At 67.2% G+C, this 209248-nt stretch carries 276 protein-coding genes, 4 tRNA genes and 42 pseudogenes (1 of these 322 cut by a window edge); 124 read left to right on the top strand and 198 right to left on the bottom strand.

The genetic code is table 11. The annotated features are described in order from the left end of the window. Positions 1–2: 2 nt before the first annotated feature. Together ACHMWU_RS13070 and ACHMWU_RS13065 are read right to left on the bottom strand one after the other, a co-directional pair. Positions 3–1076, bottom strand: a complete 1074-nt coding sequence (locus ACHMWU_RS13070; RefSeq protein WP_396044278.1) for an MFS transporter — start codon at positions 1074–1076, stop codon at positions 3–5. Between the two features lie 121 nt (positions 1077–1197). After that, positions 1198–1368, bottom strand: a pseudogene (locus ACHMWU_RS13065) (MFS transporter); the annotation flags it as partial. A gap of 216 nt (positions 1369–1584) precedes the next feature. On the opposite strand from ACHMWU_RS13065, the gene ACHMWU_RS13060 reads away from it, so the two are divergent. The 5 genes from ACHMWU_RS13060 (at position 1585) to ACHMWU_RS13040 (ending at position 5089) form a co-directional block, all read left to right on the top strand. Continuing rightward, a complete protein-coding gene (locus ACHMWU_RS13060; protein ID WP_396044276.1) occupies positions 1585–2322 on the top strand; it encodes a TetR/AcrR family transcriptional regulator in 738 nt (245 codons plus the stop codon). A 5-nt stretch (positions 2323–2327) separates the two neighbouring features. Then, positions 2328–2807: a DUF2510 domain-containing protein gene (locus tag ACHMWU_RS13055; protein WP_396044273.1), complete on the top strand. Its 480-nt coding sequence runs from the start codon at positions 2328–2330 to the stop codon at positions 2805–2807. Positions 2808–2836: 29 nt separating this feature from the next. Beyond that, entirely contained in the window at positions 2837–2971 is a 135-nt protein-coding gene (locus ACHMWU_RS13050) for a hypothetical protein (RefSeq protein WP_396044270.1), read from the top strand. A 166-nt stretch (positions 2972–3137) separates the two neighbouring features. Beyond that, on the top strand, positions 3138–4481 hold the full coding sequence (locus ACHMWU_RS13045) for an MFS transporter (protein ID WP_396044267.1): 1344 nt from the start codon (positions 3138–3140) through the stop codon (positions 4479–4481). Further along, the gene (locus ACHMWU_RS13040; RefSeq protein ID WP_396044265.1) at positions 4478–5089 is read left to right on the top strand and encodes a hypothetical protein; all 612 of its coding nucleotides are present in this window, start codon (positions 4478–4480) and stop codon (positions 5087–5089) included. The genes ACHMWU_RS13045 and ACHMWU_RS13040 overlap by 4 nt, the downstream gene beginning before the upstream one ends. 15 nt (positions 5090–5104) lie before the next feature. Here the strand turns inward: ACHMWU_RS13040 and ACHMWU_RS13035 are convergent, their stop codons facing one another. From ACHMWU_RS13035 to ACHMWU_RS13025, 3 genes and pseudogenes are all read right to left on the bottom strand, one after another. Further along, on the bottom strand, positions 5105–5242 hold the full coding sequence (locus ACHMWU_RS13035) for a hypothetical protein (RefSeq protein WP_396044263.1): 138 nt from the start codon (positions 5240–5242) through the stop codon (positions 5105–5107). Between the two features lie 4 nt (positions 5243–5246). Then, positions 5247–6485 (bottom strand): DUF222 domain-containing protein, encoded by a 1239-nt coding sequence (locus ACHMWU_RS13030; RefSeq protein ID WP_396044261.1) that lies wholly within the window; start codon positions 6483–6485, stop codon positions 5247–5249. A gap of 156 nt (positions 6486–6641) precedes the next feature. Further along, a pseudogene (locus ACHMWU_RS13025) lies at positions 6642–7007 on the bottom strand (hypothetical protein); the annotation flags it as partial. Positions 7008–7245: 238 nt separating this feature from the next. On the opposite strand from ACHMWU_RS13025, the gene ACHMWU_RS13020 reads away from it, so the two are divergent. Further along, on the top strand, positions 7246–7626 hold the full coding sequence (locus tag ACHMWU_RS13020) for a hypothetical protein (RefSeq protein WP_396044259.1): 381 nt from the start codon (positions 7246–7248) through the stop codon (positions 7624–7626). 301 nt (positions 7627–7927) lie between these two features. Here the strand turns inward: ACHMWU_RS13020 and ACHMWU_RS13015 are convergent, their stop codons facing one another. After that, complete coding sequence (locus ACHMWU_RS13015; RefSeq protein ID WP_396044257.1) at positions 7928–8062, bottom strand: hypothetical protein; 135 nt, start codon at positions 8060–8062, stop codon at positions 7928–7930. Positions 8063–8150: 88 nt separating this feature from the next. Between ACHMWU_RS13015 and ACHMWU_RS13010 the strand changes: the two genes are divergently transcribed. Both ACHMWU_RS13010 and ACHMWU_RS13005 read left to right on the top strand, forming a co-directional pair. Beyond that, positions 8151–8354: an HTH domain-containing protein gene (locus tag ACHMWU_RS13010; protein ID WP_396044255.1), complete on the top strand. Its 204-nt coding sequence runs from the start codon at positions 8151–8153 to the stop codon at positions 8352–8354. Between the two features lie 226 nt (positions 8355–8580). Next, positions 8581–9141 (top strand): helix-turn-helix transcriptional regulator, encoded by a 561-nt coding sequence (locus ACHMWU_RS13005; RefSeq protein ID WP_396046728.1) that lies wholly within the window; start codon positions 8581–8583, stop codon positions 9139–9141. A 4-nt stretch (positions 9142–9145) separates the two neighbouring features. Here the strand turns inward: ACHMWU_RS13005 and ACHMWU_RS13000 are convergent, their stop codons facing one another. The 3 genes from ACHMWU_RS13000 to ACHMWU_RS12990 all read right to left on the bottom strand — a co-directional run bounded on the left by ACHMWU_RS13000 (position 9146) and on the right by ACHMWU_RS12990 (position 10619). After that, positions 9146–9532, bottom strand: coding sequence for a VOC family protein (locus ACHMWU_RS13000; RefSeq protein ID WP_396044253.1), 387 nt, complete (start codon positions 9530–9532; stop codon positions 9146–9148). Positions 9533–9639: 107 nt separating this feature from the next. Beyond that, positions 9640–9885, bottom strand: a complete 246-nt coding sequence (locus ACHMWU_RS12995) for a hypothetical protein (RefSeq protein WP_396044251.1) — start codon at positions 9883–9885, stop codon at positions 9640–9642. Continuing rightward, the gene (locus ACHMWU_RS12990; RefSeq protein ID WP_396044249.1) at positions 9882–10619 is read right to left on the bottom strand and encodes an RNA polymerase subunit sigma-70; all 738 of its coding nucleotides are present in this window, start codon (positions 10617–10619) and stop codon (positions 9882–9884) included. Before ACHMWU_RS12990 ends, ACHMWU_RS12995 begins: the two co-directional genes overlap by 4 nt. A gap of 407 nt (positions 10620–11026) precedes the next feature. Between ACHMWU_RS12990 and ACHMWU_RS12985 the strand changes: the two genes are divergently transcribed. The 4 genes from ACHMWU_RS12985 (at position 11027) to ACHMWU_RS12970 (ending at position 13705) form a co-directional block, all read left to right on the top strand. Then, complete coding sequence (locus ACHMWU_RS12985) at positions 11027–11215, top strand: hypothetical protein (RefSeq protein WP_396044247.1); 189 nt, start codon at positions 11027–11029, stop codon at positions 11213–11215. A gap of 40 nt (positions 11216–11255) precedes the next feature. Beyond that, entirely contained in the window at positions 11256–12437 is a 1182-nt protein-coding gene (locus ACHMWU_RS12980) for a hypothetical protein (protein WP_396044245.1), read from the top strand. A 66-nt stretch (positions 12438–12503) separates the two neighbouring features. Continuing rightward, positions 12504–12938, top strand: a complete 435-nt coding sequence (locus tag ACHMWU_RS12975) for a hypothetical protein (protein WP_396044243.1) — start codon at positions 12504–12506, stop codon at positions 12936–12938. A gap of 2 nt (positions 12939–12940) precedes the next feature. Then, on the top strand, positions 12941–13705 hold the full coding sequence (locus tag ACHMWU_RS12970) for a hypothetical protein (RefSeq protein WP_396044241.1): 765 nt from the start codon (positions 12941–12943) through the stop codon (positions 13703–13705). Here ACHMWU_RS12970 and ACHMWU_RS12965 read toward each other — a convergent pair. The 3 genes from ACHMWU_RS12965 to ACHMWU_RS12955 all read right to left on the bottom strand — a co-directional run bounded on the left by ACHMWU_RS12965 (position 13702) and on the right by ACHMWU_RS12955 (position 16240). Then, on the bottom strand, positions 13702–13881 hold the full coding sequence (locus tag ACHMWU_RS12965) for a hypothetical protein (protein WP_396044239.1): 180 nt from the start codon (positions 13879–13881) through the stop codon (positions 13702–13704). The two genes, ACHMWU_RS12970 and ACHMWU_RS12965, sit on opposite strands and share 4 nt — an antisense overlap. Positions 13882–14469: 588 nt before the next feature. Further along, positions 14470–15405 carry a DUF6357 family protein gene (locus ACHMWU_RS12960; RefSeq protein ID WP_396044236.1) on the bottom strand — a complete coding sequence of 312 codons (936 nt, stop codon included), beginning with the start codon at positions 15403–15405 and terminating at the stop codon, positions 14470–14472. Then, entirely contained in the window at positions 15395–16240 is an 846-nt protein-coding gene (locus ACHMWU_RS12955) for a DUF6357 family protein (RefSeq protein WP_396044234.1), read from the bottom strand. Before ACHMWU_RS12955 ends, ACHMWU_RS12960 begins: the two co-directional genes overlap by 11 nt. Positions 16241–16508: 268 nt before the next feature. Between ACHMWU_RS12955 and ACHMWU_RS12950 the strand changes: the two genes are divergently transcribed. After that, the gene (locus ACHMWU_RS12950; RefSeq protein ID WP_396044233.1) at positions 16509–16808 is read left to right on the top strand and encodes a hypothetical protein; all 300 of its coding nucleotides are present in this window, start codon (positions 16509–16511) and stop codon (positions 16806–16808) included. A 198-nt stretch (positions 16809–17006) separates the two neighbouring features. Then, positions 17007–17426, top strand: a complete 420-nt coding sequence (locus ACHMWU_RS12945) for a hypothetical protein (RefSeq protein WP_396044231.1) — start codon at positions 17007–17009, stop codon at positions 17424–17426. A 118-nt stretch (positions 17427–17544) separates the two neighbouring features. Here ACHMWU_RS12945 and ACHMWU_RS12940 read toward each other — a convergent pair whose 3' ends face one another. Then, positions 17545–17826 carry a hypothetical protein gene (locus ACHMWU_RS12940; RefSeq protein ID WP_396044229.1) on the bottom strand — a complete coding sequence of 94 codons (282 nt, stop codon included), beginning with the start codon at positions 17824–17826 and terminating at the stop codon, positions 17545–17547. Positions 17827–17974: 148 nt separating this feature from the next. Between ACHMWU_RS12940 and ACHMWU_RS12935 the strand changes: the two genes are divergently transcribed. Beyond that, positions 17975–18388: a hypothetical protein gene (locus ACHMWU_RS12935; protein ID WP_396044227.1), complete on the top strand. Its 414-nt coding sequence runs from the start codon at positions 17975–17977 to the stop codon at positions 18386–18388. Between the two features lie 119 nt (positions 18389–18507). Here the strand turns inward: ACHMWU_RS12935 and ACHMWU_RS12930 are convergent, their stop codons facing one another. From ACHMWU_RS12930 to ACHMWU_RS12910, 5 genes are all read right to left on the bottom strand, one after another. Further along, complete coding sequence (locus ACHMWU_RS12930) at positions 18508–18951, bottom strand: hypothetical protein (protein ID WP_396044224.1); 444 nt, start codon at positions 18949–18951, stop codon at positions 18508–18510. A gap of 91 nt (positions 18952–19042) precedes the next feature. Continuing rightward, entirely contained in the window at positions 19043–19462 is a 420-nt protein-coding gene (locus ACHMWU_RS12925; RefSeq protein ID WP_396044222.1) for a type II toxin-antitoxin system VapC family toxin, read from the bottom strand. After that, positions 19459–19737 carry a FitA-like ribbon-helix-helix domain-containing protein gene (locus ACHMWU_RS12920; protein WP_396044220.1) on the bottom strand — a complete coding sequence of 93 codons (279 nt, stop codon included), beginning with the start codon at positions 19735–19737 and terminating at the stop codon, positions 19459–19461. The genes ACHMWU_RS12925 and ACHMWU_RS12920 overlap by 4 nt, the downstream gene beginning before the upstream one ends. A gap of 529 nt (positions 19738–20266) precedes the next feature. Continuing rightward, positions 20267–20644, bottom strand: a complete 378-nt coding sequence (locus tag ACHMWU_RS12915) for a nuclease-related domain-containing protein (RefSeq protein WP_396046726.1) — start codon at positions 20642–20644, stop codon at positions 20267–20269. Beyond that, positions 20566–20991, bottom strand: coding sequence for a hypothetical protein (locus ACHMWU_RS12910; RefSeq protein WP_396046996.1), 426 nt, complete (start codon positions 20989–20991; stop codon positions 20566–20568). The genes ACHMWU_RS12915 and ACHMWU_RS12910 overlap by 79 nt, the downstream gene beginning before the upstream one ends. Before the next feature lie 86 nt (positions 20992–21077). On the opposite strand from ACHMWU_RS12910, the gene ACHMWU_RS12905 reads away from it, so the two are divergent. Next, positions 21078–21662, top strand: coding sequence for an SMI1/KNR4 family protein (locus ACHMWU_RS12905; RefSeq protein WP_396044218.1), 585 nt, complete (start codon positions 21078–21080; stop codon positions 21660–21662). A 38-nt stretch (positions 21663–21700) separates the two neighbouring features. On the opposite strand, the gene ACHMWU_RS12900 is transcribed toward ACHMWU_RS12905, so the two are convergent. Continuing rightward, the gene (locus ACHMWU_RS12900; protein WP_396044215.1) at positions 21701–23230 is read right to left on the bottom strand and encodes an alpha/beta hydrolase; all 1530 of its coding nucleotides are present in this window, start codon (positions 23228–23230) and stop codon (positions 21701–21703) included. Between the two features lie 441 nt (positions 23231–23671). Here ACHMWU_RS12900 and ACHMWU_RS12895 point away from each other — a divergent pair, with 441 nt between their 5' ends. The 4 genes from ACHMWU_RS12895 to ACHMWU_RS12880 all read left to right on the top strand — a co-directional run bounded on the left by ACHMWU_RS12895 (position 23672) and on the right by ACHMWU_RS12880 (position 28336). Next, a complete protein-coding gene (locus tag ACHMWU_RS12895) occupies positions 23672–23959 on the top strand; it encodes a hypothetical protein (RefSeq protein WP_396044213.1) in 288 nt (95 codons plus the stop codon). Between the two features lie 269 nt (positions 23960–24228). Next, positions 24229–25701: a glycine-rich protein gene (locus ACHMWU_RS12890; protein WP_396044210.1), complete on the top strand. Its 1473-nt coding sequence runs from the start codon at positions 24229–24231 to the stop codon at positions 25699–25701. 52 nt (positions 25702–25753) lie between these two features. After that, on the top strand, positions 25754–26968 hold the full coding sequence (locus ACHMWU_RS12885) for an Ig-like domain-containing protein (RefSeq protein ID WP_396044207.1): 1215 nt from the start codon (positions 25754–25756) through the stop codon (positions 26966–26968). A gap of 291 nt (positions 26969–27259) precedes the next feature. Continuing rightward, on the top strand, positions 27260–28336 hold the full coding sequence (locus tag ACHMWU_RS12880; protein ID WP_396044204.1) for a hypothetical protein: 1077 nt from the start codon (positions 27260–27262) through the stop codon (positions 28334–28336). A 189-nt stretch (positions 28337–28525) separates the two neighbouring features. Here the strand turns inward: ACHMWU_RS12880 and ychF are convergent. From ychF to ACHMWU_RS12865, 3 genes and pseudogenes are all read right to left on the bottom strand, one after another. Continuing rightward, positions 28526–29613, bottom strand: a pseudogene (gene ychF / locus ACHMWU_RS12875) (redox-regulated ATPase YchF). Positions 29614–29656: 43 nt separating this feature from the next. After that, positions 29657–29779 carry a hypothetical protein gene (locus ACHMWU_RS12870; protein WP_396044202.1) on the bottom strand — a complete coding sequence of 41 codons (123 nt, stop codon included), beginning with the start codon at positions 29777–29779 and terminating at the stop codon, positions 29657–29659. 163 nt (positions 29780–29942) lie between these two features. Next, a complete protein-coding gene (locus ACHMWU_RS12865; protein ID WP_396044200.1) occupies positions 29943–30473 on the bottom strand; it encodes a GNAT family N-acetyltransferase in 531 nt (176 codons plus the stop codon). A gap of 66 nt (positions 30474–30539) precedes the next feature. On the opposite strand from ACHMWU_RS12865, the pseudogene ACHMWU_RS12860 reads away from it, so the two are divergent. The 7 genes and pseudogenes from ACHMWU_RS12860 to ACHMWU_RS12830 form a co-directional block, all read left to right on the top strand. Beyond that, positions 30540–30701, top strand: a pseudogene (locus ACHMWU_RS12860) (TetR/AcrR family transcriptional regulator); the annotation flags it as partial. A gap of 181 nt (positions 30702–30882) precedes the next feature. Beyond that, positions 30883–31095, top strand: a pseudogene (locus ACHMWU_RS12855) (TetR/AcrR family transcriptional regulator); the annotation flags it as partial. Further along, positions 31092–31451 carry a DMT family transporter gene (locus tag ACHMWU_RS12850; RefSeq protein ID WP_396046724.1) on the top strand — a complete coding sequence of 120 codons (360 nt, stop codon included), beginning with the start codon at positions 31092–31094 and terminating at the stop codon, positions 31449–31451. The pseudogene ACHMWU_RS12855 and the gene ACHMWU_RS12850, both read left to right, overlap by 4 nt. Further along, positions 31451–31771, top strand: coding sequence for a DMT family transporter (locus tag ACHMWU_RS12845; RefSeq protein WP_396044197.1), 321 nt, complete (start codon positions 31451–31453; stop codon positions 31769–31771). Before ACHMWU_RS12850 ends, ACHMWU_RS12845 begins: the two co-directional genes overlap by 1 nt. 55 nt (positions 31772–31826) lie before the next feature. Then, positions 31827–32156, top strand: a complete 330-nt coding sequence (locus ACHMWU_RS12840; protein WP_396044195.1) for an antibiotic biosynthesis monooxygenase family protein — start codon at positions 31827–31829, stop codon at positions 32154–32156. Between the two features lie 133 nt (positions 32157–32289). Further along, complete coding sequence (locus ACHMWU_RS12835; RefSeq protein ID WP_396044193.1) at positions 32290–33366, top strand: DNA recombination protein RmuC; 1077 nt, start codon at positions 32290–32292, stop codon at positions 33364–33366. Positions 33367–33368: 2 nt separating this feature from the next. Beyond that, complete coding sequence (locus ACHMWU_RS12830; RefSeq protein WP_396044191.1) at positions 33369–33791, top strand: DUF6542 domain-containing protein; 423 nt, start codon at positions 33369–33371, stop codon at positions 33789–33791. 18 nt (positions 33792–33809) lie between these two features. Here ACHMWU_RS12830 and ACHMWU_RS12825 read toward each other — a convergent pair whose 3' ends face one another. Then, positions 33810–33956, bottom strand: coding sequence for a UBP-type zinc finger domain-containing protein (locus ACHMWU_RS12825; protein ID WP_396046722.1), 147 nt, complete (start codon positions 33954–33956; stop codon positions 33810–33812). 582 nt (positions 33957–34538) lie between these two features. Next, a pseudogene (locus ACHMWU_RS12820) lies at positions 34539–35586 on the bottom strand (cation:proton antiporter); the annotation flags it as partial. 221 nt (positions 35587–35807) lie between these two features. Here ACHMWU_RS12820 and ggt point away from each other — a divergent pair. After that, positions 35808–37472: pseudogene (ggt, locus tag ACHMWU_RS12815) on the top strand (gamma-glutamyltransferase); the annotation flags it as partial. Between the two features lie 198 nt (positions 37473–37670). On the opposite strand, the pseudogene ACHMWU_RS12810 reads toward ggt, so the two are convergent. Further along, positions 37671–38666: pseudogene (locus ACHMWU_RS12810) on the bottom strand (4-hydroxy-3-methylbut-2-enyl diphosphate reductase). Between the two features lie 96 nt (positions 38667–38762). Here ACHMWU_RS12810 and xseA point away from each other — a divergent pair. Then, a pseudogene (gene xseA, locus ACHMWU_RS12805) lies at positions 38763–39476 on the top strand (exodeoxyribonuclease VII large subunit); the annotation flags it as partial. A 116-nt stretch (positions 39477–39592) separates the two neighbouring features. Next, positions 39593–40240 carry an exodeoxyribonuclease VII small subunit gene (gene xseB / locus ACHMWU_RS12800; protein ID WP_396046720.1) on the top strand — a complete coding sequence of 216 codons (648 nt, stop codon included), beginning with the start codon at positions 39593–39595 and terminating at the stop codon, positions 40238–40240. Here the strand turns inward: xseB and ACHMWU_RS12795 are convergent. Then, positions 40213–40678, bottom strand: a pseudogene (locus tag ACHMWU_RS12795) (DUF4245 domain-containing protein). The gene xseB and the pseudogene ACHMWU_RS12795 overlap by 28 nt on opposite strands. A gap of 206 nt (positions 40679–40884) precedes the next feature. Here ACHMWU_RS12795 and glpX point away from each other — a divergent pair. The 8 genes and pseudogenes from glpX to ACHMWU_RS12755 all read left to right on the top strand — a co-directional run bounded on the left by glpX (position 40885) and on the right by ACHMWU_RS12755 (position 46567). Further along, a pseudogene (glpX, locus tag ACHMWU_RS12790) lies at positions 40885–41891 on the top strand (class II fructose-bisphosphatase). A gap of 35 nt (positions 41892–41926) precedes the next feature. Further along, positions 41927–42874 carry an alpha/beta fold hydrolase gene (locus ACHMWU_RS12785; protein WP_396044189.1) on the top strand — a complete coding sequence of 316 codons (948 nt, stop codon included), beginning with the start codon at positions 41927–41929 and terminating at the stop codon, positions 42872–42874. Continuing rightward, positions 42871–43506 carry an FMN-binding negative transcriptional regulator gene (locus ACHMWU_RS12780; RefSeq protein WP_396044187.1) on the top strand — a complete coding sequence of 212 codons (636 nt, stop codon included), beginning with the start codon at positions 42871–42873 and terminating at the stop codon, positions 43504–43506. Before ACHMWU_RS12785 ends, ACHMWU_RS12780 begins: the two co-directional genes overlap by 4 nt. Positions 43507–43548: 42 nt before the next feature. Then, a complete protein-coding gene (locus ACHMWU_RS12775; protein WP_396044185.1) occupies positions 43549–43950 on the top strand; it encodes a molybdopterin-binding protein in 402 nt (133 codons plus the stop codon). Positions 43951–44088: 138 nt separating this feature from the next. Continuing rightward, the gene (gene modA, locus ACHMWU_RS12770) at positions 44089–44730 is read left to right on the top strand and encodes a molybdate ABC transporter substrate-binding protein (RefSeq protein WP_396046718.1); all 642 of its coding nucleotides are present in this window, start codon (positions 44089–44091) and stop codon (positions 44728–44730) included. Next, the gene (locus tag ACHMWU_RS12765) at positions 44731–45525 is read left to right on the top strand and encodes an ABC transporter permease (RefSeq protein WP_396044183.1); all 795 of its coding nucleotides are present in this window, start codon (positions 44731–44733) and stop codon (positions 45523–45525) included. It begins immediately after the preceding gene. Beyond that, positions 45522–46505: a sulfate/molybdate ABC transporter ATP-binding protein gene (locus tag ACHMWU_RS12760; protein WP_396044181.1), complete on the top strand. Its 984-nt coding sequence runs from the start codon at positions 45522–45524 to the stop codon at positions 46503–46505. Before ACHMWU_RS12765 ends, ACHMWU_RS12760 begins: the two co-directional genes overlap by 4 nt. Beyond that, complete coding sequence (locus ACHMWU_RS12755; protein ID WP_396046716.1) at positions 46460–46567, top strand: TOBE domain-containing protein; 108 nt, start codon at positions 46460–46462, stop codon at positions 46565–46567. The genes ACHMWU_RS12760 and ACHMWU_RS12755 overlap by 46 nt, the downstream gene beginning before the upstream one ends. Here the strand turns inward: ACHMWU_RS12755 and ACHMWU_RS12750 are convergent. Then, positions 46555–46935 carry a DUF6314 family protein gene (locus ACHMWU_RS12750; RefSeq protein ID WP_396044179.1) on the bottom strand — a complete coding sequence of 127 codons (381 nt, stop codon included), beginning with the start codon at positions 46933–46935 and terminating at the stop codon, positions 46555–46557. The two genes, ACHMWU_RS12755 and ACHMWU_RS12750, sit on opposite strands and share 13 nt — an antisense overlap. Positions 46936–47215: 280 nt before the next feature. Here ACHMWU_RS12750 and ACHMWU_RS12745 point away from each other — a divergent pair, with 280 nt between their 5' ends. Together ACHMWU_RS12745 and ACHMWU_RS12740 are read left to right on the top strand one after the other, a co-directional pair. Further along, complete coding sequence (locus tag ACHMWU_RS12745; protein WP_396044177.1) at positions 47216–47647, top strand: hypothetical protein; 432 nt, start codon at positions 47216–47218, stop codon at positions 47645–47647. Next, positions 47644–49041: pseudogene (locus ACHMWU_RS12740) on the top strand (class II fumarate hydratase). The gene ACHMWU_RS12745 and the pseudogene ACHMWU_RS12740 overlap by 4 nt, the downstream one beginning before the upstream one ends. Positions 49042–49200: 159 nt before the next feature. Here the strand turns inward: ACHMWU_RS12740 and ACHMWU_RS12735 are convergent. The 11 genes and pseudogenes from ACHMWU_RS12735 to ACHMWU_RS12685 all read right to left on the bottom strand — a co-directional run bounded on the left by ACHMWU_RS12735 (position 49201) and on the right by ACHMWU_RS12685 (position 57031). Then, entirely contained in the window at positions 49201–50331 is a 1131-nt protein-coding gene (locus ACHMWU_RS12735) for a DUF2079 domain-containing protein (RefSeq protein ID WP_396044175.1), read from the bottom strand. A 147-nt stretch (positions 50332–50478) separates the two neighbouring features. Beyond that, positions 50479–51276 (bottom strand): hypothetical protein, encoded by a 798-nt coding sequence (locus tag ACHMWU_RS12730; protein ID WP_396046994.1) that lies wholly within the window; start codon positions 51274–51276, stop codon positions 50479–50481. Next, a complete protein-coding gene (locus tag ACHMWU_RS12725; RefSeq protein ID WP_396046992.1) occupies positions 51267–51497 on the bottom strand; it encodes a hypothetical protein in 231 nt (76 codons plus the stop codon). The genes ACHMWU_RS12730 and ACHMWU_RS12725 overlap by 10 nt, the downstream gene beginning before the upstream one ends. 145 nt (positions 51498–51642) lie before the next feature. Next, a complete protein-coding gene (locus ACHMWU_RS12720; protein WP_396046990.1) occupies positions 51643–51777 on the bottom strand; it encodes a hypothetical protein in 135 nt (44 codons plus the stop codon). 103 nt (positions 51778–51880) lie between these two features. Then, a pseudogene (locus tag ACHMWU_RS12715) lies at positions 51881–52213 on the bottom strand (ABC transporter permease subunit); the annotation flags it as partial. Between the two features lie 29 nt (positions 52214–52242). Next, complete coding sequence (locus tag ACHMWU_RS12710; protein ID WP_396044173.1) at positions 52243–52620, bottom strand: hypothetical protein; 378 nt, start codon at positions 52618–52620, stop codon at positions 52243–52245. After that, positions 52617–52862: a hypothetical protein gene (locus tag ACHMWU_RS12705; RefSeq protein WP_396044171.1), complete on the bottom strand. Its 246-nt coding sequence runs from the start codon at positions 52860–52862 to the stop codon at positions 52617–52619. The genes ACHMWU_RS12710 and ACHMWU_RS12705 overlap by 4 nt, the downstream gene beginning before the upstream one ends. A gap of 139 nt (positions 52863–53001) precedes the next feature. Next, a complete protein-coding gene (locus ACHMWU_RS12700) occupies positions 53002–53775 on the bottom strand; it encodes a carbohydrate ABC transporter permease (RefSeq protein WP_396044169.1) in 774 nt (257 codons plus the stop codon). 52 nt (positions 53776–53827) lie between these two features. Beyond that, positions 53828–54553, bottom strand: a complete 726-nt coding sequence (locus ACHMWU_RS12695; protein WP_396044167.1) for an extracellular solute-binding protein — start codon at positions 54551–54553, stop codon at positions 53828–53830. Between the two features lie 96 nt (positions 54554–54649). Then, a pseudogene (locus ACHMWU_RS12690) lies at positions 54650–55971 on the bottom strand (PhoH family protein). 297 nt (positions 55972–56268) lie between these two features. Beyond that, positions 56269–57031 (bottom strand): annotated as a pseudogene (locus ACHMWU_RS12685) (isoprenyl transferase). A 77-nt stretch (positions 57032–57108) separates the two neighbouring features. On the opposite strand from ACHMWU_RS12685, the gene ACHMWU_RS12680 reads away from it, so the two are divergent. Next, on the top strand, positions 57109–57810 hold the full coding sequence (locus ACHMWU_RS12680; protein ID WP_396044165.1) for a hemolysin III family protein: 702 nt from the start codon (positions 57109–57111) through the stop codon (positions 57808–57810). A gap of 3 nt (positions 57811–57813) precedes the next feature. Then, complete coding sequence (locus tag ACHMWU_RS12675) at positions 57814–58305, top strand: hypothetical protein (RefSeq protein WP_396044163.1); 492 nt, start codon at positions 57814–57816, stop codon at positions 58303–58305. A 21-nt stretch (positions 58306–58326) separates the two neighbouring features. On the opposite strand, the gene ACHMWU_RS12670 is transcribed toward ACHMWU_RS12675, so the two are convergent. From ACHMWU_RS12670 to ACHMWU_RS12650, 5 genes are all read right to left on the bottom strand, one after another. Then, positions 58327–58920: a hypothetical protein gene (locus ACHMWU_RS12670; protein WP_396044161.1), complete on the bottom strand. Its 594-nt coding sequence runs from the start codon at positions 58918–58920 to the stop codon at positions 58327–58329. Beyond that, on the bottom strand, positions 58913–59818 hold the full coding sequence (locus tag ACHMWU_RS12665) for a thioredoxin domain-containing protein (RefSeq protein WP_396044159.1): 906 nt from the start codon (positions 59816–59818) through the stop codon (positions 58913–58915). Before ACHMWU_RS12665 ends, ACHMWU_RS12670 begins: the two co-directional genes overlap by 8 nt. Next, positions 59811–60314: a thioredoxin domain-containing protein gene (locus ACHMWU_RS12660; RefSeq protein ID WP_396044157.1), complete on the bottom strand. Its 504-nt coding sequence runs from the start codon at positions 60312–60314 to the stop codon at positions 59811–59813. The genes ACHMWU_RS12665 and ACHMWU_RS12660 overlap by 8 nt, the downstream gene beginning before the upstream one ends. Positions 60315–60552: 238 nt before the next feature. Beyond that, positions 60553–61944 carry a leucine-rich repeat domain-containing protein gene (locus ACHMWU_RS12655; protein ID WP_396044155.1) on the bottom strand — a complete coding sequence of 464 codons (1392 nt, stop codon included), beginning with the start codon at positions 61942–61944 and terminating at the stop codon, positions 60553–60555. Between the two features lie 191 nt (positions 61945–62135). Beyond that, positions 62136–62777: a TetR/AcrR family transcriptional regulator gene (locus tag ACHMWU_RS12650; RefSeq protein WP_396044153.1), complete on the bottom strand. Its 642-nt coding sequence runs from the start codon at positions 62775–62777 to the stop codon at positions 62136–62138. Between the two features lie 24 nt (positions 62778–62801). Between ACHMWU_RS12650 and ACHMWU_RS12645 the strand changes: the two genes are divergently transcribed. Beyond that, positions 62802–63566, top strand: coding sequence for an SDR family NAD(P)-dependent oxidoreductase (locus ACHMWU_RS12645; protein ID WP_396044151.1), 765 nt, complete (start codon positions 62802–62804; stop codon positions 63564–63566). 61 nt (positions 63567–63627) lie between these two features. Here the strand turns inward: ACHMWU_RS12645 and ACHMWU_RS12640 are convergent, their stop codons facing one another. After that, entirely contained in the window at positions 63628–64056 is a 429-nt protein-coding gene (locus tag ACHMWU_RS12640; protein WP_396044149.1) for a hypothetical protein, read from the bottom strand. 164 nt (positions 64057–64220) lie between these two features. Beyond that, positions 64221–64637 (bottom strand): MarR family winged helix-turn-helix transcriptional regulator, encoded by a 417-nt coding sequence (locus ACHMWU_RS12635; protein WP_396044147.1) that lies wholly within the window; start codon positions 64635–64637, stop codon positions 64221–64223. Between the two features lie 63 nt (positions 64638–64700). Here ACHMWU_RS12635 and ACHMWU_RS12630 point away from each other — a divergent pair, with 63 nt between their 5' ends. The 3 genes from ACHMWU_RS12630 to ACHMWU_RS12620 all read left to right on the top strand — a co-directional run bounded on the left by ACHMWU_RS12630 (position 64701) and on the right by ACHMWU_RS12620 (position 66547). Continuing rightward, on the top strand, positions 64701–65069 hold the full coding sequence (locus tag ACHMWU_RS12630) for a VOC family protein (RefSeq protein WP_396044145.1): 369 nt from the start codon (positions 64701–64703) through the stop codon (positions 65067–65069). 56 nt (positions 65070–65125) lie between these two features. After that, the gene (locus ACHMWU_RS12625; RefSeq protein WP_396044142.1) at positions 65126–65599 is read left to right on the top strand and encodes an SRPBCC family protein; all 474 of its coding nucleotides are present in this window, start codon (positions 65126–65128) and stop codon (positions 65597–65599) included. A gap of 633 nt (positions 65600–66232) precedes the next feature. Continuing rightward, positions 66233–66547 (top strand): type II toxin-antitoxin system RelE/ParE family toxin, encoded by a 315-nt coding sequence (locus ACHMWU_RS12620; protein ID WP_396044140.1) that lies wholly within the window; start codon positions 66233–66235, stop codon positions 66545–66547. 9 nt (positions 66548–66556) lie between these two features. On the opposite strand, the gene ACHMWU_RS12615 is transcribed toward ACHMWU_RS12620, so the two are convergent. The 9 genes and pseudogenes from ACHMWU_RS12615 to ACHMWU_RS12575 form a co-directional block, all read right to left on the bottom strand. Continuing rightward, positions 66557–66733, bottom strand: a complete 177-nt coding sequence (locus ACHMWU_RS12615) for a hypothetical protein (RefSeq protein WP_396044138.1) — start codon at positions 66731–66733, stop codon at positions 66557–66559. Positions 66734–66740: 7 nt separating this feature from the next. Beyond that, positions 66741–66932 (bottom strand): hypothetical protein, encoded by a 192-nt coding sequence (locus ACHMWU_RS12610; protein WP_396044136.1) that lies wholly within the window; start codon positions 66930–66932, stop codon positions 66741–66743. Positions 66933–66967: 35 nt separating this feature from the next. Continuing rightward, entirely contained in the window at positions 66968–67144 is a 177-nt protein-coding gene (locus ACHMWU_RS12605; RefSeq protein WP_396044134.1) for a winged helix-turn-helix transcriptional regulator, read from the bottom strand. A gap of 59 nt (positions 67145–67203) precedes the next feature. Continuing rightward, positions 67204–67638, bottom strand: a complete 435-nt coding sequence (locus tag ACHMWU_RS12600) for a VOC family protein (RefSeq protein ID WP_396044131.1) — start codon at positions 67636–67638, stop codon at positions 67204–67206. 126 nt (positions 67639–67764) lie between these two features. Then, complete coding sequence (locus ACHMWU_RS12595; RefSeq protein ID WP_396044129.1) at positions 67765–67902, bottom strand: hypothetical protein; 138 nt, start codon at positions 67900–67902, stop codon at positions 67765–67767. Beyond that, a complete protein-coding gene (locus tag ACHMWU_RS12590; protein WP_396044126.1) occupies positions 67899–68768 on the bottom strand; it encodes an ABC transporter substrate-binding protein in 870 nt (289 codons plus the stop codon). The genes ACHMWU_RS12595 and ACHMWU_RS12590 overlap by 4 nt, the downstream gene beginning before the upstream one ends. After that, a pseudogene (locus ACHMWU_RS12585) lies at positions 68765–69689 on the bottom strand (ABC transporter ATP-binding protein). Before ACHMWU_RS12585 ends, ACHMWU_RS12590 begins: the two are co-directional and overlap by 4 nt. Continuing rightward, positions 69686–70339 carry an ABC transporter permease gene (locus ACHMWU_RS12580; RefSeq protein WP_396046714.1) on the bottom strand — a complete coding sequence of 218 codons (654 nt, stop codon included), beginning with the start codon at positions 70337–70339 and terminating at the stop codon, positions 69686–69688. Before ACHMWU_RS12580 ends, ACHMWU_RS12585 begins: the two are co-directional and overlap by 4 nt. A gap of 116 nt (positions 70340–70455) precedes the next feature. Continuing rightward, on the bottom strand, positions 70456–70785 hold the full coding sequence (locus ACHMWU_RS12575; protein ID WP_396044124.1) for an ABC transporter permease: 330 nt from the start codon (positions 70783–70785) through the stop codon (positions 70456–70458). Between the two features lie 795 nt (positions 70786–71580). On the opposite strand from ACHMWU_RS12575, the gene ACHMWU_RS12570 reads away from it, so the two are divergent. The 3 genes and pseudogenes from ACHMWU_RS12570 (at position 71581) to ACHMWU_RS12560 (ending at position 74338) form a co-directional block, all read left to right on the top strand. Continuing rightward, positions 71581–72525 carry an acetaldehyde dehydrogenase (acetylating) gene (locus ACHMWU_RS12570; RefSeq protein WP_396044122.1) on the top strand — a complete coding sequence of 315 codons (945 nt, stop codon included), beginning with the start codon at positions 71581–71583 and terminating at the stop codon, positions 72523–72525. Next, positions 72522–73510: pseudogene (dmpG, locus tag ACHMWU_RS12565) on the top strand (4-hydroxy-2-oxovalerate aldolase); the annotation flags it as partial. The gene ACHMWU_RS12570 and the pseudogene dmpG, both read left to right, overlap by 4 nt. Next, entirely contained in the window at positions 73487–74338 is an 852-nt protein-coding gene (locus ACHMWU_RS12560) for an IclR family transcriptional regulator (protein ID WP_396046711.1), read from the top strand. The pseudogene dmpG and the gene ACHMWU_RS12560, both read left to right, overlap by 24 nt. Before the next feature lie 27 nt (positions 74339–74365). Here the strand turns inward: ACHMWU_RS12560 and ACHMWU_RS12555 are convergent, their stop codons facing one another. The 13 genes and pseudogenes from ACHMWU_RS12555 to rpmB form a co-directional block, all read right to left on the bottom strand. Beyond that, positions 74366–75121 carry an SDR family oxidoreductase gene (locus ACHMWU_RS12555; protein WP_396044120.1) on the bottom strand — a complete coding sequence of 252 codons (756 nt, stop codon included), beginning with the start codon at positions 75119–75121 and terminating at the stop codon, positions 74366–74368. Next, positions 75108–75494 (bottom strand): dihydroxy-acid dehydratase, encoded by a 387-nt coding sequence (locus tag ACHMWU_RS12550; protein ID WP_396044118.1) that lies wholly within the window; start codon positions 75492–75494, stop codon positions 75108–75110. Before ACHMWU_RS12550 ends, ACHMWU_RS12555 begins: the two co-directional genes overlap by 14 nt. Beyond that, the gene (locus ACHMWU_RS12545; RefSeq protein ID WP_396044116.1) at positions 75407–76834 is read right to left on the bottom strand and encodes a dihydroxy-acid dehydratase; all 1428 of its coding nucleotides are present in this window, start codon (positions 76832–76834) and stop codon (positions 75407–75409) included. Before ACHMWU_RS12545 ends, ACHMWU_RS12550 begins: the two co-directional genes overlap by 88 nt. Then, positions 76824–77741 carry a 3-keto-5-aminohexanoate cleavage protein gene (locus ACHMWU_RS12540; RefSeq protein WP_396044114.1) on the bottom strand — a complete coding sequence of 306 codons (918 nt, stop codon included), beginning with the start codon at positions 77739–77741 and terminating at the stop codon, positions 76824–76826. The genes ACHMWU_RS12545 and ACHMWU_RS12540 overlap by 11 nt, the downstream gene beginning before the upstream one ends. Beyond that, positions 77738–78235 (bottom strand): DAK2 domain-containing protein, encoded by a 498-nt coding sequence (locus ACHMWU_RS12535; RefSeq protein WP_396046709.1) that lies wholly within the window; start codon positions 78233–78235, stop codon positions 77738–77740. Before ACHMWU_RS12535 ends, ACHMWU_RS12540 begins: the two co-directional genes overlap by 4 nt. 154 nt (positions 78236–78389) lie before the next feature. After that, positions 78390–79294: pseudogene (locus tag ACHMWU_RS12530) on the bottom strand (dihydroxyacetone kinase subunit DhaK). A 247-nt stretch (positions 79295–79541) separates the two neighbouring features. Next, positions 79542–80048 carry a hypothetical protein gene (locus tag ACHMWU_RS12525; RefSeq protein ID WP_396044112.1) on the bottom strand — a complete coding sequence of 169 codons (507 nt, stop codon included), beginning with the start codon at positions 80046–80048 and terminating at the stop codon, positions 79542–79544. A gap of 273 nt (positions 80049–80321) precedes the next feature. Then, entirely contained in the window at positions 80322–81119 is a 798-nt protein-coding gene (locus ACHMWU_RS12520) for a 3-keto-5-aminohexanoate cleavage protein (RefSeq protein WP_396044110.1), read from the bottom strand. A 104-nt stretch (positions 81120–81223) separates the two neighbouring features. After that, on the bottom strand, positions 81224–81634 hold the full coding sequence (locus ACHMWU_RS12515) for a hypothetical protein (RefSeq protein WP_396044108.1): 411 nt from the start codon (positions 81632–81634) through the stop codon (positions 81224–81226). Between the two features lie 44 nt (positions 81635–81678). Beyond that, on the bottom strand, positions 81679–82110 hold the full coding sequence (locus tag ACHMWU_RS12510; RefSeq protein WP_396044106.1) for an MBL fold metallo-hydrolase: 432 nt from the start codon (positions 82108–82110) through the stop codon (positions 81679–81681). Positions 82111–82177: 67 nt separating this feature from the next. Next, on the bottom strand, positions 82178–82483 hold the full coding sequence (gene rpsN / locus ACHMWU_RS12505; RefSeq protein ID WP_396044104.1) for a 30S ribosomal protein S14: 306 nt from the start codon (positions 82481–82483) through the stop codon (positions 82178–82180). Continuing rightward, on the bottom strand, positions 82483–82653 hold the full coding sequence (rpmG, locus tag ACHMWU_RS12500) for a 50S ribosomal protein L33 (protein ID WP_396044102.1): 171 nt from the start codon (positions 82651–82653) through the stop codon (positions 82483–82485). Before rpmG ends, rpsN begins: the two co-directional genes overlap by 1 nt. Further along, a complete protein-coding gene (rpmB, locus tag ACHMWU_RS12495) occupies positions 82653–82889 on the bottom strand; it encodes a 50S ribosomal protein L28 (RefSeq protein ID WP_396044100.1) in 237 nt (78 codons plus the stop codon). The genes rpmG and rpmB overlap by 1 nt, the downstream gene beginning before the upstream one ends. 59 nt (positions 82890–82948) lie before the next feature. On the opposite strand from rpmB, the gene ACHMWU_RS12490 reads away from it, so the two are divergent. The 5 genes and pseudogenes from ACHMWU_RS12490 (at position 82949) to ACHMWU_RS12470 (ending at position 84937) form a co-directional block, all read left to right on the top strand. Next, positions 82949–83194, top strand: coding sequence for a type B 50S ribosomal protein L31 (locus ACHMWU_RS12490; protein ID WP_396044098.1), 246 nt, complete (start codon positions 82949–82951; stop codon positions 83192–83194). Further along, positions 83191–84003, top strand: a pseudogene (locus ACHMWU_RS12485) (cobalamin biosynthesis protein CobW); the annotation flags it as partial. The gene ACHMWU_RS12490 and the pseudogene ACHMWU_RS12485, both read left to right, overlap by 4 nt. A 286-nt stretch (positions 84004–84289) precedes the next feature. Beyond that, complete coding sequence (gene rpmF, locus ACHMWU_RS12480) at positions 84290–84466, top strand: 50S ribosomal protein L32 (protein WP_396046707.1); 177 nt, start codon at positions 84290–84292, stop codon at positions 84464–84466. Beyond that, complete coding sequence (gene ykgO / locus ACHMWU_RS12475) at positions 84463–84585, top strand: type B 50S ribosomal protein L36 (RefSeq protein ID WP_149690268.1); 123 nt, start codon at positions 84463–84465, stop codon at positions 84583–84585. Before rpmF ends, ykgO begins: the two co-directional genes overlap by 4 nt. Positions 84586–84616: 31 nt before the next feature. Continuing rightward, entirely contained in the window at positions 84617–84937 is a 321-nt protein-coding gene (locus ACHMWU_RS12470; protein ID WP_396044096.1) for a hypothetical protein, read from the top strand. On the opposite strand, the gene ACHMWU_RS12465 is transcribed toward ACHMWU_RS12470, so the two are convergent. Genes ACHMWU_RS12465 through ACHMWU_RS12455 form a run of 3 tightly spaced genes read right to left on the bottom strand, consistent with a single transcriptional unit; the run spans position 84934 to position 86030 of the window. After that, positions 84934–85161 carry a hypothetical protein gene (locus ACHMWU_RS12465; RefSeq protein WP_396044095.1) on the bottom strand — a complete coding sequence of 76 codons (228 nt, stop codon included), beginning with the start codon at positions 85159–85161 and terminating at the stop codon, positions 84934–84936. The genes ACHMWU_RS12470 and ACHMWU_RS12465 overlap by 4 nt on opposite strands. Before the next feature lie 58 nt (positions 85162–85219). Then, positions 85220–85633: a helix-turn-helix domain-containing protein gene (locus ACHMWU_RS12460; RefSeq protein WP_396044092.1), complete on the bottom strand. Its 414-nt coding sequence runs from the start codon at positions 85631–85633 to the stop codon at positions 85220–85222. After that, on the bottom strand, positions 85623–86030 hold the full coding sequence (locus ACHMWU_RS12455) for a DUF6597 domain-containing transcriptional factor (RefSeq protein WP_396044090.1): 408 nt from the start codon (positions 86028–86030) through the stop codon (positions 85623–85625). Before ACHMWU_RS12455 ends, ACHMWU_RS12460 begins: the two co-directional genes overlap by 11 nt. Positions 86031–86103: 73 nt before the next feature. On the opposite strand from ACHMWU_RS12455, the gene ACHMWU_RS12450 reads away from it, so the two are divergent. From ACHMWU_RS12450 to ACHMWU_RS12405, 10 genes and pseudogenes are all read left to right on the top strand, one after another. Continuing rightward, positions 86104–86541 (top strand): DUF3224 domain-containing protein, encoded by a 438-nt coding sequence (locus ACHMWU_RS12450; protein WP_396044088.1) that lies wholly within the window; start codon positions 86104–86106, stop codon positions 86539–86541. Between the two features lie 35 nt (positions 86542–86576). Further along, positions 86577–86726: a hypothetical protein gene (locus tag ACHMWU_RS12445; protein WP_396044086.1), complete on the top strand. Its 150-nt coding sequence runs from the start codon at positions 86577–86579 to the stop codon at positions 86724–86726. After that, positions 86701–86907, top strand: a complete 207-nt coding sequence (locus tag ACHMWU_RS12440) for a hypothetical protein (protein ID WP_396044084.1) — start codon at positions 86701–86703, stop codon at positions 86905–86907. Before ACHMWU_RS12445 ends, ACHMWU_RS12440 begins: the two co-directional genes overlap by 26 nt. Beyond that, a complete protein-coding gene (locus tag ACHMWU_RS12435) occupies positions 86867–87058 on the top strand; it encodes a hypothetical protein (RefSeq protein ID WP_396044082.1) in 192 nt (63 codons plus the stop codon). Before ACHMWU_RS12440 ends, ACHMWU_RS12435 begins: the two co-directional genes overlap by 41 nt. After that, complete coding sequence (locus ACHMWU_RS12430; RefSeq protein ID WP_396044080.1) at positions 87051–87455, top strand: hypothetical protein; 405 nt, start codon at positions 87051–87053, stop codon at positions 87453–87455. The genes ACHMWU_RS12435 and ACHMWU_RS12430 overlap by 8 nt, the downstream gene beginning before the upstream one ends. After that, positions 87407–87694, top strand: coding sequence for a methyltransferase domain-containing protein (locus ACHMWU_RS12425; protein WP_396044078.1), 288 nt, complete (start codon positions 87407–87409; stop codon positions 87692–87694). Before ACHMWU_RS12430 ends, ACHMWU_RS12425 begins: the two co-directional genes overlap by 49 nt. After that, positions 87691–87969 carry a hypothetical protein gene (locus ACHMWU_RS12420; protein ID WP_396044076.1) on the top strand — a complete coding sequence of 93 codons (279 nt, stop codon included), beginning with the start codon at positions 87691–87693 and terminating at the stop codon, positions 87967–87969. Before ACHMWU_RS12425 ends, ACHMWU_RS12420 begins: the two co-directional genes overlap by 4 nt. Then, a pseudogene (locus ACHMWU_RS12415) lies at positions 87966–88382 on the top strand (AAA family ATPase); the annotation flags it as partial. The gene ACHMWU_RS12420 and the pseudogene ACHMWU_RS12415, both read left to right, overlap by 4 nt. Positions 88383–88642: 260 nt before the next feature. Then, positions 88643–89791: pseudogene (locus ACHMWU_RS12410) on the top strand (metallophosphoesterase); the annotation flags it as partial. Further along, complete coding sequence (locus ACHMWU_RS12405; protein WP_396046704.1) at positions 89775–90461, top strand: hypothetical protein; 687 nt, start codon at positions 89775–89777, stop codon at positions 90459–90461. The pseudogene ACHMWU_RS12410 and the gene ACHMWU_RS12405, both read left to right, overlap by 17 nt. 17 nt (positions 90462–90478) lie before the next feature. Here the strand turns inward: ACHMWU_RS12405 and mca are convergent, their stop codons facing one another. Then, positions 90479–91327, bottom strand: a complete 849-nt coding sequence (gene mca / locus ACHMWU_RS12400) for a mycothiol conjugate amidase Mca (RefSeq protein ID WP_396044074.1) — start codon at positions 91325–91327, stop codon at positions 90479–90481. Positions 91328–91464: 137 nt separating this feature from the next. On the opposite strand from mca, the gene ACHMWU_RS12395 reads away from it, so the two are divergent. Beyond that, positions 91465–91842 (top strand): DUF4307 domain-containing protein, encoded by a 378-nt coding sequence (locus tag ACHMWU_RS12395; protein WP_396044072.1) that lies wholly within the window; start codon positions 91465–91467, stop codon positions 91840–91842. Positions 91843–91908: 66 nt separating this feature from the next. After that, entirely contained in the window at positions 91909–92412 is a 504-nt protein-coding gene (gene greA, locus ACHMWU_RS12390) for a transcription elongation factor GreA (protein WP_396044070.1), read from the top strand. 106 nt (positions 92413–92518) lie between these two features. Here greA and ACHMWU_RS12385 read toward each other — a convergent pair whose 3' ends face one another. Then, a complete protein-coding gene (locus ACHMWU_RS12385) occupies positions 92519–93709 on the bottom strand; it encodes a pyridoxal-phosphate dependent enzyme (RefSeq protein ID WP_396044068.1) in 1191 nt (396 codons plus the stop codon). A gap of 69 nt (positions 93710–93778) precedes the next feature. On the opposite strand from ACHMWU_RS12385, the gene ACHMWU_RS12380 reads away from it, so the two are divergent. The 3 genes from ACHMWU_RS12380 to ACHMWU_RS12370 are packed head-to-tail and all read left to right on the top strand — an operon-like array spanning position 93779 to position 95726. After that, on the top strand, positions 93779–94210 hold the full coding sequence (locus ACHMWU_RS12380) for a MarR family winged helix-turn-helix transcriptional regulator (protein ID WP_396044066.1): 432 nt from the start codon (positions 93779–93781) through the stop codon (positions 94208–94210). Then, a complete protein-coding gene (locus ACHMWU_RS12375; protein ID WP_396044064.1) occupies positions 94207–94842 on the top strand; it encodes an MFS transporter in 636 nt (211 codons plus the stop codon). Before ACHMWU_RS12380 ends, ACHMWU_RS12375 begins: the two co-directional genes overlap by 4 nt. After that, positions 94731–95726: an MFS transporter gene (locus ACHMWU_RS12370; RefSeq protein ID WP_396046702.1), complete on the top strand. Its 996-nt coding sequence runs from the start codon at positions 94731–94733 to the stop codon at positions 95724–95726. Before ACHMWU_RS12375 ends, ACHMWU_RS12370 begins: the two co-directional genes overlap by 112 nt. A gap of 75 nt (positions 95727–95801) precedes the next feature. On the opposite strand, the gene ACHMWU_RS12365 is transcribed toward ACHMWU_RS12370, so the two are convergent. Genes ACHMWU_RS12365 through ACHMWU_RS12355 form a run of 3 tightly spaced genes read right to left on the bottom strand, consistent with a single transcriptional unit; the run spans position 95802 to position 97232 of the window. Then, the gene (locus ACHMWU_RS12365) at positions 95802–96131 is read right to left on the bottom strand and encodes an MmcQ/YjbR family DNA-binding protein (protein ID WP_396044062.1); all 330 of its coding nucleotides are present in this window, start codon (positions 96129–96131) and stop codon (positions 95802–95804) included. Beyond that, positions 96131–96904: an AI-2E family transporter gene (locus ACHMWU_RS12360; RefSeq protein WP_396046700.1), complete on the bottom strand. Its 774-nt coding sequence runs from the start codon at positions 96902–96904 to the stop codon at positions 96131–96133. The genes ACHMWU_RS12365 and ACHMWU_RS12360 overlap by 1 nt, the downstream gene beginning before the upstream one ends. A 25-nt stretch (positions 96905–96929) precedes the next feature. Then, a complete protein-coding gene (locus tag ACHMWU_RS12355) occupies positions 96930–97232 on the bottom strand; it encodes an AI-2E family transporter (protein ID WP_396044060.1) in 303 nt (100 codons plus the stop codon). A gap of 144 nt (positions 97233–97376) precedes the next feature. On the opposite strand from ACHMWU_RS12355, the gene ACHMWU_RS12350 reads away from it, so the two are divergent. From ACHMWU_RS12350 to msrA, 3 genes and pseudogenes are all read left to right on the top strand, one after another. Next, positions 97377–98072 carry an ankyrin repeat domain-containing protein gene (locus tag ACHMWU_RS12350; RefSeq protein ID WP_396044058.1) on the top strand — a complete coding sequence of 232 codons (696 nt, stop codon included), beginning with the start codon at positions 97377–97379 and terminating at the stop codon, positions 98070–98072. A gap of 41 nt (positions 98073–98113) precedes the next feature. Further along, positions 98114–98317 (top strand): annotated as a pseudogene (locus ACHMWU_RS12345) (peptide-methionine (S)-S-oxide reductase); the annotation flags it as partial. A 28-nt stretch (positions 98318–98345) separates the two neighbouring features. Beyond that, positions 98346–98768, top strand: coding sequence for a peptide-methionine (S)-S-oxide reductase MsrA (gene msrA, locus ACHMWU_RS12340; RefSeq protein WP_396044056.1), 423 nt, complete (start codon positions 98346–98348; stop codon positions 98766–98768). A gap of 113 nt (positions 98769–98881) precedes the next feature. Here msrA and ACHMWU_RS12335 read toward each other — a convergent pair whose 3' ends face one another. Continuing rightward, on the bottom strand, positions 98882–99385 hold the full coding sequence (locus tag ACHMWU_RS12335; RefSeq protein ID WP_396044054.1) for a hypothetical protein: 504 nt from the start codon (positions 99383–99385) through the stop codon (positions 98882–98884). A 296-nt stretch (positions 99386–99681) separates the two neighbouring features. Further along, positions 99682–100092, bottom strand: a complete 411-nt coding sequence (locus tag ACHMWU_RS12330; RefSeq protein WP_396044052.1) for a DUF2510 domain-containing protein — start codon at positions 100090–100092, stop codon at positions 99682–99684. A 576-nt stretch (positions 100093–100668) separates the two neighbouring features. Here ACHMWU_RS12330 and ACHMWU_RS12325 point away from each other — a divergent pair. Genes ACHMWU_RS12325 through ACHMWU_RS12315 form a run of 3 tightly spaced genes read left to right on the top strand, consistent with a single transcriptional unit; the run spans position 100669 to position 102432 of the window. Continuing rightward, positions 100669–101073, top strand: coding sequence for a hypothetical protein (locus tag ACHMWU_RS12325; protein WP_396044050.1), 405 nt, complete (start codon positions 100669–100671; stop codon positions 101071–101073). Positions 101074–101095: 22 nt separating this feature from the next. Then, positions 101096–101635, top strand: coding sequence for a uracil-DNA glycosylase family protein (locus ACHMWU_RS12320; protein WP_396044048.1), 540 nt, complete (start codon positions 101096–101098; stop codon positions 101633–101635). Between the two features lie 47 nt (positions 101636–101682). Then, positions 101683–102432 carry a potassium channel family protein gene (locus ACHMWU_RS12315; protein ID WP_396044046.1) on the top strand — a complete coding sequence of 250 codons (750 nt, stop codon included), beginning with the start codon at positions 101683–101685 and terminating at the stop codon, positions 102430–102432. A gap of 3 nt (positions 102433–102435) precedes the next feature. Here the strand turns inward: ACHMWU_RS12315 and ACHMWU_RS12310 are convergent, their stop codons facing one another. Continuing rightward, positions 102436–102627 (bottom strand): winged helix-turn-helix transcriptional regulator, encoded by a 192-nt coding sequence (locus tag ACHMWU_RS12310; RefSeq protein ID WP_396044044.1) that lies wholly within the window; start codon positions 102625–102627, stop codon positions 102436–102438. Between the two features lie 285 nt (positions 102628–102912). On the opposite strand from ACHMWU_RS12310, the gene ACHMWU_RS12305 reads away from it, so the two are divergent. The 3 genes from ACHMWU_RS12305 to ACHMWU_RS12295 are packed head-to-tail and all read left to right on the top strand — an operon-like array spanning position 102913 to position 104214. Then, positions 102913–103569 carry an NAD(P)H-binding protein gene (locus ACHMWU_RS12305; protein ID WP_396044042.1) on the top strand — a complete coding sequence of 219 codons (657 nt, stop codon included), beginning with the start codon at positions 102913–102915 and terminating at the stop codon, positions 103567–103569. Then, a complete protein-coding gene (locus ACHMWU_RS12300) occupies positions 103566–103766 on the top strand; it encodes a hypothetical protein (protein WP_396044040.1) in 201 nt (66 codons plus the stop codon). Before ACHMWU_RS12305 ends, ACHMWU_RS12300 begins: the two co-directional genes overlap by 4 nt. 22 nt (positions 103767–103788) lie before the next feature. Then, positions 103789–104214 (top strand): VOC family protein, encoded by a 426-nt coding sequence (locus tag ACHMWU_RS12295; protein WP_396044038.1) that lies wholly within the window; start codon positions 103789–103791, stop codon positions 104212–104214. An 18-nt stretch (positions 104215–104232) separates the two neighbouring features. Here the strand turns inward: ACHMWU_RS12295 and ACHMWU_RS12290 are convergent. After that, positions 104233–105383 (bottom strand): annotated as a pseudogene (locus ACHMWU_RS12290) (cytochrome P450). A gap of 34 nt (positions 105384–105417) precedes the next feature. After that, positions 105418–105624, bottom strand: coding sequence for a hypothetical protein (locus ACHMWU_RS12285; RefSeq protein ID WP_396044036.1), 207 nt, complete (start codon positions 105622–105624; stop codon positions 105418–105420). A gap of 114 nt (positions 105625–105738) precedes the next feature. On the opposite strand from ACHMWU_RS12285, the gene ACHMWU_RS12280 reads away from it, so the two are divergent. Further along, the gene (locus ACHMWU_RS12280) at positions 105739–106248 is read left to right on the top strand and encodes a helix-turn-helix domain-containing protein (RefSeq protein WP_396046698.1); all 510 of its coding nucleotides are present in this window, start codon (positions 105739–105741) and stop codon (positions 106246–106248) included. On the opposite strand, the gene ACHMWU_RS12275 is transcribed toward ACHMWU_RS12280, so the two are convergent. The 5 genes from ACHMWU_RS12275 to ACHMWU_RS12255 form a co-directional block, all read right to left on the bottom strand. Then, complete coding sequence (locus ACHMWU_RS12275; protein ID WP_396044033.1) at positions 106211–107080, bottom strand: SDR family NAD(P)-dependent oxidoreductase; 870 nt, start codon at positions 107078–107080, stop codon at positions 106211–106213. The genes ACHMWU_RS12280 and ACHMWU_RS12275 overlap by 38 nt on opposite strands. A gap of 66 nt (positions 107081–107146) precedes the next feature. Continuing rightward, positions 107147–107710: a pirin family protein gene (locus ACHMWU_RS12270; RefSeq protein ID WP_396044031.1), complete on the bottom strand. Its 564-nt coding sequence runs from the start codon at positions 107708–107710 to the stop codon at positions 107147–107149. Between the two features lie 17 nt (positions 107711–107727). Continuing rightward, positions 107728–108042, bottom strand: coding sequence for a pirin family protein (locus ACHMWU_RS12265; protein ID WP_396044028.1), 315 nt, complete (start codon positions 108040–108042; stop codon positions 107728–107730). Next, positions 108039–108323 carry a tyrosine-protein phosphatase gene (locus ACHMWU_RS12260; protein ID WP_396044026.1) on the bottom strand — a complete coding sequence of 95 codons (285 nt, stop codon included), beginning with the start codon at positions 108321–108323 and terminating at the stop codon, positions 108039–108041. Before ACHMWU_RS12260 ends, ACHMWU_RS12265 begins: the two co-directional genes overlap by 4 nt. Before the next feature lie 38 nt (positions 108324–108361). Continuing rightward, entirely contained in the window at positions 108362–108712 is a 351-nt protein-coding gene (locus tag ACHMWU_RS12255; protein WP_396046696.1) for a tyrosine-protein phosphatase, read from the bottom strand. Between the two features lie 278 nt (positions 108713–108990). Here ACHMWU_RS12255 and ACHMWU_RS12250 point away from each other — a divergent pair, with 278 nt between their 5' ends. After that, positions 108991–109908 carry an SGNH/GDSL hydrolase family protein gene (locus ACHMWU_RS12250; protein ID WP_396044024.1) on the top strand — a complete coding sequence of 306 codons (918 nt, stop codon included), beginning with the start codon at positions 108991–108993 and terminating at the stop codon, positions 109906–109908. Here the strand turns inward: ACHMWU_RS12250 and ACHMWU_RS12245 are convergent. The 3 genes from ACHMWU_RS12245 to ACHMWU_RS12235 form a co-directional block, all read right to left on the bottom strand. Next, positions 109844–110692, bottom strand: coding sequence for a Bax inhibitor-1/YccA family protein (locus ACHMWU_RS12245; protein WP_396044022.1), 849 nt, complete (start codon positions 110690–110692; stop codon positions 109844–109846). The genes ACHMWU_RS12250 and ACHMWU_RS12245 overlap by 65 nt on opposite strands. A gap of 89 nt (positions 110693–110781) precedes the next feature. Next, positions 110782–112107 (bottom strand): hypothetical protein, encoded by a 1326-nt coding sequence (locus ACHMWU_RS12240; RefSeq protein WP_396044020.1) that lies wholly within the window; start codon positions 112105–112107, stop codon positions 110782–110784. Positions 112108–112135: 28 nt separating this feature from the next. Continuing rightward, complete coding sequence (locus tag ACHMWU_RS12235; RefSeq protein WP_396044017.1) at positions 112136–112714, bottom strand: DinB family protein; 579 nt, start codon at positions 112712–112714, stop codon at positions 112136–112138. 18 nt (positions 112715–112732) lie between these two features. Here ACHMWU_RS12235 and trmB point away from each other — a divergent pair, with 18 nt between their 5' ends. Both trmB and ACHMWU_RS12225 read left to right on the top strand, forming a co-directional pair. Next, the gene (gene trmB, locus ACHMWU_RS12230; RefSeq protein ID WP_396044015.1) at positions 112733–113371 is read left to right on the top strand and encodes a tRNA (guanosine(46)-N7)-methyltransferase TrmB; all 639 of its coding nucleotides are present in this window, start codon (positions 112733–112735) and stop codon (positions 113369–113371) included. 327 nt (positions 113372–113698) lie between these two features. Then, on the top strand, positions 113699–113836 hold the full coding sequence (locus ACHMWU_RS12225) for a hypothetical protein (protein ID WP_396044013.1): 138 nt from the start codon (positions 113699–113701) through the stop codon (positions 113834–113836). Between the two features lie 19 nt (positions 113837–113855). Here the strand turns inward: ACHMWU_RS12225 and ACHMWU_RS12220 are convergent, their stop codons facing one another. Next, a complete protein-coding gene (locus ACHMWU_RS12220; RefSeq protein WP_396044011.1) occupies positions 113856–114287 on the bottom strand; it encodes a GNAT family N-acetyltransferase in 432 nt (143 codons plus the stop codon). 45 nt (positions 114288–114332) lie between these two features. Here ACHMWU_RS12220 and ACHMWU_RS12215 point away from each other — a divergent pair, with 45 nt between their 5' ends. Continuing rightward, positions 114333–114974 (top strand): pyridoxamine 5'-phosphate oxidase family protein, encoded by a 642-nt coding sequence (locus ACHMWU_RS12215; RefSeq protein WP_396044009.1) that lies wholly within the window; start codon positions 114333–114335, stop codon positions 114972–114974. 46 nt (positions 114975–115020) lie between these two features. Here the strand turns inward: ACHMWU_RS12215 and ACHMWU_RS12210 are convergent. From ACHMWU_RS12210 to eno, 6 genes and pseudogenes are all read right to left on the bottom strand, one after another. After that, a tRNA-Leu gene (locus tag ACHMWU_RS12210) sits at positions 115021–115094 on the bottom strand. A 208-nt stretch (positions 115095–115302) separates the two neighbouring features. Then, a pseudogene (locus ACHMWU_RS12205) lies at positions 115303–115764 on the bottom strand (NAD(P)-dependent oxidoreductase); the annotation flags it as partial. Between the two features lie 258 nt (positions 115765–116022). Beyond that, on the bottom strand, positions 116023–116937 hold the full coding sequence (locus ACHMWU_RS12200; protein WP_396044007.1) for an exopolyphosphatase: 915 nt from the start codon (positions 116935–116937) through the stop codon (positions 116023–116025). Further along, a pseudogene (locus ACHMWU_RS12195) lies at positions 116930–117446 on the bottom strand (DUF501 domain-containing protein). Before ACHMWU_RS12195 ends, ACHMWU_RS12200 begins: the two are co-directional and overlap by 8 nt. Next, entirely contained in the window at positions 117443–117982 is a 540-nt protein-coding gene (locus ACHMWU_RS12190) for a septum formation initiator family protein (protein ID WP_396044005.1), read from the bottom strand. Before ACHMWU_RS12190 ends, ACHMWU_RS12195 begins: the two are co-directional and overlap by 4 nt. A gap of 55 nt (positions 117983–118037) precedes the next feature. Continuing rightward, complete coding sequence (gene eno / locus ACHMWU_RS12185; RefSeq protein ID WP_396044003.1) at positions 118038–119315, bottom strand: phosphopyruvate hydratase; 1278 nt, start codon at positions 119313–119315, stop codon at positions 118038–118040. 226 nt (positions 119316–119541) lie between these two features. Between eno and ACHMWU_RS12180 the strand changes: the two genes are divergently transcribed. Further along, positions 119542–119814 carry a hypothetical protein gene (locus ACHMWU_RS12180; RefSeq protein WP_396044001.1) on the top strand — a complete coding sequence of 91 codons (273 nt, stop codon included), beginning with the start codon at positions 119542–119544 and terminating at the stop codon, positions 119812–119814. Continuing rightward, a complete protein-coding gene (locus ACHMWU_RS12175) occupies positions 119801–120094 on the top strand; it encodes a hypothetical protein (RefSeq protein WP_396043999.1) in 294 nt (97 codons plus the stop codon). The genes ACHMWU_RS12180 and ACHMWU_RS12175 overlap by 14 nt, the downstream gene beginning before the upstream one ends. A 79-nt stretch (positions 120095–120173) precedes the next feature. Here the strand turns inward: ACHMWU_RS12175 and ACHMWU_RS12170 are convergent, their stop codons facing one another. The 6 genes and pseudogenes from ACHMWU_RS12170 to ACHMWU_RS12145 all read right to left on the bottom strand — a co-directional run bounded on the left by ACHMWU_RS12170 (position 120174) and on the right by ACHMWU_RS12145 (position 123491). Continuing rightward, positions 120174–120590 carry a MazG nucleotide pyrophosphohydrolase domain-containing protein gene (locus ACHMWU_RS12170; protein WP_396043997.1) on the bottom strand — a complete coding sequence of 139 codons (417 nt, stop codon included), beginning with the start codon at positions 120588–120590 and terminating at the stop codon, positions 120174–120176. Positions 120591–120615: 25 nt separating this feature from the next. Beyond that, positions 120616–120741, bottom strand: a pseudogene (locus ACHMWU_RS12165) (MazG family protein); the annotation flags it as partial. 329 nt (positions 120742–121070) lie between these two features. Next, positions 121071–121673, bottom strand: coding sequence for a hypothetical protein (locus ACHMWU_RS12160; protein ID WP_396043995.1), 603 nt, complete (start codon positions 121671–121673; stop codon positions 121071–121073). Positions 121674–121741: 68 nt separating this feature from the next. After that, entirely contained in the window at positions 121742–122677 is a 936-nt protein-coding gene (locus ACHMWU_RS12155; protein ID WP_396043993.1) for an APC family permease, read from the bottom strand. A 26-nt stretch (positions 122678–122703) separates the two neighbouring features. After that, positions 122704–123135: an amino acid permease gene (locus tag ACHMWU_RS12150; RefSeq protein WP_396043991.1), complete on the bottom strand. Its 432-nt coding sequence runs from the start codon at positions 123133–123135 to the stop codon at positions 122704–122706. Positions 123136–123317: 182 nt separating this feature from the next. Next, complete coding sequence (locus ACHMWU_RS12145; RefSeq protein ID WP_396043989.1) at positions 123318–123491, bottom strand: hypothetical protein; 174 nt, start codon at positions 123489–123491, stop codon at positions 123318–123320. Positions 123492–123791: 300 nt separating this feature from the next. Between ACHMWU_RS12145 and ACHMWU_RS12140 the strand changes: the two genes are divergently transcribed. Beyond that, the gene (locus ACHMWU_RS12140; protein ID WP_396043987.1) at positions 123792–124352 is read left to right on the top strand and encodes a 1-acyl-sn-glycerol-3-phosphate acyltransferase; all 561 of its coding nucleotides are present in this window, start codon (positions 123792–123794) and stop codon (positions 124350–124352) included. Between the two features lie 299 nt (positions 124353–124651). Here ACHMWU_RS12140 and ACHMWU_RS12135 read toward each other — a convergent pair whose 3' ends face one another. Both ACHMWU_RS12135 and ACHMWU_RS12130 read right to left on the bottom strand, forming a co-directional pair. Further along, positions 124652–124879 (bottom strand): DUF4437 domain-containing protein, encoded by a 228-nt coding sequence (locus ACHMWU_RS12135; protein ID WP_396046694.1) that lies wholly within the window; start codon positions 124877–124879, stop codon positions 124652–124654. Beyond that, positions 124869–125375 (bottom strand): DUF4437 domain-containing protein, encoded by a 507-nt coding sequence (locus ACHMWU_RS12130; protein WP_396043985.1) that lies wholly within the window; start codon positions 125373–125375, stop codon positions 124869–124871. Before ACHMWU_RS12130 ends, ACHMWU_RS12135 begins: the two co-directional genes overlap by 11 nt. A gap of 89 nt (positions 125376–125464) precedes the next feature. Here ACHMWU_RS12130 and ACHMWU_RS12125 point away from each other — a divergent pair, with 89 nt between their 5' ends. Both ACHMWU_RS12125 and ACHMWU_RS12120 read left to right on the top strand, forming a co-directional pair. Then, positions 125465–126022, top strand: a complete 558-nt coding sequence (locus ACHMWU_RS12125) for a TetR-like C-terminal domain-containing protein (protein ID WP_396043983.1) — start codon at positions 125465–125467, stop codon at positions 126020–126022. Positions 126023–126160: 138 nt separating this feature from the next. Then, positions 126161–126763, top strand: coding sequence for a hypothetical protein (locus ACHMWU_RS12120; protein WP_396043981.1), 603 nt, complete (start codon positions 126161–126163; stop codon positions 126761–126763). 91 nt (positions 126764–126854) lie between these two features. Here the strand turns inward: ACHMWU_RS12120 and mfd are convergent. The 4 genes and pseudogenes from mfd to ACHMWU_RS12100 all read right to left on the bottom strand — a co-directional run bounded on the left by mfd (position 126855) and on the right by ACHMWU_RS12100 (position 131604). After that, positions 126855–130384: pseudogene (gene mfd / locus ACHMWU_RS12115) on the bottom strand (transcription-repair coupling factor). Positions 130385–130417: 33 nt separating this feature from the next. After that, positions 130418–130983 (bottom strand): annotated as a pseudogene (gene pth, locus ACHMWU_RS12110) (aminoacyl-tRNA hydrolase). A 10-nt stretch (positions 130984–130993) separates the two neighbouring features. Then, positions 130994–131458, bottom strand: a complete 465-nt coding sequence (locus ACHMWU_RS12105; protein ID WP_396043979.1) for a 50S ribosomal protein L25 — start codon at positions 131456–131458, stop codon at positions 130994–130996. Then, entirely contained in the window at positions 131425–131604 is a 180-nt protein-coding gene (locus ACHMWU_RS12100; protein ID WP_396043977.1) for a hypothetical protein, read from the bottom strand. The genes ACHMWU_RS12105 and ACHMWU_RS12100 overlap by 34 nt, the downstream gene beginning before the upstream one ends. Before the next feature lie 272 nt (positions 131605–131876). Here ACHMWU_RS12100 and ACHMWU_RS12095 point away from each other — a divergent pair, with 272 nt between their 5' ends. The 5 genes from ACHMWU_RS12095 to ACHMWU_RS12075 all read left to right on the top strand — a co-directional run bounded on the left by ACHMWU_RS12095 (position 131877) and on the right by ACHMWU_RS12075 (position 135605). Continuing rightward, a complete protein-coding gene (locus ACHMWU_RS12095) occupies positions 131877–132509 on the top strand; it encodes a hypothetical protein (RefSeq protein WP_396043974.1) in 633 nt (210 codons plus the stop codon). After that, entirely contained in the window at positions 132425–133438 is a 1014-nt protein-coding gene (locus tag ACHMWU_RS12090) for a sensor histidine kinase (protein ID WP_396043972.1), read from the top strand. Before ACHMWU_RS12095 ends, ACHMWU_RS12090 begins: the two co-directional genes overlap by 85 nt. Further along, on the top strand, positions 133401–133577 hold the full coding sequence (locus ACHMWU_RS12085) for an ATP-binding protein (RefSeq protein WP_396043970.1): 177 nt from the start codon (positions 133401–133403) through the stop codon (positions 133575–133577). Before ACHMWU_RS12090 ends, ACHMWU_RS12085 begins: the two co-directional genes overlap by 38 nt. Before the next feature lie 17 nt (positions 133578–133594). After that, a complete protein-coding gene (locus ACHMWU_RS12080; protein WP_396043968.1) occupies positions 133595–134704 on the top strand; it encodes a diguanylate cyclase in 1110 nt (369 codons plus the stop codon). 142 nt (positions 134705–134846) lie between these two features. After that, the gene (locus ACHMWU_RS12075; protein WP_396043966.1) at positions 134847–135605 is read left to right on the top strand and encodes a glycosyltransferase family 2 protein; all 759 of its coding nucleotides are present in this window, start codon (positions 134847–134849) and stop codon (positions 135603–135605) included. A gap of 56 nt (positions 135606–135661) precedes the next feature. Here ACHMWU_RS12075 and ACHMWU_RS12070 read toward each other — a convergent pair whose 3' ends face one another. Further along, positions 135662–135799 carry a hypothetical protein gene (locus ACHMWU_RS12070; RefSeq protein WP_396043964.1) on the bottom strand — a complete coding sequence of 46 codons (138 nt, stop codon included), beginning with the start codon at positions 135797–135799 and terminating at the stop codon, positions 135662–135664. Here ACHMWU_RS12070 and ACHMWU_RS12065 point away from each other — a divergent pair. Next, positions 135789–136295, top strand: coding sequence for a hypothetical protein (locus ACHMWU_RS12065; RefSeq protein WP_396043962.1), 507 nt, complete (start codon positions 135789–135791; stop codon positions 136293–136295). The genes ACHMWU_RS12070 and ACHMWU_RS12065 overlap by 11 nt on opposite strands. A gap of 56 nt (positions 136296–136351) precedes the next feature. Continuing rightward, the gene (locus ACHMWU_RS12060) at positions 136352–137065 is read left to right on the top strand and encodes a hypothetical protein (protein ID WP_396043960.1); all 714 of its coding nucleotides are present in this window, start codon (positions 136352–136354) and stop codon (positions 137063–137065) included. Between the two features lie 89 nt (positions 137066–137154). Here the strand turns inward: ACHMWU_RS12060 and ACHMWU_RS12055 are convergent, their stop codons facing one another. The 4 genes from ACHMWU_RS12055 to ACHMWU_RS12040 form a co-directional block, all read right to left on the bottom strand. After that, entirely contained in the window at positions 137155–137643 is a 489-nt protein-coding gene (locus tag ACHMWU_RS12055) for a winged helix-turn-helix domain-containing protein (RefSeq protein WP_396043958.1), read from the bottom strand. Between the two features lie 88 nt (positions 137644–137731). After that, positions 137732–138103, bottom strand: a complete 372-nt coding sequence (locus tag ACHMWU_RS12050) for a response regulator transcription factor (protein WP_396046692.1) — start codon at positions 138101–138103, stop codon at positions 137732–137734. 156 nt (positions 138104–138259) lie between these two features. Then, a complete protein-coding gene (locus ACHMWU_RS12045) occupies positions 138260–138496 on the bottom strand; it encodes a glycoside hydrolase family 6 protein (RefSeq protein ID WP_396043956.1) in 237 nt (78 codons plus the stop codon). Beyond that, positions 138486–139142: a glycoside hydrolase family 6 protein gene (locus tag ACHMWU_RS12040; RefSeq protein WP_396043954.1), complete on the bottom strand. Its 657-nt coding sequence runs from the start codon at positions 139140–139142 to the stop codon at positions 138486–138488. The genes ACHMWU_RS12045 and ACHMWU_RS12040 overlap by 11 nt, the downstream gene beginning before the upstream one ends. A gap of 265 nt (positions 139143–139407) precedes the next feature. On the opposite strand from ACHMWU_RS12040, the gene ACHMWU_RS12035 reads away from it, so the two are divergent. Continuing rightward, complete coding sequence (locus ACHMWU_RS12035; protein ID WP_396043952.1) at positions 139408–140085, top strand: hypothetical protein; 678 nt, start codon at positions 139408–139410, stop codon at positions 140083–140085. Next, the gene (locus tag ACHMWU_RS12030; protein WP_396043950.1) at positions 140082–140618 is read left to right on the top strand and encodes a hypothetical protein; all 537 of its coding nucleotides are present in this window, start codon (positions 140082–140084) and stop codon (positions 140616–140618) included. Before ACHMWU_RS12035 ends, ACHMWU_RS12030 begins: the two co-directional genes overlap by 4 nt. Here ACHMWU_RS12030 and ACHMWU_RS12025 read toward each other — a convergent pair. The 3 genes and pseudogenes from ACHMWU_RS12025 to ACHMWU_RS12015 form a co-directional block, all read right to left on the bottom strand. Beyond that, on the bottom strand, positions 140605–140763 hold the full coding sequence (locus tag ACHMWU_RS12025; RefSeq protein ID WP_396043948.1) for a hypothetical protein: 159 nt from the start codon (positions 140761–140763) through the stop codon (positions 140605–140607). The genes ACHMWU_RS12030 and ACHMWU_RS12025 overlap by 14 nt on opposite strands. Positions 140764–140855: 92 nt before the next feature. Then, positions 140856–141796, bottom strand: a pseudogene (locus tag ACHMWU_RS12020) (ribose-phosphate diphosphokinase). A 147-nt stretch (positions 141797–141943) separates the two neighbouring features. Continuing rightward, complete coding sequence (locus ACHMWU_RS12015; protein ID WP_396043946.1) at positions 141944–142297, bottom strand: hypothetical protein; 354 nt, start codon at positions 142295–142297, stop codon at positions 141944–141946. 2 nt (positions 142298–142299) lie between these two features. Here ACHMWU_RS12015 and ACHMWU_RS12010 point away from each other — a divergent pair, with 2 nt between their 5' ends. Continuing rightward, complete coding sequence (locus ACHMWU_RS12010) at positions 142300–142452, top strand: hypothetical protein (RefSeq protein WP_396043944.1); 153 nt, start codon at positions 142300–142302, stop codon at positions 142450–142452. A 74-nt stretch (positions 142453–142526) separates the two neighbouring features. Here the strand turns inward: ACHMWU_RS12010 and ACHMWU_RS12005 are convergent, their stop codons facing one another. The 4 genes from ACHMWU_RS12005 to ACHMWU_RS11990 form a co-directional block, all read right to left on the bottom strand. Further along, positions 142527–143273, bottom strand: a complete 747-nt coding sequence (locus tag ACHMWU_RS12005; RefSeq protein WP_396043942.1) for an NTP transferase domain-containing protein — start codon at positions 143271–143273, stop codon at positions 142527–142529. Positions 143274–143310: 37 nt separating this feature from the next. Then, positions 143311–143389 (bottom strand) — tRNA-Gln (locus tag ACHMWU_RS12000). A 16-nt stretch (positions 143390–143405) separates the two neighbouring features. After that, a complete protein-coding gene (locus ACHMWU_RS11995) occupies positions 143406–143762 on the bottom strand; it encodes a hypothetical protein (RefSeq protein ID WP_396043940.1) in 357 nt (118 codons plus the stop codon). Continuing rightward, complete coding sequence (locus ACHMWU_RS11990; protein ID WP_396043938.1) at positions 143740–144195, bottom strand: class I SAM-dependent methyltransferase; 456 nt, start codon at positions 144193–144195, stop codon at positions 143740–143742. Before ACHMWU_RS11990 ends, ACHMWU_RS11995 begins: the two co-directional genes overlap by 23 nt. Before the next feature lie 60 nt (positions 144196–144255). On the opposite strand from ACHMWU_RS11990, the gene ACHMWU_RS11985 reads away from it, so the two are divergent. The 4 genes from ACHMWU_RS11985 to ACHMWU_RS11970 are packed head-to-tail and all read left to right on the top strand — an operon-like array spanning position 144256 to position 146567. Further along, complete coding sequence (locus ACHMWU_RS11985) at positions 144256–144498, top strand: hypothetical protein (protein WP_396043936.1); 243 nt, start codon at positions 144256–144258, stop codon at positions 144496–144498. 11 nt (positions 144499–144509) lie between these two features. Then, complete coding sequence (locus ACHMWU_RS11980) at positions 144510–144743, top strand: hypothetical protein (RefSeq protein WP_396046690.1); 234 nt, start codon at positions 144510–144512, stop codon at positions 144741–144743. A gap of 34 nt (positions 144744–144777) precedes the next feature. Then, positions 144778–145560 (top strand): ATP-binding cassette domain-containing protein, encoded by a 783-nt coding sequence (locus ACHMWU_RS11975; protein ID WP_396043934.1) that lies wholly within the window; start codon positions 144778–144780, stop codon positions 145558–145560. Between the two features lie 44 nt (positions 145561–145604). After that, positions 145605–146567 (top strand): ATP-binding cassette domain-containing protein, encoded by a 963-nt coding sequence (locus ACHMWU_RS11970; protein ID WP_396043932.1) that lies wholly within the window; start codon positions 145605–145607, stop codon positions 146565–146567. Between the two features lie 124 nt (positions 146568–146691). Here the strand turns inward: ACHMWU_RS11970 and ACHMWU_RS11965 are convergent, their stop codons facing one another. The 13 genes and pseudogenes from ACHMWU_RS11965 to ACHMWU_RS11905 all read right to left on the bottom strand — a co-directional run bounded on the left by ACHMWU_RS11965 (position 146692) and on the right by ACHMWU_RS11905 (position 155754). Beyond that, positions 146692–147609: a 4-(cytidine 5'-diphospho)-2-C-methyl-D-erythritol kinase gene (locus tag ACHMWU_RS11965; RefSeq protein ID WP_396043930.1), complete on the bottom strand. Its 918-nt coding sequence runs from the start codon at positions 147607–147609 to the stop codon at positions 146692–146694. After that, positions 147606–148667: an amidase family protein gene (locus tag ACHMWU_RS11960; RefSeq protein ID WP_396043928.1), complete on the bottom strand. Its 1062-nt coding sequence runs from the start codon at positions 148665–148667 to the stop codon at positions 147606–147608. Before ACHMWU_RS11960 ends, ACHMWU_RS11965 begins: the two co-directional genes overlap by 4 nt. A gap of 125 nt (positions 148668–148792) precedes the next feature. Further along, positions 148793–149638, bottom strand: a pseudogene (gene rsmA / locus ACHMWU_RS11955) (16S rRNA (adenine(1518)-N(6)/adenine(1519)-N(6))-dimethyltransferase RsmA). Further along, on the bottom strand, positions 149635–149889 hold the full coding sequence (locus ACHMWU_RS11950) for a transglycosylase family protein (protein WP_396046688.1): 255 nt from the start codon (positions 149887–149889) through the stop codon (positions 149635–149637). The pseudogene rsmA and the gene ACHMWU_RS11950 overlap by 4 nt, the downstream one beginning before the upstream one ends. 52 nt (positions 149890–149941) lie before the next feature. Continuing rightward, positions 149942–150628: pseudogene (locus ACHMWU_RS11945) on the bottom strand (ubiquitin-like domain-containing protein); the annotation flags it as partial. Positions 150629–150863: 235 nt separating this feature from the next. Beyond that, the gene (locus tag ACHMWU_RS11940) at positions 150864–151736 is read right to left on the bottom strand and encodes a TatD family hydrolase (protein ID WP_396043926.1); all 873 of its coding nucleotides are present in this window, start codon (positions 151734–151736) and stop codon (positions 150864–150866) included. After that, positions 151733–152038, bottom strand: coding sequence for a hypothetical protein (locus ACHMWU_RS11935; RefSeq protein WP_396046686.1), 306 nt, complete (start codon positions 152036–152038; stop codon positions 151733–151735). Before ACHMWU_RS11935 ends, ACHMWU_RS11940 begins: the two co-directional genes overlap by 4 nt. A gap of 74 nt (positions 152039–152112) precedes the next feature. Then, a pseudogene (metG, locus tag ACHMWU_RS11930) lies at positions 152113–153351 on the bottom strand (methionine--tRNA ligase); the annotation flags it as partial. Further along, on the bottom strand, positions 153351–153746 hold the full coding sequence (locus tag ACHMWU_RS11925) for a type II toxin-antitoxin system VapC family toxin (protein ID WP_396043924.1): 396 nt from the start codon (positions 153744–153746) through the stop codon (positions 153351–153353). The gene ACHMWU_RS11925 and the pseudogene metG, both read right to left, overlap by 1 nt. Further along, the gene (locus tag ACHMWU_RS11920) at positions 153733–153981 is read right to left on the bottom strand and encodes a FitA-like ribbon-helix-helix domain-containing protein (RefSeq protein ID WP_396043922.1); all 249 of its coding nucleotides are present in this window, start codon (positions 153979–153981) and stop codon (positions 153733–153735) included. Before ACHMWU_RS11920 ends, ACHMWU_RS11925 begins: the two co-directional genes overlap by 14 nt. Positions 153982–154039: 58 nt before the next feature. Next, positions 154040–154867, bottom strand: a complete 828-nt coding sequence (gene rsmI, locus ACHMWU_RS11915) for a 16S rRNA (cytidine(1402)-2'-O)-methyltransferase (protein ID WP_396043920.1) — start codon at positions 154865–154867, stop codon at positions 154040–154042. Positions 154868–155060: 193 nt separating this feature from the next. Next, the gene (locus tag ACHMWU_RS11910; protein ID WP_396043918.1) at positions 155061–155186 is read right to left on the bottom strand and encodes a hypothetical protein; all 126 of its coding nucleotides are present in this window, start codon (positions 155184–155186) and stop codon (positions 155061–155063) included. Between the two features lie 409 nt (positions 155187–155595). Continuing rightward, entirely contained in the window at positions 155596–155754 is a 159-nt protein-coding gene (locus ACHMWU_RS11905) for a hypothetical protein (RefSeq protein WP_396043916.1), read from the bottom strand. Positions 155755–156297: 543 nt separating this feature from the next. On the opposite strand from ACHMWU_RS11905, the gene ACHMWU_RS11900 reads away from it, so the two are divergent. Then, entirely contained in the window at positions 156298–157833 is a 1536-nt protein-coding gene (locus ACHMWU_RS11900) for a dolichyl-phosphate-mannose--protein mannosyltransferase (protein WP_396043914.1), read from the top strand. Positions 157834–157852: 19 nt separating this feature from the next. Here ACHMWU_RS11900 and ACHMWU_RS11895 read toward each other — a convergent pair whose 3' ends face one another. The 3 genes from ACHMWU_RS11895 to ACHMWU_RS11885 are packed head-to-tail and all read right to left on the bottom strand — an operon-like array spanning position 157853 to position 160105. Continuing rightward, positions 157853–158107, bottom strand: coding sequence for an EAL domain-containing protein (locus ACHMWU_RS11895; RefSeq protein WP_396043912.1), 255 nt, complete (start codon positions 158105–158107; stop codon positions 157853–157855). Further along, entirely contained in the window at positions 158070–158675 is a 606-nt protein-coding gene (locus tag ACHMWU_RS11890; RefSeq protein ID WP_396043909.1) for an EAL domain-containing protein, read from the bottom strand. Before ACHMWU_RS11890 ends, ACHMWU_RS11895 begins: the two co-directional genes overlap by 38 nt. Further along, positions 158630–160105, bottom strand: a complete 1476-nt coding sequence (locus ACHMWU_RS11885) for a diguanylate cyclase domain-containing protein (RefSeq protein WP_396043907.1) — start codon at positions 160103–160105, stop codon at positions 158630–158632. The genes ACHMWU_RS11890 and ACHMWU_RS11885 overlap by 46 nt, the downstream gene beginning before the upstream one ends. Positions 160106–160670: 565 nt before the next feature. Between ACHMWU_RS11885 and ACHMWU_RS11880 the strand changes: the two genes are divergently transcribed. The 4 genes from ACHMWU_RS11880 (at position 160671) to ACHMWU_RS11865 (ending at position 162834) form a co-directional block, all read left to right on the top strand. After that, a complete protein-coding gene (locus tag ACHMWU_RS11880; protein ID WP_396043905.1) occupies positions 160671–161618 on the top strand; it encodes a PKD domain-containing protein in 948 nt (315 codons plus the stop codon). Beyond that, positions 161615–161890, top strand: a complete 276-nt coding sequence (locus tag ACHMWU_RS11875; RefSeq protein ID WP_396043903.1) for a hypothetical protein — start codon at positions 161615–161617, stop codon at positions 161888–161890. The genes ACHMWU_RS11880 and ACHMWU_RS11875 overlap by 4 nt, the downstream gene beginning before the upstream one ends. Before the next feature lie 81 nt (positions 161891–161971). Continuing rightward, complete coding sequence (locus ACHMWU_RS11870) at positions 161972–162412, top strand: MotA/TolQ/ExbB proton channel family protein (RefSeq protein WP_396046684.1); 441 nt, start codon at positions 161972–161974, stop codon at positions 162410–162412. Next, positions 162409–162834: a DUF2149 domain-containing protein gene (locus ACHMWU_RS11865; protein WP_396043901.1), complete on the top strand. Its 426-nt coding sequence runs from the start codon at positions 162409–162411 to the stop codon at positions 162832–162834. Before ACHMWU_RS11870 ends, ACHMWU_RS11865 begins: the two co-directional genes overlap by 4 nt. Here the strand turns inward: ACHMWU_RS11865 and ACHMWU_RS11860 are convergent. From ACHMWU_RS11860 to ACHMWU_RS11755, 22 genes and pseudogenes are all read right to left on the bottom strand, one after another. Then, positions 162824–163258 (bottom strand): hypothetical protein, encoded by a 435-nt coding sequence (locus ACHMWU_RS11860; protein WP_396043899.1) that lies wholly within the window; start codon positions 163256–163258, stop codon positions 162824–162826. The two genes, ACHMWU_RS11865 and ACHMWU_RS11860, sit on opposite strands and share 11 nt — an antisense overlap. Beyond that, a complete protein-coding gene (locus tag ACHMWU_RS11855) occupies positions 163224–163430 on the bottom strand; it encodes a TetR/AcrR family transcriptional regulator (RefSeq protein ID WP_396043897.1) in 207 nt (68 codons plus the stop codon). The genes ACHMWU_RS11860 and ACHMWU_RS11855 overlap by 35 nt, the downstream gene beginning before the upstream one ends. Next, on the bottom strand, positions 163427–163657 hold the full coding sequence (locus ACHMWU_RS11850) for an oxidoreductase C-terminal domain-containing protein (protein ID WP_396043895.1): 231 nt from the start codon (positions 163655–163657) through the stop codon (positions 163427–163429). The genes ACHMWU_RS11855 and ACHMWU_RS11850 overlap by 4 nt, the downstream gene beginning before the upstream one ends. Beyond that, complete coding sequence (locus tag ACHMWU_RS11845) at positions 163573–164607, bottom strand: NAD(P)/FAD-dependent oxidoreductase (protein ID WP_396043893.1); 1035 nt, start codon at positions 164605–164607, stop codon at positions 163573–163575. Before ACHMWU_RS11845 ends, ACHMWU_RS11850 begins: the two co-directional genes overlap by 85 nt. A 30-nt stretch (positions 164608–164637) precedes the next feature. Further along, positions 164638–164806, bottom strand: a pseudogene (locus ACHMWU_RS11840) (rubredoxin). Then, the gene (locus ACHMWU_RS11835; RefSeq protein ID WP_396043891.1) at positions 164803–165060 is read right to left on the bottom strand and encodes a rubredoxin; all 258 of its coding nucleotides are present in this window, start codon (positions 165058–165060) and stop codon (positions 164803–164805) included. The pseudogene ACHMWU_RS11840 and the gene ACHMWU_RS11835 overlap by 4 nt, the downstream one beginning before the upstream one ends. Then, on the bottom strand, positions 165057–165320 hold the full coding sequence (locus tag ACHMWU_RS11830; protein ID WP_396043889.1) for a hypothetical protein: 264 nt from the start codon (positions 165318–165320) through the stop codon (positions 165057–165059). Before ACHMWU_RS11830 ends, ACHMWU_RS11835 begins: the two co-directional genes overlap by 4 nt. Next, positions 165247–165963 carry an alkane 1-monooxygenase gene (locus tag ACHMWU_RS11825; RefSeq protein WP_396043887.1) on the bottom strand — a complete coding sequence of 239 codons (717 nt, stop codon included), beginning with the start codon at positions 165961–165963 and terminating at the stop codon, positions 165247–165249. Before ACHMWU_RS11825 ends, ACHMWU_RS11830 begins: the two co-directional genes overlap by 74 nt. After that, positions 165945–166253, bottom strand: a complete 309-nt coding sequence (locus ACHMWU_RS11820) for a hypothetical protein (protein WP_396043885.1) — start codon at positions 166251–166253, stop codon at positions 165945–165947. The genes ACHMWU_RS11825 and ACHMWU_RS11820 overlap by 19 nt, the downstream gene beginning before the upstream one ends. 223 nt (positions 166254–166476) lie before the next feature. Further along, the gene (locus ACHMWU_RS11815) at positions 166477–166623 is read right to left on the bottom strand and encodes a hypothetical protein (RefSeq protein WP_396043883.1); all 147 of its coding nucleotides are present in this window, start codon (positions 166621–166623) and stop codon (positions 166477–166479) included. Beyond that, positions 166604–167356 carry a type II secretion system F family protein gene (locus tag ACHMWU_RS11810; protein ID WP_396043881.1) on the bottom strand — a complete coding sequence of 251 codons (753 nt, stop codon included), beginning with the start codon at positions 167354–167356 and terminating at the stop codon, positions 166604–166606. The genes ACHMWU_RS11815 and ACHMWU_RS11810 overlap by 20 nt, the downstream gene beginning before the upstream one ends. A gap of 1 nt (position 167357) precedes the next feature. Beyond that, positions 167358–167975, bottom strand: coding sequence for a type II secretion system F family protein (locus tag ACHMWU_RS11805; protein ID WP_396043879.1), 618 nt, complete (start codon positions 167973–167975; stop codon positions 167358–167360). A gap of 4 nt (positions 167976–167979) precedes the next feature. Beyond that, on the bottom strand, positions 167980–168300 hold the full coding sequence (locus ACHMWU_RS11800; RefSeq protein WP_396043877.1) for a hypothetical protein: 321 nt from the start codon (positions 168298–168300) through the stop codon (positions 167980–167982). Beyond that, complete coding sequence (locus ACHMWU_RS11795; protein WP_396043875.1) at positions 168297–169691, bottom strand: CpaF family protein; 1395 nt, start codon at positions 169689–169691, stop codon at positions 168297–168299. Before ACHMWU_RS11795 ends, ACHMWU_RS11800 begins: the two co-directional genes overlap by 4 nt. Beyond that, a complete protein-coding gene (locus ACHMWU_RS11790; RefSeq protein WP_396043873.1) occupies positions 169688–170881 on the bottom strand; it encodes a CpaE family protein in 1194 nt (397 codons plus the stop codon). Before ACHMWU_RS11790 ends, ACHMWU_RS11795 begins: the two co-directional genes overlap by 4 nt. After that, positions 170878–171552, bottom strand: coding sequence for a hypothetical protein (locus ACHMWU_RS11785; protein ID WP_396043871.1), 675 nt, complete (start codon positions 171550–171552; stop codon positions 170878–170880). Before ACHMWU_RS11785 ends, ACHMWU_RS11790 begins: the two co-directional genes overlap by 4 nt. A 121-nt stretch (positions 171553–171673) precedes the next feature. Then, positions 171674–171874, bottom strand: a complete 201-nt coding sequence (locus ACHMWU_RS11780) for a Flp family type IVb pilin (protein ID WP_396043869.1) — start codon at positions 171872–171874, stop codon at positions 171674–171676. Positions 171875–171987: 113 nt separating this feature from the next. Next, complete coding sequence (locus tag ACHMWU_RS11775; protein ID WP_396043867.1) at positions 171988–173046, bottom strand: hypothetical protein; 1059 nt, start codon at positions 173044–173046, stop codon at positions 171988–171990. Between the two features lie 44 nt (positions 173047–173090). Then, a complete protein-coding gene (locus ACHMWU_RS11770) occupies positions 173091–173651 on the bottom strand; it encodes a hypothetical protein (RefSeq protein ID WP_396043865.1) in 561 nt (186 codons plus the stop codon). Positions 173652–173698: 47 nt separating this feature from the next. Further along, positions 173699–174634 carry a pilus assembly protein TadG-related protein gene (locus tag ACHMWU_RS11765; protein ID WP_396043863.1) on the bottom strand — a complete coding sequence of 312 codons (936 nt, stop codon included), beginning with the start codon at positions 174632–174634 and terminating at the stop codon, positions 173699–173701. Positions 174635–174995: 361 nt separating this feature from the next. After that, positions 174996–175103 (bottom strand): annotated as a pseudogene (locus ACHMWU_RS11760) (TadE/TadG family type IV pilus assembly protein); the annotation flags it as partial. Positions 175104–175286: 183 nt separating this feature from the next. Then, a complete protein-coding gene (locus ACHMWU_RS11755; RefSeq protein WP_396043861.1) occupies positions 175287–176150 on the bottom strand; it encodes a hypothetical protein in 864 nt (287 codons plus the stop codon). A gap of 5 nt (positions 176151–176155) precedes the next feature. Here ACHMWU_RS11755 and ACHMWU_RS11750 point away from each other — a divergent pair, with 5 nt between their 5' ends. From ACHMWU_RS11750 to ACHMWU_RS11740, 3 genes are all read left to right on the top strand, one after another. Further along, positions 176156–176548, top strand: coding sequence for a hypothetical protein (locus ACHMWU_RS11750; RefSeq protein WP_396043859.1), 393 nt, complete (start codon positions 176156–176158; stop codon positions 176546–176548). A 396-nt stretch (positions 176549–176944) separates the two neighbouring features. Continuing rightward, on the top strand, positions 176945–177106 hold the full coding sequence (locus tag ACHMWU_RS11745) for a hypothetical protein (RefSeq protein ID WP_396043857.1): 162 nt from the start codon (positions 176945–176947) through the stop codon (positions 177104–177106). After that, a complete protein-coding gene (locus ACHMWU_RS11740) occupies positions 177103–177234 on the top strand; it encodes a hypothetical protein (RefSeq protein WP_396043855.1) in 132 nt (43 codons plus the stop codon). Before ACHMWU_RS11745 ends, ACHMWU_RS11740 begins: the two co-directional genes overlap by 4 nt. Before the next feature lie 30 nt (positions 177235–177264). Here the strand turns inward: ACHMWU_RS11740 and ACHMWU_RS11735 are convergent, their stop codons facing one another. Then, positions 177265–177567: a hypothetical protein gene (locus ACHMWU_RS11735; RefSeq protein WP_396043852.1), complete on the bottom strand. Its 303-nt coding sequence runs from the start codon at positions 177565–177567 to the stop codon at positions 177265–177267. Between the two features lie 193 nt (positions 177568–177760). On the opposite strand from ACHMWU_RS11735, the pseudogene ACHMWU_RS11730 reads away from it, so the two are divergent. Further along, a pseudogene (locus ACHMWU_RS11730) lies at positions 177761–178825 on the top strand (sigma-70 family RNA polymerase sigma factor); the annotation flags it as partial. Between the two features lie 52 nt (positions 178826–178877). Further along, positions 178878–179297 carry a DUF4349 domain-containing protein gene (locus tag ACHMWU_RS11725; RefSeq protein ID WP_396046682.1) on the top strand — a complete coding sequence of 140 codons (420 nt, stop codon included), beginning with the start codon at positions 178878–178880 and terminating at the stop codon, positions 179295–179297. Between the two features lie 26 nt (positions 179298–179323). On the opposite strand, the pseudogene ACHMWU_RS11720 reads toward ACHMWU_RS11725, so the two are convergent. From ACHMWU_RS11720 to ACHMWU_RS11680, 9 genes and pseudogenes are all read right to left on the bottom strand, one after another. Next, positions 179324–179818 (bottom strand): annotated as a pseudogene (locus tag ACHMWU_RS11720) (DUF5979 domain-containing protein); the annotation flags it as partial. 81 nt (positions 179819–179899) lie between these two features. Further along, positions 179900–180315: pseudogene (locus tag ACHMWU_RS11715) on the bottom strand (DUF5979 domain-containing protein); the annotation flags it as partial. Next, positions 180239–180898: a DUF5979 domain-containing protein gene (locus tag ACHMWU_RS11710; RefSeq protein WP_396046680.1), complete on the bottom strand. Its 660-nt coding sequence runs from the start codon at positions 180896–180898 to the stop codon at positions 180239–180241. The pseudogene ACHMWU_RS11715 and the gene ACHMWU_RS11710, both read right to left, overlap by 77 nt. 199 nt (positions 180899–181097) lie before the next feature. Then, complete coding sequence (locus ACHMWU_RS11705; protein WP_396043850.1) at positions 181098–181571, bottom strand: hypothetical protein; 474 nt, start codon at positions 181569–181571, stop codon at positions 181098–181100. 235 nt (positions 181572–181806) lie between these two features. Beyond that, positions 181807–182538: a hypothetical protein gene (locus ACHMWU_RS11700; protein WP_396043848.1), complete on the bottom strand. Its 732-nt coding sequence runs from the start codon at positions 182536–182538 to the stop codon at positions 181807–181809. Positions 182539–182546: 8 nt separating this feature from the next. Next, a complete protein-coding gene (locus ACHMWU_RS11695; protein ID WP_396043846.1) occupies positions 182547–184124 on the bottom strand; it encodes a hypothetical protein in 1578 nt (525 codons plus the stop codon). Further along, on the bottom strand, positions 184121–184339 hold the full coding sequence (locus ACHMWU_RS11690; protein ID WP_396043844.1) for a hypothetical protein: 219 nt from the start codon (positions 184337–184339) through the stop codon (positions 184121–184123). The genes ACHMWU_RS11695 and ACHMWU_RS11690 overlap by 4 nt, the downstream gene beginning before the upstream one ends. Then, positions 184336–185172 (bottom strand): hypothetical protein, encoded by an 837-nt coding sequence (locus ACHMWU_RS11685; protein ID WP_396043841.1) that lies wholly within the window; start codon positions 185170–185172, stop codon positions 184336–184338. The genes ACHMWU_RS11690 and ACHMWU_RS11685 overlap by 4 nt, the downstream gene beginning before the upstream one ends. Then, positions 185153–185680 carry a hypothetical protein gene (locus ACHMWU_RS11680; RefSeq protein WP_396043839.1) on the bottom strand — a complete coding sequence of 176 codons (528 nt, stop codon included), beginning with the start codon at positions 185678–185680 and terminating at the stop codon, positions 185153–185155. The genes ACHMWU_RS11685 and ACHMWU_RS11680 overlap by 20 nt, the downstream gene beginning before the upstream one ends. A gap of 3 nt (positions 185681–185683) precedes the next feature. Between ACHMWU_RS11680 and ACHMWU_RS11675 the strand changes: the two genes are divergently transcribed. Continuing rightward, complete coding sequence (locus tag ACHMWU_RS11675; protein ID WP_396043837.1) at positions 185684–185812, top strand: hypothetical protein; 129 nt, start codon at positions 185684–185686, stop codon at positions 185810–185812. 13 nt (positions 185813–185825) lie between these two features. Here the strand turns inward: ACHMWU_RS11675 and ACHMWU_RS11670 are convergent, their stop codons facing one another. From ACHMWU_RS11670 to ACHMWU_RS11620, 11 genes and pseudogenes are all read right to left on the bottom strand, one after another. Further along, positions 185826–186239: a hypothetical protein gene (locus tag ACHMWU_RS11670; protein WP_396043835.1), complete on the bottom strand. Its 414-nt coding sequence runs from the start codon at positions 186237–186239 to the stop codon at positions 185826–185828. Positions 186240–186428: 189 nt separating this feature from the next. Then, positions 186429–186501 (bottom strand) — tRNA-Ala (locus ACHMWU_RS11665). A gap of 63 nt (positions 186502–186564) precedes the next feature. Beyond that, positions 186565–187497, bottom strand: coding sequence for a hypothetical protein (locus tag ACHMWU_RS11660; protein WP_396043833.1), 933 nt, complete (start codon positions 187495–187497; stop codon positions 186565–186567). An 87-nt stretch (positions 187498–187584) separates the two neighbouring features. Next, a complete protein-coding gene (locus ACHMWU_RS11655) occupies positions 187585–188151 on the bottom strand; it encodes a GNAT family N-acetyltransferase (RefSeq protein WP_396043831.1) in 567 nt (188 codons plus the stop codon). Positions 188152–188168: 17 nt separating this feature from the next. Further along, positions 188169–188666: a molybdenum cofactor biosynthesis protein B gene (locus tag ACHMWU_RS11650; protein ID WP_396043828.1), complete on the bottom strand. Its 498-nt coding sequence runs from the start codon at positions 188664–188666 to the stop codon at positions 188169–188171. Further along, positions 188663–189132 (bottom strand): annotated as a pseudogene (moaC, locus tag ACHMWU_RS11645) (cyclic pyranopterin monophosphate synthase MoaC). The gene ACHMWU_RS11650 and the pseudogene moaC overlap by 4 nt, the downstream one beginning before the upstream one ends. Further along, entirely contained in the window at positions 189132–189239 is a 108-nt protein-coding gene (locus ACHMWU_RS11640; protein WP_396043826.1) for a hypothetical protein, read from the bottom strand. Before ACHMWU_RS11640 ends, moaC begins: the two are co-directional and overlap by 1 nt. After that, positions 189209–189634 carry a molybdopterin-binding protein gene (locus ACHMWU_RS11635; RefSeq protein ID WP_396046678.1) on the bottom strand — a complete coding sequence of 142 codons (426 nt, stop codon included), beginning with the start codon at positions 189632–189634 and terminating at the stop codon, positions 189209–189211. The genes ACHMWU_RS11640 and ACHMWU_RS11635 overlap by 31 nt, the downstream gene beginning before the upstream one ends. Before the next feature lie 80 nt (positions 189635–189714). After that, complete coding sequence (locus ACHMWU_RS11630; RefSeq protein ID WP_396046676.1) at positions 189715–190167, bottom strand: hypothetical protein; 453 nt, start codon at positions 190165–190167, stop codon at positions 189715–189717. A 28-nt stretch (positions 190168–190195) separates the two neighbouring features. Beyond that, positions 190196–190495 (bottom strand): annotated as a pseudogene (locus tag ACHMWU_RS11625) (hypothetical protein); the annotation flags it as partial. Positions 190496–190500: 5 nt separating this feature from the next. Beyond that, positions 190501–191872 (bottom strand): annotated as a pseudogene (locus ACHMWU_RS11620) (UTP--glucose-1-phosphate uridylyltransferase). Between the two features lie 46 nt (positions 191873–191918). Here ACHMWU_RS11620 and ACHMWU_RS11615 point away from each other — a divergent pair. Next, the gene (locus ACHMWU_RS11615) at positions 191919–192479 is read left to right on the top strand and encodes a 5-formyltetrahydrofolate cyclo-ligase (RefSeq protein ID WP_396043824.1); all 561 of its coding nucleotides are present in this window, start codon (positions 191919–191921) and stop codon (positions 192477–192479) included. 1 nt (position 192480) lies between these two features. Here the strand turns inward: ACHMWU_RS11615 and ACHMWU_RS11610 are convergent, their stop codons facing one another. The 4 genes from ACHMWU_RS11610 to ACHMWU_RS11595 are packed head-to-tail and all read right to left on the bottom strand — an operon-like array spanning position 192481 to position 194127. Then, positions 192481–192837 (bottom strand): type II toxin-antitoxin system VapC family toxin, encoded by a 357-nt coding sequence (locus tag ACHMWU_RS11610; RefSeq protein ID WP_396043822.1) that lies wholly within the window; start codon positions 192835–192837, stop codon positions 192481–192483. A 43-nt stretch (positions 192838–192880) separates the two neighbouring features. Beyond that, positions 192881–193132, bottom strand: a complete 252-nt coding sequence (locus ACHMWU_RS11605) for a FitA-like ribbon-helix-helix domain-containing protein (protein WP_396043820.1) — start codon at positions 193130–193132, stop codon at positions 192881–192883. Between the two features lie 57 nt (positions 193133–193189). Further along, positions 193190–193558 (bottom strand): penicillin acylase family protein, encoded by a 369-nt coding sequence (locus ACHMWU_RS11600; RefSeq protein ID WP_396046674.1) that lies wholly within the window; start codon positions 193556–193558, stop codon positions 193190–193192. Between the two features lie 38 nt (positions 193559–193596). Next, entirely contained in the window at positions 193597–194127 is a 531-nt protein-coding gene (locus ACHMWU_RS11595; protein ID WP_396046672.1) for a hypothetical protein, read from the bottom strand. Between the two features lie 312 nt (positions 194128–194439). Between ACHMWU_RS11595 and ACHMWU_RS11590 the strand changes: the two genes are divergently transcribed. Further along, complete coding sequence (locus ACHMWU_RS11590) at positions 194440–194673, top strand: hypothetical protein (RefSeq protein WP_396043819.1); 234 nt, start codon at positions 194440–194442, stop codon at positions 194671–194673. Between the two features lie 129 nt (positions 194674–194802). Here the strand turns inward: ACHMWU_RS11590 and ACHMWU_RS11585 are convergent, their stop codons facing one another. The 5 genes and pseudogenes from ACHMWU_RS11585 to ACHMWU_RS11565 form a co-directional block, all read right to left on the bottom strand. Further along, positions 194803–195708, bottom strand: coding sequence for a penicillin acylase family protein (locus ACHMWU_RS11585; RefSeq protein WP_396043817.1), 906 nt, complete (start codon positions 195706–195708; stop codon positions 194803–194805). Positions 195709–195747: 39 nt separating this feature from the next. Further along, complete coding sequence (locus ACHMWU_RS11580) at positions 195748–196776, bottom strand: hemolysin family protein (RefSeq protein ID WP_396043815.1); 1029 nt, start codon at positions 196774–196776, stop codon at positions 195748–195750. 84 nt (positions 196777–196860) lie between these two features. Then, entirely contained in the window at positions 196861–197577 is a 717-nt protein-coding gene (locus tag ACHMWU_RS11575; RefSeq protein ID WP_396043813.1) for a hemolysin family protein, read from the bottom strand. Next, positions 197531–197884: a CNNM domain-containing protein gene (locus ACHMWU_RS11570; RefSeq protein ID WP_396043811.1), complete on the bottom strand. Its 354-nt coding sequence runs from the start codon at positions 197882–197884 to the stop codon at positions 197531–197533. Before ACHMWU_RS11570 ends, ACHMWU_RS11575 begins: the two co-directional genes overlap by 47 nt. Before the next feature lie 52 nt (positions 197885–197936). Further along, positions 197937–198101: pseudogene (locus tag ACHMWU_RS11565) on the bottom strand (CNNM domain-containing protein); the annotation flags it as partial. A 165-nt stretch (positions 198102–198266) separates the two neighbouring features. Here ACHMWU_RS11565 and ACHMWU_RS11560 point away from each other — a divergent pair. From ACHMWU_RS11560 to mscL, 3 genes are all read left to right on the top strand, one after another. Next, complete coding sequence (locus ACHMWU_RS11560; RefSeq protein ID WP_396043809.1) at positions 198267–198581, top strand: FmdB family zinc ribbon protein; 315 nt, start codon at positions 198267–198269, stop codon at positions 198579–198581. Positions 198582–198637: 56 nt separating this feature from the next. After that, a complete protein-coding gene (locus ACHMWU_RS11555; protein WP_396043807.1) occupies positions 198638–199231 on the top strand; it encodes an SAF domain-containing protein in 594 nt (197 codons plus the stop codon). A gap of 88 nt (positions 199232–199319) precedes the next feature. After that, positions 199320–199706, top strand: a complete 387-nt coding sequence (mscL, locus tag ACHMWU_RS11550) for a large conductance mechanosensitive channel protein MscL (RefSeq protein WP_396043805.1) — start codon at positions 199320–199322, stop codon at positions 199704–199706. A 7-nt stretch (positions 199707–199713) separates the two neighbouring features. On the opposite strand, the gene ACHMWU_RS11545 is transcribed toward mscL, so the two are convergent. The 5 genes from ACHMWU_RS11545 to ACHMWU_RS11525 all read right to left on the bottom strand — a co-directional run bounded on the left by ACHMWU_RS11545 (position 199714) and on the right by ACHMWU_RS11525 (position 202673). Further along, positions 199714–199926 (bottom strand): hypothetical protein, encoded by a 213-nt coding sequence (locus ACHMWU_RS11545; protein ID WP_396043803.1) that lies wholly within the window; start codon positions 199924–199926, stop codon positions 199714–199716. Further along, positions 199923–200807, bottom strand: coding sequence for an NAD-dependent epimerase/dehydratase family protein (locus ACHMWU_RS11540; RefSeq protein ID WP_396043801.1), 885 nt, complete (start codon positions 200805–200807; stop codon positions 199923–199925). Before ACHMWU_RS11540 ends, ACHMWU_RS11545 begins: the two co-directional genes overlap by 4 nt. A 127-nt stretch (positions 200808–200934) precedes the next feature. Continuing rightward, on the bottom strand, positions 200935–201678 hold the full coding sequence (locus tag ACHMWU_RS11535) for an HAD-IIA family hydrolase (protein WP_396046670.1): 744 nt from the start codon (positions 201676–201678) through the stop codon (positions 200935–200937). A gap of 52 nt (positions 201679–201730) precedes the next feature. Beyond that, the gene (locus tag ACHMWU_RS11530; RefSeq protein WP_396043799.1) at positions 201731–202132 is read right to left on the bottom strand and encodes a hypothetical protein; all 402 of its coding nucleotides are present in this window, start codon (positions 202130–202132) and stop codon (positions 201731–201733) included. Then, a complete protein-coding gene (locus ACHMWU_RS11525; RefSeq protein ID WP_396043797.1) occupies positions 202056–202673 on the bottom strand; it encodes a hypothetical protein in 618 nt (205 codons plus the stop codon). Before ACHMWU_RS11525 ends, ACHMWU_RS11530 begins: the two co-directional genes overlap by 77 nt. A 94-nt stretch (positions 202674–202767) precedes the next feature. Here ACHMWU_RS11525 and ACHMWU_RS11520 point away from each other — a divergent pair. Next, positions 202768–202840: transfer RNA gene (locus ACHMWU_RS11520), tRNA-Arg, on the top strand. Positions 202841–202977: 137 nt separating this feature from the next. On the opposite strand, the gene ACHMWU_RS11515 is transcribed toward ACHMWU_RS11520, so the two are convergent. From ACHMWU_RS11515 to ACHMWU_RS11505, 3 genes are all read right to left on the bottom strand, one after another. Then, positions 202978–203694 carry a FadR/GntR family transcriptional regulator gene (locus tag ACHMWU_RS11515; protein ID WP_396046668.1) on the bottom strand — a complete coding sequence of 239 codons (717 nt, stop codon included), beginning with the start codon at positions 203692–203694 and terminating at the stop codon, positions 202978–202980. Positions 203695–203832: 138 nt separating this feature from the next. Next, entirely contained in the window at positions 203833–204477 is a 645-nt protein-coding gene (locus ACHMWU_RS11510; protein ID WP_396046666.1) for an AMP-binding protein, read from the bottom strand. After that, a complete protein-coding gene (locus tag ACHMWU_RS11505; protein ID WP_396043795.1) occupies positions 204474–205487 on the bottom strand; it encodes an AMP-binding protein in 1014 nt (337 codons plus the stop codon). The genes ACHMWU_RS11510 and ACHMWU_RS11505 overlap by 4 nt, the downstream gene beginning before the upstream one ends. 154 nt (positions 205488–205641) lie before the next feature. Between ACHMWU_RS11505 and ACHMWU_RS11500 the strand changes: the two genes are divergently transcribed. Genes ACHMWU_RS11500 through ACHMWU_RS11480 form a run of 5 tightly spaced genes read left to right on the top strand, consistent with a single transcriptional unit; the run spans position 205642 to position 208013 of the window. After that, positions 205642–206439 carry an enoyl-CoA hydratase/isomerase family protein gene (locus tag ACHMWU_RS11500; RefSeq protein WP_396043793.1) on the top strand — a complete coding sequence of 266 codons (798 nt, stop codon included), beginning with the start codon at positions 205642–205644 and terminating at the stop codon, positions 206437–206439. After that, positions 206324–206596: a nuclear transport factor 2 family protein gene (locus ACHMWU_RS11495; protein WP_396043791.1), complete on the top strand. Its 273-nt coding sequence runs from the start codon at positions 206324–206326 to the stop codon at positions 206594–206596. The genes ACHMWU_RS11500 and ACHMWU_RS11495 overlap by 116 nt, the downstream gene beginning before the upstream one ends. Continuing rightward, the gene (locus ACHMWU_RS11490) at positions 206593–206829 is read left to right on the top strand and encodes a hypothetical protein (RefSeq protein WP_396043789.1); all 237 of its coding nucleotides are present in this window, start codon (positions 206593–206595) and stop codon (positions 206827–206829) included. The genes ACHMWU_RS11495 and ACHMWU_RS11490 overlap by 4 nt, the downstream gene beginning before the upstream one ends. A 31-nt stretch (positions 206830–206860) precedes the next feature. Further along, positions 206861–207472 carry a hypothetical protein gene (locus ACHMWU_RS11485; RefSeq protein WP_396043787.1) on the top strand — a complete coding sequence of 204 codons (612 nt, stop codon included), beginning with the start codon at positions 206861–206863 and terminating at the stop codon, positions 207470–207472. A 25-nt stretch (positions 207473–207497) separates the two neighbouring features. Continuing rightward, a complete protein-coding gene (locus ACHMWU_RS11480; protein ID WP_396043785.1) occupies positions 207498–208013 on the top strand; it encodes a hypothetical protein in 516 nt (171 codons plus the stop codon). A 112-nt stretch (positions 208014–208125) separates the two neighbouring features. Here the strand turns inward: ACHMWU_RS11480 and ACHMWU_RS11475 are convergent, their stop codons facing one another. The 3 genes and pseudogenes from ACHMWU_RS11475 to ACHMWU_RS11465 all read right to left on the bottom strand — a co-directional run. Next, a complete protein-coding gene (locus ACHMWU_RS11475) occupies positions 208126–208917 on the bottom strand; it encodes an LLM class flavin-dependent oxidoreductase (protein WP_396043783.1) in 792 nt (263 codons plus the stop codon). Positions 208918–209049: 132 nt separating this feature from the next. Next, complete coding sequence (locus tag ACHMWU_RS11470) at positions 209050–209220, bottom strand: FCD domain-containing protein (RefSeq protein ID WP_396043781.1); 171 nt, start codon at positions 209218–209220, stop codon at positions 209050–209052. Next, positions 209202–209248: pseudogene (locus ACHMWU_RS11465) on the bottom strand (FCD domain-containing protein); it runs 216 nt beyond the window's last position. The gene ACHMWU_RS11470 and the pseudogene ACHMWU_RS11465 overlap by 19 nt, the downstream one beginning before the upstream one ends.

The raw sequence follows: 209248 nt of genomic DNA, 5'->3' as shown, positions 1-209248 counted from the left end.
CGTCAGCCCACCAGGTCTGGCTGCTCCTCGGTCGTCGTCGAGCTGGTCAGCGTGCGACCGCCGATGATCGTGATCACGGCGACGAGTCCGGCCAGGATCGCGAAGCCGATGCGCTGGCTGTGCAAGAACTCGTTCGTGACGGCTTCGGTCCACCGGCCGGTGGGCAGGCTAGCACCCATCACGGTCGCGGTGACCGTGCCGATGACGGCCACGCCGACAGAGTTGCCGAGCTCTTGGGCGGTGTCGTTGAGCGCAGAACCGAGCGAGGTGTGGTCCTTGGGCAGTGCCTCGATCAGCGCGACCGCGCAGGTCGTCATGACCAGCCGCATGCCCACCGCCAGGACGAGCAGTCCGACCGCGAAGCCTGGATAGCTCGACATCGAGACGATCAGGATCAACAACGACGCGATCAGGGCGCCGCAGCCGGTCAGCGCTGTGCGGCGGTGCCCGAACCTGTCCATCAGGACATCGGTCAGCGGCGAGGCCAGGAACATCCCGGCGACGAGCGGCAGGGTGCCGAGGCCCGCCATCATCGGGCTCCACCCCCACGCGTACTGGAACAGCTGGGTGCTGGCGAAGCTGACGCCGACCATCGCGACCATGACCGACGTCTGCAGGAGGGCGCTGCCGCGCACGGTGGGCCGAGCGAACATCGTCAGGTCGAGCATCGGATCGATCGCCGTGCGCTCGCGACGCACGAAGGCCGCTCCGGCGATGACTGCCACTGCGGCGGTGCCGAGCGTCTGCCAGGCGAACCAGCCTTCTTGCACGGCCAAGGTGAACGTGAACAGTCCACAGGCGATCGTGGTCACCGACAGAGCCGCACCAGGTAGGTCGACGTCACCGAAGCGGCGGTCGGCCCGTTCGTCGGGGGCGATGCCGTGCCGCACGCCCCACCAGGCAATGACTGCGACGGGGGCATTGGCGACCATGAGGACCTGCCAGGGCATGTGCTCGACCGCGAGGCCGCCGAGCGCGGGTCCGATCGCGACGCCGACCATCGCGACGCTGACGATCAGCCCGATCGCACGGCGGCGCAATGCCGGATCTTCGAACAACCGGAACACCAGCGACATGGTCCCCGGCGCGATCAGCGCGGCGAAGGCACCGCACAGTGCACGGATCGCGACGAGCTTGCCAGGCCGACTGGGCGGCGAGGACCAGCAACGAGCTTGCTCCGAAGCCGGCCAGCCCCCATAGGAGCATCCGGCGTCGGCCGAGCTTGTCGCCGAGGGTCCCGCCGATCAGCAGCAGACCGCCGAAGGTCAGTGAGTATGCACCGACGATCCACTGCAGGCCTGTCGGACCGACCGCCAGGTCGCGGCCGATCGTCGGCAGGGCGACGTTCAGGATCGAGTTGTCGACCATCTCGACGAGCATCGTCAGGCACAGCGCGAACAGCGCTGGTGCGGCGGCGCGCAGCGAGGCTGGCGGCACCGAAGTAGTAGGTGAAGTCATGGGTTCCTCCTTGGAACGAGAACGAGAACGCTATATCGAACAACGTTCGATCGAACACTGTTCAAGAATAGAACATCGTTCGATCCTGTCAACCCTCCGGCTCGTGTGACCTGTATCGTGTGGCTCGTGCCAGCCAAATCGTCCAAGACGCCACGTCGCGCCACCCACTCCCTCGAGCAGATCCTGTCCACCGCGATCGAGATCCTCGACCGCGAAGGCAGCAAAGGCCTCACGCTGCGCCGACTGGCCGGCGAGCTGGGCGGCGGGCTCGGCAGCATCTACTGGTACGTCGACGGCAAGGACGAGATGCTTAGCCTGGCGTGCGACGCCTTGGTCGGCAGAGCGCTGGTCGCCGCCGAGACGCACACGTCCGACGGACCCGCTCTGGAGACTGATGATCCGGTGATCGTCGAGGCCATCGGCGATCTACGACGCACTGCGATGGCGCTGTTCGACCAGACACAGATCCACCCCTGGCTCGCGCCCCAGCTGCACGCCCAAGGTGCTGCCACTCCCAACTCGCTGCGCTACTGGGAACGACTCGGACGCCCATTGGCGCGCATCGGCCTGACGCCCACGCAGCAGTTCAACGGCAGCACCGCACTCAGCGGCTACGTCACGGGCGTCGCCGCCGAGATGTCCGCTCAAGACCTCCATGCCGACCCGCACCGGCCCAAGGCCGAACGGCTCGACGAGATCGTCAGTCAGTGGCTCGCGTCGGATCCCGACGAGTTCTCCTGGCTGCACTCCATGGCCGACGAGTTCCGCCGACACGACGACGATGAACAGTTCGCCGCCGGCCTCGACCTGCTGCTGGGCGGACTGGTCCGGCAAGCCCTCGCACGGTCGACAGACCGGGACTGAGCTGCATGAACTTGCCCCCTGCTGCCTGGTACCCGGACCCGTCGCGCCGGCGCGAGCTGCGCTTCTGGGACGGCACCCAGTGGACCGAGCACGTTGCCTCCGCCGGCACGACTGGCGTAGACCCGCTGCCGCAGCCCGCTCTCCTGCCGTCTCGACGACCGCGCCGGTCCCGACACCTCGGCTGGCTGGGTCTCGTGGTGATCGCCCTGGCGGTCACCTTCATCGCGGTCCCCGGCGTGGCTTTCGCGCGTGCTGCTTCATCACCCGGAGTCGAGCGAGAGCGGCCGTACGGAGGCGACGCTGCCTCCCCACGAGAAGTGGGGCATCTACATCGACGATGCCGACAACAGCGGATACTTCTTGAGGTGCACCGCAGTCGACCCCGATGGCGAACAGATTCGCATGCGTTCTCCTGGGTGGAGCGTCAGCTGGTCCGACTCCCGAGTCGCTCGACCTGGTCTTCGACACTGGGAGCGGGCGGTTGACCTTCAGCTGCGCATCCTCTGACGACGGCGTGACCGCCCGACCCGTACCGAATCTGGGTGCACTTCTGGGCGGCATCCTTGCCGGCGGCCTGCTCGGAGTCACCGGAGTCGTGATGATCGTCAGCTGGCTGGCAGGCAGATCGTCCCGTCAGCAGATCCGCTGACGACTCAGCCCGCCTGACCCACGACTCAGGCAGGACCTGCTCGCCGCCGTGGCGACATCGGCCACGCCGAGCGTCACGCCCGGTCGGCCGCCACAGATTCGACGCAGACGGTGACTGGCTGGCGCCGTGCTCGCGCGCAGGCCTCCGCGCTGCAAGGATGGGACACGTGCGTCGTGCCGTGGCTCCCCTGCTCGCTGTGACCGTGGCGATGGTGCTCGCGGACTCCGCAGTCGTGACCCTCGCGCTGCCCGACATCCTTCAGCACCTCGATGCGTCGGTCGGACAGGTCGCCTGGGTGCTGATCGCCTACAACCTCGTGCTGGGCGTCGCCGCCGTACCGGCTGCTGTGCTCTTCTCGCGCGCCCGGCCCCACCTCTTCAGCGCCACGGGCATCGCAGTGTTCGCTGGCGCTTCGGCGTGGTGCGCCCTGGCCGACTCGATCGAGATCCTGATCGTGGCCAGGTGCATCCAGGCGATCGGTGGCGCACTGGCGTTGGTCGGCTGCCTGGAACAGCTCGTCGCCGAGCGCGGCGAGCGACGCGGCGTCGCGATCTGGGTCACGGCCGGTGTGATCGGCACCGCCGCCGGACCGGTGGCGGGCGGTCTGCTCACGCAGGCCATCTCGTGGCAGGCGATCTTCGTGGTGCAGGTCCCGTTCGCCGCACTGGCGGTACCTGCCGCCTTGGCCGTGCGTTCGAGACCGACCCTCGACCCCGATCGACACCGTCCGGCCGTGCGCGCCAACCTGACACTCGCCCTGATGTCGGCTGCACTGACGGCTGCGCTGTTCCTGCTGGTGCTGCTCCTGGTCGAAGGATGGGGTCGCTCCCCCGCGACCGCCGCCATCACCGTGTCGGTCGTGCCGGTGGCGGCGTTGGCCGCCCGGCCGATCGCCCGTCTCTTCAGCCCTCCGGCAGAAGTCGAGATCGCCGTCGGCTGCTTCCTCGTCGCAGGCGGATTGTCCGGCCTGGCGATCTTGCCCTCGTCCCATCTGGCGTGGACCATCGCACCGCAGGCGCTGGTCGGTCTAGGACTCGGTCTGACCGTTGATCAGCTCACGTCGCAGGCGATGGAGATGCGTCTGCCACGAGCGCATCACGCGGGCTGGACGATCGGTGCGCGCCACGTGGGTGTCGTGGTGGGCCTGGCGATCCTGACCCCGGTGTTCACCGCCGACCTGAGGGACGCCGAGGTGCCCGCGCAGGAGGCCATCACATCGCTGGTGCTCGATGCACCGCTGGCACCGCAGAACAAGATCGCGGTCGCCCAGGCTCTCGGCGGCGAGCTGTCGAAACAGGACGGGCAGGTGCCGAATCTGCACCGCGCATTCTCGACGCTCGACATCGACCCGGCCGAGCGGGCTGCCGCCGATCAGCTGGAGACCGACCTGAACGGGCAGCTCGAACGGGCAGCGACCCGGGCCTTCCGCGACTCCTTCTTGATCGGTGCTGGCTTGGCAGTGCTCGCACTTCTGACTGTGGTGTGGCCGCGCCGACGGAGGACACCATGAGCGCCATGCCTCGCTGGGTTGCGCTTCCTGTCGCCTCGCTGGTGCTCGTGTGCGGGGTGCTCGGGGTGCAGCTCGCCAACGGCGGCGGGACGTACGAACCCCTTCGGCCGGCCGATGCATGCACCGAACGAGCTGTGACATCGCAGGTTGACGGGATCGACGGGCTCACCGAGAACCTCGTGCTGCTGGGCATCGATGGTGCCGCGTGCAGCCTAGGAGTCAGTCGTGAAGCCTTGACCTTGGAGCTCGCCCAGTCCGGTTCGCGCACCGAGGCAGAGATCGACGCGCTGCGCGAGGGTCTGCTCGGTGCCGTCGATCGGATGAAGGCCGACGGCACACTGCCCCAGGCCTCAGACCTGGTCGATGAGGCGCTCGACTCCGCAGACCTGAACGGCCTGCTCAAGCGAGCGATCCGCGCCCTTCCCGATTCGGTGATCAACAGCGCCTTGAAGACCGATGATGTCCTCAAGCGTTCGATCGACGGCCTCGATCTGCGGGCGCTTCTCGCCAACCTGGACGACCAGGCCGATCTGGAACGGCAGGTTCAGCAGGCCGTGACCGCAGCCGTCGAGGACTCGCTGAAGGCCCGACTCACCGGGTTGTTGTGATTCCTCTTGTCCTGTTCAGGGTCGCCATCGGTGGTTGGTCTGCCAGATGATTGAGCCTGGTGCGCGGTACTCGATGCGGTCGGTAGCCGCGTTGAGCCTGATTGACCAGTTGTCGGTGTGGATGAGTCGGTGGTGGTGGGGACAGATCAGCACCCCGTCATCGAGGCTTCGTGGTCGAACCCTTTGACCACGGCATTCGATAGTGGTGCGCTTCTGATTGTTCGGGCGGCCGGTCGCATCCGGGGAAGGTGCAGCCGTGGTCACGGGCGGCGAGAGCTTGTTTTTGGGCTTTGGTGAACAGTCTCTGTTCGTGCCCGTGGTCCAGTGGCAACGATTTGCCGCCGAAGACCTGTGGAATCAGACCCAGGTTGCAGGCCATGAGGCGTGCTTGGGAGGCTGAGATGCGGGTGCCGGTCGACAACGTCGCCGCCTTCACACCATGTAGCAGGGTGTCGTAGTCGAGGCGGACCATCAGGGTCGCTCCGAGTCCGCTGCGACCTGGCAGCAGGTGCCCGGGAAGGCGGGAGCAGAGCTCGGCGAAGCCGACGCCCATCCGGGTTCGCCAGTCGAGCTCACGGTCATAGAACGCATGCCCGGCCGTGTCGCTGGTCTTCTCACCGTCAGTGGCTTTCGCGTCAGCAGGTTCTGTTTTGGCGCCGGGGTGGTCGCGGAGGTGGTCGCGTTTGGGGGCGCAGATCGCCTTGATCGCCGCGTCCAACATCTCTGCTTGCGCATCAGGCAACCTGAACCCACCCGAGGTGGTGCCGTCGCCGTTGGCGTTCATCCAGAACTCCGACCGCCGCCACGCCTTCTTCTCCTCATCTTCGAGGTTCGTGTTTTCGTCCTGGTCGACCTCGGGGGCGGGTTTGAACTGGTCGGTGATCCGACGCGACCGTGACCGTAGGTCCTTCAGGTTGTACTTCGGGGCGTCGTCCAGCAGTGCTTTCTCGCAGGCCTGCTTCTGCGCTGGGGTCACATCATCGGGTAGGTCGTTGACGGCATCGGCGATGATCCCGGCCTGCTTGGCACCGATCTGACCGTCAGCGAGTGCTTCCTCAGTGGTGGGTGTGGTTTCGAGGGCTTTGCCGCGGTGGACCATCGACTCGGCCTCACGCCGGTCACCACCAAACGCACTCGCCAACAACGCCGCCGTCGACGTCGCACCAGACTCCTTCGCCAGACCAGAAGCCTCCAACACCCTGGCCGCAGCCAGCTGGTGGGCCTTCAACCGGGCCTCAGCCCGCATCATCCGGGTTGCCAGCTCACGCACCAGACCGGCTTCAAGACCCGCCCACCCACCAACCGGCATCGTGTCGAGGGCGTTCTCGATCGCCGTGACCCCACCCGACAACGGGTCAGGAAACTGGTCAGGCAATGATGCAAGAACAGCCGACACGAGCACACCCCCAATGAGTGAAATCCGGGACCGGAATCACTGCGATTCCGGCACACAAACCACTCTGCACGAAGGGTCAGACACTCGATTTCCGCGCACCAGAGTTATCCACAGAGGCGCAGCGAGCCTCTTCTCGCGCCGTCCCAGCAGGCCTCCGCCGAACAGCGCCCACAAGACCAGCACTGGCTGGAAGAAGAGCCGGACGAACCTCTTGGTGTCGGTGTCGAGGCCGAACGCATCCGTGCCCTCGACGAACTGGGCGATGTTGCCCGGGAAGATCGCCACGAAGAACGCCGCGAGCAGTCCACCGATCAGCCTGCGACGCTGCGGCACTGCGACGAACGCAGCGCCCAGAGCGATCTCGACTGCCCCCGACGCCAACACTGTGACGTCGGCGTCGATCGGGAACCAGTCGGGAACCTGCGCCTGGAACTCGTCGCGCTGCGTGGTCAGGTGCAGCACCCCCGCCGCGACCATGGCGGAGCCGAGGACGATCCGGGCGACGTTGCGCACTGTACTCATCAGCCAAGGGTAGGCCGTGCTCGCAGGGTGCCGACGAGTCCTGGGGCAGTTCCTCGCTAGCCTCGTCCCATGTTCGACGAGCACTTCAGCGCCCTGACGGTCGACGGACCTCCCAGTCTCGACCATGTCGACCTGGCTGTGCTCGACAGCTTCCGCCTCGCCGACGGTGGCGGCTTTCCGGCGTCCTACCGGGCATTCATCCGGACGGCAGGTTGGGGCCGCGCGTTCGGCCTCTGGCTTGATCTATCCACCCGTCCTGCCCGGCTATGCCGACGGATGGCAAGGGCGGTCAGCCCATCTCACCGGTCAGCTCCGCGCCGCCTACGCGGACGGACAGTCCGAGGAGTTCGACTGGATGGTCGAACCAGATGGGGACTGGACGCTGGCCGACTCCTTGCAGGTCTTCGGCTGGAGCGAGAACGGCGATGCCTTGCTCTGGGACATCTCGGCGCGCGATGCGCACGGCGAGCTGCCGGTCTGGGAGTCCCGCTCGATGAACTCGTTGCACCGGCTCGGCGCGAACCTCTACCAAGCGCTGCCGATCATCCGCGACCGCGCCACCGAGGTGTTCGCCCCGCGCCAGCACGACGTCGAGCCGCTGACTGCCGCGCGCCTGTGAGACGTCCCTAGAATCAGGCCGGCGAGTACTCGACGGCTACATCGAGCACCCACACCACCCCGAACGGGTCCGTGAGCATCCCGAACAGCGGCGCAGAACGCTGACGGCGCGATGTCCTGGATGATGGTCGATCCGACGACGAGCTTGGCCCAGTACGCGGCGATCTCGTCGGCCGAGTCACCGCGGACGGAGACGAAGGCCGAGCTGATGCCTTGGTCGTATGGCAGGCTCGCGGGCACGTCGTACGCCATGATCCTGAAGCCGTTCTCGGCGGCGACGCCCCCACTTGACCTGATCTGCCTCAGACGGATCTTCGACCGAGTACGCATCGGTGTTCGTGATGATGACGGTCGCCGCCGAAGACTGACTGGTAGAGCTCGAGCGCCGCCCGCGCGTCGCCGCGGAAGTTGAGGTGGTTGGTGACGTTGATGGTCATGGAGTCTCCTGTGTGGGTGAAGCGAACAGGTTCACCCTCACAGCAGTAGCGGTCAGTTTGTGTCCGCTACTGCTGCCAGAATGACATCATGGTGAGAACATCCGAGCGGCTGCTGACGTTGCTGTCGTTGCTCCAGGTGCGATGCGACTGGCCCGGCGCACTTCTTGCCGAACGGCTCGACATCAGCGCCCGCACGGTGCGGCGCGACGTCGACCGTCTGCGAGAAGCTCGGCTACACCATCACCGCCTTCAAGGGCCCAGACGGCGGCTACCGGTTGGCGGCTGGCCATGACCTCCCGCCCTTGCTGTTCGACGACGAGCAGGCGGTCGCCCTCGCCGTGGCGCTCCAGACCGCAACGACCAGCGGCGCCGGCATCGACGAAGGTGCCACCCGGGCGCTCACCACGATCAGGCAGGTGCTGCCGTCCCGGCTGCGACATCGCATCGACACGCTGGCGGTCACGGCTCTGCGACGATCCGCCGACTCCACAGAGGCGCAGGTCGACAGCGGCGTCCTGATGGAGCTGAGCGCCACGATCCACGCCCGCGAGGTGCTGCGATTCGACTACGCGTCATCATCTCGCGACGAACGGCCAACCGGTAGCGGCCCAGCACGCCGCGTAGAGCCGGTCCATCTCGTCACCCGGGCCGGACGCTGGTACCTCGTCGCCTGGGACCTCGATCGCGACGACTGGCGCGCGTTCCGTGTCGACCGGCTCACTCCTCGCACACCGAACGGACCCCGCTTCACGCCGAGACAGCTTCCGGGCGGAGACGTCGCCGCATTCATCGCCAGCACGTTCCGGGGAAGTGTCGACGGCACCGGCGAGTGGCCGTGCCAGGGCACCGTCGTCCTCGACCTCCCGGCGGCCGAGGTGTCGCCGTACTCCCCCGACGGGGTCGTCGAGCCGCTCGGCGACGACCGCTGCCGTCTGACGCAGGGCTCGTGGTCGTGGGTCAGCCTCGCCACGTCCCTCGGCCGCTTCGACGCCGACATGCATGAGGTCAGCCCGCCTGCGCTGAAGGACGCGTTCGCGGTCCTCGCCGAGCGCTGCGCGATCGCGGCACGAACAGGCTAGGTGGCTACCCCGTCGGGGCGTCGTCCAGGCACATGATGTTGCCTTCACTGTCCTTGAACCAGGCGGCGCTGCCCATGCCTTCCATGCGCGCGACGTCTCCGTCCCAGGTCACCCCGGGCATGTCGTAGTGCTCGAACTGGAGCCCCTTGGCCTTCAGCTCTCGCACCTCGTCGTCGACGCTGCTGACGTGCCACTGGGCGATCGTGTGACCGGCTTGACCGGCGTACTCGGTCGGGTACAGGAAGAAGGACGTCCCGCCGGCGGTGGTGTAGACGAGGCCGCCCGCGTTCTCGTCGGACGGTGTGAGGCCGAGCATGTCGGCGTAGAAGGTTCGTGCCCGATCGATGTCGGATGCGGGGACGTTCGCGGTGACTGTGCTGTCGTTCAGCATGGCTGCTCCTCGGGGTCGTGAAGTGCCGAGCCGCTTCACTTCCAACGTAACCCCGCCGACGCCGTCTGACCATGGCTGCGCAGGCTGGTCACATGGGCAGCCCCCTGTCATGCCTGATCCTGCGACGACAGCCGGTCCGGCAGACCCAGCCGCGGGAACTGGTCGTCGTGGAAGGTGACGATCTCGGTGATGACACCGTCGCTGATGCGCAGGACGTCGACCGTCAGCGGCAGGTAGGCGCCCTGCTCCTCCTGCCAGAGGTAGAAGCCGATGGCAGGCTGCCGGTTCACCGACGTGGGGACAGCCCGCATCCGTCCGAGTTCTTCGAAGCCGTCCGCGATCCAGTCACTCACCACCGTGTCGCGACCGATGCAGAGGCCCGGGGTGGGTGGCATCGAGCAACGCACGTCATCGCGCAGCATCGCGGCAAGACCGTCGACGTCCTTGGCGAGGCTCGCGTCGGTGAAGCGCCGCACGAGCTCACGCGTCGCCGCATCTTCCTCCCGCCGGTCCAGTCCTGGCGTTCGGCAGGCAGGTGCTCGCGCATCCCGGCTCGGGCGCGCTGCAGAGCGCTGTTGACCGAGTTGACCGAGACGCCGAGCATCTCCGCGACGTCGTTGGCCGGCCAGCCCAGCACGTCTCGCAAGATCAGCGCGGCGCGTGGTCGCGGGGCAAGATGCTGCACGGCGATCAGGTAGGCCAGCTCGATCGTCTCCCGGGAGACTGCCGCCGTCTCGGGGCCATCTGCGTTGTCAGCGGGCAGCTCGTCCAGCAGGTGATCGGGATAGGGCTGCAACCACAGCACCTCTCCCCCGGTGGCCGGCTTGGGACGGCGCTTGGCCAGCAGGTCGAGACAGGCGTTGGTGGCGATCCGGTAGAGCCACGCCCGGAACGTCGACCGACCCTCGAACGTCTCCCGACGCCGCCACGCACGCAGCAGCGTCTCCTGCACGGTGTCCTCGGCATCCTCGAACGAACCGAGCATCCGGTAGCAGTGCACGTGCAGCTCTCGACGGTGCCGCTCGACCATTCCCGAGAACGTCGGCTCGTCGATCTCGCCACGACCTTCCTTGTCCAGACTGCTCATGCCCGGCTCCTCCAGTCGCATGTCCGCACTCATCACATCATCCTTCCGTCGTGGCTCTTGTGTAGATATGACGGCTGCGGGGGCGCAAACTCATCACTAGGGTCAGATGACAGAGCCGATCACGGCTCACGCGCCCCTCAACGAAGGAAAGACTGTGTCTCACGTACAGCGTTTCGACCACGTCGGCATCACCGTCGCAGACCTGGATGCCGCGACTGCGTTCTTCGTCGGCCTGGGCCTGGAGGTGGAGGGCACCGGTTCAGTACAGGGCGAGTTCGTCGAGACAGTCTGCGGCATCCCCGATGCGCATTGTCAGATCGTGATGCTGAGGGCGCCCGACCAGGGAGCTCGGCTAGAGCCTCGCGAGCTTCGTCCATCCTGACCACGTGCCCGGATCACCTGCGGCGATGGCCAATGAGCTGGGCCTGCGCAACGTGTCGTTCGAGGTCGCCGACCTGCAGGCAGCCCTCGACGCAGTGACCGCAGACGGTTACGGCCTCGTCGGAGGCGTCGGCGAGTACGAGGGCAGCGTGCGCATGGCCTATGTCCGCGGTCCGGAAGGCATCATCGTGTCGTTGTTCGAGCAGCTTGGGTGACGCAGTGCAGGTTCGAGATCGATAGACCGATAATGGTCGGGTGGACCTGTGGCGGACGACGACTCGACTGCCTGTCATCCTCGACGCGCTCAGCCTGTCCGAAGCCGATGACGCCACTCGCCGGTTGGTCGACGCGTGCGGAGGCGACCCGGTCGTCGTCACAGAACGACGCATCGGCGAGCCATCCCTGTTGTCTCGTCGGTTGCTGTTCTCCTCTGGCGCAGAGATCATCCTGCACGACGACGCTGTCGTGGCCGTGCTGCTGCACCTCACGCCGACGTCGGCTGCACCGCAGTGCGTCGACGCGTCGGAGTGGATCACGGGAGTCGACAACGCCGCCACGCTCGACGACCTGACGAAGATCTTCGGACGTCCACCCCAGTTCGCGGGGATCGGCACACCGTACTTCTTGCTCGACGGCGGATACGTGCGAGCCACCTTCAAGGACGACCGCGGCTGGAAAGAGGCCGGAAACCTCGTCCGCCTTACCGTCACGGTGGAGCAGCCAGGCCTGGCCTGCAGCCCAGCGGACGACGACTGTCCCACCTGCAGCGACCTGCTCGTCCGCATAACCAGCCCAGACGGCGCCGTCGACGTCGACCGCACAGTCGCCTCACTCTCCGCCACGCTCGCGGACGACCTGCTCAAGGAGGACGCCCACTGGGTCAGGCTCGCCGACCTCAAGCCGCTCCACGAGTCAGGGCTCATGAACCGGGTCGAAAGCCAGCTGACGTGCACGACGTGTCGTCGGATCATCTGCTTCACGCTGTTCCGTGACTCCCCCGCGACCTTTGGCTACTACGTCATGAACGATGCGATGCGACGGCCACTCGAAGCGATCCCACCCGTCGAGCAGTGGGGCACCCCCGCCAGGATCGCGGAAGATGTGGATGCGATGCAGTACGTCGACCACGAACCTGCCGCCTGGTTCCTCGTCGAGCAGCAGGGCATCCTCTACCTTCAGGCCAGGTACAGCTACAGCGCCATCATCGACGACTCCGCGCTGATCCGCCTCGACGACTCCGAGGTGAAGGCCTACCGGGCGCGGGGACACAACTACCTGTCGGCCCTCGCCCGCCGCATCCACGACAGCGCCCCCTATCAGGAGGAATCGCCGTACTACCCGAGGAACCTGTACCGGCAGCCTGGCGGAACGCAATACCGTGAGGCTGTCACTACTGCGATCGTCAACCACACCTGGATCGCGCAGCAACGCAGCTGATGCAGGCCCCTGTCGTCAGCTGCAGTCCCGCTTTCCCACCCACCCCGCCCGAGGAGTGTCCCCGAAATGATCCACGGCGACGTGTCGACCTTCCTGCAGGCGCTCGGCGCCCGAGAGGGCGATCCGCGACTGGAGCAAGCTCTCGCCTTCGTCGGCGGCGAGCCCGAGACAGAGACGTTCCACGATGAGCAGGGCGAGTCCAAGTACCTCATCATGCCGGGGCGGGGCGTCGACTTCTTGCTGAAGGACGGCGTGCTCGACACCGTCTTCATCTACGCCGTGGAGTCCGTCGAGCAGGGCGTCTACGGCGGCTGGTCGACGCTCGTCGACGGGGTCGGCGCCGACGCTTCGACCGACGACGTCGTCCGGGTGCTGGGCGCGCCGAGACGAGCCACGAGCGGCTACGCGTGCTACCAGGTCGACCCAGGGTTCGTGCAGTTCGACTTCGACGACGACCGGCTCACAATGGCGGTCGTCATGCGCCACGACATCGGAGGGTGACGGTGGACCGCAAGCAGCTGAAGTCGAGCGGCATCGCAGCAGCCGGGTACGGCAATGCCCTCTTCCTCGACGAGGGCGACGAGGTGAAGGCCAACGCCGTGGTGTTCACACCGCTCGACGGGGCCTGGACGGTCTTTGCGACCGACGAGACGGCCGCTCCGATCGAGACGACCAGACGTTCGTTCGCCAGCGACTCCGAGGCGTTTGACTACATGCACCAGTGCCTGCGCGAGCAGATGACCGCTCGGCGGGCCAGGCGCACCGCACAGGTCGAGGCGGAGGCGGCGCGACCGCGGCCGAGCCTGTTCGAGGCCTACCGCACGATGGGTCTGACCGGCGTGCTGATGGTCGTCGCGTGGATCGCGACAGCCATTGGCTGGTTGTGGATCTCACCGTTCACCTACTCACGCGCAGACACGTTCAGGATCGGTGTCAGCACCGACCAGCAAGGCGAGTTCATCTTCGACGCACAGTCGGGGATCCGCGTCGTCGCGGTCTGTTACAGCCTCGCCGTCGTCAACATGGCCGAGCAGTGGTCGCTGGGTCGGCACGACGGTGGTCGCCTCGCACGCCGCGCGATTGGCACCGCAGCGGGCACGGCGCTGTTCTCTGCGATCGCGCTGATCTGCATGGTCATCCGCTCGGACGAGATCGAGAACCTGCTCTACTGGATCCCGCCGACGCTGGCGCTGTTCAGCGGTATCGCGGTGGCGCTGGGTCTGGCTGCGCGCAGTCCCGGTGCTCAACGTGACGAGCCCAGCGCCTAGCCGAGCTCGAAGTCGATGCGCGGATCGGTGCGGACCCATACCTCGCCGGTGGCGGATCCTCGCGGGGCGTCGACGCGCTGGAGCCCGAGAGCCTGGATCAGCCCCAGCAGCCATCGCGCACTGCACCGGCTTGGTCGACCGACCAGCTGTCGAAGAAGACGTAGTGGACGTCCCATCGATCGTTGTACCGGAGTCGTCCCAGATCTGGCAGAACCGTCTGACTGCCTCCCGGTCGAGCGGCGCAGCTGACGTCGGGTCGGCTTTACCGCTCGCCGCAGCTGCCGCGAAGCCTCTCTCGACGTCATCGATGCTCCACCAGTCCGCGGCGTGAGCCACCGTCTGCGGGGTGAAGTCGTCGAGCTCGAGGAACGCCTCCAGCAGCCGATTCACACCGGTGTCGTCGATGCCCAGCTGGCTCTCCTGCAGTGACGAGACCAGTCCGTCCGCCATGGCGCAGGGGCCCGAGAAGTGGAACACCCCGGTCGCAGCGAGTCCGCTCCGGCCATCGGGTGATGCGACGTTGAGGGTGGGATCAGCCTGCGCGACGTCCCGCACCATGGCCAGCAGGTCAGTCGGCACACCGGCATACAGATCTGCGTGCTGCCCCGCTTCGGTCGACCTCAGCGCGCTCGCAGGGTCGAACGTCACGAGCAGACCACGCCCGTCGGCTGCCATCCAGGCGTTGACGGAGCCGCCGTCGCCATCGGCGAAGCCGTAGTGCGTGACCCCCTCGATCATGGTCGGCTCGCGGCCGTCGACGAACGTCAGGATCTCCAGGCGACGACACAGCCACGTGGATGGGTCCGTCGCAGCGGTGACTCGTCGAGCTCGAGACGAAGACGTGCGCGCAGCAGGCTCGGGACGTCTGGCCACCACGGTCCGTGCCGGTCGAGCGCCGCGAATCCGCCGCGCACGAAGTTCTGCACGAGCGTCCCGTAGGTGCCGTCGTTGGTGACGATGCTGTACTCGGTGCGGGTGCTCGGCTCCGACCTCGCCCGGCAGATGGTCTGCGCCCCGAGCATCACCAGCAGTGCCTCTGAGTTCTGGTCGTCCTCGATGCAGAACGACGCGTTGTCGTCACGGCTGTGCTCGCTGACGAACTCCCAGAATGCATCCGCGGCAGACTGTTGCCCGTCCTGGCTGCTGGGCCGCCACGTCTGCTCGTTCTCGTCGTCATCGCTGAAGGTCAGCTCGCGAACACGGTCGGCTGGCGCCTCGGCGGCCGGTGACGGCATCGTGAGGTCGAGCTCGCGCAGGACGTACGGCGCGGAGACCTCGTTCGTGAGGAAGTACGAGTAGAAGACGTCGGCTGCCTCGTCGGCAGTGAACACCTCGTGCAGATGGACGGTCGTGCTGCTGCGGTCGCCGTCCCACCGGATCATCTCGGTACGTCCGGCCGCGTGATCTGCTCCGGGCTTGCCGACCGTGAACTGGTGCGCTGTCCCATCGGGGTCGACGGTGCGCACCTCGACGGTCATCGCGGCGGCCGTGCCCGCGCACTGCACGTACTCGTCGGACAGCGGGATGTCGGCCAGCAGGTCGGCGTCGTCGGGGGCACGCCACAGGCTGTACGCCCAGAACGACGTCCCGTTCATGCGGTTCAACGAGAACCGGATCGCCTCCGGATACGGTCGGATGCTGTCGATGAGCGGGCCGCGGCTCATGCCGTTCGACTGGACGATGTGGGTACTACTCGTCATGGCTTCTCCCAACCGCTTCACAACACATCAGGAACGTCACTGAGCGCACCGCGTCGTTGGCCAGTCTCGGGTGGGCGCGGTGGACTGCACGGTGCACGGTCTTCTCGATCTGCTTCCACTCGCGCTTGCTCGTCGAGGCGGATCTGCCTGCTCGTGGCACGAGCGTGAAACCCATCCCCGTGCACGCCTGCTCCGCCGTGGCGATGATCTGCATGACCTCGGGCAGCAGCCCGGGATCGACTGCTTCGGGCTCACGGGTCGGGATCTTCGCGCCGTGCAGGTAGTGGCCGGTGTACTCGAGCACCGCCGCGTCCAGCGGGGTCAGGTGCACCCCGCGCAGGGCTCGTCCACGGTCTGCGACGTACTTCTTGACCCGGTCGGAGCTGGTCTCCTCGGTCGCCGAGTGCATCGAGGCGAAGACCTGACCACGTTTGAGCATCGGGATGTCGGCGCCGTAGCCGACGAGCATCGCCTCGTACCCGGGGATGCCCCGGACGAACGACTCGACCTCGTCAGACGTGGCGAGCAAGATGGGGTCGAGCAGCGCCACGGCCGCATCTTCGTCGAGAGGGCCGCGGGTTCCGGCTGCCTGGCACAGCGGCAGGATCGCGGCCCACAGCAGCACGTGGCGGGTCAGATCGTCGCGGATCGCCTCGAGGTGCGCCTCCGAGATCGGGAAGCTGAATGTGCGGGGCTGGTGGAGGGCATCGGCCCCGGCACCCAGCTCGACCTTGAGGACGTCGTCGTCGCGGATCACGTTCGGGATCCAGCCAGGACGGGTGAAGACGAGCCCTCGCAAGACCCCTCGCTCCTGACCTCGGTCGTGGTCGATCATCTGGCAACGGCGACCGGCCACCGTTCTCGCGTCCCACGGTACCGACGCCGTGCAGGAGCACAATGGAGCGCATGGACAACTCCGACGTCTTCGCTGAATTCGCCCGCCGCCCGATCGAGGCCGCCAAGCGGCTCCCCGAGCTGAGCACCGAGCGAGCTCAACGCCCACCCGGCAGGCCACCCGAACTCCGTCGCCTGGCTGCTGTGGCACACCGGCCGCGAGGTCGACGTGCAGCTCGCGCACCTCTCGGGTCAGCTAGAGCAGTGGGATGTCTATCGCGATCGATTCGACCTCGGAGAGCTCGGGGGACTCCGTCGGCTACGGCCACACCGCCGAGCAGGCCGCCCAGATCGCGGTCGACGACCAGCAGCTGCTGATCGACTACCTCGACGCGGCGGTCACCGCGCTCGTCGACCACGTGTCTGCGCTGACGGATGCTGATTTCGACGAGGTCATCGACCGGAACTGGGAACCGCCGGTGACGCGAGGCGTTCGTCTGGTGTCGATCATCGACGACGCCGCCCAACACGTTGGCCAGGCGGCCTACGCCGCAGGCGCCCTGGGCTGAACCCGTCGCTGGTCCAGGGCTAGCGCTGCTCCTGCATCTGACCGACCCACGCCTCGAACGGATCTGGGGCGGCGGCAGACCAGACCGACGGGACCGTCGTGTCGAGCTCGGCCTCGACCCATGTCCGAAAGGCTGAGTGCGCCTCGACTGCTTCTTCGTCGTCCGGTTCGAGCTCGAGGTCCCACGAGTTGAGCCAAGATGACCGATGGCGATCAGCCGGAGGAAGTCGACCGCCGAGCTCGCCAGCAAGAACGTGTCGCCGTCCGAGCCGAGCGCGACGAAACGCAGCTCGTTGCTGTCGGCGTCTCCACCGATCCAGATCGCTCCGGTGCTGCCATCACCAGAGATCTGAGCGATCGGCACGAGCTGCGCGAACCCCGGGTCGCCGGGCTCCAACCAGCCGGCCAGCGACTCTTGGGCGGAGAAGACGATCCCGAGCTGCCGGCTGCCGGCGTAGGGCGTCAAGAAGTAGCCGCCGTTGCGTTCGACTCCCCACCCCTGCGCCTCCATCCACGACCAGGCACGGTCGAGCGGCTCGGGAATCGTGAAGCCCTCGGGCAAGGACGCCGCCAACCGCTCAGCGAGGTGAGACATCGAGGTCATCCCTTCGAGCTGTAGTTGCGTCGAATCGCTTCGTACAGCCGGTCTGCTTCGGCTCGCTGTTCGCTGACGGTAGCCACCGTCGCCGGGTCCACTGGCTCGAACGTGTCGACGAGGCCCTCGGTCTGCTGCTCCGTCATCCGGTACGCCCGCAATCCCCGCCTTGGTCGCGGGCCATGCCGCTGGGCCAGACGTCGATCTGCGCGCCGGCGACGCCGAGCCGCCACCCGAGTGGCTCGAGCTGGTCGCGCACGACGCTCAGCGCCTCGAAAGCGTCGTTCTCGCGCGCCTCGACGGGCTCGAACTCGGCCGACTCGATCGTGACCGTCCAGCTGCGATCTTCGTACCGCCACGCGACCGTGGCCTCGTGGGCGATGCCGTCACGGCTGACCTGGATCGTCTGCGGACTCTCGATCATGCGGTCATGATGTCAGGCGTGGCAGGGAAAGGTCGAGACCGCCTCTCGCAAACGCCTGCGACACCGATAAAGTGCTGCGCGAACAGTCGACTGCCTAGGTCGACCGTCATTGACGAACAGGGGAACGACAATGAACATTCGCTCACGCTTGACCGGTACCGCGCTGGTGCTCACGCTCTCGACCTTCGGCCTCGCTGCTTGTGGCGGCTCCGACGACAAGGCCGACGACACCAAGGAGGACACCACGTCGCAGGCTGACCCCACGACGGAAGCACCGGCCGACAGCGCTGAGAGCGAAGACAAGGGCGAGGACGGCAAGCCCTCCAAGGACGAGGTCGTGGACGGTTACACCAAGCTCGTCGGAGACCTGATGGGCGACGCCGATCTGCCCGGCAACATCCTCGACAAGGTCGTGACCTGCTTCGTCGACGAGGTCTACGACGACGCTTCGGCTCAGACGCTCAACGCCATCGCCGACGGAAACCAGGCCGGCGTCGATCCTGCCGACGTGAACCTGTTCACCGAGGCCAGCGGCACCTGCCAGAAGGTAGCCATGGGCTGACCCAGCACCACGAGACGACGGCCCCGGACCTCAGGTTCGGGGCCGTTGTCGTTGGTCAGGCGAGACGGACGCTCGGCCGCTCGATCGAGTAGAGGTCGGGCTGCTCCCTGTCGAAGACATCACTGAGGGCGTTGAACCCGTGCGACAGGCAGAACTCGGCTTCTCCGTCGGTGACCGGCACGCTGGAGCCAGGTCACGTGAATGTCGGCGTCGCTGAAGGACCCGAACGGGTTCCAGAGGAACGGCGGCACCGACATCAGGTGCGGGGTGGTCGCGTCGGGGTGCTGGCTGCTGATCGCGCCGCGGTACACCGTCCCCGGCCCCACCTGGTTCGGTTCGCCGATCTCGAACGCGCACGCGGCCACCGCATCGCCCATGAACGTCCACCGTGAGTCGATGCCGGCAACGAGCTCGACGCCGAGCGGCCGTCCATCCGGCGTCCGGTATCCGGTGGGGAAGAAGCTGGCGGCGACACTCGCCCACGAGGTGATGCCCGCCTGGGGGCAGTCGGCCACCTCGACCATGCCGATCTTCTTCGCGCCGTCTGCGGTGGTGCGGGTCATGGGCTGCGGCACCTCGGCTACGCCCAAGCCTGCAGCGATTCGCGAGACCACGTCATATGAATTGATCACGTCAGTACGTCCTCATTCTCGGTCAGGCTTCCCATGGATCGATGAGCTCGACCCCGGTGTGGGTGAAGTCTTTGGTGTTGCGAGTCGCACAGGCTGCTGAGTTGGCTCGACAGATCGCAGCGATCTGCGCGTCCGCCATGCTGATCGGCAGTCCGGCCTTGTCACGGGAGATGAGGACGTCGGCGTAGTGCTCGGCCGCCTGGTCATCGAACGACAGCACCGCCCGGGTGTTGCGATAGGGCTGAAGCGCCAGCTCGATCTTGGACGTCAGCTCTGACTTGCGCTTGCCGCTGGGCAGCCGCCGGACACCCGCCAGCAGCTCTGCGAGCGTGATGGCTGTGATGGCGACATCGCCGCTGAGGGACTCCAGCCACGAGACAACCTGCGGGTCCGGCTGGGGCCGGAAGATCTCGGAGATGACGTTCGTGTCGAGGACGATCATTCGAAGTCGACCGCCCGCGCAGGGTCAGTGCGCTGAGGAACAGGGAAAGCCTCGATGCCGCCGACTTCGCTAGCCGCCTGCATCAGCGCCAGGCCGATGTGCGGGCGCTGAGCGGATCGAGTGAGGATGTCTCGCACCTCTGCCTCCATGGATCGACCGTGTTCCTTCGCCTGTGCTGCGAGCTGCTGCTTCACGGATTCGTCGAGTCCTCGAATGACGATAGATGCCACTGCCGACACCTTCCTCTGAGTGATATCACCAATGATAGCAACCAACCTCTTCTAGCGGACCAAACCTGCTGCGCGTCTCAGCGGATGTCATCATCCAGCGCATCGCTCAGACCGCCCGAATGTGTCGCAGAGATGGAGAACCGGCGGCTGGGCCAGTCCCTCCGCTCTCGTCCGATGTAGTGATCTCGCCAGTTCTGTCTGCGGTCTCAGATAGAACTGGAGTCAGAATGCGAGGAGGTGAACACGAATGGCGAAAAGTGGTGGAAAGCCGAGCAAAAGTGCACTGTCGAAGGCAGGAAGGACGCTGGCATCGAAGGGTCCGTCAAAGCCAGCGAAATCGCAGGCCGGTAAGACTCTCGGCAAGGGATAGGCGCCGCAGCCGAGGACCGCTGGCTGGTGGGGCGAGGACGACGCAGACCGCTCCACCAGGCAGTGGACCTATCCCTGGGTCCAACTTGACGGCACCTGATCGCGTCATTCTGCTGGGAAGCTTCGCGCTCAGGCTGATGGCAGAACCGTTGCCAGACGTCGGTGGATCTCGGCGATCTCTTCGTTCGTCAAGGGACCGTCTAATTCAAGCTCCCGGGTACATCTTCTTCGGCCACATCACCGAGACTCCTCGCGTCGTGAACGCCCCTCCGATGAGAGGCCAGTCGGCTTCGATGAAGCACATGACGCCGTGCACCGGCACGCCGCCACCGATCGCTTCCGTGACAACGGTCCTCTGCTTGAGAATGCTGTCCACGAGCTTCGTGCAGTCACGGTTGCCGACGAACAGCTTCTCGGTCCGGGGACGCAGCAAACCTCCCTGCACCTTCAGTCGCGGGTGTCCTGCGTATCTCTTCGCGTCGATCACGTAGATGCCAGTCCGGGTCACAGCGAGGTGATCGATGTTGGCTCGGGATCCTGGAACGCGACGGTCGTGCAGCACACGGACGCGGTCGGAGGCCAGCTCATTGAGGCGGCTGCCGAGCCGTTCTTCACCGATCGCCCCGACGTCCCGACGTCCCAAGACTTGGTCGACTGCGGCTCATCCGTCAGTGCGTGGAGCAGCCCGCCGATCTTGGGGTGCTTCGCACGCACACGTCGTTGACGACCAGCCTTGCGGCGCTCGAACTCCCGGCGAGCCGAAGCACCGGGTGTCCCGATGTCGATCGGTTCTGCCACGACCGCGACGGCGTAAGGCTCGACGTGCGTGAGGCAACGAACGGTCTTGCTGGCCCGCTCGTAGATCGCCTCGACTTGCGCCGGCAGCTCGGTCCCGCACACGCGGCACCTGCCGGCGAACCTCAGTCGCATGCGCTTGTCACCAGCCGATGGCCCGTCGCTCATGGGTCATGACCGTAGTGGCCGTCGGGTTCACGGCTCGGCCCTAAACTCGGCGCATGGACGTGGATCTTGCCTGGGACATCATCGAACGTGTGCTGCATGATCGGCTGCCGGAAGTTGCGGCGACCTTGCGCGGCCCCGCCCGCGACGATGACCTCGAGTCTCTCGCCCTCACCATTGGCAAGGAGCTCCCGTCCGACTTCGTGGCGAGCCTGCGCCGGCACGACGGTCAAGACAACCCGACCCGGCTGCTGGACGTCTTCGACCACCAGACTTTTCTCAGCGTCGAGGCGATGATCGAGACCTCCGACATGCGAGTCAGTGCCCTCGGCGACGATCTCGACAGCAACGACTACGCCTGGATGGAACCCGACAAGGTCCGGACCATCCCCCACTGTCGCGGATGGCTTCAGTTCACCGACGCCGAAGGTGATGGCTACGCCCTCGACCTCGACCCGTTGCCAGCCGGAACACCAGGCCAGATCATCCAGCTGCCGATCGACGGACCTACCCCGGCCCCGGAGTTCACCACGTACGGGGCTTGGCTCACATCGCTCGCGGAGCGGTTCGACGCCGGGGCATTCAGCGTCGACGACTCACTTGGGCTCTGGCTCGACCGCGGACTCTCACAAGATCACTGAAAATCGTCTTGGTGGGCCTGGCCCAATCCTCGTCAGGCTCAGCCGATCTCTTGCACCTGCTGGTCCTTGATCTCCTCAGCCAGTCGATCGCTGTCGGCATCTGACCATCCCGGCGGCGGGAGGATGTGCGCCCAGGCATACACAGGCGCCTGGCCGAACTGATGACCCTGCCCATCGGGTACATCGTTGGCGACCATCTGGTCGGCAGCGACCTGGAGCATCGTCACGATCGGAATCCACCGGGTCTGCGGGAGCACGTCGCGACCCCGCTTCTCCACCAGCCAGTCGGGCCGGTGGAAGGCCAGCTCGGCCGACCACCACGTCACAGGGTCGTTGGCGTGCTGGAGGTATCCCACGCGGGTTCCGTCCCACACCGATGCACCCGGCCAGGTGCGCCCGTCCTCGGAGAACCTCACGACGGCACCATCGCGGTAGATCGGGTCGACCTCCGGCGTGCCCGCATCACGTTCTCGGGTGAACTGACCCCACAGCCGGTTGTTCGCGGTCGGACCGACGAAGAGTGCACCATCGGTCCGCTCCGCAAGGTCTTGAGCGCCAGAGAAGGCGCCCTCGCCACCAAAGGAGCCCAGGCTCTCACCGCTGACCACGAGGAGGGGACGATCCTCTTCTGGTATCTGGCTCCACCGGTCGTAGACGGCCTCGAAGAGCAGCCGGCCAGCATCCTGTGCCCGTTGTCCGTCGACCAGGAAGGACATCCAGCTGGGCAGGTAGGAGTACTGCATGCTCACCGTCGCGGTGTCGCCCGCCCACATGTATTCGAGTGCGCGCGCCTGGTTCTCGTTGACCCAACCGCGACCGGTCCCGGTGGCGACGTTGATGACTGCCCGTTCGAAGCCGCCGGTGCGTTCGAGCTCTTCGGCCGCCAAGGCGGCCTCCTCGCGCAGATCGATCTCGCGGTCGGTGCCCACGCCGACATAGGCACGCACCGGTTGCTTAGCCTCCGCACCGGTAAACGCCGAGATCGCCTCGGCGGTGGGCGCATTGGCGATGAAGACTCGCCCCTGTCGGCCGAGGTCGGCCCACTTGACCTGGGACTCGGGGCCAGCAGAAAGATAAGGACTGGTCGGCGCAGGGACGTCGGTCGTGAACTCGTCGTTGATCGCCATGAAGGTCGCATCAAGTCGTCCGACCATGCGCCCGAAGAGCAGGCTGTCGGCGACTCCATACGTCGCGACCGCCACAATCAGCACCCCGGTAACGACCGCGACCTTGGCCGGCAGGACCCGGGCGACCTGACGACCGGTTGAGCGTCCTGCTGCTCTCAGCAGCCGTGAGATGACCAGGACGAGCATGAAGATGATCACCGTCACGACAGCCACGGCGGAGATGTAGCCGAAGGTCACCTGGTCCATCTCCAACGCTTCGCGAAGACGCCGCTGCCAACGCAGGTGGAGCACCAGCATGATGCCGGTACCGACCAGCGCCAGCACACCCAGGCTCTGCCACGCAATGCGCCTGCGGGTTCCGGTCAGAGACAGCCCAAGACTTCGGATGAGCCAACCGATCAGCGCCCCGGCGGCGTACCCCAGACAGCGCAGCCACGCCACACAGGACACCCTGGAAGATCGCCGGCCTCGGCAGCAGGGACGGGGTCAACGAGAGCCACAACATCCCGAGTGTGCACAGTGCCGGTAGGAACGGAAGCCGGTAAGGGCGAAGCGCCGGAGGGGGGTTCACGTGCAGGATCTCCTCATGCATGTCGGGTCGGCAGCACTGGTCCCGGTGACGACGACTCGTGTCACCCTCGGCGGATCACCGGTTCGTCAGGAGTCTTGCTGTCCAGTCATCGTGGCACGGAGAGGGGGCAGAACAGGAGAGTTTCCGAACCTGATCCCCACACCGCCACATCGGTGACGACGACATCCTAGACTGCGGCATTTTGGCGCCTCGGCGTTGCGGTTGTCGACTCACCGATCAGGTCAAGCAGACTGACCTCGTGGACGACTGCGAAACCTGCTGACACGGCTGGGGTGCCCGGCGTTGGCGCGATGCCCTGGGACATCGAGGCGACCACCGGGGCCTTGATCCAAAGGGTCGACACCGGCCGGATGCGCGAGCTGCGCGGTGACGTTTCGCTCGAGGACATGACCGCCCTGCTCGCGTCGGACCTTAAGTACACGATCGTCAGCTTTGTGGAGTGTCTCGATTGCGGACAGGTGCTCTTCTGGGGGCTCTGCATCCGCGGGAACCCGATCCTCCGACATGCAGACCGGACCGAAATCGACCGCTGGGCGTGGAGTGCGGTGCCGCCGCGGGAGCGGTGGGCGCGGAGCTGACCGGGGTTCCGCGGCGGGGCGTCTAGGTGAATGATGGCGGACCTCAGCGAGGTCGGATCCAACGGACAGAGCCCCACGAATTCGAAGCGATCCAGATCGCAGGATGAGCTGAACGATTCCCTGAAACGACCATGCGGGTTCCGTGTCTGTATTAGGCTTGGCCGGCGTCAACGACGTGCCGACGTCGTCGCGTCTGTGCAGTCTCGAGAGTGCTGGCGCTAGGACCGACAGGAACGGAAGACTGCCGAATGGTGAATCACGCTGGTCGAATGGTCGCGAAGGTCGTGGTGGGCGCGATGGTCGTGGCCGTGATGGGTCCCTTGGGTGTCGCTGAGGCCGATCCGTCGAGCGGCCCTGCCCCCGAACTGTTCCCAGGCCGGCACGACCGTGACCTGCGTCTTCTCCACACAGGCGCCGAGCAGACGTTCGTGGTGCCGGCGGGCCCATCCGAGCTGACGATGGACCTGAGGGGTGCCAGCGGCGGCATGGGAGGGACCGGCAATGGCGGCCGGGGCGGCGTGGCATCCCAGAGCCTCAGCATCGGGGCAGGATCCGACTCGGGTGAGCGGATCCACGCCGGCCAGACCCTGTACGTCGAGGTGGGCGGCGCCGGCAGCAACTACTCGGGGCCCGGAGGGTTCAACGGCGGCGGCACCGGCGCCTCCAGCGGGTACGGCGGAGGAGGCGGCGGAGCCTCCGACATCCGGACCCTGTCTCAGACGACCGCGTTGACCGTCTCCGACACGCGACTCATCGTGGCAGGCGGCGGTGGCGGCGGTGGGAACTGCGGGAACTCGGCGGGCCAGAGTGACGGCGGCGGAGCGGGTCAACCTGGCCGTGCCCCGTGCGGCAACGGCGCCGTGCCCGGTGGTGGCGGAGCCGGCACCGGAGGCTCGGCGACCCCACCTGCCACCGCCGGACAGCTGGGTCAGGGAGGCGCCGCGTCGGGAGCGGCAGGCGGCGGAGGCGGGGGCTTCTACGGCGGCGGCGGCGGCCTCGGCGGCAGCAGCTTCGTCAGCGCGGGCGGCGGCGGGGGTTCGTCGTGGACTGTCGAGGCCGACGGGACCACTGGGCCTGCTGCCATCGCGGGACATGGTGCCGTGACGATCTCCTACGCGCTGGCGGCCCAGCAGATCACCTTCCCGGCGCTCTCCGGCGACGCGCGCGTCGGCACCACCGTGGACCTCGCCGCCACTGGCGGCGGATCCAGCCAACCGGTGACCTTCTCCGTCGACCCGAGCACGACCAACGAGGCGTGCGTGGTCTCGGGCGACCCGGACAGTCAGACGGTGTCGTTCCTGCACGTCGGGGACTGCGTGATCGCCGCGGACCAGGCTGGAGACGCCGGTCATACGGCCGCCACGACAGCCACCCGGACGATTCCCGTCCTCGTCGGCGCGCAGTCCATCACCTTCACCACCACTGCGCCGACTGCCGCTTCGGTGACCGGGACGTACCGTCCGGCCGCAACGGGCGGCGAGCGGGCGCGGCGGTGGTCTTCTCGATCGATCCGACCACCACGAACGACGCCTGCTCGATCACGGGGACGCCCCGGCGGACCTGATGGACAGGTCGTGTCGTTCGACCGCGCCGGAGTCTGCGTGGTCGCCGCCGATCAGGCCGGAAGCAACGACTACGCGGCGGCGTCCTCCATGACGCAGTCGATCCCGGTCAGCCTCGCCACGTCCTCCGTCGGCATGACCCTCGCATCTGGACAGGTCGTTTTACGGCCAGCCTGCTGAGGCGACGGTCGTCGCCGACCGGGCTGGCTCCGTCCAGCTGCTCGTCGACGGTGTGAGCACCGGTCCTGCCGTCTCGGTGTCCACGGACCGCCCAGTGACCCTCTCGGTGACGGCACCGGGCGGCACGCCCGTGGCGCCCGGAGCGCACCCGGTCGAGGTCGTGCTGACGCCGACTGACAGCGACCGCTACGCCGGGTCACGTGCCTCGGCCTCCCTGGCGGTCAGCCCGGCCGCCACCACGACCAGGCTCCGGGTCTCCACCGAGGCACTGGTCGCGACGGTCACCCCGCAGCGCTCCATGGTCACAGGAGCGGCAGCGCCGTCCGGGACCGTGACGTTCAGCCTCAACGGGGAGCCTGTCGGGCAGGCGCCCCTGATCGCCGGCTCCGGTGGCGCGACCGCGACCCTGCCCCGGGCAATCCCCGCCGGTCAGGCATCGGCGGTCTCGGCGGCGTACGCCGGGGACGAGCGGTTCACCGGCTCCTCGGCCTCGACCAGCCGTAGCAATCCGATCATCACTGCCACCGTCGTCACGAAGAAGTCGTCGCGCGGACGGAAGGGTCCCGACTGGTATCGCTCGCCGGTGACCATCCGGTTCGCCTGCACCCCGACCACCGCACCGTTGACGGCGGCCTGCCCCTCTCCGGTGACGCTGCGGCACAACGGTGCCGGCCGGTCCGTGACCCGCACCATCACCGCCACCGACGGCGGAACCGACACTGTCACGGTCGCCGGCATCAACATCGACCGATCCGCGCCCCGCGTCCGGGTCGCTGGCGTCCGCAAGGGTGCGTCGTACTTCGGCGCAGCGCCGCGAGCGATCTGTCGAGCGACGGACCGCCTCTCCGGCGTCGCCAGCTGCTCGGTGAAGCGCCGCGCAGCGGCTTCAACCGACGGTACGAGCCGGGTGGTCCGCTACCGCGCGGTCGGGATCGACAAGGCCGGGAACAGGACCGTGGCGAGGGGGCGCTACACCTTGCACACGACCTACCTCGAAGGCGCGAAGCTCGCACGTGGCCGGTTCCTGGTTGCTCCAGGAGGGTCGTACCGGCTCGTGGTGACCAACTCGTCCGTCCGACCCACGTACTACTTCGCCGAGCTTGTGCCTCGTCGGCCGCACGTGCGTGGCAGGGCGATGTACCCGGCGGGCCGGAAGCAGTGGGCACTCACGATCCGGATCGACAAGAGCATGGCCGGGCATGACTGGAACCTCGGCATCAAGACCGGTGGCAAGATGAAGACGTTGCGGGTGCGTGTCAGAGGCTGATCCGACCGCAGCCACGCCTCTGAGGATTGATGCTGGGGCATGCCTCCACTTCCTCACGCTGTGACCTGAAGCTTCCTATAGATCGTCAAGCGGCGATCGGAGGGAGTTTCAGGTCAGGCTGGTCCTGAGAGACCGCTTGGATGAAGGGCAACAACTCACGCGCGACGTAACACTTCAGACGGCGGATGACGCTCCCCCATCGATTCGTCTCGCCGAAGACGACCAGCCATACGCCGTGACCCCCTAGACTCCTTGGCTGTGGCTGATACTCGATCCCGGCTCTGCCTGACCATGATCGTCAAGGACGAAGCCGCCATCATCGAACGCTGTCTGGTGGCCGCCGCACCCTGGATCGACGCCTACGCGATCCACGACACTGGCTCGTCCGACGGCACAGCAGGCATCGTTCGGTCATTCTTCGAGCGGATCGGCGTGCCCGGCGAGGTCACCCACGGCAGGTTCGACGACTTCGCCCAGGCACGTAACGACTCACTCGCCGCAGCACGTGAGACTGCCGCCGCTCATGGCGCCGACTACCTCCTGCTGTGCGACGCCGACATGGAGCTCGTGGTCGAGGACACCACCTTCCGCGACGCCCTCACTGCGGACGCCTACCTGCTCGGCCAGCGGGCCAGCGGGCTCCACTACGCCAACATCAGGCTGTTGCGAACTGACAGCTCGACACGCTACGTGGGCGTCACCCACGAATATCTCGACGTCGACTTGGCAGCCCGTCGGACCCTCGAAGGGGCCTGGTTCCACGATCACGCGGAGGGCTCCAGCCGCACGGGCAAGTTCGAGCGTGATCTTGCACTGCTGGAGCGCGGACTCGCCGCCGATCCCGAGAACGCTCGCTATGTCTTTTACCGAGCCCAGACGTTACGAGACCTCGGCCGCGGCAGAGAGGCCGTGTCCGCCTACGAGCATCGGGCTGCCATGGGCGGCTGGGAGGAAGAGGTCTGGTACTCACTTCTGCAGGTAGCAGTGCTCCGCGAGCGCCTCGCTGACAGTGACGCGGACGTTCTCGCTGCCTACCTGGCGGCATTCGAACGCCGACCCGGACGCGCCGAGACCCTCGTCGAGCTTTCCCGTCATCTCCGCGAACGAGGCCGCCACGAGCTGGCCCACGTCTTCGCGACCAGGGCGGTCCAGCTGGCACCGACAGACGACATCCTCTTTGTGGTGCCAGCCTGCTACGGCTGGCGGGCCCGCGACGAGCTCTCTGTCTCCAGCTACTGGGTGGGCAGCTACACCGAGTCGGCGGCACTCGCCCGGACCGTCCTCACGGACCGAGAGCTGCCGCCGTCAGAGCGACCTCGCGTCGAGCAGAACCTTGCCTTCGCGCAGGAGCGCTGCACTCCACACTGACCGGCGTGCCCCGGCCAGCTGAGTCTCCGCCTCGTTGTCGCTGACAAGAATCAGGACGACCGACCCATTCGCCGCATGCGGCCTGAACGCCGACGTCCCCGGCACCATGATCTCCACCTGCTTCGTACCGACGCGCTGGTTGACCACGCATCTGGAGTTCCGGGTCTGGAGTTCGGGTCAAGCCCTTGTCTAGACGTTGAAGCGGAACTCCACCACGTCACCATCGGCCATGACGTACTCCTTGCCCTCCATGCGCACCTTGCCCGCACTCTTGGCGGCAGCCATCGAGCCAGCCTCGACGAGGTCGTCGAACGACACGATCTCGGCCTTGATGAAGCCGCGTTCGAAGTCGGTGTGGATGACGCCGGCCGCCTGGGGTGCCGTGGCGCCCTCGGGGATCGTCCAGGCGCGCGACTCCTTGGGGCCCGCGGTGAGGTAGGTCTGCAGGCCGAGCGTGTCGAAGCCGACTCGCGCGAGAGCGTCGAGGCCGGGCTCTTCGACACCCATCTCGGCGAGCATCTCGGCGCGCATGATCTCGGCGTCCTCATCATCGCCCAGCTCGACGAGCTCGGCCTCTGACTTGGCGTCGAGGAAGATCGCCTCGGACGGCGCGACGATCTCGCGCATCCGCGACTTGAGGTCTTCGTCGCCCAGCCGTCGGCGTCGCAGTTGAAGACGTAGACGAACTTCTTGGCGGTCATGAGGTGCAGGTCGCGCAGCAGGTCGAGGTCGAGCCCGGCCTTCAGCACACCGGTGCCGGCCTCGAGCGCGTCCTTGGCCTTCTTGGCCTCTTCGAACGGGGCAACCAGCGACTTGTCCTTGCGTGACTCCTTGTCGAGTCGCGGCAGCGCGTTGTCGATGGTCTGCAGGTCGGCCAGCGCCAGCTCGATCGAGATGGTCTCGATGTCGTTGGCCGGGTTGACGTCGCCGTCGACGTGCGTGACGTCTTCGTCGCGGAACACGCGGGTGACCTGGCACAGCGCATCGGACTCGCGGATGTGCGACAAGAACTTGTTGCCCATGCCTTCACCCTCGGAGGCACCGCGGACGATTCCGGCGATGTCGACGAACTGCACCGTCGCAGGCAGCTGCTTCTCGGATCCGAAGATCTCGGCGAGCTTGCCGAGGCGCGCGTCGGGCACACCGACGACACCGACGTTCGGCTCGATCGTGGCGAACGGGTAGTTCGCTGCGAGCACGTTGTTCTTGGTCAGGGCGTTGAAGAGGGTCGACTTGCCCGCGTTGGGGAGTCCGACGATTCCGATGCTGAGAGCCACAATCGACCATCCTACGGGCTGTGGTGCACTGCTCTGGACGCAGTCAGCCGATGATGCGCACGTACAGCCGTCGCCAGAATCCCGTGGTCGCCGCGAGCTTGGCTCGGCGCTGCCTGATCGCGTCGACCTCGGGGTCGGTCGCACCGGCGAATTCGCCGACCGCCAACCCTGTGACGACGGCTCCAGTGACGCCCCCCGTTGTCGAGTCCGACGACTGCGCCGGTCATCTGCCCGAGCCGTCGATAGCAACCGTCGCAGAGCGTGCGACCGGACGCCGTCCCGTGGGTGGCGCCTGCTCCGCCGCACTCGTCGCACATCATGGCTGAAACCTACGCCGCCGCGGGCACAGCGCGAAAGCCCCTGAGCTCGGTGTCGTACCAGTCCTTCGACAGTCCGAGATCTGTCATGCCCAGCCGGCGGCACACAGCCTGCGACCGGACGTTCTCCGGATCGGTGACCGCATAGATCTCTGTCATCCCGGCGTCGAAGCCCCTGGAGAGCAGGGCTGCGGCGGCCTCGGTCGCGAAGCCGTGGCCCCACGCGCGGGGATGCAGGTGCCAGCCGACCTCGAAGTCGGAGCGGTCGACGCCGGCGCTGGCTGGCAACGGAACCAGCAGGGTGTTGCCGACGAACTCCCCCGTGTCGCGGCGCTCGGTAAAGAACTGCCCGCAACTCGGATACGATCCGGCCCGGGCGGGCATTCGCTCGATCCGCTCCCGCGCTTGAGACAGGTCGGTCATCGGCTGTCCCGTGCCGCTCCACCTGGCGACCTCAGGCAGCGCGAAGAGCTCGAACAAGGCGGGCGCATCGTCGAGAGTGAAGGGACGAAGACGCAGTCGTTCGGTCAGCAGGACGTCCATGTGTCATCACTATCACTCCGCGCTCGACTTGACTTACTTTACCAACCGGTTGGTAAAGTAAGTGGTATGCCGATCGCAGCACACCGCCCATCCCAACGCACAGACCTCCTCGACGCCGCCCTCGACCTCATCCGAGCGGGCGGGTCGTTGTCGATGGACACCGCGGCTCGCGCGGCCGGAGTCACCAAGCCGGGCTTGATGTACCACTTCTCGACCAAGGAAGCCCTGCTCTCGGCGTTGGTCGACCATGTGATCGACGGCTACGAACATGACCTTGCAACATTGCTGCCCGGCGGATCACTCGACGCCTCCGCAGAAGATCGCATCGTCGCCTACCTGCGCTGGGCGACGACGTACGTCCACGACGCCGCCGACCTGGTGATGCTCAGCGACCCAAAGCTCCCGGGTCGCGATGAGCGAACGGTGGGCCGAACGCTTCCGTCCCTTCGTCGAGCTCCCGCCCGACCTGCCGCCGACGCAGCGAGCGCGGCTCAACGCCGTACGCCTCATGGCCGACGGCTGCTGGTTCGCCGAGGCCAGCGGCGTCCTCCCCCTGACCGAGGCCGAACGGCTCGAGGTCCTCGCAACAGCCCTCCACCTACTCGAAAGAGACGACGCATGACCACCTGGCTCCTGCTCGCCGGCGCGATCGCCAGCGAGGTCACCGCCTCCCTGTCCCTCAAAGGCGCCCTCGACCATCCCCTGCTCTACATCGTCGTCGCGGTCGGATTCATCACCGCCTTCGTGTTCTTGTCGCTCGTGCTGCGCCGGGGCATGGCGCTCGGCGTCGCGTACGGCATCTGGGGCGCGATGGGCGTCGCATCGACGTCGATCCTGTCGGCGGTCATCTACGACGAACCGTTCACCGGACTCATGGGCGTCGGCATCATCCTCATCATCGCCGGCGTCCTGACAGTCGAGCTCGGCGCACAGGCTGCGCACAAGCACGCCCCCACCACCGAGAGCGGAGCAGCCTGATGCAGTGGATCTTCCTCATCAGCGCCATCGTGTTCGAGGTCGGCGCAACCCTGTCGCTGCGCATGACAGCCGCCGGAGCACCGAAGTTCTACATCGGCGTCGTCATCGGCTACCTCGCGGCGTTCGGCTTCCTGACCCTCGCGCTCAACGAGGGCATCGCGCTCGGCGTCGCGTACGGCATCTGGGCGGCCAGCGGGGTCGCGCTCACGGCGATCGCGTCCCGCATCCTGTTCAAGGAAGCCCTGACTCCGGTCATGATGGGCGGCATCGCGCTGATCGCCGCCGGCGTCCTGGTGGTCGAGATCGGCGCCGGACACTGATTCGAGGGTCCCTGACTATCCTGGCGGGAAACCCAACAGAGAGGCTTCAGTCACCATGGGCTCAGTCATCAAGATCAACGCGATCACCGTTCCGGCCGACTCCGGAGACGAGCTCGCACACCGCTTCGCCGCCCGTGCGGGCGCCGTCGATGGTGCAGCAGGATTCCTCGGCTTCGAGCTGCTCAAGCCCACCGACGACCGCAACCAGTGGCTCGTGGTCTCACGCTGGGAGGACGAGGAGTCGTTCCAGGCCTGGGTCAGCTCGCCGTCGTTCGCCGAGGGCCACCGTTCGGCCGCCGAACGCGCCGGCGGGGATGCCCCGAAGCCCGTCTCGACCCACAGCGAGGTCTGGAACTACGAGGTCGCTGGCGGCTCCGCAGGCTGATCCGGTTCGCCACTGGTGCAAACCGGCCCGCGAGTGGTGCACGTTGGACAGACCCGCCGTCTCAGACAGTCCAACCCGCACCACTCGCGGTTGAGGGGGTGGAAGTGTCAGAGGTGGAGGTCAGCATGGGGACATGGACCTCCTTCCCCTCCTTCTGGTCGCGATACTCGCTCTCGTCGCGGGCCTTTCTCTCGGCTACGTGATCGGTGGACGTCAGGCGCCCGCCGTCTCCGCCCACGATCTCTCGTTGTCGACCGCCGCGACGGCTCAGGCCGTCGAGCCCGTCCGCGAGAGCCTCGACCGGTTCGGCGAACGACTCCGCCAGCTCGAGTCGAGCCGCATCGAGTGGCACACCCAGCTGCGTGAGCAGGTCGACGCCGTCCGCCTCACGAGCGACTCGCTCCGCAAGGAGACCGCCTCGCTGGCGACGGCCCTGCGTCGCCCCCAGGTGCGCGGACGCTCGGGCGAGATGCACCTCAAGCGCACCGCCGAGCTCGCCGGCATGCTCGACCACTGCGACTTCGAGCTGCAGGTCAGCGTCAACGACGGCCAGTCGATCCTGCGCCCCGACATGGTCGTGCGCCTCGCCGGCGACAAGCGCGTCGTGGTCGACTCCAAGGTCCCGCTCGACGCCTACCTCGACGCCGCACAGTCCGACACCGAGGCCGAAGGTGCCGAGCACCTGCGGCGCCACGTGCGCCAGGTCCGCACCCACATCGACCAGCTGGCCGCCAAGTCCTACTGGTCGCAGTTCGACCAGGCCCCCGAGTTCGTGGTGCTGTTCGTCCCCGGCGAGTCGATCCTGTCAGCGGCGCTCGAGGCCGAGCCGACCCTGCTGGAGTACGCCTCGGCCAAGAAGGTCGTGCTCGCCACGCCCACGACGCTCATCGCCTTGCTGCGCACCGTCGCCTACGCGTGGACCCAAGAGCAAGCCGCCGCCAACGCCCGCGAGATCCAGACCATCGCCAAGGAGATGTACGACCGCATCGGCACCGTCGCCGGTCACGTCGACAAGCTCGGCCGCTCGCTCGAAGGCACCGTGCGGTCGTACAACGAGGCCGTCAGCTCGATCGAGAGCCGCTTCCTGGTCACTGCCCGGCGCTTCAACGCCCTGCACGTCTCCGAGACACCCGTCGAGTCACCCAGGCTCATCGAGTCGACACCCCGGTCATTGACGGCGCCTGAGCTCGTCGATGAACTAACGTCATAGCCATGACGCAGGCGGTGTCCCCCACACCCGGAGGCATGGCGCGTCGCGACCTCAGCGTCCGCCAGGCCATCGTTGCCGCCTGCGTGGCCATGGCCGTCGTCACCGGCATCGACCTGGCCGACGGTCGTCTCGACCTGCTCTTCTCGGTCGGCTTCGTCCTCATCGTGATCACGGTGCCGATGAGCGTCGACGTCCGCTCGCTGTTCCCGACCGGCGTGTTCCCGCCAGTCCTGCTGATCGTGACGCTGCTGGCGGTCTGCATCATCGCCCCGTCGGCGATCCAGGTCGACGGCATGGCCAAGGACGCCGGCACCATCGCCCGGCTGATCGCCGCGACGATCGACCACGGTCTGACCCTGCTGGTCGGACACGGCATCGCGCTGATCCTGATCGCCTGGCGCATCCTGACCGACGCCGAACGCTGAACCGGAACCGTCAGCTGGTCAGCCAGTCACCTCGTCGACGAAGCACCAGCGCCAGGCCTCGCCCGGCTCGAAGCTGCGCATCACCGGATGCGTCGTGGCATGGAAGTGCTTGGTCGCATGCTGATTGGGCGACGAGTCGCAGCAGCCGACGTGACCGCACTGCATGCACAACCGCAGGTGCACCCACTCGTCGCCGTCACGCAGGCACTCCTCGCAACCGGCTGGCGTGATCGGATCTGGCACGGTGCACGCCTCGACGAGGTGCTCGCACGGGCCTGTCTGGTCGTAGGTGGGACGCAAGTCGACCTCCCGATTCGCAGTTGTCTCACCCTCCCACATCCGATCGAGGATCGACTCCTCCACGTCGAGGGCGTTCAGGATGCGCGTCAGCACTGACTGGTCGATCGTGCCCAGCGCGCGGATCTTGAGCACTTCTTCACGCTCCCGGCGCAGCATCGCCGCACGCAGTCGTGAGTACTGTGCGCTGGGCGTCTCGGCACCGCCGAGACGTTCCCAGACCGAATTGGTCCGGTCGACGGCCCGGGTGCGCAGACGCTCCAGCACCGAGTCAGAGACCGTTCCGGCGACCTCGTCGTCGAGGAACTTCATCCCCGCATCAGTCACCGCCTGGAAGACCGTGGCCTCCTGCAAGAAGTCTTCGTGCCGGTCGGGCCCCGGCACCTTGAGCCATCGCACGAGCGCCGGCACCGAGAGCCCCTGGATCATCAACGTGCCGACCGTGACGACGAAGGCCATCAGCACCAGCACCTCACGTTCGGGCGTCTCGGGCGGCAGCAGGAACACCGCCGCCAACGTCACGACACCGCGCATGCCGGTCCACGCGATCAGGAACGCAGTCTTCGGGGTGGGACGCGGCTCCGACTCCGCGACGCTCGGGATCAACCGCGGCAGGTAGGTCGCCGGGAACACCCACACCAGCCGGACCAGGATCACCACCGCCAGCACCACGATGCACGAGACGGTGATGCGCGTCGCCGACAGATCGCTGCTCCGGACGTCGACGAGGATGTCGCGGATCTGCAGCCCGATCAGCAGGAACACCGAGTTCTCGAGGACGTACGAGATCGTCGCCCAGTTGGTGCGCTCGAACAGCCGTGACGTGCCCGACTGGATGACCGGCGACTTGTGTCCCAAGATGATGCCCGCGACGACGACAGCCAGCACACCGGACGGCTGGGCGTCGATGCCCGGCACGTGGATCTCCTCGGCCGGCAGGTACGCGATCCACGGGGTCAGCAAAGAGACGGCGACGTCGGTCAGCTGCGTCCTCGATGCGGCGTCGCAGCTTGCCGATGACGAACGCGACCGCCAGGCCGATCGCCACCCCGCCGACCGCCGAGATGATGAAGCCGGCACCGGCCTGCCAGACCGTGACGGTGCCGGAGATCGCGGCGATCGACGTCCGCAACGTCACGATCGCGGTCGCGTCGTTGACCAGGCTCTCACCCTCCAAGATCGTGACGACCCGGCGCGGCAGGCCGATCCGACGAGCAATCGCGGTGGCCGCCACGGCGTCGGGCGGCGCCACGACCGCACCGAGCGCGAAGCCGGCCGCGAGCGGGATGTCGAGGAGCGCCGACACCACGAACCCGACCACGACGGTCGTGAACAGCACCAGGCCGACGCTGAGCAGGCCGATCGGCCGCAGATTTGCCTTGAAGTCGACCAGCGAGGTGCGGATCGCGGCGGCGTACAGCAACGGCGGGAGCAGACCGACCAGCACGATCTCGGGGGTGGCTCGAAGCTTCGGCACGAACGGCAGGTAGGAGCCCACGATCCCGACCACGATCAGCACCAACGGCGCAGAGACTCCACGCCGATCGGCGAGCGAAGCTAACCCCGACGACGATGGCGAGCAGGGTCACGAACGTCAGGGCAGTTTCCACTCCCCCATCATCTCAGTCGGATGGATGTCGCGCCCGCAGCGCGTGCGCGCCCGCGATCCCGGTCGTACCGTGAAAAGCTCAGCCAGAAACGACTTCCGGGGAAGCTTCCATGACCCAGACCGCCTTGAACCAGACCACCGTGTCTACCCGACCGAGGCGTCTCGTCGCCTCGGCTTCCGCCGTCGCCGTCAGCGCGGCGCTGCTCACCGCAGCCCCACCCCCAGCATCAGCAGGCACAGCGTCCGCCACGCCCGCCACAGCCCGAGGCACCGGCGGAGCGGTCTCCAGCGTCGACGCGAACGCCAGCAAGATCGGTCGCGACGTGCTGGCCAAGGGCGGGAACGCCGCCGACGCCGCAGTCGCGATGGCATCGGCACTGGGCGTCGCCGAGCCCTACAGCGCCGGCATCGGCGGAGGCGGATACTTCGTCTACTACGACCACCGATCCGGCAAGGTCAGCACGATCGACGGCCGCGAGACCGCGCCTGCGGCCGTCAAGCCCGACGCCTTCATCGACCCGGCGACCGGCCAGCCGTACCGGTTCACGCCCGAGCTGGTCTCGTCCGGTGTCGCGGTCGGTGTGCCCGGCACCGTCGCGACGTGGGACGCGGCGCTCTCCCGCTTCGGCACCCGCTCGCTGGCCAGGACGCTTGCTCCGTCGATCAAGCTCGCCAGACGTGGTTTCGTCGTCGACCAGACGTTCCGCAGCCAGACGCTCGACAACGCCAGCCGCTTCGCCGCCTTCCCCGACACCGCCGCGCTGTTCCTGCCCGGCGGTGACGCTCCGAAGGTCGGCACCCGGTTCCGCAACCCCGATCTCGCCCGCACGTTGACGTCGATCGCCCGCCGCGGCCCCGACGCGTTCTACCGCGGTCGGCTCGCCCGCGAGATCGCGTCGGTCGTCCAGTCACCCCGCAAGGATCCGGCGTCGACGCTCCCGGCACCGGCAGGAAGCCTCACCGCGCGCGACCTGGCCCGCTACAGCGTCGTCAAGGAGAAGCCGACGCGCATCTCCTACCGCGGCCTCGATGTCTACGGCATGGCACCTTCGTCGTCCGGCGGAACCTCCGTCGGCGAGGCGCTCAACATCCTCGAGGGCTATCGCCTCCGCGGCGGCGCTGGAACCGCCCAGAGCCTGCATCTGTACCTCGAAGCCTCGGCGCGGGCCTTCGCCGACCGCGCGGCACATGTCGGCGACCCGGCATTCGTCGACGTGCCGACCCGCACCTTGCTGAGCCAACGGTTCGCGGACTCGCGACGCTGCACGATCGATCCGCTGAAGGCATCGCCGAAGCCGGTCAGCGCCGGATCGTTGGACGGTCGCAGCTGCCGGACCACGGCGACCGCCGAGCGGGACGACACCGAGAACATCTCCACGACCCACCTGTCGGTCGTCGACCGCTGGGGCAACGCCGCGGCGTACACCCTCACGATCGAGCAGACCGGCGGATCGGGCATGACCGTGCCAGGACGAGGCTTCTTGCTCAACAACGAGCTGACCGACTTCTCCACGACGTACGATCCCGCCGACCCCAACCGCATCGAGCCGGGCAAGCGCCCCCGCTCGTCGATGTCGCCCACGATCGTGACGAGCAATGGCAAGGTCAAGTACGTCCTCGGCTCGCCCGGCGGCGCCACGATCATCACGACAGTGCTGCAGATCCTGCTCAACCGGGTCGACCTCGGCATGACCCTGCCCGAGGCGGTGGCCGCACCGCGCGCCTCGCAGCGCAATGCCGCGACGACGTCCGCCGAGCCAGAGTTCATCACGGCCTACCAAGACCTGCTCGCGCCGTACGGTCAGCAGCCACCCCGTCGGGCGACCAGTTCACGTCAGCGGCAGAGATCGGTGCTGCCGCTGCGATCGAGGTCGACCGGAAGGGGCATCTCACTGCGGTCGCCGAGCCGAGACGACGCGGAGGCGGCAGCGCGATGGTGGTCACGCCGCGCCGCTGAGGGCCCAGCGGGGGACCTACTTGTAGGGGACTCCGGCGGCCTTCATGTCCTTGCGCAGCCAGGCGGCAGCGCGAAGATCAGGCTCTCGTCGGCCGTACGGACCGCATCGGCGTCGGGATGACCGTGCGCGCTGAGGTAGCCGAGGACGTCCTGCACCAGGTTGTCGGGCACCGACGCACCTGAGGTGACGCCGACTCGCGCGACACCGTCGAGCCAGGCCTCGTCGAACTCGGAGATGTCGTCGATCCGGTAGGACGCCTTCGCACCGGCCTCGAGCGCGACCTCGACGAGGCGCACCGAGTTGGACGAGTTGGCCGAGCCGACCACGATGACCAGGTCGGCGTCCTTGGCGATCTCCTTGACCGCGACCTGGCGGTTCTGGGTCGCGTAGCAGATGTCGTCGCTCGGCGGATCTTCGAGCTGCCGGGAACTTCTCGCGCAGCCGGCGCACGGTCTCCATCGTCTCGTCGACGCTCAACGTCGTCTGCGACAGCCACGAGAGGCGGGTGCCCTCGGGGAACTCGAGATCGTCGACGTCATCGGGGGTCTGCACGAGCGTGATGTGGTCGGGGGCCTCGCCGGCAGTGCCTTCGACCTCTTCGTGGCCTTCGTGGCCGATCAGCAGGATGCGGTAGTCCTCGGCGGCGAAACGCTCGGCCTCGTGGTGCACCTTGGTGACCAGCGGACACGTCGCGTCGATGGTCTTGAGGCTGCGCTCGGCGGCCTCGGCGTGCACCATCGGCGAGACGCCGTGGGCCGAGAAGACGACCGTTGCGCCCTCGGGCACCTCGTCGAGCTCTTCGACGAAGATCGCGCCACGCGCCGCCAGATTGTTGACGACATGCTTGTTGTGCACGATCTGCTTGCGGACGTACACCGGCGCGCCGTACAGGTCGAGCGCCTTCTCGACGGTGATGACGGCGCGATCGACACCCGCGCAGTAGCCGCGGGGATCGGCGAGCAGCACGCTGCCACCGACCGGAGGCATGCCAAGGGAGACCTGTGAGGACATGCCCCCAGTCTAGGCGACGCCGCATGAGCCGGTCGCCATCCACAGGTGTGCAGGCGTTCACCCGGAAGGTCCGACCTCGGGCCTAAGGTTGTCGACATGGCCCTGGAGACGAGCGCGGACACCCCTGCCCCCCTCCGCCAGATCTCCCAGCTTCTCGACGGCTACATCGGCCGCCTCGGCGCGGTGTGGATCGAGGCGGAGATCGCTTCGCTGACCAGACGACAGGGCATGTGCTTCCTCAAGCTGCGCGATCTGCAGGCCAATCTGTCGATCGACGCGACCTGTCACGTCAGCGTGCTCGACGCCTCGCCTGCGCCAATTACCGAGGGTTCCCGCGTCGTCACCCACGCCAAGCCACGGTTCTACGCCCCGCGCGGCAGCCTGTCGCTCGACCTGCGTGAGATCCGCCCCCAGGGCGAGGGCGAGCTGCTGGCCCAGCTCGAGCGTCGCAAGCAGCTGCTCGCCGCCGAAGGCCTGTTCGATCCACGGCTCAAGCGCCGGCTGCCCCTCCTGCCCGCCGGCATCGGCCTCATCACGGGCAAGAACTCCGCCGCCGAGCGCGATGTGCTCGAGAACGCCCGGCTGCGCTGGCCCGACGTCCCGTTCACGGTGCGGCACGCGCTGATGCAGGGCAGAAGCTCAGCCCGCGACGTCATCGATGCCCTCGCCGAGCTGTCGGGCGACGCCTCGATCGACCTGATCGTGATCGCCCGGGGCGGCGGTTCGATCGAAGACCTGCTGCCGTTCTCTGACGAAGCGCTGATCCGGGCTGTCCACGCCTGCAAGATCCCGGTCGTCAGCGCGATCGGCCACGAGCCCGACACCCCCCTGCTCGACCTGGTGGCCGATCTGCGGGCGTCCACCCCGGACCGACGCCGCCAAGCGCATCGTCCCCGACGTGCGCGACGCTGGCCGGCGTGGCGTCGATGCGTGAGCGCGCGTCGTTGGCCATCCGCTCGATGCTCGACCGCGAAGCACGCGGTCTGGCCGATCTGCGCAGCCGTCCGGTCCTGTCCCGTCCGGCCACACTCATCGAGTCTGAAGAAGACCGGCTCCACGACGTCCGCGATCGCGCGCGACGCTCGCTCGGCCACCGGCTCGACCGGGCATCCGACGAGATCGGGCACCACCTCGCCCGCGTCCGTGGGCTGTCGCCGCTGGCGACGCTCGAACGGGGCTATGCCGTGGCGCAGCTGCCCGACGGCACCGTCATCACGTCCATCGGCCAGGTCTCCGCAGGCGCCCCCCTTCACGATCCGGGTCGTCGACGGCACCATCACGGCCAGCACCCAATCCACCGAGGAGCACCCCCATGGCTGACCCCACCTCCGAGAACGCCCAGTCCACGCCCGACATCGGCTACGAGCAGGCCCGCGACGAGCTCATCGCCGTCGTGCAGAAGCCTCGAGACCGGTGGCACGAGCCTCGACGAGTCACTCGCCCTGTGGGAGCGCGGCGAGCTGTTGGCCGGCATCTGCCAGCAGTGGCTCGACGGCGCCAAGGCCCGGCTCGCGGCCGCCCAGAACGGTCAGAGCGGACAGAACGGTCAGGACGTCGTCAGCGACGAGATGTAGTTCTCGAGCACCTTGCGGGTCGACGTCGTGTTGACCAGCATCGTCATCCCGTCGACCTCGCGGGCATAGGCCCAGCGCCCCTTGGGTCCCTCGCGCACCGTCCAGGTCTCCCCTGCGACGACCGTCGTCCCGGCGCTCTTGCTGCCTTCGGCGAACCGGTCGAAGGCACGGTCGACGCTCAGCTGGCTGCTCGATGCCGAGGTACTCGTCGTCGTCGGTGAAGACGCCCAGGTGCCACGAGTTGGGGTCGAACCGGGCCGAGGTCGCTCGCCATCCGGCAGGCAGGCTCGACGGGGCGGCCAGCTCGAAGTTCGCGGCCGGACGGGCCTGCGACACGACCTGCGCGTAGTCGATCGGCTTGACCGGATCTTCTGGGTCGCTCGTGAAGAACTTCCCGAAGCCCCACAGAGCCAAGATGATGAGCACGATCACGACCATCGACCGCACGATGTCGGACATCGACGGATTGCCTCGACTTGAACTGGTCGAACTCATCGGTGCCCTCTCACGTTGCGACTGCCACAGCGACGGCCGGACGTCTGCGGTGCGACGTCAGCGGTCCACGATACGGGGCCGCACCGAAACGTGATCCACCCGACTACGCTCTCGGCCACCGCCCCCGCGCGGACCGCTACGATGTGCCTGTGGAAAGCCTCAAGCCCGCCGCCCAGGCGCCCGATCGCAATCTCGCCCTCGACCTGGTCCGCGTGACCGAGGCAGGAGCCATGGCCGCTGGCCGTTGGGTCGGCCGCGGTGACAAGAACGGAGCAGATGGCGTCGCGGTCAACGCGATGCGGTCGCTGATCAACACCGTGCAGATGAACGGCATCGTCGTGATCGGCGAGGGCGAGAAGGACGAAGCCCCGATGCTCTACAACGGAGAGCACGTCGGCGACGGCACCGGTGCTGAGACCGACGTCGCCGTCGACCCGATCGACGGCACGACGCTGACCGCCAAGAGCCTGCCGAACGCCGTGTCGGTCATGGCCGTCGCACCGCGTGGCTCGATGTACGACCCCTCGGCGGTCTTCTACATGGAGCAGCTGATCGCCGGCCCCGAGGCCGCCGATCACGTCGACATCCGGCTGCCGATCGCCGAGAACATCGCCCGCGTCGCCAAGGCCAAGAAGATCTCCAACAGCGACGTCACGGTCTGTGTGCTCGACCGTCCCCGTCACCAGGGCATCGTCGACGAGATCCGCGCCGCGGGTGCCCGTATCAAGTTCATCATCGACGGTGACGTCGCAGGCGGTATCACCGCGGCGCGTCCCGACACCGGTGTCGACCTGCTGGTCGGAGTCGGCGGAACGCCCGAGGGCATCATCACCGCCTGTGCGATCAAGGCGATCGGCGGTGTCATCCAGGGTCGTCTGTGGCCCATCGACGACGACGAGCGTCAGCGCGCGATCGACGCGGGCCACGACCTCGACCGGGTGCTGGCGACCAATGACCTGGTGACTGCCGACGACTGCTTCTTCGTCGCCACAGGCATCACCGACGGTGGCTCATGAACGGCGTCCGCTACGGCGGAGGCAAGGCCTACACCGAGTCGCTGGTCATGCGGTCGCGCAGCGGCACGATCCGCAAGATCACGAGCGAGCACCAGCTCGGCAAGCTGCAGGCCTACTCGACGGTCGACTACGAACACTGAGCATGACACGCTGGTGACATGACTCGGCGGTGTGCATGACGACGTCCGGAGAGCTCTTCGCGTCCCTGCCTTCGGGCATCGACATCTGTTACGAGACCTTCGGCAGCCCGGACGATCCCCCGGTCCTGCTGATCATGGGACTCGGCGGTCCGATGGGCTGGTGGGACACCCGGTTCTGCCAGATGCTGGCTGATCGCGGCTTCTTCGTCATCCGGTACGACAACCGCGACACGGGCCGGTCGACCAAGCTGCGCCAGCACAAGGTGGGACGGGTCGAGATCGTGCGGGCATTCGCCGGGCTACGCATCCTGGGCGGTGGCAAGGTCCCGTACACGTTGAGCGACCTGTCCGACGATGCGGCTGGCCTGCTCGACCACCTCGGGATCGAGCAGGTCCACCTGGCGGGGGTCTCGATGGGCGGCATGATCGCCCAGACGTTCGCGATCGAGCACCCTGATCGCGCGCTGTCGATGACGTCGATCATGTCGACGACCGGCAAGCGGACGGTCGGATTCCAGAACCCCAAGGTCTTCCCGGTCATGCTGTCCTCGGCGGGCCGGACCCGCGACTCCTACGTCGCACGGTCGCTCAAGGGCTCGAAGGTCATCGGCTCTCCTGCCTTTCCGACCGATGAGGAGGCTGCACGTGCACGCGCCTACGAGACCTACGATCGCGGGTGGACCGCGAGCGGCGTGACCCGCCAGATGCTCGCGGTGCTGACTCAGCCCGATCGCACCGAGGCGCTGCGTCGGCTGACCCTTCCGGTGGCGGTGATCCACGGGCTCAACGACCCGCTGGTGCACAAGTCCGGCGGCAAGGCCACGGCCGCCGCGATCCCCGGTGCCGAGCACCTCGAGATCGCCGGCATGGCGCACGACCTGCCGCCCCAGCTCTACTCGACGTACGCCGACACGATCGCGCGCACCGCCGCCCGGGCCACCTCGGCGGGCGAGTCCACCTCGACGGACGAGCCCACCTCATGAGGCACAATCCACGGCATGCCTCGACCGACGAGCAGGTGGTGCGTGAGCTCATCGCCGCCAACCCCTGGGCGACCCTGATCAGTCAGAACGCCGGGGAGTTGGTGGCCTCGCACTATCCGGTGCTGCTCGACGAGTCGAGCGACGAGCTCGCGCTGGTGACCCACGTCGGCAAGCCTGACGACCGCCTGCACGGTCTCGGCACCGCCGAGGTGCTCGTGGTCTTCCAAGGCCCGCACGGCTACGTGTCACCCAGCTGGTACGTGCCCGGATCGAGCCGTGCTCCGACCTGGAACTTCAGCGCCGTGCACTGCTGGGGCACGCCGCAGATCCTCGACGTCGAGGACAACCTCGACGTCCTGGTCAGGCTCACCGCGCACTTCGAGCAGCATGTCGACGACCCCATGTGGCTCGACCGCGAGTGGGCAGCACCTGTTGCTCGTGGCACCGTCGGGCTGCGCATCCCGGTCGACCGGTTCACGTGCAAGGTCAAGATGAGCCAGGACAAGGATCCGGTCTCGGTGCAGAACGTCATCGACCACTTGCGGGCGCCCGGTCCGTACCAGCAGACGCAGGTCGCCGATGACATGGAAATAGCCCGCGATCGCCGATCGAAAGACGCATCTGCGGAGTAGAGACCTATTCAGATCCGCATCTGCGGGTCTAGAGTGACCGTCATGTCGCATGTACGGATATCCGATGCTGCCCAGTACCTGGGCGTCAGTGATGACACCGTCCGCCGCTGGGTCACCAGCGGCGCACTGACGTCGATCACCGACCCGTCCGGCCGCATGGCCATCGAAGGACGCGAGCTGGCCCAGTTCGCCAAGGAGCACGCCAAGACGCCCGACGTCTCCGGCGCCGCGTCCTCGGCCCGCAACCGCTTTCCCGGACTCGTCACGGCCGTCAAGGCCGACACCGTGATGGCCCAGGTCGAGATGCAGTGCGGACCCTTCCGAGTCGTCTCGCTGATGAGCAGCGAAGCGGTCGAAGCGCTCGGTCTCGAGCCCGGCTCGGTCGCCGTCGCCGTCATCAAGTCCACCACCGTCATCATCGAATCCCTGGAAGGTTCCTCATGAAGCGCCTCGTCGGCACCCTCGCCGCAACCCTGCTGCTCACGACCCTCGCCGCCTGCGGCTCAGACTGCCGAGCCCGCCTCCGACGCCCCGGCCGACCAGCCGAAGGCCACGACCCTCACAGTCTTCGCCGCTGCCTCACTGAAAGGCACCTTCACCGAGATCGGTAGCGCCTTCGAGAAGGCCAACGACGGTGTGACGGTCACGTTCAACTTCGCCGGATCGTCCGATCTCGTCGCACAGATCCAGGCCGGCGCCCCCGCGGACGTCTTCGCCTCGGCCGACACCAAGAACATGGACAAGGCCACCGCCGACGACCTGGTCGACGGGGCTCCCGTCGACTTCGCCAAGAACACCCTCGAGATCGCGACTCCCCCCGACAACCCGGCTGACATCGACTCACTGGACGACCTCGCCGACAAGGACGTCAAGGTCGTCCTGTGCGCCCCAGAAGTCCCGTGCGGCGCGGCTGCCGCCGGCGTCGAGAAGGCCGGCGGCATCGACATCTCACCGGTCAGCGAAGAACAGTCGGTCACCGACGTGCTGGGCAAGGTCATCTCCGGCGAGGCCGACGCCGGACTCGTCTACGTCACCGACGTCAAGGGCGCCGGCGACAAGGTCAACGGGGTGCCCTTCCCCGAGTCCGCCGACCTGGTCAACACCTACCCGATCGCCGCCCTGTCAGGCAGCAAGAACCTCGAGACGGCTCAGGCCTTCGCGGCCTTCGTCGCAGGACCGGAAGGACAAGCCATCTTGTCCGCTGCAGGATTTGCCGCACCGTAGATGACCAGCCCAGCGACCTACTCCGGCGTCCCGCGCTGGGTCTTCGTCCCCGCCACGGCGGGGGCACTGTTCATCGTGCTCCCGCTCGTGGCGATGGCATCGCGGGTCGACTGGGCCGACTTCATCGACCTCATCACCTCGGACTCGTCGCGGGCCGCCTTGTGGTTGAGCCTTCGCACGTCGGCCATCAGCACGGTGCTGTGCCTCGTCCTCGGGGTGCCGATGGCTCTCGTGCTGGCTCGGACGACGTTTCGCGGGCAAGGGTTCGTCCGTTCGCTGGTGCTCCTGCCACTCGTGCTGCCGCCTGTGGTCGGTGGCATCGCCCTGCTCTACACCTTCGGTCGGCGGGGCCTGCTCGGTGAGACGCTCGACGTGCTCGGGATGCAGATCGCGTTCTCGACGACAGCGGTCGTGATCGCCCAGACCTTCGTGTCTCTGCCGTTCATGGTCGTCAGTCTCGAAGGCACCCTGCGAACAGCCGGGCAGCGGTACGAAGTCGTTGCCGCAACCCTGGGCGCCAAGCCCACGACGGTGCTGCGCCGAGTCACGCTGCCGCTCGTCCTGCCTGGCCTGGCCGCCGGGGCGGTGCTGGCGTTCGCGCGGGCGCTGGGCGAGTTCGGGGCCACGATCACCTTCGCGGGCAGCTTGGAGGGCGTCACCCGGACGCTGCCGCTGGAGATCTACCTGCAGCGCGAGACCGACCCGGATGCCGCAGTCGCCCTGTCACTCCTGCTCGTCGTCATCGCCGTGCTCGTGATCGGGCTCGTGCGCAGGACCCGGAGCAGTGCACTATGACCCTCCACGTCGACATCTCCGTCACCAAACGCGACGTCCAGGCCACCCTCGACGTGGCACCTGGCGAGACCGTCGCGATCGTCGGACCCAACGGCTCTGGCAAGTCGACCCTGCTGGCGTCCGTCGCCGGCATCGTGCGTCCCGACGGTGGAAGTGTGACCCTCGACGGGACGGTCCTGTTCGAGCACGCCACCGGTACCTGGCGACCACCGCACGACCGCGGGACGGCACTGCTGGCGCAGGACCCGCTGCTCTTTCCGCACCTCGATGCACTCGACAACGTCGCCTTCGGCCCCCGCAGCGCCGGCCTCTCCCGTGGCCAGGCCCGCACCACGGCCAGCCACTGGCTCGCCGAGGTCGACGTCTCCGACCTCGCGCACCGCAAGCCGTCCCAGCTGTCCGGCGGACAAGCCCAACGGGTTGCGATCGCCCGAGCGCTCGCCGCAGACCCACGGCTGCTGCTGCTCGACGAACCCATGGCGGCGCTCGACATCACCGTCGTGCCGGCGATGCGTCAGCTGTTGAAGCGCGTGCTCGCAGATCGCAGCGCGATCATCGTGACCCATGACGTGCTCGATGCCCTGCTGCTCGCCGACCGGGTCGTCGTCATGGAGCACGGCCGGATCGTCGAGCACGGACCCACCCAAGACGTGCTCAGCCGACCGCGCAGCACATTCGCAGCCGGGATCGCCGGTCTCAACCTGGCCCGTGGCCTTTCCGACGCCGGTGGCGTCGTCACTGCCAGTGGGCTGCGGATCGCCGGCCTCGAACATGGCCCAGACATCCGCCCGAGCGCGGCAGCCGTGGCGGTCTTCAGCCCCAGCGCCGTCAGCGTGCACCGCGAACGCCCCCACGGCAGCCCCCGCAACGTCATCCGTGCGGTGGTCCGTGGCTCGAGCCCCACGGCGCTCAAGTCCGGGTACGGACCGACGAGATCAGCGCTGACGTCACCGCGCCGGTTGTCGCCGAGCTCGACCTGATGCCGGGCACCGAGGTGTTCCTGGCGGTCAAGGCCAGCGAGGTCCTGATCTACCCGGCGTGACGAGTCAGCCGACTCGTCATGGTGTAGTCCTTGGTCGGCCCCGTGACATTCCACTCGACGGTCCACGAGTCGGCATCGACGAGCTCGATGCGGCCGACGTAGGTGTCAGCGGCACACGGATGCACGACCTCTGCGCCCGGCTCCCACGGATGGAAGTCGCGGCCGTCATCGAACGTCACGAACCAGCCAGCGTCCCGCAGCTCGACGAAGAGCGTGCGACTGACCGGGACGTCGAGGTCGCCCCGTCGCAGCCTGCCCTGCTCAGCCCACCGCACCCGGCCGTCGTCCTGCGCGACGAGCCAGTCGTGCCGCGGACCGTCGAGCTCTCGCCGCCATGACGGTCGTCGATCGTGCGGTCGAGCGTCCACGTGCCCAGCACGGAGAGCGGGTCGGGGACCGTAGGTGATGGCACCCGTTCATGGTAACTATCCTCGACGACATGGCCGGTCCCCTCGTCCGTCGTCGTGACGACGGTGCCCTTGAGCTGCGCGTCAACGGAGTCTTCGTGATGGACGACCAGGAGACCTCGTCCGAACGTGCCCTGGCCCGGGCCGTGCTCGACCAGGGAGCCGGCGAGATCCTTGTGGGCGGACTCGGACTCGGCTTCACGCTGCGTGGCTGCTCGCGGCCGATCACGTCCGACGAGTCGTGGTCGCCGAGCTGCACCCCGAGATACCTGCGTGGATGCGCGACGGCACGATCCCCGGCGCAGACCTGCTGGCAGACCCACGCACCGAGATGGTCGTCGGCGACGTGCGCGCCGTCGTGGCCGAGCAAGCACCGGCTTCGCTCGACGCGATCGTGCTCGACGTCGACAACGGACCCGACTTCCTGGTCCACGACGACAACGCCGCCGTGTACGGCTCGTCCTTCATCGACGTCTGCGCCGCTCGACTGCGGCCCGACGGGAGCCTGTGCATCTGGTCGATGGCCCCCTCCGACCAGGTCATGGCGAGCCTGACCACGACGTTCGTCGACGTCCACGAGACCCGGATACCTGTGCGCCTGCAGAGCCGCGAGGAGGACTACTGGATCCTCACCGGTTCACGCCGACGCGTCAGCGATATCGTGCCCCCATGACCGACAACACATCTGAATGGCGCATCGAGCACGACACGATGGGCGAAGTCCGCGTCCCCGTTGACGCCCTCTGGCGGGCACAGACCCAGCGAGCCGTCGAGAACTTCCCGATCTCCGGCACCCCGATCGAGTCGGCGCAGATCCGCGCCCTCGCCCAGATCAAGGCAGCCTGCGCCACGGCCAACGCCGAGCTCGGCATCCTCGACCAGGACATCGCCGACGCGATCGTCGCCGCCGCGAACGAAGTTGCCACCGGCGCCCACGACGCGCACTTCCCGATCGACGTCTTCCAGACCGGTTCGGGCACGTCGAGCAACATGAACACCAACGAGGTCATCGCGACCCTGGCGACCAAGGCCCTCGGCAAGGACGTTCACCCCAACGACCACGTCAACGCCTCGCAGTCGTCCAATGACGTCTTCCCGACGTCGATCCACGTGGCTGCCACGGCCTCGGCGACCAACGGCTGATCCCCGCCCTCGACCACCTCGCGAAGTCGCTCGAGGCGAAGGCCACCGAGTTCGCGTCCGTCGTGAAGTCGGGCCGCACGCACCTCATGGACGCCACGCCGGTCACGCTGGGCCAGGAGTTCGCGGGCTACGCACAGCAGATCCGCCGCGGCATCTCCCGCGTCGAGTCGGCCCTGCCGAACACCGCCGAGGTTCCGCTGGGCGGCACCGCCGTGGGCACCGGCATCAACACGCCGATCGGCTTCCCGCAGCGCGTCATCGAGATCCTCGCGGCCAACACGGGCCTGCCGATCACCGAGGCCGCCGACCACTTCGAGGCGCAGAGCGCACGCGACGGGCTGGTCGAGATGTCCGGCGCAGCTGCGCACCATCGCGGTCAGCCTGACCAAGATCTGCAACGACCTGCGGTGGATGGGCTCGGGCCCCCGCACGGGTCTCGGCGAGATCCAGCTGCCCGATCTGCAGCCCGGTTCGAGCATCATGCCCGGCAAGGTCAATCCTGTCCTGCCCGAGGCGACGCTCATGGTCGCCGCGCAGGTCATCGGCAATGACGCGACGATCGCTGTCGCCGGTGCTTCGGGCTCGTTCGAGCTCAACGTCATGCTGCCCGTCATCGGCCGCAACATCCTCGAGTCGATGCGCCTGCTGGGCAACGCCTCGCGCACGCTGGCTGACCGCTGCATCGACGGCATCGTCGCCGACGAGGAGCGCTGCCTGTTCCTGGCTGAGTCGTCGCCGTCGGTCGTGACACCGCTCAACCGCTACATCGGCTACGAGAACGCCGCCAAGGTCGCCAAGGTCTCGGTCAAGGAGAAGAAGACAATCCGCCAGGTCGTCATCGAGATGGGCTTCGTAGAACGAGGCGAAGTGTCGGAAGAAGACCTCGACAAGGCGCTCGACGTCATGTCCATGACCCACCCCTAACCCACCCCGCTGACGAGGCGGTTACCGCCCTCCGGCGAGGTAGTTGTGGCCCTTCGACCAGGGCCATAGCCGCCTCGTCAAGGGGCAGTAACCGCCTCGTCAGCGTTTACTTGGGGGGCTACTGGCGTTGGGCTGGCTTGTAGCCTGCATTGTCGTAGATCAGCCGTAGCGGCCGCCGTGCTTCTGCTCCGCGTAGGCCACGACATCTTCTGGGGAGCCTATTCCGGCTTCTACGTCGAACAGGACGTAGTCGGGCACGGCCTCACCGATCGACCCCAGCCAGTAGACGGTGTGGTCGGTGACCAGATGCCCCATCAGGCCGATGTCGGCCTCGACGCTCGCCCCCTCCGGGATCAACGACACGACCAACCGCGCATGCTCAGCACGCGGCGGCTCGTCGTACGTCGCAGGATCGGTCAGTGCCAGCACCGGCGAGTTGACCATCATGAATCCCCCGACGACGAGCGCCACAGGCACGGACCACCTCAGCCGGGGTTGGCGCCGGATCCCGTCGATCATCGCGACGAACACGATCGGCATCACGACCAGCGAGTAGTGCCACTCGGTGCCCCAGTAGAACGGCACGTCGTTGACGAATCGGCCCAGCAACGTCGGCGCCGCCACCAGTGCCCACGGCGACCACAACGCCGCCAGTCCCGTGATCGCCACGGTCAGCAGCACTGTCGCGGCCTTGCGATCGACCTGGTCGAACAACGCCTCCAACCGGCCACGTTCACCCTGGTGCGCGTAGGCGTAGACGCCGTCGGGGTTGATGGCCGGGATGATGACCAGCACGACCAGCGCCGCCCCGATCACGCCCACGAGAGCCAGCACCACGCCCCGCCGGCGCTCCCCCGCCAGCCACAGCACGAAGCCGATCGCCGCGACGGTGACGCCCATGTCCTCCTTGACGAGCATCAGCGGCAGCGACCAGCCGACGACGTGCGCAAAACGTCGGTCGACGTACGCCGACCCGGCCAGCGCCAGCAACGGCACCGCGAACGCCACCTCGTGGAAGTCGGCCTCGACCGCCGACTGGATGCCGAACGACAGACCGTAGGCGACCCCGATGGCCGCACCCCACGCCGTACCGACGTGACGCATCGCGAGCAGCGCGATGACGTAGATCGACACCGCGATCAGCACCACCTGCGCCAGGAGAATCGTCTGAGCCGACGGAACCAGCCGGTAGAACGGCGCGATCAATGCCGTGACGGGCGAGAAGTGGTCGCCCAGGATGTTGTAGCCGGGGGGCCTTGATGTCGACGATGGGCGCACCGAGACCCGCATAGCTCTTGACTGCCTGCTCGAAGATCGCGTTGTCGTACGAAGCGATCGTGAAGTGGTTGAAGCGGATCAGCGTCACCGCCGAGTAGAGAGCCCCGCACAGCAGTGCGATCGACGCCGCCCACGCATGCTGCGCCCGTGTTGCCGCCGTCATGCGAGCGTGAGGTTCTCGCCCGTCTCCGGGTCGAAGATGTGGACCCGCTGGCGCGGGATCACGACCCGGATCGACATGCCGGGCTTCAGGGTGCTGTCGGCGGCGAGCTCGGCCACCATGAAGTTCTGGAACAGGTCGAACTCCAGCAGGTCCTCGACCTCGTTGAGCAGATCTTCGACGGCGGGCTCGATCTCGTAGCCGAGGTAGGCGAACTGCGAGCTGCCACGCCACTCGACGTCGTCGATGCGGGTCGTGATCTCGACCTTGTCGGTGACCGTTGCGGCCAACGGTCCCGAACCGTCGTAGCAGTGCTCGGGGCGGATGCCGGCCACGACGACGCCGCGGTCACCGATGCGTTCGAGCAAAGGCGCGTCGAGCAGCATCGTCGTCAACGGCATGACGAGCTGTTCGCCCATCGGGAAGGCGGGCACGAGGTTCATCGGCGGAGCGCCGAGGTAGCCGGCGACGAACATGTCGGCGGGACGTTCGTACAGGTCACGGGGGGTGCCGACCTGGTGGATGAAGCCCTGGTGCATCAGCGCGACCCGGTCGGCGGTGCTGAGTGCCTCCTCGATGCTTCCGGTCGTGAAGATCGAGGTGCGCTCGTTCTCGTGCTGCCACTGCGTCGTGACCGAACGGACGTGGGTGCGAGCACGATCGGACTGCTCGGCGAACGGGGAGTCGAACAGGTAGCCTCGCGCGTCGCGGACCAGCGAACGTCCGAGGGCGACCCGTTGACGTTGCGCGTCGTCGAGTGCTGCCGGCTTGAGGTCGAGCAGGTCGCTCAGCGCCAACAGGTCGGCGACCTCCTGGATGCGCTCGGCCAGAGCATTCTTGTCGTAGCCACGGCGCAGTGTCGACGAGAACGCCAGGTTGTCGAAGACGTCGAGATGCGGGTGCAGCCTCGAAGTCTCTGGAAGACCATCGCCAGGTCACGATCTCGCGGTCCGGCCTGGTTGACGAGCTCGTCGTCGACCAGGATGTCGCCGGACGTCTGGTCCTCCAGCCCGGCCATGGTCCGCAGCAGCAGGGACTTGCCTCCCCCGACGGACCTGTGATCGCCAGGGTCGTACCGGCAGGAACCGTCAGGCTGATGTCGTCGAGCAGCGGGCGACCACCCGTACGGGAGGCGATCGTGAGGTTGCGGACTTCGATCGAGGTCATCGGTACGACCTTCCGAGGAGTTGGGTGATCCGGCGCGGGAAGATCAGGAGCAGGACGATGGCGGGCACCATCCACAGCAGACCAGCCGCAGCAACGGCTGAGCTGGCATCGGCCTGTGAGGTTGCCAGCATCAGCGTGGCTGGCAATGGAAGCGTACGTTCGTCGGCCGCGCAGCGCCGCCCCGAGGACGAAGTCGTTGCAGCAGGCGACGAAGACGAGACAGGTCACGACGATCAGCCCCGGCGCCAGGTTGGGCACCGCGAAGTGCCTGATCCGCTGCTGGCGGGTCGCGCCGTCTGCCCGCACCGCATCGAGCAGCGACCACGGCACATCGCGCATGACCGTCACGCTCAACCAGATGGCCAGCGGCAAGGCGATGACGAGAGCAGGCAGCACCAGGGCGAGCCGGGACCCGTACCAGTCGAGGGCGATGAGCTGCTCTTCGAAGGGGCCGGCGAGCGCCACGACCGGCATCAGCAACGCTGCGACTACCAGCCCGTAGGCGATCCGTCGGCCACGAACCCGCAGCCGCACCAGCGCGTACGCTGCAGCGCCAGCCAGCGGCATCGCGATCAGGGTGGCCAGCCCGGCGACGATCAACGATGTGCCCGCAGCATGCCGGAGGGTGCCGAGCTGAACGCGTCGTCGAAGGCCTGCCAGCTGACGTCCTGCGGCCACAGTGTCTGCGGCGTGACTCCGGCGGGTGTCGTCGCGACGGTGAACGTCCAGAGCAGCGGCACGAGGGTGAACACCGCGAAGATCTCGACTCCGAGGACCGCCCAGAACGAGACGGGACGGGGTGTGTCGGCGAACAGCACTCCGGCGGCCCCCGTCGCCATGAGCACCACGGCAACCACGATCCACAGCCACAGATCAGGCCGGGCGACCGTCACGATGCCGAAGGTCCCGACACCGAAGCCCAGGGCGAATGACAGCCCGGAGGCCCACAGACGAGACAGCACCGACGGGGTCATACGACCCTCCTGACCCGCAGGAGCGACATCAGCACGACGGCCACCAGCGCCGACATGACCAGCAGCAGGACCGACATCGCGGCGCCGAGACCGAGCTCGAACGACGAGAAGGTCGTGTCCCACAGCAGGGCGGTCACGGTGCGGCCATCGGTGTCGGTCCCGGCGACGAGCAGCGGCCCCTCGAGGGTCCTGACTGCCTCGAGCGCCCGGTACGTCCCGGCCACCGCGATGGCCGGTCCCATCGCTGGCAGCACGACCCGTCGAAAACGTTGCCAGCCGTCGCGCCGTCGGCGACCGCCGATGCCATCAGCGACGAAGACACCCGCAACATTCCGGCAAGCAGGATGACGGTCGTGATGCCGGTGCCGCGCCACACCTCACCTAACGAGACGGCGGCCAGCGGCCCCAGGGTCCGAGGTCGTCGATCTCGAACCAGGTCGCGATGTATCCGGTGGTGACCGCATCGCGCCACAGCACCGCTGACACGACCGCCAGCATCGCGAACGGCACCAGCACCAAGAATCGGGTGACGGGCCACAGCCCCGTGAGCCGTCGCAGTGCCGCGGCGAAGACGAAGCCCAGCAGCAGCTGCACCACGACCAGGACGATGACGATCGCGAGGGTTGCGGCCACGGCGATCCACCAGGAGCGGCTCGTCAGCACGTCGACGTAGTTGTCGGCGCCGACGAACGCCCGGTCATCCGGGTTGGTCAGCGGGTACGTCGACAGCGACAGCCACACCGCACGTCCGATCGGCCACGCCGTCACCGCCAGCAGCACGACGACGGCCGGAGCGAGCCAACGCCACCCTCTCATCGCAATGTCCCTTCGACGGCGGCCTCGACGGCGATCTGGGACCGACCGGGCGTCAGGTCTTCGGGAGACATCCGAGACTGGCCGCCACGTCGCATCGATCGCTCCGCAGCACCTGGAACCAGTACGGCGTCGTCGGCACTGCTGCACCGGTCTCGATCGCCCGAGCGGTGAGCTTGGGTTGCGACGCCGTGACGATCTTGCTTGTTCGGGGGCGGTCAGGCAGCCCATCGCGTCGTACGACAGCTCGGGGTGCGGCGCCTGCTGCGGCACCGCCAACGAGACGCCCCGGATCGGTGCGACGCTGTCAGGCCCGATCACCGGATAAGCCGTCGCGTCCATGTCGCTGGCGATCGCCGCGACGTCCGGGCGGTGACTGCCGACGCGGACGCGATCAGGAACCCGCCGTTGGAGCCGGCGAACGCCTTGAGCGCGTCGGCTGACGGCCCCGGCCCCACACCGGCGTCGTGGTAGAACTCGACGACGGACGCTGCAGCGCGGCCCGCTTCGGAGTCAGGCCAACGCCCGCGTCCCGGCCGGGCCCGTCGACGATGCTGCCGCCGCTGCCCACGACCAGCGCGTTGACCCAGTCGGCCATGCCGCTGCCGTCGGGATCGTCGATCTGGATCGTGATGCCCAACCGCTGGGCACCGGCGATCAGGTCGTCCCAGGTGATGGGCTTGCTCGGGTCGAGTCCGGCCGGTTCGGCGACGTTGCCGCGGAACCACAGCACCTGCGGTTCGGTGAGCCACGGGACGGCACCGTCGACGGCCGCGGTCAGGGTTGCCGGGCCGGCGGCCAGCAAGTTGGCCGCCGAGAACTCCGGGACGAATGCCGAGTCGAGGCTCAGCAGGTCGATCGTGTCGTCACGTGCGAGCAGGCGCCGGACGAGTCGGTCGTGCCGGGTGCCGAGATCGGCGGGCAATGGCTTGACCTCGATGCGGTACCGGCCGCCGGGAGCCACGGTGCAGGTCTTGGCCAAGGCGGCCGGATCGACGCGGTCGGGTCCGACGTACCAGCGCAGGGTCGGCACGGCGTCGCTCGGCTCGGAAGCAGATCCGCAGGCGGCCACGACGGCCAGTGCGGCGATGGCGATGACGGCCCGGGCACGTCGCAGCACCGACGAAGCGTGTCTCCCGGTGCGCTCACGTGCGCAACTTTGCCACACGTGAGCGCCCCGGCCCGGCGATATCGGACGACGTGTCGAAACCGCGTCCTACAGGGTGACGTCCTCCAGCATCTCGGTCACGAGCGCCGCCACCGGCGAGCGCTCAGACCGGGTCAGCGTGACGTGCGCGAACAGCGGGTGACCCTTCAGCTTCTCGACGACCGCCACGACACCGTCATGCCGCCCGACTCGCAGGTTGTCGCGCTGCGCGACGTCGTGGGTCAGCACGACCTTGGAGTTGGCGCCGATGCGTGACAGCACCGTCAGCAGGACGTCGCGTTCGAGCGACTGCGCCTCGTCGACGATGACGTACGAGTCGTGCAGCGAGCGTCCGCGGATGTGGGTCAGCGGCAGCACCTCGAGCATCCGCGGTCGAGGATCTCGTCGATGACCGCCGGGGACGTGATCGCGCCGAGCGTGTCGAACACCGCCTGACCCCAGGGGCCCATCTTCTCGGACTCGGTGCCCGGCAGGTAGCCGAGCTCTTGGCCTCCGACGGCGTACAGCGGCCGGAAGATCACGACCCGCTTGTGCAGGCCGCGCTCCATCGTCGCTTCGAGTCCGGCACACAGCGCGAGCGCCGACTTGCCGGTGCCTGCCCGTCCGCCGAGCGACACGATGCCGACGTCGGGGTCGAGCAAGAGGTCGAGCGCGATGCGCTGCTCGGCCGACCGTCCGTGGATGCCGAAGGCGTCGCGGTCGCCCCGGACGACTGCACCTCTTTGTCGGCGGTGACCCGGCCGAGCCCGCTGCCCTTGTCGGAGACCAGCACCAGTCCGGTGTGACAGGGCAGCTCGCGCGCGGCGGGCAGGTCGATGACACCACGTTCGTACAGCCGTCGAGGTCGAGGCTGTCGATCTCGAGCCACGCATGCCGGTCCAGCCGGACTCGGAGGCGAGCTCGGCGCGGTACTCCTCGGCCATCAGGCCCACCGCCGATGCCTTGACGCGCATCGGCAGGTCTTTCGACACGATCGTGACGTTGGAGCCTTCGTTGGCGAGGTTGCGGGCCACCGACAGGATGCGGGTGTCGTTGTCGCCGAGCCGGAAACCAGATGGCAGCGAGGACGGGTCGGTGTGGTTCAGCTCGACCCGGATCGTGCCGCCCTCGTCGCCGATCGGCAGTGGGACGTCCAGCATGCCGTGCTCGACGCGCAGGTCGTCGAGGAAGCGCAGGGCGCTGCGGGCGAAGTAGCCCAGCTCGGGATCGTGCCGTTTGCGTTCCAGCTCAGTGATGACCACGACCGGGATGACCACTTCGTGCTCGTGGAACCGGTTGACTGCCTGAGGATCCGCAAGCAGGACGCTGGTGTCCAGGACGTACGTGCGGCGAGTGCTCGGGACCTGCTTGGATGCGCGTGCTGCAGTCATAGCTGTCTCCTGTGGCGAGCCCGCGCGCACCCTGCGCCGGCCCTACTCGTGGGCTGGGATTCGGGCTCAGGGGCGAGCATCAACACACCTTCAACGTAGAACTGTCGATCGGCTTTTCCCGGCACGACACGCGGACCAAAAGTAACGGCCACATGAACGCTGAGGAGCTCCTCGTCGCCCCCCGAGGAGGTGGTTACGGCCCCATCAGGAGGTGGTTGCGGCCCTGCGAGTTTTGACAGCCATCTCGCCAAGGGGCGACAACCACCTCGTCAAGGGGCCATAGGGGCCTCTTCAGCGTTACTGGCCGAAGCGGCGCTGACGCAGGGTGTACGAACGCATGGCGCGCAGGAAGTCGACGCGACGGAACGCCGGCCACAGCGCATCACAGAAGTAGAACTCGGAGTGGACGCTCTGCCACAGCAGGAAGCCCGACAGCCGCTGCTCCCCCGATGTACGGATCACGAGATCCGGATCAGGCTGGCCCTTGGTGTAGAGGTGCTCGGCGATGTCGTCGACGACGAGCGTGCGGGCGACCTCCTCCAACGAACGTCCCTTGGCGGCCTGCTCGAGCAGCAGTGACCGCATCGCGTCGGTCAGCTCTTGGCGTCCGCCGTAGCCGACACAGATGTTGACGCGCATCCCTTCGACGTCGGAGGTCGAGTCGGCCATGCCCTTCATCCGCGCCGCCGACTCTGCTGGCAGCAGGTCGAGGTTGCCGATCACCGCGATCGGCCAACGCCGTTCGGCGACGAGGCGTTCCATCAGGCCTTCGACTGCCGCGAGGATGCTCGTGAGCTCTTCGGGCGAACGCTGCAGGTTGTCGGTCGAGAGCACCCACAAGGTGACGATCTCGACGCCGAGGGAGTCGCACCAGTCGGCGAACTCGGAGATCTTGTCGGCGCCGGCCTGGTAGCCGTCCTCGTACTTGGTACCGGCGCCCTTGGCCCAGCGACGGTTGCCGTCGACGATCGCTCCGACGTGCCGGCGGAAGCTTGGCATGGTCAAGCCGATGGGCGAGACGGCGTTCGTACGCCCCGTAGACGAGATCACTGACTCCCATGGCGACAGCGTAACGGGCGGGCATCGTCACACCCCGGAGCGGACTCACCGTTGAACTCCGTGCAATAGGCTGAAGCCATGAGCAATCACGGGCCCGAGGGCGCGGTCCACGAAGCCACCGAGCGGCTGCGTGAGACCGTCGAGGAGATCAAGCCCAAGCTCCGTGGCTGGTTGCACGCCGTCACGGTGCCGTTGGCGTTCTTCGCGTTCATCGTGATGCTCGTGATCTCCGACGACGTGCTGGTTCGCACCGGCGTCGCAGTGTTCATGGTCAGCTCGATGATGTTGTTCGGCGTCAGCGCGGTCTATCACCGCGGCACCTGGTCAGACCGGGTCCGCGGTTTCTGGAAACGGTTCGACCATGCCAACATCTTCTTGCTCATCGCTGGCTCCTACACGCCGTTCTCCCTCCTGCTGCTGAGCCCCCAGCACGCCGCGATCATGCTGACGCTGGTGTGGAGCGGCGCGCTGCTGGGTGTCGTGTTCAAGATCTTCTGGATCGGCGCACCGCGGTGGCTGTACGTCCCGCTGTACCTGCTGCTCGGCTGGGCTGCGGTGCTCTACCTACCCGAGTTCGCGTCCGAGGCGTCGACACCGGTGTTCGTGCTGCTGCTGACCGGCGGTGCGCTGTACTCGATCGGCGCTGCTGTGTACGGCTTCAAGTGGCCCAATCCGTCGCCGAAGTACTTCGGCTTCCACGAGATCTTCCACGCGTTCACGATCGCGGCGTTCATCGTGCACTACATCGGCGTCAGCCTGCTGGCCTACCAGCAGCACTGACCGATGGCTCGCCCCATCCCGTCACGCGACGAGATCGCCGACCGCATCTCGGCGTACGTCTACGGCAACATCCTGGTGCTGGCCAGCCTGGTCGTCCTGCACCACGACGAGATCGAGCGTGGCTTCGGCTTCGCCCTGGTGCTCGGCACGGCGGTCTCGACGTTCATCGCGCACGCCTTCTCGGAGGGCCTGGGGGCGTCTGTTCGCCAGAACGAGCATGCGTCGATGCAGCACATCCTGCGTGACAGCCTGCCGATCGTGTCAGCGGCGTCCGTCCCGGCCGCGTTGATGGCGGTCGGAGCGTTCGGCTGGATCGAGCCCGTCGTGTGCCTGCGTCTGGCCGAGGCCTGGGTCATCGTCCGTCTGGCGATCACGTCGTTCATCGTGGGTCGCCTGCAGGGCCACCCGGTCACCGGACGCACGTGGTTCGCCTCGCTGGCTCTGGCCGCGGTCGCGGTGGCCATCGTGGCGATCAAGGTCGTCCTGACCCACTGATCTGGGTCAACCCGATCGGCTTCAGCCTCGAGCGGCTTCCTGCAGGTCGGCGACGGTCGTGACTGGACGCTGGCAGACGAACCCTTGGCATACGTACGCCGCCGGTTGGCCGTCGACCAGCTCACGTTGCTCGAACAGCGGGATCTGCAGGCCGGGTTCGCCCGCGACGACAACTGCTCCTGGGGACGACAGCATCAGGGCGGCATGGTGCAGCTCGGTGCGATCGGCCTCGTCGCCCACCACCGCAATCTCCGAGGGTCCGGCGACGATCGCCTCGGCTGCCGCGAGCGTCCAGCCGGCAAAGCGCGGCACGTTGAGCGCGATGTTCGCAGCGGACGTGATGCCTGACTCGGCGGCGGCCCGGTACCGGTGCTCGCCCGTGATCGCCGCGAAGGCGATGAGTGCGTGCACGGCCGCCGACGTACCAGACGGATAGGCGTTGTCGGAGGCGTCCTTGGGTCGGACGACGAGTGTCTCGGCGTCATCGGCGGTGTCGAAGAATCCACCGTCCGGGTCGGTGAAGTGGTCGACGACCCGGTCAAGCAGCAGCCGAGCGCGGTCGAGCCAGACTGCGTCGCCGGTGACTCCGAGCACCGCCAGGAAAGCCTCAGCCACTGAGCCGTGATCTTCCAGCACGGCGGAGTTCGCTCCGGCGACGCCGTCGCGCGACGTCCGCGCGAACCTGTCGGCCAGGTGGACGTCGACCAGCAAGCTCGGCCGCCTTGATCGCTGCGGCGACGAAGTCTGGTTCGTCGAGCAGCACCCCGGCTTCGGCGAGCGCCGAGATGGCCAGACCGTTCCAGGACGCGACGACCTTGTCGTCCCGAGCCGGTCGGGTCCGTTCTGCCCGGACGGCCAGCAGCTCGGCCCGGACGTCGGCCCAGCGCTGCGGGTCGTCGGGGTCGGCCTGCAGCTGCAACGTGGAGAAGCCTCGCTCGAACGTTCCGGGTCCGGTGACACCGAGCAGCTGGGCTGCCCAGGCTCCGTCCTCGACGCCGAGGGTACGCATCAGCTGGTTGGGGTTGAAGACGTAGAACGTGCCTTCGTGGCCATCGCTGTCTGCGTCGAGCGCCGAGGCGAATCCGCCTTCGGGTGTCTGCAGCTCGTCGATCAGGAACCGCCCGGTCTCGCGGACGACCCGTTCGGCGAGCGGCGATCCGGTCTGCCGCCACCAGTGCAGGTAGACCCGCAGTCGCTGACCGTTGTCGTAGAGCATCTTCTCGAAATGCGGGACCCGCCAGAACCGGTCGACGCTGTAGCGTGCGAAGCCGCCGGACAGCTGGTCGTACATGCCGCCGCGTGCCATGGCCTCGCACGTCCCGGAGACCAGGTCGAGGGCCTGCTGTGAACCGGTGCGGTCGGCGTTGCGCAGCAGGAACTCGAGCACCATCGAGGTCGGGAACTTCGGGCTCGCGCCGAATCCTCCGGCCTCGGCGTCGTAAGACTTTGCCAGCTCGGCGACTGCTGTGTCGAGCTCTGCAGCGCCGAGGGCTCCCCCAGCCGGATCAATCATCTTCGCTCAGGTGCTCCATGACGTTCTGGCTGACGTTGAGCACTTCATCGCGACGGTCAGTCCACGCCTCGGAGAGCGCCTGGAGCACTTGGGTGAACGCCGGGGTGCCTTGCCGGGGCTCGGGCGGGAAGTAGGTGCCGGCAAAGAACGGTTCACCGTCCGGCGTGAGGATGCACGTCATGGGCCAGCCACCTTGACCGGTCATGGCTTGAGTTGCCCGCATGTAGACCGCGTCGATGTCAGGTCGCTCTTCGCGGTCGACCTTGATGTTGATGAAGTGCTCGTTCATGTACGCCGCGGTCGCCGCGTCCTCGAACGACTCGTGTGCCATGACGTGGCACCAGTGACAGGCGGCGTAGCCGACGCTCAGCAGGATCGGACGGTCGAGCGTCTTGGCGACCTGGAGCGCTTCGGGCGTCCACTCCCACCAGTCGACGGGATTGTCGGCGTGCTGCTGGAGGTAGGGACTGGTTGCCGAGGCAAGACGGTTGGCCATGACCATGACTCCTAGAGAGTGGCACGCGAGGTGCGGGGCCTCTTCGACCCTGCTCTGCCAGCCTAGGAGTCACCCGCTGACGGCCGCGCGGAGGGCAAGCTCTCGTCGGGCCATGCGCTCTTGCGCGTTCTTCAGCATGGCTTGGAGCCGTTGCTCAAGCACCTGCTTCGGCGGCTGGCCTCTGTGCACAGGATCAGCCCGATCGGCAGTCCTTCACTCTCCTGACGCTCGTACCTGTCTAGCCATTTTCAGGTACAGCTTCATCTGGCCAGGCGCTTGAGCGAACGGTGGTAGAACAGCAGGTCGAGGCACGAACGATGAGGCTCCTGTTTCCACAGGACGCTCCGTTCCAGACCCGATCTACTTGTAGTAAGCTCACCCGAGTGCTGATGCTGTACTTCGGCTTGCCCTTGGACTTCTTGGCCGTTACCTTGACGGTGCGTTTGCCAGCCTTGGTGCTCGACGCGAACTTCACCGACCGGTAAATGGTGCCGCTGGCGTTGGCCCTGCCGCTCCAGCGGGTCTTTCCATCGAGCTGGATCTTGGCCTTCTGATGGGGCTTCAGGCCGGTGGCGCTGACGACGAACGACGTCCCCTTCTTCACTGTGCGGGTCGACAGCACGAGGCGCTTGTGGCGCGAGCTGATCGGGGACGTCTTGGCCGACGTCTTCTTCTCGGTGTCAGGGCCTGGTGAGGTCGATGTGATGGCGACGTTGATGCGCTTGCCTGCGTGCCGCTTGCCCAGGAGCAGGGTGTTGGCAGCGCCCTTCTTCACGGGGGCACCGTTCGCGTACCAGGTGTAGCTGAAGGCCGTCGGGCTGGCGCCGGACGGCACGACAGTGCCGGTGCGCGCGGTGAGAGTGCGTCCCTCACGGGTCTTGCCAGTGATGGTCGGGGCCAGCCCCTTCATCGTGGAGTAACCCTTCCACTTCGTCGCCGGGAAGCCGTACGCAGCGGCGTGGACTGCCGGGTAGTGCACGATCAGCGGGTCTGCGCCGTCTGTCTCGAACGACTCGGGCGCAAGGCCGCCAGTGGCCGAGTAGATGGTGGTCGGGGGCGGGCCCAGGAACCGCACTGACCGCAGATTGCTGTTGGCCCCGAAGGCGCCTTCGTTGATCGAGGTGACGTGATCACCGATGACGACCGTCTCGACGAGCCCGTCGTAGAACGCTTGGCTGCCGATGAAGGTGACCTTGTTCGGGATGACGACGTTCTTCCAGCTGACGTTGCGGAATGCGTCGTTGCCGATGAAGGTGAGGCTGCTCGGGAGGGTGACTGCTGCGACGTTGGACTGCAGAAAGGCTGCCGTACCGATGTCCTGGAGGTTGGTGCCGTTGAAGTGGACTGCCGTCAGCTCGTTCTCGTTCGCGAACACCGACGAGTTGATGCCCTTGACCGGCCGAGAGGCGCCGCCGAGGGTGACGCTGGCAAGGATGTTCACCTCGGTCTGGCCCGGGTTCGGCGTGTAGTTGGTGACCCGCGCCCCGTCGCTCGGATGAGCGTCGCTGAACGTGTAGGTCACTCCCCCGAAGACGTTCTCGTACGTGGTCTCTGCCTGGGCTGGCGCCGAGACCAGCACCGCACCGACCAGGACGGTCGCGGTCCCCGTTGCCAAGGCTGCGAAGCGCATGCCGAACCTACGTCGTGGTGTGTTCATGGGAGTCCTCCGAGCGCGGGCGCTTCCCGCTCCAAGAGCATCTCAGCAAATCTTCGTCTCGCATGGTGGGGTTTCCACTATTTCAAGCGGTGTCAGCACCCAGTTCTCGCTCAATCCGCTCGATCGCGGGCAAACTCGCGCAAGCTGAGCGCTCAGGGGCGAACCTAGAGATCGGCGGCCGCCGGCCCAGTCCGCAGGTTGCTCAGGGCGAGGTCGAGGGTGTCCACGAGGTGCTGGGTGCTGCCAGTGGCCATCAGGATCTGCACGCCGCCCTGGACTGATGCGACGATTGCCCGCGCGTACGCGGCCGAGTCGATCGCAGGATCTGTCTCGCCGTTGCGTTGCATCGCCTCGATGCCCTCGCGCAACGGTCGTACCCAGTTGAGCATCAGCCGCCGGACGATGTCCCGGGCTCCTTCGGTGGTGGACCCGAGGTGCCACGTCAGGGTGCTCAGCGGGCAGTGCACGCCCTGGCGTTCGTACCGGGCGATCACCGCATCACGCCAGTCGATCCATTCCGCCCAGGTCGTCAGCTGTCCGAGGTAGGGCTGCTGCTCCTCGATGACCCGGTGGGCTTCATGACGCGCGACCGCGAGCAGCAGCTCCTCGCGTCCGTCCGGGAAGTAGTGGAAGATCTGGCTCTTGCTGGTCCTGGTGTGCGCTCGGATGTCGTCCAGCGTGATGTCGATGCCGTTCTCACGAATCACCTCGGCAGCACCGGCGACGATCCGTTCGCGGGTGGCGGCGCCCTTCACGGTCAACTGGCTCACCATCCCATGGTCACCGTTCTGGACTTGGAAGTCCATTTTCGGGTCCTTACCGTCAATGACATGACTACTCGACTCAGCGGCAAGTCCGCACTCATCACCGGATCGACCAGCAACATCGGCAAGGCCATCGCCCTCGCCCTTGCGGCCGAAGGAGCCCACGTCGTCGTGTCCGGACGTGACCAAGCGCGTGGCGCCGAGGTCGTGGCCGAGATCGAATCTCTCGGCGGCCTCGCCACGTTCATCGCCGCAGACCTCAACGGATCGCAGGCGAGCTCCCACCAGCTGGCGACCGAGGCAGTAGCCGCGGTCGGTGGACGGCTCGACATCCTGGTGAACAACGCCGGAGTATTCCCTCCGGCACGGACCCTCGACGCCGACGAAGCCACCTTCGACCTGATCTACGGGGTCAACGTGAAGGCGCCGTACTTCCTGACCCAGGCAGTCGTCCCCGCGATGGCCGAAGCCGGCGGCGGCGTGATCATCAACCTGGGCTCCTGGGTCGTGAAGCTCGGTCTCGGCTCCGGCGCACTCTACGCCTCCAGCAAGGGTGCGCTCGAGACTCTCACCCGGGCATGGTCGTCGGAATTCGCTGCGCAGAACATCCGTGTCAACGCGATCTCACCCGGTGTGATCCTCGATGGCGGTCACGACCCAGCCAGCCCAGTGGCACCGTTCATGGCGGGTACGCCCGCTGGCGTGATCGGTTCACCTGAGGCCGTTGCGCAAGCTGCTGTGTACCTGGCCAGCGATGAAGCGTCCTTCGTGCACGGCATCGTGCTGGACGTCGACGGTGGTCGCGCCAACGTGGCTGTCGTGGCGAGCTGAACTCCTGCTTCGAACGCGAGACGGCAGGCCCCAGCAGACCTGCGAATTGGCCGGCCGTGACTCAGGGAGTCGACAACGCCCCTTTGTAGGCATTGGAGATGACTGCGGCCACGTAGCCGACGAAGACCAACGCCAAGCTGCTGATGCTTCCGGGCGTCTCGTCGCTGTTGAAGACGTACACCAGCGTGCTGGCCAGCCCCACCAAGGCATATGTCCACACGCCCACCGTGAGTATCTGCTCGTTCGTAGGGCCGGCGCGGAACGCGTCCATGCCGCGATTATTGCCAGCGATCTCCTTGACCCCCATCGCCACCGCAAATGCTGCACCGAGGACACCCGTCAAAGTCGCGCCGATGCCGACGGCGACTCCGGAGAGATCTGCGGTAACACCGTCCGCCCGCACGATCTTCAGCAGGAAGTAGCCGTGAAGGCCCACGAATCCGAGGATTCCCACGACGATAAGAAACTTCTTGAGCGCATCGAAATTCATGGTCGACTCCCTGGCCAGCGCGTGACCCACAGATCACACGGCGAATGGTCAGGTCATCGTGGCAGAGCAGCCAGGGAGTCGACGTCGAAATTCATAGATATTGCAGTGCTTTTTGACAAACCGCGCGCGCATCGCACGTCAGGCACCGTCGCGCAGCGAGCGGGTCATGCTCTGCAGCTTCGGAACGCTGCCAGCTGTTCGGCCTCCGTCATCCCAGCCAGCATCCTGACCTCGACCGACCTGACCGCCACCGTCGCCTTCTCGAGACTTCGTCGACCGCGAGGCGTGAGCCGGGTGGGCAGGGCTTTTCCGACAGGCGCTTCTGCGGGTCTGGTCACGTAGCCGTCTCGCTCCAGCGCCTGAAGCAGCACGTTCATCGACTGCCGAGTCACGAACGCACCGCGCGCGAGGTCTGAGTTCGACAGGCCCGGTCGTTGGGCCAGCAGCTCGAGGCAGGAGTAGTGCGTCACTGTCATGCCGAGCGGTCGCAGGACCTCCTCCATGGCGGCGCGGAGCGCGCTCGACGCCTCCTTCAGGAGATAGCCCAGCGAGGTCTGCAGATCGACACCGTCTTGACTCATGTCAGTATTCTGACATACATTCACCTATGTCAGAAAACTGACACAGACACAAGGAGCAACCTCATGCCCGTCACCGGACCCGACTTCATCTCGCTCCAAGCGAGCGACCTCGACGCTTCGCAGGCGTTCTACGAGCAGTACCTCGGGCTCGTTCGCTCGCAAGCCGGACCTCCGCACGCCGTGGTCTTCGAGACGAAGCCGATCGCGTTCGCACTCCGCGACCTCATCCCCGGCACCGATCTCGCCTCAGCTGCCCAGCCCGGCATCGGTGCCGCGATCTGGCTCCACGCCACAGACGTTCAAGAGATCCACGATGCTCTCGTCGCCGACGGCCGCACCATCGTCGCCGCACCGATCGACGGCCCGTTCGGCCGGACCTTCACGTTCGCCGATCCGGACGGATATCAGATCACGCTCCACGACCGCGTCTGAGACAGCCGGCGCTTGCCCGGGCCCCGGTCCGCCGAGGGCATGACATGCTGCAGCACATGCCCCAGGTCACAGCAGAAGCGTGGGTCCCGGTCGAACCGGACACAGCGTTCGCGGTCTCACAGACGACCGGGGAGGTCCGGCTGAGCTGGGACCCGTTCATCCGGCACCAGCACCTGATCGACGCCGACCGGCCGGGCAAAGGGGTTCGGACCCTGACTCGGGCGCGCATCGGACCAACCATGATCAGCCGCTATGTCTCCTACCGTCCTCCAACATCGGTCGGCATGACGATGGAGGACGGTCCGTGGTTCTTCGCGACCTTCGGCGGTGGCTGGCGCTTCACCCCCGAGGACCGAGACGGGGTTGCCGGGACCCGCGCCGTCTGGAAGTACACCTGGTCCGCCAAGCCAGCGTGGCTGCGTCCGTTCGCTGACCCGATCGGACGCTGGCTGCTGGGCCGCGAGATCAGGGCGCGCATCGCTGCCTTCGGCCAAGCGTGCGAGAACCCTGACGTGCTCGACGCGGTCTAGATGACGGTTCTGCCATGTCGCCGTCACCCACTTCACCGTCACCAGATCAGACGCGCTGATCACAGAGCAATGATGCGCCATCGCAGGTAGGCGGCCACTGATGCAGCACGCGGCCACGCTGGACGATCCCCGAGTCAATCGACAGACAGCACACCACGGACGACACTAGGGTGACCGCGTGACGACCGTGGCAGCTCAGACTCGTAAGAGCCGTACGATTCCTCTCGGTGTGAGCATCGCCGTCTGCGTAGCACTCAACTATCTGGTCGCGTACGCGGTCTTTTCGTCACCTTTCGGTTCTGCATTCTTCCTGTCCGACGACGAACGCGGCAGCATCCGAGGACTTCGCTCAAGTACACACGCCTTCGGATGGACCTGCCGTGCTGGTTCGCGTGGGCGGAGAGCCGTACCCACCCTCTATCACCGGGCGATTGGCCGACGTTGAGGGGTGCCTCGGATTAGCCGGCGCGACGCCTATCCCAACACCAGGCTCTGCATCCCAGTCCGTGGTCAAGGACTCCATCGCAGGCAGAGCAGTCGTGATCTGGCCACCTGGGACGACCGTCGGATCCAACCCGTACTCGGTGTCTAGTCAAGGACGCACCTACTCGCTTGGCGACGAAGTGACCATCGGTGGCGGATGGGTCCATCTCATCGAGGAGGACCCTTTCTACGACCAGACGCCGAAGGCGTGTCTGGCAAGTATCTTCATCTACTAGTTTGCGGCTCGCCCCTCCAGCCCCCCCTCTGCGGCACTGTGACACCTGCCAGCCGATCACCGGCGCCCTCGCCAGCAACCCCAGGCGGCTGGGCAGACAGTTGAACGGGCCGCTCTTTGCCCTCTATCCAGCCAGGCGCGGCGAGTATCGAGTCATCTACCGGATCGTCGACGAGCAGGTCGTCATCGAGGTCGTCTCTATCGCACACCGGCGAGACGCCTATAGATGACCGCAGACGTTACGCCGCAAGGTGGAACGTGCTCGCGAACCGCTCGAGCAGATCCCCGCGCCCGCGAAGCACCTCGACGACACCGGTCGAGATCGCGCGATCCGGAGCGAGCTCACCTGGAGATCGCTGACGAATGCCGGGCCCCGCGGCGAAGGCCAGGTCGACTGGCCCGTCCCCACGCGTCACGTCAAGGTCAGAACCGTCGACCCGGACGAGCAAGCTCAGCCGGGCCGAGCCGTGTCCAGTACGACGTCGCCGGCAGCGAGGCAGCAACATCGGCCCGGAACGCCGTCCGCAACGCCATGGTCATCGAGTCGGGCGTGATGACCTGCTCCTCGCGCGGATCACCCATCGCCTTGAAGCCCCAGGCCCCGAGTGCGAGCACGACAGGTTCGAGCTCGCGACCGTACGGCGTCAGCGTCAGACGATGACCCGCGAGCGTGGCGCCCGACGCAGGATGCCAGCCGCCTGCAGATCCTTGAGTCGTGACGCGAGGATGTTGGACGGAATGCGCGGCAGCCCCTCGGCGAGCTCACCGTAGCGGCGCGGTCCGACGAGCAGGTCGCGGACGATCAGCAGCGCCCACCGCTCCCCCACGAGCTCGAGGGCGCGCGTGACCCGCAGTACTGCCCGTAGTCGCGCGCAGCCACAGAGCGTCAGGCCTGTGTGTTCGCAGCGGCCTCGGGGCCCTGCTCCGCCGCGACCCGGGTCCATCCAGCCGATTTCGAGGATGTTGCCGTCGGGGTCGGTGAGCTGGCGCTGGTACATGAACCCGTAGTCGGAAGCAGGACGCGCCTCAGAACCACCAGCAGCCAGACCGTTGTCGGTGACGGCGTCGACGTCTTCGCGGCTGTCCTGGAAGAGCGCGACGGCGACCGACGGGTTGACGGCCGGATCGCCGAGCGGAAGATCGGTGAAGGTCTGGAAGACTCACGGACCAAGATCATGAAGTCGCTGTGGTCCTCTTCGACCACGACGCAGGCAGCGTTGTGGTCGGTGAACTTCGGGTTGATCGTGAAGCCGAGCGCCGTGTAGAACGCCTTCGCGCGCTCCAGGTCGGTCACCGGTAGGTTGACGAACATCGCAGTCATGGTGCTCTCGCTCTCGTGGGTCCTGGTCAAGAACTTCACACTTGCAAAAAACAAGTGATGCGTCAAGAGGTTCCCGGAAACACCGCAGGGACCAGGCGAGATCGCCTGGCCCCTGCGGTCAGAGCTTCAGTCCTTCAGCGGAAAGTCCGTGATGTAGTCGGACATGTCGATCTTCTTGTCGACGGCTCCGAACTCGTACATCTTGTCGACGACGGTCTGCACCTTGGCCGGATCCACCTCGGTGACCCAGGTCGGCAGGATCATGTCGGCGACGATCGACTCGTCGACACCGAGAACTGCGGCAGGAAGGCCCGCACCTCGTCGGGGTGCGACTGGGCGTACTCCGACGAGTCGCGCAGCCCGAGCTGGAACTTGCGGACGACGTCCGGGTCCTGCTCGACCTTCTTCTTCGACGTGAACCACGTCGACGCGGGCAGATTGGGCATGATCGCGACGTCGAGCGCATCCAGCGAGACGATGTCGAAGTCCTTCTTGGCCTTGGTCAAGAACGGCTCAGCCATCTGCGCCGCGTCGACCTGGCCACTAGCCAGCGCAGCACCCTGGTTGGCATACGGAATCGGCACGATCTCGACCGAGTCGGGGTCGACCCCGGCATTCTTGAGCGCAACGCGCGTCTGGACCTCCGACAGCGACGCCAGCGAGTTGGTTGCGATCTTCTTGCCCGCCAGATCCTTGGTCGCGGCGATGCCGGACTTCTTGGTCGTCACGAGCTGCGTGTAGTCGCTGGCCAGATCCGTGCCCGCGGTGTCGCCGGGACCGACCGTGATGAGCGGCAGGTTCTTGCTGGCCAGCGAGGCGAAGCTCGCATATGACCAGGCAGCGAAGTCGATCTGGTCAGCCAGAACGGCCGGCGGGATCGTCGTCGCCTCGGAGATGATCTTGACCTCGACGTCGAGGCCGTGCTTCTTGAACAGACCCCTGTCGACGCCGAGCGGCACCTGGACGAACGGTGTCACGGACTGATGCCGACCACGATCTTGGTCAGCTTCGCCGTCGCCGGCGGCCTGGTCGTTGTCATCGGACGCACTGCTGCCGCAGGCCGACATCGTCACGAGTGCGGCCAGGGCGGTCGCGAGACCGAGCCCCTTGCGCAGGTGGGTGAGCTTCATGTGTGGATTCCTTCGTTGGTCGTCATCACTGGCAGTTTCCGAGATGGGGGGTCCGAGATGGGGGGTCCGAGATGGGTTCCGAGAATTCGAGTCGGCCGACGGTTCTGCCGTCGACTCGCCCTTGATCGCCCGGTAGACCTGCGCGCGGAGGCGGGCGAACTCGGGGCCTCCTTGGTGCTGATCTGGTCGCGGACCTCTGGGAGGTCGACCACCAGCTCGTGCTGGACGGTGGTCGGCGGCTTGCCGAGCACCACGACGCGGTCGCCCATGTAGACCGACTCGTCGATGTCATGGGTCACGAGCACGACTGTGATGCCGAACTCACGACGCACCCGGAGCACGAGGTCCTCGAGGTCGGCCCGGGTCTGCGCGTCGACGGACGCGAACGGCTCGTCCATCAGCAGCACCTGCGGCTGGTAGGCCAAACGCGCGGGCGATCGCGACGCGCTGCTGCATGCCGCCGGACAGCTGCCAGGGGTAGCCTCGCCGAAGTTCTCGAGCCCGACGGCCTTGAGCGCCTCGGCGACCTGGCGCTTCGACGCGGCCGCGTCACCGCGCTTGCGCAACGGCAGGGCGATGTTGCGCCGCACCGTCATCCACGGAAACAGCGAACGGCTGTAGTCCTGGAACACGACGGCGAGCTGCCTTGGGCGGCGCGACGACGTCGCTGCCGCGCAGGCTGACCCGTCCTCCGCTCGGCTCCAGCAGGCCGGAGATGCACTTGAGCAACGTCGTCTTGCCGCATCCCGAGGGACCGACGATCGACACGAACTCGTTCTCGGCGACGTCGAACGAGATGTCGCCGATCGCGCGGATCTCTCGCCCGTCGCTGACGTACGTCTTGGAGATGCCCTCGACCCGCAGCAGCGGCTGGGCCACGGCCTTCGTGGTGGTGGAGATCTCTGGAGCCTGGAGACTCATCGGCGGTTTCCCTTCATGGAGGTGTCCCAGGCACAGACCCGGCGTTCGACAGCGTTGAAGATGAGGTTGAGCCCGTAGCCCAGCAGGCCGAGCAGGATGATCCCGGCCCACATGTCGGGGATCGAGAAGGTCAGCTGCGCCTGCCACACGAAGTAGCCGATACCGCTGGTTGCGGCGACCATCTCGCTCGTCACGAGCAGGAGCACGGCCAGCGACAGGCTGACCCGCATGCCGGCGAAGATCCGCGGCATGATGCCGGGGATGATGACGTGCCGGACGAGCTCGGTGCCACGTACTTGGTACGACCGAGCGGTCAGCATCATGGTCGAGTTGAGCGAGGCGATGCCGTCGGCAGTGTCGAGCACGACGGGCCAGCAGCAGACGAAGGCGATGATCGAGACCTTCTGACCCGTGCCGATACCGAACAGGACGATCGACAGCGGGAGCATCGCAACGGCCGGGATCGACCGCAAGAAGCTGACGACGGGCAGGCACAGCATGCGCGCGACGTCGCTGACGCCGAGCAGGATGCCGAAGGCGACTCCGCCGATCACGGCGGCCGAGAAGCCGAGCGCCAGGCGCAACAGGCTCGGCAGCACGTCAGAGGTGAACCGGTCGAAGATCCAGGCATCCCGGAACGCTTCGAGCATCGTGGGCACCGAGGTCCACGCGTAGCCGCGGTCGCCGGCCAGGTAGATCCAGGCAGCCGCGACGAGCACGACGGTCGTGCCGATCTCGACGGCGAGATATGTCAGACGTTGCGACCTCATCGGCCCGTCCCCCTCTGTGATTCGTGCCAGCGCAGGAAGTGACGTTCCAGGCGCGAGAAGATCAGGTGGATCGTGATGCCGAGCGCGCCGGAGGCGAGGATCAGCGCGTACATGCGGTCGACGGCACCGGCGGTCCGGGCCAGCGCGATGTCCTTGCCGATCCCGTCGACGCCGATCAGGATCTCGGCGCTCACCGCGACGATCAGCGCCGTCGCCGACGCGATGCGCAGGCCCGTCGCGATGTGCGGCAGGGCACTGGGCAGGATGACCCACCGGGCTCGCTCCCAGCCGTTGCAGCTGGAATGCCCGGGCCGTGTGACGCGCACCTTCTTCGACGTCGTGGGCGCCGTACATCGTCTGGATCGTGAGCGACCAGACGCAACCGAACACGATCAGGAAGACCGCGCTGTTCAGGCTCAGCCCCCACAGTAGGATCGCGAGCGGGATCAGCACGTTGCCCGGGACGGTGCGGAAGAACTCGATCACGGGCCGGAAGGCCCGCCACACGACCTCGAACGATCCGAGCACGAGCCCGGCAGGCACGGCGATGAGGACGGCGAGGCCGAATCCGAGGGCCCACTGGGTCATGGTGTCGGCGACGGCCGACCAGAACGACGACTCGGTGACCATCTTGGCCAGCAGCACGAGCACCTCGGACGCTGGCGGCACCTCGGTGGGCGGCACGATCGCAAGCCGCGAGGCGAGCTCCCACGTGCCCAGGGCCAGGATGCAGCCCAAGGCCCCGAGCACCACGGGCCGCACGTCACGCCGGGCCGTCGATCGGGAGCCGGCGGTGCCGACGTCTCGTTCGGTCAGGCTGGTCATACAGGTCTCCATCCGTCGCGCTGGTGGCTTCTGTGGTGAACCTAGACCGCGCCTTGTGACCGCCGACACAACGCGTTCCCGTTGATCGGGACACGTACTTGAAATCCCTGTCATGGCGGGCATGGAGCATCCTGTGAATTGGCTCTCGTGACGGGTCGACCCGTGAAACCCGCCTGTGACGGGCGACGCGTCGATCAACGACAGATACGTCCCGATCATCGGGACATGTCTCTCGTCGCGTCGCATCGCTCCACCGCACAGTGGTCCCTCTGACTGATTAAGCTGAGGAGCTTTCCGTGACTCGTACCAAGGTGGCCGTGATCGGCTCCGGCAACATCGGAACCGATCTGATGATCAAGATCCTCCGACTCTCCACGACCCTGGAGATCGCCGCGATGGTCGGCATCGATCCGGCCTCCGACGGTCTCGCACGCGCTGCGTCGTACGGCGTGCCGACGACCTCCGACGGGGTCGACGGACTCATCGCACTCGACGGCTTCGACTCGATCGACATCGTCCTCGACGCGACCAGCGCCAAGGCCCACGAGGCGAATGCTGCGAAGCTGGCACCCTTCGGCAAGCGCCTGATCGACCTGACCCCGGCGGCGATCGGTCCGTTCGTGGTGCCCCCGGTCAACCTCGACACCCATCTCGACGCACCCAACGTCAACATGGTGACGTGCGGCGGGCAGGCCACGATCCCCGTCGTCGCAGCGATCAGCCGCATCACCCCGGTGCCCTACGCCGAGATCGTGGCATCGATCTCGTCGCGCTCAGCAGGACCCGGCACCCGTGCCAACATCGACGAGTTCACCGAGACCACCTCGGCCGCGATCGAGCAGGTCGGCGGCGCTGGCCGCGGCAAGGCGATCATCATCCTCAACCCCGCCGAGCCGCCGCTCATCATGCGCGACACGGTCACCTGCCTGATCGGGGACGCCGACTACGACGAGATCCGCCAGTCGATCGTCGACATGGTCGCCGCCGTCGCGGAGTACGTGCCGGGCTACCGGCTCAAGCAGGAGGTCCAGCTCCGCAAGCTGGAGGCCGATGAGCCCGTCCACACGCTCCTGCCGGCCGGATCACCGCCGGTCACGCACCAGATCTCGGTGTTCCTCGAGGTCAAGGGCGCCGCACACTACCTGCCGGCCTATGCCGGAAACCTCGACATCATGACCTCGGCCGCACTGCGAGTCGCCGAGACCATCGCCACCCGCTCACCTGCAAAGGCTGCCCGATGACCGACCTCTACATCCAGGACGTCACCCTCCGGGACGGAATGCACGCGATCCGTCACCGCATCTCCCCCGCCGACGTGCGACGCATCGCATCGACCCTCGACGCCGCCGGGGTCGACGCGATCGAGGTGTCGCACGGCGACGGACTGTCCGGCGGGTCGCTGACCTACGGCCCCGGCTCGCACACCGACTGGGAGTGGCTCGAAGCAGCCGCCGACGTCATCAAGCAGGCCAGGCTCACGACGCTGCTCCTGCCAGGCATCGGCTCGGTCCACGACCTCAACCGCGCACACGAGCTCGGCGTCCGCTCGGTCCGGATCGCGACCCACTGCACGGAGGCCGACGTCTCGGCCCAGCACATCGTGCACGCCCGCGAGATCGGGCTCGACGTCTCGGGCTTCCTGATGATGAGCCACCTGGCGGAGCCGACCCAGCTCGCCGAGCAAGCCCGCCTCATGGAGTCGTACGGCGCCCAGTGCGTGTACGTCACCGACTCCGGTGGGCACCTGACCCCGCACGGCGTCGCCGCCCGCGTCCGCGCCTACCGCGACGTCCTCGAACCGACGACGCAGATCGGCATCCACGCCCACGAGAACCTCTCCCTCTCGGTCGCCAACAGCCTCGCGGCTGTCGAGGAGGGCGTGTTCCGCGTCGACGCATCGCTCGCCGGCCTAGGCGCAGGTGCCGGCAACTGCCCCATCGAGCCGTTCGTCGCCGTCGCGACGCTGAACGGCTGGAACCACCGTTGCGACCTTGCGACGTTGCAGGACGCGGCCGACGACCTTGTCCGACCGCTCATGGACCGCCCCGTGCGCGTCGACCGCGAGACCCTGACCCTCGGCTACTCGGGCGTCTACTCCAGCTTTTGCGGCATGCCGAACGTGTCGCCGGCACCTACGGGATGGACGTGCGTAAGCTGCTGACCGAGGTCGGCCGTCGCAAGCTGATCGGTGGTCAGGAAGATATGCTCGTCGACATCGCACTCGATCACCTCTCCCCGGCAGGAGGCAGCGCCCACCGGCGTCTGAGACTCATGAGCCCCCTCCACCGACTCGACGGCGAGACCACCGCAGTCGGACGGGCGACCGAGATCCTCAAGCAGTTCCGCGACAGCAAGGGGACGTTGAGTGCAGCCGCCCTGACCCGTCGCACTGGCCTGCCGAAGTCGACGGTCTACCGGATGCTGCCAGAGCTGGTCCGCGTCGGGCTGCTCGAGCGTGACGGCGTCGACTACCGGCCGGGCCTGCTGCTGTTCGAGATCGGCGAGGCCGTCCCACGGCAGCGGAGCCTGCGCGAGGCGGCCAAGCGCCACCTGTCGACGCTGCACGAGGCGACCCAGCAGAACGTCGGCCTGGCCTTGCTCGACGGCTTCGACGTCGTCCACCTCGAGGTGTTCCGCGGTCGGGAAGGACCACGTCTGCCCCAGCACTCCGGGGGCCGGTGGCCGGCCCACGCGAGCGCATCGGGCAAGGTGCTGCTGGCCTTCACCCCCGCTGAGGACGTGTCCTACCCGCCGCGGCTGCAACGGTTCACCGACCACACGATCGTCGACCGCCAGGTGCTCGACGCCGAGCTCGACAAGATCCGCCAGCGCGGCGTGGCGATCGACCGCCAGGAGTCGCTCCCGACGATCGTCGGCGTGGCTGCGCCGATCCTGGCCCCCGACGGCACCCTGCTCGCAGCGGTGTCGATGTCTGGTGTCGTGGGACGCATCGACGCCAACCGCATGGATGCAGCGGTGCGCACGACGGCGTTGACGATCTCGCGCGATCTCGCCGAGGCGCGCTCGATCGTGCGCCCGGTGCTGCAGAGCTGATCGTGCTCCAGAGCTGACCGGCACGCCTCAGCCGCGACCCGCGAACGGCATCTCGCGTGCCATGACGGTCAGCTGCGGGACGTTGACGTCGAGCGGCAGCGCGATGAGCCGGGCCACCAGGTCACCGACGTGGGCGGCATCGATCGTCGGCTCCGGTCGCCGGGTCCCGTTGGGCTGAAGAGCGTCGACGCCGACCCCGGCGGTCATCGCGGTGGCGGCGTTGCCGATGTCGATCTGGGTGCAGCAGATGCCGTGTGCGCGATGGTCGAGGTTGATCGAGGCGGTCAGTCCTGAGATGGCGTGCTTGCTCACGGCGTACGCGACGCTTGCCGGCCGCGGGACGTGTGCCGACAGCGAGCCGTTGTTGATGATCCTGCCGCCACCGGGCGACTGGGTGCGCATGACCCGCACGGCCTCCCGTGCGCAGAACACCGCTCCCGTCACGTTGGTCGCCATGACAGCGGCCCAGTCGTCGTCCGTCAAGGCATCGACGGTGACCGCCGGGCCGAAGACTCCGGCGTTGTTGACCAGCACGTCGACCCGGCCGAACCGCTCTACCGTGTGGTCGAACAGCGCCCGCACGGAGGCCGAGGACGTGACATCGGTCTGCACGAGGAGGGCACGATCTGCGCCGGCGGCGGTCTCCTCGAGCGCACTCACAGTCCGTCCGGCCAGCACGACGTGATGGCCCTCGTCGAGCAGCGCACGGGCGATCGTGCGACCAACCCCGCTGCCTGCTCCCGTGAGGACGACGACCTGGCGACCCACGTCAGTGGTTGTCACCGTGCACCTCTGCTCCACGCATCCCGACCAAGAAGTCGAAGTCGGCACCCTGGTCGGCCTGCATCACGTGGTCGACGTAGAGCCGCGAGTAGCCCGATGCGGGACGTTCACGCGGGGCCACCTCGGCCAGCCGGCGCTCCAGCTCATCGGCCTCGACCAGCAGGTCCAGCGTCCCAGCGGCCGCGTCGAGGCTGATCAGGTCACCATCGCGCACCGCAGCCAACGGACCACGGGCCGCTGCCTCGGGCGCCACGTGCAGCACGACCGTGCCGAAGGCGGTGCCGCTCATCCGGGCGTCCGAGACCCGGACCATGTCGGTGACACCGGCGGCGAGCAGCTTCTTGGGCAGCGGCAGGTTGCCGACCTCCGGCATCCCTGGGAATCCCTGCGGACCGGCGTGCCGCAGCACCAGCACGGTGTTCTCGTCGACCGGCAGCTGGGGTCGTCGATCCGGGCCATGAAGTCGTCCATGTTCTCGAACACCAGGGCCGGGCCGGTGTGCCGCAGCAGGTGCGGCGACGCGGCGGCCGGCTTGATGACGGCACCGGCCGGGGCGAGGCTCCCCCGCAGGACCGCGATGCCCGCATCGGCGAGCAGGGGATCTGCCACGGTGCGGATGACCTCGCTGTCCCACGACTCCGCATCGGCGACGTTCTCGCCGATCGTCGAGCCGTTCACCGTCAGCGCCTGCTCGTGCAAGATCGCCCCGAGCTCTTTCAGGACGACCGGCAGCCCGCCCGCGTAATAGAGGTCTTCCATCAGGAACCGGCCAGCGGGCATCAGGTCGACGATCAGCGGGATGCCCTCGACTAGCTCGCCGAACTCGTCGAGCTCGAGCGGGACCTCCAACCGTCCGGCCAGCGCCAGCAGGTGCAGCACGGCATTGGTCGAGCCGCCGATCGCGGCATTGACCTTGATCGCGTTCTCGAGCGCGTCGCGGGTCACGACCTGCGACATCTTCAGGTCTTCGTGGACCATCTCGACGATCCGGTGGCCTGAGTCCTGCGCCAGCAACCGGCGCCGGGCGTCGACTGCGGGGATCGCCGCATTGCCGGGCAGCGATATGCCCATGGCCTCGACCAGCGACGCCATCGTCGAGGCCGTGCCCATCGTGTTGCAGTGCCCCGGTGACCGCGACATCGACGACTCAGCAGCACGGAACTCGCACTCGGTGACGCGGCCGGCCCGCACGTCCTCGCTCATCTCGAACAGCGACGTTCCGCTGCCGACCGTGCGCCCCTTGATCCGTCCGTTGAGCATCGGCCCGCCGGACACGACGATCGTCGGCAGGTCGCAGCTGGCCGCCCCCATCAGCAGCGACGGGGTCGTCTTGTCGCAGCCGCACAGCAGCACGACGCCATCGATCGGATTGGCCCGGATCGACTCCTCGACGTCCATCGAGACGAGGTTGCGGTAGAGCATCGTCGTCGGCCGGACGATTGTCTCGCCCAATGACATGACCGGGAACTCGACCGGGAAGCCGCCTGCCTCGATGACGCCCCGCTTGACCGCCTCGGCGAGGTCGCGGAAGTGCGCATTGCACGGTGTCAGGTCGGAGAACGTGTTGCAGATGCCGATGACGGGACGTCCGTCGAACATCCGGTCGGGCGTGCCCTGGCTCTTCATCCACGAGCGGTGGATGAAGGCGTTGATGTCCTTGCCACCGAACCAGTCCTGCGATCGGAGCCGGTGGGACGGGGTGTCACTCGACATGAGCGTCGGCCTTTCGGGTGGGAAGCCCGAGGATCTCGCGGGCCTCCGAGGGGGTGGCGGGCTCGAGTCCGAGCCGAGCCATGATCTCGACGATGTTCTCGACGAACCGGACGTTCTCGGTGGGTTCGCCGGGGCGCAGGAAGGCGTTGTCCTCGATGCCGACCCGCACGTGGGCGCCGAGTGTGAGGGCGTGGGTCAGCCCCCGCATCTGGTCGGGCCCGCTGATGCTGACGTTGAAGACCGAGCCCTCGGGCAGCGCGTCGACCATGAAGTGCAGGTTGGCCGGCGTGTAGGCCAGGGCGTTCTGGAACGACGAGTCGAGGCCCAGCACCAGGTTGACGTTGAACGGCGGCGTGTCGAAGCCCAGCGCGGTCAGCATCGACACCTCGCGGGCCAGGTGGGTGGGGCTGAAGGCCTCCCACTCCGGCTTGATGCCGCGTTCCAGCATTGCAGCGGCCAGCGCGATGGCCTTCTGCGTCGGCGTGTCCATCAGCACCTCGGTGCCGTCGGGCGCCGTGACGTAGGCGGTGATGGCGTCGAGGGTGCACGTGTCGGCACCGCCGTCGAGTCCCTGCCAGCGGGCCTCCCAGTCGATGACGCGCGAGCCGTCGTCACGCACGCGCAGCAGGTCTCCGGTCACGCCCCCTCCGGTGGAGTTGTTGATCACGACGTCGCGCAGCTGCCGGACCCGGTCGTTGATGTCGCGGTAGATCTCGGCGCTGCACGTGGCCAGGTCGTCCGGGCGACGGGCGTGCAGGGCCGCGACGCTCGCGCCCGCATCGACGCACCGCGCGACGTCGTCAGCGATCTCTTGCGGCTGGGTCGGGACGTACGGGGTGTGCTCCTTGGTCAGGAATCCCCCGGTCGGGGCGATCGTGACGATGACCTTGTCGGCCAGGCTGGTCATGCGGCCACCTCGTCTGCTGCGGCGAAGAACCACGCGACGGCCAGTGCACCCGGGTCGATGACGCCCCGGGCACGCTCACCGATGTAGCTGGCCCGACCGCGGACGGCGACGATCTGCTCGGTCGAGGCGGCGCCTTCTGCGGCCGCGACGGCCGCAGCCGCTACAGCAGCACGCCACGGGAGGTCCCGGCTCTCGTCGAGGGCGGCCGTGGCAGGGACCATGGCGTCGACCATGGTCTTGTGCCCGACCTGCGCCCCGCCGAGTCGTTGCACCGCGGCGGTCGCGTCGACGACGACCCGGGCCAGCTCGGCCGAGGCCCAGGGCTCGGCAGAACCCTTCGCCAGTCGACCGAACCACAGGCCGAAGAGCGCCCCACTGGTGCCACCTGCACCGAGAAATGACTCCGACACGATCGCGAGCACCTCGGCCGGGGAGCGTTCCGCGTCCTCGGCGAGACGAGGTGTGACTCGCTCGAGCGCCGGCTGATGTTCCAGCCGAAGTCGCCGTCGCCGGCACGTCGGTCAAGGTCGGTCAGCGTGTCGACCTCGCGGATGACTCGTTCGGCGAAGGCGCGGAGCCAGGCCGTCATCTCTGCCCCGGTCAGCAGGCTGTCTTCGATGGGCGTCGTCATGGTGCTCCTGTTCGTGGTCATCGGGTCAGGGCCGGGGTGCGCACCGGCGCGTCCCACAGGTCGATCAGCTGCGCAGAGGCCGAGGTGAGGGTCACCGAGAACCCCTTCATGTCGAGCGCCGTGACATAGGGACCGGCCAGCGTGCGCGCCACCGTGACGCCTGCAGCCGACAACGCCTGGTGGACCTCGCGGGTGGCCACCCCGATCTCGAGCGGCGACGTCGCACCCAGACCGTTGACGATCGCGATGACGTCGTCACCGCGCCGCAGGCCGAGGCGCTCGACGAGCGGATCGACGACCGAGGCGACGAGCCGTGCGCCGGGGCCGACGTGCGGGTCTCGACACCACGCTCGCCGTGGATACCGACGCCGAACTCGATCTCGTCCTCGGCGAGGTCGAACGAGCGCAGACCGGTCAACGGATTCGTGCATGCCTCGAAGGCGACCGAGAGCGTGGCCGAGCGGGCCACCACGTCGCGGCCGATCGCCGCGACCTCTCCGACCGGGGCCCGGCGCTCGGCCGCCGCACCGCAGATCTTCTCGACCGCGACTACGGCGGCGGTGCCGCGACGTCCGGGGCCGCCCTCCTGCTGGCCATCGGTCGCCAGGTCGTCGTCGACCACCACGATCTCGATCGCCCGCTCGTCGAGCAGCTCGGCTGCGATCGAGAAGTTCAGCACGTCGCCGGTGTAGTTCTTGACGATCACGACGGCTCCGGCACCCGTCTCAACAGCTTCGACGGCGGCCCTGACCTGCAAGCTCGTCGGGCTGCTGAAGACCGCACCGGGAACTGCGGCGTCGAGCATCCCGGTGCCGACGAAGCCCGTGTGCAGAGGCTCATGTCCCGATCCACCGCCCGACACCAGGGCCACCTTGCCCTGCGCCGGTTCTCGACGGACGACGAACAACGGGTCACGATGCACCCGGATCAGGTCGGAGTGCGCGAGCTCCAGCCCGTCGAGCGCCCTCCTGCACGAAGTCTTCGCGCCGGTTCAACAGCTGTCCGCTCATGGGTGTCCTCCAGGTGAGTTCGCAAGGTTCGTGCCAAGTGCCAGGAGCAGCGGGCGGGCCAGCGCGCCGGGGGCGAAGCCCAGGTCGGTGGCGGCAGAATTGGCGGTCGACACCACACCGTGCTCCCACATGTCGGGGCCGTTGGAGATCTCTGCCGACTCATGACTGACCGTTGCTGCGGGGATGCCGGCGGCCTCGAGGACGTCCAGCCCGGCGACTCCGGCCCGGTCCTTGCCGATGCCGGCGTCGTTCGAGCAGCACGAACGCGCATCCGGCGTGCACGCCCACCCGGCCCGACTCCTGTCCGCCGTTCGATCCCGCCACGACGATGGCTCCTCGGTCGCCGTCGGTCGTCTGGGACATGCTGTCCATCACGACGATGTCGACACCGCCGTCCGACCACACCACGTCACGAAACATCGGTGTCTCCTTCCCGTGCGACGAGCAGGGCCAGCTGCTCCTTGACCGGCCGGCCGACCCGGATGCCCAGCCGTGAGCACGAGCGTTGACGAAGCTGACGCGTCCGCTCTCCCACGTGTCGAGACCGTCGCCGATCCGGGCGGTGTCATGTCCGACCCCGATCCCGGCGATCCCGCTGCTGTCCAAGGCGGCGAGCCCGGCCGTACCGGCCTGGTTCTTGCCGATGCCTGCGTCATTGCACGCCACCACGGCGACACCGAACGACGCCGCGTACTCGCCGGCACTGGTTCGCCGTGCGAGCCGGTGACGATGATGTCTCCGCGCAGGTCGGTCGACGCAAAGGCGATGGAGTCCATGACCCACACCCGAAGCCCGGCATTCTCCAGCACCAGGAGCGGAGCGGTGCCCAGCTCGTCAACGACTCGCATGCTGCACCGCTCCCAACAGCTGACGGGTCTCGGCCACCGTGGCGGGCTGGCGTCCCAGGTCTCGTCCGATCTCGGCGACCAGGCCCACGACTTAGGGGTCGTGGGGCAGCCGCGCTCGGTGTGGGGGTAGTCGCCTGTGCCGACCACGACGTGGCCGCCAGCCGCGATGACGTCGGCCGCCACCTCGAGCACGTCCCCGCGGTAAGCTCGACACGAGCCACTCGACCGGGAGGTCAGGCGGAAACAGGTCGACGTGCGCGCGCACACCGGCAGCCGTCGTTGGGTGCGCGGCGACGAACTCCTCACCACCCAGCACCAGGACGACCGCCAACGACGCAGGCAGCCGGCCGGCCGCGTGGTGCGCGAGGATGGCACGCGTCCAGCTGAGGTTGAACGACGCCAGGTAGGGCGTCAGGCCCAGCTGCGGTGCCCGCCGCATCAGCTCGGCGATCTGCGCGGTCGAGTTGACGAAGACCCGGTCGTCGGTCGCGTACTCACCGGCCGCCGGGTCGAACAGGTCCATCGTGGCCGATCCCATGTCGATCGGCAGCAGGTCGACGCTCGTCTCGGGATCGTCCTGGTTGGGGGGCGATGTTGGCCAGCCGCTGGTCGACGCTGTGGCCAGGCAGGTTGGCCATCGACGGCGCCAGCAGCAGCGACTGCGGCGCCGCACAGCCCGCACGACCTCGGCGTAGCCGCCGGCGGTGTGGTCGGCACCGCCGTCAGGCGTCCTGGCGTGGAAGTGCATCAACGTCGCACCAGCCTGCTCGGCCTCAGCGGCGGTCTGCGCGATCTCCTCGGCGGTCCACGGCACGTGCGGATTGGGGGCGCGCATGGTGTTCTCGTTGACGTTGACCCCGATCACCAGGGGCTTGCCGACAGCAGACATCTTGATCCTCGCAACTGGTCCGTTGCGGCCTCTTCGGCCACGAGGAAAGCCTGTCGCGCGGGGCTCGACCAGCCCACGCCAAAGTCCCGTTCAACGGGACAACATCACCGGCCGAGCTGAGTCGGGTCGAGCGGAGTCAGCTGCGGTCGATCCTGCTGGTCGAGCTCGACCCGCAACGGCGCGTCCACCGCGAAGTGGCTCGGCATGAGCAGCAAGTTCTCGTCGATGCAGCGCTGCAGCAACGCTCCCCGGCTGGCGCGCGCGACACCGGGATCGGCGTCGCCGCCCTGGCAGAGATCCGGGTGCCCGAGCTGGACGGGGTGGTGGATCAGGTCGCCCGACATGACGGCACCACCACCCGGATGCCGGATCTCGACCACAAGATGGCCAGCGGTGTGGCCGGGCGCCAGGCGCACCGTCACGGTGGTGCCGTCGTGCTGGGCGATGACCTGCTCGTCAACGACGAGCTGCCATCGTCCGGTGTCGAGCACCGGACGCACGCTGTCGTCGTACATCCTCACCAGGTCGGCTGCGACACCGCCAAGATCGTGCTGCCCGCTCAGCCCTCGATCCAGGCCAGCTCTGAGGCGGCGAACAGGTGCGTCGCCGCAGCGAACGTGGGCCGCCAGACGTCGCCGTCGAGCCAGGTGTTCCAGCCGCAGTGGTCGGGGTGCAGATGCGTGTTGACCACGAGATCGACCTCGTCGGGCCGAGCACCTGTCGCGGCGAACCGCTTCAGGAAGTCCGTCGAGAACAGGTGGTGCGGCAGCAGGTTCGGCCGCTGCTTGTCATTGCCGTTCGCGGTGTCGACCACGATCGTGCGACCGCCGATGCGGATGACGTAGGCATGGATCGCCAGGACCAGGTCCGTGGCGCCGTCGAGCCCGGCCTCTGCCGCGTCAGGGAACATCTCGTCGAGCGCGAACGGCCACTCCGCGAGCTCGGTCACCTGGAAGACCTCGGCAGCACCCACGGCAGTTCTGAACGTCACCGCTCCGATGCTAGACGGGGTGCATGCTCGGCCTACTCCCCCGAGTCCCGATCATCGGGTCCCCACCTCACCAGCTCGACTTGGTGATCCCCGGCAGCTCACCGCGGTGGGCTGATTGCCTGAAGCGGATGCGCGACAGCCCCACGACGCCCAGGTGTCCCCGAGGGCGACCGTCGACCTGGTCCCGGTTGCGGACCCGCACCGGCGAGGAGTCGCGTGGCAGGGCCGCCAGCGCTCGTCCCGCTGCGATGCGTTCGGCCAACGGGAGCGAGGTGTCGCGGCTCGCCGATCTGAGGGCGTCGCGGCGGTCGCGATACCGCTCGGCGATCAGGCGCCGCCGCTCGTTCGCGACGATCATGCTGCGCTTGGCCATCAGCGTTCCTCCTTGAACTCGACGTGCCGTTGCACGACCGGATCGAACTTGCGCAGCACGATGCGGTCGGGGTCGTTGCGGCGGTTCTTGCGGGTGACGTACGTGAAGCCGGTGCCCGCGGTCGACCGCAGCTTCACGATGGGGCGGATGTCGCTGCTCTTGCCTGCCATCAGATCCTCTCCCCTCGTGCACGCATGTCGGCGACGACCGCATCGATGCCACGGACGTCGATGACCTTGATGCCACGCGCACTGACTCGCAGCGTGACGTGACGTCTGAGGCTGGGGACCCAGTAGCGCTTGCGTCCGATGTTGGCGTCGAAGCGCCGATTGGTCCGACGGTGCGAGTGCGAGACGTGGTGCCCGAACCCCACCTCGGCCCCCGTGACCTGGCAGATGCGTGACATGTTTGACTCCTTATGTAGAATGACAATCATTCCCAATAAGTCTACAGGAGGAATCCCACATGAAGAAGGGCATCCACCCGGCCTACGCGCCGGTGGCATTCCGCGACAAGTCCGGCGACCTCGTCTTCGTGTCGGCATCGACGCTCACGAGCGAGGCGACGATCGACCTCGACGGCGTCACCTACCCCGTCATCGACGTCGACGTGTCGACCGCGAGCCATCCGTTCTGGACCGGGAAGGGACGCGTCCTCGACACCGAGGGACGGGTCGAGAAGTTCAACCGCCGCTACGGAACCACATCATGACGACGACTCCCCTGGTGCTGCTGACCGGCGTCGACGCCGATGCCATGGCGCACGCCATGATCGGTCTGCAGTGGGACGCCCCTCACGCCGTCGCCGTCAGGCACACGATCGACGTCGACCGGCAGATCCTGACCCGTGTCGTCAGCGACCAGGGCGGCATCGTCGAGCAGCTGTCCTTCGACCTCGAGCACGCCTGTGTCGGCTGCGCGCTGCGCGAAGACATCATGCCGACGCTCGAACGGCTGGCCGACGACGGACGGTGGGGCTCGATCATCGCCCACCTGCCGGTCGCCGCCGGGGCCGACCAGGTGTGCCGCATCGTCGACCACGACGAGGTCATCGGCGCCAAGCTGCACATCGCCTCAGTGCTCGCGGTGGTCAACGGGCCCACGGCACGCGCCGACCTGCTCGGCGACGACCTGCTGCGCGAACGCGGCCTCGAGACGTCGCCCGAGGACTCCCGCGGCGTGGCCGAGGTGCACGCGGCACTCATCGAGTATGCCGACGCCGTCGTGGTCGTCGGCGAGATCGACGAGACCGACCGCCATCTGGTGTCGATGCTGCTGCGACCGGGTGCCGGCGAGGTGCTCGACCACTTCGAGCTCGACACCGCGGCGATCGTCGGGGCGCGCCGGCGGCACGACGACGCGGAGGCCTGGATCGATCCCGGCCACACCCGACCCGTCGGGCTGATCAGCACCGGCAAGGCATGGACGATCGAGCTGCGTTCGGACCGACCCTTCCACCCCGAACGGCTGATGGCCCACCTCGAACAGCTTGGCGGCGGCGCCCGCCGCTCGCGCGGCTGCTTCTGGCTGCCGACCCGCCACGACAGCATCTGCGAGTGGGACGGCGCCGGCGGGCAGCGAGCGTCGGTGTGTGCGAGCACGGCGACACCGAACCCCACACCCGCATCCTCGTCACCGGCATCGACGACGGACGCGACGAGCTCGTCGCCCTGTTCCACCGCTGCCTGCTCACCGATGACGAGATCGCTGTACGCGGAACTATCTGGGAGAGCAACGAGGACGGCTACGAGCCGTGGCTCGGTCCTATCCGCCAGAACGCCTGAGCCACCGAGGAGAAGGAGTCATCATGGCCGTCCCCAAGCGCAAGCTGTCGCGCAGCAACACCCGACATCGCCGGTCGAGCTGGAAGGCGACACCCGTCGCCCTCGTGCCCGTCACGGTCGACGGCACCACCCACCGAGTACCGCGCAGGCTCGTCCGAGCCGTGCAGCGCGGTCTCATCGCCCCGAAGGAGCACTCATGAAGGTCCGCAACTCACTGCGCTCGCTCAAGCAGCAGCCCGGCGCCCAGGTCGTCCGCAGACGCGGTCGCACATTCGTCATCAACAAGCAGAACCCGAGGTTCAAGGGCCGTCAGGGCTGAACCTGGCCCAACGTGGTGCGAGGATGCACCGATGAACTCTCTGACCGGCACTCCTGCGGGCATCCGTGCTGTCCCGCTCCTGGCTCTGGCGTTCAACGTTCCGGTTGGCATCGTGGCCTACGCCTTCGGCTTCATGCACTCGTACTTCATGAGCGACCAGATCGATAGCGGCGACCACCTGCGATTCATCGGATACGGCCTGGTCGCGTTGACGATCTCGACAGCATTGATGGCCGCCGTCTTGCACAAAGCCGTAACCATGCCGCTGGGGCGAGCCGTGGGCACAGCACTGATCTCGGGCGCCGTCCTGCACGCCGCGTTCATCGCGCTGGTCGTGAGCCTGGTGAACTAGCTGCGGTCGTGCGGGGTCGTGCGCCGGGCGCCGGAGTCGGCGTCCTCGCCCTCCCACGGCTGCTCGGCCTTCTTGGTGTGCTTGATGAACGAGCGGCACAGGAAGAACACGGCGATGCACAAGATGATCACGATGCCGAGCGCGACCCAGCCAGGCTTGACATCTTCGGCGTCGGGCGCCTTGTCGATGACATTGGAGTTCGCAAGGGCGACGAGAACGTGCATGCCGTCATACTACGCCTCGTAGAAGACCGGAATCTCCCGGGTTGATACCGCGTATCCGTCAGGCCTGTTGCTCGTATGTCCGCGGTGGCGTGCCGACGACGGCCGTGAACGCTCGTACGAGGTGGGCCTGGTCTGCGAAGCCCAGCTCGGTGGCCAACGCCGCCCAGTCGGTGCGCTCGCTGGTGTGGGCTGCCGCCGCGGCATCCAGCAGCCGGAACCGCTGCACGACCCATTTCGGGCCGATGCCGAGGTAGGCGGTGAACTGGCGTTGCAGGGTCCGCAGGCTGACCCCGCTGATCGAGGCCAGCTGGTCGGCGCGGGTCACCGACTGATCGGTCTCTGCCCGTCGCACCAAGGCGTTGAGCCCATCGGCCACGGGGTCGGGGTACGCACCGCACAGGTCGAGGTGCTTCTCCAACGCCGACACCATCGCACCGTCCTCTGCGCCCGGTTGCAGGATCTCAGTCGCCACGGCCTGGTCGGCAGGACCGACCAGATCTCCCAGCGGCACGACCCGACCGGCCACGTCGCTGACGTCCGCGCCCAGCAGCGCCCGAAAAGCTCGCGGGCTTGAACGTCGCTCCGAGCACGTGCCCACGATCGTGCAACGTCCGCACGAACGGCTCTCGCGTGAGCCCGTTGACGAGCAGCCGCGGTTCTGCACCCAGCGCCTCGGCCGAGAGCGTCACGCACGGCTGCGGGATGACCTGCTGCTCGTACGGCTCGGGGCAGTCCCGAGCGGACGATCCAGTAGTACTCGACAAAGGACGCCCAGCGCGCGGACGGGGCCACCCGCGACACGTCGATGTGCTGCCCGGACTCCGTCGGCCGCACGATCGCGGCGTCCCCCGACCTCGCGGATCCGTCATGAGACACCTGTCATGAAGTCAAGTGTCGCGTTTGTTCAAGACCGGTCAAGCCACAGGCTCCTACCGTCGAGGCATGACTACGACACACACCACGACCGGCAAGTTCACCGTCACCTCGTGGAAGGAGGAGATCGTCATCGACGTCGACGGCGACGCCACCGATGTCAACGGCGTCAAGTATCCGACCCGCGGGTTCTCCCGAGCCGACACGAGCTATTCCTACTCCGGCGCGATCGAAGGTTCCGGCGTCGTCTCCTATCTCATCTCCTACCGCCCCGGCGTCGCGCCGGTCAGCGGCTTCGAGCAGTTCACCGGATCGATCGACGGGCATGACGGGACGCTCGTCTTCCAGCACGTCGGCGAGCACGACGCCGAAGCCGTGCGCGCGACGCTCCACATCGTCGACGGCATGGGCACTGGCGGGCTCGAAGGAATGACCGGCGAAGCCACGATCAACCTGGCCGGGCACAGCGACGACGGCTACGACATCTCGTTGACCTACTCGCTGTAGCCACGTCGACGAGCCCGCCTGTCACACTGGCACACGTGCTCCTGACCATCTCCGCGCAACAGTCCGATGTGCTCCATGACGCATCCGATCTGGGCTACCTGTTGCACAAGCACCCCGACCGGATGCAGAGCTTCGACGTCCACGGCGGCCAGGCAGTACGTGTTCTACCCCGAGTCGACGACTGAACGCTGCACCGCGGCGTTGCTCCTGGAGGTCGACCCGATCGCCCTGGTCAAGGGCAAGGGCGCCAAGCAGCAGGCCTTCTCGCTGGGGTCAGTACGTCAACGACCGCCCCTATGCCGCGTCGTCGCTGTTGTCGGTCGCGATGGGCAAGGTCTTCCGCACCGCGTTGGGCGGACGCTGTGACAGCAAGCAGGACATCGCCGACGCCCCGATCCCACTGACAATCGACATCCCCGCCGTGCCTGGCGGGGCCGACCTGGTGACCCGGATGTTCCAGCCCCTGGGTTGGCGAGTCACCGCCGAGCCGCTTCCGCTCGATTCCGAGCTTGCCTGAGTGGGGCGATTCGACGTACGTGCGACTCACACTGACAGGCGAGATCCGTCTCGCCGATGCCCTGAACCACCTCTACGTCCTGCTGCCGGTGCTCGACGGAGCGAAGCACTACTGGGTCGCCGACGACGAGGTCGACAAGCTGATGCGCGCCGGCGAGGGCTGGCTGGCGAGCCATCCTGAGCGTGAGCTCATCAGCCGTCGTTACCTGGCCCATCAACGCAACATGGCCACTGAGGCACTGACCCGGCTGGCCGAGCTCGACGGAGTCGGCCGCCTGTCGCTCAGGAAGATCGGCCCCGTCCTCTCGTCGCACTGCGCCACGATGCAGTGCTCGACGCCCTCGCGTCGGTGCGCCCGACCAGCGTCGTCGACCTCGGCTGCGGACCTGGCGCGCTGATCGGCAAGCTGCTCGTGCTGCAAGGCATCGACCGGGTCATCGGGACCGAGGTCAGCGACGCCGCGCTGCGTACTGCTGCCCGCCGGCTGCACGTCGACGCCATGACCGAGCGCCAGGCGCAACGGTTGTCGCTGTGGCTGTCGTCGCTGCAGTACGAGGACACTCGGCTGGTCGGGCTCGACGCGGCCGTCCTGATGGAGGTCATCGAGCACATCGACCCGAACGAGTGCCCGCCGTGACCGCGAACGTCTTCGGCCACATGCAGCCGCGTGCGGTCGTCGTCACGACGCCCAACGCCGAGCACAACGTCCGGTACGAGGCCCTCGCCCCAGGTGCGATGCGCCACCCCGACCACCGGTTCGAGTGGACCCGCGAGCAGTTCGCCGCCTGGGCTTCGGCGACGGCAAAGGCGTACGGCTACACCGTCGACCTCCGCCCCGTCGGTGACGACGACCCCGTCGTCGGGCCGCCGACCCAGCTGGCCCTCTTCACCCGGACGGCGGCGGACGCATGACGACTCTCCGTATCCCTCAGACCTCGCTCGTCGTCCTGATCGGTGCCAGCGGTTCGGGCAAGTCAACCTTCGCCGCCCAGCACTTCGCCCCGACCGAGGTCATCTCCAGCGACCACTGCCGTGGCCTGGTCGCCGATGACGAGAACGACCAGTCCGCGACGACCGCTGCGTTCGAGGTGCTCGAGTTCATCGCGGGCAAACGGCTCGAGGCAGGGCGACTCACCGTCATCGACGCGACCAACGTCCAGCCGCACGCCCGCAAGAGCCTGGTCACTCTCGCCAAGGCTCACGACGTGCTGCCGGTCGCGATCGTCCTCGACCTTCCCGTGTCGGTCGGGGTCGAGCGCAATGCATCACGCCCCGATCGCAACCTGGGTGCTCACGTCGTCAAGCGCCAGCACGACCAGCTGCGTCGCTCGCTCAAGGGTCTGCGCCGCGAAGGGTTCCGCTCGGTGCACGTCCTCAGCTCGATCGACGACGTCGAAGCGGTCACGATCGAGCGCGAGAAGCTGATGAACGACCTGCGCGACCGCACCGGTCCGTTCGACGTCATCGGAGACGTCCACGGCTGCCGGCCGCAGCTGGAAGGCTCTTGGAGGATCTCGGCTACTCCCTCCTTCGTGATGACCAAGGTCGTCCCGTCGATGCCTCGCATCCCGATGGCCGTCAGGTCGTGTTCGTCGGCGACCTGGTCGATCGCGGCCCCGACTCACCCGGGGTCCTCCGCCTCGCCATGGGCATGGTCCGCGCCGGACATGCCCTGTGCGTCTCGGGCAACCACGAGGCGAAGCTGTCGCGCGCGCTCGAAGGTCGCACCGTCACGCTCAGCCACGGGCTCGAGACCACGATGGCCCAGCTGGAGGCGGAGAGCGACGACTTCCGGCGCGACGTCCGGACCTTCGTCGACGGGCTGATCGCGCACTACGTCCTCGACGAGGGACGACTCGTCGTCGCCCATGCGGGTCTCAAGGAGGCCTATCACGGCCGAGCGTCCGGACGGGTCCGCTCGTTTGCGCTGTACGGCGACACCAGCGGCGAGACCGACGAGTTCGGACTGCCGGTGCGTTACCCCTGGGCTGAGGAGTACCGCGGTCAGGCGACCGTGCTCTACGGTCACACGCCTGTGCCGCACACCGAGTGGATCAACAACACGATGTGCCTCGACACCGGCTGCGTGTTCGGCGGTTCTCTCACAGCGCTGCGCTATCCCGAGCGCGAGATCGTCAGCGTCGAGGCGAGCGAGGTCTACTACGAACCCGTACGCCCGCTCGCTCCCCCGCCTCGCGACCCCGACATCCTGCGTCTCGACGACGTCCTGGGTCCACGGATCGTCGAGACGTCCACGATGGGACGCATCTCGTTGCGCGAGGAGAACGCCGCAGGCGCGTTGGAGGTCATGAGCCGGTTCGCGATCGACCCGGCACGCCTGGTCTACCTGCCGCCGACGATGTCGCCGTGCGACACCTCCGCACTCGACGATCATCTCGAGCATTCGGCCGAGGCGTTCAACCACTTCACCAAGACCGGTGTGACCGAGGTGCTGTGCGAGGAGAAGCACATGGGGTCACGCGCCGTGATCTCGGTGCGGCGCGACGGAACCGGTGTCATCCACACCCGGACGGGCCGGGCCTTCTTCGATGACACGACCCAGCACGACGTCCTGACATCCTTTGCCGCCGCAGCGGGTGAGGCCGGTTTGTGGGACGAGCTCGGCACCGAGTGGATGCTGCTCGACGCCGAGATCATGCCGTGGTCGGCCAAGGCCATCGACCTGATCCGGTCGCAGTACGCGGCGGTCGGCACCGCTGCGCGGTCGGCTCTGCCTGCAGCGCTCGACGTGCTGGCCCAGGCCGCGGCCCGCGGCATCGACACTACGGAGGCTGGCGCAACGCACGGCCCGGCGCTCTGCCAATGCCGACGGCCTGCGCGACGTCTACCGGCGCTACTCCTGGCCGGTGTCGGGCACCGACGGCTTGCGCATCGCGCCGTTCCAACTGCTCGCGAGCGACGGCCGGACGTACGAGACTCACGATCATCTGTGGCACCTCGGCCTGGCCGACCGGCTCGTCGCGACCGATCCGACGCTGTTCACCACGACCCGTCGCCTGGTTGTCGACACGAGCGATCCGGCATCAGTCTCAGCAGGCAACGACTGGTGGACCGCGCTGACCGCGTCCGGCGGTGAAGGCATGGTCGTCAAGCCGCTCGCCAACTTCGTCCGGGGACCCAAGGGACTCGCGCAGCCAGGCATCAAGGTGCGTGGTCGCGAATACCTGCGGCTGATCTATGGACCCGACTACACCGAACCGGCGAACCTGACCCGCCTCCGCAACCGCAACCTCGGCCACAAACGGTCGATGGCGCTGCGCGAGTACGCCCTCGGGCTGGAGGCCCTGCGGCGAGTGACGTCAGACGAACCCGTCTGGCGCGTCCATGAGTGCGTCTTCGCCGTGCTGGCGATGGAGAGCGAACCGGTCGACCCGAGGCTGTGAAACCTCAGCTGTGAAGGTCAGCGCAGCCCGGCGAACAGGTCTGTCTCGGGGATGCTCGTCTCGACCTTCGAGTCGACCAGCTGGTAGTCCTCGGTCGGCCACGCCTCGGCCTGCACCTCGTGCGGCACCGCGAAGAACCATCCTTCGGGATCGATCTGCGTGGCGTGAGCCAGCAGGGCCGCGTCGCGGACCGGGAAGTACTCGGCGCACTCGACCCGCGTCGTCAGCCGGGCCTCGTCCTCAGGCTTGCGCTCCAGTCCTTGAACCGCTCCGCGTACGGGTTCTCGAGACCGTGACGTTCCATGGCCTGCGCGATGGCTTCCATGCGGTCCCAGCCAGCCCAGGTGGTAGTAGAGCTTGGAGACCTGCCACGGCTCCCCGAGTCGGGATAACGGGTCGGATCGGCTGCGGCCTCGTACGCATGGACGCTGATCAGGTGGCACATGATGTGGTCGGGGTGCGGGTACGCCGCCGTTCTCGTCGTACGTCGTCAGGACGTGCGGCTTGAACGAACGGATCAGCCGCACCAGAGGCTCAGCCGCATCCTCGACCGACACGAGGCCGAAGCAGCCTTCAGGCAGCGGCGGCTTGGGATCACCCTCGGGCCAACCGGAGTCGACGAAGCCGAGCCAGTCCTGCGTGACCCCGAGGATCTCGCGAGCGCGGTCCATCTCCTCGCGCCGGATCTCGGTGATGAGCTCAGGGTTGTCCTCGATGCCAGGATGCTTGAACTGCGGGTTCAGGATCGAGCCGCGCTCGCCACCCGTGCAGGTCACGACGTGGACGTCGACGCCCTCGGCCACGTACTTGGCGGTCGATGCCGCACCCTTGCTCGACTCGTCGTCAGGGTGGGCATGCACATGCATGAGACGAAGCTTCTCGGCCACGGTTCTCCTTCAAAGACGTAGGCAAATCCTCGCACCCGGAACAACACCGTCCACCATCCGGGTGTTCCACGACGGCCGTCCACCGTGTGCTGGGTGGCGCCTGAGCACTGGAAGGCGTGACCGACCTGAATGCCCGCTACGGATCCCGCCAACGTCCCAGGTGGGTCTGGCCCGTCGTCGCAGTCGCCGGGGTGGCCCTCGGCATCGCGTTCGCGGCGTGGGTGGGCTTCCAGAAGGATCCCGTCTCGGCCAAGCTCTGGGCCTACGACGTGATCGACGACAAGCAGGTCGAGATCAAGCTCGACGTGACCCGGCCCGATCCGCTCGCCGTCCGCTGCACGATCTACGCACAGGCCGCCGATCACGTCATCGTCGGCGAGAAGACCATCGACATTCCTGCGGCTTCGAAGGAAACTGTGCGCGTCAGCGCCACGATCGAGACCGAGCGCAGGGCCGTCAACGGTGTCCTGAGAACGTGTGTAGCCGCTGATTGAGTGCTAGCCTTGCAAGTTCACCCCGGGCGCTGGCCCGGGGTGCAGCACGTCAAGGAGGACGCACTGATGACTCAGCCGACACAGTCAGACACAATCTGGGTGACCCAGGAGGCGTTCGACCGTCTGCAGCAAGAGCTCGCGCATCTCAAGGGCGATGTGTGGGCCGACATCACGACCAAGATCGCTGCTGCGCGCGACGAGGGCGACCTGAAGGAGAACGGCGGATATCACGCCGCTCGCGAAGAGCAGGGCAAGACCAAGGCCCGCATCGATCAGCTCGAGGCGATGCTGCGCAAGGCCGAGGTGGGCGAGAAGCCTGCCGACGACGGCCTCGCCGAGGCCGGCATGATCATCACGATCCGCTTCGCCGGTGACACCGAGACTGAGACGTTCTTGCTCGGCTCGCGTGAGCTGCTCAGCATGGACTCCAGCGTCGAGCTCGACGTCTACTCGCCGACGTCGCCCCTCGGCGCCGCGATCCTCGGCAAGACGGTCGGCGAGTCTGCGACGTACGAGACTCCCAACGGCAAGTCGATCACGGTCGAGCTGGTCGCCGCCAAGCCGTTCTGACCCCTCTCGCCCTTCTCGCTCGAGATGTCGGCGGTTTTACGTCCAACCCTGCCTGGTGTGGACGTAAACCGCCCGACATCTTGCGTGGTCGGGGAGGCGTGGCTGGCTATAGGAGCAGGTAGCCCAGGTCGGTCAGCTTCTGCCGCACCTCGGCGCGGTGCCCGGGGCCCCTGGTCGCGACCTCGACATCGACGTCGACCTGACGCACCGGCAACGAGTCTGAAGAACGGTCGTGGTTGACCGTCAGCACGTTGACCTGCATGGCTGCCAGGTCGCTGAGCAGCCGCATCAGCTCACCTGGCCGGTCGGAGATGCGGGCCCGGAAGTTGAGGAACCGCCCGCCTGCAGCGAGGCCGTGACGGATGACGTCGAGCAGCACGAGGGCGTCGATGTTGCCGCCCGACAGCACCGCGACCACGGGCCCGTCGAAGTCGTCCGGCCGTTCGAGCAGGGCAGCGACGGCTGCCGCGCCCGCCGGCTCGACCAGCATCTTGGCTCGCTCCAGCAGTGACAACAGCGCACTGCTGAGGGACTCTTCGCTGACCGTGATGACCTCGTCGAGCAACGACGCCAGGATCTCGAACGGAATGTCGCCGGGCTGCGCGACGGCGATCCCGTCGGCCATCGTCACGCCCATCGAACCGAGCACAGGATGCCCAGCGGTCATCGACTCCGGGTAGGCGGCCGCCGACTCTGCCTGGACACCAACGATCCGCAGATCAGGACGTTCACTGCGCAGCAACGCGATACCGGCGGCCAGCCCGCCACCGCCGAGCGGTACCAGGATCGTCCGGACGTCGGGGCACTGCTCGAGGATCTCGAGGCCGACCGTCCCCTGACCGGCCACGATGTCTTCGTGATCGAAGGGGTGGATCAGCACCGCACCCGTCCGTTCGGCGAAGGCACGCGCCGGCACCAGCGCCTCGGTCACCCCGGCCCCGTGGAACTCGATGTCGGCGCCGTAGCTCTCGGTCGCGGCCACCTTGGGCAGCGCAGCGCCTTCGGGCATGAAGATTGTCGACTTGCTCCCCAGCAACGAGGCCGCAAGAGCGACACCCTGCGCATGGTTGCCGGCGCTCGCGGCAACCACCCCGCGAGACCGTTCTTTTCTCGCTGAGCCGGGCGATGCGGACGTACGCTCCTCTGATCTTGAACGAGCCGGTGCGCTGAAGGTTCTCGGCCTTGAGGAACACGTCCTGCCCGGTCCGCGGCTCAACCAGCGTGAGTGCGCCATAGGCGTCGTCTCGGTGACACCGGCGAGCAGCGCACGGGCGGCCCGTACGTCGTTGAGGTCCACCTCGTCACCCTAGTGCGTCGTCGCGCACATCGCGTCGTTGCAGGTGGCAACCTGTTATATGTTTGGACCATGCAATCGGACGCACGGACGGCCGAGGACGCGATCCTGCAACTGTCTTTGGCAGTGGGACGACGACTTCGCGCACGGCTCGACGGAGACCCGGTCGAATGGTCACAGGCCACCTTGTTGTTCACCCTCAAACGTCGAGGTGCCCTCCGGCTCGGCGACTTGGCTGAGTCGATGCGCTTGGACGCGTCGACCGTCAGCCGTCACGTGCAGCAGCTGGCCGACCGAGAGCTCATCAGCCGTGAGCCCGATCCCGTCGACGGCCGCGCGTGCATCCTCGCGATCACTGATGCCGGCCGCGCCGCGCTGACCACGACCTTCGACCACCGCCGTTCGATCCTGACCGAGGCTCTGGCCGACTGGGACGACACCGAACGCGAACGCCTGCGCGACGACCTCGTCCGCCTCAACGGATCCCTGGGAGCACTGCCATGAGCGAGACCCGCACCAGCGCCGACGAGACGTACCTGTCTCACCGGCAGATCCTGGTGATCCTCGGCGGTCTGATGACCGGGATGTTCCTGGCCACGCTCGACCAGAGCATCGTCGGCACCGCCCTGCCCCGCATCACCTCCGACCTCAACGGGCTCAACAAGCTGAGCTGGGTCGTGACGGCGTACCTCTTGACCTCGACCGCAGCAACGCCGTTGTGGGCAAGATCTCCGACCTGTACGGACGTCGACCGATCTTCCAGGCAGCGATCATCACGTTCTTGGTCGGTTCACTGCTGTGCGGCTTCGCCCGCAACATCGAAGAGCTATCGCCTTCCGCGCACTCCAGGGCATCGGCGGTGGCGGGTTGATGGCGCTGGCGTTCGCGACCCTCGGCGACGTCATCCCGCCCGCGAACGCGGCAAGTACATGGGCTACATGGGCGCTGTCTTCGGAACGTCCAGCGTGCTCGGCCCGGTGCTCGGCGGCTGGCTCGCCGACGGCCCCGGCTGGGAATGGATCTTCTGGCTCAACGTGCCGATCGGCGGTGTCGCGCTCGTCGTCACGTCGTACGCGCTCAAGCTCCCCACACCCGCCGCGACCACACGATCGACTGGTTCGGCGCCGGCATCCTAGTTGCCGGCGTCTCGTCGCTGCTGCTGTATCTGGCCTGGGCCGGGCCCGATCACGGCTGGACGTCCGGCCTCGGGCTCGCGCTGCTCGGTGGTGCCATCGTGCTGACCGCGCTGTTTATCCTGACCGAGCTGCGCGCCACGGAGCCCATCATCCCGATGGAGCTGTTCAAGAGCTCCATCTTCTCGACGACCAATGCGATGGCTGTCACGGTCGGGCTCGCGATGTTCGGCGCGATCATCTTCATCCCGCTGTACCTGCAGGTCGTGATGGACATGACGCCGACCAAGTCCGGGTTGGCGATGCTGCCGATGGTGATCGGCATCTTCGGCACGTCCATCCCGTCGGGCAACTGGGTCACGAAGACCGGACGCTACCGGCCCATGCCGATCGCGAGCGCGACGATCGTCATTGCTGCCCTGCTGGTGCTGTCGCTGCTCAATGCCGACAGCCCCTACTGGTTGGCCGCCCTGGGCCTGTTCGTCTTCGGGGCCGGGCTCGGCTTCTCGATGCAGCTGCTCACCGTCATCGTCCAGAACGCCGTCGACCCCCGGCACATGGGTATCGCCACCAGCACCATCACGTTCTTCCGCACCTTGGGCGGAACGGTCGGCGCGGCACTGTTCGGTGCCGTGCTCAACACCCGCCTGGCCCACCACCTGGCGGAGAACCTCGGGACGACTGCCGGCAGCCCATCCGTCGACACCAACGACGTCTCGACGATCGCCGGCCTGCCGGAGCCACTCAGGTCGGACGTCATCGACGCTTTCGCCAGCGCGCTGCACGACGTGTTCATCTCGGCCATCCCGATCATGCTGATCGCGCTCGTGCTCTCGCTGTTCATCAAGGAGATCCCGCTCCGCACCCGTGCGACGCCCGGCCCCTAGAGGACTCAAGAATCTGGTTTTGTCCGCCGCATCGCGGACAGAACCAGATTTGTTTGTCCCCGCAGGGATGACCGGCTAGGGCCGGTCGCGGGCCGGCAGCTTGTCGACGATCAGGTCGTAGGAATCCTCGATGAGCTCCTCGACCATCCCGTCGGGCAGGCTCCCGTCGAGCTGCACTGTGATCCAGTGCTTCTTGTTCATGTGATAGCCGCGCTCGATCGCCGGGTACGTCTCGACCAGGCCCGTGACGTCCTGCGGCTCGGCCTTGAGGTTGATGCTCGTGGCCCGGTCGACCCCGGTCAGGGCGAAGATCTTGCCGCCGACCTTGTAGACCGCGGTCTCCTCGCTGAACGGAAAGGTCAACGTCGCACCGACGAATCCGGCACAGATCGCGTGGACGTCCATCACGCTGGCTCCGGCTCCGCCTCGAAGTCATCTTCTGGATCAGCCTGATAGTCACGGGCCACCACGACCAGGTGACGTACGACGCCATTGAGGCAGGCTGCCAGCGGCACCGCGATCAGCGCACCCACGACGCCGGCAACCGTGATGCCGGCGGCGATCGCGATGATGATCGCCAACGGATGCACCCGCACCAGCCGGCCCATCAAGAACGGCTGCAGCACGTGCGACTCGATCTGCTGCACCACGATGACCGCGATCAACATGAACAATGCCGTCCACGGGCCCTGCGCGACCAACGCGACCAAGACGGCGACCATGCCGGACAACAGCGCACCGACGATCGGGATGAACGCTCCGAGGAACACCAGCACCGCGATCGCGAACGTCAACGGCACGCCCAGCACCCACGCCGCGAACGCGATGCCGATCGCATCGGTCAGCGCGACCAGGACCGTGGCACGCACGAACGCCGTCAGCGACGTCCACGCCGTGTGCCCCGACGAGTCGACACGGTCACGTGCCGCTGCCGGGAAGAGCGCGACGACCCAGCTCCAGATGCGCTGGCCCTCATAGAGGAAGAAGAAGGAGGAGAACAACGCGATGAAGAACCCTGCAACGACATGGGTCAGCGTCGTCCCGACCTCGCTGACCCGCGCGAACACCGACGTGTCGCTCGACGCGATGGACTCCTTGGCGCTGTCGACCCAGCTCTGGATCTGCGTGTCGGTCAGGTCGAGCGGGCCGGTCTTGGCCCAGTCCTGCACCTGCGAGATGCCTTCGACGACGTTGGTGCGCAGATCAGTTACCTGCGTGGAGAGCTTGCTGACCCACCAGAGCCAGCATGCCGAAGAACGCTGCGAGCATCACGATGACGACGGTGAACGTCGCCAGGATGCGGGGCAGTCCTCTGGCCTGGAGCCAGTTGACGACGTCGACGGTCAACGCCGTGCCCAGCAGGGCTACCGCGACGGGCACCGTGATCTCGGAGAAGTAGCGCAGCAGCCAGATGCCTAAGGCTCCAGCCGCAGCGATGACGAGCAGGCGCCAGGCCCATTGGGTCGCGATCTCGACCCCGACCGGGATCTGATGCTTGGAGTTCACACGCTCACCGTCCACGCTCGCCACACTATCCGCAGAGGAACACGAACGGACGCTCCGACGTTGTCCAGAGTGTGAAGTCGTCCCGCCTGTTCCTGATCGTCGCCCTTGCCGTGCTCGTCGCGTCCTGCTCGACAGGGTCGTCCGATGCCACCGCCGATCCCGAGCCTGACCCGACCACAGCGTCGTCGGCCACTCCTCCGCCCACGACCGAGCCGCACGCCGACCAATCCGTACGAGAAGCTGTCGACTGCCGCGCGCGATCGCCAGCTGCTCTCGGCGGCCCGCAGCGGCAACGCAGACAAGACGGAGCTGCTGCTGGCGGCGGGTGCCGACACCGAGACCCGCGACGATCACGAACGGACGCCGTTGCTGATCGCGGCGACCCGCGACCACGTCGCGGTGGCGCGGGTCCTGGTGGCCGCCGGGGCAGATCCCGACGCCCTCGACGACCGGCACGACACCCCCTGGCTGGTGACGGGAGTATCCGGGAGTGCCGCCGTGGCCAAGGAGATCCTGGCCGCCGACCCTGATCTGACGATCCGCAACAGGTTCGGCGGCATCTCGATCATCCCGGCGAGTGAACGCGGACACGACGAATACGTCGCGTACGTGCTCGACAACACCGACATCGCCGTCAACCACGTCAACGACCTGGGCTGGACCGCGCTTCTGGAGGCGGTCATCCTCGGCAAGGGTTCAGCGCCGTGGCAGCGAATCGTGCAGTCGCTCGTCGATCACGGTGCTGACGTGTCGATCGCCGACCGCGACGGCGTGACGGCGCTGCAGCACGCTCGGCAGCGCGGCTTCACGCAGATCGCCACGATTCTTGAACGGGCCTGACCGGGCCCTCCTCCGTAGACTTCCAAACGAAAGGCGGAACCATGATCTTTGGTCGCAGCAAGTCAGAGCTCCCCACGTCCGACAATGCCCTGAAGGGCCGTGAAGGCCGTCCGTTCCAGGTCGGCGGAACCCACCTCGTCCTCGGCAACCCCGTCGAGACCCAGGCACCAGACGGCTTCGAGGTTGCCGTGTTCGGCCTCGGCTGCTTCTGGGGCGAGGAGAAGACGTTCTGGGAGGTGCCCGGCGTGTGGTCGACCTCCGTCGGTTACGCCGGTGGTCAGACCTCGCGACCCCACGTACGAAGAGGTGTGCTCCGGTCTGACCGGGCACGCCGAGGTCGTCCGAGTCATCTTCGATCCGGCCAAGGTCACCTTCCAGCAGCTGCTCGAGGTGTTCTGGGAGAACCACGACCCCACGCAGGGCATGCGCCAGGGAAATGACCGCGGCACCCAGTACCGGTCGATCATCCTGACCACGACCCCCGAGCAGCAGGAGCAAGCCGAAGCCTCCCGCGCCGCCTACCAGGTGCAGATGACCTCGGCAGGCTACGGGGAGATCACGACCTCGATCCTGCCGCTGGAGCGCTACTACTACGCCGAGGACTACCACCAGCAGTACCTGGTGAAGAACCCCAACGGCTACTGCCCCCTGCACGCGACTGGCGTGGCCTACGAGGCGCCGGAGCAGTACCGCTGAGCCGGACGCGATAGTCGCTGACCAGTACGAGCCGTCTGCGGTCGTCTCCTAGTGAATCGAGACGTCCACCAGGTTTCTTGACGCGATGCCGCGCGCGGGCTCTATTGGCTCAGTCACTTGAAATGCCGGGCAACCTTCGTGTGCCGTTTGACGATATCGACGATCTGATCAGACAAACCCAACATCCTCTTGTTGATCTCCTCGATGTCGTCGCCGCTCCAGGCGCAGTCCCTGACGTTGTCACCGATGAAGAGGTCCATCTCGTTCGCGCACGCAGCGAGGTCATCCGGCGCGAGCAAATTGACCTCGTACAAGGCCATGTTCATGAGATGCACTCTGCGGTTGTACCAATCGAGATAGTCATCGTCTGCGAGCGCCCGTTCATCAGGCGAAATGTCCAGTACTGACTCGCAGTCTCCTGCTCGACCGAGAGGAAGTTCGCCACAGCCGTCCGCAGCGACGGCCCTCCACCCCTCCTTCAAGCCGCCTCGATCCTGCACGCGTCGGGACAAGTGGCCGATAGCCCCGCCAATCACCGCACCCGCGAGTCCGAGAACTCCCGCCCACCACCACGGGGCTTGATTCGCCGTAGTCCAATCCCACGCGCCGGTATGCATCGTGCAATCCTGCCAGCTGTGAGGGTCGCCGATAGCCGACCGAACGTTCCCCGCTCGTGACCGATTGCACTCAGGATCGGATCGGGGAGGCTCAATGTGAAGTGGCGAAGGAACGAGCCGATGAGTCTCGATAGCACGGTGGTTCACTGCCCGCTGCATTCGACGGGCGTGGCCTACGGCCCATTGCCCAAGAGTCGCTGGCCACGCAGTGCATCTGAAACAGACCGGCCTGCTTCGAAGAGCACACGTCAACGGCCCGTCAGTTCGATATCTGACGGGCCGTTGGCAAGGCCGAACTAGTTGCGCTTGGCGAGCCTATAGATGCCGTAGACAACGGCCAACAAGAAGTCGACGATCATCCAAAAGACAACGATGAGGGCAACGCCGAGGCCGGTGCCAATGTCCTCAGCGTCATTGCAAGCTTGTTGACTCAGCGAACCACAATCTGTTGCGTCACCGCCGCTACTCGATGCACCAGCGATGATCCACACGATGAACAAGACCTGCACGGCCATGAAGAACCACAAGAAGATGCGCTTCTTCTTCCTCTCAGGTTCTGCGCGAGACGACGGGGCGTCAGGTTCGGCCGACTGGTAGTGGTCAGTCCAGCCATCGCCGTCGAACCAACGCTGTCTTCCTGCTTCGTCTGCATAGAAGCCTGCAGGTGGCTTCGCGCCGCCGCTGGCTGGGGTGTTCGTGTCCGTCATATGTGGTGTACTTCCCTAGGAAAATGTGACGGGTCACGCTAACCACTGCGGGAGTCTGCTCGTCCTGACTTCCTCTGGAATGGCTCGGAATAACTAGAGCAGCCGCCACTTGTGTCTGATCCGACGACAGAATCGGCCGGCCAACAACGCCAAGGGATGTCAACCGCAGGTACTTCGTTTCGACAGCTCACTTGTTGCCCTTACCCGAAGGTCGCTCCTAGCGCCAGTGGCTGGCTGCGATAGGTTCCGGTGATGGTCACCGGGCGCGAGGCATTCATCATCCTCGGTGTGATCGCATGCACGATCGCGGTCTTTGGAGCCATCTGTTGGCTCGCCTACGCGACATACAACGGCAGGTTCTTGCGCAAACCACACGTCCCTACCGCTGGCCAGCTCGAGGCCCTGACTCAACTGTCATCGCGCTGGCAGCAACAGTGGCCTGGGTGCAGGCCCGTCGGTCATGAGCTGCGAAGCGATGCGTACGACCGCTGGGTCAGGTTCCACAGCCTGCCGGATTCGAAACGACACGCCGATACCGCTTCTGAGTACGCAACTGTGCTGGACCGGCACCACACGATGCTTGCTGAGCTCAAAGCCGCCTCAGACGACGATGCCCTCATCGCGATCACCTGCTCCTGGTCCAAGACCCCCTGCCCCCGAAAACGTGCATCGGAGCTGGAGCGCGCGGTCCCGCAAGCGGTCTGGTGGCAGAGCCTGATCGAGGACGATTCCGACCCCGACCACATCGGGTGGCTGCACCTCTTCGTCAGCCGTCATCGAACGGCGTCCGAGCTCAACTCACTGCTCATGCTCGTGGCGGATGGCCAGACAGCAGGCGTCACCATCGCTGACGAACAGCTGACCTGGCTCTACCACCCGTACGACGGCGGGGCAGACGTGATCGCGCCCAACGGCGAAGCAAGAGACCTGCTCCGCGGCTCCTACGCTCGCTGGCTTTCCGCACACCCCAAGGGCCTGTGACATAGGACGGTCCGACATGGGCATGACTCGCGCAGAGCTCGAGTCGTTCGCTGGCAGGTCGATACCCGATCTGTTGCCGGACGATCTGCGTCTGCTGTTCGTCGGCATCAACCCGGGTCTGGTGAGCGCCGCGACGGGCATGCACTTCGCCAGGCCCGGCAATCGGTTCTATCCCGCTCTCCGCCAGGCCGGAATCATCTCGGTTGATGCGCTCACACCCGAGGCGGCTGCGCCCGAGCTGCTGCGGCGTGGCATCGGAATCACCAACATCGTGGCTCGCGCTTCAGCCCGGGCCGACAGCTGGACGACGCGGAGCTGGTCGAGGGACGCCGCCGACTCGAAGGGTTCATCCACGAGCATGCTCCGACGGTCGTCGCCTTCGCCGGCATCACGTCGTACCGCATCGCGTTCGGTGAGAAGAAGGCCAAGCCCGGACGTCAGGACCGCGTCATCGCGGGAGCAGAGGTGTGGGTCGTGCCCAATCCCAGCGGGCTCAACGCTCACGAGACCGTCGAGTCCCTGGCTGTCGCGTACGGCGCTGCGGCTGATGCTGCCGGAATAGCACGCTCTTCTGCCCCCGCATGACGCAATCTCTGACAGCATCAACGAGTGGATGAAGCACGGAGACTGAAGTGGGAGCGGCTGGTCGACGGCCCTGCGACGGCGTCTGCCATCGCCTTCCTGGCGGCGTACGCGTGGCCGATTCTGGATCCGCAGCTATCAGATCCGCTGACTGCCGTGTGCCGATGGATCGTCTGGGTGACGTGGGCGATGCTCGTGGTCGACCTCACGGCGCGTCTCGTCCTGTCTGAGGACCGGTGGGCCTTTCTTCGCAGATCACCCTTGGACGTCGCCGTCGTCCTGCTGCCGCTTCTGCGCCCCTTGCGGCTGCTTCGACTCGTTGCTCTGCTGACCGTGATCAACCGGTTCGCCGGCAACTCGATGCGCGGGCGAGTCGGCGATCTCGTCGGCTCGGTGACCCTGATCGTCTTCATCGCCTCGCTGGCCGTGCTCGACGCCGAGCGCGGAGGCAGCGGCTCGATCCAGTCGTTCGGAGATGCCTTGTGGTGGTCCATGACCACGATCACGACTGTGGGCTATGGCGACATGTTCCCGGTCACCACCACCGGGCGACTCATCGCCGTCGGCCTGATGTTCTCCGGGATTGCCGTGCTGGGCGTCGTCACTGCGTCATTTGCATCCTGGTTGATCGAGAAGGTGTCCGAGGCCAGCGATGAGGCAGGTGCTGCGACCGCGCGAGACATCGCCGCGCTTCGGCTCGAGGTAGTTGCTCTTCGGGAGAGCTTGAGCACTGCTCGGAATGACACCGCCGCACACGAACGCGACTCCTCGGCCTGAGGCTCACGCGCTTTCGCGCACCCGCATGACCTCGGGCATGACCTCGTAGACCGCCTGGATCAGGGCGCCGACAGCCGTCGCGACCTGTTCGCCGGACGGCGTCAGTGCGTACTCGACGTGTGGGGGCAGCGTCGACTGCACACGACGATCCACCAGCCCGTCTGCCTCGAGTGACTTGAGGGTCTGCGACAACATCTTCTCGCTGACACCCGCGACCTTGCGCCGGATCTCGCCGAAACGGGCTGGCTCCGAGCTGCAACGCTGCCAGGGTCAGCGACCCCCAACGGCTCGTGACGTGCTCCAGCACCGCACGTGACGGACAGTTGCCACCCATCACGTCGAACGGTCGAGCTGATTCCTGACCCATGACGCCTCCTAGAACTCAAGGCTAACACTTGGTAAGTACTAACTACTAGTTTGCGCTTTCGAATAGTTAGTGTAGATTTCAAGTATTCACCCCGACCTCGCAAAGGACACACCATGACCATCGCCGTCACCGGAGCCACCGGCCAGCTGGGCTCCCTCGTCATCGACTCACTGCTCACCAAGGTTCCGGCCACCGAGATCGTCGCGATCGTCCGCGACGCGGCCAAGGCCCAGCCACTCTCCGACCGAGGCGTCGACGTCCGCGTCGCCTCGTACGACGACCGCGCAGCACTCGACACGGCCCTCGCCGGAGTGGACAAGGTCCTGCTGATCTCGGGCAACGAGATGGGGCAGCGCCTGGCGCAGCACACGAACGTCATCGACGCCGCCATCGCCCAGAACGTCTCACTGCTCGCCTACACCAGCGCACCGTCGATCGACACCTCGACGCTGCCAGTCGCGCCCGAGCACCTCGCGACCGAGCAGTACCTGCGCTCGACCGACCTGAACTACGTCGCCCTGCGCAACGGCTGGTACCACGAGAACTACGTCCCGGCGATCGACGCCGCTCGTCACACCGGCACGGTGCTGACCAGCGCCGGTGACGGCCTCGTCGCCAGCGCCGCACGCGCTGACTTCGCCGAAGCTGCGGCAGTCGTCCTGACGACCGACGAGCCTCTCAAGCAGGTCTACGCGAGCCCACTGGCGATGTCGCCTGGTCGCAGGACGAGCTCGCAGCGACGATTGCCGAGGTCATCGGCTCTCCTGTGACCGTCGCACAGGTCTCCCCCGACGAGCAGGCGCAGGCCCTCGCCGCGGCTGGCGTGCCCGACATGTGGGTCGGCTTCACCGTCGCGACCGACGCCTCGATCAAGAACGGCGAGCTCGCTGGCACGACCGGTGAGCTCAGCGCGTTGATCGGCCGTCCGACGACACCCCTGATCGACGCATTGCGCGCCACTGTCTGACCTCCTCGCTAACGTCTTCGGCATGGACCAACGACTCAGCCTCATCACCCTCGGCGTCGCCGACCTGGCTCGCTCGCGCGAGTTCTACGAGTCGGGCCTGGGATGGTCGAAGGGAAATGCCGAAGACGAGGTGGCGTTCTACCAGCTCAGCAACGGGCTGGTTCTCGCCTTGTGGTCACGTTCTCAGCTGGCCGCCGACGCCCGCATCACCGACACCGGAGCGACGTTCAGCGGAGTCACGATCGCGTTCAACGCACGATCCCGTGCCGAGGTCGACACTGTGCTCACGCAAGCTCAAGCCGCCGGAGGTGTCATCACCAAGCCCGGCGAGGAGCAGGTCTGGGGCGGGTACTCGGGCTACTTCGCCGACCCCGACGGGCATCTGTGGGAGGTTGCCTTCAACCCCGACTGGCCGATCGACGAGTCCGGCCGCGTCACGCTGGGCTGAGAACGCGGGGCCTGCGCGTCATCGGCGAGCGACCCCGAGCTCGAAACCGAGCGGCATCAGCGTCAGCCGTTCGGTGATCGCAAGCTCATACTCCAGATCAGGCGTCAGCTCGTACCGATGCAGGATGCGCGCCAGCACCAAGATCGCTTCGTGCAGCGCGAACTGCCGTCCGATGCACGACCGCTCCCCCGTGCCGAAAGGCTTGTAGACGTGCGGCGCCCGGCCACGTGAGCGTTCGGGCGAGAAGCGGTCTGGGTCGAAGCTGTCGGCGTCCTCGCCCCACACTGCTGGGTCACGGTGGATCATCGGCAGGACCACGATCGCCCAGTCCTGCGGACGCATGACGTGGCCGGTGGTCAGCGTCGTCGTCTCACGCGGGCTGCGCGAGAAGGCAGGCGCGGTCGGCCAGAGTCGCAGGCCCTCGTCGAGCACCCGGCGCAGGTAACGGAACTTCGCCACCTGCTCGAACGCGGGCTCGGTGTCGCGATCAGGTCCGAGGATCGTGTCGACCTCGGCCTGCGCCTTCGCGAGGGCTGCCGGATCACGAGTCAGGTAGTACAAGGCGAACGACAAGGCGCCGGAGGTCGTCTCGTGCCCTGCGACCAGGAAGGTCAGGATCTGGTGACGGATGTTGACGTCGTCGAGGCGCGCCCCGGTGTCGGGGTGCGCCGAGTTCAGCATGAGACCCAGCAGATCGCGATCATCATCAGCCCGCTGCTGCGGCGCTCGGCGATGATGGTGTCGAGCAGGCCGTCGATATAGGCCTGATGGTGGGCGTTGCGCTTGTCGATGCGCTTGGCCATGAGCCCGGCCCCGGGCATCGACTCCAACGATCCCTTGCGCTGACCAGCCTTGAGCGCGGCGATCATGGCTGGGATGAACGGATGAGGCTCGTCCCGGGTGAACGAGCCGAAGTCTTGGCTGAACGCCGTCCGGCTAATGCTCTCGAGCGTCAGCTTGGTCATGTCGGCGGAGACGTCGACGGGCCCAACAGCCCGGTCCCACGCGTCGAACAGCTCCCGAGCGGCCCCCAGCATGACCGGGTGATAGCTGCGCATCGCGTCCTTGGTGAAGGCAGGCCTCAGCAGGTCGTGGGCGAGCGCCCAGTTGGTCTCGTCGTTGTAGGCCGTGAACAGTCCCTCCCCGACGAACTCACGCAGAGCCGTCAACGCCGGCGGCAACGCCTTGGCGAACCGGGACTCGTCACACAAGCTCGGCGGCAAGCTCTGCTCCGGACACGAAGACGAACTTCTGATCGAAGATCTTCAGCTCGAGATCGGGCCCCAGACCCTGCGCGCGCCGCATCGTGCTCTGCAACGGCGCAGCAGCATCCGTCCCGAGGACGTCGCCGACGACCGGCCGACGCCCGGGCGGATGGGCGAACGTGTGCCCCGACCAGTCATTGCGCATGAACGCTTCCCCATCTCTCCAGGAGCCTGTCCTCCAGTAGTGTGCCGACATGGCCACCCGCACTCGCCTCAGCCGTGAAGCTCGTCAGGACCAGCTGCTCGACCTCGGGGCCGGCTGTTTGCCGATCGTTCCTACGAAGACGTCCACATCGAGGAGCTGGCCGAGGTGGCCGGCGTCTCCCGTGGGCTGCTGTACCACTACTTCCCCAACAAGCGGGCCTTCTTCGCGGCGATGGTCAGCCGCGAGTCGGGCCGCATGGCCGAGCTGACCTCGCCTGACTCCGACGCACCGGTTGTCGACCAGCGCGCGACGGCGTCGAGGCCTACCTCGACTACTGCCAGGCCAACAAGGCCGGCGTCAAGGCGGTGTTTCGCGGCGCTGCATCGGCCGACGCCCAGGTCCAGGCCATCATCGACGAGGACCTCCGCGTCCAGACTGCCCGCATCATCGCGGCCATCAGCCCGGCACAGCCGTCCGAGCTGCTGGAGCTCGCGGTGCGCAGCTGGGGTGCAGCTGCTGCGCAACATCAGCCTCGAGTGGCTCGACACCAAGGACGTGGGCCGTGACGAGGTCCGTGATCTCGTGATCACGATGCTGACCTCGACACTGCCAGCCCAGCCCTGACATCGCACTTGCCTACAACCGTTGCGCCTGCTGAACGCAGCCACGATCCGCTGGTAGCCAGGGCCGGCGGCACGCACGAACTTGTCGAGCACCCCAGGCATCTGCACCGATCAGCACGCGCGGTCGGTTCTTCTCGACTCCCTTGAGGATCACCTCGGCGGCCTTGCGGGGCGAGGTGCGCGCGAAGCTTGTCGAAAGCCCCAGCCAGCTCGTCGTGATCGAGCCCGTCAACCTGCCCGCTGTTGCGAGCGATGTTGGTCTTGATGCCACCGGGGTGCACGCACGTCACCTTGACGGGACGCTTTTCGTTGAGCATCTCCTGTCGCAGCGACTCGGTGAAGCCGCGCACCGCGAACTTCGCGGCGTTGTAGGCGCTCTGGGTGGGAACCGAGAACAGTCCGAAGATGCTCGAGATGTTGATGACGTGCCCGTCGCCCGAAGCGATCAGGTGCGGCAGGAATGCCTTGGTGCCATTGACGACACCCCAGAAGTCGACGTCCATGACGCGGTCGATGTCCTTGAACGACATCTGTTCGATGGTGCCGGTGAATGCGATGCCGGCGTTGTTGAAGACCAGGTTGACGGCTCCGAACTGTTCGGCGACCGAGTCGGCGTACGACAGCACCAACTCTCGCTGCGAGACGTCGAGCGAGTCGGAGCGAACATCGGCGCCAGCGGCCTTGACCAGCGCCTCGGTGTCGGCGAGTCCGGCTAGGTCGACGTCACTGATGGCGAGCCGCGCGCCGCGCCGGGCGAGCTCGACTGAGAGCGCCCGTCCAATGCCGGATCCTGCGCCGGTCACGACGGCGACCTTGCCCGTGAAGTGAGTCATGGCAGTCCTCTCGATTTCAGATACTGGAGGTATCCGAAATCGAAGTTACCAGATAATGCGGTTAGGTCAAAGGGTTCGGCGCCGAGGCGTGAGCCGGACGTCCGGCAGCGGCGGAGCCGGAATCACCTTGCCGCCGTGGCCATCCACGTGGCCGTACCGCGCTGCTGCCGCCTGCCACTGCTCGCGTGCCTCGACGATGTCGTCGTGCGAGCGACCGATGAAGTTCCACCACATGACAAGGCCTTCGTCGAACGGTTCACCGCCGATCAGCAGCAGCGTCGACTCCTCCGGCACCTGGATCCCGACCTCAGAGCGTCCAGGCGCCAGGTAGCGCAGCTCGCGATGAGCGACGTCGACCCCGTCGACCGCGACGGGACCGTCGACGGCAAGGATCGCGTGCTCGAAGTCCGATCGCAGCGGAATCTTCACGTAACCGGGACGGACGCGCAGCTCGGCGCCCACGATCGGCGTGTACGTCGTGGCCGGCGACACCGCACCGGCCACCTCGCCCAGCAGCACCTTGGCGGACCAGCCGTCCCCGTCGACGACGGGCAGCTCTGGGTGGTGCTCGAAGCCGGCCGGGCCGCGGCGAGCGCGGTCGGGCAGGGCGACCCGAGAGCTGGATGCCATGCATCTGTGCGCCGTCCTCACCCACGGAGAACTCGGAGTGCGAGACACCGTCGCCCGACGTCATCAGGTTGCTCGCCCGGCCTGAGGACGACGTCGCTGCCGAGACTGTCTCGGTGGCGGATCTCGCCGGCCAGCGGCCACGTGACGGTCTGCAGACCGGTGTGCGGATGAGGCAGCACCGCCATCGGTTCGGTCGTCGGACCGAAGTGATCCACGAAGCACCAGGCACCTACCGTCGGAAATCCCCGCTGCGGCAACGTGCGGTGCACCGTCAGCCCGCGAAGCCCGCCCAGCGGAACCTCCCGAGCGCCCAGAGTCAGATCAGAGGTCATACCAAAAGCGTACGGTGCAACTGCTCAATATCTCGTTCGTGGCCGCCGGCGGCTTCGAACCAGCCATGCACTCCGCCGTCGTGAGTGTCCCAGACGTCGAGCACACCGTCGATCGCCTCCGACGAGACGTGCGCATAGCCGGCTGGATAGGCGTAGCCAGACCTTCGGGGAGCAGCCGGACGAAGCCGGGCGTCGATCGCGGCGAGCGCCTGATTGGTCAGCAGGTATTCCTCGAGGACGGTCTCGCGCGGCACCCCGACGAGTCTCAGCAGCAGCGCCACCGAGACACCTGTCCGATCCTTGCCCGCAGCGCAGTGGATCAGCGTCGCCCCGGGGCATGGCCGACGTGACGAGCCAGATCGACCAGGCTGGCCGACGCCTCGACCAGCATCGGCTGGCAGCTCGGGCAAGGTGGCCGGCACCGCGGCGCCGGACGAAGGGCCGCCAGCAGTGGCAGATGGACGACTCGCGATCCTCGCGCCGCCAGGGGGTGTGCCGGTTCGAGCTCGGCTGCAGAGCGCAGGTCGATGACCAACGACGGCGGCCACTCGACACCGTCCAGACCGACGTCGGTACCGCGCGGGACGGCGCTGCGGAGCAGCCTGCCGCTCGCGACGACCCCGCCGTCAGCAGTGGACAGGTCGCCGAGATCACGAAGATTGGGAGTCATGCCAAGCACCGTCACACCCTAGGTGGTAGCGAAGTTCACACCGTTGCAGGCCCGTACCCCCTGCCCGGGTTACACCGACCCCGTAAAATTGCGGATATGCCCCACCCCCGCAGAATCGCCACGACGGCCCTGATTGGCGGCGGAGCAACCCTCACGACTTCTACGGCTTCCTGATCGGCGAAGCGCTCCTGGCTCGACGTGCCATCGGCACGACAGCTGACCGACCGCCCTCGCCCGAAGGCGTCTACGGCGACGACCTTCCCGGCACGCCGATCCGCGTGCTCGTGCTGGGCGACTCGGCCGCCGTCGGCTACGGCATGCACCGCGCCGATGCGACGCCAGCGGCGATGATCGGTCTCGGCCTCGTCCATCTGATGGATGCCCCTGTAGAGGTGCGCACCCGCGCCGTCGTCGGCGCGCAGACATCCGACCTGATGGGCCAGCTCGACCAGGTCGCCGACTGGGAGCCGCACGTCGCGGTCATCATCGTCGGGACCAACGACGTCACCCATCAGGTGCGTCCCAGCACCTCGGCCCGCACGTTGGGCGATGTCGTTCGTCGACTCGTGGCTGCCGACTGTGAGGTCGTCGTCGGAACGACCCCCGATCTGGGCAGCGTCCGACCCATCAAGCAGCCGCTGCGTGCAGTAGCCCGCCAGCTGAGCCGAAGCCTCGCCCGCAAGCAGACCATCGCCGTCGTCGAGGCTGGCGGCCGCGCCGTGTCGTTGGGCGGCTTGCTCGGCAACCTGTTCACCGAGAAGCGCGACATCATGTTCGGCGTCGACCGCTTCCACCCGTCCGAGACCGGCTACGCCAACATGGTGTCGGTCATCATCCCGGCGGTCGCCGCGTCGCTGCGGGAGAAGTCGAGGACGTACGAGTACGCCGGCTACGCCCCGTCGAACACTCCGCGCGACCTGATGTCGGTGCGCGACGCTGCCGCTGAGGCCGTCCAGAACCCGGGCACCGAGGTCGTCCAGGAGAAGGCTCAGGGCGGAGGCCGTTCGGGCCACAGTCCTGCGGCGCCGTCGCGGCCGCTGACCTGCCCCCCCAGCCCAGAGACGCAGAAACGGCGATGGCCGATCCCCGAAGGGACCGGCCATCGCCGTTGTTTCAGATGGGTGCTGGTGCTCAGTCGCTGCCGCGCAGGATTGCGAGGATACGCAGGAGCTCGATATACAGCCAGACGAGAGTGACCGTCAGGCCGAAGGCCGCACGCCAGGACTCGCGCTCGGGCAGACCCGCCGCGATGCCCTTCTCGACGTAGTCGAAGTCCATGATCAGCATGAAGACCGCGACGACGACCATGACGCAGGAGACCACCAGACCGAGCGTGTTGAAGCCACGCAGGCCACCGTTGCTGAGCACGCCGGTCAGGCTGAGCACCAGGTTGAGCAGCATGACGCCGACGATGCTCATCATGGCGATCGTCATGATCTTGCGGAAACGATCGGTGACCTGGATGTTCAGGAACTTGTAGGCCGCCAACGTGCCGGCGAAGGCCATGAACGTGCCCAGAACTGCCTGGAACACGATCGTCGGATCATTGACGTAGCTGGAGACGACCTTGGAGAGCGCACCAACAAAGACGCCTTCGACGACCGCGTAGGCCAGCACCAGGGCCGGGCTGATGATCTTCTTGAACGAGTTGACCATCGACAGCGCAAAACCGACCAGCGCGCCGCCGGTCGCGAGGGCAAATGCCGTGCCCACGCCTGCGGTCTCGCCCGTCACCGGATCAGTCTCGATGGCGGGAGTGACGAACCACGTGACAGTCGCGGCAAGAATCAAAAGACCCAGCGTGATGCCGGTCTTCTCGACGACCGAGTCGATCGTCATACGACCGGTTCCGGTGCCCTTTTCGGTGTGGGTAGGCGAACCGTTGAGGTCGATCTGCCACTGCGACGGGTCGGTTGCAACGGCGCCAGCGCGGCCGTTGAACTCCGCGCTGCGGGCGAAGACTGGGTTACTGCTCTGCATGATTCCCTCCGTGGGATCGGCTCCATGAATGTGGAGTCATTGCTTCTACTCTATCCAACGCCCGCGACAGGTTGTTTGATCCCGGATTACTAGTCGGATTCTGCAACTTTCTTGGCTGTGACCAGCGCCGGGACCCGCTTGAACGGCGACGGGCGCTCCTGCGGCTCGGCACCTTGCACAGCGGTGAGATTTCCGGTGTCGTCGCCGTAGTCCGCTTCGACCATCCGCATCGGGAAGACGTTCCAGGCGACCGTTCCGTTGCGGAGGGTCGACGGCGCCCACAAGCCGTTCTTCATGCAGTCAGGATCAAGGCAGCCGTTGCCGCCAGCCACGGAGGTCGCCAGCGGCTTGCCGTCCTGGTCGACAAGCTGGACGTCCTTCAGCGGTCGTCCTGCGGCGTCGAAGCCGAAGATGTTGGTGACCTGGCTGCCGTTGAGGAACACGCCGGTCAGGTCTTGCCCCGAGTCGCCCTCGACATGGATGGTCTCGGTGCCCCACGACTGGGCGGCGTTCAGCACTGGCAGGAGGGCCACGACTGCGATGACGTTGCCGATCACGACCAGCCCACGCAGGCCGGGGAAGGCCCAGCGACCGCGTCCCCACTGCACGCTGACCACGACGAAGGCGATCAGCACCAGCCAGAACGCCCCGTCGAACCAGTAGCGGGCCTCCATGCCAAAGAACGCTGCGATCAGCCAGGTCGCGAGCCAGGCCCGCACGATCCACCAGGCGGGCCGCAGCGCGGTCAGGAAGTCGAGCGCTGCCACGAGCCCTGGGTGACGACGCACGGTGGCAGATGCGCCGACCTGGGCGTCGCGGAGGACGTCGACGAGACTGGCGACGACGCCAGTGCGCACCGGAACCGTTCGCCCCCGGCAGGCCGGCCGCCAACCGGCAGCGGCGGCATAGACGGCCGGATCGGGCAAGGTGCGGCGCAGGTCTTCGGCGAGCGACTCGGCCAGATCGGCTTCGAGTCCTTCGGTCAGGTCGTCGACCTCTTCGGCAGGCAGGTCGGCGAGTGCCTCGCGGACGCCTTGGGCGAAGACGATGATCTCGGGCGCGACGGTGGACGTGGTCATGCTGCCTCCCCAGGCTTGGATCCGCTGCTGAGTAGTCGGGTCATGGTGTCGGAGAACTCGGCCCAGACCTTGCGCTGGAGCTCGAGAGTCGCCCTCCCCTGGGCGTTGATGCCGTAGTACTTGCGGTGCGGCCCTTCTTCGGACGGCACGACGTACGACGTGAGCGCGCCAGCCGAGTAGACGCCTCAGCGTCCCGTAGACGGAGGCGTCTCCGACTTCTTCGAGGCCGGCCGAACGCAGCCTGCGCACGACGTCGTAGCCGTAGCCGTCCTCGTCCTCGACGACCGCGAGCACGGCGACGTCGAGCACTCCCTTGAGCAACTGGGTGGCATCCATGGATCGGGACAGTACCACGCAATGCGTACTACCGCGCCGAGCACCAGACCGCGACACGCGGACGAAGGCTAGCCGCGTACGTCTTCGAGATGGTGCACGACGTCGTGCAAGAAGTACTGCGCCAGCGTCTCCATCGTGAACCTCGACCCGTTGCTGCGACGCCCGGTCCGATCCAGCACCTCTGGGGTGAGCGCGTCGAGGACGTCCGCCATCGACTCCCCGGCAGCGACCAGCCGGCCGAGACGACTGCCGGATCTTGCGCGGCGTAGTCGTCCTCGACGGCCGTCACGTCTTGGTCCCAGTTGGCGAACTCCGGGTCGTCCTGGTCGAGCATCAGCTGGATGCGCTGAGCGAACAGCACGAAGACGTCACGCACGTGGCACGCGTACTCGGTGGGCGACCAGACCGTGGGCGCAGGACGTTCGCGAGCACCTGGACGTTCGAGCACCTCGACCCAGCGCGGCAGGTCGGCCCGCACCCGGTCGCCGATCGAAGCGACTGCGACGCTCGCCGCCGTCAGCCCGCACTCGGGACACTGGTCGTCCAGCACCCAGGTCCAGTCCTTGTCGTCTGGTCGCCAGTCCTCGTCATCTGTTGGTGGGGCCACCCGTCTACGCTAGCGCGAGTGGAGCCCACGCCTTATCGCACCGAACCAGTCTCGTTCACCCGCCGCGGCGGACGGCTGACCGAACGTCAGCAGAGTGCTTGGGACGCGACCGCCGAGACGTTCGTCCTCGACGCACCGCGGCACGGCCCGAACACGTCGATCGACCCCACCTACGTGCTCGACCAAGAAGCGACGTTCGGGCGCAAGGCGCCGCTCGTCGTCGAGATCGGCAGCGGCCGCGGCGAGGCGATCGTCCACGCCGCCAGCGAGCACCCCGACTGGGACTTCCTCGGCCTCGAGGTCTACGTGCCGGGCGTCGCCCAGACCCTCGTCACCGCCCGCCACGCCGGAGTCACGAACGTCCGACTCATGATCGTCAACGCGGCTGAGGCGCTCTCGACGATGCTGCCCCCCGGATCGGTGCACGAGCTACGCATCTGGTTCCCCGATCCGTGGCACAAGAAGCGCCACAACAAACGCCGACTCATCACCCCCGACTTCGCTGCGATCGCCGCCCGCGCCCTGGCACCTGGCGGGGTGTGGCGGCTCGCCACCGACTGGCAGGACTACGCCGACCAGATGCGCGAGGTCCTGGCAGGCTCGACCGACTTCGAGTTCTCCGGAGACTGGGCCCCCGCTTCGAAGGACGCCCGCTGACCCGTTTCGAGGGCAAGGGTCTGCGTGTCGATCGCGACATCCGCGATCTGATGGCCGTCCGCAAGCCCTAGGATGGCCGCATGACCGAGTCGACCAACGCCGAAAAGCCTCCGTATCTCCGAGGGGTTCGTCGTCTGGGGTCATTGGCACCTCCGTCGAAGAGACCTCGATCCTCGACCCCATGCCTGAGGGCGCCGAGATGATCGAGGTCCGCGACGAGGAAGAACCAGAGTCTGTGGACGCAGCGATCCTGTTCGCCGGCGACCGCACCGGCTCGCCGACAGCTTCGACGAGGTACTGCCCAGCGGCTCGATCCCCGTCGTCTGGGTGTCCTACCCCGTCGGCAACCACGCCGACATCGACGAGGACTCGATCCAAGAGCTCGTCGCCGACTACGGCTGGTACGCCGTCGAGTCGGTCGCGCTCGACGACACCTGGGCAGCCCTGAGGTTCGAGCCTTCCTAGGCGCCCAGCCGAAGGCGCGTCACCCAGATGCCCGGAGGCACCTGCTCGTCGCCCGTCGGGGTGAAGCCGGCTTGCAGTACAGCGAGACCGCCGGCGCGTTGTCGCGTCCCGTTGCGACGACCACCTGCCGTCCGGCCGAACGTGCGATGACCTGGCCGAGCAGCTCTGACGCGATACCGCGACGAGTCGCCTGCGGGCTGACCATGACCTTCTCGATGTCGACCACCTCGCGGCACTCGTCCCAGGCGATGGCACCGACGAGGTCCGTCCCGTCCCATGCAGTGATCCAGTGTCCTCGCCAGGCGGTCAGCCCGACGGCGTCCTGCTGCAGCGGCGGGATCCAGTCGTCTCCGATCAGCTCGGCCTCCAACGCGTACGCAGATCGCTGCAACCCCAGAAGCGCCCTGGCGAAGTAGGGATCCGCAGCCGGATCGGGCGAGGAGAAGATCACCCACTCACCATGTCAGACCTGCAGTCTTTTGGGCAGGATTGGCACATGCCCACCAGACCGCCCGCTCGCATGCCCGAGAAGATGTCCCCCGACCGAGCACTGCTGGATCAGCTGCTGGACGACAAGACCGTCCTGGCACACGTCGCCTTCGTGGACGACGACGGCAATCCGGCCGCCCTGCCCACGCTCGTGGCACGGCTGGACGACAGCATCCTGGTGCACGGGTCGACAGGCTCTCGCTGGATGCGGCGCATCGCCAGCGGCGTGGACGTCGCCGTCTCGGTGGCCGTCGTCGACGGGGTCGTCGTGGCTCGGTCGGCCTTCGAGTCATCGTTGGTGTACACCAGCGCGGTGCTGTTCGGATCGTTCACCCCGGTGGCCGAGGCCGAACGTGAGCCTGCGCTCAACGCCATGACCGAGCGGCTGATACCCGGTCGCGTCGACGAGGTTCGTCCCTCGACGAAGCGCGAGCTGGCGGCCACGATGATCCTGCAGATGCCGATACGCCAGTGGTCGTTGCGCACGTCGGACAACTGGCCCGAGGACCCCGCCGATGACGTGACAGGACCTGCCTGGGCCGGACAGCTGCGCTTCGGCGCCCCGTCCGTCGACGTGTACCCCGCGCCAGACCTCCGTGACGGCATCGAGCCGCCGCCGTCGATCAGCCAGGTGCGAGGAGTCCGGTAACCCCACCCGCCCGGAGAATCTACGACCGAGCTGGGTCAGCGAGAGGTGCTCCCGGTGGGGTTCGAACCCACACTGTGACGGGTTTAAGCCATCTGCCTCTGCCAGTTGGGCTACGGGAGCGAGGTGCGTGACAGCCTAGCGGCGCGGCACCACGATGTCGGCAGGTTCCTGTCCTGCCTGGAGTCGGGCGATCTGGCGGCGGACGACGGCCTCGATCCGGGGCTGCATCGCGCTCGACATCCCGCCGGTGTGCGGGGAGATCAGCAGCGCCGGGGGCAGTCCACAACGGATGATCCGCAGGCAGCGGTTCGGGGTCGATCACATCGGCCGCCAGACGGATCCGTCCGGCCTGGCGCAGGAACGCCTCGGTGTCGACAACCGGACCGCGAGCCACGTTGACGACGATCGCTCCTTCCGGCAGGGCCGCCAAGAACGCGTCGTCGACGAGTCCCGTCGTCCCGTCGTTCAGAGGCACCGCGAGCACCACGACGTCGACCGTCGGCAACAGCTCGGGGAGCTCGTCGATCCCGTGGACCGTCCCCCGCTCGTCCTCACGGCGCCGCGACGCGACCCTGACCAGGGTGGCGCCGAAGCCGTCGAGGCGCTTCTCCACCTCGACACCGATGCCGCCGTAGCCGAGCAGCATGACCCGCCGGTCGATCAGGCTCGACGTGAACCGCCTGTTCCACTGACCTGCCTCGCGGACGTAGCGGTCGATCTCTCGCTGCGAGGCGAGCAGCAGCGCTACCGCGGAGCTCGGCAGTGGACTCTTCGTGGACCCCGACCGCATTGCAGTACGTGATGCCGGCCGGCAGCGCCTCGGCGATGCCGTCGAAGCCCAGCGACTGCGCCTGGATGACCGACAGACGTGCCGGGTCGAGGGTGTCGATACCACCTGCCAGCACGGTGTAGGGACGCACTGCGAGATCGACGTGCTGATCTGGCTGCGGCGAGGCGAAGTCCCAGACCGTCAGGTCGATGTCAGCGATGTCGCCCAGGCGTTCGGCCCAGTCGGGGTCAGGCACCGTGACGTGAAGTCGTCGGGTCGTCATGCGGTCATCTCCCAAGCGATTCCGTCAAGGATGTCCTGCTCGCTGACGACCAGGGTGTCGGTGTTGAGCGGCAGCAGCGCGATCAGCCGGTCGACGATCGACGCCCCGGCCCCGATCACGTCGGCGCGTCCCGGATGCATGAAGGGCAGCGCCCGCCGGTCGGCGATGGACATCTGCACCAGCGACACGCAGGCCGCGCGCACGTCGTCGAGCGGCAGGCGTGCACCGTGGATCTGGGTCGAGTCGTACGACGGCAATGCCAACGCATGTGCAGCGACCGTCGTGACCGTGCCGGCGACGCCCACGAACGAGTCAATCGGCGAGATCTGGTCGAGCACAGGCTTCAGCACCCGGTCGAGGTAGTCCATGCACTCTGCAACTTCGTTGACAGGAGCCGGGTCGCCCGCCAGAAAACGCTCGGTCAGGCGCACCGAACCGATGTCGAGCGACACCGACCACTCGATCGTCTCGCCGGTGCCCACCACCAGCTCGGTCGAGCCGCCCCCGATGTCGACGACCAGGGTGCGGGCCGGAGCGAGCGAGCGGGTGGCCCCGACGAATGACGCTCGCGCCTCGTCGACACCCGCGAGAACGACCGGCCGGACGCCGAGGATCTCCTCGACCGCATCCTCGAGCTCGACGCCGTTCGCGGCATCGCGCATCGCCGACGTGGCGCAGAACCGGATCGAGGTCGCCTCGAACGTCTCGATCATCTGCGCGTACTCACGTGTTGCCACCAACGTGCGCTCGATCGCGGCAGCGCTGAGCCGTCCGGTCTCGTCAACGCCCTCGCCCAGACGCACGATGCGCATCTCGCGCAGCAGGTCGGTCTTGAAGTCGCCGTCGACGTCAGTGATCAGCAGCCGGATCGAGTTGGTTCCACAGTCGATCGCGGCAACCCGCTCAGGCATCGTCCGGCTCCGGCGGCGTCCAGTCGGCGCTGCACGAGTTGCCCTCCCACCAGGCGCCGAGCAAGCTCGATCGCCTCGTCTCCCAGCGGGTTCACGCCCGGACCCTTCGCGAGGGAGTGTCCGACCAGCACGTGCAGGCACTTGACCCGGTTGGGCATGCCACCGGCGGTGATCCCGTCGATCTCAGGGACGTGCCCCAAGGCCTCGCGCTCAGCCAGGTACGTGCGATGCGCTTCGGCGTAGTGCGCAGCCAACACTTCGTCCTCCCCGAGCCGCGCCGTCATCTCCTTCATGAGCCCCGACGCCTCCAACGTGCCGATCTCACCGGCCAGGCGCGGGCACGTCAGGTAGAACATCGTCGGGAACGGCGTCCCGTCGTCGAGCCGCGGCTCGGTCTTGACCACATTGGGGTGACCCGACGGGCACCGGGACATGATCTCCAGGATCCCGCGAGGCGGGCGGCCCAGCTGTTCGGCTACTGCATCGAGGTCGGCCTGCGCTACGTTCACTGGTCCTTCAGCACCTTGTCCGGATCGGGTTGGTTGGTCTTCGGGGCTTCCGGCTCCTTGCCGGCCGCCTCCACGCTGCCCCACAGCTTGTCGTACCACTGCGGAGCCTTCGCCTGGGTCGGGACGTCGAGGGTCGGCACCGCATCGCCCTGCACCTTGCCGTCGCTGCCGATGACCCGGTAGCCGACCTCGCCGGGTGAGACCCAGCCGAAACGTTCCTTGGCCTGCTGCTTGACGAACGCCGGATCGTCCCAACGTTCCTTCTGGTCCTCGAGGTCGGCGATGGTCTGCTTGCGCATCGCGATCTCGGCCTTCGTCGCCTGGATCTCGGAGCGTTGCTCCCACCAGGCGTGCAACGTCGAGGTGTAGGAGGCGAGCAGCAGCAGGACGACGGCCATCAGGACGACAGCCCGAGTCGTCAGTCGACGCCCGGACTTGGCCGGCGCTGGCGTGGTTGCCGTGCTTGCGCCGACGGCGGCAGGACGTCCACCTCGCTGCCCGGACGGACCACGCTTCGAGGTGGGGGATCCCCCCACCCGGTCTGCGATCAGGTTTCCGTCCTGGGCCGCGAGGTGAACGCGCTGCCATGGGTCAGAGCGCCAGCCGCGGGAACGCGGAAGCGCCGGCGTACGACGCTGCAGCGCCGAGAAGCTCCTCGATGCGCAGCAGCTGGTTGTACTTGGCGACACGGTCGGAACGGGCCGGCGCACCGGTCTTGATCTGGCCACAGTTCGTCGCCACGGCCAGGTCGGCGATCGTGGTGTCCTCGGTCTCGCCGGAGCGGTGGCTCATCATGCAGGCGAAGCCGTGACGGTGGGCCAGCTCGACGGAGTCGAGGGTCTCGGTCAGCGAACCGATCTGGTTGACCTTGACGAGCAGCGCGTTGGCGGCGCCCTCTTCGATGCCGCGGGTCAGACGCTCGACGTTGGTGACGAACAGGTCGTCGCCGACGATCTGTACGTCATTGCCGATCGTCTCGGTCAGTGTCGTCCAGCCAGACCAGTCGTCCTCGTCGAGCGGATCCTCGATCGAGACGATCGGGAAGTCAGCGGCGAGCTGCGCGTAGTAGGCCGACATCTCTTCGGCCGACTTCTGCTGGCCCTCGAAGGAGTACGACCCGTCCTTGAAGAACTCCGACGCCGCGACGTCGAGCGCCATGGCGATGTCGGTGCCGACCTTCAGACCGGCCTTCTCGACCGCGACCGAGATGAGCTCGAGCGCCGCCCGGTTCGAGTCGAGGTTCGGCGCGAAGCCACCCTCATCGCCCAGGCCGGTCGACAGCCCGCGCTCGTTGAGGACGGACTTCAGTGCGTGGTAGACCTCAGCGCCCTGCTGCAGTGCCTCGGTGAACGTCGCCGCGCCGATCGGCGCGATCATGAACTCCTGGATGTCGACGTTGGAATCAGCGTGCGATCCACCGTTGAGGATGTTCATCATCGGGACGGGCAGCACGTGCGCGTTGGGACCACCGACGTAGCGGAACAGCGGCAGACCTGCGGAGTCTGCGGCGGCACGCGATGCAGCCAGCGAGACGCCGAGGATCGAGTTGGCGCCGAGCTTGGCCTTGTTGGGCGTGCCGTCGATGTCGAGCATCGCCAGGTCGATCGAACGCTGGTCGTCCGCGTCGAATCCGACGAGGGCCGGGCCGATCGTGTCGTTGACGCCGGCGACCGCCTTGAGGACGCCCTTGCCGAGGTAGCGCTTGCCGCCGTCACGAAGCTCGACGGCCTCGAACGCGCCGGTCGAGGCGCCGGACGGAACTGCCGCGCGTCCGATCGTGCCATCGTCGAGGGCGACCTCGACCTCGACGGTCGGGTTGCCCCGCGAGTCCAGAATTTCCCGTGCGCCGACGGCGTCGATGCGTGCCAAGAGACTGCTCCTCATTAGTGAAAGACCTGTGGGGACAGCCTAGTGCCGTGCTGTTTGCCGACGGACCCGCCTCGCCGCCACTCCCCTTACGAACGCGCGGGGCGGACTGTGTCACGCTGTCTCGGTGGAAATACCCCAAACGACGCCTGTGAGCGGCCCCGAGCGTCCTCGCTCTCACCGTGCAGGACGACTCTGGATAGTCGCTGGGGCCATCGCAGGAACGCTCATGATCGGACTGCCCTGGCTCCTGCTCTACGCCGCGCCTGAGGCCCGCAACGGGATCCAGGTCGAACCTCGCTGGTTGCGCTGCGACGGCAAATCGATGCCGTTCGAGATCAGGAATGCCGACGACGACAGTTCAGATCCGAGCCCCGAGTTCGTGATCCGCCTGAAGGAGAAGAACTACGATCTGTGTCAGATGCAGTTCACAATCATCAACACCGGCGACCGAAAAGTCCACGTGGACAGAACTCGAATTCCCCACGATGGCGCCCGGTGAGTTCGGTTCGCTACTCGAAGCTGATGAGAATGGCGGCGACTTCGCCCATGTGGAATCTGGCGCTGATGAGTCCTACTCGGCCTTCATCGACGTCGACACGGACCTTGACGGAACCAGGTCGTTCGACGAGCTGGTCGACCTGCGGATTCGCCCCAGCGCTCGGTCCGATCTGGGGGCCGACGTCATTGCTTCGATAAGCGAGCTGCCTCGGGTTCATCTCTCCTATCTCGGAATCCCCAAGAAGGCGGACGGAAGGATCGCTATCGCCATCGTGAACTGAACACCCGTCCGGCCATCTCCCAAAGGGCGGAAGCGCAGCTCTCCCACAGGCCGCATGCTCCCAGGCGATGTGAAGCTCGTCATCCACGGCAAAGGCCGTCCACGAGACGAGTGCGGCTAACCCAGCTCGCGAACCGCCTTGCGGAGCGTCTCCTCGGCGTCCACCCGGCAGCCCTGGCTTCGACGACGAACGCAAGCAGCCGGGATCCGAAGTCGTCGCCGGTGACATCGACGTCACCGAGACGCCCGAGAACCTTGTCGGCGTACGCCAGCGCTGGCAGCGTCTCGGGAATACCCTCGTGCACCGACGTGCGCTGCTTCTCGGTCGCCTTGATCCGCTGCCAGGCAGCATCGACGTCGTCGGCGGTCTCGGCGGACGCGTCGGCGAAGACGTGCGGGCTGCGCCGGATGAGCTTGCCGGCGATACCCGCCGCGACGTCGTCGATGTCCCAGCCCTCGCCTTCGGCGGCGATCCGGGCGTGGAACACGATCTGCATCAGGAGGTCGCCCGAGCTCTTCGCGCAGGTGCTCGCTGTCGCCGTTGTCGAGCGCCTCAAGGGTCTCGTGGGCCTCTTCGAGCAGGTAGGGACTCAGTGAGGCGTGCGACTGCTCGGCCGTCCACGGGCATTCGCGTCGCAGCCGGTCCATGACGTCGACGACGTCGAGCAGGGATGATCCCGGCAGGTCGTACGAACCGAAGATGACCTCGATGTCCGCCGAGTCGCCGTCGGTGGACATCAGCTGATCGGCCAGCCTGTTGGCCCACGCGAGGTCACCGGTCGGAGCGATCCAGACCGTTCCGGTCTCGCCTGAATCAGGCCGGCCGCCGAGCTCGACCGCGATGCCCGAAGCGATGATCGCGTCGACGTGCGGATCGATCTCGGTGGCACGGACGCTGGCGGCAGCCCGCAGCGCGTCCCAGGCGGGCAGGGTCAAGATCCCCGGTGCAACCCGAGGACTGAGGACCAGGATCTGCATCAGGAGCAGCGCTGCGTCTTCGGCAGCTCCTCGGGCGCGGGCGCCTCGAGGTCCACGGGAGCGACCGACAGAGAACCGGTCGCCGATCGTTCAGCACCGTCGGGGCTCAGGCCGAACCGCGGGGCGAACTTGACGTCGTTCGGCTTGAACTCCTTCATGATGGCGGCCCGACCGAGCTCCTCGAGCGAAGCCTGGTTCTCCTGGTCAGGCACCTGGCCGGTCTGCTTGGCCGCCAACGCGATCGCGATCGCCGAGACTTCTCGGCTCTCCTGCAGAGCCTTGCGCATCTTCTCCTGATCGGCGTCAGGGAACACCTCGGCGAGCTGGTCCTCCTCCGCCTCACCGAGCTCGTACGTGACAGGCTTGATGTCGAGCCCCTCGGACTTCGCGAGACTTCGCGCGACGGTCGTCGACACCAACGACACGACGGCCTGGCGGCGGATGTCGGTGTTGCTGATGGCCTTGATGCCCTGCTGCTGTGCTGAGTTCAACGTGAAGAGGCAGTATGCCCCGGCAGTGTCTTCGAGGGTCGACATCGAGATCGACTGGCCGTCGACGACGGCAGCGTCGCCGGGGTGCACGGTGCCACAGGCAGCCAGCATGGTTCCAGCGACAGCAAGCAAGACAGCACGCGAACGAGTGAGCATGGTCACAGATTACCGGTGCGGGGTCACATGCCGGGTGCACGGCTCGGCTGGGCGGCACGTTGCCCGAGCCTGGAGTGACGGCGCCGGTAGGCGAAGTACACGACTAGTCCCAGCACGAGCCACACGAGGAACCGGATCCAGGTCTCGATTGCCAGGTTCGACATCAGGGCCACGCAGGCGAGCGCCGACGTCAGGGGCAGGATCGGAACCTGGGGCGCGCGGAACGGTCGCTTCATCTTCGGCTTGGTGCGCCGCAGGACGATGACCGCGATCGAGACGACCAAGAAGGCGAACAACGTCCCGATGCTGACCATCTCGGCCAACGTCCCCAACGGCACGAACGCGGCAAGTACAGCGACGACGGCAGACGTGATGATCGTGATCAGCGCCGGCGTGCGGAACTTCGGATGCACGGCGCCGAGCCTGGTAGGCAGCAGGCCGTCGCGGCACAGCGCGAAGCCGATGCGGCCCATCGCCACGATGTCGACCAGGATCACTGAGGTCAGACCTGCGATCGCGGCGATGTCGATCAGCACCCCCGCCCACTCGAGCCCGACCTGGGAGAACGCGTCCGAGATGGGAGCACCCTCACTGAGGTCGGTGTAGTTGACCATGCCCGTCAGCACGAAGCAGACCATGACGTACAGGAGCGTGCAGATCAGGAGTGTCCCGAGCAGCCCGCGGGGCATGTCCTTGGCGGGGTTCTTGGTCTCTTCGCCGAGGTTGGCGACGGCCTCGAAACCGCTGTAGGCGAAGAACACCACGGCGGCGGCGACCAGCACCCCGGTGATGCCGAATGCGGTCGGATCGACTCCGGTGATCCACTGCCACAAGGGTTGCTGGAGCCCACTCGACTGCTTCTCGGGGTCCAGCGGCTGCGACGGAGGGATGTAGGGGGTGAGGTACTGCGCCTTGACGAAGAAGATGCCGACTGCGACGACGAAGACACAGACCGACACCTTGACCACGACCAACGCATTCGTGATCAGCTGGACTCACGTATGCCGATCGTGGCGATCGTGCCGATGACGACGACGATCAGGACAGCGCCCAGGTTGACGACCGAGTCCTTCTCGCCGAAGAACGCGTGCGGCAGACCCAACGCATGTTGTAGGTAGCCGGACCATCCACGGGCGACGACGGCCGCTCCGAGCGCGAACTCCAGGATGAGGTCCCACGCGATGATCCAGGCGAAGACCTCGCCGATCGTCGTGTAGGCGTACGTGTACGAGCTGCCGCGGTCGGCACAGCGGCGGCGAGCTCGGCGTAGCAGATCGCCGCGAGCACGGCGACGCCTCCGGCGATCAGGAACGAGATGACGATCGCGGGGCCGGCGTTGTTCTTGGCTTGCACTCCGGTCAGGGTGAAGATACCCGTGCCGATCACGATGCCGATGCCGAATCCGATGAGGTCCCACGACGTCAGACGGCGGTCGAGCTTGGTGTGGTGCTCTGTGTCGGTCGGATCGTCGTCGTTCTGATGGATGACGTCATCGACGTCCTTGGTCCGGACCAGCTGCTTGAACGCTCCGCGAAGGGCGATGGGAACACGCTAGTCAGGACCGTTGCGATCCGCAACCGATCCCGCTCCGGCTAACGTTCAAGGCGCCGGAGGCGGTGCAGCAAGCTGCTCATCCACCTTTCGCACGTTGGTCCTGACGGACAAGAACACCAGAACGCCGAGGCCGAAGAAGACCAGGACCCCGACCACCATGAAGACGATCGTGACTTCGGGATCGGTCAGCTCGATCTTGCCGTCGTCGCGTACCCACACGTCGACCGCGTCACCGACATCGGGCCCCGACCGGCAGGATCTACACGACCCGTGAATCGTCGCTCCATGCTCGTCGATCGGGCGAGAAGGCCACGGCGATCAGACCAGCGATGGCCACCGTCGCCACCAGCACGAAAACTGCTCCCGACCAGATCAGCCGGCGGCGTCGATGAAGCAAGCCTGGCGGCGACCAGGCCCGTCGGCAGTCGGAGTCTGTCTCATTGTGCCGATCGTATGGATGCATCGAGAGCGAGCGTCAACCGCCCGCACCAGCAGCTGTACCACCGATAAGGTAAGCCCATGATCCGACAGCGGCTGGCCCGCGGCATCACCCGCCTGATCGGTTACCGCATGGTCGGCGAAGTTCCCGAGAGCGGAATCCTCGTCGGTGCCCCGCACACGTCGAACTGGGACTTCCTGACGATGCTGCTGGTCATGTGGAACGACGGCGCCCACCCACGGGTGCTGGTCAAGAAGCAGCTGTTCAAGGGGCCGCTCGGGTGGATCCTGCGGGCATTCGGCGGAGTTCCGCTCGACCGTGACAACGCCAGCCAGGTCGTCAGCGAGCTGGCGGCCGAGGCCAAGAATGGTGAACCGTTCCGGCTGATCCTGGCTGCTGAAGGCACCCGCTCGAAGGGCGAGTACTGGAAGTCGGGCTTCCTGCGCCTGTCAAAGGAGACTGGCTTGCCGATCACGCTGGCGTTCTTCGAGCCCCCGACCAAGACCATGGGATTCGGCCCAACATTTCACGCCACGGACGACGTCACCGCCGACATGGACATCGTCCGCGCGTTCTTCGCCGACAAGCACGGCATCCGCCCCAAGAACGCCACACCGCCCCGCCTGCGCGAAGAAGGCTGACAGCCCTGGCTTGGGTCCCCCGCGCAAGGACAACTCGTGACCGTCGAATCTCCTGTCACATGAGGGTGCAGCGGCCGCAGGCGTGACGGTCCCGGGCTGCGTCAGCAGGCATACCGGGACCGCCCTCCCGTCACTGGTAGGTCGGATCCGCCCAGGCGCCGAGGCTGCGCGAGCGCACCGGCTGCACGGGTCGCGGGGCGGCGGTGTGGGGAAGCCCTCACCCCAGTTGGTGGGGGTGCCGAGCATCTCGATGCGAGCGTCCTCGGTGTACCAGTCGACCAGGTCGCTGTCGGAGCGCATCAGCCACGTGCAGCCGTGCTCGCGGTGCGCGACGAAGTCGCCGTGGCGCACCAACGGCGGACGGTAGAAGTAGGTACCGGGCCACATGGTGCGAAGCTGTACTCGAAGCCGCCCTCAAGGCAGTACGCCTCCTCGCTGCAGGGGTGGTGAGCGAGGGGATGCTCGACCCAGCCCGGCTTAGCCTTGATCAGCCGGGTGTAGAAGCCGGTCTTCTCATCACGGTGCAGCAGCTTGATGTAGAGGCCGGGGACGGGGGGTGCCGCCGATGTCGAAGCGCATAGGGCTGCCGTCCTCGACGTCGATCCACGGCATGTCGCTGGTCTGCAGGACGATCAGCTCCTGGTCGGGGCGGACGATAGGCGAGTCGGCGTCGGCGGGGGTGAAGGCCCAGTCTCCGAACTCGCGGAACACCAGCACGACCGACCCCTCGGCGACCTCCAGCGGCGGGGTCAGGACGCCGGCACTGGCGTGCCAGTAGCCCTCGGGCCCCAGCACCGTGTCGCCAATGCGGACCTGGCCCTCCAGCACGTACCACTCAGTTTCGGCCGCGTGGACGCCGGCGGGGCGCGACCAGTCGGTAGTGAAGTGCACCTTCAGCGACGCTGAGCCGTCCTCCTCGTCGTAGCAGAGGTTGCGCTGCCGGGCGGTGCCTGTGGCGTGCTCGAACTCGGCGATGTGCCAGATCAGGTCATGCTCGGCGATGGTCTCTACGTGGGGGCGCATAGGTCTCCTCAGGTGATGATGGGTCGTCAACTTACCGATACAAGATGTATTGATATCACATTAGCAGTACATGCTGTATCGTTATGTCCGTGACCAAGACCGGACGGCCCCCGGGGCCCGCGAACGACACGGTCGCCACGGTGCTCACCGCGGCGCTGGAGCTTCTGCTGACCGAGGGCGCGGCCGCGCTGACGGCGCAGCGCCTGCACCAAGCGACGGGGGCGTCCCGGTCGACGATCTACCGACACTGGCCCACGTCGACCGATGTCCTTGCCGCGCTGATCGACGTCGCCCCCAGCCCACGTTGTACGCCCACAGGCGACGTGGCGCAAGACCTTCACGCGGAAGTCGACGCGCTGTGCAACCGGCTCCAGGACAAGCCCGTCGCGGCGTTCCTGCAGGCGCTCGCTGCGACCGCCGGACCAGACCCTGCGGCCGCAGATCTGCGGCGACGCTACGTCGAGGACCTGCTGGCGCCCTTCCAAGCCGTGCTGCACGACGCGGGGATGTCGCGGACCGCCGCAGACGACACGGTAGCCGCGATCGTCTCGCCGCTGCTCGTCGACGCGCTGCTCCTCGACCGGCCGACGGCCCGCGCTCGTGCGCACCGCGCGGTCGACCTGCACCTCGTGGAGATCGGCCCATGACGAACATGGTGGGCCCCCGCGCAGTATTTGGGGTGATCGTGCCCAGCACCAATACTGTCGTCGAGCACGACTACTGGCGCGCCGGCGTCGAGGGCGTCGCCTTCCGGGCCGGATCGATGTACATCGAGAACCCCCACGATGGACGGCGACGCGGGCTTCGAGGCGTTGCTGCTGCAGATCCGGGCCTCCATCGACACCGCGGTGCGGGATGCCCTCACTGCCGAGCCCGACCGGCTGGTCATGGGCATGTCGGCGGAGACGTTCTGGGGCGGCGTGGAAGGCAATGCGGCGTTCGAGCGCCGGTTGCGCGAGCGCACGGGGCTGCCGGTCACCACCGGCGCGAGCTCCTGTCGAGCGGCGCTCCAGGCGCTGGGCGTACGCCGGATCGCGGTGTTCTCGCCCTATCAGCCAGTGGCCGACCGCGAGGTGGGCCGCTTCTTCACCGAGGCGGGCTTCGACGTCGCCGCGATCACTGGGCTGCGCTGCTCGACCGCGACCGGCATCGCCCGCGTCGCGGAACCGCGGCTGCGCGAGGTCGTCGCCGAGCTCGACGGTCCGGACGTGGAGGCGATCGTGCAGGTGGGCACGAACCTGTCCTTCGTCGACCTCGCCGAGACACTGGAGGTCGAGCTCGGCAAGCCGGTCGTCGCCATCAACTCCGCCACGCTGTGGCACGCGCTGCGCGAGCACGGAATCGAGGACCCGGTCCACGGCGCGGGTGTTCTGCTGCGCGAGCACTGACGTCTCTGGTGCTGCGGGTGACAGCCACCGAGGACGAGGAACAGCGAGCACCGTAGGCCATGTGGGCCTGGAACGGCAGCCTCACCCGCTGTCAGTCGACGAGAGCTGGTGGCGGGATCAGCGTGTCGATGACGAGTCGGGTCCACTCCAGCAGCTCCCGGCCGACCAGCGGCTTGCCGCCCACTGGCGCAGTCTTCGGCCGCGGAACGAGCGCCACCTCGGCGGCGACCTTGTAGGTGCTGCGCGGATAGACCCGCTGCAACCGCATCTGGGCCGAGTCTGGCAGCACCATCGGCGCGAACCGGATGTTGGAGCCGGCTGCGGTGACCTCGGTCAGGCCGGCTTCGCGTACACGTACGCGCAACCGGGCGACGTCGAGCAGCACCTCGACGGTCTCGGGGGGCTTGCCGTACCGGTCGACCAGCTCGCCGCGGATCTCGTCGACGTCGGCCAGCGCCCGCACATCGGCGAGCCGCTTGTACATCTCGAGACGCAGACGTTCGCTGCCGACGTAGTCGTGCGGCAGGTGCGCCTCGATCGGCAGCTCGATCTTGACCTCGCGCTCAGGCTCGGCGTCGCCACGGAACTCGGCGACAGCCTCCCCCACGAGTCGCACGTACAGGTCGAAGCCGACGTCGGCGATGTGACCTGACTGCTCGCCGCCGAGCAAGTTGCCTGCACCACGGATCTCAAGGTCCTTCATCGCCACGGCCATGCCGCCACCGAGCTCGGAGTGCTGGGCGATCGTCGCCAACCGGTCGTGCGCGGTCTCGCTGAGCGGCTTCTCTGGCGGGTACAGGAAGTAGGCGTAGGCGCGTTCCCGCGAGCGCCCGACGCGACCCGCAGCTGGTGCAGCTGTGACAGGCCCAACGTGTCGGCACGTTCGATGATCATGGTGTTGGCGTTGGAGACGTCGAGGCCCGACTCGACGATCGTCGTGCAGACCAGGACGTCGTAGCGCTTCTCCCAGAAGTCGACCATGACCTCTTCGAGCCGGTGCTCGCCCATCTGGCCGTGCGCGGCAGCGACCCGCGCCTCCGGCACCAGCTCCTTGATACGAGCAACTGCCTTGTCGATGCTCTGCACCCGGTTGTGGATGTAGAAGGCCTGGCCTTCACGCAGCAGCTCCGCGACGGATCGCCGCAATCACCTGACGGTCCTCGTAGGCACCGACGAACGACAGCACAGGGTGCCGTTCTTCCGGCGGGGTCGCGATCGTGGACATCTCACGGATGCCGGTGATCGCCATCTCCAAGGTTCGCGGGATCGGCGTCGCCGACATCGACAGGACGTCGACCGCTGCGCGCAGCATCTTCATGGCTTCTTTGTGCTCGACGCCGAACCGCTGCTCCTCGTCGACGATCACGAGACCCAGGTCCTTGATCTTGACGCCAGGCTGCAGCAGCCGGTGGGTACCGATGACCATGTCGATCGACCCGTCGGCCAGACCGGCGAGCGTCTCCTTGGACTCCTTCTCGGTCTGGAACCGCGACAGCGGCTTCATGACGACCGGGAACTGTCCGAAACGTTCGGCGAACGTCGCAAAGTGCTGCTGGACGAGCAGCGTCGTCGGCACCAGCAGGATGACCTGCTTGCCGTCCTGGATCGCCTTGAACGCTGCCCTGACTGCGATCTCGGTCTTGCCGTAGCCGACGTCGCCGCAGACCAGGCGGTCCATCGGGACGGTCCGCTCCATGTCGCGCTTGACCTCGTCGATCGTGATCATCTGATCAGGGGTCTCGACGTAGGCGAAGGCGTCCTCGAGCTCGGCCTGCCACGGCGTGTCAGGACCGAAGGCGTGACCCTTCGTCGCCTGGCGGGCGGCATACAGCTTGATCAGCTCGCCGGCGATCTGCTTGACGGCCTTGCGGGCCTTGTTCTTGCGGTTGGTCCAGTCGGCACCGCCCAGGCGGTCGAGCGAAGGCGACTCTCCACCGACGTACCGGCTGATCTGGTCGAGCTGGTCCATGGGGACGACAACCGGTCCGGCGGATGCCCACGCTTCGACGCGCCATACTCCATGACCAGGTACTCACGTGCCGCGCCTTGCACGACTCGCTGCATCAGCTCGACGTAGCGGCCGACACCGTGCTGCTCGTGCACGACGAAGTCGCCGGGCTTGAGCTTCGAGCGGGTCGACCTGCTTGCGACGCCGGGCCGGCATCTTGCGTTCTGTGCGGTCGGCCGCCCGCTGACCCACCAGGTCGTCGTACGTCATGACGGCCAACGACAGCTCAGTCGACACGAAACCGTGGGCGAGCTCGCCGAGACTCACCTGCACGACCCGAGACGACGGTCCGGTGACCTCGTCGTCGAGCGTCGCTGCGACCCCGTTGTCGGTCAGCCACTCGACGGTGCGCTGCGCCTGACCGTGCCCGGGGGCCACGAACACGACCCGCATGTCGGACGCCGTCCAGCGCACGATGTCAGCCAACGCCGCCGACATGTCGCCGCGATAGGCCGCAGCCGCCTCGACGTCGATGACTCGCGTGCCCTCGTCGAGATCGACGTCGAGCCCGAACGGGGACTGGCTGAACCAGCTGTGGCCGAGCGTGAGCGCCTCGAGGCGAGCGTCGTCGAGCGAGTTGAACGCCGCAGACCCGAGATCGATCGGCGACTCCCCTCCGCCGGCCGCCGCAGCCCACGAGGCTTGCAGGAACTCTTCGCTCGTGGCCACCAGGTCGGCTGCCCGTGCCCGGATGCGCTCGGGATCCATCAGCAGCACCGCAGACTCCGGCGGCAGCAAGGAGGCCAACGTCTCCATCTCATCGACGAGCACCGGTGCCAAGGACTCCATGCCCTCGACGGCGTGGCCCTCCGACAGCTTGGTGAAGATCTCTGCCAACGAAGGATGGGCGACGGCCAGCTCGGCTGCGCGTCCCCGGACCTCGGCGGTCAGCAGCAGCGACGGCACGGCGGCGCCCACACCTGGTCGACCGCTTCGAGGGTCCGCTGGTCAGCGACAGCGAATCGACGGATCTCGTCGACCTCGTCGCCGAAGAACTCGATACGGAGCGGATGCTCCTCCGTCGGCGGGAAGACGTCGATGATGCCGCCACGCACCGCGAACTCGCCGCGTCGCTCGACCAGGTCGACCCGCGAATATGCCGCCGCAGCCAGATCGGCGACGACCTTGTCGAGCTCGACCTCTTCGCCCTTGCGCAGCTCACCGGCACCAGGTCGGCCAAGCCCTTGACCTGCGGCTGCAACAACGAGCGGATCGGCGCGACGATAACGCGCAGCGGTCCCGAGGCCGGAACCGACCGACGTCGGATGGACCAGCCGGCGCAGCACCGCGAGGCGGCGACCGACCGTGTCGGACCGGGGCGAGAGCCGTTCGTGCGGCAACGTCTCCCACGCCGGGTAGTACGCGACCGCATCAGCACCGAGCAGCGCAGCCAGCTGGGTCGTCAGGTCTTCGGCCTCGCGGGCCGTTGCCGTCGCGGCGACGACGGTCGACTGCTGGGCGAGCGCATAGGTCAGGAACGGTCGAAGCGGCTCCGGCGCCTGGATCTCCAGCGTCTTGAGACCATCAGCCCGGTCGGCGAGCACCTGGGCGATGCCCGGCTCGGACGCGACCAAGGACGCCAGGCGTTGCAGCTTGACCGTCGTGTCACCCATCAGCAGTTGCCAGCCTTCATCGGTTGCCGACCCTCATCGGTTGAAGGTGCTCTGCGTCTTCTCGAGCCCCACGGTGATGAGGCTCTCGATCGCATCAGCGGCCTCTTCGATGTAGGTCGGGAGGTCTTTGCGCTCCGTCGACGAGTACGACTTCAGCACGAAGTCGTGCACGTCCTGGCGTCCGGGCGGACGTCCGATGCCGACTCGCACACGGAAGAAGTCTCCGTGCCGAGCGACTGACGGATCGACTTCAGCCCGTTGTGACCGTTGTCGCCACCGCCGTGCTTGATGCGCAGCATGCCGAAGTCGATGTCGAGCTCGTCGTGGATCGCGACGACGTGATCGGCGTCGACGTCGTAGAACTTGGCGAGCGTGGACACCGGTCCACCGCTCTCGTTCATGTAGGTGCGCGCACGCCCCAGCACGACGCGCTCACCGACCAGTCGTCCTTCGACGACATCGGCCCGTCCCGACTTGTGCTTCTTCCACTGGCCGGACATGCGTGCGGCCAGTGCGTTGGCCACCATGTAGCCGATGTTGTGGCGGGTGCTGGCGTACGTCGGGCCCGGATTTCCGAGCCCGACGATCAACCAGGTCATTCAGTGACTCTCATTCGGCGGGAGCAGCAGCCTCAGCCTCGGCCGGAGCTGCGTCGTCAGCCTCGGCAGCGTCTTCCGTGCTCTCGACGGCAGCGGCCGTGACGTTGACGATCAGCAGGTCTTCGTCGACGGCGAGCGTCGTGCCCTTGGGCAGCTTGACCTCCTTGGCCAGGATCTGAGCGCCAGCCTCGAGGCCCTCGACCGACACGTCGAAGCCGTCGGGGATGTGCGTGGCCTCGGCCTCGACCGAGAGGGTCGAGTTCTCGAGCACGACCAGGTTGCCGCTGACGGCGTCGCCGACGACGTGGACGGGAACGTCGACCGTGACCTTCTCGCCCTTCTTGACGATCAGGAGGTCAGCGTGCTCGATGAAGCCCTTCAGCGGGTCGCGCTGAACCTGCTTGGGGATCGCCAGGTGCTTCTCGGAGCCCAGGTCGATCGTCAGCAGCGCGTTGGACTGCTTGAGCGCCAGCATGGCTGGTGGCCCGGGAGGGTCACGTGGACCGGGTCGGAACCGTGTCCGTAGAGGACGGCGGGAACCTTGTCGGCGCGACGGATGCGACGAGCAGCGCCCTTGCCGAACTCGGTGCGGGTCTCGGCAGAGATGTTGAGGTCAGCCACGGGGTATCTCCTGGTGTGAGTGCGTCTTGAAGATCAAGTCGTGAAGCAATGAAATGGTCGGTGGTCACCTGATCCGGCGCTCGACACAGCACTCCTGTGGAGCGCCCTGTCGATCACGGTCTGAACAGACCCTCGCCGAGGCAACTGAGGAAGTCTATCGCAGGGCAGGTACCGCGACGAAATCTGTCATCTCGCCACCGCTGTGCCCGTGCGTCCCTGCCCCTGACTGGGATACGGTACGCACCATGGAGGCGTCGCCAGATCGCGTACGCGTGTTCGACCGGTCAATCACCCGCTTCGGCGACAGCGTCTTCAAGTCGCAGGTGCTGCTGACCGGCGCGGTCGCGCTCGCCGTGCGCATCACGGTCGGCTTCGAGGACAACGACCTGCAAGATGGCGCCTCGTTCTTCTTCGGCCTGACGGCGATCTTGTGGATCACGATCCTGTCGGCGATCGTCCCTTGGTCACGGTTCCCGCCTGCCTGGCAGGCTGTCGTCCCGCTGATGGACATCGCTGCGATCGCGATGCTTCGGCTGGCCGAGCCGCAGAGCGGTTTCGGGATCCTGCTGATCTTCCCGGTCATCTGGCTGTCCACCGCCTTCGGCTCGCGGGGCAGCATCACCGGGACGCTGTTCGCCGGCAGCCTGCTGTGGATGCAGGTCGGCCTGTCAGAGCTCGACGTCTCGTGGCTTCCGCTCACCTCGACGACACCGGCCGCGACCGCGAGCCTGACCGTCGCGCTGGCGTTCGTGGCAGCAGTGACCCACACGACCGCCCGACGGGTCGAGTCCCAGCGAGGCTGCTGCGCCGTCAGACCCGGATGCTCGAGAAGGCGCTGTACCGCACCCGCATCCAGGAGCAGACGGTGCGGGAGGCCTTCGATGCCGTCGAGTTCGCCGTCATGAGCCTCGACATCACGGGCACGATGCTGACCGCCAACCGGGCGACTCGTTCGCTGCTGACCCAGATCGGCCTGCCGCCGAACACACCGTGGAGACGTTTTCCGCTCTATCACGCCGACAAGACGACGCCAGTTGCTCCCGACGACATGCCCGACGTCCGGGTCCTCGCCGGCGCGACGGTCGACGGTCAGACCTACTGGATCGGCCACCTGACCGGCACCCGGTTCGCGATCGACGTGAGTGCCCGCCTGTTGCACAACGAGCAGGGCGAGGTCGACCGGGTCGTCGTCGTCCTGCGCGACGTCTCTGCCGAAGTACGCGCGATCACTGACCGCGACGACCTGGTCACCTCGATGTCCCACGCGCTGCGCACCCCGTTGAGCTCGGTGCTGGGCTACGTCGACCTGGCCCTCGAGGTCGACGGACTGCCCGAACCGGCCCGCGAGATGCTCGACATCGCCCTGACCAGCACCCAACGCGTCAACACCCTGGTCAGCGATCTGCTCGCCGCACGCTCGACCAGTCCGGCCAACGCCATCTCGCTCAAGCTTCACGACTGTGACATCGCCGCTCTCGTCGCCGAGTCGATCGACTCGGTGCGGGTCCTGGCCGCCGACCGGCTGATCCCGATCACCTTGGACGCCGGCACCGACCTGCGGGCCATGGCCGATGCCTTCAGGCTGCGCCAGGTCGTCGACAACCTGCTGTCCAACGCCATCAAGTACAACCGCATCGGCGGACGCATCGCAGTCACAGCCCGTGGCGTGGCCGACCCGGACGGCGTGCAGAAGGTCGAGCGACCAGTCGCCGACAACGGGCGCGGCATGACCGCCGAGGAGCAGAAGGGCCTGTTCGAACGCTTCTACCGTGCGCGACTCCGTCCGCGGCTCGACCGTGCACGGCACGGGGCTCGGCCTGAGCATCTCTCGTGAGATCGTCCTGCGGCACGGCGGCACGATCGAGGTGGCCAGCGAGCCCGGAGTCGGCACCGAGGTGCTCGTCCAGCTTCCAGTCGCCGGTCCCCCCGCCGTCCCTTCGCCCATCACCGCGCCCCTGCCCGAGGAGAACTGACGGCCATGGATCTTGACATGACGACCCTGCTCACCTGCTGCGCCTTGGCGACGGTGACGGTCGCGGCGGTGTTCGCGACGACCGCCGCGCTGCGCCACAACGACGAGGCGAACCGTGCCTGGGTCGCGGGCCTGGCCAGCGCGATGTGCGCAACGGGACTCGCGGCGATCTACGGGCTGGACGACTCGACGCCGTCGCTGGTGGTCGCCACGATCGATGCTTCGTCGGTGTTCTCGGTCGGCGCGATCTGGTCGGGGTGCCGGGCCCTCGACGGACGCGCCCGCTCCCTGATCTGGATCCCGCTCCTCGCAGCGCTGCTGACGGCACTGCCGACCGTCATCGCGGGCAGACCGGTCGACCTCGACCTGAGCTCGACACTGCGTCTCGGCGTGACCGGGTTCGCTGCCTGGCTGTGCGCGATCCAGCTGATGCGTGGCGGCATGCGGCTCAACCTCAACAGCCGCATCCTCCAGGTCGTGCTGTTCACGTTCGGTGGGTGGTACCTGGCCGCGGCAGCCGTCTATGCGGCCGCCGACTCCCCGGTGGCGCAGCGCCCCACGGTCGAGAGCACGATCTTGCCGTTCACGGCGCTGTTCGTCGTCACCGCGATCTGCCTGTCGGCGCTCCGGGTCGAGCGGGCGGGCAACTGGTGGTCGATGAACGCCGAGACAGCACGTCGAACCAACCTGGCCGTGCTGACGCCCGAGCCGTTCCGCGACGACGCCCGCGACCGCATCGAGCGCGCGACCATGACCGGTCGGCACGTCGCACTCGTGCTGGCCGAGATCGACGCCCTCGACGAGCTCAACACCGCATTCGGCCGCGAGACCGGCGACAGCGCGATGATGCACTTCACCCAGCTGCTGCGCTCCCGGGTACCGGCCAGCGCCCTCATCGGGCACCTTGGCGCCGGTCGGTTCGCCATCTTGACCGTCATGACCTCGGCCGATCTTCCGTCCAACATCGTGGCGGCGATCCGTACCGGCCTGCTCGACGCCTCGATCGGCGAGGACATGGAGATCCGCATCGACGCGAGCTTCGGCACGAGTCACACCGCCGACATCGCAGCGACGTTCGAGTCGCTGCTCGCCCAGGCGACCGACGACCTCGAGCGCGCCCACACGTGACCGGGCTTCGCTGGACGTCCAATGGCCGGAATTAACTGACCAAATCTTGAGGCAACGCTGAGCAAAGCCTGATCTGGACCGGTCATGCTGGACGTACCAGGATTTTTCCCGGCCATCTCGGCCTTTGAGGAGCAGCACGTGAGTGACGACGGCATCGGGTACGCCCACCGAACCCCCTTCGCCCCACCCCGACATGCATCGGTACGCCGACGAGTTCCTCGCAGGTATCGAGGCCCTCCCCACGTACCGATCGACCGTCGGCTGCGTGATCCCGGCGTACAACGAGGAAGAGGCCATCGCCAGCGTGCTCGACTCGCTGCTGGCCCAGACCTTGCTGCCCGACGCGATCCACGTCATCGTCAACAACACGACCGATGCGACGGTCGAGATCGCCAGCCACTACGCCGGCCTGCACACGCGCGGCGAGGGCCGTGACGAGCAGTGCACCGAGGTCTTCGTCCACGACATCGGCGAGAACCCCGACAAGAAGGTTGGCGCGCTCAACTACGGCTTCACCCTCGTCGAGGGCATGGACTACCTGCTGGGCGTCGACGGCGACACGACCGCGCACCCGCAGGCCATCGAGTTCCTCGTCCAGGAGATCCAGGACGACGAGCGCATCGGCGGCATCTCGGCGATCTACAGCATCGACGACAGCGGCCTCGACACCATGATGAGCAAGTTCCTGATCGCCGGCCAGCGCGCCCAGTTCGCTGCGTTCAACATGCAGAACCTGCTGCGTGGACGCAACATGGCGGTCCTCGGCGGCCAGTACTCCATCTTCTCGATGGAGGCGCTGCGCCGGGTCGTGGTGCAGACGCACCAGCGGTACCCGTGGTCCGCGACAGCGAGATCGAGGACTCCCTGCTGTCGCTGCAGATCAAGAGCGCCGGCTACCTGACCAAGATCAGCGCCCGTGCCCGCGCCAACGTCGGTGGCATGACGACGCTGCGGTCGCTAGACGCCCAGCAGGTCAAGTGGAACACCGGGGCGATCGACCTGATGTGGCCCGGCCAGCGCGGCGACACCAAAGGACAGCCCCTTCACCCCAACCTGCCGGCTGCGTTGGTTCGAGAACATCTCGATGGCGACCAACGGCTTCACCCGCATGGTCTTCTTCTTCCTGCTCATCACCTCGCTGATGCTCAACGCATTCGTGTTCGTGATCCTGTGGGCCGTGCCGTCGATCATGGCGACGCTGCTGAACCTGCGCACCGCCCACGCGATGGAGAATCCCAACCGGCGCGACTACCTGTTCGCGCTGCTGTTCATCCCGGCCGAGCTCTACATGTGGGTGCGGCTGGGGCACTTCGCCCGGTCGTGGACCAAGTTCGCGAGCAGCTCCCAGACCGACAACTGGGCGCTGCAGGCCAAGGCCGAGAGCGGCGGCGGTGGCCACGCCCACCTGCTGCCGATCGGCATCATGCTCTTCATCCTCGCGACGGCGGTCGCTATCTGGGCGCAGCTGCCGACCGGGCTGCAGTCCGATGTGCTGCTGGGCGGCTGGACCGTGCTCGGCGTCGTCACGATCCTGCAGACGGCCTGGATGGCCACCAAGCTCATGCGCCGCTACAAGGGGTTCAAGGCATGACCGACTCCCGCCACCGCGACTCTTCTTCCGCTACTTCTTCTGCCAGGAGCCTTCCCGTGCCCACTGCCCTCCGCCGCCGCGTGTCCGCCGTGGTCGCCGTCCTCGTCGCCCTCGTCATGTTGACGGCGTGCAGCCTCAGCGACTTCAGCCCCACCGACACCCCGCAGGCGTCGCCGACTCCGACACCGTCGCCGACCCCGACGTTCGACTCGCAGTTCACCCGCGACGGAACGTTCCAGTCGCATGTCGACATCGACGGAGTCGACTTCGTCTACACGATCTGGCCCACCAAGTCGACGCCTCGGACCAATCTGTGGTTCCCCAAGGGCAACAAGTACTTCTCGTTCACGTTGCAGGCCTATGACCTCGACCAGGAGCTGCGGGACAAGTTCAAGACCAAGCGCAAGGTGTGGCTCGACCGCATCCGGGTCGACTCCGAGACGACGACGAAGTCAGGAGCCGTCGAACGGCCGTACCAGCTCAACGCCCGCGCCAAGCGCATCACCTTCGACCCCGAGCCGGTCACCAACAAGAACGGCATGCTCATCACGTCGCCCAAGGGTGCGTTCGAGCTGCGCAACCAGCAGATCGGCGATCTCGCGATGGACACCAAGGGCGTGACGCTGATCTTCCGGGCGACCGTCTGGATCCAGCGGTCAGCCGGTTCGAAGTCGTACTACAAGGAGACGATCCGTCAGAGCGTCCCGATCGCGATCTTCCAGTCGGGCCAGCCGACCGAGGTCACCAAGATCCCGGTCAACGCCAACTGACCCTGCCCGTCGCGCTGACCCTGCCCGTCGAGCTTGTCGAGACGCGCAGGGTCAGCCCTTTCGACACGCTCGAGGGACGAGCGACCAGCTCAGGCGTCGTCGCGCTCGGAAGCCATCCGGTAGCCCACTCCGCGAACCGTCTCGATCAACCGCGGCGTCGCCGTCGAGTCACCGATCTTGCGACGCAGGTTGGCCATGTGCACCTCGACAGCGCGCTTGTCGGCATCGTTGACGTAGTAGGTCGTCACGTAGGTCTCGCCGCGCAGGGCAAGCACCAGATCGGCCTTGCTGCGCACGCGCCGACCAGAGCCCATCAGGGTGGCCAGCAGGTCGAACTCGCTGCGCGTCAGCTCGATGCTGCGGCCGTCGACCTGCGTCAGGCGGGTGTGGCTGTTGAGGCTCAGGCCCTGGTGCTCGAGCCACCCGTCAGCATCCGGAACCGCCGCTGATCCACGCTGGTGGACGGCCGCGGGTGCGGCAGGCTCCGGCTCGTGGACGGGTTGGCGCGGAGCACGCTGCGGCGGGGCCGACGGCGTGCGCACAGGTTCGGGGACGATCTGAGGGGCCTGCTCGTACACGGGCTGGTGCACGGTCGGGCGTGCAGGCTGCTGGACCGGCTCCGCCGGCTGGTGCACGGCTGGACGGGCTCGGTGCAGGGGTTCGGGCTCACGGACGGGGGCGGGCGCCTGGTAGCAGCTCCTCGGCCGCCTGGGCCACCGCGCCGACACCGACGCGCTCGCGGGGGCGTCGCATCATGGTCTCGATCCGAGCCCGCAGCTCGCGCGGCCGGAACGGCTTCAGCAGATAGTCGTCGGCGCCGGAGTCGAGTCCCTGCACGATGTCGATCTCGTCAGCCAGGGCCGTGAGCATCACGATGTACGTCGAGCTGAACTCACGGATCCTCTTGGCGGCAGCGAAGCCGTCCATGCCGGGCATCGAGACGTCGAGGGTCGTCAAGATCGGGTTGTAGGTGCGGACAGCGTCGATCCCGTCCTCACCGTTGGACGTCATGATGGTCTCGAAACCACTCTGCGTCAGGACCGTCTTCAGCAGATGACGGACGTCGGCATCATCCTCGATGATGACCGCAAGTTTTTCTACTCCCTCTCCATGGCGCTCATGCTAGCCGTCACACGCCGTTACCACGCGGTCAATAAATAAAAAGAGTGTGTGATTCTCGCCAACTCGCGTCGGTCACCACCCGGCATTGGCAGCCAGCTCGAGGGCCCGTTCGGTCCAGAACTCACCGGCCGGCGGCCCTCCCCCGCACTCGCCGTCGCTCTCGCCGGGCGGTTTGATCCACAGGTAGGCATCGAGGCTCCCTGCGGTGCCAGCCTGCGGCTCGGGCCCCAGGGCCCGACCGCTCGGATTGCACCACTCGCCGTTCGACCCGGCACCGTTGCGGCTCGTGTCGATGACGTCAGCTGGCATCTCCCAGCGCCGCCTTGACCTGCTCGGCGTAGTCCCGCTCGTCCTCGACCGACTCGTAGCCTGCGACATTGGTCGAGAAGCCACGGGCGTCCTCGACCCCCGCTGCCGTCAGCATCGTGGCCATCTCGGTCGGATCGACCCAGTGCGCGTGACCGGCGTCGACGTAGACCGCGGGCCCGCCATCGGTCAGCTCCTGCACGGCCTCGCGCAACAACGTCGTCCGCTGGTCGACCTGGTCGCACTCCGACGCCGTCGCCAGGGCGTCGGGCTCCAAGATCACGGCAGACCGCGAGCCGGCCGCATCGGCGATGCGCTCGACCCACTCCTCGTACTGGTCGGGTGACAGGCCACCGCTGGACTCTCCGCCCACGCAGTCACGATCGGTGATGCCATAGACGACGAAGACGGCCGTCCGGTCGGTCGTGTCAGCCTGCTTGGCCGACTCGGCCACGACATCGCCCACCTGGTCGATCGGATACGCCTCAGGAGTCAGCCAGATGGCGGTCGGAACGCCGGCGAGCCGGGTGAGGATCTCGCCGTCGGCGCCAGACGCGCTGGCGGCCGCACGGGATGCAGCGGAGACCGACGGGACCATCGGGTCGCGTTCAGCGAACGGATTGACCTCTTGCGACGAGCCGCTGAGCATCGAGGCTGGCGCCTTTGGCCACCAAGAAGACGACCAGGAAGATGACGAGCGGAGCCACCAGCAGGAGAGGCAGACGTACGCCTGTTGCTGCACCGGATGATCTGGCCGCCATCGTCCCTCTTCTCGACGCACCGGCCGCTGCCGACACCTGTCACGAACGGACAGATCGTATCTGTTCGGACATTGTCACCCATGACCCGCCCAGGCGTTAAAATCAGTGCAGCCGCCGAGCGATTTCCGCTGCTGGGCCGAGGGAGAGCACACCATGATCGGATTTCGTCGCGCCTGTGCGACTGCGCTGTCCGCCCTGCTGGTCATCGGCGGGCTGGCCGCGACCAATGTCGCGGCCGAAGCCGCGGGCAACCCCAAGATCCGAGGCTACGTCACCGACACGTCCGGCAAGGCTGCCCGCACCATGACGGTGCGGTTGTTCCGCTCCAACGCCGATGACAGCAACTGGCAGTACCTGCGCAACGTCAACGTGCGGTCGTCAGGTGCGTACGAGGTAGCGACGAACGGCCCTGGCCGATACCACCTGCAGCTGGTCGACCGTCGCCCCGCGTACGACCTGAACTCGTACGCCCGAGTCCCCCAACGTCAACGTCAACGTCGGCAAGACAGCCGTCTTCAAGAACGTCCGGGTCCGGGTCGGTGGCGCCATCGGCGGCACCGTGAAGGTGCGCGGCAAGTCCCGCTACAAAGGTGCCGCGAGCGCAACCGTCAGGGCCATCAGCAACGAGGGCCAGGTGTACGACGTCACGGCCGACCGCACGGGGCAGTTCGCGCTCGGCGGCCTGACCGCTGGGACGTACCGCGTCTTCGCCTACGACAAGAGCAACCGGCGCGTGGGGTCCAGCAAGCCGTGCGCAAGGTCAAGCTGCGCTCGTTCCGCAAGGTGTCGTTCAAGCGCGGACCAAGCCGAGCGCCTACCGCGGATTCGTGACGGTCGGCGACGGCAACGCGCTCGCCAGGGGCTCGATGACCGTCACCGCCGTCAACAAGCGCACCGGCGAGTTCTGGGTGCGCCGGATCAGCGGTGGCGCCCTGTCGCTGCGCGGACTGACCAGCGGCTCCTACACGCTCACGGTGCCTGACACGAACGGCTACTTCGGCCGCACCGTCCACCTGCCGCGCGTGCGGGCCGGACAGACCCGAGCGGTCAGCATCAACCTGCCGACCCGCGGCGGCACGTTCACCGGCACGGTGCGCGACCAAGACGGGGTCACGGCGCTCAAGAACGCCAGCATCCGCCTCAGGACCGCCGACGGCCGGGTCTGGGAGACCACCACGAACGCTTCGGGACGGTTCTCGATCGGCGGCACGCTGCGCGGACCGTTGTCAGGCATCACCATCACGGTCCTGACCTACGGCAGATCGGCGAGTACACCTACGTCTCCAAGACGTTCAGTGGTCAGACGATTCGCAACAACGTCAACGTCGAGCTGCACGATCCCGACCGCAACTACATCGCGTTGACGCGCGTGGTCACCCCGACGCCGACACCGACCGCGACGACTCCGACACCTACCGCGACGACGCCCTCGCCGACCGAATCAACGCCGACGCCGACAGCCACGACCCCCACGCCGACAGCCACCACGCCGACGCCGACTACACCCACGACCAGCCCGACGCCGGTCCCGTGACGAACAACAGCACCACCACCCTGACGCTGAGGCCAGGAGCGGTGGTGCTGGGTTCTACGCTGCTAGGTCAGTTCTTGAACAGGCTCGTGACCGAGCCCTCTTCGAAGACCGCCGCCGTGGCCTGAGCCAGGAGCGGCGCGATCGAGAGCACCGTGAGCTTGTCGAAACGCTTGTCGTCCTCGATCGGCAGTGTGTTGGTCACAATGACCTCGCACGCCGTCGAGTTCTTCAGCCGGTCGACGGCCGGACCGGAGAACACCGCGTGCGTCGCCGCGATCACGACGTCCTCGGCACCATCAGCCATCAGCGCCTCAGCAGCCTGGACGATAGTTCCGCCGGTGTCGATCAGGTCGTCCACCAGGATGCACACGCGCCCCTGACGTCGCCGACGACGCGGTTGGCCTTCGACTCGTTGGGCTTGCGCGGATCACGCGTCTTGTGGATGAACGCCAGCGGCGCACCACCCAGGGCGTTGGCCACTGCTCGGCGACCTTGATGCGTCCGGCGTCGGGCGAGACGACCGCGAGGTCCTTCTTGCCGTAGCGCTTCTTGACGTGACGGGTCAGGATCGGCATCGCGAGCAGGTGGTCGACCGGCCCGTCGAAGAAGCCCTGGATCTGTGCGGTGTGCAGGTCGACCGTCATGAGGCGGTCGGCTCCGGCGGCGAGGAACAGATCGGCCATCAGCCGGGCCGAGATCGGCTCACGTCCGAGGTGCTTCTTGTCCTGGCGGGCATAGCCGTAGAACGGCAGGATGACGGTGATGCGCTTGGCCGAGGCGCGCTTGAGCGCGTCGATCATGATGATCCTGCTCCATGATCGCCTCGTTGATCGGCGCAGCGTGGCTCTGCAGCACGAAGGCATCGCATCCGCGCACCGACTCGTCGAAACGCACGTAGATCTCGCCGTTGGCGAAGTCGTACGCCGTGGTGGGCACGACCTCGATCTGCAGCAGGTCGGCGACCTCCTGAGCGAGCGTCGGGTGGGCCCGACCGGAGAACAGCAGCATGTTCCGAGTGGGCGTCCTCTTGGACAGGCTACTCACCTGTTGACTCCTCAGTGGTGTTCGACGTGGCCGCGCGGGCCGCTTGATCGGCGGCGGATCCCGGACGCTTGTCCGCGACCCACCCCTCAATATTCCTCTGTGACCCAGCACTCACCGCAAGCGCCCCCCGCCGGGACGTCGAAACGCCGGTCGTTCCGGCGCCGGTGTGGCTCCGTCGCCGATGTCGACGGGTGCCACGAAGGTGTTGTTGGACGCTGTCTTGGCGTGGGAGCCGATCGTCGTCCGGTTCTTGTGGACGCCGTCGTAGTTGGCGAAGATCGTGCCGGCGCCGATGTTGGTGCCCTCGCCGATCGTGGCGTCACCGACGTACGACAGGTGCGGAACCTTGGCTCCGGCGCCAATCGTCGAGTTCTTGACCTCGACGAAGGTGCCGATCTTGCCACCCTCGCACGCAGGTCGGCCCGGGCCGCAGGAAGGCGAACGGGCCGACCGTCGCACTCGCACCGATGACGGCGTCGGAGCCGTGCGTGCGGATGATCGTCGCGTTCTCGCCGACCTCGACATTGCGCAACGTCGTGTCGGGGCCGATCGTGGCGCCGCTGGCCACTGTCGTGGCGCCGAGCAAGCTGGGTGCCGGGCAGCAGCGTGACATCGGGTGACAGAGTCACCGCCGAGTCGATCCAGGTCGTGGCCGGGTCGACGATCGTGACGCCTTCGGTCATCCAGTGCTGGGTCAGCCGACGGTTGAGCGCGCCGCCGAGGCGGGCGGCTGCGCACGATCGTTGACGCCTTCGGTCTGCCAGACGTCTTCGAGGACGTGCGCACCGACCGGCAGCCCTTCATCGACGGCCTGCCCGATGATGTCGGTCAGGTACAGCTCGCCCTGGGCGTTCTGCGGGCTGAGCTGGCCGACCGCACGTGCCAGGAACGCCCCGTCGACGACCAGGATGCCGCTGTTGACCTCACGGATCTGACGTTCGGCCTCGGTCGCGTCCTTGTGCTCGCGGATCGCCGTGACCGCACCGGCCTCGTCGCGCAGGATGCGTCCGTAGCCGAAGGGCTCGTCGAGTCGGCGGTCAAGATCGTGACTGCCCGGTCTGCGGCCCGGTGGTCGACGATGAGCTGCGGCCAGGGTCTGCGCCGACAGCAACGGGACGTCGGCGTAGCTGATCAGCACCGGCCCGTCAGGTATGTCGTCGAGCGAGTCGAGCGCGGCTCTGACCGCGTCGCCGGTGCCCAACCGTTGCTCCTGGACCGCGAGGGTCACCGCAGGATCGTGGGCGGAGACCGCAGCTTCGACCTGCTCGCGATCATGCCCGACGACCGCGATGGTGCGTGCCACACCGGCGCCGGCGACGGCGACCAAGGCGTGCTCGATCATGCTGCGCCCGGCGATCGCGTGCAGCACCTTGGCCTGTGAGGACTTCATGCGCGTCCCCGCACCTGCCGCCAGCACGATGGCCGTGACGTTCTCACTCATGTGAGTTCCTCCCAATAGATCTTCTCGATCTCGTCGGCTCCCCGGGTAGGAGTCGAACCTACGTCGCTTGTCCGCATTCAAAGTGCGGCGGGCCCTGCCGGCAGACCAACCGGGGAATGTTGCCCAGTCAGACTACCGGAGACCGGCTTCGCGTCGAGCGACGACAAGGGTCCGGCGAAATGGAAAGGCTGTCCCCCAGGTCTGGCGGGGGTAGGCGAGGCGCAGGGCTGCGCGGTAGCGATCGGCGAACTGCTCGCGGAGCCCGGTCGGAAGGGCCTGCAGATACGGCCGCGCGCCGGTACCCGACGTCCAGTCGAAGACGGGATCGTCGCCGGGAAGCACGTGGAAATAGGTCGTCTCCCACAGGTCTACGTCCCAGCCCTGATCGGCGAAGCGAGCCGGATAGGCCAGCGGCTGGGTACCGCGATCACCGGTGATGTCGGCGGTGTGCTCGGCGTACGGCTCCTCAGCTGCGATGTCTCGCAGCAACGTGTGGCTGGCGGCGTCGTACGTTGCGGGGCACCTGGAGCGCGAAGGTGCCACCTGGGCTGACCGCCGCAGCAAGGCGTCGGATGACGTCGAGCTGGTTCGGCACCCACTGGAACAGGGCATTCGACACGATGAGGTCAACGGTTCCCTGCGGCGACCAGGTGGCGACGTCGGCCAGCCGGTCAGCTGCACCAGGATCGGTGCTGTCGCGGTTGGCCCGCTGGATCATCTCGGGCGACGAGTCGACGCCGTGGATCCGTGCGTCGGGCCAGTGCTCCCGCAGGATCGCCGTGGGCTCGACCGGGTCCGCACCCGAGGTCGACGATCGTGCTCGGCGTGCCGCGGACCCGGCCGACCAGGTCGACGAACGGACGCGACCGGTCGTCGGCGAACTGCAGGTAACGGGCGGGATCCCAGACAGGCATGATGCCAACGTACGTCCGAGTTCGACCCGAAACAATCTCGACATCAAGAATCTTGATAGTCTTCCCGCATGGAGGACGACGTCGATCGACTCATCACGGCATGGCAGCGAGAACGTCCCGCCATGGACATCACGCCGATGCACGTGCTCAGCCGGGTCAGCCGCCTCGCGCTGCACCTCGACCGTGCCCGCAAGCAGGCCTTCGCCGACCACGGGCTCGAGCCATCGGAGTTCGACGTCCTGTCCGCGCTGCGACGCTCCGGCCAGCCATACCGACTCTCCCCGGGCAGGTCGTCCAAGAGACGCTCGTGACCAGCGGGACCATGACCAACCGGGTCGACCGCCTCGTCCACAAGGGGCTCGTCGAACGGCAGCCTGACCCCGGCCGACCGGCGCGGCGTCCAGGTCGTCCTGACCTCACCCGGACGCATCGCAGTCGACGGAGCGCTCGACGCCCTGCTCGACGCAGAGCAGAAGCTGCTCGCGGCCCTGTCACCCGACGAGACCGAGAGCATCATCTCGGCCCTGCGCAAGCTTCCCTGCCGTTCGACCACTGAAGGACGCGCGGGGCCCGGCCCCTACACTTGCGCAGTGGCACATCTTCTCGGCGTGGAACAGATCGCCCTCGACTTCCCGACCAAGACCGTCTTCAAGTCGGTCACGATCGGCATCGACGAGGGAGACCGGATCGGCATCGTCGGTCGCAACGGCGACGGCAAGTCGACGCTGCTGCGCATCTTCACCGGCGTCCTGCAGCCTGACTCCGGCCGGGTGACCACACGCGGCGGCGTCACGATCGGGATGCTCGACCAGACCGACACCCTCGACCAGGACGGCACCGTCGGCCACGCCATCGTCGGCGACAAGGAAGACTACGAGTGGGCCGGCGACGCCAAGGTCCGTGACGTCATCGCCGGACTCGTCTCCGACATCGCCTGGGACGCCACGATCAGCACGTTGTCGGGCGGCCAGCGCCGCCGCGTCGCGCTGGCCAGGCTGCTGGTCGGCGACGACGACGTCCTGTTCCTCGACGAGCCGACCAACCACCTCGACGTCGAGGGCATCACCTGGCTCGCCGGCCACCTCAAGAAACGCTGGTCAGCCAATGCGGGCGGGCTCCTCGTCGTGACCCACGACCGCTGGTTCCTCGACGAGGTCTGCACCGCGACCTGGGAGGTGCACGACGGCATCGTCGAACCCTTCGAGGGCGGTTACGCGGCGTACATCCTGCAGCGCGTCGAACGCGACCGTCATGCTGCCGCGACCGAGTCCAAGCGGCAGAACCTGATGCGCAAGGAGCTCGCCTGGTTGCGCCGCGGCGCCCGGCCCGCACGAGCAAGCCCAAGTTCCGCATCGACGCCGCCAACGCCCTGATCGAGAACGAGCCCGCCCCCCGCGACACGATCGAGCTCAAGCAGATGGCGACGTCACGCCTGGGCAAGGACGTCGTCGACATCCTCGACGTGTCGGTCTCCTACGACAAGCCTGTGCTCAAGAACGTCGAGTGGCGCATCGCCCCCGGCGAGCGCACCGGGATCCTCGGCGCGAACGGCGCTGGCAAGTCGACCCTGCTGGGCCTGGTCACCGGCAAGGTCCAGCCCACGTCCGGGCGGGTCAAGCGCGGCAAGACGATCCGGGTCGTCACCCTGACGCAGGAGCTCAACGAGCTGAAGGACGTCGGCAACGACCGGGTCAGCGATGTCGTCGGCCGCCAGCGCACCTCGTACGTCTCCGGCGGCAAGGAGATGACGCCGTCGCAGCTGCTCGAACGGCTGGGCTTCTCCAGCGCGCAGATGTCGACTCCCGTCAAGGACCTGTCGGGCGGGCAGAAGCGCCGACTTCAGCTGCTCATGATCCTGCTCGACGAGCCCAACGTGCTGGTGCTCGACGAGCCGACCAACGATCTCGACACCGACATGCTCGCCGCGATGGAGGATCTGCTCGACACGTGGCCCGGCACGCTGCTGGTCGTCTCGCACGACCGGTACCTGCTCGAGCGCATCACCGATCAGCAGTACGCGATCATGGACGGCCACTTCCGGCACCTGCCCGGCGGCGTCGACCAGTACCTCGACCTGCGCAAGAAGCAGGATGCGGTGTCCGGCCCGTCGGCGTCGAACCCGTCCTCGGCCGGCCACGTCAAGAAGTCGTCCCTGTCGAGCGGGGACGAGCGCAACGCCCGCAAGGAGGTCGGCTCGATCGACCGCAAGATCGAGAAGCTCTCGGCCAGGATCGCCGCTGCCCAGATCGAGCTGACCGAGGTCGATCCGACGGACGTCCCGTCGTTGACGAAGCTGTCCGCCGAGATCCAGGACCTCGAGGCCAAGATCGCCGCCCACGAGGAGCGCTGGCTCGAGCTGACCGAGCTCCTCGAGTCCTAACCGCTGACGAGGTACTTACCGCCCCTTCACGAGGCACTTACAGCCCTTTATCCCGAGGGCGGCAACTGCCTCCTCAGAGGGCGATAACTACCTCTTCGGGGGGCGGCAAGTACCTCCTCAGCGTTCAGATCAGGCGGGCGCCGGTGACTGGGCCGCGTGACTGAATGACGTCAGCGCAGTCCGAGGCGCTCGTCAGGGCGAAGGCGATGTCGAGGCTGTGCTGCTCGTCGGAGGCCAGGAACAAGGCGGTCGGGCCTGAGCCCGACAAGATCGCGCCCAGCGCACCCGCCTCGATGCCGACCGCGAGCGTGTCGGCGAGCTCTGGACGCAGCGACAGGGCGGCCTCGGTCAGGTCGTTGGACAGTGCAGCGCCGAGCGCATCGGCGTCGCCTGCGCGCAAGGCAGCCAGCAGCGCATCTGGCACGGTCGGGTGCGCGACCTCGGTACCAGCGTTGAGTCGATCGAACTCCGCATAGACCGCAGCCGTCGACAGTCCCTCGTGCGCCGTCGCGAACACCCAGTTGTAGGAGCCACGAGCCAGGACCGGGCTGATCGTCTCGCCGCGGCCGCCACCCACCGCATTGCCGCCGTGCAGCAGGAATGGCACGTCGCTGCCCAGCTGGCTGGCGAGCTGCTCCAGAGCTGCGCGACTCAGACCAGTCCCCCACGCCTCGTTGCAGGCGACGAGCGCCGCTGCGGCGTCGGCCGAACCACCGGCCATGCCGCCGGCGACCGGGATGACCTTGCGGATCGCCAGGTCGACGCCGAGCAGGGTGCCCGTTCGCTCGCGCAGCAGCAAGGCCGCACGAACCGCGAGGTTGTCACTGTTCTCTGGGACGATCGCGATCTCCGACAGTGCATCGAGCTCGGTGTGGACAGCCACGGTGATCTCGTCGTCGTCGCGCAGCGTCGCCCGAACCTCGTCGTGCAGGTCGACGGCCTGGTAGACCGTCGCCAACGGGTGGTAGCCGTCCTCGCGCACAGGCCCGACGCCCAGGCACAGGTTGATCTTGGCGGGGACACGAACGTTGGCAGAGCTCACCTGTTCAACCTAGTGGCTCGTTCGATGAGCGCCCGGTCGGACCCGGCTGGGCCGACCAGGCTCACGCCGGCTGGCAGTCCGTTCGCCGTCACGAGAGGGACGCTGACCGCCGGCAGCCCGGCGGCGCCTGCCACACACGTCAGCTGCATCGTGGTGCGCCGCAGCAGCTCGAGGTCCTTGGCCCGGCGCAGCGGCGGCGCGACGGAGGATGCCGAGGGCAGCACCAGGACCCGATCGCCCAACAGCCGACGGATCCCCGCGCCATGACGAGCTACTTCGCGCCTAGCCTCGTCCCCGACCTCAGGCGTGATCGAGGCGGCCCACTCCCACCGCGCTCGCACGCCCGGCCCGAGTGCGTGGAGGTGGGATGCCATCCAGGCTCCTCGCTCCTGCCAGGCCTCGAATGCCTGCCGGGTGCGAAATGCTGTCAGCACGCTGCGCATCTCGGCCATCGGCCAGTCGATGCGCGGGACCGTTCGCGCGATCTCGCCGACGACGTCGCGCACCCCTGGCTCGGCGAGGTTCAGCAGGCCGTCGACGGCGACAAGCTCACCGGGCTTGGCGCTGTCGACGGGCAGCAGCGAGCGACCCACTCGGGCCAGCAGCCCGGCGTCGCGGGTCAGCCAGCCGACCGTGTCGGCACCCGGAGAGAGCAGCAACAATCCATCGACGGGGACAGCACCGTGAGTCGTCCGGATGCCCCACAGGCCCTGGTAGGCCGCCGGAACTCGGATCGACCCGCCGGTGTCGGTGCCCAAGCCGATCGACGCCAAGCCCATCGACACTGCCGAGGCCGAACCTGACGAAGAGCCCCCGGGCACCCGGTGCGGGGCGAGCGGATTAGGCGGCGTTCCGTAGTGCACGTTGGTGCCGGCCAGGCTGTACGCGAACTCGTCGCACCGGGTGATGCCACGAACCGAGGCGCCATCGGCCAGCAGACGTTCGACTGCCCAGGCGTGCGCGAGCCGCCGGAACGGCCTCGTCCAGCCAGGCCGGATTGCCGGCCCCGATCCGGTGACCCGCGACGGCGAAGACGTCCTTGACCGCGACGCTCTCACCGCTCAGGTCACCCGACCCCGTCGGGCGCACCAAGGGGTCGTCGGCAACCCGCCAGATCCGCTCGTCCACGATCACGCCGCCAGACTAGCCACAACCTCACCGCACGGCGCGCGGAATGCGGTGCCTAGAAGTGCGTGGCGAGACGGGCGAAGTCTTCGACCGTGGCTGTTCGCCGCGCGCCTGGGGCGAGATGTCTGCGGCGACGAGCGCCTCTTCGGCAGCAGCACCGGACCCCGCCAGCGAGGCGAGGGCCGCACGCATGGTCTTGCGACGCTGGGCGAAGGCCGCGTCGGCGACCGCGAACGTCTTCAGTCGCAGCGACTCGTCCCCTGGCGGCTCACGCCGCGTCCACGCCACGAGCGAGGACTCGACGTTGGGCATCGGCCAGAACACGTTGCGGCCGACCGAGCCGGCGAGCTTTACATCGGCGTACCACGCAGCTTTTCACGCTAGGGATGCCGTAGATCTTCGAGCCGGGCACCGCAGCCAGCCGGTGAGCCACCTCGGCCTGCACCATCACCAGGCCGGTACGGATCGACGGGAACCGTTCGAGGAAGGTCAGCAGCACCGGTACTGACACGTTGTAGGGCAGGTTGGCGACCAGCGCCGTCGGCGCCGGGCCAGGCAGCTCGGTGACCTTCATGGCATCGGCCAGCACCAGGTCGAAGGCTCCGACCTGATCGGGCGCGAACTCAGCCAACGTCGCCGGCAGCTGACCGGCCAGCACGTCGTCGATCTCGACCGCCGTGACGTGGCGCGCGACCTCGAGCAGGCCGAGGGTCAACGAACCGAGACCAGGACCGATCTCGACTGCAACGTCATCGGGCGTGATGCCCGACGCCTTGACGATGCGGCGGACGGTGTTGGCGTCGTGGACGAAGTTCTGGCCACGTTGCTTGGTGGGACGGATCCCACACGTTTCGGCGAGCCGACGGATGTCAGCGGCTCCGAGAAGCCTCGGTGGCGTCAGTTGAACCTCGCATGTGCGCAGCCCCACTGGCCCCAACCGGAGCGCGCCTGCAGGATCTTGGCGTACTTGATCTGCACCTCGCGGCTGTTCTGGTGCGGCAGCCCAGGGCCACCGACGCTCTTCCACGTCGCAGCGCTGAACTGCAGGCCGCCGTAGTAGCCGTTGCCGGTGTTGATCGACCAGTTGCCGCCGGACTCGCACTGGGCGATCTTGTCCCAGACGCTGTCGGGGGGCGGTGCGGCTCGTGCCACGCGACACGACCTCGGTCACCGGGGGCTTCACGGCGTTGGTGGAGTGCACGGTGCGCTTGCGCAGCTTGCCGTCGGCGTACACGAGCGTGACCCGCTCGCGGGCCTTGCCGTTCTGGCCGGCCCTGACGACGGTGGTCTCACCCACCAACGCCTCGGGATCTTCCTTGACCTGCGTCTTGTGCTTGAGCTTGACCATCTCGGTCTTGGTGATCTTCTTGATGCGGACGACGCGAACCTTGTCGTCGGGGGTCACGTACGTGTCGAGCGCCGGTTTGACCTCGTCGTCCTGGTCGAGGGTCACACCTGCCTCGGCGAGCACGCCGGAGACCGTCGGCGTCTTGGTCGTGACAGTCTTCTTGTCGCCGTCGGCGACGATCGTCAGCTTCTTGGGCGAGCTGATCACGAGCGCCATGCCGGTGCGCGGCACAGCAGCCGAACGCTTGACCGAGACGTACGCATCGGGCGACGCAGCCAGACCCAGCGAGGTGATCGCCTCGTCGACCGTGCGGTCGAAGACCGTCTGCTTGGACACCTTGCCGTCGACCGTCAGGGTCAGCGGCTTGGCATAGGCGACGTCGATCGTGTCGCCGTCGGACAGGCCGCTGGTGGGGGCCATGTTGACCTTGTCGCCGGCCCGCAGCGTGACCTCGTGATCGTCCAGCACGTCGCCGACGGTGCTGCCGAACGTGCGGATCGACGTGCTTTCGCCGTCGACCTTCAGGGTCACGGTCTGGCTCATGGCGCCGTAGGCTGCGGTGCCGCCGCCGACCGCGAGAAGGATCGCGATGTTGAGGGCGATGAGCTGGACGGACTTGCGCTGGCGGTGCTTGACGCGGCGTCCGGGGGTCTTGGCTGGGGTCACTGGTTTCGAATCCTGGGGCACTGCATTCCTCGAAAGTCGATGGCTGGGCCGACTTTCAACCATAACTGCGACCTCCTGAACCTCAAAACCGTTGGCATTTCAACCCCGCCTCTCACCGACGCTGAGCCCAGCGCCCGCCGAATGCGCGATCAGTGTTCACATCGATGTCCTTGCACAGCTCTTCGACCGTCTTGCCTGCAATTTCAGCCATGAATCGCACCGTGAGGGGAATCATGAACGAAGCGTTCGGTTGACCCCGGTGTGGAATCGGTGTGAGGAAAGGCGCATCGGTCTCGACCAGAATACGGTCGGCGGGAGTCACGCGGAGCGCTTCGCGAAGGTTCTCAGCATTCTTGAAGGTCACCGTCCCGGCGAACGACAAGTAGGCCCCGCGCTCGACGCAAGCCCGCGCGAAGTCGGCGTCGCCGGAGAAGCAGTGCATCACGACCCGGTCAGGCACGCCCTCGTCGTCGAGGACCGCGAGGACGTCGTCGTGGGAGTCGCGGTCGTGGATCACGAGCGTCTTGTCATGTCGCTTCGCGATGCGGATGTGCTCGCGGAACGAGGTGTGCTGCGCCTCCCGTCCGTCCTCGCCGGTGCGGAAGTAGTCGAGCCCGGTCTCCCCGACGGCTCTAACGTGATCGCCGGACTGCGCGAGCGCATCGATCTCGGCCAAGGCCGCGTCGAGCTGGCCGGCTGATGCCAGCCGCGGCGCCTCGTTAGGGTGCAGAGCGACCGCCGCCACGACGGACGGATAGGCCGCAGCGGTCTCGACGGCCCAGCGCGATCCCTCGAGATCGCAGCCGACCTGGACCACGCGGGTCACGTTGACATCCGCAGCCCGGTCGAGGGCCTCGTCGACCGGGATCAGCAGACCGCCCTCGATGCCCTTGCTGTAGGCCCGGTGGTCGAGATGGCAGTGGTTGTCGACCACCGGTGACGGCAACGCCTCCGGTGCCTGCGGCCAGCCGTGGGTGACAGTCACTCCGCCGGAGCCTCGATGCGCGGGAACAACGAGTCGGGCTTGGTGATCGTCGTGCCGGCGGGCAGCTGTCCCCACGCGGCAACGGCGTCGATGCGCTGGTCGGCCAGTGCACCCAACGTCGACTCCGCGCCGAGCGCATCCCACAACCCTGCCGACGCCTTGGGCATCACGGGGTTGAGCAGGACAGCCAGGACCCGCAGCCCCTCAGCGGCGGTGGTGAGGATCGTGGCCAACCGGTCTCTGGCCCCACCCTCCGAAGACTCAGTGTCCTTGGCGACCTTCCACGGGGCCTGCTCGGTGATGTATCCGTTGAGCCGTCGACGATGCGCCAGATCGCCGCGAGGGCGTCTTGCGGCGCAACCTTCTCGATCGCGTCATCGGCATCGCGCACCGCCGCTGCGACGGTGTCGATGACCTTCTGCTCGGCAGCGGTGATCTCGCCGGCGGCCGGAAGCGCTCCGTCGAAGTACTTGCCGATCATCGCCGCGACGCGGGACGCCAGGTTGCCGAAGCCGTTGGCGAGCTCTGCGTGGTAGCGGGCGCTGATGTCCTCCCACGAGATCGAGCCGTCGGAGCCGAACGTCAAGGCGCGGGCGAAGTAGTAGCGGTAGGCGTCAGATCCGAAGGTGTCGACGATCTCGTCGGGCCGGATGCCGTTGGCCTTGGACTTGCTCATCTTCTGCCCGCCGACCAGCAGCCAGCCGTGGGCGAACACCTGGCCGGGGACCGGCTGTCCGGCGGCCATCAGCATCGCTGGCCAGATGACCGCGTGGAACCGGGCGATGTCCTTGCCGACGATGTGAATGCTGGCTGGCCAGGTCTTGTCGAAGCGTTCTTGATCGGCGCCGTAACCGATGGCCGTGACGTAGTTGAGCAGCGCCTCGACCCACACGTACATGACGTGCTTGTCGTCCCAGGGCAGCTGGATGCCCCAGTCGAACGTCGACCGTGAGATCGACAGGTCACGCAGTCCGCGGGACACGAACGAGATGACCTCGTTGCGGGCCGACTCGGGCTGGATGAACGTCGGATTGGCCTCGTAGAAGTCGAGCAGCTTCTGCTGGTAGTCGCTGAGCCGGAAGAAGTAGTTCTCCTCGGTCATGTGCTCGACCCGGCTGCCGTCAAGCGTCGAGACCTTGAAGCCCTTGTCGTCGCCCTCACCGTCGGCGACGTCGTCGTCACCGACGAACTCTTCGCTGCCGACGCTGTACCAGCCGCTGAACGATCCCTTGTAGACCGCGCCCCGGTCGTTGAGGTCTTGCCAGAACGCCTTCGAGCCATCGAGGTGACGCTGCTCGGTGGTGCGGATGAAGTCGTCGTTGGCGACGTCGATCGTCTTCAGGAGCGGCTTCCACTCCTCGTCGACGAGCTTGTCGACCCACTGCTGCGGGGTCACGCCATTGGCCTCGGCCTTGCGCAGGACCTTCTGGCCGTGCTCGTCGGTGCCGGTCAGGTACCAGACGTTCTCGCCACGTTGGCGGTGCCACCGCGTGATGATGTCACCCATGACCGTCGTGTAGCCGTGCCCGATGTGGGGCGCGTCGTTGACGTAGTAGATGGGCGTGGTGACGTAGAACGTTTGGTCTGACACGTCGTCGAGTCTAGTGAGTCGCATCAGGCACTCAGCACGACGATCTCGCAACGGACGCCCGGGGCCGCAGCCAACCGGGCGTCAGCGGTCACCAGCGGGCAGCCAAGTGCCTCGGCGAGGGCCACATATGACGCGTCGTAGGGGGTGAGGTTGTCGCGCAGATCCCAGATGCGGGGAATGAGGGGATGGTGCGAACGTCGGGTCACCGGCATCTCGCTCAGCCCGCGGACCGCACGTCCTGCCTGCGGTCCGGACAGGAAGCCCCGACGTTCGAGACGACGCAGGACGTGCAGCACCTCAACATCCAGCAGGTGGGGAACGACCGTCGTGCGGCGCGCGATGACCTCCCTCGCCGAGTCACCGACGTTCCCTCGCAGGCTCAACGCGTCGATCACCACATTGGCGTCAACGACCTGCACGGCCTTCCTCCAAGGCGTCGAGAATCATCTGGCGCGTGACCGGAGGTCGACCGTCGTCCAACGCCTCGAGGTCCGCGCGGTAGCGCTCGAAGAACTCGGTGTCCGTTGGAGTCCTCGCCGTCTCGATCAGTGTCTCAAGGATGAATTCTTGGAGCGACTGGTGACGTGAAGCTGCCCGGTCACGCAGGACAGCATGCACCTGATCCGGCACGTTCTTTACTTGGATGTTGGGCATGGCTCCATTTTGGCTCCACTCGCGACACTTCTCAACCCGGTGTCAGGTGCCTGTGGATTCAGCTGTGTGCAGCGTCGTAGACGTCCTTCTTGCGGATGCCCGTCTCACCGGCGACCTGCTCGATCGCGTCCTTGCGGCTGAGCCCTTCGCCCTGACGTTCGGCGACCAGCGCCTTGAGCTCGTCGGGCGCGTAGGTGCGCAGCTCGGCGACAACGCCTCCGACGACGATCGTCACCTCGCCGCGGATGCCCTGTTCCTGGGCCTTCGCCCACGCGATGACGTCGTCGAGAGGACCCCGGGCGACTTCTTCGTACGTCTTGGTGAGCTCGCGGCACACCGCTGCGGCGCGGTCGCCGCCGAACACCTCGGCCATCGCCTCCAGCGAGGTCTGCGTGCGGTGCGGCGACTCGAAGAACACCATGGTGCGGCGTTCGGCCGCGAGCTCCTTCAGCGCACGGGTGCGCTCCCCGGCCTTGCGCGGCAGGAAACCTTCGAAGCAGAACCTGTCGACCGGCAGCCCCGAGACGGCGAGGGCCGTCAGCACCGCAGACGGACCAGGGATCGCGGTGACCTTCACATCTGCGGCGATGGCCGCGACGACGAGCCGGTAGCCCGGATCGGACACGCTCGGCATGCCGGCATCGGTCACGAGGACGATCGTCTGACCGGCCTCGAGCACCTGGGCCAGCTCGGGGGTACGACGTTCTTCGTTGCCCTCGAAGTACGACACGATTCGGCCGCTGATCTCGACGCCGAGGTCGGCGGCGAGCCGCTTGAGACGTCGGGTGTCCTCTGCCGCGACGACATCGGCGGTGGTCAGCGCGGCGGCCAGGCGGCCGCTCGCATCGGTGACCTGACCAATGGGCGTCGCAGCGAGGATCAACATGGGCCCAAGTCTCCCATCCACCCCCGGAGTCGGTGGATCCGCAACCTCATCCCGCCGGGCCGGTGTCCCAGCAACCTCATCCCGCCGGGCCGGTGTCCCAGCAACCTCATCCGGCCGAATGCGGTTGATAAACCACCGCGCCCGGGGCAGGGCGGCGCAATGAGGTTGCGAATCCACCGCGCCTGGGGCAGCGTCAGGCCGTTCGACGCAACGACTGGTTGCGAGGCGCCTTGAACAAGGCGTCCCACCGCTCGTCGAACACCGGCGCGGGGCCGTCATATCCCTGCGCGACCAGAGCTCGATGCACCGTGCGGACCATCGACTTGGGCGTGCGAGGTGCTTCTTGGTGATCTGGACGTAGGCCCAGTCGTTGCGCCGCAGACCTGCGTAGCGATCAGCGTCGCTGGCGATCTGATCGGCGTCGCTCCAGTGTTGCCCGCCCTCGTACTCCACGATGAGCCGCCACAGGAGGTAGACCAGGTCACCGCAACCCAAGAACCTGTGCTCCGCATCGTGAACGTCGTGGTTGACCTGAGGCGTCGGAAGCCCAGCGGTCACCAGGAACGCCCGCGCCTCCGACTCAGGCATCGAACGCGCCCGCCCGTCCAGCAACGGCAGGATCTCGATGACCTGCTCTGCTCCAGGGCGCCACCGCTGTGTCCGGACGAAGGCCGACAGTGACGCCTCCGTCATGTGACGTCGATGCAGGAGCCAGTCACCGACGACGATCAGGTCGAGCGGTCGAGCGGTCGAGCGGTCGCCGCATAACCCACGAATGCGGCCTCCACGCTCACCATCACACCGTCGTTCGGTGGCATGAGGACGGTTCGATGGAGCTTCATCTCGTCGAAGACGAGGTGCAGGTCTCGCGCCACGGTGAAGTGCAACGGAGTCAGCTGTCCTCGTTCGGCACCCCAGGAGCCACAGCCGGGTGCCGTGGCTGATCAACGCATCGGGCGGGAGGGTCAGTCGGGCGGCAGCGACGATCCCGAGGTCGTCGAGCCGATGTCGGCGAGCCGATACACCGAGGAACGGACCTGCACAAAACGCTTGTGCTGCAGCATCCGCGGGGTCATGCCTGCAGCGAAAGCTTCCACGCGGCTGAACGCACGGTCGGCGAGATGGTCTGGGACGGGTCGACATGGTCGCATCCACGCAGCGTTCACGGTCCGCGACTTCTCGCGCTGCCCTCCGACGTCCGCCTGTGGACGGCCGGGGTCGCCCCGACACCTGTGGATCCCGCCGCTCCGGCGCCCTCCGGGGTCGGTGGATCCGCAACCTCATCCTGCCGGGCCGGTGTCCCAGCAACCTCATTTCGCCGAATGCGGTTGAAAAGCCACCGCGCCAGGACTGGGCACCGCGCCAGGGGCGGGCGGACCGAATGCTGTTGCGCATCCACCCCCTCCGGGGTGCGCCCCCAGGCTGGGCCCGTGAATCACGTGTCCCGGGTCCCTGCACGTGCCTGGGGCTGGATCGGTCCGATCGGCGTGGCGCTGCTGGCGTTCGTCCTGCGGGTCTGGAACGTCGGCTACCCCAACAAGTTCGTCTTCGACGAGACCTACTACGCCAAGGACGCCTGGTCGTTGCTGCAGCACGGCTACGTCCAGGACTACGTCGAGAAAGCCAATGGCGAGATCGTCAAGGGCAACCTCACCGGCCTGATGACGGGCGAGCCGTCATGGATCGTGCACCCCGACGGCGGCAAGTGGATCATCGCCCTCGGCGAGCAGGTCTTCGGATTCACCTCGTTCGGCTGGCGCATCTCCGGCGTCGTGATCGGCGCGCTGACCGTCCTGGTGCTGGCCCGGCTCGTGCGCCGGATGACCGGCTCGACGTTCATCGGCTGCTTCGCCGGCCTGCTCCTGGCCGTCGACGGCGCCCACTTCGTGATGTCACGACTCGCGCTGCTCGACATCTTCCTGACGTTCTGGATCGTCTGTGGCGTGGCCTGCCTGGTCGCCGACCGCGACTGGATCAAGGAGCGCCTCGGGACCTACCGGCTGTGGCGGCCCTGGCAACTCCTGGCAGGTGTCAGCTTCGGCATGGCGTGCGCCACCAAGTGGAGCGGCGTGTACGTCCTCGCGGTGTTCGGCATCGTCGTGGTCGTGTGGGAGGTCGTCATGAGACGGCGCAACCCGCGCACCGCGATGCACCACGGCTGGCTGCGCACGACGCTCATCGTCGGGGTTCCGGCCTTCGCCTCGATCGTCCTGGTGGCGTTGGTCGTGTACCTCGTCTCGTGGACGGGCTTCCTGGTGCACCACGAGGTCTACGAAGCACGTTTTGGCCACGGGTACGGCGACTACTCCAAGCCGTGGGGATCGTACGTCGACAAGCCGACGACCGGACTCGGCGGAGAGACCTGGGACGCCTTGCGGTCGCTGTGGCACTTCCACGTCATGACGTACGACTTCCACACCGGCAACCTCGACGGCGTCACCCATCCCTACCAGTCCCATCCGGCCACCTGGCTGTTGCAGGTCCGCCCGGTGGGCGCCGATGCCCAGTTCGACCTCCCCGCGACGTTGCAGTGCGGCCAGGCCGCCGGCGAGAAGTGCGTGCGGGAGATCCTGATCCTGGGAAATCCGCTGATCTGGTGGACCGGCATCGTGGCACTCCTCGGCTCGCTCGTCATGTGGATCAAGACCCGCCGCTGGACGTGGGGACTGCCGGTGATCGGGGTCGCCGTGTGCTGGCTGCCGTGGTTCCTCAACGCCGACCGGCCGATCTTCTCGTTCTACGCCGTCACGGTCATCCCGTTCACGATCATCGCGATCTCGCTGGTTGCCGACGCGATCTGGCGCAGCCGCTCGAGTCCGCGGTCGACCTATGCCGCGGGGCTGACGATCGCCCTGTACGCGCTGGCCGCCGTCGTCATGTTCTGGTACTTCCACCCGATCTTGACCGACGACCTCATCCCCTACGACGCCTGGCACCACCGCATGTGGCTCGACCGCTGGATCTGATCGTCCGGCCCGACCCTGATCAGTCGGGCAGCGGGACGAGGCCGTGCTCGCGGAACCGCTGCAACGTCGTCTGGCGGTCTTCTGGCCGGCCATAGAGGTAGCCCTGCACGTGGGTCGCACCGGCTTCGCGCAGCACAGAGGCCTCGTGCAGGTTGGTGATCCCCTCGGCCACGACCCAGAAACCCAGCTCGTTGAGCATCGCCGTCGCCCGCGTCACCACGAGGGTCTGGCGCGGATCAGCCAGGTCGGTCAACAGGCTGCGGTCGAGCTTCACCGACGTCGACCCGCGGCAGGTACAGCGAGCCGAGACCGGCAAATCCTGATCCGAAGTCGTCGATCGCAATCTGCACGCCGGCTTCCTGGAGCCGCCACGAGATGTCGGCATTGGCCTCGGACCAGCGTCCGATCGACCCTTCGGAGATCTCGATCAGGACCCGGATGCCGTGGGAAGCCTGGCAGTCGGCGATGCGCTGCAGCAGCGGCGTCCACGTCATCATCTGCTCGAGCTCGAGGTTGATCGAGAACGACCGGAGCCCGGGGACGTGGATACGACTCTCGATCATCGTCTCGATCGCCTGGTCTAGCACCTGCAACGTCATGTCGTCGAGCATGTTGAGCCGGATCGCCGACTCCACGATGACTGGCGGCGGGATCGAGCCCATCTGAGGATCGGTGTACCGGACCAGGACCTCCAGGCTCGCGACCGCGTTGGCCGCCAGGTTGACGATCGGCTGGTAGGCCGTGGCCAGGCGTCCCTCGACGATGGCACGACGGACGCCCTCGTCGATGCGCGACGTCACCTCCTTGTCGTCGGCATGGACGGCCCGCTTGCGCTGGTACATCTGCTGGTCGGCGGCCCGTACCAGCTTTCCAGCTGGTCGTCGGCGCTGGACGACAACGCCGAGCCGATGCTCGCGCGCAGTCGCAGCGTGTGCTCGCCGACCGTGATCGGTCGACTGACCAGCGCGGTGAGTCGTTCACACTCCTCGGTCAGCCCGGCATAGTCGGCGACGCGTCGCACCAGCACCGCGAACTCGTCGCCGCCGTACCGGGTGACGTTCTCGCTGTCGCCGGTGTGCTTGATGAATCGTTCGGCCAGCACCTGGATGGCCCGGTCGCCCACGATGTGCCCGTACCGGTCGTTGATCTCCTTGAAGCCGTCGAGGTCGATGAACACGATCGCGATCGACTCACCGGGGCTGCGCAGGCGGCTGACCTCGGCCAGGATCTCCCGGAAGTAGGTGTACGTCGACAAGCCCGTCAGACCGTCGGTGTTGGCCCGGTCGCGCAGCTTCTCGCGCTGCTCGGACTCTCGCCGCGACGTGTCGGCCATGTTGGCGAGCGCTTCGAGGACGTGTCGTTCGACCTGTGTGAACGGCAACCCACCGGAGGAGCGCTCGGCGACGGCGTACCGTCCGTCGATCAGCGGGACCGCGAGGTCTGAGCGCGTGCCCGGGTTGTCGCCGACCCGCACCTCCTTGACCCGCAGCCCCTTGGCACCCCAGAGGCTGAGCGTCTCGGCGATGACGTCCTTGCGCCAGGGCATCGTGACCGCTGCACCGGAGAGTGCCTCGACGCTGCGGTTGAGCTCGCGGTTGCGCATCGTCTGGCCGACGACGATCGCGGTCAGTCCGACGACGATCACGACGAGGCTGGGCACGACTGCCAGCGGGCGACCGGTCTCGACGTCGTGGACCGCAGCCAGGACGCACCCGATGTAGAACGCGGCCAGACCGATCAGGAAGGTCCAGGTCCAGCGCAACCGGGGAATCTTGCCTTCACCGTCAGAGCTGACGAGGAGTCGGCGCGCGATCTCGAGGGCCGAGATCGTCAGGAAGTAGGCCGCGAGGCCCGCGAACACCCGGTCGTAGGGCGGGATCCCGAAGTCGGCGAACTTCGCCCCCGCGATCAGGGCCGCACCGCCCACGATCTGGATCGCAGCCCGGAACTGCCCGCCGGTGTCGTCACGGTAGAAGGCGAAGTAGCTGGCGGAGATCAGCGCCGCCCAGATCGGCAGGATCGTCGCCCGTTCGTCGAAACCGCCTGCGAACAGTGCGGCAGAAGCGACGCCCAGCGTCAAGTCAGTCGGATCACGAGAGATCGACGTCTGCAGCCTGACGGCCAGAGGCACCAGGACCAGGGCCGCGATCGTGACGACATTGAGCTCTGGCAGGCCGAAGCGCCACCGGACCAGCGATATGACGACCGCCGTGAGTCCCGCAAGGATGACGGCGATCTCGAATCGAAGCTCGCCCCGGCTTCGACTTGTCACACCACACCTTCCATACCGATTTGCGGACACCGCATCCTATTATTTTTCTGGGGTCACAGCGACAGATCAAGCACGTCGAGGTGAGGCGCCCGTCCGTCAGGCTACCGTTTCTGACTCCCTGTCGCGCGCACCTGATCACGGTTTGTCCTACCCCGTCGTCTTGTCACAGCAATAGCAGTTCGCATACTTGGAACAGGCCGTAGAGTTCATCGGGATCTACAGGGGCCGCACGGGAGGAGCTTTGACATGCGTGTTGCTGTTCGGCGCGCCGCCGCACTCCTGGCATTGACACTGGCCTCCACGTCGGTCGGCCTCGCAGCGGGGCCAGTCTCGGCCGCCAATGGGTGCAAGGACCCCAGCCAGTCGTGCGTGCGCGTCACGGTGGTGTCGACCAACGACTTTGAGATCGACCGCACGAGGGTCAAGTACTTCACTGCCCAAGAGATCAGAACCATGGCCGACGTCGCGACTTCCAACTACGCCAGACGCACCAAGGCTGGCGCTCCTGAGGAACCCAGAGCCCGACCCCGGCCGCGCTTTGACGTTGCGGAAACTCCTCGACACGGTGGATGCCGAGTTGGTCGGCGACGTCACGTTCTCTGAGGCCACCTTCGCCGACAGCTCCCCCCGTGTGCTCGACAAGCCGGCCTTCGGCGACGACTCCGGCACGGCGTACCCGTACTACAAGAACGCCTCGCCCTCGGTCTATGCACTCAGCAACGGCAAAATTGGCTATTTCAGGCCGATGACCGACAAGAACGACGTCAACGGGCCCGACCTGTTCACCGCCACCGGGCGGATTGATCTCACGATCCACACCACGGGCAGCTGCCTAGAACCTACGGCAACCGTCAGCAACAGCGCACCGACGACCAAGGAAGCTCCGAAGTTCTCGGTTGACCCCAATGGCGACAAGGGAATGGACTTCGAGTACCGCTGGGAGTTCGGCGACGACCGTGGCCCGGGCCGTGGTGACAAGTCACCGTCCCACCGCTACCTCAAGAAGGGCGAGTACGACGCCTACGTCACGGTCCGTGGCGCCGACGGCTCGTACGGACGCTCGGCAGTGCTCCCGATCAAGGTCGCGAAACCGCCGCCGAAGCCCAAGCCGACGACCAGCACCGGTGGTGGCACTGGCGGTGGCGTCACCGGCGGCACCGGCGGATACGTCCCTCCGTACACGCCACCGACGACCGACTTCCCCGAGCCCGATCCGATCGAGGAGCCGTTCGACGACGAGCCGACCGAGGACGTCCCGGTCGACGACGGCCTCGTGGACGTCGAAGGCTACGTGCTGGCGGGCGCCGAGATCGTCCCCGGCGGCACCCCCGAGGCGATCCCCGGCACCCAGGCCTCGGCCGACCCGACCCCGGCCAGCACCACCTCGGTGCGCAAGCGACTCGCGACATGGACAGTCGCGGCCTTCGCGATCGTGCTGCTCGTCGGAGCAGGCGCGGCCAGTGAGACCCGATGGTTCCGAAACAGACTGCGCCACCTCAGGAGACGTGCATGAGCGAAAAGATCTACGACTTCATCTTCCGGGTCGCGGAAGTGCTCGAGCTGCCGGTGGTGATCCTCACCCTGCTCGCACTCGCCGCTGTCCTGGTCGAGGTCGGCGCCTTCATCACCGAGCCGTCAAGCGTCGCAACCGCACGTTCGCCGCTTTGGCCAAGTCGGGTGCAGCCGCCCGCCGGGCCGTCGACGAGAACCGCACCGACGAGGCATCGGCTCTGCTGCAGACCGTCGCGTGGAGCGGACCAGTCGGCAAGGCCTTCAAGGTGCTGATCGACGCGGTCAGCAAGCCGGGCGCCGACACCCGCATCGCCAAGGAGCTTCGCCGACTTCGACTTCGGCCGCCAGGCCCGTCTGGGACGCACACGACTGCTCGTCCGGCTCGGTCCGGCGCTCGGTCTGATGGGCACCTTGATCCCGCTGGCACCGGCACTCGACGGGCTCGCCCGAGGCGACGTCGACACCTTGACCGAGAACCTGCGACTGGCATTCAGCATCACGGTGCTGGGCATCCTGATCGGTGTCGTCGCACTGGCGCTGTCGCTGTTCCGCGAGCGCCTGTACGGCCAAGACTTCTCCGACCTGGAGTACGTTGCCGCGATCCTCACCGACGACGGCTCAGCCGCCGCCTCGATCGCACCGTCTGCTCCTGCGAAGGCAGTCAACGACGCCCCGGCTTCCACGGCAGCACCCACCGTCACGGCTCCGGTTCCGGTGCCGCCTTCGGTCTCGTCGGTCTCGTCGGCTCCGCCCGCCCCGCCGGTGCCGAGCCCCACCGCGGACAAGCAGTCATGATCAAGGTCACTCCCCGCGCACGGGTCCACCACGACAAGGCCGGCGATCCGCTCGACGGGCTCGTCAACATGTTCGACATCGGCATCGTCCTGGCCGTCGCATTCCTGCTGGCGGCGCTGTCGTCGCTGGGGCTGTCCGACGCCGTCAAGGACGGCGGACTGACCAAGCCGGCGCTCGGCGAGGTCACGATCAAGCCCGGAGAGACGATCGAAGAGGTACCCGACGAGGGCGTCAAGACCGTCGGCCGCGGCACGCAGGTCGGCACGGTCTACCGGCTGGCCGACGGCCGACTCGTCTACGTGACGGGCGACGGGACCACTGCTCCCCTGACGCCGCAGGACGCGACGCCGACCGAGCCGACGCCGACACTGCCCACGCCGACGCTGCCGACGGTCCCCACGCCCGACCCGGTCAACCCCTGATCGACGGACCGCTCAGGCGATCTCGGGCGCCCTTGAGCGCCAGGTCGACGATCCACGCGATGTCGGCCGCAGCGGCCGCCGGCGACTTGGACGGCCGGGTGATCGCCGACAGCACGAGCCTGACGACCAGCTCGACTGCCACGGACAGCTCCGCCTCGGTGAGGGGTGTGTCGGGGTACAGCTGGTGGATCGACTGCTCGACGACCACGACCGCCGCCTCGACGATCTCGCCGGACTCGGTGGTCAAGATCTTCAGGAAGTCGGCGTCCTGGTCACCTGGTGCGGCACCCACGATGGTGCGCACCAGCAGGCTGTGCTCGGCCAGCTCCAGCACTCCCTCGCACGCCGCTCGGATGCTCGCCACGATCTCGTCCTGCGACTCCATGCGCTCACGCACGACGGTCAGGAACCGGTCGAGCCGCACGCATCGCGAGCTGCTCGGCCAGACCGTGCTTGGTGCCGAACTCGTTGTAGACGGTCTGACGGCTGACACCGGCCACCTCGGCGATCCGGGCCATCGTGACGGTGTTCCAGCCATCGGACTCGATGATCCCGTGCGCCGCGTCGAGAAGACGGATGCGTACCGGCTCGGTCACGTCGAGGACACCCGGACGTCGGCGAGTCGCGCCTGATCTGCGATCCAGGCCCGAGCCGTGCGGATCTCGCGCGGTCGCCCGATCGAGACCGCCGCCCGGACGACACCGTCATCTAGCAGGTAGGCGATGAAGTCGTGCTCGGTCAGTGATCCGTCGACGACGGCTCGTGGCCGGCCTCGGGCCAGCCGACGACCTGCAGGTTGGCACCGTACTGGTCGGACCAGCACCACGGCACCTCGACGAACGGGGCGTCACCGCCGGCCATGATCTTGCCGACGGCCGCGCCGTGGTTCTGGGCTCCCTGCCAGTGCTCGACCCGGTGACGTCCGCCCAGCACCGGGTGAGGCTGATTGGCGACGTCGCCGGCGGCGTACACGCCCGCGACAGAGGTTCGGCCGTGCTCGTCGACCAGTATCCCGCCGCCGTCAGCGGCTGAGGCGATCGCGATGCCGGCCGCCTCGGCGAGCTCGACGTGCGGCTCCATGCCGACCGCGACCACCACCACGGGGGCCGTCCACGAGCGACCGTCGGCGGCCTCCACGACCGTCGAGCCGTCGACGTCACGGATCGAGGACACCGTGACGTCGGTGTGCAGGTCGGTGCCGCGATCTCGATGCAGGTCGAGGTACATCTGCCCGAGCTCGGCGGGCAGCAGCTTGGGCAGGGGCAGCGCAGCCGACTCCAGCAGGGTCACCGGGCAGCCGAGCTCGCGCGCGCTCGCGGCGATCTCCGATCCGATCAGACCGGCTCCCACCACGACGACGGGCGATCCGGCCATGAGCTCTTTGTGCAGGGTCGGCACGTCTGCCAGGTTGCGCAACGTGTGCGCTCCCGCTGCCGACCACGGGTTGCGGGCACGTCCGCCCGTCGCGATCAGCAGCCGATCGTAGGTCAGCGTCTCCCCGGTCTCGAGGACCAGCGCCGTCGCACCCACGTCGATCGACTCGACCCGGACGCCGGTGCGCAGCTCGATCTGCTGGTCGTCGTACCAGGCGGCCTTCTTGATCCTGATCTCGTCGGCGTCCTTGTCGCCGCGGACGATCTCCTTGGAGACCGGCGGACGTCGATAGGGCAGCTCGGGCTCGTCGCCGACGACCACGATCTCGCCGTCGTAGCCAGCCGATCGCAGTGCTCCGGTCGCGCTGACGCCCGCGATCCCGGCGCCGATGATGACCACGCGCCAGCTATCGTCCTCCCCCCATGCCCATCAGACCAGCTCGACCATGACGAAGTCGGCCTTGGCGGCTCCGCAGTCGGGGCAGGACCAGTCGTCGGGGATGTCTTCCCAGCGGGTGCCGGGCGGGGATGTTCTCCTCCTCCCAGCCCTCGGCCTCGTCGTAGATGAACCCGCACTGCAGGCATTCCCAACGCTTCACGACTGCGTCTCCTTCGGGTTCTGTGCCGATCGAGCCTGTGCTCGTGTCTCGGCGGCGATGATGTTGCCGTCCTGGTCGTTGCCGGCGAACTCCTCGAACGGCACGAAGTCGACCTGCTCACGTACTCCGCAGTCGGGGCACGTCCAGTCGGCGTCGATGTCGGCGAACGCCGTCCCGGCCGGCCAGCCCTCGCGCGGATGCCCTGTCTGCTCGTCATAGACGTACTCGCAGTTGGGACACACGAAGCGGCTCATGCAGCGACCTCCTGATACTTGCGTTCGTACTTCTTGGCGGTGCGTGGGTGGACGTTGGCGAGGCTCAGGTCACCGTCGTAGTGCCCCATGACCTTCTTGTCCATGACCGAGCGCCAGATCTGCGGCACCCAGCTCAGCACGATCATGCCCGCATAGCCCGTGGGCAGGACCGGCGCCTCCTTGAAGTCACGCAGCGCCTGGTAGCGGCGGGTCGGGTTGGCGTGGTGATCGCTGTGGCGTTGCAGGTGGTAGAGCAGCACGTTGGTTCCGATGTTGTCGGAGTTCCAGCTGCTGGCTGGGCTGGACCCGCTCATAGCGTCCGGAGTCGAGCTTGCGGCGCTTCATCCCGTAGTGCTCGAGGTAGTTGACCGACTCGAGCAGCCAGATTCCGACGACGGCCTGCAGCACGAGGTAGGGCAGGATCTGCCAGCCGAAGGCGATCATGAGCCCGCCCCACAGGACGATGGAGAAGGCCCAGGCGTTGAGCACGTCGTTCTTGAGCGACCAGTGAGACTTCTGCTGCCGGGCGAACCGCTTCTTCTCCAGCTCCCAGGCGCTGGTCAGGCTGCCTGCGACGGTGCGGGGCATGAACTCCCAGACGGTCTCGCCGAGTCGTCCGCTGGCGGGATCTTCGGGCGTTGCGACTCGGACGTGATGGCCGCGGTTGTGCTCGATGAAGAAGTGTCCGTAGAACGTCTGCGCGAGGGCGGCGCGGGCGAACCAGCGCTCGTACTCCTCCTTCTTGTGCCCGAGCTCGTGCGCGGTGTTGATGCCGATGCCGGCAACCATGCCGAGGCCGAGGGACAGGCCGATCTTCTGGGCGACGGTCAGCGGGTCGTCGATGCCGGGCAGGGTGCCACCACCCAGCAGGTAGGCGCCCCAGATCAGGCCGATGACCTGCACGGGGATGAAGGCGTAGGTGACCCAACGGTAGTAACGGTCGTCCTCGATGGCCTCGATGGGGCTCTTCCAGGAGGGTTCTCGCCGTCGCGGCCCACGATGAGGTCGATGATCGGGATGATCACGAAGACGAAGAACGGGCCGAAGTACCACGCCAGAGTCGAGTCGGTCAGGACGTACAGTCCCCACATCGAGACCGGGATCAGCGGCACGATGGCGCCGATGATCCACAGGTACCGCTTCTTGTCGCGCCACCTGATGACCGTTCCGTCGACAGTTGCCTCGATCGTCATGCCCAACCTCCTAGGTCGCTTTACAGGAAGGTAGCAAATGTAAAGTTGCGTGGCAAGGGTCACACCCCCCGTCCGGTTTCCCACGAGGCCTGGGGTCTTTGCCACGTACCTCGCGTTACAGCGCACGGTGCGTGACGAGAACACGAGGCCTCGTGGAAACCGCAGCGGCAAAGTCGGCCCGGACGGAGATACCGTCCGGGCCGACTCCCCGAGGGAGCGGGGTCTAGTTGATCGCGTAGGCGTTCACCACAGGTGGGCCCAACACGATGATGAACAGCACGGGCAGCACGCACAGCATCAACGGCAAGAGGATCTTGACCGGAACCTGCTGCGCTCGGGCCTCGGCCCGACTACGGCGCGAGATCCGCATCTCCCGGCGCCTGGGTGCGGACGACCGAGGCGATCGACACGCCGTACTGCTCTGCCTGCACGATCGCGCGCGCGAAGGTGCGCAGCTCGTCGACAGACGTCCGCCCTGCCAGCGCGAGATAGGCCTCGCGCCGCGACATGCCCAAGGACACGTCCTGGATCAGACGGATGAACTCGTCAGCCAGCGGCCCCGTGCCCTTCTCGGCCGACCGGGTCAGCGCTGCCTCGAAGCCGACACCTGCCTCGATCGAGATGACGATCTGGTCGAGGGTGTCGGGCAACGCCTTCTGGATCTGCTCCTGACGCTTGATCGCCGCGTTGTAGATCAGCAGATCAGGCACGAAGTAGCCGAGCACGATCGCACCCAGGCCCACCAGCAGCCAGATCGGGTTGTCGTTCTTCGACACGATCATGATCGCGAACAGCAGACCGCACAGGGCGCCGACGGGCTTCATCACGATGACTCGTCCGCGCGACCAGCCCTCCGGTCGGCCTGCGAGCACCATGTTGCGCTCGATCCGTTCCAGCATCGAGACCGGAGTCAATCGCGCCAGCAGGCTCGACTCGCTCCCGACCGACGTGCGTGCGCTGCGCGCGGTGTGCTCGACGCTCGACGAGAAGGCTCGGACCCGCTGCTGCATCGCCCCGTTGGGCACCGTGATGAGGCCCATCGCCGCGGCAGCGCAGACGAAGGCAGCGGCGATCAGCACGATCCCGAGCAGCAGGAAGCCCATGTCAGAACTCGATCCGCACGACAGAACGCATCCAGAAGCCACCGAGCACGTACAGCAGCAGACTTCCGGCGAGCAGCAGCTTGCCGATGCCCGAATCGACGAAGGCGCCCATGACCTCCTGGCTCACCAGGGCGTAGTAGATGCCGATGATGACCGGCAGGGCCATCAGGATGTAGGCCGAGATACGACCCTCTGCCGAGAGCGACCTGACCTGCTGGCGGATGTGTCCGCGCTCGCGGATCGTCTCGGCGACCTGCTCGAGGATCTCGTTGAGGTTGCCTCCCGTCTCGCGCTGGGCGCTGATGGCACCGGCGACCCACGAGAAGTCCTCTGACTCCATGCGCACCGCGACCTGTTCGAGCGCCTCGACCAGGTCGCGCCCCAGCCGCACCTCGTTGGCGACTCGCGCGAACTCCTCGCTCATGGGCGCCTCGGCCTCCTGGGCGACGGCTTCGATCGCGCGGGTGATGCTGTGACCGGCCCTGAGCGCCGCGGCGATCATCTGCAACGCCTGCGAGAGCTGGTCGGCGAACTTCTTGCGGCGCCCGCTGGCCCGCATGCTCAGCAAGGCCTTCCAGACCAGCGGCACCAGCACCGCCAGCAGCACCGCCAGCCACACGCTGCTAAGCAGCAGGAGGCCGACGGCGAAGGCGATGACCCGAGAAGCTGGAGATCATGACGACCAACGAGGCAGCAGACATCCGGACTCCGGCGAGCTCGAGCTCGCTGGCCGAGAACGGGCGCCAGCCGCGACTGCTCAGCAACCGCTCGACCTGCGCCACCGCCGTATCTGTCATCCGGGTCAGGACTGATCGGCGCTCGGCGACCGAGTACGCCGCGATGCGCTCCTTCGAGACCCGCGCCTCGGGCACGCCGGCGACCGCGACGTAGCCGAGGGCGACCGCGCCCACCAGGAGGACCAGCCCGAGCAGCAGCAACATCATCGTCCCGCCGTCCGACCATGGTCGACGAGGTGGTCGAAGTCGAAGGCGATGCCCATCTCTTCGAAGCGGTCGCTGAAGCGGGGCCGGATTCCGGTCGGCACAGCCGTCCCCAAGAACCGGCCATGGGCATCGACACCGGCGGCGAAGTCGAACAAGAACACGTCCTGCATGACCATCGTGTCGCCCTCGAGTCCCAGCACCTCGGTGACATGGCTGATCCGGCGGCTGCCGTCACGCAACCGCGAGATGTGCACGACGAGGTCGACGGCCGATGCGGCCTGCTCACGGATCGCCCGCAGGGGCAGGTCCATGCCGGCCATCAGCACCAGCGTCTCTAGCCGGGCCATGGCATCGCGCGGAGTGTTGGCGTGCAATGTCGAGATCGAGCCGTCGTGACCCGTGTTCATGGCCTGCAGCATGTCGAGCGCCTCGCCACCACGGCACTCCCCGATGACGATGCGGTCCGGTCGCATGCGCAGCGAGTTGCGCACCAGGTCGCGGATCTTGACCTCGCCGGAGCCCTCGATGTTGGGTGGACGGCTCTCCAGCCGGACGACGTGCGGCTGCTGCAGGCTGAGCTCGACCGCGTCCTCGATCGTCACGATGCGCTCATTGGCCGGGATGAACCGCGACAGCACGTTGAGCAACGTGGTCTTGCCGGTGCCGGTGCCACCCGTGACGAGGATGTTCAACCGGGCCTGCACGCAGGCGTTGAGCAGGTGCGCCATCTGCTCGGTCATGGTGCCGAAGCCCACCAGGTCGCTGACCGTGAACGGCGTCTTGGAGAACTTGCGGATCGTCAGCGACGAGCCGTCGACGGCCAGCGGCGGGATGATGGCGTTGACGCGCGAGCCGTCGGCCAGTCGGGCGTCGACCAGCGGGGACGACTCGTCGATACGGCGACCGACCTTGCCGACGATGCGTTCGATGATCCGGCGCAGGTGCGCCTCGGAGCTGAACCGGGCCGACGACAGCGTCAGCCGGCCACGGCGCTCGACGTACACCTTGTCGAAGCGGTTGACCATGATCTCGGTGATCGAGTCGTCGTCGAGCATCCGCTGCAACGGCCCCAGCCCGATCGCATCGTCCTCGATGTCGCGCAGCAGCCGGCGACGTTCATCGGCACTCAGGCGCTGTTGCTCGGTCGCGATGATCTCGGTCAGCTCGTCACGGACCAGGTCGTGCAGTTGGTCCTCGGTCAGGCTGGCGTCACTGATGCGCACGCCGAGCCGGTCGAACAGCTGCTCCGAGGCCCGCGACTTGAGCTCGGCGAAGGCGTCCCCGACCGGGGAGACGTCCTCCTCCCGGTCGGGGACGATCTCGGAGTCGATCGCCAGCAGCGCGTTCTCGCGGGCATCCCGCTTGGCCTCGAGCCGGTCGCTGAGCCTCATGCGACCTCCATCCGGCGGTGGCCGCGCTTCTCTTCTGAGGCACGCGCCCGGTCGTCGATGCGCTTGGAGAGCGCCTTGACGGTCTTGACGAACGGGCCGCTCTTGGCGCTCGCGAGCAGCGGCACCCCCCGATTGGCCGATGCCGGGACCTCCTTGGCCCGAGGGAGCACGAAGTCGACCGGCATCCCGAGCATCGCCTCGACGTCCTTGACGCGCAGGCCGGTCTGCTTGTCGGCGAAATTGAGCACGACGTGCCGCGAGTCGGGCAGCAGCGACAGCTCGGTCAGCAGCTCGATCTCCTTGCGCACCCCCCGCAGGCAGGCCACGTCCATCGTCGACATCAGCACGACGTCGTCGGCGCACTCGAGCGCCGCCAGAGTCGCATCGTCGAGACCTGCTGCGGTGTCGATCAGGACGTAGCGGAACTGATCTTGCAGCTGTCGGATGAGCTGGACGACCTGTTCACCGCCGACCTTGTCGTTGGCGGCCGGCGAGTCGGCCCCGCACAGGACGTAGAAGCCCGTCGGGTGCACTGTCAGATAGGTCTTGAGCAGCAGGTTGTCGCGCGCCGCGGCGCCGAAGGCATCGGCCAGGGTGTGGATCGGCTCGAGGTCGAGCACCGTCGACAGGTCGCCGAACTGCAGGTCGAGGTCGAGCAGCACGACCTCCATGGGCGACTGCTTGGCCAGCGCGACTGCCAGATTGCTGGAGACGCTCGTCTTGCCGACGCCGCCCTTGGGCGACACGACGACGACGGTGCGCGAGGTGAAGTCGATCGGCGGCTGCGGCATCGGCGTCATCGCGGCCAGTCGGGCACCGCCCGACCGAGCGTCGAGGCGGTCGCGCAGCCCCGCCAGCAGGACGGGCTCCTCGATCGAGGCCGCGACGTCGCGGATGCCGGCCCGCATCGCATCGCGCATGACGTCGCGCTCGGCTGTGGCGATCAGCACCATGTCGATGTCGGGGCGTACCGCCCGGACCTCGTCGGCCATTGACAACGCACGAGCCAGCGGCACCTCGTCGGTGAAGACGATCGCCTCGGGCAGCGTTGCTGGATCGAGTCCGCGCAACAGGCTGGCACCGTCGGCGACGACCGCCTCGGCGCCCAGCGCGACGGTCGGATGACCGATCGCGCCCGACATCCGGCGGGCCAGGTCGTCGCTCCCGCCGACGATCAGCGCGATGCTCATGGCGCCACGTCCGACTGGGTCACGGTCTTCTTGTCGGCGTGCTCAGTGTCGTCGTCCTGCTTGCTGAGCCAGACCTTGCCGAACTCCATGCCGTGGACGATGGCCTGGGCCTGGCGGGTCGACACCGCGAAGGTCAGCAGCGGCTCACCGGCCGTGCCGTCCTCGGCCACGACGCCCTGCACCCGCAGCAGCAGGAGCTCGTTGATCGGGTTGGCGGTCTTGCCGTCGTCGCTGATGAAGACACCGGCCTTGTCGCCTGCGGCCAATGCGCCGCCGACGGTGCGCGCCCCGGCCAGAGGGATCGTGAGCTCCTGCTTTCCCTTCGGCAGCTTGACGTCGCCGACGACGTCATCGGGCTTGGCGAACTTGGCGGCGGTGAGCTGATCTCCCGGCACCAGGACGCTGGCGGTGACGAGCCCGGCGACCTCGTCGAGACTCGTCAGGGCACCTGGAACCACGGCGAGCTTGGGGATCTCGACCTCGTCGACGCTGTCGCGGACGGCTTCGACGGTGGCGAGCGGCTCGAGCCTGGTCGTGACCTGCAGGACCGTGGCGAGCTCGACGTTCTCCAGCGCCCGGTCATCGGCGTTGCTGGCATAGCTGACGAGTGCGACGACGCCCAGCAAGGCCAGCACCAGCGCTGCCACGACGGCAGCGATCTTCTTGTTCACCATCTACTCCCTTAGACGTGAAGCGATACTGCGAGATCCCCCCTGCGGCGACGCACTCTCCCGATGCGTCACCGTCGGCCGGTGCTGGCGTCCCGAGACCGCCGGCACCAGCCTGGGCGGGTCACCTAGGCCTTGTCGAGCCGGTGTTCACATCCCCGAACGCGTCGTTGATCTTGTCACCGAGCAGCAGGACTGCAGCGATGATGACGGCGGCGATCAGGGCGACGAGCAGGCCGTACTCGACGGCGGTCGCTCCCTTGTCGTCCTTGCGACGCTCTTCCAGATTGACGACGTACGACATGATGGATGCCAAGACGAACATAGAAATTCTCCCTCTTGCTGTGATGCCCGTCACCGGATGGTGACGCTCCCTACCGAAGAACCTAGGGCATAAAGTCCGTCCCGCCACGATCCGATCGGGTCATCTTGGAGTAGTCAGTTCGGACTATCTTGACGTGGTCCTGAGCGTGAACTCGCCCGGAATTCCGTGAGTTCACCCACCGAGCGGCGGCCAGGGTCCCGGTTCTGTGCCAGACGTCCCGGGACCTTCGGGACCATCGCCAGACCGGGCAGCACCAGCGCCGCCACGAGAAAGCCCCAGTAGGTCGTGTCGGCTCGACCGACGACCGAGAACGCCAGCGCGTAGGCGCTGAGCAGCCAGGCGACTCGCAACGCATATCCACTGCGGCACGACCACCAGCCGAGCAGAGCCAACGGCACCAGGACCGCCGAGACCCAGAACGGCAGCAGCACCAGCAGCGAGCGCGAGTGGATCATCTCGACGAACAACGGCCACCCGTCCATGTCGATCCAGCCGGGTGACGACTGCGCCGATGCGGGAACCAGGTCGGCGACCCGCAGCGCGTGCAAGGCGTAGAAGGCCGCCCAGACCGTGAGGGCGATCGCCCAGCCCGCTGCTTCACGTCGTCGACGGTCGCGCCAGGCGAGCACGAGCATGACCACCAAGTACGGCGCAGCGAGCTCACGGACCAGTGCCGCCGCCAGACCGATGGCGACGCTGGTGCCCCAGCTGCTGCGTGTCCGCAGGCCGACCGACAGCGCGATCAGCATCCCGGCCCAGATCTCGTGCACCCAGATCAGGTCGGCCGAGGCCATCAGGGCGAACGACAGCGCCGCGAGGACGCTGGCGCATCCCCAGACCGTCAGCGACGAAGTCATGGCCCGTAGACGGATCATCGTGACGGCTGCGGCGACCGTCGCGAGAGCCACGAGCAGCCATCGCGTCACGGCAGGCCCACCCACGCCGTCGATGAGCCAGGCCAAGGTGGGCTCGCGCACCGTCACGACCGGCCGGGTCGGATAACCGAGCCGGGCCTGCTCCGCAGCCACCGCCGCGTAGTAGCCAGTACCTGAGGCCATGCGGTCACTGATCGCCGAGTACAGCCGCAGATCGGCATCGGCCGGCCCGTCAGACGCCCCCTCGCCGGACGGGGCTCCCGCCAGGAGTCCCCACAGCACGAGGCCGGCAACCAAGAACAGCGCGACGATACGGCCGCGCTGAAACCTTGCCGAGTCCATCAACCCTGAAGCCTGGGCGAGTCGCAGTTGATCCGGCTGGCCGCTGCCACGTCGGCACCTCCCAGATTGGCACCGACCAGTCGCAGCAGCGGCGTCAGCAGGCCGACCAGCAACGGGTCAAGCGCCACCAGCAAGGGCTTCACGACCGCGCCGAGAATGCCGCCGAGCAGCGAGGACAACAGCCCCAAGGGGTCGAGCGGCAGCGTCAGAGCAATCGATAGATTCGCCAGGTTGAGCGATGTGAGCCCGGCCACCGACTGCGGCTCTGGAAGGCCAGGCGCAGCCGGATAAGTCAGCGTCACGGCATGCGGCGATGCCGTCCCGACGCTCGGTGCCGTGACATCGGCCCCGACCGAGACGAGCGGCCCGAGCACGTTGAGCACCTTGAGGTCGAGGTGCAGGGCCAGGTCCTTGACCAGAGCCGTGACGACATCGACGTCGATCGAGTCCATCTGCGAGCCGGAGCCGCAGCGCAGCGCGGCCAGGGTGCCCGTTGCCGAGGCAACACTGAGCCGGAGCCGGATCGTCGAGCTTGCCAGTCCGCTGACGATGCCACCCACGGCAGTCGTGAGGTCGACGGCGACCTGTGATGACGTCGCCTTGGCTCCTAGTCCCCGCAGGCGGTCTTCGGCGGCGCGATGATCGTCGCCTTGGCTGCCACGTTGAGCAGGCCGAGATTGAGTCCGAGGTCTGGAATCGCGATCGCATGGGTGCCGTTGGCGACGAACAGTGACGCACCCAGCAGCTCGAGCACGCTGACGTTCAGGTTCAGCGCCGAGTTGTTGCCTGGCGCGATGCTCAGGATGTCGGCCAGGTTGAGGTTGGCGGTCGGAACTCGCAGCGCGATCGCGTTGAGGAAGTTCGCCTGCGCGGTGTTGCCTTGACGGGTGAGTACCGCCGCCATCGCGGTGATGAACCTGGCAACGGTCAATTGGGGCAGGGCCAGCAGAGCGTCTGCGGTTCCCACGCCGAGCTCGGTCGCAATGCCCAGCAACGGCACTTCGATACCTCGAACTGTCGCGACGCCGGCCGGACTCAGCACCCGCAGGTCGGCACTGATGATCCCGCCGAGGATCGAGTTGAGTGCGCTCTCGTTGGTGTCGAGTGATGCGAGGAACGACCCCACCGAGAAGCACACACCCGGGTCGACTGTCGCGATCGCGGACCGCGCGGCCGTTCCGCTGCCACTGACGAATGCGAAGTCCACGCTGCTCGTGGCCGTCGCCTTGACGGCCGTGGGGTTCTGACCGGTCGAGACCGCTGAGAACGCCCCAGTGATCGGATCGACCTTGCCGAGAACGAGCTGGACTACCGGCGTCGAACCCACCGTGGTCTTGTTGCGCGCGATGCTTCGGTCGCGAGCGACGAGCCAGGCAGGATCAGCCTCGATCACGGCACGGGAGCGACCGTTGATCTTGCGCGCCATGTCGAGAGCCACGACATCGGCCACGGCCTGCATGTCGCTGCGGGCGACCCGCTTGATGCCGAGATCGACGGCGAAGGCCGTGAACGTCAGCACCACGACGACGAGGAACACCGTCATCGGCAGGATCGAGCCGCGTTCCTCGCGCGACTTCGCCAGCATCAGCCGACCTCGATGACCGAGGTATAGGCGGCTTCTCGGGCAGCGAGAAGCCCAGTCCCGGGAAGTTCGGGATCAGCGGGTGCGCGCGGTACTCGTGCATCACGGTGACGGTCGCGCAGCGGCGGGTCGCATCGTTGGGGCAGGGTGCGACGGGCGGTACCGCGCACGTCCCGACGGTCGTGCTGTCCTTGCGCAGCAGACCCGACGTGCACGTGATGCCGTAGCCGCCAAGAGCGTTGTTGATCGCTGCGGTCGCCTTGGTCGCGCGCACTGCATCAGTCACGCCGGGCGGCGTGGCGGCTGCGGCCCGGGCCCCTTCGGCTGCTGACTGGCTGATGGCCTGGCGGAAGCTCAGCATGTACCCGTAGCTGATGACGCCGAAGACCAGCGCCAGGAAGATGGGCAGGGTCAGCGCGAACTCGACCATCGCCGCACCGTGTTCAGGCTGACGGCTCCGCCGTCGCGAACACACATTCTTGCCAAATCTCACAACTTCTCCCTGTAGTTGCGAAACCTGCACGGACGTCTCCCGGGCCCGCGCAGCGCTCCTCACTCCCCCGTCCGGCCTGACACCCGAACGGCTCCCCCTGCCGGGAACCTACCACCCAGATCAGTCGTCGAGGGTCCAAATGGGCGATTCTTCCGGGCACTGGTCGGCGACCCGATCGCGAAGTCCGGCGTCGCGGCTGAGCACCCTGACGGGACGATCGGACGTGGCCAACAGCTCGCACAGACCCGTTGCTTGACGCAGGTCGAGGCGTTGCACGTCACGGCGCGACACCGTGCTGCCCTCCTGCTGGGCGATCTCGACGGTCCACTCGTTGACCCAGTCCTCGGTCACGTCGTCGGTCAGGTAGCGCGACAGCACGACAGGTCCACCAGGACCCGAGTGAGCGAACAGGACGGGTGCAGCACTGGACAGATATCCCAGGTCATCGGCGAGCGTGCCGTGCTCCGCGTCGATGATCGTCAGTGCCGGCGCGACCTGCCGCACGCCCGGTGCCACGAGCGGTGATGCCGAAGGCGGTGCCACCAGCATCACCGCCAGCGCGGCACCGACGACGACGAGTGGCGCCGCGATCGAGTCGCGGCGTCGTCGCAGGTCGACGCTGACCGCCTGGGCGACGAACCGTCCGGTCATGACCACTGCAAGGACGCACAGCACCCACGCATACTTCTGCGGGTAGTAGCCCCACCACGACACGTCGGCGCCGAGGCGTTGACGCAGCAGAGCGGCAAGACCGACCGCGGCGGCGACCCCGAGCGCGAGTGCTCCCGTGCGGCTCCACGTGTCTCCGGTCGATCGCGTCGTCAGGAGCGCGAGGGCTAGCAGGACACCGAGCACCAACGACGGCGCGAAGGGCGCGAAGTCGAAGAATCCACCTTCTGCCGTCAGACCGACCTCGCCGGACCGGCTGACCGTGGGGGCGGTGACCCACAGGGCGTACGCGGCAGAGACGGCCAGCGCGGTCAACCAGAATGCTGCTGACGCACCGCGGAGCGCCAGGTGATCCCGGCGATGGCGCCGAGATGATCCAGGCTCCCCACGCCATCGGCACGACGGCCAGCACCGCCCAGGCAGCCAGCAAGGCCAGGGCTGCGAGCATCAGCAGCGCCGAGGCCGAGGTCGGTGAGCTGGGCGCCTCGACCCACACGAGCCAGGCTGCCAGGAGGATCACGATCGAGACGAGCGCGTTGATGAAGCCGAACCGCAGAGCGAAGCCACTGATGAACCAGGTCCACGGCAGGAGTCCGGCGCCGATCGCGGCCGCCACGCGAAGCCGACGGTGCCGGGCCGGGATGCCGGTCGCGACGATGACCGAGGCCAGGACGCTCATCCACACCAGGAGCAGCATCACGACGAGCGCCTGACGTCCCGCGTCGAAGGCGAGCAGCTCGTGGGGGTCGACGGCTGCCCTGCCCGGTGCGGTCGCCACCGCAAGCACCTCGTTGGCGAGCGGATCGCGGTTGCCATGAGCCGAGACAAGTCCTCCGTCGGCGAGGATCTGGCGCGTTCCGGTCAGGTGGTAGATCCCGTCGTTCCACAACGCCCACGATGGTCCGACGTCACGGGCCCGCCCGACGACTGCAGCGACGGCCGCGCCGAGCGGGACGACGGCAGTCGCTGCGGCACACCAGGTGGTGTCACGACTCCACCGCACTGGTCGGCCCGATCGGAGCAGCACTACGACCGCCACGAGGCTGACCACCACCACGAGGCCCGTCAGCCCGGGCACGAGCGGAACGTCGAGCAGCGGAAGAACCGCCATGGTTCCGGCCAGCGTCGCCGCCGACACGATCGTGGCTGCCCCGACCGCCCCTGCCCACGACCATCGCGATGCGAATGCGGCGGTCAACGCCGCTGCCATCAGCAGGCAGCTGACCAGGAGGACCGTCATGCTCGGGCGGACGCCGTGCTGTCCGGGGTGAGTCGTTCGACCGCGACCAGCACGAGCTCGGTCGTCGAGATGCAGGTCTGCAGCACCGCATCGGCGTCGGGCAACTCGCTGACCCGGGTGGTGCCCCGTGGCGCGCGTTCGATCGTCGTGACGACATAGGTACCTGCCGTGAGGCCCTCGCCGCCGAGCTCAACTCGCGTCGCCCACCGCGAGGCGCGGGATCCACTCCTCCCCGCCGCAGTAGTCGTGCTCGGCGACGAGGACCGGCCGGTCGCCGCGCAGCTGGATCGCGACCGGCCCACGACAGTCGTCGATCAGCGGCGTCGACGCCTTCAGGGTCGAGGTCGCGTACATCGTCCGGCTGAACTTGGCCTTCGGCAGCTCTGTCTCGGGCGACGGCGTCGACGTCACGGCTGATGACGTCGCGGCCGGGACCGGCGTCTGAGCAGCCTCGCCCGAGCAGCCCGCCAGCAGACCCGACAGGGCGGACACCCCCCAGGATCGACCCGATCACCGCGCTGGACTTCACCGGGCGATCATCTCACCCGCCGGGGTCTGCGAGGCCGAAAAACCTCAGCGCCGGGTTTCGATGCCAGAAAAAGTTCGATCGATCATGAGACGGTGGGGCTGGAGCGGACATCTGTAGGAAAAGGCGTCCTGCGCCAGCACAGATCGGAGCCGCCGAGTGATCACCGCGACGACCACTCCTGACCATCCTCCCGGGGATGGCGACCTGTTGGCACGCGCCGCGACCGGCGACCGCAGCGCCTTTGGCGCGCTGTACGACCGCCACGTGCGTCCCGTCTACTGGCAGGCGTACAGCGTCGTGGCCGAGGACCGCGAGGCCGAGGACGTCACGCAAGACACCTTCGTCACGATGTGGCGCAAGATCGACACGATCCAGCTCGTCGACGAGTCGGTGCTGCCGTGGCTGCTCGTGACCGCCCGCTACACCGCGCTCAATGCCCGCCGCAGCAGCCGGCGCCGACGAGTCACCGAGCTCGACCCCGACCTCGCAGCCAGGCGCACCGTCGAGGACGAGGTCGAGGCCGCTCAGGTCAGGGCCGAGATCGACAAGGCCACCGCCGCACTGAGCCCGCTCGACCGACGACTATATGAGCTGTGCGTCGCCGGCGACCAGACCTACGAGATGGCAGCCCACGCTCGGCGTGACCCACGCCGTCGTCCGCAACCGCATCTCACGACTGCGCCACCGGCTGCGCGCCGATCTGCGCCCCATGAGGGAGACATCATGACGACACCCACACTCGACGACGACCGGATCGAGCGGATGCGCGCCAGCATCATGTACACCGTCGACCAAGACCAGTGGCGACGCAGGCGTCGCACCCGCCGCGCGACGGGCCTGGTGGCCGCGAGCGTGCTGGTGGTCGGATTCGGCGCAGTCGGGATCCAGGTCCTGGGGTCAAGGCCGATCGCAACCGACGACTCACTGACATCGCAGCGCGAGAGTGCCCCGGATGCCGGTGGCGCCCAGCTCGACAGCCGCTACTCGGGCGGTGACGAGCTGGCCGCGCCCGACGCCGACCGTCAGGTCATCACGACAGGTTCGGTCTCGGTCACGGTGACCAAGCCACGCAGCAGCGCCGGCCAGCTCAGCGCATACGTCGAGAGCCTCGGCGGGCGGGTCGACAGCCGCACCGAGGACGGCAGCGGCGATGACGCGAGCGCGTCCCTGCAGGTGCGGGTGCCGTCGACCAAGGTGCAGACGATGATCAAGCAGCTTCGGCTCGTACGGAACGGTCAGCAACGTCTCGTTGCAGAACGAGGACGTCACGTCGGTGTCGAAAGACCTCGACGCCCGGATCGACGCCTTGCAGATCTCGGTCGACCGACTGCAGTCGATCCTCGCCGAGGCCGACACGAGCCGAGAGGTGATCTCCGCCGAGGGAGCGCTGACCGAACGCCAGGAACAGCTGGAGAGCCTGCAGTCGCAGAAGCGTTCGCTGGCCGGTCAGGTCGAGCTGTCGAGCATCTCGGTCGACTTCGCGCAGAAGACACGCGTCGACACGGTCGAGCCGGGTGGATTCACCGGCGGTCTACGAGATGGCTGGAACGCCCTGGTCTCGACGGTCAACCACGTCGTCGAGCTGATCGGTGTCCTGCTGCCCCTGGGCAGCCATCGTCGCACTGATCCTGCTGCCGGTCGTGCTGGTCCGCCGCCGCAAGCACTGGAACTGAACCGGGGTGTGGCGGCTTGATCTCGCCACACCCCGGTTCGTCTAGGTCAGGCCTTGCGCGAGCGCCTGACCATCGCAGTTCCTCCGCCGATCAGCAGCAGCGCACCGAGCAGCGTCCACAGGCTCCCGGTTGCACCGGTGCCCGGCAGGATGCCGTTGTTGTCGTCGATGTCCTCCGGCGCGGTACCCGCATCGGACTTGAACCGGTTGGTGATCGTCACGAGTGCCTGATCGGGTCCGTCGGTCGCAGACAGGTCGACGGTGATCTCGTCGCCCTTGACCTTGCTGGTCTTGCCCTTGACGTCGGCCTCGATCGAGGTCACGTCGGCACCCTTGGCGTCGGTCTCCGTCACGGCGCACTCGGCGCTGGACGGCAGCTCGGTGAAGCTGGCACGGAAGCCATTGGCCTTCGAGAGCTTGCGGCTCTCGCCACCCGGAACCGTCAGGTCGACCCGCTCGCCGTCGACGAGCCACGTGCACACCAGGCTCACCTCGAACGGACCCTTCGCCCCCTTGACGGACGTGTCGCCGGTGACCTTCTTCTTGACATCGAGCGACGTCAGGTCGAAGGTGTTGGTCGCCGTGAGGGCGATGTTCGAGATGCCCTCGGGCTCGTCGGGCGACGGGACCGTGACAGTGCCATCGGCCGGATCGAGCACCGTGCTCGTGGCACCGGCGGCCTTGGTCTCCTTCAGCACGCACGAGGTGCCAGCCGGGAAGGGGCCGAGCGTCGTCGTGCCGCCACCGAGGATCTCGAGCCACCGTCGTACGGCGTCTGTCCGTGGTAGTCGCACTTCACGGCGAAGGTGAACGTGCCGGTGCCGTACAGCGCCGCACCGTCACCGTCGACGACCTTGCCGAGCGTCACGGTGCCCGCGTCGTACGCGTTGGTGAACTCGATGGCTGCCGCCTCGATGCCCGGTGTGACGACCGCTGAGCCGTCGCCGTTGTCGACGAGGTTGTCACCCGTCACGACGATGTGATCGGCGAAGAAGCGGTCGGTCTCGGTGACGACGCACGAGGCGCCCACCGGGATTCGGTCGGCCGGAGCAGTCCACGTCTCCCCGTCCTCGAGAGTGAACGTCAGCGTGTCGTCGACCTCGGTGAACAGCACCCGGATCACCCAGCGCCGACTCGCACTTCACGCTGAACGTGAACGGACCGAACTCGGCACCGCCAGCCTGCGTGTCGACCTTCTTGGTCACCGACAGGCCGGTGAACTGGTAGTCGTTGGTGATCGTCGCGGTCTGCGACTCGACGATCTCCTCGTCGTCAGCGTCCTCGGACACATCGGTCAGGTCGGTGACCTGCAGCGTGACCGGGGAGCCGTCGCGTGACGTCTCACCGAACTCGCCGGTCTCACCCTGCTCGGTGATGGTGCAGGACGTGCCGTCCTGGCTCACCGGGATGCCCGGGATGCGCACCGTGTAGTCGTTGTCGGAGGTGAGCTCGATCGTCGCATCGTCGCCCAGGTCGAGCTCGACCTCGCCGGCGGTGCAGATGACATCGGCCTTGAACGTGTCGGGGCGTACTGCGACGCCGGGCCGGTCACGTCCTTGGTGACCTCGATCTGGCCGAGGCGCAGGTGCACGCCGACCTTGCTGGGCGATCTTGCGGAACACCGAGGCGCCGGTGTACTTGAACTTGGCGCCGTACTGGTTCCAGGCCAGCTGGTCGGTCGCCGGCACGCTCGTCGAGGCACCGCGCGGCTCGCCATCGGTCTGGGCCTTGTTGACCGTCGAGAACGTCACGTCGGCCGACTCGCCGAGATCGAGGAATCCCTTGGTGCTGGTGCGGAAGTTCAGGTGCACCCGGATACGGTCACGGTCGACCAGTCGGTCGAGCTGTCGACGGCCGCCCACACCTCACCGCTCTGCTCGCACACCGGCTGGGGTCGTCAGATCGGCCCAGGTGCCGACGCACGCATTGGCGCTCGACGTCACCTCGATGGTCTGGGTCGTCCCTGCCGGCGCGTTGACCTGCAGCGAGTCGGCGACCATCTCGGGCCGGTACTGCGAGCCGCGCGTCTCGCCCCAACACCAGCATCTTGTCGCCAGCTGCAGGCAGCTGGTCGAAGATCGTCATCTCGTCGACCGTGACGGTGCCGGAGTTGACGTTGCGCAGCACCCAGTCATCGGTGCCGTCGATCTGGCTGTTCGCGACACACGGCGCACGGAAGTAGCTGCCGCCCGTGGCATTGAGGCTCGGCGTGCACACCGCAGACGGTGCACCGGGACGGTAGGCGCCGGGCAGCGATCCCCGCACGCCCTTGACCGTGTAGAGGTTGGCGCCCACGACGGTGCCGACGTAGTCGGTCGTGCCGCAGGTGTGCTTGTCGTCGGCCCAGTCGGACGTCAGGTGCCGCCCTCGAACCGTGTTGCGGCAGCCGATCAGCTCTGCGCGGTCTGGACCGTGACGGTGTTGGTCGCGGTCTGGCCCGATGCGAGTCCGCGGCAGCGCTCGAGGAAGAGCCGGATCTTGAACGTCTCGCCCGGCTTCATGCGCTGACCGTCCTCGGGCCAGGTGAACGTCAGGGTCTTGCCGTCGGGGCTCGACCCGATCTCGACGTCGTCGGACAGCAGACCGTCGGCATCGGGCGTGAAGATCGCTGCCGGATCACCGGTGTAGGCGAGCTCGGTCGGCAGCACGTCGCGCAGCCGTCGACCGTCAGGTAGCCGGTGCCGACGTTCTTGATCGTCAGGTCGAACGGCACAGCCGTGCCGGCGCTGGCCAGTCGGTTGCCCTCGTTGGTCAGCTTGTTGACGGCGATCTCGTGCGTGCCGAGGTTCAGGTCGATCTCGGCCGTGGCGTCCTTGGCCGCGGAGTCGTTGCCGTCGGTACGAGTCGACTGCGAGGTCTGGGTGTTCTCGACCGTGTGGTCGAACGTCACCGGTTCTCCGCTGTCACGGTAGGTCTCACGCAGGGTGACCGTGAAGGCGCCCGACGCCGTCCAGTTGGGAGCCGGAACCGTCTGGGAGAACAGCGCACCGTCGGCGCGCGTGAACGTGAACCGGATGCCCTGGACGTCCTCGTCGTCGACGCCGGTCGGCAGTGCCGCCGTGGCGGCAGCGGTGCCGTCGACCCAGGCGCTGCCGTCGTACACGTCGACCTTGACCTGGTCAGCGCCGGCGGGAAGCGTCACGGCGCCGAGCCCCGTGAACTCGAACTGGTTCCAGAACGCGGCCGAGTCTGCCTGGTCCTCGATCGTGACCTTGTTGGGCGACAGCGTGCTGCGCGGGTCGGATCCTTGGGTGGCACCCAAGCTGACCGTCACCGGCACGTGGGGGCGGGCTCGGTGATGAGCGCGGGCGACACCTGCTTGGTCGGGGTGACGTTGACGACGCCTCCGGTCAACGTGGCGATCGCGTCGTCGACATCGCTCGCGGTGACGCCGGCCGACAGGACCGGGTGGTCAGCTCTCCGGCGAAGACCCGGTTGGGGACGTCGAGCGTCTGTCCCGCGCGCAGGATCTGGTCGGCGCCGCTGCTGCGCAGGGTCGCGCGCAAGCTTCGACTCGATCTCGATCGACAGGTTGTTGTCCTGGGTGATCGTGCCACCGGACTCAGCCGGATCGGTGTCGTGGAACGTGACGCTGATGCCGACGACATCGGCCAGGTCGCTGGCCTCGAGGGCGTTCGCCTCGGTGATCGTCACCCGCTCGGTCGTGTAGGTGCCTGCGTCGTAGCGCAGCAGCCACACGGTCGACTCGTCGAGGTCGACCTGATCGGCCTGGCTCGCAGCGATCGTGATCTTGGTGGCATCGAAGCGTTCGAACGGATTCGCGACATCGGTGTCGGTCAAGTAGTCGACGTCGACGTCGAACGGATCGGCCAGGGCGCCTGCTGGCGTCGCGGCACTCTCGCACCCGCCCAGGGCGGTGTCGGTGCACGTCGCCGGATCGGTCAGCCGCACGTAGGACGCCCGTGCGACCGAGGCGTTGTGGCCGACCATCGTCCAGGTAGCCGTCGGGAAGTCGTCGGCGTCGGTGCCGACCGGCGGCGTGAAGATGTTCTCGTCAGGGTCGACGGACTTGGTGACTGCGACCCCCGGATCGGGGTCGATGATCTGGATCGTGTCGTTGTCGGTGTCCTCGACGTTCGCGCCGCCAGCGATGGGCGTGCCCGTGACCGCAGTCGTGTTGTCGACGACACCGGCATCGGCGTGGTTGAAGGTCTTGTCCTCGACGACGAATCCGCCGTCGGAGCGCGTCTTGTCGCGCAGCTGCCAGGTCAGTCGGAAGACGCGGTCGGCGCTGCCCGATCCGACACCCGACTCCGGCTCGGGAGCGAAGGGGTCGAAGGCCGATCCCACCTGCTGGGCCGCTTGACGGGCCGCGGTGTCGGCGGCCGTCTCGTCGAGCACGATCCGGACACCGGTCGTGTCGGCCGACTGGTCACTGGTCAGCACGTAGCCCTTGAAGCCGCGGTCTGCGGTCATCCACGAACCGCCGGGGGCAGGTACGGAGGTCCACGATCCGCCGGCGAACAGCTGGACGTCGGTGATGGTGTCGTACTTGAGGTACCAGCCGCTCGTGAAGGGTTCGCTGGAGGCCGAGATCTGCTTGACGTCGACCAGGTCGAAGGCGTCGAAGACGGTGTTCTCAGGGGAGGCGAAGCCGCCGGCCGGATCGCTGATCGTCACCGGCGCGAAGCCCGCGCTGACGTTCCAGTCGAGCACCGTGGTGGCCCGCGCGCCGGACTGGGCGTTGACCGCGTCCTCGACCCAGTGCTTGTCGATGTCGACGCCTGGGCCGGGGCCACCTGAGGTGGTCTCGATCGTCCCGACGCCGGTGTCGGCGTCTTCGTCGACCAACGGCTTGCCGCCTGCGGTGACGCCTTCTGCGGTCACGCCGGCGGTGTTGGTGTACGTCGTCGGGTGTCAGGTCCGGGGGTGACGTCGCCACCGGTGCGCAGCGTGCTGCGGGCCTCGAACACGATGTTGGGGGTCACCACCGTGTCGGACGCGAAGCCGTCTTCGTTGTGGAAGCTGAACCGGATGCCGTCGATACCGGTGCCGTCGATACCGGCGAGGAGCAGCGCCGCCTCGACCTGGGTGTCGGTCATCTGCAGGACCGTGGCACCGTTCGGCCCGTAAGACCTTGAGCGTCTGCCAGGTGCCAGCGGCGTCCCCTGACCTCGATCGTCAGCTCGGTGTTGGGCGGCACCTGCGTCGGTGCGACGGCCTTGAAGTCGAAGGCGTTCCAGAACTCAGCAGCGCCTTCTCCCCAGACGTCGTCGACCACGATGTCGTGGACGACCGCGCCGTCACCGGTCGCGACCGCATTGGCCGCGAGGGACGAGATGACGGTCTCGCCTGGCTCGACGGACGAGGAGGGTCGAACGGCCTTGTTGATCGTCACCGAGATGTCGGGGTTGACGATGCGCAACGTGTCGAATGCCGTTGCCTCGTCGGTGAGTCCGTTGGGCGCCTCGACGTCGGCGGCAACCGTGTTGGTCAGCGTCACGTCGGTGTCGGCGCCGGTTGCTTCCTCGGAGGTGTCGATGTCGAACTTGACGGTCGCGGTCTCGTCAGCACTGATCGTGTCGCCGGACCAGATGATCTCGAAGCCGGTGATCGGGCCGCTGGGCGCCGTCGGGGTGGCGCCGTTGGTGAACGGAACCGTCTGGGTGCCACCGGCGCTGAGGTGATAGATCACTTCGGCCGTGTCGGCGCCGGCCGGCCACACGGGGGCCGGCGAGAAGCCGCCGAACGTGACCTCGTCGGTGAAGAAGTCGAGATCGGCCAGGCGCAAGGTCGAGACCGGGACAGCACCGTTGGTGCCGGTGATCGTCGCCTTCGCCGACTGGCCGGCCGTGATGCTGCTGGGGGTGATGTCCTTGGCAGCCTCGACCGTCGGGATCGCCGGGTTGACGGTGTCAGCTGGCGGCACCGTCATCGGTGGCCGGGTCCTGGCCCTCCGCGGCAGCCTCACCGGTCGTGACGTTGTCGACGCGGTGAACCGCGGTCGACAGGTCGCTGGAGTCGTTGCGGTGCGTCGCCCGCTGCTCGAGGTCGAGGTCGACCGAGATCGTCTGTCCCGGGGCCATGTCGCCGGTGCAGGTGATGCGGATGCCGCCGACCTCGCCGTTGCTGACGCCCGCGGGCAGCTCCGAGCCCCGCCGATGCGGAGCCGGGGTGCCCGACACCCAGCTCCACTTGCTGTCGGCGAACACGTAGGCGTCGACCTGGACGTCTTCGCATCCCGCAGGCAAGGAGACATCGTCGAAGCCGGCGAAGTCGGTGATCGTGAACGGGTTGCTCGCGTGCAGGGTCGCAGCATCGGCCGGCGCGTTCTTCGGCTCCTGGATCGTCAGGCTGTCGACGGCGACGTTGGACGCATTGCGGATGTCGAGGCCGATCGTCGAGCTGGCGCCCGGATCGAACACCTGGCTGACGGTGTCCACGACTTGTCGACCGCTGCCGCGATCGTGACTGCGGAGTCGATGTTGATCGTGGCCGCCGAGGTCTGGGTGAGCGCGTTGGAGGCCGACACCGAGGCGGTGTTGACGATGTCGTCGCTGGTTCCCGGCGGGTAGTCGTCGGGCACCTTCAGCGAGATCTGGATCGTGTAGGTCGAGCCGTTCTCCAGTCCGACCAGGCCGCCGCCGACGTCTTCCTTGAGGTCGACCGTGGGCTTCGGTGTCGGCAGCCACGGTCGCCGGCGGTGTCGCGGTCCCTCCCGGTGCCCCAGCTGACGGTGCGCGGGATCGACTGGTCGGGGCTGAACGTGACGCCCGTGATCGGGAATCCGACCAGGCCGTCCGGCAGCTCGTCGACGATCTGCGCGTCGAGGCAGTCATCTTCGGAGCAGATGACCTGGATCGTGTAGGTGAACGCCTGGCCCGGCTTCGGCTTCTCGACGTCGACGCTCTTGTCGATCTGCAGCGAGTTCGGCGCAGCCGAGGCCGAGGTCGCCAAGACCGGCAGAGACAGCATCGTGAGCACCGCGGCTAGCAGGATCATCAGCCATCGTCGGGTCTCCCCGATCGATCGAAGCTGGCGAGAACGGGGGCGGCGATGCTGTCGAATCACCTGCGAATCCTAACGCCACAGGGTGTCGCCTTCATAATCTGCTGCTATCGACTTGATTTTTGCCGCAAACGCCAACAGACCCAGATCGGGTGATGGTCACCTGATCTGGGTCTGTGCGGGTGGAGCATAGGAGATTCGAACTCCTGACCTCTTCGATGCGAACGAAGCGCGCTACCAACTGCGCCAATGCCCCATGCCCTCTAGCTGCGAGCGCTCCGCAACTTTATCAGGCAAGTCCCGGGTTGATCAGGCGGGTTCAGTGACCCACGGCGCGGCGCTCTTCGCCGGGCTCGTCGGCCTGCGCCGGCAGCTCGACGTTCTCACCCTCGATGTGTCCCGAGGTCCAGGTGCCGGGCTGGGAGAAGTCGATCGTGCGGACCGTGCGCCCTGCGCGCGGCTTGGTGACATAGGTGGGCAGCGTCACCGGCAGCGGGTCCCACAGCGCCTCGCCGGTCGTCGAGACCGACGGCACGGCGATCACGATCTTGTCGTCGAGAGCGTCGTCCTCGAGCGCCACGACCTCCATGACGTGCGGGCGGCCCGGGTCGACGTCCTCGAACTGGCCCGAGACGATGATGGTCTCTTCTTCATCGGCGGCAGTCGAGACCGTTGACTTGCCCTTGGTCTTGGCCTTCGTCTTGCTCTTGCTCTTCGTCGTGGCCTGCGTCTTGGCGGTCTGGGCGGTGGCCTTGACCTTGCCCGCGAGGGAACCGGCGATCTTGGTCGCGCGCGGCGTCTTCTGGCTCGAGATGCCTCGCTCGCCGCGCACCTGGATGCGGCAGGCCACGAGCCAGGCGACGATCAGGGTCACCGGCGCGGCGATGAACGGCAACGCGATGACGCCGGCCACGGCAAGACCCGTGACCACGACAGCGAGGCCGAGCAAGGTCAGCAGGGTGCGGCGACGGCGGCGGGCGGCCAGGCGAGCAGCCGGACGGTCGAGCGTGCGAACGGGCTTGGCGGTGGGAGCCTCAGCGACCGTCTCGGTCTCGGCGGGCGTGACGACCTCGGTCGCCTCGTCGGCAGTGCGGCCCGCCCCTGGCCAGGCGATGACCCGGCTCAGCGAGCCCGATCCTTCGACCGATGCGTCCTTGCTGGCCTCGTCGTAACGGCGCAGGGCAAGCGGGATGAAGTACGCCGCCCATACGACGACGACGAACGCGATGATCAACCCGGCACTAGGACCCACATGGACGACGTTAGGCGGTCAGCGTGCAGATAGCCCGCACCCGTGACCGTGTGTCGCCTGAGAACTTCTGGGGCTGATGTGACTGGCTCAGCGGTCGAGTCGCTCGAGCAGACCGCGGGGCACGTCCTCGGCGAGGATCTGGAACACCGCATGATCACGCCACTCGCCGGCAATGTGCAGGAATCGCGGGGCGATCCCGATCTCGGTGAAGCCCAGCTTGTGCACGACTCGCAGGCTCGGGTCGTTCTCGGGGCGGATCGCGATCTCGATGCGATGCAGCCCGACTGTCGTGAGGAGATGGTCACACACCAGCGCGACGGCGGTCGGCGTGATGCTGCGACCTGCGTGGCTGCGCGCGATCCAGTAGCCGATGTTGGCCGACCGCGCCGAGCCCCACGTGATGCTGTTGACCGTCAGCATGCCGACGAACTCGTCGTCCCACGTCAGCACGAAGGGCATCGTGTGGCCTTGGCGAGCCCGGCGTCGCAGAGTGCCGATCATGCCGACATAGGACGCTGCGGGCGGGCCGGCCTCCTGCGGCAGGGTCGCCTCCCACGGGCTCAGCCACGCGACGTTCGCTGCTCGCAGCCGCGACCACGCACGGGCGTCACGTCGTCGCAGCGGGCGGACACCGATCGACCCGTGTCGCAGCACGACGGGCCAGCCGGGACTCAGGATCCGCTCCGGGGGTGATCGCCACCGCGCAGCTGGTCGACCGCGTGAGGCAGGAGGTCGGCGAGCACCGCGAGGCCGTCCTTGACCCCGCCGCGCGATCCGGGCAGGTTGACCACGAGCGTGCGGCCGGCAACCCCGGCCAGTCCGCGCGAGAGCGCAGCGGTGGGCACGCCGGCAGCGATGCCGCGGGCCCTCATCGCCTCGGCGACGCCCGGCAGCTCGCGATCGAGCAACGGCCTGGTCGCCTCGGGGGTGCGGTCGGTGGGGTTGATGCCGGTGCCGCCGGTCGTGACGATCGTGTCGACTCCCGCAGCGAGCGCCGCGGCGATCGCCGAGGCGACCGGGTCGCCATCGCCCACGACCACGGCGTCGCCGACCTCGAACCCCCAGGAGGCAAGCGCCTCGACGATCAGCGGGCCTGTCTCGTCGGTGTAGATGCCGGCGGCCGCGCGATTGGACGCGACGACGACAGCAGCCCTCGGCGTCGTGCTCATCGCTGCCAGTCGCCGCTCTTGCCGCCCGACTTCGCGACGACCTCGATGTCGGTGATGCGGGCCAGCTTGTCGACTGCCTTGACCATGTCGACGACCGTGAGCGCCGCGACGCTGACTGCGGTCAGTGCCTCCATCTCGACGCCGGTGCGGTCGGCTGTTCGCACCGTCGCCCCGATCAGCACCGCGTCGTCGGCGACCTCGAGGTCGACCTCGACGCCGCTGATCGCGAGCGGATGGCACAGCGGGACCAGATCGGGGGTGCGCTGGCACCCATGATGCCGGCGATGCGGGCCACTGCCAGGGCGTCGCCCTTGGGCATGCCGTCGGCTCGCAGCAGGCGGACGACCTCGGCGCTGACCTCGACCCGTCCGCGAGCGGTGGCCGATCTGGCCGTGACGTCCTTGGCGGTGACGTCGACCATGCGGGCAGCACCCGTCTCGTCGACGTGGGTCAGACGATCGGCCATCAGAACGGCCTGTCGAGCACCAGGGTGCGGACCGTGTCGCCCATGTTGAGCGCCGTCTGGTCCTCCCCCACGATGATCAGCGCATTGGCCTTGGCCAGCGAGCCCACCAGGTGCGAACCGGCACCGACGAGGGCGTGACCTTGGCGCCACGGTGCGTGACCTCGAAGACGCCGCGCACGTACTGCCGGACGCCGGGACGGGACTGCAGGTCGGAGGCCAGGACGGCGTGGACCATCGGACGACGATAGGGGGTGCGGCCCATCATCCGGCGGATCGCCGGCAGCACGAACACCTCGAACGAGACGTACGCCGACACCCCGTTGCCGGGCAGCGTGATGATGGGGGTCTGCTCGTCGAACACCCGGCCAAAGCCCTGGGGCTTGCCCGGCTGCATGGCGACCTCGTGGAACTCGACCGTGCCGAGCGCCGACAAGGTCTCCTTGACGACGTCGTGATCGCCCTTGCTGATGCCGCCGCTCGTGACGACGAGATCGGCGCGCACGAGCTTGCTCGGACAGCACCCGGCGGAACGTGCGCGGGTTGTCGTCGACCGCGCCGACGCGGTAGCAGATCGCACCGGCCTCACGAATCGCTGCGGCGAGCATGTAGCTTGTTGCCGTCGTTGATCGAGTCGTAGTCGAGGTGGGTGCCGGGTTCGCGCAGCTCGGTGCCGGTCGAGATCACGACGACTCGTGGGCGCGGACGTGCCTTGACCCGCGGTGCGCCGAGCGAAGCCAGCAGCCCGATCTCGCGCGGACCGAGGACGGTGCCCTCGGCCAGGACCGTGTCGCCCGCGGTGACGTCCTCGCCCTTCGGCCGGATGCGCTCTCCGGGCTGCGTCGAGGCGTAGATCTGCACCCGGGCGTTGCCACCGTCGGTCTGCTCGATCGGCACGACCGAGTCGGCGCCGCGCGGGATCGGTGCACCCGTCATGATCTTGACGGCCGTGCCGGCGCTGATCGCGAACGGCTTGGCCGATCCGGGCGGCGATCTCGCCGACGACGGGCAGGGTGACGGGGCTGTCAGAGCCGGCACCCGCGATGTCTTCGGCGCGCACTGCGTAGCCGTCCATCGCCGAGTTGTCGAACAACGGCAGGCTCATCGGAGCGACGAATGCCTCGTGCAGCGGAAGTCCCAGAGACTCGACGAGCGGCTGGTCGTAGGCCGCGAGCGGGCCGATGCCACGCAGGATCTTCTCGAGATGATCCTCGACGGTCAGCAGCCCGTCGGGGATGCTGGCTGGACGAGAGCGCACCGGACGGGCCGAGGGCTCTGCCGCCGAGGCGTCTGTCGGGTCGGGAGTCACCGGGTCGATCGGCAGCGCGCCCTGATCTGGATGGTCACCGGTATCTCCTGTCGACATGTCGATCAGCCTAACCGCGTGTCGGTTGCGATGCTCTCGGCCGTGCCCGTGTCGTCGAGCTGCACTGCCCCGACGACGACCACGTCGCGTCCGAACCGCCAGTCGCCACGGACCGTCAACGACTCGGCTCCAGCGAGTGACGGCGGCGTCGGGATGCGGGCGTCGAAGTCGGCGATCGTGGTGTAGAACCGGCGGTCGAGGTCGATCAGCGGCGGGGTCGCGACCTGCGAGCGGACCCGGAAGTCGTCGCCGACCCCATAGACGTCGGAGCGCAGCAGGAGCAGGTCGTTGGTCGTCTTGACGGGCAGGAAGCGCGAACGATCGACCTCGATCGCCGTCGCCCCGTCGAACACCTCGACAGCAGCACCCATCGCCGACTCGATCTGCACGACCGGGGTCGAGGTCGGGTCAGTCGGGTCGACGGTCTTGGCGTTGCGGATCAGCGGCAGCCCCAGCACACCGTCGCGTTCTTGCAGCGTCGACTTCATGACCTGCAGGTCGAACCACAGGTTGTTGGTGTGGAAGTACTGGTGCCGGGTCAGGTCGGAGGCCGCCGCCGCATCCTCTGCGGGAGTCTGCGCAGTCTCCCGCAGGACGAGTCGACCGTCGCTGCGCCGCACCACGATGTGACCGCCCTTGACGTCGGCGGGCGTGCGACGGCACACCTCCGCGGCGTACGGCGCCCCGGAGGCGGCGAACCAGCCCATCATCGCCGGATCGGGTGCGGCCCCGAGGTTGTCGGCGTTGGAGACCGTCGCGTAGCGGTAGCCGGCGTCGATCAGCGCATCGAGGATGCCCGACACCTCGAGCGCGGTGTACAGGTCGCCGTGGCCAGGCGGGCACCACTCGAGCGAGGGATCGGCCGGCCAGTCGACAGGCGTCAGGTCGTCGGCGCGCAGCTTGGGCTCACGGTTCTGCAGGAAGTCCAGCGGCAGGCCGTCGACCGCGAGACCGTCGTACTTCGCGAGTGCGGCCAAGGTGTCGTCGCGGGTGCGGAAGCTTGTTCATGAACAGCAACGGCATCGACACGCCGTACGTCTCGCGCACCGCGAGCACCTGGCCCGCGATGACGTCGAGGAATGTCAGGTCGGGACGGACGGGCAGCAGCGTCTTGGCCCGGTCGAGTCCCATCGACGTGCCGAGACCGCCGTTGAGCTTGATGACCGCCGTGACGGCGGCGGCCGCGCGGCAGTCCTCTTCACTGATCTGCAGCGCGCTCGCATGGTCGATGCCGGTCAGCGGCTCGACGTCCGCCTCGGGGATCATGCCGGTCGCGCCCTGCTCGAGCTGGACGTAGAAGGATGCGAAGACATCGATGGCGCGTTGCGGCACACCAGCATCCGCCATGCGCTGCTGCGCCTGTTCGAGTCCGCTCATCGTTGCTCCCTCATCGTTCCGGCGCCCATAGGTTAGCGTCAGCCGCGTGGACAAGACGCAGGCGCGCGCAGATTTGTTGCTCGAACGGCGGTCGATGACCGGCCCCGAACGCGTCGAGGCAGCCGAGGCCATCGCCCTGCACCTGCTGGCCACTCCGGTCGTCGCCCGAGCCAAGCGGGTCGCCTGCTACCTCTCGATGCCGTCCGAGCCCGGAACCGGCCCTGCCGTGGCAGGGTTCGCCGCGCGCGGGATCGAGGTGATCGTGCCGATCAGCCTGCCCGACCACACGCTCGACTGGGTCGGGCTCGACCCGGACGCGCCGCTCACCACGACGTCCCTGGGCATCCCCGAGCCGTCGGGCCCCCGACTCGGCACCGGTGCACTGGCGGGCTGCGACGTCGTGATCGTCCCCGCGCTCGCAGTCGATCACAGCGGCCACCGCCTCGGCCGCGGAGCCGGCTACTACGACCGTGCCCTGGCCGAGGTCACGGCACCGATCTGCGCCGTCGTCTTCGCCCATGAACTGCTGCCCGAGGTGCCCCACGAGCCGCACGACGTCTCCGTGCAGATGGCCGCGACGCCGTCGGGGATCTTCCGGGTGCCGTGACTCAGCGTGAGTCCCACGGATTGACACATCGAACACCGAGCGGCTCGAAATGCTTGACGTTTCGGGTCGCAATCGTCATGTCCCTGGCTTCAGCAACCGCCGCGATCAGTGCGTCGTCGAAGGGCGCGTGCTCTGGGACGCGATAGGCGGCCAGGGTCCGAGCGGCCGAGAGATCGAACGGCAGAACCCGATCGGAGAAGGCGGGCAGGACCCGCTCTTCAAGCCACCGACGTAGGACATCTCCTTGCGCCGGATCGGACCTTTCCTTCGCGACCACTCCGCGCTCGAGCTCTGCGATGGTCGTAGCCGTGACGAACTGGTCAACAACAGGAATTGACGCGGCCCAGGTCTCGACCACCTGATGGCGTCCTCGAATGCGGAGCGCGGACACCACGTTCGTGTCAAGCACGTACCGACCGGCTGAGCCATAGTTCGGGGGTGCGGGCAGTGAGGCCCAGGCGCTCGGGCTCGAACTCGATGTCTACTCCTTCAGGGGTACTCAAGAGATCGACCATTGTGATCTGCTCCCGGCCGAGGGCGTCGGCAAGGATCTGACGCGCTTCGGCCTCGACCGACTGCCGATGCTGCTTCGCGCGCGCCCTCAGCACGGCCTTTGTCCCCGCAGGAAGATTGCGGATCAGGATCTGCTCCATGGTGCCACCTCCGATATCAATCCAACGATATCAGTCCTCGCCGCTGAATTGAGATCGTCAGCCCGTCTGCCCCTTCAACGTCAGCACCTTGTCGGTGGCGTCCTCCACCGCCTTGCTCTCGAACGCCCACGGCGCGGTCTTCCCCTGGGCCCACAGCTTCTGCTGGTCGACGTAGTTGTCGTGGAACGCGTGGCCGGAGTTTCCGGTCAGCTGGATCCAGCGTGACCGGTCGAAGTCGTCGAGGTCGACGATCATCCGCATCGACGGCACGGCGGTGATCTCGTAGCCTTCTGTCGCATCCCAGCTCGTCGCGTTGACGATGCCGCTGCCACCGCCGATGTCGAACGGGCCCCGGTTGAACAGCCAGTTGACGGCCGCGACGCCCGAGTCGCCCAGGGTCGGGTTGACCAGGTCGAGCGTGTGCATCGCACCCCAACGCCACTTCTCGGGGCTGCGGGACTGGTTCATCGTCGGCCGTCACGAGCATCACGCATCGCCTGGGCCAGGATCTCGTCGCGGGTCTCCCCGCACCGGCGTCGTGATGTCGTCCCACCACTTGCTGTTCTCGTCGTCGAGGATCGAGCCCACGACGCTGAACCAGCGCTCGCCCACCGGGCCAGACCTCCTGCGGCAGCTGGTCGTGGAAGGTGTCGGTCAGCAGGTTGCTCCACACCGCGTTGAAGTACGCCGCGGCCGACGAGTCCGCGTCCTGCCGGTAGTCCCAGCCCTTCAGGGTGTCCTGCCCCTGGCGGTAGTACTTGTCGTCCAGCTTCACGTCGAGCAGCGCGGGCACCAGCATCGCTGCCAACGGGCTGTAGGAGTCGTTCTGCAGCTCCGACATGTCCTGGACGCTCGGCTTGTCCTTGGCCTCGATCAGCTCGCGGATCCGCTCCGACCGGTAGCCGGCAGCCGTGTCGGCGCCGAGCAGCGGGGTACTGGTCGCCGATGACCTTGTTGTTGGCTGTGACGATGAAGCCCTCGTCGGGGTTGTACACCCGTGGCAGCCGTCGAACGGGATCGTGCCCTTCCACCCGTACGAGGAGTCCCAGCCGGGCACCGGCCAGCGACCGTCGCCCTTCTTGCGGATCGGGATCGTGCCGGGCGACTGGTAGCCGATGTTGCCGTCGACATCGGCGTAGACGAGGTTCTGCGACGGCACCGTGAAGAGCTTGGCCGCGGCCCGGAAGTCGTCCCAGTTCTGCGCCTTGCCGAGCGCGAAGACGGCCTTGATGGTCGGCGAGGGGTCGAGCGCCGTCCACCGGAGGGCGACCTCGTAGCTGCCCTGGCTGGTCGTCCGCTGCACGCTCGTGCCGACCTTCTCGATGTCGTCGTCGAGGTCGGACAGGATCGGGCCGTGCCTGGTCGAGCGCACCGTGATGGTCTCGTCGTCGCCACCGGCGACCTTGAACGTCTCCTGCCGGGTCGTCAACGGGACCTGCTTGCCGTTGAACTCGTACGTGTCGCCGGTGACCCGCTCGAGGTACAGGTCGGCGACATCGGCGTACATCGTCGTGACGCCCCACGCGATCTTGGCGTTGTGACCGACGACGACTCCCGGCAGACCCGAGAACGAGAAGCCCGAGACGTCGTACGGGCAGGCCTCACTGACCTTCCGGCAGTGCAGGCCGACCTGGTACCAGATGCCGGGCATCGACGGCGCGAGGTGCGGGTCATTGGCCAGGATCGGCTTGCCGGTCTGCGATCGCTTGCCGTCCACGACCCACGAGTTGGAACCGATGCCGTCGCCGATGCCGAGCAGCGCCGGCAACGCCTCGGCGCCGCTGCGCGCCTTGCTCAGCGATGCGACGGCTGCCCGAGCCAGCTCGGCACCCGACGACGGCTCGGCGGAATCGGCGAACTGGCCGTCCACGACCGCGCCCTGGTCGCCGACGATCGTCGCGTGATCGGCCGGATAGTCGGGGTGAGGCTTCGACCTTCTCGACCGGGAGGTTCTGCGTCGCGAGGACGCGATCGATCTCGTCGTCCATGTTGCTGCGCAGGTCCCAGGCCATGGCCTTGATCCACGCCAGCGAGTCGACCGTCGTCCACGGTTCGGGCGTGTAGCTGGGGCCTGTCAACGACAGCACGGAGTACTCCAGCGAGAGCTTCGACGCCGAACGGTTGTCGATGTAGGAGTTGACGCCGCGTGCGTATGCCCGCAGCAGGCTCCGGGTCTCGTCGTCGAGCAGCGCGACCTCTCGCTCCGCGACCCGCCGCCAGCCCAGCGTGCGCACGTACTTGTCGGTCTCGAGCGCGCCGTCGCCGACCAGCTCGGCCAGACGGCCCGCCGTCACGTGACGACGGAAGTCCATCTCGTAGAACCGGTCCTGCGCGTGCACATAGCCCTGCGCGAGGAACAGGTCCTCTGGGGTGTCGGCGTAGATCTGCGGGATGCCCAGCTTGTCGCGCTTGATCGTCACGTCGTCCGTGAGCCTGGCGATCTGCACCGTGCCGCTGGTGTCGGGGAAGGACTTGCGCACCGTCACGAACGAGAACACCGCCCCCGCCACGAGCAGGGCGGCGAGCAGGCTGGCGATGACGATCAGGATGCGGCGCACCGAGTCATTCTGACCCACCCGCCCAACGCGATGCGAATGCGCGCGGGTCAGGCCCTCTCAGCGCTGCGGATCTCGCCGACCAGCCTCTCCGAGGACGTCCTCGAGCATGATGACCCCGAGCACCTCGCCCTGCTCGTCGGCGACCCGCGCCATGTGCGAGCCGCGTGACTGCATCGTGCGCAGCGCCTCGTACAGACCCGATCCGAGCGCGACCGTCGCGAGCGGGCGGACCCACTTGTCGGCGATCGTCTCCAGCCGTGAGGCCTCGTCGGTCTCGAGCACGTCCTTGATGTGCAGGTAGCCCGTCAGGTTGCCTTCGGCATCGGTGACCGGGAAGCGCGAGAAGCCGGTGTCAGCGCAGGCACGCTCGACGTCGACCGGGGTCGAGCTCGGCGGGATCGTGACGAGGCCGTCGCGGTGCAGCAGCACCTGGTCGATCGTGCCGTCGGAGAAGTCGAGCGCGCCCGACACGAGGCTGAACTCGTGCTCGTCGAGCAGGCCCTCACGACGTGACTCGGCGACCAGGCCCGCGACCTCGTCATGCGTGTACGTCGAGGACACCTCGTCGACGGGCTGCACCCGGAACAACCGGATGATGAGGTTCGCGATGCCGTTGAGCACGACGACGAACGGCTTGAGCACGAAGACGACGCCGAGCATGAACGGCCCGAGGAACAACGATGCACGGTCGGGGCCCACGAGGGCGAGGTTCTTGGGCACCATCTCGCCGAGCACGACGTGCGCGAACACGACCAGCGTCATCGCGATCACGAACGAGATGGGATGCAGGAGTCCTTCGGGGACGCCGACCGCCTCAAAGGCGGGCTCCATCAGGTGCGCGATCGCGGGCTCGCCGACCGCACCGAGGCCCAGCGAGCAGATCGTGATGCCGAGCTGGGCCGCCGCCATGACCTGCGTGATGTTCTCGATCGCCCGCATCGCCATGCGGGCGGGCCGCGAACCGGCTGCGATGCGCGGCTCGAGCTGGGTGCGCCGTGCCGAGATCAGCGCGAACTCGGCCGCGACGAACAGTGCGTTGAGTGCCAGCAACAGCAGCGTGAGCAGCACTCCACCCCAGTCACTCATGCCCCTCACCTGCCTTCGCCGTCGCCGAGTCGTCGATCGTCAGGGACACCCGGTCGATACGACGTCCTTCCATGCGTTCGACCGTCAGGACCACGGTGACCGGATCTTGCTCCTCGTCGTTCTCGTCCAGCGTGGGCTCGATCGTGAGGCGGACGGCGTCGCCGCGCACCGCGATGCGACCGGCTCGAGGTTGATCAGGCCGGCGATGGTCTCGTAGTCCTCGCCCTCGGGCAACGAGATGCCGGTCTGCTCCTCGACCTCGTCGGGCCGCAGCAAACCCGACAGCGACCACGTTCCGTCGCGGCGGTGGCGGCTGCGCGCCGACAACCGGTCGTGCTCGTCGGCGATGTCACCGACGATCTCCTCGATCAGGTCTTCGAGGGTCACGATGCCATCGGTTCCGCCGTACTCGTCGACCACGACCGCCATCTGCATGCCCTGCTCGCGCAGCAGCAGCAACAACGGGTCGAGCTCGATGCTGTCGGGGACGGTCGTGACGGGGTCGAGGATGTCGATCAGGCGGACATTGCGGCGCCGGTCGACGTCGACGCCGACGGCCCGCTTGACGTGCACCGCGCCCAAGACGTCATCAGGTGACTTGCCGATGACGGGGAACCTGGAGTGACCGGTCTGCCGCGCTGCCTCGATGACGTCGTAGGCGGTGTCGCGGCTCTCGAGGAAGTGCACCCGCACCCGGGGCGTGCGCACGTCGGCGGCCGTGCGGTCGCCGAACGCGATGCTGCGGGCCACGAGGTCAGCGGTCTCGTCGTCGATCGCACCTTCCAGCGCCGAGCGCAGCACGAGTGACCGCAGCTCGAGCGGCGAGCGGGCGGAGCGCAGCTTCTTGCGGCTCGACGCCGAGCGCGCGCAGGATCGTGTTGGCCAGGCCGTTGAGCAACCTGATCGGCCAGGCCATGGCCTTGGTGAACGCGCGTTGCGGCCACTGGGTCACGGCGGCGGTGCGCTGGGGCAGGGCCAGCGCGAAGTTCTTGGGGATGAGCTCGCCGACCAGCATCGTCACGACGGTGCTGAGCACCAGGGCTATCGCGTACGACACCCCGCGCAGTGCGCCGCCTTCGAGCCCGAGGGACTCCAGCGGATCGTGCAACAAGCTTGCCGATCGCCGGCTCGGCCAAGAAGCCGATCGCCAGGTTGGTGATCGTGATGCCGAGCTGAGCGCCGCTGAGCTGCGTCGACAGCGACTTCAACGCGATCAGCGTGCCCTGCGCACCTTTGTCGCCGGCTTCGGCATCACGTTCGATCGTGGCTCGATCGACGGTGACGAACGAGAACTCCGCGGCGACGAACACGCCACAGGCCAGCATGAGAAGCAAAGACGTGGCCAAGAGCAGCCATTCAGTCATCGATGGACTCCGAGGGCACTCGACAGGGGCTGATTCGAAACGGACTTGTCCGGTAAGGGAGGTTGATCAGTCACAGTGGCGCAACTGTACCCTTGGAGCGCAAAGTCCATCGATGGGGAGCATGTCGTGCCGAAGTACCAGTACCAGTGCAAAGACTGCGGAGAAGCCCTGGAAGTCCAGCAGAGCTTCTCTGACGATGCCCTGACGGTGTGCCCCAACTGCGGCGGCAACCTGCGCAAGGTCTTCAACGCCGTCGGCGTCGTGTTCAAGGGCTCGGGCTTCTACAAGACCGACAGCCGGTCGACGTCGACCGCGTCGTCGCCAGCCTCGTCCTCGTCCTCGTCTTCGTCGTCGTCCGAGAGCAAGCCGGCCAAGACCGAGAGCAGCACCACCGCAGCCTCGACGCCCGCCAAGACGAGCGGCTCCGGCTCCGCAGCCTGACCCCTCCCTGTGGACGAGGCGCTGCACCGGCGCCGCGATCTTCCTAGGCTCCCGGGATGGATCGCATCTCGCAGCTCGCCTTCACCTATCGCCGTTGGCTCGCCGCACTGTTCACCGGGCTCGCTGTGCTGGCTGCCCTCAGCGCCGTGCGGCAGACCCCTGACACGACCGCCGTCACGGTCGCTCGCCACGACCTGCGCAGCGGCCACGTCATCACGGCTGACGACCTGCGCACCGCCGAGCAGCTCTCGCAGCACGCCCCCGAGCACGCCCTGCCCCGTGACGCGGTGATCGGGCGGCGGGTCGCCGGCCCGATGCGCGCCGGAGAGGTCGTCACCGACTTCCGAGTTCTGCGTCCGCAGGCCCTCGGCGGCTACGGCGACGATGCGGTCCTCACGACGATCCGGCTCGATCGCGCCGACGGTGCAGCCGCTGTGCAGGTCGGCGACCAGGTCGACGTCGTCGCGGTCGACCCCGAGGGACGTGGCGACGCGCAGGTCGTCGCCCGCCGCGTCGAGGTCGCGACGGTGCCGTCGGGAGACGACCGCGCCGAGACCGCCCTCGGCGTCGTGACGACCGAGAAGAAGGCTCTGGCACTGGCGACCGCCGGGTTGACGTCGCGCCTCAGCATCCTCACGTCGTCGCACTAGCCCGTGCACGCCGACCGGTCCGTCTGGTGCGACCCGGACCGACGTCGCTAGGGTCGTGTCACCAGCTTCTAGACCCCCAGGGGGATGCATGCTCAAGGGATTCAAGGACTTCCTGCTCCGCGGCAACATCGTCGACCTCGCGGTCGCAGTCGTCATCGGCACAGCGTTCACGGCGCTCGTCGCCTCGTTCACCAAGTCGTTCATCGAGCCCCTGCTGGGTGTCGTCGGTGGCGGTGGCGAGTTCGGCATGAGCTTCACGATCAACGACCAGGTCTTCACGATCGGCGCCTTCATCACGGCGTGCATCACGTTCGTGATCACTGCTGCGGTCGTCTACTTCGCGATCGTGACGCCCATGAAGAAGCTGAACGGCTCGCGCGACCGGGGCAAGGAGCCCGAGCCGGAGGGCGTCTCGGAGGACATCGCCCTGCTGCGCGAGATCCGCGACCAGCTGGTCAACCGTCCGCAGATCTGACGCCGGCTCAGCCGTGGTGAGGCGGGACGTCGCGGAGGTACTCCTCGTCGCGTGACGTTCCGCCTCTGCCATTCCCATACGGCTCGTTCCAGCCCTCGTCGGTCTCATCTGTCGTCGTGGACGGCATCAGGTCGCCGAGCAGCTCGGCCGCACGGCGACGGCGTTCGCGCTCTGCCGCTGCAGAGCCAGAAGCTGCCGGGTCAGGCTTCGACGAGGTCATGGAACCATTCTGGCGACAAGGCACGGTGCACCGGGCGCCAGCCCGTCTGATCGCTGAACAGCGCGGCTGACCCGCTGCGAACGGGTCAGGATCTCGAGCTTCTCCGCACCGATCCGTTCGATCCAGTGCGGCAGGAAACGGCCTGAGGCACGCCCGGCCGCGATCGCGATCGCGTCGACGTAGTCGCGGCGCCGCACCGGCTCGGCGCCGACGTTGTAGATGCCGCCCGGCGCCGTCAGTGCGTACGCCACAGCAGTGCCGATGTCGTCGGGATGGATCGTGTGCATCCACGACTCGCCCTCGCCGAGGCCGATCGACCGTCCGGCCGCCGCTCGTCGGAAGAGCCAGGCGGTGTTGCGGTCCTTGCCGGTGATGAGACCGAATCGCAGGCTGACGGCGGTGCCGCCGGTCGCCGCGAACGCCCGGACGTTGTCCTCGGCAACCACGACGGGTTCGGTCGCCGTGGTCACGTCGACCAGGCTGCCCTCGTCGATCCAGTCGTCGGCCTGATCGGCGTAGATGAAGCTGAGGCTCTGCTGGACGATGCGCTCGACGCCGGCTTGCCGTGCAGCGTCCACGACGATGCGCGATCCGTGCAGTCGGATGCGGTCGATCGCCTTGAGCGATCCGGGGCGGAGCGCTCCCTTGCCGATCGGGACCTTGGTCGCGAGGTTGGCGACCGCGTCGCAGCCCTTCATCCCGGCGACGAGCGCCGACTTGTCGAACAGGTCGCCGAGCCACGGTTGAGCGCCGGTGGCGGCGATCTGGCTGGCCTGCTCGCGGGTGCGTACGAGCCCGACGACGTCATGTCCCGCGTGGTGCAGCGCTTCGATGGACGATCGGCCCATCACTCCGGCGGCACCCGTGAGGAAAACCTTCACGTTTCTCTCCCTGGTGGGGTCCCCGGGCGAGATCGGCCCGGGCGTCTCGTCCAGGACCTGTGGGCTCTTTCGGAGATTACGAAACGATAACAAACTTCGTCGCAGTTGTGTTACCCGTGGGTAACTTTTATGTCACGAGGGGAACGATGTCCGCGATCGAGGAGAAGATGTCGGTCGGCCTGAACGGGAACCGGTCGACCGCACTGGCTGGCGTCGAGCCTGTCAGCACGAGGAAGGTGCGCAGACCCGCCTCCAGTCCCGACAGGACGTCAGTGTCCATGCGGTCGCCGATCATGACGGTGGTCTCGGAGTGGGCCTCGATCTGGTTGAGCGCGCTGCGCATCATCAACGGATTGGGCTTGCCGACGAAGTAGGGCTCGACACCGGTGGCCTTGGTGATGAGCGCCGCGACAGAACCCGTCGCGGGCAGGGAGCCGGTCGGTGACGGACCGGTCGCATCGGGATTGGTCGCGATGAACCGTGCGCCGTTCTCGATCAGCTGGATCGCCCGGGTGATGGCCTCGAAGGAGTAGGTGCGGGTCTCCCCCAGCACGACGTAGTCGGGCTCGCTGCTCGTCATGATGTAGCCGACGTTGTGCAGCGCAGTCGTCATGCCGGCCTCGCCAATGACGTAGGCGGTGCCTTCTGGGCGCTGCTCGGACAAGAACTTCGCGGTCGCCAGCGCCGACGTCCAGATCGCCGACTCGGGCACGTCGATGCCGGCGGCCCTGAGCCGGGCGCACAGATCACGTGGCGTGAAGATCGAGTTGTTGGTCAGCACGAGGAACTTGCGGTCGGCATCGCGCAGCCGCTTGATGAAGTCGGCGGCTCCGGGGATCGCCTTCTCCTCGTGCACGAGGACGCCGTCCATGTCGGTCAGCCAGGTCTCGATCGGCTTGGTCACTGCTCTAGTGGTCACAACCCTATTGTCCACTGCTCGGATGCTGATCGAAGAATTCCCACATCAGCTTGGTCGCGTTGACCGGGCTGTCCTTGGTGCGCGACGTGCGCCCCGGCGACATCGGACCGCCACCGGGCCAACCGTGCACCCCACCGACGACGGCGTAGATGTCGACCGACGTGCCGGCCTTGCAGTTGGCCCAGGCGAAGTAGTGGACGTCGTCATCGGCCTTCGTCACGGCCTCGGCGGCCGGGCAGCGGTCGTGCATCGCCCAGTTGGCCATCGTGTCGTTGACTGGCGGCAGCGGACCGATCACGGTCTCCGCACCGCCGAACGGGACCGTCGTGTCAGCGGTGCCGTGGAAGTAGATGATCGAGGCGGGCGGGGCCTTGGCACAGCGCTGCTCGAAGTAGGGGCCAGCCACCGCCGCATAGGCCGCGAACTTCGTCGAGGCGTCGCAGGCCAGGGCCAGGGTCAGGGCCGAGCCGTTGGAGAAGCCGGCCGCGTAGACCCGCGACGAGTCGACGCAGCCGTCGCGCTTGATCCCCTTGACGAGGTCGCGGACGAATGCCAGGTCGGAAGCTCGGATCGGTGATCGGCGAGCGGAACTGCCACTCGGCGACCTTGCCGCGACCGAGCGGGACGACCAGGATCGCGTTGCGCTCATCGGCCTGCTTGATCATGTCGGTGGCCTTGAGCACGGTGTCGGGGTCACCGCCGAGGCCGTGGAACATCACCGCTACCGGCGCGCGTTCGGTGGGCTCGTAGCCCTTCGGCACGTACATGACGTACGAGCGCTCGACACCGCCTGAGACGATCGTCCGCTCGGTCTGCCCGGCGGGCAGCGGCCGGGCCGTCGCGCACTGCTGCTTCGAGACGGCCTGTGCCTGGTCGGACGTGCCACACGCGGCAGCTCCGGCGGCAACCATCACGAGGACTGCGCTGCCGAGAAGCAGCCGCCTCACCGCTGAGACTCCGGGCGCAAAACGACGCTCGGAGGGCAGGACATAAGGGTGATCGTATGTGGTCAACCCAAGGACCGATAACCTGACTCCTGAAGCCCTCGTCAGCAGTCGGATAGAGCGACCGCCTCCTAAGCGGTAGGCCACAGGTTCGATTCCTGTCGGGGGCACTTCTTCCCGTTGTACCGAGGAGTCACGTGTGCGACGGCTGCCATGAGGATGTGCGGCCTCCTGGTCGCGAAGGGGCACCGACACCACGACTCGTCGTCCCGCTACCCGACGGGGTCGAGCGCGGTGAGGCGATCGATCAGAGCAAGTCGAGGACCGAGTGCCCAGCAACGCCAGTGGAGAGGACAAACTCTTTGGCCAGCTCGAGGTGGCGTCGCCAGTGCTCAGTGGCACCGTCGACGTCACCGGCACGCAACCGCTCGAGGAGTCGAGCATGAGCCAGATGAGCATCCTCGTAGGCCTTCTTGGTGCTTGGATCATCACTCGTCGCGACCACAGACTCCAGCGTGCTCCTGTCGATGATGGAGCGCAGCATCGATGACAAGACGATCAACGTCTGGTTGCCTGATGCTGCGACCACCGCAGCATCAAAACGGGCGTGCAGCTTGATGCGCTCGGCAATATCAGTGGTGGCGGAGATCTCGTCGAAGATCTCGCTCAGCTTTGCCAGGTCTTCTTCCGACTGACGCTCCGCGGCCATACCCGCACATGACGACTCGAGTGTCGAGCGGGCGTCGTACACGTCGCGCAGTGTCGTACCCCGATACTCCAGCACAAGCCCGGCGTATCGAGCAGCGATCGCACCATCAGGGACCTGCACCCGCGCGCCGCCGTGAGCGCCGCGTCGAATCGTGATGAGCGCCTCTGACTCCAAGACTCGGAATGCTTCGCGCAGCGTGGGGCGCGAGACACCGAACTGCTCCATCAAAGCAGCTTCGGACGGTAGGGCGTCGCCTTCCTTGAGCTCGCCACGGGCGATCTGACGCCGCAGACTCCCCCCGATGAGCTCGGCCATCTTCGGCATGTGCAGACGCTGGCCGACTTGGCGACCCGGCTTCGACACAACCTGTTCATCGGCCACGGTATTGCCCTTCATAGTTTGATCGGTTCAATGAATCATATACGCCCTGTCTCACATTTTTCGAACATCGGACTAGTTGTTCTTCAGCTGTGTGCGCAGGTCCTTCTTCAGAACCTTCATGCTGGCGTTGCGGGGCAGGTCGTCGATCATGATCGCGCGGCGAGGCGCCTTGAAGTTGGAGATGTGCTGCGAGGCCCATTCCAGGAAGACCGCTTCGGTCAGGCCGCTGCCAGAAGACGCCTGCACGAAGGCGACAGGAACCTCGCCGAGGCGCTCGTCTGGGGCTCCGACGATCGCAATGGCATCGACCTGCGGATGCTCGCCCAGGATCCGCTCGACCTCGGCTGGATACACGTTGAACCCACCCACGAAGATGACGTCCTTCTTACGATCAGTGATCTTGACGAACCCCCGGTCGTCCATGACTCCGATGTCGCCGGTTCGCAGCCAGCCGTCCGGCGTGATGGTCTCGGCCGTCTTCTCCGGCTCCTGCCAGTAGGCCTGCATGACGTTGTATCCGCGGACGAACAGCTCGCCGGGGGTACCTCGAGGCACCTCGACGTCATCGTCGTCGACCACGATGACCTCCGTGCCCCACGACGGCCTGCCCACGGTCGACGTGATGTCGTCGAACGAGTCGACGAACGGGAATGTCGTGGTGGTGAGGGAGGTGCACTCGGTCATTCCGTAAGCGCTGTGAGTGACCTCGGCATTCAGCCGTCGCGCATCCGAGCGATCAGCTCTGGGGCACGGCGGCAGCAGAGGCCATGGTGACTCGCAATCGAGCTCAGGTCGTACGCGTCACGATCGGGTGCGTCCAAGATGCCCTGGAACAGTGTGGGCGGGCCCTCCAAGATCGAGATCTTCTGCTCGTCGATGACCTTCAGGACCTTCGGCACCGAGAACACCGGCTCGGGAAGGATCGTGACCCCGTGCACGATGCACGCCATCCAGCCGGACTTGTAACCGAACGTGTGGAAGAACGGCGGGATGATCAGATAGCGATCACCGGCTCGGAAGTCCATGACCTTGGACAACCATCCGTGGGCCCGCAACGACTGACCATGAGTCAGCATCACCCCCTTGGGATGCCCCGTGGTTCCGGACGTGAACATGATGTCTGACACCGTGTCAGACCCCACCGCATCGATCGAGGCCGTCGCCTCGTCGCGACTAACCACCTGACCCGCCGAGATGAAGTCGTCCCATGCCACCTCGCCTTCACGCGCGACACCGTTGACGATCACGACTCGGCCCGGCCGCAGCACGGCCAGGTCCGGGTCGGCCTCGCGCAGCATCTGGACGTAGTCGGTGCCCAAGAATCCGTTGGCGACCACCAACGCAGTCGCACCGCTCTTGTTGAGCACATAGGCGGCCTCTTCACCCTTGAACCGGGTGTTCAGGGGCACCAACACACCGCCCGCGCCCTGGATGCCCAAGGCAGCCAAGATCCACTGCGCACAGTTGGGGGCCCACACCGCAACCCTGTCGCCTGGCCTGATGCCCATCGCGATCATGCCCCGCACCGCATCGAGCATCGCGTCTTCGAGCTCGGCAAATGTCAGTCGCACTCCGTCGTCAACAATCGCTTCGAAGTCAGGAAAGCTCTGGGCCGCAACCCGCGCCGCGTGGGGAATGCTCACCAACAGCTCGTCGTAGCGGACCCTCAGCTCGTCAGGGACGTAGTCCCACAGATCCTGCGTGCCGTTCGATTCTGCACCCACCATGACTCCTCGTTGTGACAACACCACCGACGTCCTACCTAGACAGCAATCATCTAACCAATTAAACTAGAACGCAAGACCTCCGTGCATCTGATTCGGTGCCCCTGATCCAAGGACGTGAGTCATCGAGACCGATCACGACGAGCCCGTCCTCGTCGTGATCGACCGAGGCGCCAGCCGAGTCTTGCGTATCAACCGGCCACTCGCCCTGAATGCCATCTCCAGCCAGGTCGGACAGGCATTGTCGGATGCGTTCGCCGCTGCCGACCACGACCCGACAGTGCGCGCGATCGTGGTCACCGGAACCGGGACGCGTGCCTTCAGCGCCGGGGCAGACCTCAAGGAGATGGCCGCCGGCGGACAGGTCGCAGAGCAGAGCGCGCAGATCGTGTCCGACATGCTCCGACATCGCCCGAACCTTCCCGTCATCGCCGCAGTCAACGGTCTCGCCTACGGTGGGGGCTTCGAGCTGGTCCTCGCGTGCGATCTCGCCGTGTGCAGCACCCACGCCGAGTTCGCTCTGCCCGAGGTCTCGCGAGGCATCGTGGCCGGCGGAGGCGGACTGGTCCGGCTACCTCACCTGGTGGGTCCGCGGCGAGCGATGTCCCTCGCACTCACCGGAGAACCTATCGACGCCGACCAGGCTCTCCAGTGGGGAGTCGTCAACGAGGTAGTGCCTCCGGCCCAGGTCCTTGATGCAGCGCTTCGGCTCGCTGCAACGGTTGCACAACATCCGCGCGCGACCACCGAGGCCAGCAAGCTGGCAATACGAGACGCAGCGCGTGCGACCCCACCTTTCCCCGCCGACAGCACGATGACCACGACCAAGGAGTGTTCCGATGACCGAGGAAAAGCTGAACAGACTGCTGGAGAGGGTGCAGACCCTCGAGGACCGACTCGAGATCTATCAGTTACTGGCAACGTACGGTCCAGCGGTCGACAGCGTCCAGGCTGATGCCGTCACCAGCATGTGGGCCCCCGACGGAACATACGAGCCGAGTGGGATCGAGCCCTTCCGTGGCAGCGAGGCAGTCGGACGCCTCGTCCACGAGGAGCCGCACCGAAGCTATGTCTCTGCCGGATGCGCACACGTCATCAGCCTCCCCACGTGACCATCGACAAGGACTCGGCCGTCGCAACCGGTCATTCCCGCGTCTACCTCCACACCGACGCGGGGTGGAAGATCGAGCGCGTCAGCGCCGACCGCTGGGAGCTTGAGCGTGGCCCGGACGGCTGGGTTGTCCGACGGCGGTTGAACCAGCAGCCACCGGCGGCGACGCCGGTCGCGAACTGCTTGCTGCAGGACTGCGCCAGTGAGTCCGGTGCCCCTCAGACCATTCTCTGACCATTCCACTCGGAAGGACACCGACCCCCTCATGGGAACCAGCCTGCTCTTTCAACCGCTCACGATCCGAGACATCGAGATTCCGAATCGAATCATGGTCTCACCCATGTGCATGTACGCCGCTGAGGACGGACTGGCCAATGCCTACCACCTCGTGCACCTCGGCCGGTTCGCGCTGGGCGGGGCCGGCATCGTGATGGCGGAGGCGACGGCAGTCGAAGAGCGCGGCCGCATCTCCAACGGAGACCTCGGACTGTGGGCGGACGAGCAGGGCGCCGCACTGGCACCCGTCGCGCAATTCATCAAGGATCACGGTTCCGTGCCGGGCATCCAACTGGGTCACGCGGGCCGCAAGGCCGCGATCCAGGCCCCGTGGCACGGCAACGGTCCCCTCACGGCGTCTGACGCCGAGCGCGGAGACTCGCCGTGGCCCGTGATCGGTCCGATGCCGGCAGCAGCCGGACCGGGGTGGCAGACCCCAGCGCAGATGACGACGGACGACATCCGCACGACGATCCGCGCCTGGCAGAGCGCAGCGCGACGAGCCTCAGATGCGGGCTTTGAGGTCATCGATCTGCACGGCGCTCACGGCTACCTGCTGCACAGCTTCCTGTCCCCCCTTTTCCAACGAGCGCACCGATGAGTACGGGGGCGACTTCGACGGCCGGATGCGCTATGCACTCGAGGTGGTCACGGCAATTCGAGAAGTGATCCCCGATCAGTGCGCCTTGTTCTACCGGCTCTCGGCGGTCGACGGCCTCGATGGAGGCCTGACGATCGAGGACACGATCGAGTTCTCCCGGCGCCTGTTCGAGCTCGGGGTCGACGTCATTGACACTTCTTCAGGAGGAGTCACGGCTGATCGCCGCGAAGACACCCGGGTGCGCCGCGGATTCGCGTTCCACGCCCCCTACTCGTCGCAGATCAGGCAGGCTACCCAGGGGCTCGTGGGGACGGTCGGCCTGATCACGGATGCCCGACAGGCCGAGGCAGTCCTGCGCGCCGGCGACGCCGATATCGTAGCCGTCGGGCGCGGCTGCTCAGCAATCCGAACTGGTCGCACCACGCTCAGGCAACCCTTGAGGGCGAGGACTTCGGCGGTTGGCACAAGGAAGCAGGCTGGTGGCTGGACAAGAGGCGATCTGTGCTCGCTCACCTTGCTGCTGCTGGTGAGACACCCATGACGCGCTACTCCCAGGACTGACTTCCTGACCTCCTGAGCCCAGGTCTCAGGAGGTCAGGTCTCAGGAGAGCTGCGCGGGCAGTCCCTGCAACCTGGACCAGTCACGGACCACATCATCGGCAGCATCGCCTACGACCTCGAGCGCCACGTGGTCTGCACCGGCGTCGAGATGCTCCCGCACCCTCGCAGCGACATCGTCGAGGCCGCCCACAGCCACCAGATCGTGCACCACTCCGGGCGCTGCGGCGAGCACGTCGGTTTCGGTGTGGCCATGCTTGACGAGGTTGGCGCAGTAGTTCTTGCAGCTGCAGCGGGGTGACCACCGCGTCGCGGGCACGCTCCAGTGCCGCATCTCCTCGACCCAGCACAATCTTGAGCGAGACGGCCAAGAATGCATCCTCCCCCAGTGACTCGCGAGCGACGCGCGTGTGCGCCACCGGAGCCAGATACGAGATGGCTCCGGCAGACGTGCTCGCGGCAGTCTTGAGCATGCGCGGACCCAACGCGGCGAGCACGCGGCGCGATGCGAAGTGGGCAGCGTGGTCGCGGTGCGCGCGGTCGACACCGGCGGCGTAGTCCGCCAACGTCTCGGCGGGCCGCCCATACTCGACCTTGCTTCGAGCGGTCACTCCCCGGTGGCCGACTCCCAGTCCCAGCAGGAATCGGTCACCCGAGACGTCTGTGAGGAACTGCTGAGCCTTCGCCGCGGCCCACGGCTCGCGATACCACATGTTCGCGATGCCAGTGGCGACGTTCATGCGCTGCGTGTGCGCAAGCAGATGGTGGGCGAGGGTGAACGCCTCGCGACCATCACGCGCCTCAGCAATCCATACCGTCTCCCAGCCCTGCGACTCGAGATCGCCCAGGACGCCAGGAATGTCAGCGACCGGCGCGTCGGCGAACAAGGACGTCCACAGACCAACAGTCGACAGCCGATTTCGCAGAACCGCTCGGGACGAATCAGTGCGTAGACCGGTCATGGGAATCCTCTTTCGACTGCGTACGAAACCTTTCAATCGACTATACAAGTTAAACAATTAAGTCGACAGGTGGTCAGCTCCAGACACCTCAGCCTCGAACAGCGAATCGATGATGAACTGCAGAACGGCCCGGACGTGTCGGCGTGCGGTTGCCTCCGCCGCGTCGGCATCGGAACGTGCGATCGCGTCGAGGATCGCGCGATGGTCGCTCAACACTCCTGGCCCCATCGCGCCGGGAAGCTTACTGCCATCGATC

It is taken from the genome of Aeromicrobium sp. UC242_57 (genome assembly GCF_044452305.1).
GTDB lineage: Bacteria > Actinomycetota > Actinomycetes > Propionibacteriales > Nocardioidaceae > Aeromicrobium.
This window is presented reverse-complemented; position numbering and strand designations above follow the sequence as displayed.

Coding starts and splice junctions, on each gene's coding strand:
- ACHMWU_RS13070 (WP_396044278.1), bottom strand. CDS start 1,076: ATGTCGCTGGTGTTCCGGTTGTTCGAAGATCCGGCATTGCGCCGCCGT.
- ACHMWU_RS13055 (WP_396044273.1), top strand. CDS start 2,328: ATGAACTTGCCCCCTGCTGCCTGGTACCCGGACCCGTCGCGCCGGCGC.
- ACHMWU_RS13040 (WP_396044265.1), top strand. CDS start 4,478: ATGAGCGCCATGCCTCGCTGGGTTGCGCTTCCTGTCGCCTCGCTGGTG.
- ACHMWU_RS13015 (WP_396044257.1), bottom strand. CDS start 8,062: ATGACCATCAACGTCACCAACCACCTCAACTTCCGCGGCGACGCGCGG.
- ACHMWU_RS13010 (WP_396044255.1), top strand. CDS start 8,151: ATGGTGAGAACATCCGAGCGGCTGCTGACGTTGCTGTCGTTGCTCCAG.
- ACHMWU_RS13005 (WP_396046728.1), top strand. CDS start 8,581: ATGGAGCTGAGCGCCACGATCCACGCCCGCGAGGTGCTGCGATTCGAC.
- ACHMWU_RS13000 (WP_396044253.1), bottom strand. CDS start 9,532: ATGCTGAACGACAGCACAGTCACCGCGAACGTCCCCGCATCCGACATC.
- ACHMWU_RS12990 (WP_396044249.1), bottom strand. CDS start 10,619: ATGAGCAGTCTGGACAAGGAAGGTCGTGGCGAGATCGACGAGCCGACG.
- ACHMWU_RS12985 (WP_396044247.1), top strand. CDS start 11,027: ATGGCCAATGAGCTGGGCCTGCGCAACGTGTCGTTCGAGGTCGCCGAC.
- ACHMWU_RS12975 (WP_396044243.1), top strand. CDS start 12,504: ATGATCCACGGCGACGTGTCGACCTTCCTGCAGGCGCTCGGCGCCCGA.
- ACHMWU_RS12965 (WP_396044239.1), bottom strand. CDS start 13,881: ATGGGACGTCCACTACGTCTTCTTCGACAGCTGGTCGGTCGACCAAGC.
- ACHMWU_RS12960 (WP_396044236.1), bottom strand. CDS start 15,405: ATGACGAGTAGTACCCACATCGTCCAGTCGAACGGCATGAGCCGCGGC.
- ACHMWU_RS12955 (WP_396044234.1), bottom strand. CDS start 16,240: ATGATCGACCACGACCGAGGTCAGGAGCGAGGGGTCTTGCGAGGGCTC.
- ACHMWU_RS12950 (WP_396044233.1), top strand. CDS start 16,509: ATGTCTATCGCGATCGATTCGACCTCGGAGAGCTCGGGGGACTCCGTC.
- ACHMWU_RS12945 (WP_396044231.1), top strand. CDS start 17,007: ATGACCGATGGCGATCAGCCGGAGGAAGTCGACCGCCGAGCTCGCCAG.
- ACHMWU_RS12940 (WP_396044229.1), bottom strand. CDS start 17,826: ATGATCGAGAGTCCGCAGACGATCCAGGTCAGCCGTGACGGCATCGCC.
- ACHMWU_RS12930 (WP_396044224.1), bottom strand. CDS start 18,951: ATGACCCGCACCACCGCAGACGGCGCGAAGAAGATCGGCATGGTCGAG.
- ACHMWU_RS12925 (WP_396044222.1), bottom strand. CDS start 19,462: ATGATCGTCCTCGACACGAACGTCATCTCCGAGATCTTCCGGCCCCAG.
- ACHMWU_RS12910 (WP_396046996.1), bottom strand. CDS start 20,991: ATGCGACTGAGGTTCGCCGGCAGGTGCCGCGTGTGCGGGACCGAGCTG.
- ACHMWU_RS12905 (WP_396044218.1), top strand. CDS start 21,078: ATGGACGTGGATCTTGCCTGGGACATCATCGAACGTGTGCTGCATGAT.
- ACHMWU_RS12895 (WP_396044213.1), top strand. CDS start 23,672: ATGCCCTGGGACATCGAGGCGACCACCGGGGCCTTGATCCAAAGGGTC.
- ACHMWU_RS12890 (WP_396044210.1), top strand. CDS start 24,229: ATGGTCGCGAAGGTCGTGGTGGGCGCGATGGTCGTGGCCGTGATGGGT.
- ACHMWU_RS12880 (WP_396044204.1), top strand. CDS start 27,260: ATGATCGTCAAGGACGAAGCCGCCATCATCGAACGCTGTCTGGTGGCC.
- ACHMWU_RS12865 (WP_396044200.1), bottom strand. CDS start 30,473: ATGGACGTCCTGCTGACCGAACGACTGCGTCTTCGTCCCTTCACTCTC.
- ACHMWU_RS12850 (WP_396046724.1), top strand. CDS start 31,092: ATGACCACCTGGCTCCTGCTCGCCGGCGCGATCGCCAGCGAGGTCACC.
- ACHMWU_RS12845 (WP_396044197.1), top strand. CDS start 31,451: ATGCAGTGGATCTTCCTCATCAGCGCCATCGTGTTCGAGGTCGGCGCA.
- ACHMWU_RS12840 (WP_396044195.1), top strand. CDS start 31,827: ATGGGCTCAGTCATCAAGATCAACGCGATCACCGTTCCGGCCGACTCC.
- ACHMWU_RS12835 (WP_396044193.1), top strand. CDS start 32,290: ATGGACCTCCTTCCCCTCCTTCTGGTCGCGATACTCGCTCTCGTCGCG.
- ACHMWU_RS12830 (WP_396044191.1), top strand. CDS start 33,369: ATGACGCAGGCGGTGTCCCCCACACCCGGAGGCATGGCGCGTCGCGAC.
- ACHMWU_RS12825 (WP_396046722.1), bottom strand. CDS start 33,956: ATGCAGTGCGGTCACGTCGGCTGCTGCGACTCGTCGCCCAATCAGCAT.
- xseB (WP_396046720.1), top strand. CDS start 39,593: ATGCGTGAGCGCGCGTCGTTGGCCATCCGCTCGATGCTCGACCGCGAA.
- ACHMWU_RS12785 (WP_396044189.1), top strand. CDS start 41,927: ATGACGACGTCCGGAGAGCTCTTCGCGTCCCTGCCTTCGGGCATCGAC.
- ACHMWU_RS12780 (WP_396044187.1), top strand. CDS start 42,871: ATGAGGCACAATCCACGGCATGCCTCGACCGACGAGCAGGTGGTGCGT.
- ACHMWU_RS12775 (WP_396044185.1), top strand. CDS start 43,549: ATGTCGCATGTACGGATATCCGATGCTGCCCAGTACCTGGGCGTCAGT.
- ACHMWU_RS12765 (WP_396044183.1), top strand. CDS start 44,731: ATGACCAGCCCAGCGACCTACTCCGGCGTCCCGCGCTGGGTCTTCGTC.
- ACHMWU_RS12760 (WP_396044181.1), top strand. CDS start 45,522: ATGACCCTCCACGTCGACATCTCCGTCACCAAACGCGACGTCCAGGCC.
- ACHMWU_RS12735 (WP_396044175.1), bottom strand. CDS start 50,331: ATGCGGGTCTCGGTGCGCCCATCGTCGACATCAAGGCCCCCCGGCTAC.
- ACHMWU_RS12725 (WP_396046992.1), bottom strand. CDS start 51,497: ATGGCCGGGCTGGAGGACCAGACGTCCGGCGACATCCTGGTCGACGAC.
- ACHMWU_RS12720 (WP_396046990.1), bottom strand. CDS start 51,777: ATGCTGGCAACCTCACAGGCCGATGCCAGCTCAGCCGTTGCTGCGGCT.
- ACHMWU_RS12710 (WP_396044173.1), bottom strand. CDS start 52,620: ATGACCCCGTCGGTGCTGTCTCGTCTGTGGGCCTCCGGGCTGTCATTC.
- ACHMWU_RS12705 (WP_396044171.1), bottom strand. CDS start 52,862: ATGGGACCGGCCATCGCGGTGGCCGGGACGTACCGGGCGCTCGAGGCA.
- ACHMWU_RS12700 (WP_396044169.1), bottom strand. CDS start 53,775: ATGGACGCGACGGCTTATCCGGTGATCGGGCCTGACAGCGTCGCACCG.
- ACHMWU_RS12680 (WP_396044165.1), top strand. CDS start 57,109: ATGAGCAATCACGGGCCCGAGGGCGCGGTCCACGAAGCCACCGAGCGG.
- ACHMWU_RS12675 (WP_396044163.1), top strand. CDS start 57,814: ATGGCTCGCCCCATCCCGTCACGCGACGAGATCGCCGACCGCATCTCG.
- ACHMWU_RS12665 (WP_396044159.1), bottom strand. CDS start 59,818: ATGATTGATCCGGCTGGGGGAGCCCTCGGCGCTGCAGAGCTCGACACA.
- ACHMWU_RS12660 (WP_396044157.1), bottom strand. CDS start 60,314: ATGGCCAACCGTCTTGCCTCGGCAACCAGTCCCTACCTCCAGCAGCAC.
- ACHMWU_RS12655 (WP_396044155.1), bottom strand. CDS start 61,944: ATGCGCTTCGCAGCCTTGGCAACGGGGACCGCGACCGTCCTGGTCGGT.
- ACHMWU_RS12650 (WP_396044153.1), bottom strand. CDS start 62,777: ATGGACTTCCAAGTCCAGAACGGTGACCATGGGATGGTGAGCCAGTTG.
- ACHMWU_RS12645 (WP_396044151.1), top strand. CDS start 62,802: ATGACTACTCGACTCAGCGGCAAGTCCGCACTCATCACCGGATCGACC.
- ACHMWU_RS12640 (WP_396044149.1), bottom strand. CDS start 64,056: ATGAATTTCGATGCGCTCAAGAAGTTTCTTATCGTCGTGGGAATCCTC.
- ACHMWU_RS12635 (WP_396044147.1), bottom strand. CDS start 64,637: ATGAGTCAAGACGGTGTCGATCTGCAGACCTCGCTGGGCTATCTCCTG.
- ACHMWU_RS12630 (WP_396044145.1), top strand. CDS start 64,701: ATGCCCGTCACCGGACCCGACTTCATCTCGCTCCAAGCGAGCGACCTC.
- ACHMWU_RS12625 (WP_396044142.1), top strand. CDS start 65,126: ATGCCCCAGGTCACAGCAGAAGCGTGGGTCCCGGTCGAACCGGACACA.
- ACHMWU_RS12600 (WP_396044131.1), bottom strand. CDS start 67,638: ATGACTGCGATGTTCGTCAACCTACCGGTGACCGACCTGGAGCGCGCG.
- ACHMWU_RS12595 (WP_396044129.1), bottom strand. CDS start 67,902: ATGATCCTGCCGACCTGGGTCACCGAGGTGGATCCGGCCAAGGTGCAG.
- ACHMWU_RS12590 (WP_396044126.1), bottom strand. CDS start 68,768: ATGAAGCTCACCCACCTGCGCAAGGGGCTCGGTCTCGCGACCGCCCTG.
- ACHMWU_RS12580 (WP_396046714.1), bottom strand. CDS start 70,339: ATGCTCGAAGCGTTCCGGGATGCCTGGATCTTCGACCGGTTCACCTCT.
- ACHMWU_RS12560 (WP_396046711.1), top strand. CDS start 73,487: ATGCTCGTCGACATCGCACTCGATCACCTCTCCCCGGCAGGAGGCAGC.
- ACHMWU_RS12550 (WP_396044118.1), bottom strand. CDS start 75,494: ATGCCGGAGGTCGGCAACCTGCCGCTGCCCAAGAAGCTGCTCGCCGCC.
- ACHMWU_RS12545 (WP_396044116.1), bottom strand. CDS start 76,834: ATGTCGAGTGACACCCCGTCCCACCGGCTCCGATCGCAGGACTGGTTC.
- ACHMWU_RS12540 (WP_396044114.1), bottom strand. CDS start 77,741: ATGACCAGCCTGGCCGACAAGGTCATCGTCACGATCGCCCCGACCGGG.
- ACHMWU_RS12520 (WP_396044110.1), bottom strand. CDS start 81,119: ATGTCTGCTGTCGGCAAGCCCCTGGTGATCGGGGTCAACGTCAACGAG.
- ACHMWU_RS12515 (WP_396044108.1), bottom strand. CDS start 81,634: ATGTACGACGACAGCGTGCGTCCGGTGCTCGACACCGGACGATGGCAG.
- rpsN (WP_396044104.1), bottom strand. CDS start 82,483: ATGGCCAAGCGCAGCATGATCGTCGCGAACGAGCGGCGGCGCCTGATC.
- rpmG (WP_396044102.1), bottom strand. CDS start 82,653: ATGGCAGGCAAGAGCAGCGACATCCGCCCCATCGTGAAGCTGCGGTCG.
- rpmB (WP_396044100.1), bottom strand. CDS start 82,889: ATGTCACGCATCTGCCAGGTCACGGGGGCCGAGGTGGGGTTCGGGCAC.
- ACHMWU_RS12490 (WP_396044098.1), top strand. CDS start 82,949: ATGAAGAAGGGCATCCACCCGGCCTACGCGCCGGTGGCATTCCGCGAC.
- rpmF (WP_396046707.1), top strand. CDS start 84,290: ATGGCCGTCCCCAAGCGCAAGCTGTCGCGCAGCAACACCCGACATCGC.
- ykgO (WP_149690268.1), top strand. CDS start 84,463: ATGAAGGTCCGCAACTCACTGCGCTCGCTCAAGCAGCAGCCCGGCGCC.
- ACHMWU_RS12470 (WP_396044096.1), top strand. CDS start 84,617: ATGAACTCTCTGACCGGCACTCCTGCGGGCATCCGTGCTGTCCCGCTC.
- ACHMWU_RS12465 (WP_396044095.1), bottom strand. CDS start 85,161: ATGCACGTTCTCGTCGCCCTTGCGAACTCCAATGTCATCGACAAGGCG.
- ACHMWU_RS12455 (WP_396044090.1), bottom strand. CDS start 86,030: ATGACGGATCCGCGAGGTCGGGGGACGCCGCGATCGTGCGGCCGACGG.
- ACHMWU_RS12450 (WP_396044088.1), top strand. CDS start 86,104: ATGACTACGACACACACCACGACCGGCAAGTTCACCGTCACCTCGTGG.
- ACHMWU_RS12435 (WP_396044082.1), top strand. CDS start 86,867: ATGGGCAAGGTCTTCCGCACCGCGTTGGGCGGACGCTGTGACAGCAAG.
- mca (WP_396044074.1), bottom strand. CDS start 91,327: ATGCATGTGCATGCCCACCCTGACGACGAGTCGAGCAAGGGTGCGGCA.
- greA (WP_396044070.1), top strand. CDS start 91,909: ATGACTCAGCCGACACAGTCAGACACAATCTGGGTGACCCAGGAGGCG.
- ACHMWU_RS12380 (WP_396044066.1), top strand. CDS start 93,779: ATGCAATCGGACGCACGGACGGCCGAGGACGCGATCCTGCAACTGTCT.
- ACHMWU_RS12375 (WP_396044064.1), top strand. CDS start 94,207: ATGAGCGAGACCCGCACCAGCGCCGACGAGACGTACCTGTCTCACCGG.
- ACHMWU_RS12365 (WP_396044062.1), bottom strand. CDS start 96,131: ATGGACGTCCACGCGATCTGTGCCGGATTCGTCGGTGCGACGTTGACC.
- ACHMWU_RS12350 (WP_396044058.1), top strand. CDS start 97,377: ATGCCACCGCCGATCCCGAGCCTGACCCGACCACAGCGTCGTCGGCCA.
- ACHMWU_RS12335 (WP_396044054.1), bottom strand. CDS start 99,385: ATGCATACCGGCGCGTGGGATTGGACTACGGCGAATCAAGCCCCGTGG.
- ACHMWU_RS12330 (WP_396044052.1), bottom strand. CDS start 100,092: ATGACGGACACGAACACCCCAGCCAGCGGCGGCGCGAAGCCACCTGCA.
- ACHMWU_RS12325 (WP_396044050.1), top strand. CDS start 100,669: ATGCTTGCTGAGCTCAAAGCCGCCTCAGACGACGATGCCCTCATCGCG.
- ACHMWU_RS12320 (WP_396044048.1), top strand. CDS start 101,096: ATGACTCGCGCAGAGCTCGAGTCGTTCGCTGGCAGGTCGATACCCGAT.
- ACHMWU_RS12310 (WP_396044044.1), bottom strand. CDS start 102,627: ATGTTGTCGCAGACCCTCAAGTCACTCGAGGCAGACGGGCTGGTGGAT.
- ACHMWU_RS12305 (WP_396044042.1), top strand. CDS start 102,913: ATGACCATCGCCGTCACCGGAGCCACCGGCCAGCTGGGCTCCCTCGTC.
- ACHMWU_RS12295 (WP_396044038.1), top strand. CDS start 103,789: ATGGACCAACGACTCAGCCTCATCACCCTCGGCGTCGCCGACCTGGCT.
- ACHMWU_RS12285 (WP_396044036.1), bottom strand. CDS start 105,624: ATGCGCAATGACTGGTCGGGGCACACGTTCGCCCATCCGCCCGGGCGT.
- ACHMWU_RS12275 (WP_396044033.1), bottom strand. CDS start 107,080: ATGACTCACTTCACGGGCAAGGTCGCCGTCGTGACCGGCGCAGGATCC.
- ACHMWU_RS12270 (WP_396044031.1), bottom strand. CDS start 107,710: ATGGCATCCAGCTCTCGGGTCGCCCTGCCCGACCGCGCTCGCCGCGGC.
- ACHMWU_RS12265 (WP_396044028.1), bottom strand. CDS start 108,042: ATGACCTCTGATCTGACTCTGGGCGCTCGGGAGGTTCCGCTGGGCGGG.
- ACHMWU_RS12255 (WP_396046696.1), bottom strand. CDS start 108,712: ATGACTCCCAATCTTCGTGATCTCGGCGACCTGTCCACTGCTGACGGC.
- ACHMWU_RS12245 (WP_396044022.1), bottom strand. CDS start 110,692: ATGCAGAGCAGTAACCCAGTCTTCGCCCGCAGCGCGGAGTTCAACGGC.
- ACHMWU_RS12240 (WP_396044020.1), bottom strand. CDS start 112,107: ATGGATGCCACCCAGTTGCTCAAGGGAGTGCTCGACGTCGCCGTGCTC.
- ACHMWU_RS12215 (WP_396044009.1), top strand. CDS start 114,333: ATGCCCACCAGACCGCCCGCTCGCATGCCCGAGAAGATGTCCCCCGAC.
- ACHMWU_RS12200 (WP_396044007.1), bottom strand. CDS start 116,937: ATGCCTGAGCGGGTTGCCGCGATCGACTGTGGAACCAACTCGATCCGG.
- ACHMWU_RS12180 (WP_396044001.1), top strand. CDS start 119,542: ATGATCGGACTGCCCTGGCTCCTGCTCTACGCCGCGCCTGAGGCCCGC.
- ACHMWU_RS12175 (WP_396043999.1), top strand. CDS start 119,801: ATGGCGCCCGGTGAGTTCGGTTCGCTACTCGAAGCTGATGAGAATGGC.
- ACHMWU_RS12170 (WP_396043997.1), bottom strand. CDS start 120,590: ATGCAGATCGTGTTCCACGCCCGGATCGCCGCCGAAGGCGAGGGCTGG.
- ACHMWU_RS12160 (WP_396043995.1), bottom strand. CDS start 121,673: ATGCTGGCTGCCTGTGGCACCGTGCACCCCGGCGACGCTGCCGTCGTC.
- ACHMWU_RS12140 (WP_396043987.1), top strand. CDS start 123,792: ATGATCCGACAGCGGCTGGCCCGCGGCATCACCCGCCTGATCGGTTAC.
- ACHMWU_RS12130 (WP_396043985.1), bottom strand. CDS start 125,375: ATGCGCCCCCACGTAGAGACCATCGCCGAGCATGACCTGATCTGGCAC.
- ACHMWU_RS12120 (WP_396043981.1), top strand. CDS start 126,161: ATGGACGGCGACGCGGGCTTCGAGGCGTTGCTGCTGCAGATCCGGGCC.
- ACHMWU_RS12105 (WP_396043979.1), bottom strand. CDS start 131,458: ATGCTGGCGCTCAAGCAGTCCAACGCGCTGCTGACGATCGACCTGGGC.
- ACHMWU_RS12090 (WP_396043972.1), top strand. CDS start 132,425: ATGCTCGAGAAGGCGCTGTACCGCACCCGCATCCAGGAGCAGACGGTG.
- ACHMWU_RS12080 (WP_396043968.1), top strand. CDS start 133,595: ATGACGACCCTGCTCACCTGCTGCGCCTTGGCGACGGTGACGGTCGCG.
- ACHMWU_RS12065 (WP_396043962.1), top strand. CDS start 135,789: ATGGCGACCAACGGCTTCACCCGCATGGTCTTCTTCTTCCTGCTCATC.
- ACHMWU_RS12045 (WP_396043956.1), bottom strand. CDS start 138,496: ATGCCAGCTGACGTCATCGACACGAGCCGCAACGGTGCCGGGTCGAAC.
- ACHMWU_RS12040 (WP_396043954.1), bottom strand. CDS start 139,142: ATGCTCAGCGGCTCGTCGCAAGAGGTCAATCCGTTCGCTGAACGCGAC.
- ACHMWU_RS12035 (WP_396043952.1), top strand. CDS start 139,408: ATGATCGGATTTCGTCGCGCCTGTGCGACTGCGCTGTCCGCCCTGCTG.
- ACHMWU_RS12010 (WP_396043944.1), top strand. CDS start 142,300: ATGACGGCGTCGGAGCCGTGCGTGCGGATGATCGTCGCGTTCTCGCCG.
- ACHMWU_RS12005 (WP_396043942.1), bottom strand. CDS start 143,273: ATGAGTGAGAACGTCACGGCCATCGTGCTGGCGGCAGGTGCGGGGACG.
- ACHMWU_RS11985 (WP_396043936.1), top strand. CDS start 144,256: ATGGAGGACGACGTCGATCGACTCATCACGGCATGGCAGCGAGAACGT.
- ACHMWU_RS11980 (WP_396046690.1), top strand. CDS start 144,510: ATGACCAACCGGGTCGACCGCCTCGTCCACAAGGGGCTCGTCGAACGG.
- ACHMWU_RS11970 (WP_396043932.1), top strand. CDS start 145,605: ATGGCGACGTCACGCCTGGGCAAGGACGTCGTCGACATCCTCGACGTG.
- ACHMWU_RS11920 (WP_396043922.1), bottom strand. CDS start 153,981: ATGCCCAACATCCAAGTAAAGAACGTGCCGGATCAGGTGCATGCTGTC.
- rsmI (WP_396043920.1), bottom strand. CDS start 154,867: ATGTTGATCCTCGCTGCGACGCCCATTGGTCAGGTCACCGATGCGAGC.
- ACHMWU_RS11910 (WP_396043918.1), bottom strand. CDS start 155,186: ATGGTCCGCACGGTGCATCGAGCTCTGGTCGCGCAGGGATATGACGGC.
- ACHMWU_RS11890 (WP_396043909.1), bottom strand. CDS start 158,675: ATGTACCAGCGCAAGCGGGCCGTCCATGCCGACGACAAGGAGGTGACG.
- ACHMWU_RS11875 (WP_396043903.1), top strand. CDS start 161,615: ATGAGCGAAAAGATCTACGACTTCATCTTCCGGGTCGCGGAAGTGCTC.
- ACHMWU_RS11865 (WP_396043901.1), top strand. CDS start 162,409: ATGATCAAGGTCACTCCCCGCGCACGGGTCCACCACGACAAGGCCGGC.
- ACHMWU_RS11835 (WP_396043891.1), bottom strand. CDS start 165,060: ATGAGCCGCTTCGTGTGTCCCAACTGCGAGTACGTCTATGACGAGCAG.
- ACHMWU_RS11820 (WP_396043885.1), bottom strand. CDS start 166,253: ATGACGATCGAGGCAACTGTCGACGGAACGGTCATCAGGTGGCGCGAC.
- ACHMWU_RS11815 (WP_396043883.1), bottom strand. CDS start 166,623: ATGCGGATCTCGCGCCGTAGTCGGGCCGAGGCCCGAGCGCAGCAGGTT.
- ACHMWU_RS11810 (WP_396043881.1), bottom strand. CDS start 167,356: ATGGGCTTCCTGCTGCTCGGGATCGTGCTGATCGCCGCTGCCTTCGTC.
- ACHMWU_RS11800 (WP_396043877.1), bottom strand. CDS start 168,300: ATGATGTTGCTGCTGCTCGGGCTGGTCCTCCTGGTGGGCGCGGTCGCC.
- ACHMWU_RS11795 (WP_396043875.1), bottom strand. CDS start 169,691: ATGAGGCTCAGCGACCGGCTCGAGGCCAAGCGGGATGCCCGCGAGAAC.
- ACHMWU_RS11790 (WP_396043873.1), bottom strand. CDS start 170,881: ATGAGCATCGCGCTGATCGTCGGCGGGAGCGACGACCTGGCCCGCCGG.
- ACHMWU_RS11780 (WP_396043869.1), bottom strand. CDS start 171,874: ATGTTCGTCTTGGCATCCATCATGTCGTACGTCGTCAATCTGGAAGAG.
- ACHMWU_RS11765 (WP_396043863.1), bottom strand. CDS start 174,634: ATGACGGTGTTCCTCGTCGTCGTGGTGCTGACGTTCACGGCCTTCGCC.
- ACHMWU_RS11750 (WP_396043859.1), top strand. CDS start 176,156: ATGCTGCTGACGCACCGCGGAGCGCCAGGTGATCCCGGCGATGGCGCC.
- ACHMWU_RS11745 (WP_396043857.1), top strand. CDS start 176,945: ATGGTTCCGGCCAGCGTCGCCGCCGACACGATCGTGGCTGCCCCGACC.
- ACHMWU_RS11690 (WP_396043844.1), bottom strand. CDS start 184,339: ATGACCGACACCCAGGTCGAGGCGGCGCTGCTCCTCGCCGGTATCGAC.
- ACHMWU_RS11685 (WP_396043841.1), bottom strand. CDS start 185,172: ATGACGGTGCCGCCAGCTGACACCGTCAACCCGGCGATCCCGACGGTC.
- ACHMWU_RS11670 (WP_396043835.1), bottom strand. CDS start 186,239: ATGATCCTGCTAGCCGCGGTGCTCACGATGCTGTCTCTGCCGGTCTTG.
- ACHMWU_RS11650 (WP_396043828.1), bottom strand. CDS start 188,666: ATGAGCACGACGCCGAGGGCTGCTGTCGTCGTCGCGTCCAATCGCGCG.
- ACHMWU_RS11605 (WP_396043820.1), bottom strand. CDS start 193,132: ATGGAGCAGATCCTGATCCGCAATCTTCCTGCGGGGACAAAGGCCGTG.
- ACHMWU_RS11600 (WP_396046674.1), bottom strand. CDS start 193,558: ATGCACACGCTCGACCTGGTCAACCCGACCCTGGGCGACTCGGGCGTC.
- ACHMWU_RS11580 (WP_396043815.1), bottom strand. CDS start 196,776: ATGAGTGACTGGGGTGGAGTGCTGCTCACGCTGCTGTTGCTGGCACTC.
- ACHMWU_RS11555 (WP_396043807.1), top strand. CDS start 198,638: ATGGATCGCATCTCGCAGCTCGCCTTCACCTATCGCCGTTGGCTCGCC.
- mscL (WP_396043805.1), top strand. CDS start 199,320: ATGCTCAAGGGATTCAAGGACTTCCTGCTCCGCGGCAACATCGTCGAC.
- ACHMWU_RS11545 (WP_396043803.1), bottom strand. CDS start 199,926: ATGACCTCGTCGAAGCCTGACCCGGCAGCTTCTGGCTCTGCAGCGGCA.
- ACHMWU_RS11535 (WP_396046670.1), bottom strand. CDS start 201,678: ATGGACGGCGTCCTCGTGCACGAGGAGAAGGCGATCCCCGGAGCCGCC.
- ACHMWU_RS11515 (WP_396046668.1), bottom strand. CDS start 203,694: ATGGCCGAGCTCATCGGGGGGAGTCTGCGGCGTCAGATCGCCCGTGGC.
- ACHMWU_RS11505 (WP_396043795.1), bottom strand. CDS start 205,487: ATGGTGGGTGCAGAATCGAACGGCACGCAGGATCTGTGGGACTACGTC.
- ACHMWU_RS11495 (WP_396043791.1), top strand. CDS start 206,324: ATGACCGAGGAAAAGCTGAACAGACTGCTGGAGAGGGTGCAGACCCTC.
- ACHMWU_RS11485 (WP_396043787.1), top strand. CDS start 206,861: ATGGGAACCAGCCTGCTCTTTCAACCGCTCACGATCCGAGACATCGAG.
- ACHMWU_RS11480 (WP_396043785.1), top strand. CDS start 207,498: ATGCGCTATGCACTCGAGGTGGTCACGGCAATTCGAGAAGTGATCCCC.
- ACHMWU_RS11470 (WP_396043781.1), bottom strand. CDS start 209,220: ATGGGGCCAGGAGTGTTGAGCGACCATCGCGCGATCCTCGACGCGATC.